The sequence below is a fragment of the Pseudomonas sp. KCJK9016 genome, from assembly GCF_046231795.1.
GTDB classification, from domain to species: domain Bacteria; phylum Pseudomonadota; class Gammaproteobacteria; order Pseudomonadales; family Pseudomonadaceae; genus Aquipseudomonas; species Aquipseudomonas bananamidigenes.
In genome coordinates this window covers 1-227,230 of sequence record NZ_JBJJMM010000007.1, presented here as the reverse complement: position 1 = coordinate 227,230, position 227,230 = coordinate 1, and the positions used below count along the sequence as shown (strand labels likewise).

The window sequence follows — 227,230 nt, the reverse complement described above, 5'->3', positions numbered from 1 at the left end:
GTCACCTTTGGCATTGATGTCGACGTTGCCTTTGGCCTCGACATTACTCGCCACAACGCTGACGTCACGCTGAGCCGTAACCTGGAGCGTGCCGCCGACGTTGACGTCCGAGCCATGTTGCTTGACCGTCGAATACTGATAGTTGGTATTGCTGCGGTCAGTCGTCTGTTCGGTCGAGTCGATGTGCACATCGCGCCCAGCCGTCAGCGTGGTATCGCCACCGCTTTTCAACACGCTGCCGCTGTTGTTGATATCGCGACCGGCGCCGATAACCAGAGCATTCGCCGCTTCGATACGCGCCGCGTTGTCGACGAAGTCGGTGTCTTCGCTGAGGCGGCCGTCACTGCTGCGATGGGTGGTCACGGTACGCTCGTTGATCACGTCGCCATGTTCGGCGGTGAGCGTGACGTCGCGACCGGAAATGATCCCGCCTGCCTTGTTCGTCAGGTTGTCGGTCGCCGTCAACTTCAGGAGATTGCCAGCCTCGACCAGACCGCTGCTCACCAGATCCTTCTTGGCTGTTGCATCGAGGTTCTGACTGGCGCGCAACGTGCCGGAGTTCTCCAGGTTTTCGCCGGCAATCAGCGTGACGTCCTTGCCCTGAATCAACGCGCCCGTGGACGCGAGACGGTTGTTGGCATTGGCCAGGTACAGCACCGGCACCAAGACCTTTTCGCCGTTCACTTCACGCTCTTCGAGCCAGACGATGTCGTGGGTCAACGCCGCGACCTGCTGTGCACTGAGGGTGACGCCCACACTCAGATTCAACGCGTTCTTGCTGGCGATGGCGTTGTCCATCAGGTACTTGTAGACCGCCTCGTCGGAGGTCTGCCCATCGATGAAACGCTGCCCCGTGCGAGCCACGACGGCCTGCTGAACCAGTTTCTGTTCGAACAGGCCGTCGCCCAGACGCTTGGCGCTCTGGTCGGCGTCGTAGCCCAGCCCCTTGAGCAGATAATCCGAGCTCATGAACTGCTTGAGATCGGTCAGTACCGGGTTGGTTTCAATCAGGTATTTGTGCGGCTGGGACTTGCCAGTGTTGCTCGGCAGGCCTTGTACCCGATTGATGGTTATCGGGGTTGCCGATGGATCAGCGGTGACTTTGCCACCGCTTAGCGTCCAGCTTTGCGGGCCAGTGGCGGTCGGATTGCTGCTGCCTTCGGAGCTCAGGCGGAACAGGCCGTTCTGGCCCGTCGGCAAGCTGAAACCTGGCAGGTCGACCGGGCTGACCTGCTGCTGGGCGAGATCCGGCGGCAGTTGCGGGTTGATCTTGACCACAGTGGAGTAGCCACTGCCAGCGCCCGTATCGGTGTTGGTTTTGCCTGCCGCGACGTAACTGTAGTAAGGACGCACCACACTGTTGTCGATGGTCTGGGTGGCATTCAATGTGATGTTGCCACCGGCCTGGATCACGGCGTCATAGGAACTGCCGGATCCGGGGACGGTGACGATGCTTTCGGTGAGCTTGCCACCGCCGAGCATGCTGATGAAACGACTCAGATCTGCCTCGACAGTAGGCGACGGCGTGCCTCCGTTCTTTTCGTTGAACGCTTTGGCAGCGGGCTCTGTGGCGTAGATCTGGTCAACGTAGTTCCAGTAGGTACGCTTGGTGATGATCTCCTGCTCTTGCACGCCCTTGTTGGTGATGGTGCCGGCATTGACCGAAATGTTTCCGGTGGCGGCAATGGTACTGCTGCTGTTGTTCAGAGCCTGGGCGTTGATCGACATGTTGCCACCGCTGGTCAGACTCGCGGCGGCGCTGCTGTTGTCGACTTTCAGGCGATCGGTCTCGGCGATCTCCCAATGCCCGTTGCGTCGACCGCCACTGCGAAAATCACACCCGGCAATCGGGATCAGATTGCAATCGAGCTGGGTGATGACCACCGAGCTTTTTTCATGTGCTGTGTATTCGAGAATGTCCCTCACGTTGTTCACGGTCAGGGCATTGATGGTCAGGTCCTGCGCGCTGTAGATCTCGCCTGAACGATTGTCCAGCAAATCGGCTTTGCCACTGTCACGATCCCGGCCGATGTGTACGTTATTCAGCCCATACACATTGCCGTAAGCATTGGTGAAACTGGCCAGCAACAGACGCATGTCGCCGCCACTGGTGATCAGGCCCCCGCTGTTCAGGAGGGCATTGGTGGTCAGAGTAAGTTCTTTGCCGGAACCGATGGTGCCGTAGTTATTGATGTTGGCGGCGCCCAGGGTCAGATCACCGGCGGATGTCAGACGCCCCTGGTTGTTCAATACGCCATTGATATTGATGGTGGTGTTGCCGCCACCGGCAATGCTGGTCCCGGCGTTGAGATCCAGCTGATTGGCCTTGAGCACCAAGTCACCAAGACTGCTGGTGCGACCGTTCCCGGAATAGCTGCCCCACAATGTCAGATCCAGAGCGCCGTCACTGGCAATCAACCCGTCGTTATTCCAGCTGCCACCGTTCCCGGTCAGTTTGCTGACGGCCAGCAACTGCCCGCTCGCCGTCTGGTTGAGGTTGTTGATGTTGACCGTCAGACGATCGGCCTGGATCAGACTGCTGTTGGTCCAGCCATCGGCTGTCAGCGTCAGTCCACCGCGTGTGACGAAGCTGCCGCCAGCACTGCCGAGCTGGCCGGTGGCGATGTCGAAGATTCCGGTACCGACATGCAACACGTTACCGCCACCGTTCAACAATCCATCCGCGCCGAGGCTGAGGTCATTGTTGGCACTTTCTACGGTGCCGTTGCGGTTATCGAACAGGCCGCCGAGGGTAAACGCCGTTTTGCCGCTGCTGCCCAATGCGCGCAATTGACCGGTCTGGTTATCGATACTGGCCGCGCCTATGCTCAGGGTGCTGGCGCTTTCGACGATGCCTTTGCGGTTGTACAGGGCGCCGCTCAAGCTGAAGTCGATCTGCTGACCGGCAACCTGGCCACCCGAGTCGCCACTGTTGTCAAAATCTTTGCCGGTAACGCTGACGTGTTGCCTGGCGACCAGTACGCCGTTGCGGTTATTGAAACTTCCGGTTCTGCCCAGATAGATAGTCGCGTCACCGCTCTGTGCCGCGATCCGTCCAGCCTCGTTGTCGAGACCGGCCAAGGCCTTGAGCGTCAGTTGCTGAGCCTGAATCACCCCGCCCTGCCCATTACGCAACAAACCACCGATCTGCGCGGTAAAAGCGCTTTTGAGGCTGGAGAGCACACCGCCACGGCTGTCGAGGCTGGCAGCGCTGATGTTGAGATCGCCGGTTTTGGCAACGAAACGACCGCTCTGGTTATCGATGGCGCCGCCGACGTTCGCAGTGAGTGCGCCTTCGCTTTGCAGGGTTCCCTTGACGTTTTCGAGGCTGGCAGCGGCCAGTTGCAGATCAGCGGCGTCGCTGTAGATCAGGCCGCCACTGTTTTGCACTGCACCGCTGGCGGTGATCGCAAGGTTATCGTTAGCAGCGACGGTGCCGCCATTGCGGTTGTCGAGGCCGCCGGTCGACAGGCTGAGCAATTTCTGGCTGACCAGTTTGCCACCCTGGTTATTGATTTGCGTCGCCCGGGCAATCACTAGCGGGCCAACACCGACCAATTGGCCCTTGGTATTGGTCAGCGTGCTGAGTAAGTCCAGGTTGACAGCCGCTTCACTGGCCAGAACCCCTTCTGTGTTATCCAGGTCTGTGCCGGTGAAACGGATGTCCTGCTTGGCGTTGATGGTTGCATGGGTGTTGTCGAGACGTTTGGCGGTGATATCCAGAACCGCGCCGCTGTCGATCTGGCCACCCTGTCCGTTGTTCAACGTACCGGTGACGGTCAGGGTCTGCGCGCCCTCACTCGAGAGCGCACCTTTGTCCGAGTTATCGATGTTGGCCGCAGCGATCTTCAAAATGCCTTTGCTGGCCAGTGCACCGGTATTGCTGTTGCGGATGTCGCCCGTGAGGTCGACCAACAGGTCGCCATCACGACTGGACAACGTACCGTGATTACGATTGTCGAGACTGCCACCGAGCAGGCTCAGGTTTTGCCACCCGGAAATCAGGCCGTTGAGATTGCGCGTGCTGTCAGCGTTCAGATCCAGCCGCTGACGACTGAAAAGCTTGCCGTCACTGTTGTCCAGATTTCGCGCGACAAGGGTGTAACTCAGGTCGCTGGAGAGTTCACCGCCCTGGTTGTCCAGATCCCGCAGATGATTGATGCTCAACTGGCCTTTGGTCGTAATCAGGCCCTTGCTGTTGTTGAGGTCGCCTATCGAACCGCTGAAATCAATGGCGATGGCGCTACCGAGCAGCGAGCCGCCATTCTGGTTGTTCACATTGGCGGCGGTGATGGTGAGATTTTGCGTGGCGTTGATCAGTCCTTTGTCCTGATTGTCGAGCTGACCGTCAGCGTGCAGATCCAGGTCGGCGCGACTGGTGAAAGTACCGCCATTGTTGTTCAGGCTACCCACTCGGGCATCGATGCGGCTCGCGCCGATGAGTCCCTTGATATTGGTCAGTGCGTGCAGCACCTGCAGGGTCAACGCCTGATTGCTCAACAGTTTGCCGTTGCTGTTGTCGAGGCTGTCGGCAGCCAGAGTGAACGCCTGGGCACTGGAGATTTCACCGCTACGGTTATCGACCTGTTGCAGGTTTTTCAGAACCAGCAACGGTGCATTGATCAGACCCTTCTGGTTGTTCAAGGCGCCGTTGTTGAGGTCCAGCATCAGCGACGCATCGCTGGTGAGTTGTCCACCTTCGTGTTGATCCAGGCTTGCTGTATTGACCGACAACGCACCGTTGCTGGCGATCCGGCCCTTGTCGCTGTTGACGATGTGGCCAGCCTTGAGCGTCAGGTTGTCAAGGGAGGTCAACTTGCCACTCTGGTTGTTGATCTGGCCGGTAGCGGAAATGCTCAAGGTTTTTCCGGCATTTACCAACCCTGCAACGTTGTCTAGCGTTGCCATGCGCAACGTCGCACTTTGCAGGCTCGACAGTTCGCCACTGCGGTTATTCAAGTGACCAATGTCGGCATCCAGACGCCCAGAACTCTTAATCAGACCGCTGGTGTTGAGTACCTGGCTGGCGTTGAGACTCAGAGCCCCCGTGCTCAGTACGCGACCTTTGTTCTGGTTATCAAGAGTGCCTGCGGTCACGCGCGTGTTTTGCGAGCTCAAGGTACCGCCCTGATTGTTCAGGGTCTGTGCCGCCGCGACCGTCAAATCGCGGCTCGCGACCACGCTTTTGCCATTGTTATCGATGCTGCTCGCCCTGATGGCGACGTTGCCTGCCGCGTTGCGGCTGTTGTCCGCATTGACCCCGGCTTCGATGATGCCGCTGTTGGTCAATTGGCCGCCGGCGGTCAGGCTGATGTTGTCCCGCGCGGCGAGGGTCTGGCGGTTGGTCAGGTTGCCCTGGGTCTGTACATTCACGTTCACACCGGCATACACCGGCCCTTGAGCGTCGAGGCTGGCCGCCGTGATGTTCACGTTGTTCGCGGCGGAGGTCTGCGCCAGGGTCAGTTGGCCGTTGGCATCGATCTGGATATCACCACCGCTGGCCGCCACATTGCCGGCCAGTTTCACCCCGACCCCGGCCTCGGTGCCGACCAGTTTGATCGCCCCGGCGTACATACCGCCGAGGGCCGAAGAGTCGATCGCCAGTTGCGGTTTGGCAGTGCCGTCATCGACCCGCGCGGTGGCGTTAAGCGTTTCGGCGTTAACATCGTTGCGACCGGCAACGATGGTCAGGTTCTGTGCCTGGATCTCGGCATTGATCTTTGCGCTGCGGGTGATGATCTCAAAGCGGTCGACGTTGGTAGCATTAAGGCCGGCACCTTCGATGGCGACGGAGCCCTGATCGACCTGAAAACGATCCAGCCGGCCTGCGCCATCCAGCACCGGTTTGCCGGTGGTCAAGGTCACACGCGGCGAGTTGATGAAGCCGCAGCCGTTGCAGGTGATGCCATACGGGTTGGCGACGATCACCCGCGCCGACTGCCCCGCCACCTCGGTGTAGCCACGTAACTGGCTCGGGTTGCCGCTGATGACTTCGTTGAGAATCGCCTGAGCCGCTACCCGATTGGTCAGGTGGGGGTTGCCGACGATGATCCCGCCCAGTTGCGTCTGCCCGGTCTGCGCCGCCACGTTGTTGAGGATGACGCCCTGCGCGCCGACGTTGTAGTCATGAAACTGGTTGTGCGACAGCCCCGCGCCGTTGGGTGTGGCAATGTTGACGATCGGCACGCCGTTGCCAGCGCGATCAAGGGTGGTGCCCGGATTCGCCACCACAATCCCGTCTGCCTGCGCCCACATCGGTTGCCAGAACATGACGTTGGCCAGCAGGAACGCCAGCCCGCGCTTGGGCATGCCCCAAAAGGTATTGCGATTTTTTACGGCCGCAGAAGGCTGGCCAGCCATGAAGGTCAGGAGGCGAATATCCATTTCAGAATCTCGGGAGCAGGCATGAACCGGAAGCAAAATCCGGGCTTCAACAGGACCAGGTATTGCACCGGGCGAACACACCCGATCACTCCACCAGAAAAATGACATCAAAATAGTGGCGCGATATTAGATAGCCATCATTTTGACGTCAATTAATGGTTTCGCCAAAACAGTGTTATCGATCAACGACATGGAGAAAATCGTCCCGATCCGGTGGATATGCAGGAGATTTCGCAGATCACGCACTGAAATCCGGAAAACATGCAGGCGACGCTTCCCTAAAGAGAAATGCCTGACAGGCAATGACGCAGGAACTCTCAGCCAACAGGAATCCGTACCCGTCCGCACAAGCCTGCATGTCGCAATAATCTGTAAACTCCCCCTCTTTCGCCGCTTTCACATCCACGCGGCCATCACCTTTTTATATTGCGGAGTCAGCCTTGCGTCTGTTTCACACCTCCGACTGGCACCTTGGACAGAACCTGCACGGCCAGGAGCGCGATTTCGAGCACGCCTGTTTTCTCGAGTGGCTGTTGCGTCAAATGAAGCTGGCGCAGCCGGACGTGCTGCTGATTGCCGGTGACATCTTCGACACGGTCAATCCACCGGTCAAAGCCCAGGAACGCCTTTACGATTTCATCGTCAGCGCCCACGAGCAGCAGCCGTTGCTGACTATCGTGATGATTGCCGGCAACCACGATTCGGGCTCGCGAATCGAGCTGCCAGCGCCGTTGATGCGGCGTTTGCGTACCCATGCGCTGGGTCGGGTGTTGTGGCTGGACGACGGGCAGCTCGATGCGGAACGCCTGCTGCTGCCGCTGCCGGATGCGTCCGGCGAGATTGCCGCATGGTGCCTGGCGTTGCCGTTCCTGCGGCCTGCCGAGGTGACCGGCGCGCAATTGGGCGACAACTATTTGCGCGGCATCGGCCAGGTGCATGAATGGCTGATCGACGCGGCCAACGCCAGGCGCCAGCCGGGCCAGGCGCTGGTCGCCATCAGCCACGCGCACATGGCCGGCGGCTCGGTGTCGGAAGACTCCGAGCGCAGCCTGATCATCGGCAACGCCGAAGCCCTGCCGGCCAGCCTGTTCGGGCCGAGCATCAGCTATGTCGCCCTCGGCCATTTGCACAAGCCGCAGAAGGTCAACGGCGAAGAACGGATTCGCTACAGCGGCTCGCCGATCCCGTTGTCGTTCTCGGAAATCAGCTATCAACACCAGATTCTCGACGTCGTGCTGGATGGCGAAAAACTGGTGAGCGTCGAGCCGATATTGATTCCCCGCTCCGTCAATCTGCAACGCCTGGGCCCTGCGCCGCTGGCGGAAATCCTGCTGCAACTGGCGGATCTCCCGAACATCGATCTGCTGGCCGAACCCCAGCGCCAGCCGTGGCTGGAAGTGCGCGTGACCCTCGACGAACCGCAACCGGACCTGCGCCATCAGGTCGAAAGCGCCCTGCAAGGCAAGGCCGTGCGACTGGTGCGAATCGCCGCCGAATACGCCGGCAATCGTGGCGCTGACGGCGCCGAGGACGGCAGTGCGCTGATCGATCTGGACCAGCTCACACCGCAGGAACTGTTCAGCCGCGCCTGGCTCGACAACTACGGCAGCGAGGTCGACGAGCAAACCCTCAAGGACTTTGCCGAACTGCTGCAAGACGTACAAATGGAGGGCGAGCAGCCATGAAGATTCTCGCCATTCGTTTGAAGAACCTTGCTTCGCTGGCCGGCCCGTTCGAGATCGACTTCACCGCCGAACCGTTGGCCAGCGCCGGTCTGTTCGCCATCACCGGCCCCACCGGCGCCGGCAAAAGTACCTTGCTCGATGCCTTGTGCCTGGCGTTGTTCGGCGCAGTACCGCGTCTGAACAACACCGGGCGTGACGCCAAGGTCCCGGACGCCGACGGCGAAATCGCCACTGGCGACCCGCGCACCCTGCTGCGTCGTGGTACGGGCGAAGGTTTTGCCGAGGTGGATTTTGTCGGCGTCGATGGCCGCCGCTATCGCGCGCGCTGGGAAGCCAACCGCGCCCGGGAAAAGGCCGGCGGCAAGTTGCAGGCCAGCCGTCAGAGCCTGCGCGACATCGATCAGGATCAACTGCTCGCCAGCCAGAAAGGCGAGTACAAGGTTCAGCTCGAAGCCGCACTGGGCCTGAATTTCGAGCAGTTCACCCGCGCCGTGCTGCTGGCCCAGAGCGAGTTCAGCGCGTTCCTCAAGGCCGACGACAACGACCGCAGCGAACTGCTGGAAAAACTCACCGACACCGCGCTTTATACCCGCCTTGGCCGTCGCGCCTTCGACAAGACCAAAGAGGCACGCGAAGCCCACAAGCAATTGCAGGATCAGGCCAGCGGCGTGACACCGCTGCCGCCCGAGGCTCGCGCCGAACTCGACGCACGATTCGACGCCGCCCAGCAAGAACTGAAGTTGCAGCAGGCCCGGCTCAAACAGCTTGAGCAGCAGCACTCCTGGCTCAAGGATCTGCACGTGCTGCAGGACGCACAACAAGCGGCGGCCGAGCAATTGCAAAGCGCCGAACACGAGCGCGACACGCTGGCCGGGGAACGCCTGCGATTGACGCGCCTTGAACAACTCGCCCCGCAACGGCACCAGTTCGCGCGCAAGGCCGAACTCGATGCGCTGCTGACGCCATTGGCTGCACAGATCAGTGCGAACACCCACAAACAACGCGAGCTGACTGAGCGCCAGACTCAACTTGAACAAGACCTGAGTGCTGCACAAAACGCCCTGGCCGAAGCGCAGAAGCAACAGACTGAAAGTACGCCACTGTTGCGTGAAGCATTCGACGAGCAAAGCGCCCTCGCCCGCCTCGCCAAGGATGTCGCCTCCGGCACCGAAGCGAAGCATTCAGCCGAACAGGCCTGCACTCAAGGCCAGAGCGCAATCCAGACCCTGCTCGATCAGCAAAAACAGGTCGCCGAACGCTTGCAGCGCATCGCCGCCGATCTGCAGCAAAGCATTCATCTGGCACCGTTGAGTGAAGCCTGGAATGCCTACCGCGACCGCTTGCAGCAACTGATGCTGATCGGCAACCGGCTGAACAAGGGCCAAAGCGAACTGGCGAATCTCGAACAGAACGCAGCCCGTGCAACCGAAGAACTCGCGACACAGAAGCAGCAGCTGGAGGTGCTGTTCAAAGAGGCCGGTGCCGAGCCGGACGCCGTCGCCGAGCAGATCGGCATCCTTGGCACTCTGTTGCAGGACAACCGCAAACAACTGCGCGCCATCGAAGAGCTGACACGTCTTTGGGCCAGCCAACAGGAACTGGACAAACGTGGCGGCGAACTGCAGCAGCGTCAGTTCGATGCGCAGCAGGAGCGCGAGCGCCTGACTCAGGACGGGGTGAAAACCAAGGCCGAGCTTACCCTTGCCGAACAGACCCTCAGCGTCACCCGCGAATTGCTCGAACGTCAGCGGCTGGCCCGCAGTGCCAGTGTCGAAGAACTGCGTGCGCAGTTGCAGGACGATCAGCCGTGTCCGGTCTGCGGCAGCAACGAGCACCCCTATCACCAGCCGGAAGCACTGCTGCAAAGCCTCGGCCGCCACGATGAAGGCGAGCAGGCCGCCGCCCAGCAAGCGGTCGATCAACTCAAGGAAAAACTCACGGAACTGCGCGCCGAGGTCGGCGGTGTGATTGCGCGGCAAAAAGAACTGCTGCAACAGCAGGAGCAACTGGCGACGCAACAGCAAGCGCTGACGCCGAGTATCGAGGCACATCCGCTGGGCGCTTCGTTGCTGAATCAGGACAGCGACAAACGCGCTGCCTGGCTGGCCCGCCAGAACGATCAACTGAACCAGAGCATCACCCAGGACGAACAACGCCAGACCGCCCTGCTCACCTTGCAACAGGACGCGGCGCGTCTGACCCGGCAATTGCGTCAGGCCGAAACTGAGCAGCAGCAAGCGGCGCAACATCTGAGCAATCAACAGCGCGAGTTGAGCGCTGACCGGCAGCGTCTGGACGAAGAACTCGCCGCCTTCGCCACGCTGCTGCCAAGCGACACCCTTGAAGCCTTGCGCGCCGAACCGGCGGCGACCTTCATGCAACTTGACCGGCAGATCGCCGAGCGCCTGGCGCAGATCGATCAGCAAAAGGAAGAGCTGGCCGAACAGCAACAACGCCAACAAACGCTTGAGAAAGAACAGGACCGCCAGCAGAGCCGCTTGCAGCAGTTGCAACATGCCGAGCAACAACTGAGCGCATTGACTGGGCAACAACAGGCCAGCCAGGAGAAGCTCGCGCAATTGCTTGGCGATCACAACTGCGCTGAACACTGGCAGCAGCAACTTGAGCAGGCAGTGGAAATGGCGCGCAATGCCGAATTCGCCACGACTCAGACCTTGCAGGACGTGCGCACGGAACATGTGCAAATCGCTGCCGAACTCAAGGCGCAACAAGAGCGTTTGCAGGCGCTGGAAACCGAGGACCGTGATCTGGCCGGCAAGATTGCCGAATGGCGCGCCCGCCACCCGGAACTGGATGACGGCGGCCTCGAAGCTCTGCTGCAGGTCGATGACGCACAGGTCGGCGAACTGCGCGAGCGTTTGCAGCGCAACGAAAAAGCCCTGGAGTACGCCACCGTGCTGTTGCAGGAGCGCCAGCGCCAGTTGCTGGAGCATCAGGCGCAGCACAACGGCAACCTTGACCCTGAACAACTCAACACGGCCCTCGCCGAGGTGCAGCATCAATGCAGCGCCAGCGAACAGCTCTGCGCCGAACTGCGGGCCGAGCAAGTCGAAGATCAGCGCCGGCAGAACGCCAACTCTGCGTTGGCGCAGCAGATCGCCGACGCCTATGCCGAGTATCAGCGCTGGGCGCGGCTCAATGCCCTGATCGGCTCGGCCACCGGCGACACGTTCCGCAAGATCGCCCAGGCCTACAACCTCGATCTGTTGGTGCATCACGCCAACGCGCAACTGCGCCAACTGGTCAAACGCTATCGCCTCAAGCGCGGCGGCAGCATGCTCGGCCTGCTGGTGATGGACACGGAAATGGGCGATGAACTGCGTTCGGTGCATTCGCTGTCCGGCGGCGAAACCTTCCTCGTCTCATTGGCGCTGGCGTTGGGCCTCGCCTCGATGGCGTCAAGCACGCTGAAGATCGAATCGCTGTTCATCGATGAAGGTTTCGGCAGCCTCGATCCGGAATCCCTGCAACTGGCCATGGACGCCCTCGACGGCTTGCAGGCGCAGGGTCGCAAGGTCGCGGTGATTTCCCACGTGCAGGAAATGCACGAGCGGATACCGGTGCAGATTCAGGTACAGCGTCAGGGCAATGGCTTGAGCACAGTGGAGGTGAAATGAACACGCTGTATTCGTTCCGCCGCTGCCCGTACGCGATGCGGGCGCGGATGGCCCTGCGTTATTCGGGCGTACCGGTGGACATCATCGAAGTCAGCCTCAAGGCCAAACCGGCCGAGATGCTGGCGATCTCGCCCAAGGGCACGGTGCCGGTGCTGGATGCGGAGGGTCAGGTGATCGACGAGAGCCTGGAAATCATGCGCTGGGCCCTGGCGCAGAATGATCCGGAAAACTGGCTGCTGGGCGGCGATGCCAGGATTGCCGAACTGATCGAAGCCAATGATCAGGAGTTCAAGGTGCACCTGAACCGCTACAAGTACGCCGAGCGTTATCCGGAGCAACCGATGGAGGTTTATCGCGCCGAAGGTGCGCGGTTCTTGCAGCAGTTGGATGAGTTACTCGAAGGCCGCGACTACTTGCTGACCGATCATCCTTGCCTGGCCGATATCGCATTGCTGCCTTTCGTCCGCCAGTTCGCCCATGTCGATCGCGAGTGGTTTGCGACGACGCCTTTTGTGCGGTTGCAGGCCTGGTTGCGGCGGTTTCTGGAATCGGACCTGTTCACCGGCATCATGAAAAAGTAAGCGCCTTACGCCAGCACCTGGCACATGCCGATGGCCGAGCAATCGACCTGGAACGGGCCGAGAAAACCCGCTTCGGTTTTTACCGGTGGATTGCCAGCCAGCAGCCCCAGCGCATTGGCCCGTTCGATGTTGTGCGCGATGCTGTGGTTGGCCTCTATGGCGCGGGCCAGCCCGCCCACCGAGCCCTGACCGAATCCCAACAGGGACGCGCCGTTGGTCATGATCGCCAGACCGGCGATGACCCAGAATCTGTAGCCTTTCATACTCCGACGGCTCCCGCGAGTTCTGTTGAACTCAACGCTGCATTCTGCGAGCGGAGTTCGAACTGGACGCCGGGATGCGCGACCTGGATCGGTGCATCGAAGCTGTGTTGCGATTGGGACGAGAGGCTGATGAACAGCACCATGACCAGGTACAGACCGATGGCCAGGTAGGCGCCGCGTTTGGCGGAAGTGAGGATTGAACTGGCCATGATGTGTGCTCCGTGGACAATGTTTCGAGGTCCACAGAATCAATCAAAAAAGCCGAGGTAACCACTCAGGGTTTGGCATAGTAACCATCAGCTTCGTTGATTATTTAGCCGGCCTATCCTGCCGTTTGAAAATACCTATTACCTGCCGATACACACGTGAAAAAACTGCCGAAGGCTGGGTTCTTTTGATTTTGCTTTTTTCAAACAAGATCAAAAGAACCCAGCCTTTGGCAGTTCCTGGACGTGACGGAAATTTCAGTGTTGAGCTTTGTGATCCAGCGCGGCGTAGAAGTTGGCGCTTTGTTGCAGGTATTTCTGGGTGTAGCTCTGGGTGTGGGATTTTTTGTCGCTGATTTCAACGTTGGCGCTGGCTGGCAGGGCAACGGTGGCGGAGATGGCAGAAGCGGCGATAACGGAGAAGAGATTGAAGTTCATGGCGGTAACCCTCGTGTTCAGTTGGCTGGCTTGCCCGGTCGGGCCGTGAAGCAAACTTAACGCTCGAGGGTTGCGCGCTTGAAATGCTTTGCACCATTACCTGTTATCAGCAGGATTGATACAAAACTTCAGGCCCCGTAAACCGGGGCCTGCGGCTTATTGACGCACGACAAACTTGAGGTCGCTCGGGGCGTCCATCGGCAGTTTTTGCACGGTTTTGCCGAGCAGACCGGTCTTGCCGTCGCGTTCGACCACGACAATCTGGTTGCTCTTCTGGTTGGCGATCAGCAGAAATTTGCCGCTCGGGTCGAGGCTGAACTCACGGGGGTGATCACCCTCCACCGAACGTCGCTGCAGTTCCTTGAGCTGTCCGCTGGCAGGATCGATAGCAAACACCAGCAGTTGATTGGCAGTGCCGCGGTTGCTGACGTAGAGGAATTTGCCATCGGCGGACGCATGCAGCGCCGCAGCGGCTTTGTCCGACGTCGGCTGGCCGGCCGCCAGGTCAACCATTTGCGTCTGGGTCAGCACGCCGTCTTTGTAGTCGAACACGGCGACCTGGGCGCTCATTTCCATGGTCAGCCAGGCGTGCTTGCCGTCAGCGCTGAACAGCAAATGACGCGGCCCGCTGCCTGCCGGCAGTTGCACCGAAGCGGTTTTCGCCGGGGTCAACGGCAGTTCCGGATTGGCTTTCGGGTCGAATTGGTAGATGAAAATCTTGTCGGCGCCCAGGTCGTTGGAGAACACATAACGACCGTCCGGCGAGGAAATCGTCGAGTGCACGTGGTTCGAGGCCTGACGCTCGGGGTTGACCCGACTCGCCGGGTGCGCGCTCATCTGCACCACCGGTTTGAGCTTGCCGTCGCTGCCCACCGGCAACACCGCGAGGGTGCCGCCCGGATCTTCGACCACCGAATAATTGCTGACGAACAGATGGCTGGCGTCGCCGCTGAGGCTCGAGTGGGTTGGCTCGTTGCCCAGACTCTGCACCTGATTGATCAGGGTCAGGGCGTGGGTCTTGGGGTCGATCGAATAACTGCTGACGCGACCGACCGGGTCTTTCTGACCGGGACCGTTTTCGTTGACCACGAACAGACGGTGCTGATCCTTGGAAAGCGTCAGCCACGAAGGATTTTCGCTCTTGATCACTTGCAGCGGCTTGGCGTCGATCTGGCCAGTGGCGCTGTCGAAGTTCATCCGGTAGATGCCCTGGCTGGTGCCGGCGGTGTAGGAGCCGACCAGCAGCTGGTAGCTCTCGGCGGACGCGCTGGAAAGGCCCATTGCACCCACACTGCCGGCCATCAGCAGCGGCCAGAATTTACGCATGTTCATTCGGTTTCATCCTCGTCGTCGCCGCTGCCGAGTACGTCGCCGAGGCAGACCAGACGGTGTTCGCCGACGGTTTTGGTGTCGCTGGCGTAGCCGACGATCAACCAGCTCTGCAGATCCTGGTCAAACGTCGCCGCTGCCACCTGAGCCGGTGTGAACTCCCAATGTTTGGCCGTTCGGCCATCGATGCACTCGATATGCAGGTTGTCGTCTTCGTCGAGGGCGAATTCGAAGGCGTGCAGGCCATCGATTTCGACCATACCGCAATGTTCGAGGGCGTGGAGAAGGGTGTCGGGTACGGCAGTCATGGTGCTCATGTCTTTCAGGGGGAAAGTGGCAATGATAGCTCAAAGCAGCCGCTGAGCCCTTGTGGGAGCGAGCTTGCTCGCGAATACGGCGTGTCAGGCAATCAACTAGTGACTGGACGGCCGCCTTCGCGAGCAAGCTCGCTCCCACAGGGATCTCGCTGTGGATTAGAGCGCCTCGCGCGAAGGCTTGCCGTCGACCAGCCGCTGAATCCGCAGCGGGTTGGCATTTTTCAGCGGTTCCGGCAGCAGGTTGTCGGGGTAGTTCTGGAAGCACACCGGACGCAGGAAACGATCGATCGCCAAGGTGCCGACCGACGTGCCGCGAGCATCCGAAGTCGCCGGATACGGCCCACCATGGACCATCGAATCACAGACCTCGACACCGGTCGGATAGCCGTTCAGCAAAATCCGTCCGACCTTCTGTTCCAGCAATGGCGTCAACTCCGGGAAGCGTTCCAAGTCTGCCTGTTCACCAATGATGGTTGCCGTGAGTTGTCCATGCAGTCCATGCAGCGCTGCACTGAGTTGCGCCTTGTCGGCCACTTCGACGATCACCGTGGTCGGGCCGAACACTTCTTCCTGCAACACTTCATCGCCATTGATCAACAGACTGACATCGGCCCTGAACAACTGCGGCTGCGCCTGATTGCCCTGCTGCGGGTTTCCGGCCAGGTGCTCGATGCCAGCGTGCGCCAACAGTTTTTCCAGGCCCTTGCCGTAGCTGCCGAGTGTCCCGGTGTTGAGCATGGTTTGCGCCGGTTGATCGCCGATCAACGCGGCGACCTGCTCGACGAACGCCGTGAACTGCGGCGAGCGGATGCCGATCACCAGGCCGGGGTTGGTACAGAACTGACCGCAACCCTGCACCACCGAAGCCGTCAGATCGCGAGCGACGGTTTCCGAACGCACGGTCAGGGCCTGGGGCAATACGATCACCGGATTGATGCTCGACATCTCGGCGAACACCGGAATTGGCTGCGCACGCGCGGCGGCCATGTCGCACAGTGCCCGCCCCCCTTTCAGTGAACCGGTGAAACCCACGGCCTGAATCGCCGGATGCTTGACCAGCCACTCACCCACTCCACCGCCATAGACCATGTTGAATACGCCGTTCGGCATCGCGGTTTTCTCCGCCGCCCGAATCACCGCGTCGGCCACGAGTTCGGCCGTGGCCATATGGCCGCTATGGGCCTTGAACACCACCGGGCAACCGGCGGCCAGCGCTGATGCGGTGTCGCCACCGGCAGTGGAAAATGCCAGCGGAAAATTGCTCGCGCCGAATACTGCCACCGGGCCGAGGCCGATGCGGTATTGGCGCAGATCGGGACGCGGCAACGGCTGGCGATCCGGCAACGGCAGGTCGATACGCGCCCCATAGAAATCACCGCGCCGCAGGACTTTGGCAAACAGCCGCATCTGACCGCTGGTGCGACCGCGCTCACCCTGAATCCGTCCGGCAGGCAGCGCGGTTTCGCGGCAGACCAGTGCAACGAAATCATCGCCCAGCCCATCCAGTTCATCGGCGATGGCATCAAGAAATTGTGCACGTCGTTCGGCGCTCAAACTGCGATAGGCCGGGTAGGCAGAAGCGGCGGCTTTGGCAGCGGCGTCCACTTCCTCCTGTGTCGCCTGAATGAAATCGTGAGGCAGGGATTCGCCCGTCGTCGCGTCGATGCTGTGCAACTTGACGCTGCCCGCCGCGCTGCGACGACCGCCGATGTAGTTGTGACCGAGAATCTGAGTCATGGGATCTCCTTAAAGGGTGCCGATGCTGCCCGGTTGGAATGCCGCTGCGACCGGGGCGATGCCGTTGACCAGCGGCGCGCCGAATTCGGCCTGGCTGATCTCGAACACATCGCCTGGCCGAGTACGAACGCCGTCAGCAAATGACAAGGTCGCCGTTCCGAAGAAGTGAATGTGTATGTCGCCGGGACGCAGGAACTGGCCGTACTTGAAGTGGTGGTATTCGAGGTTCGCCAAGCTGTGGCACATGTTGGCTTCGCCGCTGAGAAACTCGTTCTGCCACAGCACTTCACCGTCACGCAGGATGCGGCTGGTGCCGGCCAGATGCTGCGGCAGTTCACCGACGCGCAGTTCCGGGCCGTAACTGCAACTGCGCAGTTTGGAGTGAGCGAGATACAGGTAATTCTTGCGCTCCATGACGTGATCGGAGAATTCGTTGCCCACCGCGAAACCGAGGCGATACGGCTTACCGTCGTGGCCGATAACGTAGAGGCCGGCCATCTCCGGCTCTTCGCCGGCGTCTTCGGCAAACGGCGGCAGCGGGAACGGCTGACCGGGGCGCACGACGATGCTGCCGTCGCCCTTGTAGAACCACTCCGGCTGCACCCCGGCCTGCCCCGCCGCCGGTTTACCACCCTCCACGCCCCACTTGAAGATGCGCATGGTGTCGGTCATCGCCGCTTCATCGCCGGCCTGCTGATGCATTTTGTCCCGGGCCGAGGCGCTGCCGAGGTGCGTGAGGCCGGTGCCGCTGACCAGCATGTGCGCAGGGTCCGGGTGATCCAGTGGCGGCAGGATGCGCAGATCTTTGAGCAACTGCGGGTACTCGTGGCTGATGCCAAGGCCCAGGGTCTGCACCTGCTGCGCGAGGGTGCTGCCGGCTTCAATCGCGGCCAGGGCGAGATCACGAACCGTGCGCGCATCCTGCACTTCGCGCACCAGGCCACCCTCGACCACCCCGACACGGCGCTCGCCGCTACTCAATTCGAATTGAACCAGATGCATAAATCCTCTCCTCTTTCCTCAAAAACACCGCCAATCCCTGTGGGAGCGAGCCTGCTCGCGAAAGCGGCATGTCAGCCACCCACGATGTTGCATGTGACGGCCTCTTCGCGAGCAGGCTCGCTCCCACAGGGGCCGGTGTCAGCCATTCAAGTTCGCGTTGCGCCCCTTGCACTCGCCGCAAACTGCTCGACCGGCAGCACATGCCTGCGCTCCAGCAAGCGATAGACGACGCCCGTCAGAACCAGACCGAACACCATCACGCCGGATAGGAAGTACAGACCGGAACCGAGATTGCCGGTGTACTCCTTCAACGCGCCGATCACGAACGGGCCGAGGTAACCGCCGAGGTTGCCCACCGAGTTGATCAAGGCAATGCCCGCCGCCGCACTGGCGCCGGCGAAGAACCGCCCCGGCAAGGTCCAGAACACCGCCGTGCAGGAGAACAGCGCAAACGCCACCAGGCACAGTGCCGCCAGTTGCGCCACCGGCAACGACAGCCAGGCGCTGAGGAACAGGCCGATGGCGCCCAGCACATAGAGCACCGCCAGATGCCCGTAGCGGTCATTCATGCGGTCGGAACTGCGCGGCACGATCAGCAGACCGACGATGCCGAAGATGTAAGGCACTGACGAGACAAAACCGGTCACCAGATCGCTGCCACCGAACTGTTTGATCAGGGTCGGCAGCCACAGTCCCAGGCCATAGATGCTCAGGGTCACCGGCAGATAGAACAGCGCCAGCAGCAACACGCGTTTGTCTTTCAGTGCATGCAGCGGATTGCCGTGGCGGGTCTGGCCGTATTCCTGCAGATCCTTCTTCAGCTCGCCGGTCAGCCAGTCCTTCTCGGCCTGATCCATCCAGTTCACTTGCTGCGGGCCGTCCGGCAACCAGCGCAATACCGGCCAGGTCAGCAGGATCGCCGGGGTGCCGATGACGATGAACAGCCACTGCCAGCCATGCAGACCGAGGATGCCGTCCATGCCCAACAGGCCACCGGACACGGGGCCGGTGATCATCATCGCGATGGGTTGGGAAAGGATGAACAGCCCGAGAATCCGGCCGCGATGGCGCACCGGAAACCATTGGGTGATGTAGTACAGAACGCCGGGAAAGAACCCCGCCTCCGCCGCGCCGAGCAGAAAACGCATCACGTAGAAACTGTGCGGTCCCTGGACGAACGCCATGCCGATGGTGATCGCACCCCAGGTGATCATGATCCGCGCGAACCAGCGCCTGGCGCCGAAGCGTTCGAGCATCAGGTTGCTGGGAATCTCCAGCAGAAAGTAGCCGATGAAAAACAGTCCGGCACCGAGGCCGTAGGCGGCGTCGCCGATGCCGATGTCGGCGCCCATGTGCAGCTTGGCGAAGCCGACGGCGGAGCGATCCACATAGGCGATGAGGTACAGCAGGATCAGGAAGGGAATCAGTTTCAGCGTGATGCGCCGGACAAGCCACAGCTCCTGGCTCATGGGATCGGTCTCCGATTGTTGTTTTTATGGAACCTCCGGGGACGCCTCTCGCAGAAATTGCCAGGGCCGTCCCTCACTCGAAACGACTATATAGTAATACTTATTACCCAACAACACTTCCAAATGTCGGTTTTTGAGCTTATGTTTAGCCGATATTCGCAAACAATAGTCTTACAATAAGAGAGTCGATCATGTCTGAAAAGAAACCCACCCTGCGCTCCGCCCAATGGTTTGGCACCGCCGACAAGAACGGCTTCATGTACCGCAGCTGGATGAAAAATCAGGGCATCGCCGACCATCAGTTTCACGGCAAGCCGATCATCGGCATCTGCAACACCTGGTCGGAGCTGACGCCGTGCAACGCGCACTTCCGCCAGATCGCGGAGCACGTCAAACGCGGGGTGATCGAGGCTGGCGGGTTTCCGGTGGAGTTCCCGGTGTTCTCCAACGGCGAGTCGAACCTGCGCCCGACCGCCATGCTCACCCGCAACCTGGCGAGCATGGATGTCGAGGAAGCGATTCGCGGTAACCCGATCGACGGCGTGGTGCTGCTGACCGGTTGCGACAAGACCACCCCGGCGCTGCTGATGGGTGCGGCCAGCTGCGACGTGCCGGCGATCGTCGTCACCGGCGGGCCGATGCTCAATGGCAAGCACAAGGGCAAGGACATCGGTTCCGGCACCGTGGTCTGGCAGCTCAGCGAGCAGGTCAAGGCCGGCACCATCACGATTGACGACTTCCTCGCGGCCGAGGGTGGCATGTCCCGTTCGGCCGGCACCTGCAACACCATGGGCACCGCCTCGACCATGGCCTGCATGGCCGAAGCACTGGGCACATCCCTGCCCCACAACGCGGCGATTCCGGCGGTGGATGCGCGGCGTTATGTGCTGGCGCACATGTCCGGCATGCGCGCAGTCGAGATGGTGCGCGAAGACTTGAAGCTGTCGAAGATCCTGACCAAAGAGGCTTTCGAAAACGCGATCCGGGTCAACGCGGCGATTGGCGGTTCAACCAACGCGGTGATCCACCTCAAAGCCATTGCCGGGCGGATCGGCGTGGAACTCGATCTGGACGACTGGACGCGCATCGGTCGCGGCATGCCGACCATCGTCGACCTGCAACCCTCCGGACGGTTCCTGATGGAAGAGTTCTACTACGCGGGCGGCTTGCCGGCTGTATTGCGCCGCCTCGGCGAGGCCAATCTGATTCCGAATCCGGACGCGTTGACGGTCAATGGCAAATCCATCGGCGAGAACACCAGGGACGCACCGATCTATGGTGAAGACGAAGTGATCCGCACCCTCGACAACCCGATCCGCGCTGACGGCGGGATCTGCGTGTTGCGCGGCAACCTGGCGCCACTGGGTGCGGTACTCAAGCCATCAGCCGCCACACCGGAACTGATGCAGCACCGTGGCCGCGCCGTGGTGTTCGAGAACTTCGATGTGTACAAGGCGCGGATCAACGACCCGGAACTGGACGTTGATGCCGACTCGATTCTGGTGATGAAAAACTGCGGGCCGAAGGGTTATCCGGGCATGGCCGAAGTCGGCAACATGGGTTTGCCAGCGAAACTGCTGGCGCAGGGCGTGACCGACATGGTTCGCATTTCCGACGCGCGGATGAGCGGCACCGCTTACGGCACGGTCGTGTTGCACGTCGCCCCGGAAGCGGCGGCCGGCGGGCCTTTGGCGGTGGTGAAGGAAGGTGACTGGATCGAACTGGACTGTGCCAATGGCCGTCTGCACCTGGACATTCCGGACGCCGAACTGGCGGCGCGCATGGCGGATCTGCAACCGCCGCAGCAATTGCTGGTGGGCGGATATCGTCAGCTGTATATCGACCATGTGCTGCAGGCGGATCAGGGGTGTGATTTCGACTTCCTCGTCGGTTGCCGAGGGGCTGAAGTACCGCGCCATTCCCACTGACACCGCCGCCCCTGTGGGAGCGAGCTTGCTCGCGATTGCGATTTATCATTCAACATCCAGGTTGGCTGACACTCCGCTATCGCGAGCAAGCTCGCTCCCACATTTGCTTTGTGTATCCACCTCAAGATTGTGTCGTGCCTGCTATGATGCGCGGCATCTCCATCGCTCAGGATCGCGCCGCTCCCCATGGATTACCGCAAACCTTCCGACCGCAAAAGCATGCATTCGCGCATCGTTCAGGAACTGGGCATGCAGATCGTTTCCGGGCGTTTTCTGCCCGACGACAAACTGCCCGCCGAAGCCTTGCTCTGTGAGGAATACGCGGTCAGTCGGCCGGTGTTGCGCGAGGCCACGCGGGTGTTAGTGGCCAAGGGGCTGGTGTATTCGAAGCCGCGGGTCGGCACCGTGGTCAAGCCGCGCCGCGAATGGCACATGCTCGACCCGGACGTGCTGCACTGGCTGATGCAAAGCAGCCCGCAAAATGAATTCTTCAATGTGCTGACCAGCGTGCGCAGCATCATCGAACCGGCTGCCGCCGCCCTCGCCGCCCAGCACGCCACCGAGGCCGACATCGCCGCGATTGGCGAAGCCTACCGGCGCATGGAAGCCGCACCGACCCCGGAAGCCTTGCTGCAACCGGATCTGGACTTCCACAGCCGCATTGCCGATGCGACCCACAACGATTTACTGGCGAACCTGTGCAACATGCTGTCCGTGGCGATTGCCGAAGCGCTGAAGCATTCCAACCAGCGGCCGAATCTGCATGAACTGGCGTTGCCTCGGCACAAGGCGATATTGACCGCGATCGAGAACCGGGATGCGTTGGGGGCTCGGCATGCGACGTTGGTGCAGCTGGATGATGCGCGCAGTGCGTTGAGTGTTGTGCTCGGCACCGAACTTTCCTGAATACATAAAAAAGCCGCAACCCTGAGGTTGCGGCTTTTTCGTTTCAGGCTCGCCGATCAGTGGGCAAACAGCGAATTGCCCTTCTGCCCCGCCAGCTTCTCCGGCTTGATCAGGAACTTGGCCAGTGCCGGCAGCAGCCACAGCGCACCGAACATGTTCCACAACAGCATGAAGGTCAGCATCAGGCCCATGTCGGCTTGGAACTTGATCGCCGAGAAGATCCAGGTGCATACGCCGATGGCCAGGCACAGACCGGTGAACAGCACCGCCTTACCGGTGGATTTCAGGGTCTGGTAATAGGCTTCCTGCAACGGCAGGCCGGCACGCAGGAAACTTTCCAGACGGCTGTAGATGTAGATGCCGTAGTCCACGCCGATCCCCACGCCCAGCGCCACCACCGGCAGGGTCGCCACCTTCACGCCGATGCCCATGAACGCCATCAGCGCGTTGCCCAGCACCGAGGTCAGTACCAGCGGCAGCACGATGCACAGGGTCGCCGCCCACGAGCGGAAGGTGATCATGCACATCACCGCCACGCAGATGTACACCAGGATCAGGATGGTCAGTTCAGCCTGTTTGATGACTTCGTTGGTGGCCGCTTCGATCCCGGCGTTACCGGCCGCGAGGATGAATTCCAGACCGTCCTTGTTGTTGTCCCTGGCGAATTCCTGCACGGCTTTCACCGCACGGTCCAGGGTTTCGGCCTTGTGATCGTTGAGGAACACCAGCAACGGCGCCAATGAGCAACTGTTGTTGTACAGGCCGTCGGCACGGGCAATGGAGTTGTTCAACACATCCGGGTTGCGCGACAGGGTTTCCCATTTCAGGTTGCCCTCGTTCATGCCCTTGATCATCTGCTTGGACACGGTCACCAGCGAGATCGCCGACTGCACGCCCTCGGTGTTCTGCATCTTCCACATCAGCTCGTCGATCGGCGCCATGGCTTCATAGCGCGAGCAGCCTTCAGCCTTGGTCTTGACCATCACCACCAACACGTCGGAGCTGGTGGAATAATTGTTGATGATGAAGTTGTTGTCCTTGTTGTAGCGCGAGTCCGGACGCAGTTCCGGCGCGCCTTGGTCGAGGTCGCCGATCTTCAGGTTCTGGCTGTACCAGAGGCCGCCACCGAAGGCGATCAGCGCCAGCACGATGGACACCGGTGCGACTTTCGCACTGGCGAAGTTCGACAGCAGGCGCCAGAACGGGTGCTCGCGGTTCGCGTCCTTCTTGCTCTTGGCGATGGCGCGCTTGCTGATGCCGACATAGGAAATCGCCACCGGCAGCAGAATCAGGTTGGTGAACACGATCACCGCCACGCCGATGGACGCGCCGATGGCCAGTTCGCGGATCACGCCGATGTCGATGATCAGCAGCGTGATGAAGCCCACCGCATCCGCGAGAATCGCGATCATCCCCGGCAGGAACAGTTGGCGGAACGTGCGCCGTGCGGCGGTCAGGGCGTTGTCCGCCTCGCTCGATTGCAGGGCGATACCGTTGATCTTCTGCACGCCGTGGGAAATACCGATGGCAAAGATCAGGAACGGCACCAGCATCGAATACGGATCGAGGCCGAACCCGAAGAAGTGCATCAACCCCAGTTGCCAGACCACCGCCACCAGCGTGGTGCTCAGTACGGCCACGGTACTGCGCAGGCAGTGGGTGAACCACAGCAGCAGGATCAGGGTGATGACGAACGCCACGCCGAAGAACATCACCACCATCACCAGGCCGTCGATCAGATCACCGACCTTCTTGGCGAAACCGACGATGTGGATCTTGACGTTGGGGTTCTGGGCTTCGAACTTGTTGCGGATCTTGTCTTCCAGTTCATGGGAGAACTGACGGTAGTCCAGCGCCAGCAACTTGCCCTGGTCCTGTGGGTCCGGGTAGGACTCCAGCAGCGGGATGTCGACGATGCTCGACTTGAAGTCGTTGGCCACCAGACGCCCGACCTGACCCGACTTGAGCACGTTGTTGCGCAGCATGTCGAGGCTGTCCTGGGAGCCGTCGTAGCTCTGAGGGATCACTTCACCGCCGGCGAAACCTTCCTCGGTCACTTCGGTCCAGCGCACGCTCGGGCTCCACAGCGACTTCAGGCCGGAACGGTCGACGCCGGAGATGTAGAACACCTCGTCGTTGATCTGGCGCAGGGTCTCCATGTACTCCCGGGTGAAGATGTCGCCATCCTTCGCTTCCACCGAAATGCGCACGGTGTTGCCCAGGTTCGTCAGATCGTTGCGGTGCTCCATCATCTTCTCGATGAACGGATGCTTGAGCGGGATCATTTTTTCGAAGCTGGTGGACGGCCGGATCAGTGTGGCCTGCCAGAACAGGAAAATGCTGACCAGCAGGCAGATCACGATCACTGCCGGGCGGTTGTTGAAGATCAGGCGTTCGAGGAACGTCGCCTTGTCCTGATGATGAGTGCTCAAGGAAGTCATAGCCCCGCCTTCTTATTATGGATTCGGCTCATTTGCCCAGCTCGGTGCCGTCTGGCGTGGTGGTGTGGACGCCACCCTGTCCGCTCAGGATCAGGTTGCCGTTGCCGGCGGCGGTGACCGACGACAGCGAGATGCGATCCGGGCGGTTGAACACGCTGAAGGTTTCACCGTTGTCGCTGCTGCTGATCACCGTGCCGCCGTTGCCGACGATGATGATGGAGCCGTCGTCGAGCCGTGTGGCGCCCGACAGGCCGAACTCCAGCGCACCGCGCGCCGCCTTGAGTTCGATCTGCTGCCAGGTACTGCCGAAGTCGGTGGAGCGATAGAGGTTGCCACGCAGCCCGTAGGCCAGCAGCGTGGAAGGCTGGGCGGTGCCGATCACACCGAACAGCGAGCCTTGATAGGGGCCCTCGATTTTTTCCCAGGTCCGGCCCCAGTCGGCGGAACGGAACATCGCGCCCTGCTCGCCCACGATGAACAGCCCGGCGTCCTTAACGGCGGCAATGGCATTGAGATGGAACTGGTCCTGGTTGTCGAGGCGGTCGCTGACGTCTTGCCAGTTCTTGCCGCCGTCGGTGGTTTCCAGCAAGGCGCCGTAGGCACCCACGGCAAGACCGTTGTTGAGGTCCTGGAACCAGAGGTCGAGCAGCGGCGATTCGCGCTTGAGGTCTTCGAACTGTTTGGTCCAGGTCCGGCCACCGTCTTCACTGGCGAGGATCTGCGCGTCATGGCCGACGGCCCAGCCGTGCTTGTCATCGACGAAATACACCGCCGTCAGCAACTGGCGGCTCGGCACCTTGGCCTGGGTCCAGGTCTTGCCCTGGTCGTCGGAGTAGAGAATGTGCCCGCGATCACCGACTGCCACCAGCCGTGAACCGGCGTGGACGACATCGAGCATCAGGCTTTTCGAGGCCTTGGCCGATTCGATGGCGTAAACCACATCGGCGGGCGCTTCGGCGGCCAGGACAGGCGCCGACAGGCTGGCAAAGCCCAGCAGAGAGAGTGCTGTGGCCAGCAACGCGGTGTTGCGTAACGCCGGCGGGCGGCAACGACTCATAGACCTTCCCCTATTTATTATTGTTAGGCCGTTCGGCCTTCAAGGGCGCCGCAAGCGTGCTCCAGCGACGGTTGGTCAGAAGCATAGTCCTGAAACCCGCAACCCAGAGCCACTTCGGAAGCTGGCTCATCCTATCGGGCATTCGAAACGTCTGACAATCGGCGCAACGTTATCTTTTGTTAACCGCGCAAGCTGGTGTTGCGAATGAATTCCAGTGTGGGAGCGAGCCTGCTCGCGAAGGCGGCGCTGCAGTCAACATCATCACTGGCTGACCCACCGCTTTCGCGAGAATGCTGGTGTGTTCGTGATTGCGGTAGAGGGTGAATGCGCGGGCATTGGTCCGACTGATGGAAGGGAATCTTGCACAGGGGACTTGCGCGATCAGTATTATGGTATACCATCAGACGCACAGACACTCTTTATCCCCTACGGAGCAGCGCATGAGTTTCGAAATTCGCAAGATCGTCAGCTATGTCGAAGAGACCCTCATTGAAGGCGGCAAGGCGTCCGACACCCCGGTGACCATGGCTGGTCTGGCCGTCGTGATGAAGAACCCGTGGGTCGGCAACGGCTTTGTCGAAGACCTCAAGCCGCAGATCCGCGCCAACTGCTCCGACCTGGGCGCGATGATGGTCGAGCGACTGGTGGGCATCATCGGCGGCGCCGAGAAGATCGAGGCCTATGGCAAAGCGGCAGTGGTCGGCGCCGATGGCGAGATCGAACACGCCTCGGCGGTGATCCACACCCTGCGCTTCGGCAACCACTACCGCGAAGCGGTCAAGGCCAAGAGCTACCTGAGCTTCACCAACAAGCGCGGCGGTCCCGGCACATCGATCCAGATCCCGATGATGCACAAGGATGACGAAGGCCTGCGCTCGCACTACATCACCCTGGAAATGCAGATCGAAGACGCCCCGCGCGCCGATGAAATCGTCGTGGTGCTCGGTTGCGCCGACGGTGGTCGCCTGCACCCGCGCATCGGCAACCGCTACATCGATCTGGAAGAACTGGCCGCCGAAAAAGCCCGGTCAGCACAATAAAAAGGCATTGCAGGAGCGCTCCATGATTCGGCCTACCGCTGAACTCACCCCGGCCGGCACCAGTTATCTGGCGACCGGCCAGGGCCACCCCGTGGTGTTGATCCACGGCGTGGGCCTGAACAAAGAAATGTGGGGCGGCCAGATCGTTGGCCTGGCCGCGCAATACCGGGTGATCGCCTATGACATGCTCGGGCACGGCGCCAGTCCGCGACCGGCGAGCGGCACCACCCTGCTCGGTTATGCCGATCAGTTGCTGGAGCTGCTCGACCACCTGCAATTGCCGCTGGCATCGGTGATCGGTTTTTCCATGGGCGGTCTGGTGGCGCGGGCGTTTGCCCTGCATTTTCCGGAGCGCCTGAAAAGCCTGGTGGTGCTCAACAGCGTGTTCAACCGCAGCGAAGAACAGCGCGCCGGGGTCATTGCCCGCACCGCGCAGGCGGCCGAACACGGGCCGGACGCGAATGCCGAAGCGGCGCTGTCGCGCTGGTTCAGCCGTGAATATCAGGCGGCCAACCCGGCGCAGATCGCCGCGATCCGCCAGACCCTCGCCGGTAACGATCCGCAGGGTTACCTGACCACTTACGAATTGTTCGCCACCCAGGACATGTACCGCGCCGACGATCTGGGCAGCATCCAGGCACCGACGCTGATCGCCACCGGCGAGCTGGACCCCGGATCGACCCCGGAAATGGCCGCGCAACTGGCGGCACGCATTCCCGGGGCGAAGGTTGCCGTGCTGCCCGAACAACGGCATATGATGCCGGTAGAGTCGCCGCGACTGGTCAACCAGCTGTTGCTGGAGTTTCTCGAAAGCGCACACGCCCGACAAAACCATATAAAGGGGATCGTTGCATGACACTCGCACGCTTCCAGATGTGCATCGGCGGAGAATGGGTCGACGCCCTCTCCGGAAAGACCTTCGAAAGCCTCAACCCGGCGCTGGCCGAGCCCTGGGCCGAGCTGCCCGACGCGGATGAGGCCGACGTCGAACGCGCCGTGCAAGCTGCGCAGACTGCCTTCGACAGCCCGGCGTGGCGTGGTTTGACCGCTACCGCGCGCGGCAAACTGTTGCGTCGTCTCGGAGACCTGATCGCCGAAAACAAGGAACAACTGGCGCAGCTGGAAAGTCGCGACAACGGCAAACTGATCCGCGAGACCCGGGGTCAGGTCGGTTATCTGCCGGAGTTTTTCCACTACACCGCCGGTCTTGCCGACAAGCTCGAAGGCGGCACGTTGCCGCTGGACAAGCCTGACCTGTTTGCCTACACCGTGCATGAAGCCATGGGTGTGGTGGCGGCGATCATTCCCTGGAACAGCCCGCTTTATCTGACCGCGATCAAACTGGCGCCAGCACTGGCCGCCGGCAACACCATTGTGATCAAACCGTCGGAACACGCCTCGGCGACCATTCTGGAGCTGGCGCGTCTGGCCCTGGAAGCCGGGATCCCGCCGGGCGTGGTCAACGTCGTCACCGGCTACGGCCCGAGCACCGGCGCCGCCCTCACCCGTCACCCGCTTGTCCGCAAAATCGCTTTCACCGGCGGTGCAGCCACGGCCCGGCATGTGGTGCGCAGCAGCGCCGAAAACTTCGCCAAGCTGTCGCTGGAACTGGGCGGCAAGTCGCCGAACATCATCTTTGCCGACGCCGATCTCGACAGCGCGATCAATGGTGCCATCGCCGGGATCTACGCGGCGTCCGGGCAGAGCTGCGTGTCCGGTTCGCGACTGCTGGTGCAAGACGACATCTACGACGAATTCGTCAGCCGGCTGGTCGAACGCGCCCAACGCATCCGCATCGGCAACCCGCAGGACGACAACAGCGAAATGGGCCCGATGGCCACCGCGCAGCAACTGGCGGTGGTTGAAGGCCTGGTGGCTGATGCGATTGCTGAAGGTGCGCGCCTGCGTCTGGGCGGCAAGCGTCCGAGCGGCGTGGGCGATGGCTGGTTTTACGAACCGACGCTGTTCGAGTGTGACCGCAACTCGATGAAGATCATGCAGGAAGAGGTCTTCGGCCCGGTGGCCTCGGTGATCCGGTTCAAGGACGAAGCCGAGGCCCTGGCGATTGCCAACGACTCGCAGTTCGGCCTCGCCGCCGGCATCTGGACCCGCGACCTGGGCCGTGCCCATCGCCTGGCCCGGGACGTGCGCTCGGGGATCATCTGGGTCAACACCTACCGCGCGGTGTCGGCAATGGCGCCGATCGGCGGCTTCAAGAACAGTGGCTATGGACGCGAAAGCGGCATCGATTCGGTGCTGGCCTACACCGAACTGAAAACGGTGTGGATCAACCTCTCTCAGGCGCCCATGCCTGATCCGTTTGTGATGCGCTAGGAGTCCTGCGACATGATCGAACCCGGCATTTACAAAGACGTCATGGGCTCGTTTCCGTCCGGGGTCACGGTGGTCACCACCCTCGACCCGGACGGCGGCATCGTCGGCATCACCGCCAGCGCCTTCAGTGCGCTGTCGATTGATCCGGCGCTGGTGCTGTTCTGCCCCAACTACGCTTCCGACACTTACCCGGTGCTCCGCGACAGCAAGCGTTTCGCGATCCACTTGCTGTCCGCCGACCAGACCGCCGAGGCCTACGCCTTCGCCGGCAAAGGCAAGGACAAGGCCAACGGCATCGACTGGCATTTGAGCGAGCTGGGTAACCCGATCCTCGCCAGGGCCACGGCGATCATCGAGTGCGAACTGTGGCGCGAATACGACGGCGGCGACCACGCGATCATCGTCGGCGCGGTGAAGAACCTGATCCTGCCGGAGCAGCCGGTGACGCCGATGATTTATCACAAGGGCAAGCTTGGCGCGTTGCCGACACTGGGTTGATTGCCATACACCACTCCTGTGGGAGCGAGCCTGCTCGCGAAAGCGGTCGACCATTCAACGTTTGCGTCGACTGCCAAGACGCCTTCGCGAGCAGGCTCGCTCCCACAGGGGGATATCTGTGGATTGGAGGGATGATGAATAACGAGAAATATGAGCAGGGCCTGAAGATCCGCACCCAGGTGCTCGGCGAAGCCTACGTGCAGCGCTCGATCGAGAACGCCGACGACTTCACCCGACCGCTGCAGGAAATGGTCACCGAATACTGCTGGGGTCATGTCTGGGGACGCGAAGGCCTGTCGCTCAAGGAACGCAGCATGATCAACCTGGCGATGATCTCGGCGCTCAACCGTCCGCACGAACTGAAACTGCATGTGCGCGGCGCCTTGCGTAACGGCCTGAGTCGTGAGCAAATACGCGAAATTCTGCTTCAGGTCGGTATTTATTGCGGCGTCCCGGCAGCCGTGGACAGTTTCCGGCTCGCCCGTGAAGCCTTCGCCGAAGCCGACGCCGAGGCCTCCAGTTAACCCCTCGGCTGTTTGAATGCCCGTCTGGCATGGACAGCCAACTTAAAGAGCGGACCCCATGAAACGCCTGCCACTCGACGACAGCTTCAAGGTCAATCGCAACCCCGTCACCCTGCGCGAAATCGTGCTGGATAAACTGCGAAGCGCCATCATGAACTTCCAGCTGCTGCCGGGCGATCGCCTGGTGGAGCGCGATCTGTGCGACCGCCTGGGCGTCAGCCGTACCTCGGTGCGTGAAGCCTTGCGTCACCTGGAATCCGAAGGCCTGGTGGAGTTCGCCGACGCCAAGGGCCCCCGCGTGGCGATCATCACCCTCGCCGATGCGGTCGACATTTATGAACTGCGTTGCGTGCTCGAAGGCCTGATCGTCCAGCTGTTCACCCTGCGCGCCAAGGCCAAGGACATCAAGGCCCTGGAAAAGGCCCTCGACGAGAACCGCAAGGCGCTCAAGGATGGCGAACTGCAACAGGTGATCGATTCGGTGCAGGGTTTCTACGACGTGCTGCTCGAAGGCTCGGGCAACCATGTCGCGGCCACTCAGTTGCGTCAGTTGCAGGCGCGCATCAGCTACCTGCGGGCGACGTCGGTGTCCCAGGAAAACCGTCGCGGCGCGAGCAACCAGGAAATGGAAAAAATGGTCGAGGCGATCAAGAGCGGCGATCCGTTGGCGGCGCACCAGGCGTGTGTCGATCACGTGCGCGCTGCGGCTGCCGTCGCGCTCGACTACCTCAAGCGCAAGCAGGAAGAGACCGGCGCCACGCCGGAAATCACCCTGCCCATCGCGCTGAAAGAACCACGCATGGGTCACTGACATGTTCAGCCCGAGCTATTGCCCGAAATGCGGTGGTGCCGACCTCGGTCAGCAGGTGCCGCCGGGCGATACGCACGAGCGCCTGATGTGCCGCGGCTGCGGCTACATCCACTATGTGAACCCGAAGATCATCGCCGGCTGCATCATCGAGCAGGACGGCAAATACCTCTTGTGCCAACGGGCGATCCCCCCGCGCCCGGGCACCTGGACCCTGCCCGCCGGTTTCATGGAAAGCGGCGAAACCACCGAACAGGCCGCCCTGCGCGAAGTCTGGGAAGAAAGCGGCGTACGCGCGGAAATCATCTCGCCGTATTCAATCTTCAGCGTGCCGAAGATCAGCGAGGTCTACATCATCTTCCGCGCCCTCGCGCTGGAAATCACCGGCCAGTACGGCCCGGAAACGCAGGACTGCAAATTCTTCGCCCCTGAAGACATCCCGTGGGAGCAGATCTACTACCCGGCGATCCGGCAGATCCTCGAACGCTACATCGAGGAACGCCAGGCCGGGGTGTATGGCATGTACATGGGCAATGACGACAGCGGCAAGATTCATTTCATGCGTTGATCAGCCGTCGCTTGCTAGAGATACGGAGCTCGGCCCGGTTCCTCGGTAGATAGGTGCTCAGTCCGGCATCGCACGAATGATATCCGCCAGATCATCTTTGGTGATTTCATTGGCTTTGAGAGCAGCGGAGATATCTTTTTTGGAGAGTGGAAAACGCTTGAAAATGTCTTTCAAGGTATCGGCATCAATATTGGCCAGCCAAAGAGGATCGATAAAGGAACCGCCATATTCGGGTTTCATTGGAACTTCTTCGTGGGCAATGGCACCTTTGTGATTCAGATACACCACATAACGATCGTGCCCTTCAGGAAAGCTTTTATCGTGATATAGCGTTGTTCCCATCGGCAGGACATAGTAATTGTCATCGCCGCCTTGCCCTTCGATCAGCAGTGGCTCTTTGGTTTTAATCATCTTCATAGTGTGTTCCTTTGCAGTATCGCCAAAAATCAGAAAAGCCATAAAGACTGCATTTACAAATAAGGCCGCCGTCAGCCAAAAGCCAATCTGCCTATTTGTAAACATTCTTTTTATCATAGTGTGCCTCAGTATTCCCTTCGAGCATGGCTTGTAAATCCGCAGGCATGAAAATCCCGTCCTGAGGTTTGGTCTGCGTGCGCGCAGCCTGCCTTTCCAGGAATGACAACCCACGCATTTCGCTATATTTGGACGGATTCTGCACGATTGGCTTACCCGAAATTTTGGCTCCCGCAATCGTTACAGTTGTGCAGTTATTGGTGGTTGGATGATAGTTGGACGGCAATACATAGCGCGCAGACGTTGCTGTCTTTCTTCTTAGCTCCTTTTTCTGGGCGACAATACCGTCGAAGTGAGCGATAACGGCCTCAGCGGTTGCACTATCCAAAAAATAAACAAATCCAGTTGTTGTGCGCCCCAAGCTGTTCTCACCCGAGATGTACGCTTTGAAGGATGTCCAAACGTTCAGCACTCCCTCCCCTTCGCTATCAAACGTCCCCCAGGTTTTTCCATAACGCCCAAAATCATAGGTGATGTCTTTAGAACCAACCACTACATGTAAAGCAGCATGCCCGAAAGGATGCTCTTCCTTGTCACGGGTGTAAGGGCCACCCACAAGTATCTCCATATATGCACCCGACACGACGACTTGGTTGGTTTTTGTAGTTTTCCCCGATGCGCCTGTACTTTTTGCTGCCTGTGTTGTGCTGGTAGTTTTAGTCGGCTGAACCATTAAAGATGTTCCGTATCTTCAAGTTTCGGGAATTTTATACTGCAACTTCCCCTAGGAATGTTTGCGACATGCACGAAGCCATTTTCGTCAAGGACGCCTGTCATCAACGTTCCATCGGGGAGCGTCAGTTCGTACGCCTCGTTGGCGACAGGCTCATCTCTATCGTTCAGCAACTGAAACTCGACAAACGTCTTTTCTTTCAGGAACTGCGAGAAAAAGCTAGTGGGCGCCCCTCCACCAGATTCACCCACGAAGGTATCGGGAGACCCGGCAGTGATTGTCGCTCCACATGCTGTCTGCGAGCCGACGTGTGCTACGTCTTTTCCCAGCCCGAACACGTGAGGAGCACCGGTAGTTATGGGATTACTGCCGTGAACCGGGCAGGAATAGGTGTCTCCTACCAAAGCTACAGGCATTGAGTTAACGAAAATTGGGCTCGATCCAGTGGCGATATTTCCGCCGTGACTTCCTGGATCTCCAAGTCGTGCGACTGGCTTTCCTGCCATCGTTTCTCTCCTTTGAACATCACAATGGCTGGATAGTAACCGATCCTTGATCACTCCTGAACGAGCAAAATACGAAACGGAACCGGCTTAGAGGACTCGTTGCGTTTTCCGGCGTGGCGCTGGTTGACGACCCTAGCCCCACTCCCTATCCTCGCGCCTGTCACGACTCATTCGTGATCGGGTTTGACGGCCCGTAATCTTCTCACGACGTGCATAGCCTTCTCTGCTCGAGCACTCCTGTGTCCGATGCATTCTTTATGGCGACTGTGCGCGGGGCATCTTCGGGTGCGCCGGTGTCCGTGAGAGCCGGTCCGTCAACCCACGCACAGTTGCCACCCAATTTCGTTTGACGGCGTTTTTGTGGCAGCTCTACTGGATCTTACGGAGCTACACCCATGACGGAATCGACCATAGAACTCATCCCCTGCACTCGCCGCGATCGACTCAGGCAATTCCTGGTCGGCAATATGTCGATAGCGCTGAGAAGAACCTTCACAGGCAATCTTCAGGCAGGTGCTGGCGTATGAATACCCACATTTCAATGACCCACAACGAAGACAGCATTCCAGTGCTCCTGGTCTCAACACAGGCACCGCTGGACGTTTTGCACAGCAGCGCGGCAAGCAGGTTTTTGGCAGCTACACAGATGATGGAAAGCCTCGCCAGCCTGGATATTTCAGCTGCCAAAGGTGTTGATGTGCAGCAACTCGCCCACGCAGCAGCGATTTTGCTTCGTGATGGCTGTGATGTAATGGACGTATTAGGGCGGCAGATTCAAGCCCAAGGCTGAGCAAAGACTCACAGTCCTTAACCGCTGATAGCTGCGATCTTCTGATCACGAATAAGAGCATCAAAAGATCGCAGCCACCATCGATTCGCTAGTTCCTCCGGACTCGTAAACAAGCGCTTACGGCGCCATCCCTTCCACAATAACGATCTCCGCCCTAGCCCACTCCTCCCGGTAACTCTTCGCCTCCTGATACGCCGCCGAGCGATAGCACGCCACGGCCTGCTCGTAGCTGTCGAACTCGATCACCACGCTGCGCTGCGGCGTCGTCCGCCCTTCCATCGCTTCGCTGCGCCCGCCTCTGGCCAGGAACTTCGCGCCGAACTCGGCGAACGCTTTCGGCGCGCGCTGGGTGTATTGGCTGTAGTGATCGGCATCGGTGATGTCCACGTGAGCAATCCAGTACGCCTTCATAGTGACCTCTCGGTTTAATTTGTATTATGGTATACCACAAATTTCACCCACATCGAGAGTCCAGCATGGCCTTCAACAGCATCGAAGAAATCATCGAAGATTATCGCCTCGGCAAAATGGTGCTGCTGGTCGATGACGAAGACCGGGAAAACGAAGGCGACCTACTGCTGGCCGCCGACCGTTGCACGCCCGAGGCGATCAGTTTCATGGCCCGCGAAGCTCGAGGGCTGATTTGCCTGACGTTGACCGACGACCATTGCCAGCGCCTGGGGCTTGAGCAGATGGTGCCGAGCAATGGCAGCGTGTTCAGTACCGCGTTCACGGTTTCCATCGAAGCGGCGGTGGGCGTGACTACCGGCATTTCCGCAGCCGACCGCGCTTGTACGGTGGCCGCTGCGGTGGCGCCCAATGCTCGCGCAGAAGACCTGGTGCAGCCCGGCCATATCTTTCCGCTGCGGGCCAAGGAAGGTGGCGTGTTGACCCGCGCCGGTCATACCGAGGCCGGTTGTGATCTGGCGCGTTTGGCCGGTTTCACGCCGGCCTCGGTGATTGTCGAGGTGATGAACGACGACGGCACCATGGCCCGCCGTCCGGATCTGGAAGTCTTCGCCCGCAAGCACGGAATCAAGATCGGCACGATCGCCGACCTGATCCACTATCGCCTGAGCACCGAACATACCATCGAGCGCATCGGCGAGCGGGAGTTGCCGACGGTGCATGGCACGTTCCGTTTGATCACTTTCGAAGATCGTATCGAGGGCGGCGTGCACATGGCGATGGTCATGGGCGAATTGCGGCGCGAGGAGCCGACGCTGGTGCGCGTGCATGTGATCGATCCGCTGCGTGATCTGGTCGGTGCCGAGTACAGCGGGCCAACGAACTGGACGCTGTGGGCAGCGCTGCAACGGGTCGCGGCCGAGGGCCATGGCGTGGTCGTGGTGCTGGCCAATCATGAATCGTCGCAAGCGTTGCTGGAGCGGGTGCCGCAACTGACTCAGCCGCCACGGCAGTTCAGCCGCTCGCAATCTCGGATCTATTCGGAGGTCGGCACCGGAGCGCAAATTTTGCAGAACCTCGGCGTCGGCAAGCTGCGCCACTTGGGGCCGCCGCTGAAATATGCCGGGTTGACCGGCTACGATCTTGAGGTGGTCGAGAGCATTCCGTTCACCGAATAACCCCGTTTGCCAGATAGCCGGTAAGGCAAAGTGCTTGCACAAAGCTTGGAATACCATAATATGATATTCCATAGACCGGACGACCTGAAAAACCGTCCAGCTACTGCTCCCGACAGGCGGGCAACAACGCAAGGCCCGCTCAAAAACACAACAATGAGGGCGTAAAAATGGTGTTGAACAAAGCTGCAACCGCGATCTTTCTTGCGGGACTGCTGAGCGTGACCGGCCAGGCCGCGATGGCCGCCGAGAGTGTGAACTTTGTCAGCTGGGGCGGTAGCACCCAGGATGCGCAGAAACAGGCCTGGGCCGATCCGTTCAGCAAGGCCAGCGGCATCACCGTCGTGCAGGACGGCCCGACCGACTACGGCAAACTCAAGGCCATGGTCGAGAGCGGCAACGTGCAATGGGACGTGGTCGACGTCGAAGCCGACTTCGCCCTGCGCGCCGCCTCCGAAGGCCTGCTCGAACCCCTCGATTTCAAACAGATTCAGCGCGACAAGATCGACCCGCGTTTCGTCAGCGACTACGGCGTCGGCTCGTTCTTCTTCTCCTTCGTCCTCGGCTATAACGAGGGCAAACTCGGCGCCAACAAGCCACAGGAATGGAGCGCACTGTTCGACACCAAAACCTTCCCCGGCAAACGCGCCCTGTACAAATGGCCGAGCCCCGGCGTGCTGGAACTGGCCTTGCTTGCCGACGGCGTACCGGCCGACAAGCTCTACCCGCTGGACCTGGATCGCGCCTTCAAGAAGCTCGACACCATCAAGAAAGACATCGTCTGGTGGGGCGGCGGCGCGCAGTCGCAGCAACTGCTGGCCTCCGGTGAAGCGAGCATGGGCCAGTTCTGGAACGGTCGGATTCACGCCCTGCAGGAGGACGGCGCACCGGTCGGCGTGAGCTGGAAACAGAACCTGGTCATGGCCGACATCCTGGTGGTGCCAAAGGGTTCGAAGAACAAGGACGCGGCGATGAAGTTCCTGGCCAGCGCCAGCAGTGCCAAGGGCCAGGCGGATTTCTCCAACCTGACCGCCTATGCCCCGGTCAACGTCGACAGTGTGCAGCGTCTGGACTCGACGCTGGCCCCGAACCTGCCGACTGCCTACGCTAAGGATCAGATCACTCTTGATTTCGCGTACTGGGCCAAGAACGGCCAGGCCATCGCGACACGGTGGAACGAATGGCTGGTCAAATGAAAATGGCGGCCACCGCGTCCCGTCCCTCCACTGCCACCGGGAGCGCCGCAAGCGCTGCCGGGTCGGCCGCCGGAAAAAAGGCCAGTGCCATGGCGCCAGCCCCGTCCCTCAAGCAACGCTGGCGCGGCGCCGGCAACCTTGCGCCGGCCCTGTTGTTTATCGGCTTGTTCTTTCTGGCGCCGTTGATTGGTCTGCTGTTGCGCGGAGTGCTGGAACCGGTGCCGGGTCTTGGCAATTACGAACAACTGTTCGCCAACTCGGCGTATGCGCGGGTGCTGTTCAACACCTTTTCGGTGGCGGGACTGGTGACCGTGTTCAGCCTGTTGCTCGGCTTTCCATTGGCGTGGGCGATCACGCTGGTGCCACGGGGCTGGGGCCGCTGGATCCTCAATATCGTGCTGCTGTCGATGTGGACCAGCCTCCTCGCCCGCACCTACTCCTGGCTGGTGTTGCTGCAGGCGTCGGGTGTCATCAACAAGGCGCTGATGGCGCTGGGCATCATCGATCAGCCGCTGGAAATGGTGCACAACCTGACCGGCGTGGTGATCGGCATGAGCTACATCATGATCCCGTTCATCGTGCTGCCGTTGCAGGCGACCATGCAAGCCATCGACCCGATGATCCTGCAGGCCGGCTCGATCTGTGGCGCCAGTCCTTGGACCAACTTCTTCCGGGTGTTCCTGCCGCTGTGCCGGCCGGGGCTGGCGTCCGGCGGGTTGATGGTGTTCGTGATGTCGCTCGGTTACTACGTCACCCCGGCGCTGCTGGGCGGAGCGCAGAACATGATGCTGCCGGAGTTCATCATTCAGCAGGTGCAATCGTTCCTCAACTGGGGCCTGGCCAGCGCCGGCGCCGCGTTGCTGATCGTCATCACCCTGGTGCTGTTCTACTTCTATCTGAGGCTTCAACCGGAATCTCCGGTTGGCGCCAGTAACGCGAGGTAAGCCGACATGCTCCTGACGCCCAATGCCATGAGCCGCCGGATGCGCTTCGGCCTGTATTTCACCACCGGGCTGATCGCGTTGTTTCTGTTGCTGCCGATCGTATTCATCGTGCTGCTGTCGTTCGGTTCGTCCCAGTGGCTGGTGTTCCCGCCGCCGGGCTGGACGCTGAAATGGTACGGCCAGTTCTTCTCCAACGCCGATTGGATGAACGCGGCGGCAGCCAGCCTGAAAGTCGCGGTACTGACCACAGTCTGCGCCGTGGCCCTCGGTTTGCCGACTGCCTTTGCGCTGGTGCGCGGACGCTTTCCCGGCCGGGAAATGCTCTACGGTCTGTTCACCCTGCCGATGATCGTGCCGCTGGTGATCATCGCCGTGGCGGTGTACGCGCTGTTTCTCAAGCTCGGCTACACCGGGACGATGTTCGCCTTCGTGGTCAGCCATGTGATCGTCGCGTTGCCGTTCACCATCATCTCGATCATCAACTCGCTGAAACTGTTCGATCAGTCGATTGAAGACGCGGCGGTGATCTGCGGGGCGTCGCGCCTGCAAGCGGTGTTCAAGGTGACATTCCCGGCGATTCGCCCGGGGATGGTGGCCGGCGCCCTCTTCGCCTTCCTGGTTTCGTGGGACGAAGTGGTGCTCAGCGTGATGATGGCCAGCCCGACCCTGCAAACCCTTCCCGTGAAAATGTGGACCACCCTGCGCCAGGACCTGACGCCCGTGATCGCCGTCGCGTCGACGCTGCTGATCGGCTTGTCGGTATTGGTCATGGTGATCGCCGCCGCTCTGCGCCGGCGCAATGAAATCAGCGCCTGAGCGCCCAGGAGTACGACATGAGTGCCGTGATCAAAGACGCCTCCCAGCAGAACGACAAACCTCTGGTCAGCCTGCGCAACCTGAACAAGCATTACGGCGATTTCGCCGCCGTGGACAACATCTCGCTGGACATCAAGGACGGCGAATTCCTGACCTTCCTCGGCTCCAGCGGCTCGGGCAAAAGCACCACGCTGTCGATACTCGCCGGCTTCGAAACCCCGAGCAGCGGCGAGATTCTGGTCAACGGCCAATCGCTGGTGAATGTGCCGCCGCACAAGCGTGACATCGGCATGGTGTTCCAGCGTTACTCGCTGTTCCCGCATCTGTCGGTGCGCGACAACATCGCGTTCCCGCTGACGATCCGCAAACTCGCTGCCGCCGAACGCGACAAACGCGTCGATGCGATGCTGAAACTGGTGCAACTGGAGCAGTTCGCCCATCGCCGCCCTTCACAATTGTCCGGCGGTCAGCAGCAACGGGTCGCCATTGCTCGCGCACTGGTCTACGAGCCTCGCATTCTGCTGATGGACGAACCCCTCGGGGCGCTGGACAAAAAGTTGCGCGAAGACTTGCAGGATGAGTTGCGCCAGTTGCACCGACGCCTCGGCATCACCATCGTCTACGTGACCCACGATCAGGAAGAAGCCATGCGCCTGTCCCAGCGCATCGCGATTTTCAGTCACGGCAAAATTGTCGGGCTCGGCAGCGGTTATGACCTGTACCAGAATCCACCGAATGCATTTGTGGCGTCATTCCTTGGCAACTCGAACTTTCTCAGGCTCAAGGCGCAGGGTAACGGGGCGGCGAGTTTTGAGGGGCAATCGCTGTCGATCCGGCTTACCGCTGGATTGCAGAGCGGGCAGGATGTTTTGCTGATGGTGCGCCCGGAAAAAGCCCTGGCGTTGAGTGCGCAGCAAGCAGCCAGCGAGCCGTTGACGGCAGGCTGGAACGAGGTTTCGGCAAAGGTGATCGAGGTGCTGTTTCTGGGTGAGAGCCAGACCTGCAGTGTGGTGACATCGGGCGGGACTTCGATGACGGTGAAAGCATTGTCGGCGGCGGGAATGCCGTTGAAGGCTGGCGATCCGGTGCAGGTGCGCTGGGCGACTGCCGATGCCTGCGTCTACACCGAGTGGGCCGAAAGCGATCTGAACAAAGCTGCCGGATCACACTGATCACCAAGCTCTTGTGGGAGCGAGCTTGCTCGCGATGGCGGAATGTCAGGCGGCATTCATGTCGACTGAAAAATCGCCATCGCGGGCAAGCCCGCTCCCACAAGTCCTGCGCCAATCAATTGATTGGCGGATACCCTTCGATCTGATCAGGCCAGGCCGTCAACACTTCAAACCCGTCCTCAGTCACCGCCACCATGTGTTCCCACTGCGCCGACAGAGAGCCGTCCTTGGTCAGCACGGTCCAGCCATCCGGCATGTTCTTCACATGACGTTTGCCGGCATTGAGCATCGGCTCAATGGTGAAGATCATCCCCGCCTTCAGCTTCAGACCCTGATTCGGATATCCGTAATGCAGCACCTGCGGCTCATCGTGATAGACCTTGCCGATCCCGTGTCCGCAGTACTCGCGCACCACACTGAAACCTTCACGTTCCGCCAGGCTCTGGATCGCATGACCGATGTCACCCAGGGTAGCGCCCGGACGTACGACGCGAATGCCGGCGCACATGGCCTCGTAGGTGGTCTTGATCAGGTGCTGTGCCTCGGGCGATGCCTGGCCGACCACGTACATGCGGCTGGTGTCACCGAACCAGCCATCCTTGATCACGGCGATATCAAGGTTGAGGATGTCGCCATCCTTCAGCGGCGTTCCCGTAGGGATGCCGTGACAGACCACGTCGTTGACCGAGGCACAGACGGTTTTCGGAAAACCGTGATAACCGACGTTGGCCGGAATCGCTTTCTGCACGTTGACGATGTAGTCGTTGCACAAGCGGTCCAGCTGATCCGTGGTAACGCCGGCCTTGACGTGCGGCACCAGCATCGCCAGCACCTCGGCAGCCAATTGCCCGGCCACGCGGGATTGGGCGATCTCGGCCCGGGAGTTGATCTTGATCGGGTTTCTCATGCCTTGGCTGCCTCTTGAACCGGGTTGTTCTGCGCGGCATCGGCCAGGGCACAGATTTGTTGCAGATCCAGACCACCCGCTTGCTCCGCGCGAATCAGCAAGCGGCAGATGGCGTGGTGATCGAGGTCGGGATGCAGCTCGGCGAGCATGCCGATGCGCATCCAGTGCTCGGCCTGCGCGTTGATCGAGCGGCTCAGTGCGTTGCTGGAGATGCGCAGATTTTCGTGCATGTCCTCTGAAATTTTTACGATGCCCATGACAAAATCCGATATGGAATATATATGGAACGTATATTAATCGGGCAATCCTTCGAATTGCAAATTTCGCTGACGAGTCAAATCGCAGGCAAAAAAAAGCTGCCAGAGTTGGCAGCCGAAATCATGAAAAGCACGCGATGTATTGGGCCAAGTATGAACACCCGATAATGACAAAGTCATGACAGCGCCAAATTCATTGAACCGCCCTTCCGGCGTCATCAGGTTGTCATCGAAGCCATTGCAGAATCCTCGCAAACCGCCCGGGCCTGGGGTGGTGGTTTTGCAAGGACTCCCATGAAAGAAGACGCCTCGCTGTTTGCTGCCATCGATCTCGGGTCGAATGCGTTTCGCATGATGATCGGTCAGTCGGTCCGCAGCAAAAAGGGCTTCATGATTCAGGAAGTGAAAACCTTGCGTGAACCGGTGCGGCTGGCTGAAGGATTCGATGGCCGTGTGCTCGACGAAATGGCGCTGGATCGCGGCTGGCAGGCTCTGGCGCGGTTCGGCAAAAAGCTGCGCGGTTTCGAGCCGGGTCGTGTGCGGGCAGTGGCCACCAGCGCCGTGCGCGAGGCCGACAACGCGCAATTGTTTCTGGGCAGCGCGGAGCGGCATCTGGGCTTTCGCATCGATGTAATTTCCGGACACGAAGAAGCGCGCCTGGTCTACGCCGGTGTCGCCCACACCTTGCCGGTCGCCGATGACATGCGTCTGGTGGTCGACATTGGTGGCGGCTCCACCGAGCTGATTCTCGGCCAGGGTTCGCAACCGTTGCTGACCGAAAGCATCGCCATCGGCAGCGGCACCCTTAGCACGCGTTATTTTCGCAACGGCGATATCTCCCCGGGCGCCCTGCAAGAAGCCGAGCGAGTCGCCATCCTGCAATTCGAAAAGGTCGCCCGGCGCTATCGCGCACAGGGCTGGCAGCAGACCATCGGCTCTTCGGGCACGGCACGGATGCTGGCCAAAGTGCTCAAGGCCAATCGCCTGAATGACTTCGGTCAGGGCGGCATCACCTACGGTGGCCTGCTGCGGCTGTCGCTGCGCCTGCTGGAAGTCAGCAATGTGCGGCAACTGAAACTGGCCGCCCTGCAGCCACATCGCCAAGGCATTCTGCCCGGTGGTCTGGTGGTCATGCTCGCCGCCTTCAAGGTGTTCGGCATCGCACAAATGGAGCCATCGGAGCCCGGTTTGAGACTGGGTGTTCTGCATGGACTGATGAGCAACCATTGATCGGTTTTCACTGCCGGATATTCGTCGCCGGATCAAGCTTTTCACAACGTCGAAGACGCCCTTTGAATACTCGATGACGCCTCTGTGTAAACCTCGGTAAATCGCTCCCTTCCCCTCTCTGATTTCGTTCTATGGTTAGATCGAAATGGCTGAACTGCACGCTGACTAATGGTTGCGACCGTTGGTGTCTGCGCCTATGTTGCACGCGAGCTTTTCCCCCGCGAATGGAACGCGATCAACACCACAAAGAGGTGAAGAAATGTCAAAGGAATCACGCCCTGCCGTACTTGGGCTGATCGGCAATACTCCGCTGGTACAAGTCACCCGGTTCGATACCGGTTTGTGCACCCTGTTCCTCAAACTCGAATCCCAAAACCCCGGCGGCTCGATCAAGGACCGTATCGGCCTGGCAATGATCGACGCCGCCGAGCGCGACGGCCGTCTGCAACCCGGTGGCACCATCGTTGAGGCCACCGCCGGCAATACCGGTCTGGGTCTTGCACTGGTCGGGCGTGCCAAGGGCTACCGAGTGGTGCTGGTAGTCCCGGACAAGATGTCCACGGAAAAAGTCCTGCACCTCAAGGCCATGGGCGCCGAAGTGCACATCACCCGTTCCGATGTCGGCAAGGGTCACCCCGAGTACTATCAGGACGTGGCCGCACGTCTGGCGAAAGACATTCCCGGCGCATTCTTCGCCGACCAGTTCAACAACCCTGCCAACCCACTGGCCCACGAATGCAGCACCGCGCCGGAAATCTGGGCGCAGACCGAGCATGACCTGGACGCCATCGTGGTCGGCGTCGGTTCCGCCGGCACGCTGACCGGCCTTACCCGTTTCTTCAAACGCGTACAACCGGACCTCGAGATGGTCCTGGCCGACCCGGTCGGTTCGGTCATGGCCGAATACAGCCGCAGCAAGCACCTCGGCACTGCCGGTTCGTGGGCGGTGGAAGGCATCGGCGAAGACTTCATTCCCTCGATCACCGACCTGTCGAGCGTGCGCAGCGCCTACTCGATCAGCGACGAAGAAAGCTTCGATCACGCCCGCCAGTTGCTGCGCTCCGAAGGCATTCTCGGTGGCTCGTCCACCGGCACCCTGCTCGCCGCCGCGCTGCGTTACTGCCGTGAACAGACCGTACCGAAACGTGTGGTCAGTTTTGTCTGCGACACCGGCACCCGCTATCTGTCGAAGGTCTACAACGACCAGTGGATGACCGACCAGGGCCTGTTGCAGCGCAAGCGCTATGGCGACCTGCGCGATCTGATTGCCCGACGTTTCGAAGACGGCAAAGTAGTCAGCGTCGGCCCGGACGACACCCTGATGACCGCGTTCCAGCGCATGCGCCTGGCGGATGTTTCGCAACTGCCGGTGCTGGTGGACGGCAAACGACTGGTCGGTGTGATCGACGAATCGGACATTCTGGTGCGCGTTCACGAAGATGCCACGCTCTTCAGCAAACCCGTCGCCAGCGCGATGACGGACAAACTGCAAACCCTCGCCCCCGCCGCGACCCTGGCTGAACTGGAAGCCGTGCTCAGCAGCGGCCTGGTGGCGATCATTGCCGACGCTTCGGGCTTCCACGGCCTGATCACCCGCGTCGACATGCTCAACCAACTACGGAGATCCCTTGCATGAGTCAGCACGACAAAAACGCCCGCCCGCAGGGTTTCGCCACTCGCGTGATCCACGCCGGACAGACGCCGGACCCGACCACCGGCGCGCTGATGCCGCCGATCTACGCCAACTCCACGTACCTGCAAGACAGCCCCGGCGTGCACAAGGGCTTCGACTACGGCCGCTCGCACAATCCGACGCGTTTTGCCCTGGAGCGTTGCGTGGCGGATCTGGAGGGCGGCACTCAGGCGTTTGCCTTCGCGTCCGGGCTGGCGACCATTTCCACCGTGCTCGAACTGATCGATGCCGGCTCGCACATCGTCTCCGGCAATGACCTGTACGGCGGCACTTTCCGCCTGTTCGACAAGGTGCGCCAGCGCAGTGCCGGGCATCGTTTCAGCTATGTCGATCTGGCCGACCTGTCCGCGTTCGAAGCCTCGCTGCAGGACGACACGCGCATGGTCATGGTCGAAACGCCGACCAACCCGCTGCTGAGCCTGTCCGACCTCGCCGCCATCGCGCGCATCTGCAAGGCCCGCGGGATCATCTGCGTGGCTGACAACACCTTCGCCAGCCCGTGGATCCAGCGTCCTCTGGAGCTGGGTTTTGACATCGTGCTGCACTCGACCACCAAGTACCTGAACGGTCACTCCGATGTGATCGGCGGCATTGCGGTGGTTGGCGACAACCCTGAACTCGCCGAGCGCCTGGGCTTCCTGCAAAACGCCGTTGGTGCCATCAGCGGGCCGTTCGACGCCTTCCTCACCCTGCGCGGTGTGAAGACCCTGGCGCTGCGCATGGAACGCCATTGCAGCAACGCGCTGGAGCTGGCGCGCTGGCTGGAGCAACAACCGCAGGTCAGACGCGTCTACTACCCGGGCCTGGAATCCCATCCGCAGCATGAACTGGCCAAGCGTCAGATGCGCGGTTTCGGCGGGATGATTTCTCTGGATCTGAACAGTGATCTGGCAGGCGCCCGGCGCTTCCTGGAGAACGTGCAGATCTTCGCCCTGGCCGAAAGCCTCGGCGGCGTGGAAAGCCTGATCGAGCATCCGGCGATCATGACCCACGCGACCATCCCGGCCGAAACCCGCGCCAAACTCGGCATCGGTGACAGCCTGGTGCGCCTGTCGGTGGGCGTCGAGGATATCGAGGATCTGCGGGCGGATCTGGCACAGGCTTTGGCCAGCATCTGATCCGCAGAAACGTCAAAGCCCGCACGAAGCGGGCTTTGGTGTTCGAGTAGGCGGCCAGTGCTGGTCTCTGGCTTACGAGGTTTCTCAGGACTCCCACAGTACAGGCAATGTGCTCTGCTGCTTCACACGGCATAAGGGCTGGAACCCAGCGCGGGGTTCTTTCTAACCGTGTACCCTTCGGAACGCGCCCAACGCTTCCTCGCTATCCGCTTGCGCATCAGTCTGCGTCTTCGCCTACATGCTTGAGCCTAGCAAACCCATCGCTGCGCGCTACGCGGTTTTTAGACTGATTGTTTTCTAGCGCTTGCCTGCAAGGAAGTGAACCGACTATCGCTTTCGCGCACCCACGACCTGCCACCCGATCGGGGCGAACGATACTTTTCAAGTTCGCTGTTCAGGATCCATGCAAAACGTCGACACCCGCACTAGCACATTTGTGCTAATCGACCACCCCGTTCCCTGGCGTTATATTCCCTCGCAACCCCCGACACGCCCCAACATTGCCGCTGCGCAGTGCGCGGGATCGTTGTGCCTGGAAAAACAACAACACCAAGGAAGCACATCATGAACCTGTACCTCAACTTCGCCAGAATCACGGTGCTCGGTGCCCTGCTTATCGGCGCCACCGGTTGCCAGACCGCAAAGCCCACCGAAGACAGCATGCGCGAACGGGCCCAGACCGTCATTGGTCAGCCAGTCAGCAAAATCGCCAACGTACGCAACGACAGCACCCTCACCTACTACACCGCCTACACCGCTGCCGGCGAATACAATTGTGAGCTGCCCAGCGGCGCGATCGTCGCAGTCGCCAGCATGGGCATCATGTCGCCCCCACTGACCTGCCTGCCAAAAGGCGCATCGCCGATTCCGGGTCGCTGATCCGGCTGCTAAACACTGACACTTTCGGCGTGCCGGTCGCGCAGCGCACGCAAGGTCGCGCGCAGCTCGGCCGGGCGTACCGGTTTGGACAGAATGGCTATCTGGCGGTCATGCAGGGCCGCCTGGATTTTTTCGATGTCATGCCCGGTGATGATCATGGCCGGCACCGCAAAACCCCGCTGACGACGAACTTCATCGATGCATTCGATACCGGTACTGTGCGAGCCGAGGTCATAGTCGGCAACGATGATGTCGCAGTCGGTGACCAGCCCCTGCCCCGTCAGTTCAGCCTGCACGACGCAACCCCAGCGCTCCAGCAACGCCGAGGTCGCCAGCAGCACGTTGCGATCATCCTCTACCAGACAAACTTTCAATCCCGTCAGCAGGCCAGCTTGACGAACCTCGTCGCGACTGGCCGGTAACTGCGGCGCCGCCCGTGACAAGCCCTGCAGCGTCACCGCCGTCCCGTGCCCCAGCCGCGAGCGAATCAGCACATCGACGCCGATCATCTGCCCCAGCCGCTTGACAATCGACAGGCCCAACCCCACGCCTTCAACGTCCTTGTCGCGCAATTGACGAACCCGATAAAACTCCTCGAAAACCCTGGGCAAATGCTCTTCGTCGATGCCGCTGCCACGGTCATAAACCACGATGGCCAACCCCGCCCCCTTTCTACGAACGCCCACCAGCACCGGCCGCTGCGCGCCATATTTGAAACAGTTGGACAGCACGTTTTGCACCATGGTCGCCAGCAAGGCCGGGTCGGAGCGCACCCAATGCTCGCAACGGTGCAGACGCAGATCCACCCCGGCCCAACGGGCGGCTTCGGCATTCTGGCGAATCAGATCCGTCAGCCACTGCCCCAGCTCCAGCGTTTGCATCCGGGGTTGAACCCGGCCGTTGTCGAGGGTGTACAGATCGAGGATCGAACGGAAAAGCTGCGACACGTTGAGCAGCGACCGGTCAATGTTGTCCACCAGCCGCCGTTCGTCCTCGCCCAGCCGCGACTCACGCAGACACGCGGTAAACAGTCCGATGGAATGGATCGGCTGGCGCAGGTCATGACTGGCCTGGGCCAGGAATCGCGACTTCTCCAGATTCGCCGCAATCGCCTCTTCGGAAGCCTTGCGCGTGCGCTCCAGCAACAGGTGTGCATACACCGGAATCACCGTGCTGGTGATCATCAGCATCACCACCATGAACGGTTGCGCCTGCCAGTACGGCGTCAGCCGATAGACCGCCAGCAGCGCCAGCAAGGCCAGTACGGTGGCTATCGCCAGATAGCGCGAGCCGTAGCGCATGCCGTTGCCAAGGTTGACCCAGACCATGACGGCATAGATAGGAAGCGCCGCTTCACCACCGACCACCAGCCCGAAACTGGTACCGGTGTAATCATGGATCATGCCGAATATGCGTCGCGCCGGATAATGCCCCGGCCAACGCACGATGGCCTGACGCAGCCCGACAGACGCCAGCAGAAACAGGGCAATGTAGGTGACCACCGGCAGATAGGTGTCGAAGCGCTGGCCTGGCAGGAAACCGAGCACGGCCATGTAAACCAGCGCAATACTGGCGATGATGATGCGCAGATTGGCCTGGTCGAGCTCGGTGTTCTTTTCAAACTTCATGGGGAACGTCCTTGTGCGGCAATCGTCAGATTCAGCACGAGCCGACAGGCAATGCCTTCGCCGGATGCTAAGGTGCACGCCGTGAGAACAATCGACCCAGGGAGGGTGGTGCCATGACATGCCGAGTCATCATAGCCGACGATCATCCGCTGTTTCGCGAAGCGATGGTGCGCACGGTAAGTCGTCTGTTACCTGAGGCGCAGATCGAAGAAGCCGGCGACCTGGAGGCCGTCCTCGCATTGCTGCCATCCGGCGATGAGCCCGACACCCTGATTCTGGATCTGCGGTTCCCCGGCCTGACCTGCGTCAGCCAGCTCGGCGAACTGCGGCGACGTCTGCCGCGCACCACGCTGATCGTGGTGTCGATGGTGGATGACGAGGCGCTGATCGGCGAAGTCATGTCAGCGGGCATCGACGGTTTCATCGGCAAGAACATCGCCCCCGATGAAATCGGCGAGGCCATCCTGGCGATCCGCGAAGGCGAAGTGCTGGTGAAGTTCGCCCCGTCGGGCCTGCTGCCGCTGGAAACCGGCGCTGCCCTCACCCCGCGCCAGCAGGATGTCCTGCGACTGATTGCCCAAGGCAAGACCAACAAGGAAATCGCCCGTGAACTGGATATTTCCCCGTTCACGGTGCGGATTCATGTGTCGTCGTTGTTGCGGGTGCTCAACGTGCCGTCGCGGGCGGCGGCGGCAGTCAAGTATTCCGGTGCGGGTTAGCGTCCGCAGCCGTGATTACGGATCAACCTGCGCCATCAGTTCCTGCACCGACTCTTGGCGTTTCGCATACCGCTGCGCCAGCACCGCGCAAACCATCAACTGGATCTGGTGAAACAGCATCAGCGGCAGAATCAGCACGCCAATGGTGCTCCCGGCAAACAACACCTGGGCCATTGGCACACCGGTGGCCAGGCTCTTTTTCGAGCCGCAGAACAGAATGGTGATGCGGTCTTCCAGGTTGAAGCCGAACAGCTTGCCGAGCATCGTCGATGCCAGCAGCACCAGGCCCAACAGAATGCAGCAGGCCACAACCAGACCGAGCAGGTCGATGACCGGGATCTGATGCCAGATGCCTTCGTTGACGGCCTCACTGAACGCGCCGTAGACCACCAGCAGAATCGAACCCTGGTCGACGAATTTCAGCCAGTGCTTGTTGCGTCCGACCCAGGCGCCGATCCAGCGGCGGGCGATCTGACCGGCGATGAACGGCAGGAGCAGTTGCACGCTGATTTTCAGGATCGCATCGACGGTCGAACCGCCATCACCGTGAACGTTCAGCAACAGCGTTACCAGCAACGGCGTGAGGAAAATACCGAACAGACTGGACGCCGCCGCGCTGCAGATCGCCGCCGGAATATTGCCCCGGGCCAGCGAAGTGAAGGCAATTGCCGATTGCACCGTGGCCGGCAGCGCGCAAAGGTAGAGCATGCCCATGTACAGGCTGTCACCGATCATCGGCGACAGCAGCGGCTTGAGCGCCAGGCCCAGCAGCGGGAACAGGACAAAGGTCAGGCCGAACACCAGCAGATGCAGGCGCCAGTGACCGGCGCCAGCAATGATCGATTCGCGGGACAGCTTGGCGCCGTGCAGGAAAAACAACAGCGCAATCGCAATGTTGGTCAGCCAGCCGAAGCCGACTGCGACCTGACCACTGGCGGGTAGGAAGCTGGCGAGCAGCACCACGGCGATCAGGGTCAGGGTGAAGTTGTCGGGCAAGAATCTTGGGCGCGTCATGGTTTGCTCATCCGGGGTTGCCAGTACGTGAAAGCGACTCTAACGTGACTGACAATTACCGACTAACGCCGAAGAGCCGCAAGATGCCGCCAAAAGGACATGACAAAAGCGTCAGACGCACCATTCCCGGGCTGCCCAGCCTGCCGCGTCCGCTGTACGGGCGCACAGAATCGCTGCCCAATCGCGCCCTGACCCGCCGCCACAGTCATCCGTGGGTGCAATTGTCTTACGCGATCCAGGGCGTGCTCGAAGTGCAGACCGCCGCCGGTCGTTTCGTCGCGCCACCCGAACGGGCCGTGTGGATTCCGGCAGGTATACCGCATCGGGTATTCAGTTCACCGCACACGGAAATGCGCAGCCTCTACATCGATTGCAGCGTGGCAAGCCGGGCCCTGGAGCGTTGCCATGTGCTCGGCGTCAGCGATCTTTTGCGGGAACTGATACGGGCCTTCAGTCAGATACCTGTCGAGTATGACCAGAACGGCCCGCATGGACGCCTAGCGCAGGTGATCCTCGATCAATTGGCCGAAGCCCCGCAAATCGAGTTGATGCTACCGCTGCCCCAGGACATCCGCTTACGGCAGATTTACCAAAGTCTGGAGCAACATCCGGAACAGCAGACCACACTCAATCACTGGAGCGAGAAGTTCGGCGTCACCGAGAAAACCCTTAGCCGCCTGTTCCTGCGTGATACCGGCTTGACCTTCCGAGCCTGGCGCCAACGCTTGCGCCTGCTGGGCGCGCTGACGCCGCTGGAACGCGGCGAACGAGTCACCGAAGTAGCTCTGGCCTGCGGTTATGATTCGACGTCGGCCTTCATCGCAGCCTTTCGTCAGCAGTTTGGCGAGACGCCCGGAGAATTTTTTCGCTGATTTTTATCGATATTTATCGAATTAGGACATGCCATTCGGCAAACTTCAGGGTAGAGTTTCGTCCATCAGGAATGTTTGACACGTTTCGGCGATAACAATGTTCTACAACCCTTTAGCGAACCTGTCGGCGGTAACAGCATGATCGAAGTCACTGAAGTCTCCATTGCTCAACTGCGCTCGGCGCTCGAATCCGGCCAAACCACCGCGGTTGAGCTGGTCCAGGCCTATCTGGCGCGCATCGATGCCTATGACGGCCCGGACACCGCCACCGCCCTGAACGCGGTGATCGTGCGCAACCCCGAAGCCTTGAAGGAAGCCGAGGCTTCCGATGCCCGCCGCGCCAGAGGCGAAACCCTCGGTCCGCTGGACGGCATCCCCTACACCGCCAAGGACAGCTATCTGGTCAAAGGCCTGACTGCTGCGTCCGGCAGCCCGGCGTTCGCCGACCTGGTGGCCCAGCGCGATGCATTCACCATCGAGCGCCTGCGGGCGGGCGGCGCGATCTGCCTGGGCAAGACCAACATGCCACCGATGGCCAACGGCGGGATGCAGCGCGGGGTCTATGGCCGTGCCGAAAGCCCGTATAACGCCGCCTATCTTACGGCGCCATTTGCTTCCGGTTCGTCGAACGGTGCCGGTACCGCCACCGCTGCCAGCTTCTCGGCGTTCGGTCTGGCGGAAGAAACCTGGTCGAGCGGTCGCGGCCCGGCATCCAACAATGGCCTGTGCGCCTACACGCCATCGCGCGGGGTGATTTCGGTGCGCGGCAACTGGCCGCTGACGCCGACCATGGACGTGGTCGTGCCCTACGCACGCACCATGGCCGACCTGCTGGAAGTGCTCGACGTGGTTGTCGCCGAAGACACCGACACCCGTGGCGACCTGTGGCGCCTGCAACCCTGGGTGCCGATCCCGAGCGTCGCCTCGGTGCGCCCTGCTTCCTATCTCGATCTGGCGGTAAAAAGCGATGCGCTGGCGGGCAAGCGCCTGGGCGTGCCGCGCATGTACATCAACGCCGACCCTGAGGCCGGCACGAGCGAAGCACCGGGCATCGGCGGCCCGACCGGGCAACGCATCAACACCCGCGCCTCGGTAATCGATCTGTGGAAACAGGCCCGCCAGGCCCTGGAAGCCGCCGGCGCCGAAGTGATCGAAGTGGATTTCCCGCTCGTCTCCAACTGCGAAGGCGATCGTCCGGGCGCACCGACCGTGTTCAATCGCGGCATCGTTTCCAAAGAGTTCATGCACCACGAACTGTGGGACCTGTCGGCGTGGGCGTTCGATGACTTCCTGCGCGCCAACGGTGACCCGAAACTCAACCGACTGGCAGACGTCGACGGCCCGAAAATCTTCCCCCACGATCCGGGCACCCTGCCCAACCGTGAAGGCGACCTCGCCGCCGGCATGGATGAATACGTGCGCATGGCCGAGCGCGGCATCACGCCATGGGATCAGATTCCGACGCTGCCGGACGGTCTGCGCGGTCTGGAGAAAACCCGCAAGCTCGACCTCGAAGACTGGATGGATCGCCTCGGCCTCGACGCCGTGCTGTTCCCGACCAATGCCGACGTGGGCCCGGCGGACGCCGACGTCAACCCGGCCTCGGCGGACATCGCCTGGAGCAACGGCATCTGGGTCGCCAACGGCAACCTCGCGATCCGCCACCTCGGCGTGCCGACCGTCACCGTGCCGATGGGCGTGATGGCCGACATCGGCATGCCGGTGGGGCTGACGTTTGCCGGTCGTGCCTATGACGATTCGACTTTGCTGCGTCTGGCGACTGCGTTTGAAGCGACAGGGTCGAAGCGTCTGGTGCCGCCACGTACGCCTCCGCTGTATACAAAAATGTAACTAGAGAACGGCGTCGCAAAAAAGTGTGCGCCCCATTTTTTGGGGCGCCATACTCTCATCTTTAACTTTTCGCAACTGTAACTTATACCAGTTGCCACTCCTGTACTCAGCGCATAACGTGAAGCTTGTTGGAAAGCCTACAATACAGTCCCAATACGCGTTGATTATCAGGAGCACACAGCATGAGCACTAACTCAAAAAAAAATGACAGTACAAAATATGAGGCTCTACGCCTTAAAGCAGAAAAACTTCCCGGCGATATGTATTACAGGTCCGCTATCGCTCCACCTTATGGTGGCCATAAAAAAACCTTCGATGCACAACGTTATCTTTATGGCGTCAGCGGCCCTGATTTCACTCGTATATATCTAATGGGCTGGAATATGCACGACCCTGACCCCACCTACGATGAACTTGTTTTTGAGATTAGAAGTACAGTTAAAGACGGAACGCACCCGGTAGGCCCTTCTTCAGAAGTACGAGCGTCGGTTTCATTAAACAGCAATACCAACCAATTTGCCAGCGAAGCAAAATCTGGAACCATTACATTTCAACGAAACGAAACTGAACGCACTATCACCGGAACAGCCAATTTGAAAGTTGACATGGACCGGACGACATATGAATTCAAGGTGGAGTTCCATTTAACCGCAAATGCCCCGCTTCCATAAAACAAGAGCAGCGCCAAAAAGGGTCTGCCTGCTCAATAATTGCACATTGCATTTGCATACCCTTTTTATCCACGACCTATTTCACGCTCTTTGAGTTCTCGCACTTTTCCAAATAATCAATTGATGGGATAAAAAACAGACCTCCAGTAATCGCCGTGCTGAAGTCCAGCAACCGGTCGTAGTTGCCCGGCGGCTTGCCGACGAACATGTTTTCCAGCATCTGCTCCAGCGGTTCGGGCGAACGCGCGTAACCGATGAAGTAAGTGCCGAACTCACCTGCGCCGGGCCGGCCGAACGGCATGTTGTCGCGCAGGATCTTCACTTCCTCGCCGTCCTTGGTGATGGTCGTCAAGGCGCTGTGGGAATTGCTCGGCTTGACCGCGTCATCCAGTTCGATATCGGACAGTTTGGTCCGTCCGATCACCCGCTCCTGTGCTTCGACCGGCAATTCGTTCCACGCCTTCATGTTGTGCAGATACTTCTGCACCAGCACATAACTGCCGCCGCTGAAGGTCTGATCTTCATCACCCACGAGAGTGAAATGCTCGGCCTTGCGACCGACCGGGTTCTCCGTGCCGTCGACGAAACCGATGATGCTGCGCATGTCGAAATAGCGGAAACCCTGCACTTCGTCAGTCACCGTCACGGCGCCGTCCAGCGCCGACATCAGCTGCGTCGCCAGTTCGAAACACAGGTCCATCTGATCGGCGCGAATGTGCAGCAGCAGATCGCCAGGCGTGGAAACGGCGCGCCGCCCTTCTACGCCGAATTCGCGAAAGTCATGCAGGGACGCCGGTCGCGGACTGCCGAACAGACGATCCCAGGCGCTGGAAGAAAACCCGCAGACGCAGGACAGGTTGCCCGAGGGCACGCGTTTGCCGACCGAACGCGTCAGGCCCGCGATATCGGCGCACCAGTCGCGGACCTTCCGGGCCGCCTCGGCTTCGGCGTTGAGGGTCGCCACGATGAATATCGCAGCACTGGTGATCGGGCTGCAGACGGCTTGAGGATCTGGCGTGTCGATGATCGTCGCTCCTGGTATGGTGGACTGGCTCGACAGCGAGGTTAGCAAAGAAGTGTTCAATGAAATATGACCTGCGCCACGCCCTCTCACCTGACACTTCGTTTTTCACGAACAATACCCACGAAATAAACGATTTTTCTTCGTCGCAATTCCCTTCCAGCATGCCCCCGTCTACCCCGAACAACATAAAGACAGGGAGAACGACATGCACCCCATCAACATCGGCGAACCCTGGATGTGGGTCGCCTTCATCGTGTTTGTCCTCGCCATGCTGGCCGTCGACCTTTTTGTCTTCGGTGGGCGCAAGGCGCATCGGGTCTCGGTGCGCGAAGCCGCATCATGGGTGATTGCCTGGTGCATGCTCGCGCTGGCCTTCGCCGGACTGCTCTGGTGGTATCTGAACGGCGAATTCGGTTCCGAAATCGCCCAGCGCAAGACACTGGAATTTCTCACCGGTTATCTGATCGAGCAGTCGCTGTCGATCGACAACATGTTCGTGTTCGTGATGATTTTCGGCTACTTCGCCGTGCCGCCAGAGTTACAGCGACGAGTGCTGCTGTACGGCGTGCTCGGGGCGATCGTGATGCGCGCAGCGATGATCTTTGCCGGGGTGTGGCTGGTGTCGCAGTTCACGTGGCTGCTGTATGTGTTCGGCGCGTTCCTGATCATCACCGGGATCAAGATGCTGGTGTTCGCCGAACAGCAACCGGACCTCGATAACAATCCGCTGCTGCGCTGGGTGCGCGGACATCTGCGGATCACCAACGGCTTTCATGGCGAGCGTTTTTTCATATTGCAGAACGGCGTTCGCTGGGCCACGCCGATGTTTCTGGTGCTGGTGCTGATCGAGGCCAGCGACCTGATGTTCGCGGTGGACAGCATCCCGGCGATTTTCGCCGTGACCACCGATCCGTTCATCATTTTCACCTCGAACATCTTCGCGATCATGGGCCTGCGGGCGCTGTACTTTCTACTGGCGGACATGGCCGACCGCTTTCACCTGCTCAAATACGGGCTGGCGCTGGTGCTGGTATTCATCGGCGGGAAGATGACGGCGATGCCGTGGTTTCACATGCCGGTAGAATGGTCGCTGGCGATTGTCGGCGGGCTGATTCTGGCGTCGGTGTTGCTCAGTCTGGTGCTGACAAAGGACAAGTCGCCCGAAGAAAGTCAGGCGAAATAACAGCCGAGGGAGCGAACGGGACTCGCTCCCTCGGCTTTGAACTTACTTATCGGACTTGATGCTGGTCCACACCCGTGTCCGCACCCGCTCCAGTTTCTGCGGCAATGGCTGCACTACATACAGCGTCTTCAGCGCCTCGCTGGTCGGTGTCAGGTTGGGGTTGTCGGTGATTTCCTTGTTGATCAGCGGCAGCGAATCCTTGTTGGCATTCGGGTAGCCGAGGAAATCGCTGATCGAAGCGATGACCTTCGGATCGAGCAAGTTGTTGAGGAACTCGTGGGCCTCTTCAACGTTCTTCGCACTCTTCGGAATGGCGAAGGTGTCGAACCAGATCGGCGCACCCTCCTTCGGCAGGCGCCAGTCGACCACCACGCCGTTTTTCGCTTCCTTGGCGCGGTTGCCGAACTGGTAGAAGCTGCCGGAGTAACCGATGGCCACGCAGATGTCGCCGTTGGCGATGTCAGTCATGTATTTGGCCGAGTTGAAATAGGTGACGTAAGGGCGAACCTTGAGCATCAGGTCCTTGGCTTTCTCATAGTCGGCCGGGTTCTGGCTGTTCGGATCGAGACCCAGGTAATGCAGGGCGAGCGGCAGGATTTCCGATGGCGAATCGAGCATCGCTACGCCGCAGGATTTCAGTTTTTCCATGTTCTCGGGTTGGAACACCAGATCCCAGCTGTCCACTGGTGCGTTCTCGCCGAGCGCGGCCCTGACCTTGGCCGGGTTGAAACCGATCAGCACTGTGCCGACCATATAGGGCACGCCGTACTGATTGCCGGGGTCGTTGGAATCGAGCAGCTTGAGCAGCGCCGGGTCCTGATGGCTCCAGTTCGGCAACTTGGACTTGTCGAGTTTCTGGAACACGCCGGCCTTGATCTGGGTATCGAGGAACTGGTTCGACGGCACTACCAGGTCGTAACCGGAGTTGCCGGTCAGCAGCTTGGCTTCGAGGGATTCATTGGTGTCGAAGGTGTCCCAGGTCACTTTGATCTTGCTTTTGGCGGCGAAGTCCTTGGGCACTGACGGCAGGATGTAATCCGCCCAGTTGTACACCCGCAGTTCGCGCTGTTCAGCCTGGACGGCGCCGGCCAGCAGCGTCAGCCCGCAGACAGTGGCGCCCAGAATGCGTTTCATCGTGACCATGTTGTGTTTCCCCGAATGCAGCGTGAGTCGATGGTTTTTATGTTCTGTACACGGCAGCGGCTGTCAGATCAGCCAAGGGCAAGGAAGGTGCAGCATTTAGTTGTGGCTTCGATTTTTGCCGAGCATGGTCGACGCGCACAGTAGCCGATTGGCCAAAAGGGGATCGAAATGGCCAATTTGCGTGACCACCCGAATGCTGAAACGACAATGCCCGGCGAATGGCCGGGCATTGCGTGAACCAGCTGTGCGGGCGATCAGTCAGTGAAACCCAAACGTGCCGCCCTGCTCTGCTGTGTCTGCCCGCGCGTCGCCAGGCAGTAATACAACGGACAGGTCACGATCAGGCCGACCAGCCAGGACAGGTCCGCGCCCTCCACCAGATTGGCGTACGGGCCGACATACAACGATGTGTTGGCAAATGGCAGCTGCACAATGATGCCGATGAAATAGGCAATGATCGCGTGCAGATTGAAACGCCCATAAATTCCGCCATCGGCACGAAAGATCGAGGCGATGTCGTAGCGGCCGCGCTTGATCAGGTAGAAGTCGATCAGGTTGATCGAGGCCCACGGCACCAACACCAGCAGCAGCGCCAGAATCAGGCCGATGAACTCGGAAATGAAATCCGCTGATGCCCCCAGCGCCACCACGCAGCAGCCCGTCAGGACGACGCTCGACAGAATCACTCGCACTTTGATGCTCGGTGTCCACCGGCTGGCGAAGGTCTGGATCGAGGTGATGATCGACAGCACCGCGCCATACAGATTCAGCGCGTTGTGGCTGATGATGTTGAGCAGGAACAGCACCATCAGAATCGGCCCCAGCCAACCGGTGGACTGCTTGACCGCCGCCATCGCCTCGGTGCCTTCCGGCGTCGCCAGCACCGCTACCGCGCCGAAGGTGAACGACAAAATCGTGCCCAGCGTGGCGCCCAGGTAAGTCGCGATAAATGGCTTGCTGATACCGATGTCCGCTGGCAGGTAACGGGAATAGTCCGAGACGTACGGCGAGAAACTGATCTGCCAGATGATCCCCAGCGACATCGTCGCCAGCCACCCCGACAGATTGAAGCTGCCACGGGTAAAGAAGTCCGCCGGCAAGTCATGGGCAAAGATGTAGATGAAACCGGCGAGCAGCGCACTGCCCATCACCCAGGTGCCGATGCGGTTGAGGGTGTGAATGAAGTTGTAGCCAATCACACCGATGGCCGTTGCACTCAGGGCGCCGATCAGAATGCTCATCGGCGCCGGTACCGACGGCGCAATGCCGACGATGGATTTGCCTGCGAGCACGATGTTGGAAATGAAGAAGCCGATGTAGATGATCGCCGCGAAGAACACGATCAGCAGCGCACCATAACGCCCGAACTGACCACGACTCTGCACCATCTGCGGAATGCCCATGCGCGGACCTTGCGCCGACGCCAGGGCAATCACCACGCCGCCGATCATGTGCCCCAGCACAATCGCCAGCAGCCCCCAGAACAGGTCGAGGTGAAACACCTGGACCACCATGGCGCCGGTGACGATGGGCAGTGGCGCAATGTTGGTGCTGAACCAAAGGGTGAAAAGGTCGCGGGCCTTCCCGTGGCGTTCCGCGAGTGGGACATAGTCGACCGTGTGATTCTCGATCAACGGATCTTGCCGGGACATCTGGGACATATATGAACTCGATTGGGTCTGTTCTTATCGTTGTATGAAGCCAAACCGGGGACGTTTCTGGCCGCCCCTCAGATGAACACCATATTATGGTATTCCAACATTTTCACAAGACTGATCCGCTGTTTGCGGCGGCAACTGATCCGGCATCCTCCCCGATAGCCAGGCTTTACGGCTAGACGAAAGGCCCGTAAATGTTGAGTTTCCGACGAATGCACCACGTTTATCGTTTCACCAAAAAAGCGCTTGCAATCGATGTATTACGGTATACCATCAGGCCAACAAACGAATAAAAACACGCTTCACCGCACTCGAGGATTGACCAATGATCGATGCTGCCGTCTACAAACAAGTCATGGGCTCGTTCCCGTCCGGCGTCACCGTCATCACCACGCTTGATGACGAAGGCCAGATCGTCGGCCTGACCGCCAGCGCGTTCAGCTCGCTGTCGATGGACCCGGCCCTGGTGCTGTTCTGCCCCAACTACAGCTCCGACTCCTATCCCGTCCTGATCAAGAACAAACGCTTTGCCATTCACGTCCTGTCCGGCGGACAGCAGAGCGAAGCCTACGCGTTCGCCCGCAAAGGCAAGGACAAGGCGCAGGGCATCGAGTGGACGCTGAGCGAACTGGGCAACCCGATCCTGGCCAACGCGACAGCTATCATCGAATGTGAGCTGTGGCGCGAATACGAAGGCGGCGACCACGCCATCATGGTCGGCGCGGTGAAAAACCTCATCGTCCCCCAACAGGACACCGGCCCGCTGGTGTACTGCCACGGCAAGATGGGCGCCCTGCCCGCCTTCGCCTGACTCACACGTTTGCACATGAACAGGCCGGCGAGCGACCGGCCGACCACAAGAGATTCGAGGTAGCGTCATGAAATTTTCCCTGTTCGTACACATGGAACGCTGGGACGAAAGCGTCAGCCACCGTCAACTGTTCGAAGACCTGACCGAACTGACGTTGATGGCCGAGGCCGGCGGTTTCAGCACCGTGTGGATCGGCGAACACCACGCCATGGAATACACCATCTCGCCGAGCCCGATGCCGCTGCTGGCCTACCTCGCCGCCAAAACCACCACCATTCATCTCGGCGCCGGCACCATCATCGCGCCGTTCTGGCACCCGCTGCGGGTCGCCGGTGAATGCGCCCTGCTCGACGTGATCAGCAACGGCCGGATGGAAGTCGGCCTGGCGCGTGGCGCCTATCAGGTGGAATTCGATCGCATGGCAGGCGGCATGCCCGCGTCATCCGGCGGCCAGGCGCTGCGGGAAATGGTCCCGGTGGTGCGCGCCCTGTGGCAAGGCGACTACGCCCACAACGGCGATATCTGGAAGTTCCCCACCTCCACCAGCGTGCCGAAACCGGTCCAGAAACCCAACCCGCCAATGTGGATTGCCGCCCGCGACCCGGACTCGCACAACTTCGCCGTGGCCAATGGCTGCAACGTGATGGTCACGCCGTTGATGAAGGGTGACGAAGAAGTCCTCGACCTGAAAAACAAATTCCAGACCGCACTCGACAACAACCCGGATGTACCGCGCCCACAACTGATGGTGCTGCGTCACACCCACGTGCATTCAGTGGACGACCCGGAAGGCTGGAAGGTCGGCGCCAAAGCCATCTCACGCTTCTACCGCACCTTCGACGCCTGGTTCGGCAACAAGGAAACCCCGGTCAACGGCTTCCTCGCCCCGAGCCCGGAAGAGAAATTTGCCGGACGGCCGGAGTTTGAGCTGGAAAGCCTGCACAAGACCGCCATGATCGGCACGCCGGAAGAGATCATTCCGCGAATCAAGTACTACCAGGAACTGGGGGTGGATGAGTTCAGTTTCTGGTGCGACAACAGCTTGCCGCATGCGGAGAAGAAGAAGTCGCTGGAGTTGTTTATCAAGCATGTGGTGCCGGCGTTTCGATAAACCTGCTGCCCGGTATATGAAAACGCCCCGAGATGTTCGGGGCGTTTTCATTTGAGGATTCAAGGCAACGATGGCTCTGTTGGATCAGGCAGAAAGAAGCGCGCTGTCAGCCGGCATGTCGCCATTGCCGTGACGAACAATACGATTTTCCGCGTCCTGCTATTTTCTCGCGGCAGTCAATCTGATTCACGCAGATAGCTTTGATAGGACTGACCTTCTGCGTGCCGTATCCACACTCGCCCACAGCAAGGGCACTCAATGACCTCCCTCATATTGTTATCGACCATATCGTAAAACCGAGCGTCGTCCAGAGGTTGCTTTGCAAGCAACTGGGCTATCTCAACGACCCGGGAATTTGGAACAAGGGAATATTGCTCACGTGTGGGAGATGAAACCAGGTCGATCACATGAGAGCACTTGCATGAAAACTTCGCCATTTACGCACCTTTCCCCAAAAGACTGTTGATCGCTTTCCGATCCAGTTGCATGACCTTGCCGCCTTGCGAAAATATGAGTTCTTTCAATGGGATGGACTGTCCTGCCTTGTCTCTTCGTCCAAATGCAGCGGCGGCTGTCTTGTAGCACGGGGACAGATTTATTTAATCAAATAAATCCGTCCCCTTTTAATATAAGCATGGCGGCGGAAACGTTGCTGTTGATGCTGAAGAATTTGGCGTCTACGATCCATGTGGGCTGTGTCCTTGGTTTTCTGGTGTGTGTTCGCAACTATCACCGTAGACCAAGGCCAGTCCTTCTTCATTTTTGCTTTCAGCTCAATCGGTTAGCTGGTAAGTAAGTGCTATTAAAATCCGTCCCCTTTTTTCTATTGATTAGGATTGATAATCATCAAATTCCCAGGCAAATATCTTTCCCAGCTTTATCACGATAGTTTCCCAGCTATCCCCCTCGCAGCGACTCACATACTCATGAATCAATCCATTAATAGTCGAAAAATCATATTCTCGAACAATTAATAGACCTCTCCCCCAACGAGGCTCCCACATTGTCTCTTCTAACCACTTTGGAGTGCAGATGAAAAGCTCAAAATCATCTGCCCCTTGCGTACTATCAAGCCCAATTCGAATACGAAGACTTAAAGAAAAGTTGTCTACGCTCTCAGGAACGTAGGTCTCGACATCAAAAAAATCATTAGAAATACTTTTTATAACAGCATGCATCATTCCTCCTAGTCAGCCACATTCAGATGGCCGTTACTTACTTTTACGCGTTGACCTGTTACCGGGTTGATGTTGTACTTTTCAAAATTGGCCTGCACGCCTGTCGTTGCAAAAGATGAATCTTTGGGTGTTGGCGGCCTATATACACGAGTGCCGTCTGCGCTAATCAAACCAAGCCCATCACTTGTTTTTGTCGCACCATCTCCAACCCAGGTTTTACCCAACTGATTAGCTTCGGAAGATGTACCTTGACCTATAGAGAAGTTCGGATTTTTCGTTCCACTGCCGTTCACAGCCGCAGCTAATCTTGAGTCCTGAGCGGCAATATTGCTCAGGTTTTCTTGTATCAGTTGATCCTTCAGCTTTGGATACAAGGCCGCATTTTCAGCGCCGGAGCTAGCAGCTCCACCTTTTGCACCAATGACGCTTTTCGCAGATCCCGAACTTACTCGACTTATTATGGCAGCCAGCCCTAAAAAAGACAGTTCCCCTGCCATGAACTGCCCCCACGCCTTGACGAACTCGGTCGCAGGCTGCCCACCCTCAAAGCCTTGCCCTTCACCAAGTGCTCGTTGTACTTGAGCAATTTCTTCTGCTGATGCCCCTATGCTTTGCATGTACTCCGTCAAGGTCGTGGATGCGTTGGCATACTCCGTCAACCCCGGCGGCATGTGAAAGTCGTGATTGTAGGTCGTAGCATTCCCGGCAATGCTCGCACCCAGTTGCAGATCACCACCCACCGCTGCCGCGCCAACCAGACCTGTCAGTTGCGAAAGCATTTGATGCAAATCTTTGTTATCACCTGCCCAGCCAGCGAAAACATTCATTGCCGCTTCATTCAAACCAGCAGCCGCCGCCCCGGTGGCAAAATCCCCTCCCAGCGCTTGGGAAATCGCTCCCCCCATCAGCGCATGCGCTACGACTTTTACAACACCGCCTTCCGGAAATTTGATGGTGTTGTCACCGACCCAATTAAACCCGGTCGCCATCCCGACGGTGCCGGCCTCTCCCACGAGCGCAGAACCGAAGTTGCTGCCGAAGCTGCCACCACCGATAACGGTGGAGATGCCACTGGTTACGACTGCTCGCCCCGTCGTCCGAATCGCAACATCGGTAAAGTTGGAACTGGTGAGAATGTTCGCGTTCTTGACGCCTCCCGCGGCTGCGTCAAACCAGTGCTTGTCCCCGTAATCGAGCACGCCCGCCGTAATACCGGCAATAGCGGCGTTCTTGAGACTGTCGGCGCTGAAAGTTTCCTTGAACGCTTCCCCCAGATTGCCCTTGTTGCTGATGGTGCTGGTCACAGCCGTGGTTGCCAGACTGGTGGCAATTGCACCAGTGGCGCCTCCGCTCACCAACGCCAACCCACCTGGCCCCATGACAAATGACATCATGATCGCAATGGCGATTTGTGCCGCCGGCCCGACCCCCGAGTTGTCATATTTGAACGACTCGTGAATCTCCTTCACCAACCGCCAATCAACATCCCCACGCGCTTCAGCATCCTTCAACCACGCCAACTGCGGATCCGCCTTGACCATCGCATCAATGGTCTGGCCGACGGTTTGCTGGTTCACATCCTTGATATCAATCTTCAGCCCATCAACCGCCTTCAACACGATGTTGCCTTTGGCAATCATCTGGGTCTGGCGAAGGGTTTCGTCGGTGTTGCCGCGGCCTTTGGCTGATACCCACGCGGCGTTGTTGTTGGTTTTGGTGTGGCTCTCGTCATGCAGGTCCTTCACCCCTTGAAAGGTGATGGAGCCGCCGCTGTCCAGCGTGATGTCCTTGCCGCTGTCGAGTTTGGCCACCTGATAGGTCTGGTCGCCCTTGCTGACCAGCGAGAGGTTGCCGCCGGTCTTGATCTCGGTGCCGACATGGGTGATCTGGGTGACTTCGTCGCGCTTGAGCTTGAGATTGCCGAAGCCACCCTTTTCTTTCATGTCGTAGAGGGTGTAGTCCTTGTTCTGCGCAGCGAGCAGGTTCAGGTCTTTTCCGGCATAGAGATAGGCTTCGTTGCCTGCGCTGATCTTGCTCGCCACCAGCGTCGTGTCACGACCGGAGTTGGTCTTGACGTCGCCACCGGCGATGAACTCGGCAGCTTTCTGGACGGTGTGGTTGTCTTCTTCGTGGACGCGTTTCTTGCCGTCCTTGCTGTGGGTTTCAACGTTGTGTTCGTCACCCGCCGAGGACAGGTAGATATCGCGTTTCGCGTCGGCGGTCAGGTTACCCTTGGCCTCGGCGGCGCTGGCCACGACGTTGAGATCGCGACCGGCGTCGAGCTTGAGGTTACCGCCGCTTTTCACACTGGAACCGAGGTTTTCCACGGTAGTGGTGATGACCGAGCGGTGACCGCCCTCGAACGATTCGTGCAGTTCGCTTTCGTTGCGCGTCGCCAGCAGGTTGATGTCGCGGGTGGCGCTCAGGGTGGCGTCGCCGCCGCTGCTGATGGACGAGGCGTTGACGAGGTCATTGCCCGACTTGATGGTCAGCGTGTCGCGAGCGCTGATGTTGCCGCCGTCGTCCACCAGGGTGCGCATGCCGTGACCGTCGCGTACGGCGACGGCGGTGCGATCGTTGACGATATCGCCCTTGAGGCTGGTAAGGCTGACCTGATTGCCGCGAATCTCACCGGCCAGCGCATTGCGGATGCTGTCGGTGGCCATCAGCGTGATGCGCTCGTTGGCTTCGACCAGGCCGCCCTGATAGAGGCTGCCTTTGACGTCGACAGACAGATCCTTGGTCGCCTGCAACGTGCCGACGTTGACCAGATCATTGCCCGCGATCAGCTCCAGGTCGCGCCCTTGAAGCAGACTGCCGCCACGCACGTTGCGGGATTCGGCCTGGGCCAGATAGAGCACCGGCACCAGCACTTTCTGGCCGTCGACGATGCGCTCTTCCATCCACACGATGTCGTGGGTCAGTGCCGCCACCTGCTCGGACGTCAGGCTCACGCCCACGGACATCAGATAACGGAACTGCTCGTAGTCGTTGTTCAGACCACCGGCAAGAAAGCGCTGGCCGGTCTGGGCCATCACCGCATCGCTGATTAGTCGTGTCTCGTAGCGGCCGTCGCCGAGGCGCCGGGCCGCTTCATCGGCGCTGAAGCTGAGTTTGCCCAGCAGGTAATCGGAACTCATGAACGGCGCGGACTGGGTCAGCTCCGGGTTGGTTTCGATCAGGTAATGGCTCTGCGGATTCGAGCTCTGCACGAACAGGCCGTAAGGGCCTTTCGGCAGACGGAACGTCGAGGAAGCCGTCGGATCGACTGCGGCAAACGGTACGCCCTTGAAATCGACCGGCACGAAGCTGATCTGCTTCACACCATCGGCGTCGACGCGCTCGATCCGGGTGACGTCTTTCGGCGCCTGGGCGCTGGCGTCGGTGCTGTGTTTGCCCAGGTTGATGGTGACGCCGCCGACGGCGGTTGTCTGGTCGCTGGACAGCTTGCCGGTCAACTGGTCGTAGGTGTTTTCGTAAAGGGTGCCGTTCTGGATGCTGTGAGCGACGTCCAGTTTGACTTTGCCGCCGGCCTGTAGCACCGACGAATAAATTTTGTCGGGGGTGTCTCCGGTCGTGGTGACATCACTTGTCTGCAAAAATCGCTCATCGCTCGAACGACTGACCAACTCGTTGAAACGTGCCTCATCGAAGTGGCCCGCCGCGGTCGCTGCGTTGAACGCCGGGATGTCGATGAATTCCATCTGGTCCCAGAGGCTATTGTCGATGTGCGCCGGAGTGCCGATCTTCACTATCCGCTGGCCGGAGCGCGACATTGCGCCCTGGTTCAGCAGGCTGTCGGCCGTCACGGACAGATCACCGTTCGCTGCCAGCAGGCTGTAGCGGTTCTCGACGTTACTGGCATGAAGAGTGAGGTTCTTGCCGGCGACAAACCGGGCCGCCCGCGAGTCTTTCAGGACCTTGTCGCTGAATTCCGTGGTAATCGTGATATAGCCGCGTTTCCAGCCATCACCGCCGTCGCAATGCTGGGCGCATATCCAGCTCAGACTGCCGGACGATGGCCCCGAAGCGATTTCGAATTCGGCTTTGGCGTTTTCAAACGAAACGGCATTGATGTCGATGTCACCTTCACCTTCGAGGGTGCCCGACAAGTTGCTGAACGACGCCGCCCGTCCTCCGCCCACGGCGTCGAACGTCAGCTTGCCGCGACTGTAGATATCGCCATAGAAGTTGCTCAGGCTGTTGCCGTGCAGCTCCATCGTGCCGCCGCTGAACAGCAGCGTGTCGGGACCGTTGCTGACGCCATTGTTGGCGTTGAACAGCAGGTTGCCTTGCGAGCCGAGCGTACCTTTGTTGTCGATCCGCGCAGCGGAGACCGTGAGGTTCTGGTTGGCAATCAGTCGACCCAGGTTGTCGAGCGTGCCGCGCAGCGTCAGCTCGGTGTCGCCACCGCTGACCAGGCGGCCGTCGCGCTGAATCAGGTCGTTGGCACCGATCACGAGTTTCTGTCTGGCGGACACGCGTCCACTGTTGATCAGGTTGCCGCCGAGGTTCAGCGTCAGGTCGCCGTCAGTAGCCAGTTCACCGGCGTTATTCAGACTGGCGACGTTGAGTTTGAGCGCCGAAGCACTGGCGATGCGATCCCCGACATTGAGGTTCAAGTCCTGCGCGCTGGTATAGGTCAGGCCACCGTTCAGTTGCCAGGTGCCCACGCCATTGACCGACGCGACATCCCAGACGCCGTTGCCCAGACCGGTCAGGCTGCCTTGAGAGCCGGTCAGGTTGGTCAGGTCCAGATCGAACAGCCCTTTCGCAGCATGACGAACGCTGCCGCTGAGGTTGTTGAGCTGGGCCCCGGCCAGTTCCAGATTCTCGCTGCCGATCTCGATGACGCCGTTCTGGTTGTTCAGGTTGCCGGTCAGTTTGATCTGGCTGGAAGCGCCGCCCAGTGCTCGGATCTGCCCGCCGGCGCTGTTGTTCAATTGGCCGCTGGTGAGCTTCAGATCCGTTGCCGATTCGATCAGTCCTCCCTGATTGAGTACCTGGCTGTCCGCTTCGAATGCCAGTCGATTGCCGCTGATTTCTCCGCCCGCGTTATCCAGACTGGAGCCATCAAAAATGACCTGATCTTTGCCGAAGAGCTTGCCGGCATGGTTGGTCAGGCGTGTCACCGTCAGTTTCAGGTCGCCGAGCAGACTTGAGATCAATCCGGCCTTGCCATCGACTGCGCTGTTGTCGAGGTCGGTGCTGGTGATGTTCAGGGTGTCGGCCTGTAGCGTACCGCCCTGGTTCTGCAGGCTGCCGGTGCCCAGCGCCAGTTCTGCGTGGCTGCCATTGGCGAGGATGGCACCCTGCTGGTTCAGCAGGGTGTTGCCGACGATTTTCAAGCCATCGCTGCCGGCAATGATCTGGCCCGCATTGCGGTTGTCGATGGACGTACTGGCGATGTCCAGACGTTTGCCGCGCAATGTGCCGCCGCGGTTGTCGAGTTCGACCAGTTGCTCGAGCAGCAGATGTTGCTCACCGGCGTCGACTACACCCGTGACGTTTTTGAAGACACCGGCGATGTTCAGCGCAATGTCACCGCCCGTGCCGACGATGCCGCCCTTGTCGCTGTTGTTCAGCTGTGTTGCGGTGACTTCGATGGTTTTACCGAGCAGGACACCGGCACTGTTGTCGACCGTGTCGCTTTCGATGTGCAGGTCGGCGTCGCTCTGGATGCGGCCCTTTTGATTGAGCAGTTGCGACTGTCCGCCGGCGGTTTGTTTGAGAATCAACCGGGCACCATCGACACCCGCCGCCAGCAGGCCACCCTCGCCGTTATCGAGGCTGACGGCTTGAACGTCGAGGCGGTCGCCAATGCCCCGCCCGCCACGGTTGTCGATATGACCGTTGCGTGCAACCAGCAGCAATTGTTGCGCGGCCAGCACACCATTGCGGTTGTCGAGGCTGCCCGCGTGGACATCCACATCACCCTGGCTGGCCTGCAATCGACCCAAGGCATTGTTCAGGTGCTTGTTGACCAGCAGCGTGAGCTTGCCGGTTTCGGCGCTGATCGCGCCTTTGTCGTTGCGGGTGAGATTGGTCAGCGTTGCATCGACAACACCGCCGAGCAGTTGGCCGCTGGAGTTGCCCAGGTCGCGTGCGGTCAGGTTCAGGGCCGTGTTGCCCTGAATCAGGCCCTGAGTGTTGTCCAGGTCTTCGCTGGTCAGCACGCTGTCATCGGATGAAATCGTGCCTTGGGTATTGTCGAGTTTGCCGCGAATGGTGACCTCAAGGGTTTTGCCGGTCAGGCTGGCATTGCGGTTGTCGATGCTGCCGGCGTCAACCTTCAAGCGGTCGGAGGCCTGAACCTTGCCATCGTGGTTGGCGAGGTCCTGATCCAGCGTCAGGTCAACGTTGCCGTTTTCGCCACTGACGACCCCTTTGCCGCTGTTATCCAGACGAGTGCCGGTTATCCGGATCGAGTCGGCCGCCAATGTGCCGCCCTGATTGAGCAACTCGGCACCCGAGACGACGAGATCGGTCTTTGCCTGGATCTTGCCTTTGCCGTTGTTCAGACGTTCGTGGGCGACGACCCTGGTTTCGCCCTGGCTGGCAGCAATCAGGCCGCCAGCGTTGTCGAGTTGTCGGGTATCGATATCCAGACGTCCGGCAATGATTTTGCCGTCGTCGTTTTGCAGCGCCCGAGTATTGAGTTCCAAACCGCCGCCGGCGATTTCGATACGACCCTTGCGGTTGTCCAGACTGTCGACGGAGAGCGTTGCCGCCTGGCCGTCGGCGAAGCGGATCAAACCGCTTAGGTTGACGATTGCCGGTACGTTGAAGGCCAGACTGGTTTCGCCGTAAATCCGTGCATCAGTCCCTTGGTTGACCAGCCGAGTGGCGCCCAGCGCGACGGTTTTGGCCTGGACGATACCGTTCTGGTTGTCGAGCGAACCTGCGGCACTGACGCTCAGGGAGCGACTGGCCAACAGGCTGCCACGGTTGCTCACCGCGCCGCTGTTGATGGCAACGTCACCATTGCCGTTACGGCTGTTGTCCGCGTTCACCCCGGCTTCGATCACGCCGGCGTTGGTCAGCGTGCCGCCGCTGGTGAGGCGCACGGCGTCGCGCGCGGCGAGGCTCTGCTGGCTCACCAGATCCTGCGCAGTCTGCACCGCGAGTTGCGTACCGGCGTAAACCGCCTGCTGGGCTTCAAGACTGTTGGCCTTGATGTCGACCGCGTTGCTGGCGGTGACCTTGGCCAGCGTCAGTTGCCCATTGGCATCGATCTGGATATCCCCGGCACTGGCTGCCAGCTCGCCCGCCAGCTTCACGCCGACACCGGCCTCGGTACCCACCAGTCTGATCGCCCCGGCGTACATCCCGCCGAGCGCCGAGGAGTCGATGGCCAGTTGCGGCTTGGCACTGCCGTCGTCGGCCCGCGCGGTAGCGTTGAGCGTTTCGGCGTTTACATCGTTGCGGCCGGTGGTGATGTTCAGCCGTTGGGCGTGAATCTGCGCGTTGATCTGCGCACTGCGGGTGATGATTTCAAAGCTGTCGACGGCGCTGGCATCCAGACCTTTGCCGTCAATGGAAACACTGCCCTGATCGACCTGAAAACGATCCAGTCGACCCGCGGCATCCAGCACCGGCTTGCCGGTGGTCAGGGTCACACGTGGCGTGTTGATGAAGCCACACCCGTTGCAACTGATGCCATACGGGTTGGCCACGATCACACGAGCGGACTGCCCCGCCACTTCGGTGTAGCCGCGTAACTGGCTCGGACTGCCGCCGTTGACTTCGTTGAGGATCGTCTGTGCCGCCGTGCCACGCAGATTCGGGTTGCCGAGAATGATCCCGCCCATCTGCGTCAGCTGAGTGCGACTCGTGGCGTTGTTGAGGATGACGCCCTGCGGATCCACGTTGTAATCGTGGAACTGGTTGTGCGACAGCCCCGCGCCGTTGGGCGCGGCGATATTGACGATGGGCACGCCATTACCTGCCCGGTCGAGCGTGGTGCCGGGAGCGCTGACGACAATACCGTCCGCCTGCGCCCACATCGGCTGCCAGAACATGACGTTGGCCAGCAGGAATGCCAGGCCGCGTTTTGGCATGCCCCAGAAGTGTTCGCGGTTTTTTACGGCAGCAGAAGGCTGCCTGGCCAGAAAGGCCAGGTGACGGAAGTCCATATCAGAATCTCGGGGCGGGCAAAAAATTAAAGAAAGAAATCCAGACGGAAATAGATCGGCGCCTCGCGCTCGGTCAGCGCAGCCGGTCGCTCCAGGGAATGGGCGAAGGTCACGGTCGCGGCGACGTGTTCACCGCGGGCAAACAGCTCCAGCGAATTGCTCGACATGCGCCCGTGCTGGTCGCCGTTGTAGCGATCATTACGAATCACGCCCTGATCGTAACCAACGCTGGTGCCATATTCGGCGAACACCGGGCGCAGCCATTCGGCGGTCACCGGGCGTGCCCAGCGCAGGTCGTTGCGCCAGTAGCCGCCGCTGTCGCCGGACAGCGACTGATCCTTGTAACCGCGGATCGAAGAAAGTCCGCCGAGGCTCGTGCGCTGCGGGCTGAACAGCACGTCTTCGCTGCGCTGGCCGGTCATCAGGCTGCTGAAGGTGAGCGACTCGCCCCACAGCTTGAAAGGCTGCAGATAACTCAGGGTCGCGGTGTATTTGCGATAGCGCGCATCCGGTTCGCCCGGCCCCGGATCATGGCTGCCCTGGGCGTCGAATGCGCCAATGCCCTGTTGCATGCCGGCGTCGAAGTTGACGAAAGCACTGCCGACACGACGTCCATGGTTGAAGCCGAACTGCGCTTCGCTGATGCGGTTGCTGCTCAGGCGCAGTTTGCTGTCTTCGATGAAGTTGTTGCTGCGCAGGTAGGACAGCCCGGTGCTGAGGGAGGTCTTGCTCACCGAATCGCGATGAATGACCCGCTCGGCGCGAAACTGGTGGTTCTCGCTGTCGCCGGTCTGCTTGAAGTTGTAGCCGTTGGCCGCGATCTGCGAGCGGTATTCGCTCTGGCTGTAGGTGTAGCTGAAGTTCCACCAGCCCCACGGCAGGTTGTAGCTGAGCATGGCGTTATTGGAGGTGTGCTGATGGTCGGTCATCGCATCGTGACCGCCGCGCAGGCTCAACTGATCGGCCAGGCCCAACGGGCTGTCCCAGTCGAACGTGGTGCCCCACTGTTGCTCGCCGGTGCTGCGCTGGCCGTCGTTACTGCGCGACAGGCCGACACGCCAGGGCTTTTGCGGCGTGTTGTTGACCAGCACTTCGCTGCCGCCAACGTTCTTGCCCGGCGACAATTCCATCTTCGCCTGGTTGGACGGCAGGCGGTTGAGCTGATCGACCATCTGCTCGATCTCGCGCAGGTTGACCAGCTCACCGGTTTTGCCGGGAAAGGCCATGGCCAGTTCACGCTCCGACAGCTTGCTGTTCTCGGCGCCCTTCAGGCCTTCGAGCCGGCCTTCGACTACCAATACTTTCAGGTGGCCACCGGACAGATCCTGTTGCGGCAGATAAGCGCGACTGGTCACCAGCCCTTTTTCGATGTAATGGTCGGTGATGACTTTCAGTAGTTCGTTGAGCTGCGGCACGCCCAGGCACTGGCCGATGTAAGGCTTGAGCAGGCGAGTCTTGTCACGTTCCGACAGGCTGTCGGCACCCTTGAGTTCGATGTCCTTGATCGGGAAGCAACGCGTATCGGCCGGCGCTGTCGGTTTAACCGGTGGGGCTTCCTTGCCGGGCAGGTTTTTCAGTTCTTCGAGACGCCGCTGCTGCTCTTCGAGCAGGCGGTTCTGGCGGTCGCGGATCAGGTCGGTGTCACCGGGGGTGGGTGCAGCGAATACAGCATCAAGCGGAGAAAGGCACAGCAAAGCCAGGCACAACCTCGCCACGAGGGCGGGTGAGGACATGTTCGATCCCTCGAGACGGAAAGTGATATCAGAATAATGGCGCGATGTTAATGAGCCACTATTCTGGCGTCAATTTATCAATTCACCGAAATATTGTTGCCAACGAGCGGCCCCGGTGAAATCGTCCGACTCCGACAGAGATGCGGGATGTTTCTCAGACTGGCCGAGGAAAACCGGTAACCGGATCAGAGAACGCTCCTCAGGGCGAAATTTCCGACAGACCCGACTCACTTCATCTCAGTGCTCGACCGCCCGTTTCGTCGCCACATCTTCCGGCGCAAGCTCGCGGCCATCGGCGGCCAGCAGTTGCAGCCTGCGCAGCGGCTGACGCTTTTGCGCATCGACCATGACGGAACCCGGCTCGCCCGGCGCGTACATGAACTCCCCGCCCCACTGCGACAACGCGACGATCACGGTTTGCAGGGCCCGCCCTTTCTCCGTCAGCACGTATTCCTTGTAGGCGCTGCCGTCGGATGCCGGTTCCAGACGCAGGATATCGCGCTCCACCAGACCCTTGAGACGAACGCTCAGCATGTTCTTGGCGATTTCCAGACTTTTCTCGAAATCGCTGAAACGACGAATGCCTTCCAGCGCGTCACGGATAATCAGCAACGACCACCAGTCGCCGATCAGATCAAGCGTGCGGGCCACCGGGCAGGCATTGCCCGCAAGACTCTTGCGTTTCATTTGAGGTATCTCCGACAAACAGCAGACTCGATGCGGTTGCATCTTACAACTCGCGCCGGAAAACCGATAACGCGGTCCGCCCTGAACTTAGCACTTGCGTACAAGTGCTCGATGCCGTTTGCCGCGATAGTGATCGTCGCCATCACGGCATTCGCCCAGACCCAAGGAGTTTTCATGAGCACTTTCACCACCCAAGACGGCACCCGGATCTATTACAAGGACTGGGGCAGCGGCAAACCTGTGCTGTTCAGCCACGGCTGGCCACTCGACGCGGACATGTGGGAATACCAGATGGAGTACCTGAGCAGCCGCGGCTATCGCACCATCGCCTTCGACCGTCGTGGATTCGGACGCTCGGATCAACCGTGGACCGGTTATGACTACGACACCTTCGCCGACGACATCGCGCAGTTGATCGAACACCTGGATCTGCGTGACGTGACTCTGGTCGGTTTTTCCATGGGTGGTGGCGATGTCAGCCGCTACATTGCGCGCCATGGCAGCGAGCGCGTTGCCGGGCTGGTGTTGCTGGGCGCGGTGACGCCGCTGTTCGGCAAGAAGCCGGACTTTGCCGAAGGCGTCGACAAATCGGTGTTCGACGGGATCAAGGCCGGCCTGCTCAAGGATCGTGCACAGTTCATCGCCGACTTCGCCGCGCCGTTCTACGGCACCAACCAGGGTCAGAAAGTCTCCGATGGCGTACTGACGCAAACCCTGAACATCGCCCTGCTGGCGTCGCTGAAAGGCACGCTGGATTGCGTCACCGCTTTCTCGGAAACCGACTTCCGCCCGGACATGGCGAAAATCGATGTGCCGACCCTGGTGATCCATGGCGACGGCGACCAGATCGTGCCGTTCGAAACCACCGGCAAACGCGCCGCCGCGCAAATCAAGGGCGCCGAACTGAAAGTCTACGCAGGCGCGCCACATGGCTTCGCGGTCACCCATGCACAGCAATTGAATGAAGACCTGCTGGCGTTTCTCGATCGCTGAGTTCGATGTGAGCTGAGCACGCGTGAAAAAGGGTCGCCGACAACCCTGTCGGCGGCCCTTTTTTATCGTTGTCCCGTATTCCGTTGCCTTGGCGAGACCCCACATTTACGGGGCTTTCACGTCTCTGCATCACGTTTTTATCTTCACATGCCAGCTTAATAATATTTTACCGAGAACAACCCCCTCCCTAGTCTGATCCCAAGCACAGAGAACAGGTCGACCACGGCCTGAATCCAACGCCTCGTGAGAAGGGATCAGAGATGACCACTGAAATAATAAAAACAGACACGCTTGTTGTCGGCGCCGGTCAAGCGGGTGTGGCCATGAGTGAACACCTGAGCAAACTCGGTGTGCCGCACCTGGTGCTGGAGCGCAGCCGCATCGCCGAACGTTGGCGCACCGGGCGCTGGGATTCGCTGGTGGCCAACGGTCCGGCGTGGCACGACCGCTTTCCGGGGATGGAATTCGATGACGTCGATCCAGATGGTTTCGCCCACAAGGAGCGCGTCGCCGACTACTTCGAGGCCTACGCGAAAAAATTCAATGCGCCGATCCGCACCGGCGTCGAGGTGAAAAGTGTAGTGCGCAATGTCGGGCGTCCAGGCTTCACCGTCGAGACCTCCGAAGGTGTGATTGAAGCCGCTCGGGTCGTCGCCGCTACCGGCCCGTTCCAGCGCCCGGTGATCCCGGCCATTGCACCTAAGGATGAACGCCTGCTGCAGATTCACTCGGCCGATTACCGTAACCCGCAGCAACTGCCGGTCGGCGCGGTGCTGGTGGTGGGCGCCGGTTCGTCGGGCGTGCAGATCGCCGATGAATTGCAGCGTTCGGGCAAGCAGGTTTACCTCTCGGTCGGCGCCCATGATCGCCCTCCCCGCGCCTATCGCAATCGCGATTTCTGCTGGTGGCTCGGCGTACTCGGCGAGTGGGATCAGGCTGCGATGAAGCCCGGCCGCGAGCACGTGACCATTGCGGTCAGCGGCGCCCACGGTGGCCGCACCATTGATTTCCGTGGTCTGGCCCATCGCGGCATGACGCTGGTCGGCGTCACCGATTCGTTCAACGACGGCGTGGTGACCTTCAAACAGGACCTGCGCGACAACCTCAAGCGTGGCGACGAGAACTACCTCGCGCTGCTGGACGCTGCCGATGCCTACATCGAACGCAATGGTCTTGATCTGCCGCTGGAACCGGAGGCCCGGGAAACCTATCCGGACCCTGAATGCGTGAAAAACCCGCTTACCAGTCTCGATCTGGCCGCCGCCGGCATCACCTCGATCATCTGGGCCACCGGTTTTGCAGTGGACTATTCGTGGCTGAAAGTCGCGGCATTCGATGACAACGGCAAGCCACAGCACCAGCGCGGTGTGTCCAGCGAAGCCGGTGTGTATTTCCTCGGCCTGCCGTGGCAGTCACGACGGGGTTCGTCATTCATCTGGGGCGTGTGGCACGACGCCAAACATGTAGCCGACCACATCGCCACCCAGCGCAAATACCTGGCCTATCGCGACGCCGAGCAACGCGAAGCCGCACTGCACAACAAAGCCGCCGACACCGTCGACGCTTGATTTCCCTTTTCATTACCGGCGCCCGTCGCGCCGGGTCCGATTTCGTCAGGAGCTACACATGAGTCAGCCAACCCACACCCGCATTCGCATGTTCAACACCAAGGACACCTACCCGAACCAGACCCTGGACAACGACCTGTGCCAGGCCGTGCGCGCCGGCAACACCGTGTATGTCCGTGGTCAGGTCGGTACCGATTTCGACGGAAACCTGATCGGCCTCGGCGATCCACGGGCCCAGGCCGAACAAGCCATGCGCAACGTCAAACAATTGCTCGAAGAGGCCGGCAGCGACTTGAGCCATATCGTCAAGACCACCACTTACCTGATCGACCCGCGCTATCGCGAGCCGGTGTATCAGGAGGTCGGCAAATGGCTGAAGGGCGTGTTCCCGATCTCCACCGGGCTGGTGGTGTCGGCCCTGGGACAGCCGCAATGGCTGATGGAGATTGATGTGGTTGCGGTGATTCCCGAGTAATTCGACCTTAGCGAAAGGAGGCCACACATGACATTTTCCATCGCCGCCCGCTGCCCCGAAACCGGTCAGTTCGGCATCGCCATCAGTTCCTCCAGCATCGCCGTCGGCGCCCGCTGCCCGTGGCTGTTGCCGGGTGTCGGCGCAGTGTCGAGCCAGAACATCACCCTGCCCTCGCTCGGCCCGGAAGTGCTCGCCCTGATGGAACAAGGCCTGGCGCCCGAGGCAGCGCTGGACAAGGTGCTGACCCGCAACGGCTACAGTCAGTACCGACAGATCACCGCGATCAACCACCTCGGCCAGACTGCACATTTCAGCGGTACGCAAACCCTCGGGGTACACAACGCAGTGTCCGGTGAGCAATGCGTGGCGGCGGGCAACATGCTTGCAGGACGCTCGGTGATCGAAGCCATGGTCAGCACGTTCGAGGAAGGCGAAGGCCAATTGGCCGACCGCCTGCTCAAGGCCCTGCACGCCGCCCAGGCCTTGGGCGGTGAAGCGGGTCCGGTGCATTCGGCAGCCGTGGTCGTGGTCGGCGAGCTGACCTGGCCGATCGTCAACCTGCGGGTGGACTGGGCCGATGAAGACCCGATCGGCCAACTGCAAAAACTGTGGGACGCCTATCGCCCGCAGCTGCAGGACTACATCGACCGCGCCCTCGATCCGGCCAGGGCGCCGGGTTATGGAGTTGCCGGAGACGACCGATGAGCGACAGCGTCGCATTGCTCAGGACGCTGGTGGGGTTCGACACCACCAGCCGCGAGTCCAACCTGCAACTGATCGATTTCGTGCGCGATTACCTCGAAGGTTTCGATGTGCCGTGCGAGTTGATCTACAACGATGAACGCAGCAAGGCCAACCTGTTCGCCACGATCGGCCCGGGCGATCAGCCAGGCATCGTGCTGTCGGGACATACCGATGTGGTGCCCGTCGATGGCCAGCCATGGACGGTGCCGCCGTTCGAACTCAGCGAGCGTGACGGCAAGCTGTACGGTCGTGGCACGGCGGACATGAAAGGCTACATCGCGTGCGTGCTCGCCCTGGTGCCGTCGTTGATCGAAGCGCCATTGCGCAGGCCGGTACACATAGCCCTGTCCTATGACGAAGAAGTCGGCTGCCTCGGCGTGCGCTCGCTGCTCAAGGTGCTCGCACAACGTCCGGTCAAACCGCTGCTGTGCATCATCGGCGAGCCGACCGAACTCAGACCGGTGCTCGGACACAAAGGCAAACTGGCGATGCGCTGCGACGTCCAGGGTCACGCCTGTCACTCGGCCTACGCGCCGCTCGGGGTCAACGCCATCGAGTGCGCCGCCGAACTGATCGGTGAGCTGGGACGCATCGGCCGGCAGCTCAAGGCTAAACACCTCGACCCGCGTTTCGACCCGCCGTATTCCACGGTGCAGACCGGCGTGATCACTGGCGGCAAGGCGTTGAACATCGTCCCCGCCGATTGCCGTTTCGACTTCGAAATTCGCGCCCTGCCCTCGCAGGATCCGGCGGTCGTCGCGCAGCAGCTCAAGGTCTATGCCGAACAGCAAATGCTGCCGCGCATGCGGGCCGTCAGCGCGCAGAGCGATATCCGTTTCAGCGAATTGTCTGCCTATCCGGGCCTTGCCACCGATGCCACAAGCCAGGCCGCCGAATTGATCGCGGCGTTCTGTGGCTCGGAAGATTTCGGCACGGTGGCATTCGGCACTGAAGGCGGACTGTTCAACGCGGTGGGCATTCCCACGGTGGTGTGCGGGCCCGGCAGCATGGACCAGGGCCACAAGCCGGACGAGTTCGTCAGCCTCGATCAACTCAAGGCTTGCGACCAGATGCTGCAACGGATGCTGACTTCGATTCGTCTCTGAAAATACCGGACCGGGTGCAGGATCCCTATCCGCAGCCGAGCCGCAATATCACCGACAGACAGCTGCTCCGATGGAGATCAGCTGCGCTGTCGTTCATGGCGCTGAAACACCCGAAACAGAGCGTTTTCACCTGACCGCAGAGCCTCGTTTTTTTAACGCCTGAAGCAACAAAACAACTAATTTATCTCTCTCCGGGCATTGCCCATGATCAACCCCAACAAGAAATGCGCCGTCCGTGCCGGCGCTCACTGAAGTACGTCCACGTACTCGTCCTTGCCTTGGAGTTCGTCATGGCCACCTCTGCAACAACGTCCGCACCGCTCATTGAGAAACACACGATCGGCTATGTGCCGCCCGAAGATCGCCACGGAAAGGTTCGGGATCTGTTCACCCTCTGGTTCGGCGGCAACATCGCGCCGTTGCCCATCGTCACCGGCGCCCTCGGTGTACAGCTGTTTCACCTGAATCTGGTGTGGGGCATCGTCGCCATTCTGGTCGGCCATCTGGTCGGCGGTGTGCTGATGGCGCTGCACTCGGCGCAGGGCCCGCAGATGGGCATTCCGCAGATGATCCAGAGCCGCGCGCAATTCGGCTCCCTCGGTGCACTGCTGGTGGTGTTGATTGCCGGCGTCATGTACATCGGTTTTTTTGCCTCCAACATCGTGCTGGCCGGCAAGTCCCTGCATGGCGTGGTCGACAGCGTGCCGGTGCCGGTAGGTATCGTCATCGGTGCGCTGGGGTCGGGAATCATCGGGATCATCGGTTACCGGTTCATCCATGTGCTCAATCGCATCGGCACCTGGGTGCTGGGAATCGGCATCGTGATCGGCTTCGGCTACATCCTGACGCATGTGCAGACGGCTGACTTCCTCACCCGTGGCAGTTTCAATCTCTCGGGCTGGCTTGCCACCGTATCGCTGGCAGCGTTGTGGCAGATCGCGTTTGCGCCGTACGTGTCGGACTACTCGCGCTATCTGCCGGCGAATGTACCGGTGGCTGCGACATTCTGGACCACTTACCTCGGTTCCGCGCTGGGCTCCAGCCTGTCATTCATCTTCGGTGCGGTCGCCGTACTGGCCACACCGGTGGGAATGGACACCATGGACGCCGTGAAACTCGCCACCGGCGCCATCGGCCCGTTGATGCTGGTGCTGTTTCTGCTCAGCGTGATCAGCCACAACGCCCTCAACTTGTACGGCGCGGTGCTGTCGCTGATTACCCTGGTGCAGACCTTTGCTTACCGCTGGATTCCGACCGCGAAGAGCCGTGCGGTGATTTCGCTGATCGTTCTGCTGGCCTGCTGCTTCACGGCCGTGGGTGCGTCGTCGGACTTCATCGGCCACTTCGTCGACATGGTGCTGGTGCTGCTGGTCGTGCTGGTGCCGTGGACGGCGATCAACCTGATCGACTTCTACGCCATCCATAAAGGTCAGTACGACATCGACTCGATCTTCAAGGTCGACGGCGGCATCTATGGCCGCTACAACCCGCAAGCCTTGCTGGCGTATGCGATCGGCATCGTGGTGCAGATTCCGTTCATGAACACGCCACTGTATGTCGGCCCGGTGTCGGCGCACATCAACGGCGCGGACCTTTCCTGGCTGGTGGGGTTGCTGGTGACGTCGCCGCTGTATTTCTGGCTGGCCAGTCGTGACAGTGCTTATCGCCGGCGCTTGATGACCGGGAAGCTGGCGGGCAGTCTCTGAAGTCAGCGAGCTGAACAAACAAGGCCCGCCCCGTGCGGGCCTTCTGCTTTGCGTTGTGCTATTTCTTTACGCCCGACGACAACCGGAGATGAAAATCCAATGCTGCGAATTCTGGGCAAAGCTTCATCGATCAATGTGCGCAAAGTGCTGTGGACCTGTGCCGAACTGAACCTTTGCTTCGATCGCGAGGATTGGGGCAGCAGTTTTCAATCGACGTCGACGCCGGCGTTCCTCGCACTCAATCCCTGCGCGATGGTGCCGGTCATTCAGGACGATGATTTCACGCTGTGGGAATCGAACTCGATCATTCGCTATCTGGCGTCCCGATACCAGGGCGCACACCTTTACCCGAGCGAGGCACGCGCCCGCGCGCGGGTGGATCAATGGATCGACTGGCAGGCTTCGGAACTGAACAAATCCTGGTCCTACGCGTTCATGTCGCTGGTACGCAAATCACCTGCCCACCAGGACAGCGCCGCACTTGCAGCCGGTTGCCGGGAGTGGGCAAGGCACATGGAGATCCTCGACCGACAGCTGCAAAAGACCGGAGCCTACGTCAGCGGCGAGCAGTTTTCCCTCGCCGACATTCCTATTGGCCTGTCGGTCAATCGCTGGTTCGAGACGCCGCTGGAGCATCCGCACCTGCCGGCGGTGAGCGCTTATTACGAGCGCTTGAACCTGCGCCCCGGCTACCGCTTGCACGGGCGCAACGGCACGCCTTGATTGGCATTTTTAACGAGGACATCAGCGCTTCATAGCGCCGCCTGCAGTCCTGTGCCCGTGAATCAGATCAACAGGTCTTCATAAAACGCGCCATACGGAAGCTCAGGGTGTTCGATCTGGATTTCCAGAATCCACACACCGGCATTCGGCGCCTGATCGAAGTCCCCGAGATTGCCGCCACGATAAATCGCGTGAGGAAAATCGCTGACCCGATGGCCCTTGATGTCCAGGTTCAACTTCCAGCCCATGGCCTCGGCCTGATCGCTGGCGTAGCGATACAGTTCGACCCCGGTTACGCCCTGGCGCCAGAAGGCTTCAACCTTGTCGAAGAGTTCCTTGGAAGCTGCCGCACAGGCAATCATTTGCGGATCGGAGCCAGTGACGAACGTCGCCCCGGCATCGCCTTCATGGCCTTCCCAGACCACGCCCATGTCGATGAAGAAAATGTCTTCCTCGCCCAGCATCGGATCGCCTTCGGAGCGCTCCTTGAAAGTCTTCAGCGTATTGGCGCCGAAGCGGATCAGCAGCGGATGCCAGATCCGGTCCATGCCCAGTTCGACGAGAATCTCTTTGCCTCGTGCATGGGCTTCGGATTCGCGCATGCCGGGCTTGATCACTTTGGCGATCTCGTCCACGGCCTTCCAGGTCAACTGTTGGGCGTGGCGCATGGTCTCCAGCACAAAACGCTCACCTACTGCTTCTTTACCGCTCAGGGCTGTGGTCATCGCTGATTCCTTCTGGCTGATCGCGCATCGCTTGCGCTGTATAGTTTTTTATATTGCGAAACGGGACACCCAAGATACAGCCATGACACAACGTGTCAAACTTCTTCTGCGCGTACCACGCCACGTTCTTCCAGCAACCGAACGAACATGCTCAAACTGCGCGACACCGTGCCCCGTCGCCACACCAGCCACGTCGTCAGATAGCGAAAATCCGCCGCCAGCGGCCAGACACTCACCGTCGCGCAACCGGGCATGCTCTGCAGCATGCTGCGTGGCATCAGCGCCAGACCGGCGCCGGCGCTGACGCAGGCGAGCATGCCGTGATAGGACTCCATTTCGAAGATCTTGCCGGGAACCGCAGCGTCGGTGCTGAACCATTTTTCGAAGTGATGGCGATAGGAACAGTTCGAGCGGAACGCGTAGATATTCTCGCCGTTCACATCCGCGGCGCGCTGGATCGGCCTGTGGTGCAGCGGCGAGATGATGACCATTTCCTCTTCGAACGCCGGAATGCCTTCCAGTGCCGGGTGCAACACCGGGCCATCGACGAACGCCGCCGCCAGACGCCCGGAAAGCACCCCGTCGATCATCGTCCCGGAGGGGCCGGTCGACAGGTCCAGATCAACCTTCGGGTGTTGCTGGTTATAGGTCGCCAGCAAGCCGGGAATGCGCACCGCTGCCGTGCTTTCCAGCGATCCCAACGGGAATGCACCCTGCGGTTCTTCGCCGGCCACCGTGGCGCGGGCTTCCTGCACCAGATCGAGAATCCGCCGTGCGTACTCCAGAAAACTCCAGCCGGCGGGCGACAGACGCAAACGGCTCTTCTCGCGGATGAACAGATCGACGCCGAGATCTTCCTCCAACTGCTTGATGCGGGTCGTCAGGTTCGATGGCACGCGATGGATCTGTGCCGCCGCGGCGCTGATGCTGCCGTGCTCGGCAACAGCCTTGAAGATTTCCAGTTGCACCAGATCCACAGTCATTCTCCAATCGTGAAAGAAACGCTCTTTATTATTCAGTTTCCAGAAACTGAACACCACCCTACTCTGAGCGCATCCGATGAACTCGCAGGACGATGCCATGAGCCCGATTTCCAGCCAGACCCACGCCATTTCGATCAACCCCGCCACCGGCGAGCAGATCGGCCACTACGCCTTTGAATCCGCCGAGGCCCTCGACGCCGCGCTGACCCGTGCTGCCTTCGGTTTCGGCAAGTGGAAACGCAAGCCGCTGCAGGACCGCTCCCGTGCCCTGACCGCTTTGGCCGGTGCTCTGCGCGACAGCAGCGAAGCCATGGCGACCATGATCACCCGGGAGATGGGCAAGCCGATCGCCCAGGCCCGTGGCGAAATCGAGAAATGCGCCAAGCTCTGCGAGTGGTACGCCGAACACGGCCCGGCCATGCTCGACGCCGAACCGACCCTGGTCGAGGGCGGCAAGGCGCGGATCGAGTACCGCCCGCTGGGGCCGATCCTTGCCGTAATGCCGTGGAACTTCCCGATCTGGCAAGTGCTGCGCGGTGCCGTGCCGGCGCTGATCGCCGGCAACACCTACGTGCTCAAGCATGCGCCCAACGTGATGGGCAGCGCTTATCTGCTGCGCGATGCGTTCAAGCGCGCGGGATTTGCCGATGGTGTGTTTGAAGTGATCAACGTCACCCCGGAAGGGGTTTCCCGGGCTATCGCAGACCCGCGCATCGCCGCCGTGACCCTGACCGGCAGCGTCCGCGCCGGCATGGCGATCGGCGCCCAGGCCGGTGCCGCGCTGAAGAAGTGCGTGCTGGAACTGGGCGGCTCCGATCCGTTCATCGTGCTCAACGACGCCGATATCGACGAAGCCGTGCAAGCGGCAGTGATCGGTCGCTACCAGAACTCCGGCCAGGTCTGCGCTGCGGCCAAACGTCTGATCATCGAAGAAGGCGTGGTTGAAGAGTTCACCCGCAAGTTCGTCGAAGCCACCCGTCAGCTGAAGATGGGCGACCCGTTGTCCGCCGATAACTACATCGGCCCGATGGCCCGTTTCGACCTGCGTGACGAACTGGATCAGCAAGTGCGTGACACCCTGGAAGAAGGCGCCACCCTGCTGCTCGGTGGCGCCAAGGTCGAGGGCGCAGGCAACTACTATGAGCCGACCGTGCTGGCCGACGTCACCGACCGCATGACCTCGTTCAAGCAGGAATTGTTTGGCCCCGTGGCTTCGATCATCACCGCCCGCGACTGCGCCCACGCCGTGGCCCTGGCCAACGACAGCGAGTTCGGCCTGACCGCCACGATCTACACCGCCAACGTTGCCCTGGCCCAGCAACTGACCAGCGAACTGGAGACCGGTGGCGTGTTCATCAACGGGTACTCCGCCAGCGACCCGCGCGTGACCTTCGGCGGCGTCAAGAAAAGCGGTTTCGGTCGTGAACTGTCGCACTTCGGTGTACGTGAGTTCTGCAATGCCCAGACGGTGTGGCTGGATCGCCGTTAAGTCCTGAATACGAGAAAACCGGGCATCGCCCGGTTTTTTTGTTGATGCACATCACGTTCGTGAGGAAGCCCGGACTAATTCCTTACAGATACTTCAACCAGGCCATGTCACGTCGCCGAGCCTTGAGTGCGGAGAACCAGCGCACCGCCGGGAGCAGCGCAATCGCCAGCACCATCGCCGCCAGCCACACCGGCACCACCGACGAAAAACCGAAATAACTGCCCTGATTGAGCCCGACCAACGCCACACCGATCAGGTACAACACCTTCAACACATACAGATGCAGCAGATAGAAAAACATCGGCGCCGAACCGAACACCGCCAGCCAGCGAATCCAGCGTCGATCCTGTGCCCTCTCGAATACCAGCAACAGCAGCAGACCGATGCTCACCGTCAGTGTGATGAACAACAGCGACGGCGGATATTTGGTGATGTTGAAAAAGCTCATCAGGGTTTGCAGGCTGCTGTCATTGATCGACCAGGGTTTTTCGCCGTAGCCATTGATCAACCGCAGCGCCACAAAACCGAGCAGCCCGGCGATGCCTGCGATCAGCAAACGCCGCTGACGAACACCCGCATCGGCCATTCGGGCAAACCATGGCCCCAACGCGTAACCCACACCGATCACACCGATCCACGGCAGCAACGGGTACGAGGTGCGCAAATGCAGACTCTCGCCGGCCTCGATCCAGCCCCGGTCATGCAGGATTGCCCACGGCACATGCAGCGCCGATTCCGTTCCGAAATGCACACCATCGAGCAGGTTGTGCCCGGCGATGATCGTCAGGCTCAGCGTCAACAGCAGCCAGCGTGGCAGCCAGACCAGCAGCGACAGCGCAATCATGCTCAGGCCGATGGCCCAGATCACTTGCAGGTAAATCACGCTCGGTGGCAGCTGGAACGTCCAAGCGAAATTCACCAGGGTGAATTCGAGCACCACCAGGAACAGACCACGCTTGAACAGAAAGGCACTGACGTCAGCCTTGCCGTCATGTTTTTCCCCGAACAGCCACGCCGACAATCCGGTCAGCAACACGAACACCGGCGCGCACAGGTGTGCCAGACTCCGGCTGAAAAACAGCGCCGGTTCGGTGCTGGCGATGTCCATCGGATCGGAGACCTGACGATGCAGCAGAAAGGTTTCGCGCACGTGATCCAGCAACATGAACAGAATGACCAGGCCACGCAGTGCATCAATGGACAGTAGCCGGCCAGTCGCCGGCGGGACGTTTCGGGGAACAGCGAGGGTCATGAAGGGTTCGCAATCGAATGAAGAGTTCGACCGGGCCGCAGGTAAACAGCCCGACAATTTGCGTTACCTTATAACATGAAAATCCGCTTCAGTTGCTAACGGCTCTCAAACAGAGCGCAGTCGTTCCAGCAGCACTTGCAACGGATGACGCACCGTCCGGTCGGCCTGGCGCTTGACCTGGCTGCGGCACGAATAGCCGGTCGCCAGTGCTTCGCCCTGCTCTACCGGCGCCTCGATCTGCTTCGCCCAGGACTGCTCGTAAATCACTGCCGAGGTTTCGCGATTGCGGGCTTCGTGGCCGTAGGTGCCGGACATCCCGCAGCAACCGGTGGCCTGGGTCGTCAGTTTCAGACCGACGCGCTCGAACACTTGCTCCCATTGCCGGGTCGCGGCGGGCGCGTTGGTTTTCTCGGTGCAGTGCGCAAGCAGGCGGAAGCTTTCACCCTCTCGCGAGTCCGTCCGTTGCGGCATGACCTTCAGCAACCACTCCTGCACCAGCGCCACTTCAGGGCAATCCGCAATGCCTGGCACCTTGAGGTATTCCTGGCGATAAACCAGCGTCATCGCCGGATCAAGCCCTACCAGCGGCACGCCCGTCTGTGCCAGTTCGCGAAGTTGACCGGCATTGCGCAACGCCGCGCGATTGAACGCCGGCAGGAAGCCCTGCACATGCAGCGGTTTGCCGTTGGCACTGAACGGCGCCAGATAAACCTGATAACCCAGTCGCGAAATCAACTCGATCAGATCCGCCAGCAAGGGGGCTTCGAAATACCGGGTGAACGCGTCCTGTACCAGCACCACGCTGCGCTCGCGTTGCGCCTGAGTCAGCGCCGAAAGCACCTCGACCGACGCCGGCTGAACCTGCCAGCGGCGCATGGCCGCATGGAAATCGAAACGGCTGAGCAGCGGCACATCGACCATGCCGCCGAGACGCTCAAGCCAGCGACGGCTGAAAGAGGCCCCCATCAAACCGTTGTAGAGAAACGGAATTCGAGCCATGTACGGGATCGTGTATTCCAGCGAGGCAATCAGATAATCCCGCGCCGGTCGCAGATAACGCGTGTGGTACAGCTCCAGAAACCGCGAGCGGAAATCCGGTACGTTGACCTTCACCGGACACTGCCCTGCGCAGGACTTGCACGCCAGGCAGCCGGCCATGGCGTCGTACACCTCGTGGGAGAAGTCTTGCTCCTGGGCACGGCTGTTGCGCCAGCGCTGCAACAGCGTGCTGAAAAACGGCGGACGGCGACTGGCATCGGACAACACATCGACCCCTGCTTCGCCCTGCAAACGCAGCCATTCGCGAATCAGCGAAGCCCGGCCTTTTGGCGACTGCGAACGCTGGCGAGTGGCTTTCCACGACGGGCACATCGCATCGTCTGGATCGAAGTTGTAGCAGGCGCCGTTGCCGTTGCAGTGCATGGCCGCGCCGTAGTCCTGCCAGACTTTCTCGTCGATTTGCCGATCGAGTTCGCCGCGCAGGGTCACTTCGTCGATCTTCAGTAGTGCAGCGCCAGGAATATTCGGTGTGGCGATCTTGCCCGGATTGAACTGGTTGAACGGATCGAACGCCGCCTTCAAGGCTTGCAGCGCCGGGTATAACGCGCCGAAGAAGGCCGGCGCATATTCCGAACGAAGCCCCTTGCCATGCTCGCCCCACAGCAGGCCCCCGTAGCGCTGGGTCAGCGCGGCGACGCCGTCGGACACCGGTCGTACCAGTGCGGCTTGTTTCGGATCCTTCATGTCGAGAATCGGCCGTACATGCAGCACGCCGGCATCGACGTGGCCGAACATGCCGTATTGCAATTGATGGCTGTCGAGCAGGTCACGCAGTTCGGCAATGTACTCGGCCAGGTGTTGCGGCGGTACCGCGGTGTCTTCGACAAACGGCTGCGGCCGCGCTTCACCGGCAACGTTGCCGAGCAACCCCACCGCGCGTTTGCGCATGCCGTAAACGCGGTTCACCGCTGCATGTCCAACGGCCAGCGTGTGGCCCAATCGCTCGACTGTCGCATCGTTGCCCAAATGCTGAACGAAAGCCTCGACCCGGCCTTGCAGTTCCTCGGGATCGTCGCCGCAGAATTCCACCAGGTTGATCCCCAGCGTCGGCCGCTCGGCGCTTTGCGGAAAGTATTCGGCAACGCCATGCCAGACGATGTCCTGCATCGCCAGCAACAGCACTTTGGAGTCCACGGTCTCGATCGACAGCGGTTTGAGCGCCATCAATGCCCGGGCGTCACGCAGGGCATCCATGAAGCCGCTATAGCGGATGTTCACCAGCATCGTGTGCTTGGGGATCGGCAGCACGTTGAGCTTGGCCTCGACCACAAACCCCAGCGAACCTTCAGCGCCGCACAACACGCTGTTGAGGTTGAAACGGTTGTCGGCCTCACGCAGGTGCGCCAGGTCGTAGCCGGTCAGGCAGCGATTGAGGTCGGGGAAGGTTTCCCGGATCAACTCGCCCTGCTCATCGATGATCTGCCGCGCACAGCGGTACACCTCACCGGCCCGGCCCTCGCGGGCGCATTCCGCTGCCAGTTCACTTTCTTCCAGAGGACGACCGTGCAAGCGATCGCCACCGCGCAAAACCATGTGCAACTCCAGCACATGGTCGCGGGTCTTGCCGTAGGTGCAACTGCCCTGGCCGCTGGCGTCGGTGTTGATCATGCCGCCCACAGTGGCGCGGTTCGACGTCGACAGTTCCGGGGCGAAAAACAGCCCGGCGGATTTCAGGGCGGCGTTGAGTTGATCCTTCACCACACCGGCCTGCACCCGCACCCAACGCTGCTCAACGTTGATTTCGAGAATACGGTTCATATGCCGTGACAGATCCACGACGATGCCGTCAGTCAGCGACTGGCCATTGGTACCGGTGCCACCGCCGCGAGGTGTAATCACCACTGTCCGGTAAGCCGGTTCGGCAATCAGACGCGCCAGCAGCGCCACGTCGTCGGCATCACGGGGGAATACCGCCGCTTGCGGCAAACGCTGATAAATGGAGTTGTCAGTGGCCAGCACCACGCGGCTGGCGTAGTCGGCGCTGATTTCGCCGCGAAAGCCATTGGTTTCAAGGGCTTTGAGAAACTGTTGGTAATCGGTGTTCAACGCGGTGGAAGGCGACAGCTGGGCAATCATCGGGCGTGCAATCTCGGTCAAAAACGGGCCGTGTGGCGGTGAACAGTTGTGCGCAACGAATGATTGCGTCACGCTCCCGCCATCTCATAGACCTTATGTTCATTGCAGAGCGATGCCGGGACAACCGTAAAATCGACCCGCAATCCATGACTAAAACGAATGAATCCGCGAACCCTCACTCCCTCGATGTCGTTGCTGCTGGCGTTTGAAGCCGCCGCACGCCATGAAAGCTACACCCGCGCCGCCCACGAACTGTCGCTGACCCAGAGTGCAGTCAGCCGTCAGGTGCAGATTCTGGAAAAGATGCTCGGCATGCGCCTGTTCAGCCGTGAAGGCCGGCGGGTGATCCTGACCGACGTCGGGCGCATGTATCAACGCGAACTGTCCGAAGCCCTCGGCCAGATCCGCAGCGCCACCCTGCAGGCCATGGCGTTCGGCTCGGGCATTCACAGCCTGCGCCTGGCGACACTGCCGACCTTCGGTTCGAAATGGCTGCTGCCGCGTTTGAAAGACTTCTACACCGCGCACCCGGGCATGACCGTGCACCTGCATTCACGGATCGAAGCCATCGACTTCGACACCAGTGAAATCGACGCGGCGATTTGTGTTGGTGGCGGCGACTGGCCGGGACTGACCGCTCACCGCCTGCACACCGAAGAACTGGTGGTGATTGCCAGTTCGCAGCTGTCCGATACCGAACGTCTGGCTGCCGACCAGGATATCGCCGGGCAACTGCTGCTCAACGTCAGCAGCAATGCCCAGGCGTGGTCCGAGTGGTTCAGCCATCACGCCCTGCCTCATCGCAGCATGCGTATGGGCCCGAGTTTTGAAATGACGTCGCACCTGATCCAGGCCGTGCGCGCCAATATCGGCATCGGGCTGGTGCCGAGAATTCTGGTAGAGGATGAATTGCACAACGGTGAGCTGCTGCAACTGGGGGAGCCGATCAGCAGTCGGCGCAGCTATTATTTGGTGTACCCGGCGCGCAATGAATCGTTGGCATCGTTGAAGGCGTTTCGGGATTGGTTGGTGCAGACGCTCTGAGTGGGTGAGCCTGAACTGGGGAGTTGGCAGCCGGGGCGGATAATCGCCCCTTGTATTAGCTAACGCTTCAGCGGTGGGGGTGCCTTTGGGCCTTTGATCAATGGTTGCTCCAGCAACTTCCCGTCAGGTCCGACGAATAGGCGTTCCAAATGTTTCGGCATGGGTTGCGGTGCTCTGGCAGTCATGATCGCTCCTCTGATATTGGGCTGAACTCAACCCATTTAACCTTCGCGGAATCTATCAGCAAAAATTCGGCGCCAATAGGATCCAATTTGCCATCGTCGTTGAGCCAGCGTGGAAACCTCATCAAAAACTGCCCGTTGTTCGACTCCGGTGGCCACTCGACTGGCCAGCCTAGAACGCGCCTTTCATCCTCCAGATGAAGGGTGACGAATCGGTCATATTGAGCGAAAGCGCAGAACCATTCACTGGGACAGGAAGATTGTTTCGTTACATTTCTGCTGCGCAACCACCTTTGCAATTTGCCATTGGTGGTCAGACAACAAGCGATCAACCCAAGTAGCAACGAAGCAGAAAATGCCCAGCACGCCTCAGCCTTGGCATCCCACTTTCCTACAGAAAACCCCTTGTCTCCCACCCACATACAAACCGCCCCGATCCCCAACACCATCCCGTGAATCACAAACGTATCCGGCCGCTTGAACGCCGTCAGGGTGTAGAAAATCCAGGTCGAGACAAACCCCGGGATCAGATACTGCAGCAGCGGAATCACCTCTTTCACCAGATCATCCATGATCGGTCGCTCCTTGCATCAAAAAAACAACCCTCCAGAAACAGCAATGCCGGCCCGTAACGGGCCGGCATTCAAAGCCTAGTGCGCGCGGGAAAAACGCCCGCGATCAAGTGTCACCGCGCATTACGCATCCTGCAGAATCAGATCCGCGCCCTTCTCCGCCACCATCAGCACCGCCGCATGGGTGTTGCCCGACGTGACGTTGGGGAAGATCGACGCATCGACGATCCGCAACCCGTCCAGACCATGCACCTTGAGGCGCTTGTCGACCACCGATGTCTGTTCGTCCGCGCCCATCGCGCAGGAGCCGCACAGGTGATAGATCGAGCCGCAGTTGTCGCGGAAGTACTGCAACATCTGCTCGTCAGTTTCCACTGCCGGCCCGGGCAACACTTCATCGACCGTAATGCCCTTGAGTGCCGGAGCGCTCATGATTTTGCGCATCAGACGACTGCCCTGAATCACCTCGTCGATATCCTTTTGCGTGCTCAGGTAGTTCGGGTCGATCAACGCCGCATCGCGGGGATTTTTCGAGGCAATCGTGATGTGCCCACGACTGGTGGGGCGGCATGGGTTGAAGCACAACAGGAAGCCTGAATAGGGTTCGGGCTTGAGGCTGGCCTTGTTGTTTTTCGGAATCTGGTACGACAGCGGATTGAAATACAGCTGCAGGTTTGGATGGTTCTGCTCCGGGTTGCCTCGGAAGAAACCGCCCGCCTGATTGACGCTCATCGCCAGTGCGCCCTTGCGGGTCAACAGGTATTTGACGCCGAGTTTGAACTGGCCGAACAGCGAGCTGAGTTCATCGTTCAGCGTCGGGATATTGGCCTTGTAGTAGTAGCTGACGCACAAGTGATCCTGCAGGTTCTGCCCCACCGCCGGCAGGTGTTTGACAACCGGAATCTGATGCTTCGCCAGCAAGGCACGATCCGCCACGCCGGACAGTTGCAGAATCTTCGGCGTATCGACGGCGCCGGCACACAGGATCACTTCCTTGCGCGCCGTGAAGGTGCGCACCACGCCATGCTGGGTGATGGAAATACCGGTGGCGCGCTGCTGGCTTTCATCGAACAAGACCCGATCGACCAAGGCGTAATGCTCGACCGTCAGATTCGGCCGGCTCAGTGCCGGGTGCAAATGGGCGAAGCTGCTGGAGCTGCGCTGACCGTTGCGGGTGTTGACGTCATAGATGCCCGCGCCTTCGAAGTGCGGACCGTTGAAATCGTCGCTGCGCGGGTAACCGAGTTCGTCGCAGCCCTTGAGGAACACGTCGCAGATCGGGTGGGTCTGGCCGGCCATCGGGGTGATGCTGATCGGGCCACTGCCGCCGTGGTACTCGCTGTCGCCCGATGGATGATTTTCCAGTTTGCGAAAGTACGGCAGCACATCCTTGTAACCCCAGCCATCGTTGCCGTTGGCCGCCCAGTCGTTGAAATCATGAGCCTGACCACGCACGTAAATCATCGCGTTGATCGAGCCCGAACCGCCCTGGACCTTGCCACGCGGGGCGTAGATCCGGCGATTGCCCAATTGCTTCTGCGGCTGGCTGTAGTACATCCAGTTGAAGGTCGGGTTGTAATACATTTTGGCGAAGCCGACCGGGATCTTGAACCACAGGGAACTGTCTTTGCCGCCCGCTTCCAGCAGCAGCACCGTGTGTCGGCCCGAGGCCGAAAGCCGGTTGGCCAGCACGCAGCCAGCGGCGCCTGCGCCAGCGATGATGTAGTCGTATGTCATGCACGGTTACCGCGTAAGTCTTTTTATCGAACCCGCCCGTTGCCGGGCGGGGAAATCCCGTCAGCCCCTGGCCGGCGATGTGTCTTTGACGTCAGCCGGGGTCGGCGCCATTTGCAGGTGCAGGCGTTCACCGGTGTACGGCGAATGCTTGCGCACCACGTCCATGTTCAGCTCCACGCCCAGACCCGGCTCGGTGGACGGGATGATGTAGCCGTCCTCCCACTGCAACGGCTTTTTCAGGACCTCGGCGTGGAAGCCGCCCCAGGTCTCGATGCTTTCCTGAATCAGAAAGTTCGGCGTGCAGGCCGCGAGCTGGAAACTCGCCGCCGCGCCAATCGGCCCGTTGTACAGATGCGGGGCGATTTGCGCGTAATAGGCTTCAGCCATGCTGGCGATCTTCTTGCCTTCGAGCAGGCCGCCGCAGCGCCCCACGTTCATCTGCAGAATCGACGCACCGCCGGCCTGCAACAGCTTGAAGAACTCGTACTTGGTGGTCAGGCGCTCGCCGGTGGCAATCGGAATGCTGGTCTTGGCCGCGACTTGCGCCATCGCGTCTTCCTGGCCCGGCGGCACCGGTTCTTCGAACCACAGCGGATCGTATTTCTCCAGACGTTTGGCCAGGCGAATCGCCGAGGACGGCACCATTTGCCCGTGAGTGCCGAACAGCAGATCGCACCGATTGCCCACCGCTTCGCGGATCTTGCGGCAGAAGGTTTCGCAGCGTTCCAGCACCTGCAGCGAGATCTGGTGCCCGGAGTACGCGGTGTACGGGCCGGCGGGGTCGAATTTTACGGCGGTGAAGCCCTTGTTCATGTTGTCGACGGCGCATTCAGCGGCCAGGTCCGGGTCGTCGTAGTCGTACTCGCCACGGCTGTTGAGCGGGTACAGGTAGGTGTAGGAACGCAGGCGTTCGTGAACCTTGCCGCCGAGCAGTTCGTAGACCGGCTTGTTCGCGGCCTTGCCGATGATGTCCCAGCAGGCCATTTCCAGGCCGCTGACCACACCCATCATGGTCAGGTCGGGACGCTGGGTGAAACCGCTCGAATAGGCCTGTCGGAAGAAGCGTTCGATGTGGTGCGGGTCCTGATTCAGCAGGTAGCGCTCGAACACATCTTCGATGATCGGCAGCATGGCGTTCGGGCCGAAGGTGGCAGCGTAGATCTCACCGACACCTTCGATGCCGCCGTCGGTCTTGAGCTTGACGAACAGCCAGTACATGCCGCCGATGTGCGGTGGCGGTACGGCGACAATATGGGTTTCAAGGGCGACGACTTTCATCTCAGGCACCTGTCTTTTTCGAAGCGTTGCGATTGATCCGGGCACGCAGGGTCACGGCAGCCAGAGTGCCGATCAGACCGATTGCGGCGATGTAGCCGAAATACAGCTTGTAGCCGAGGGCGCCGGGGAAATGTTCAGTGAGGTAGCCATTGATCAACGGGATAAACGCATCCGGCATGTAACCGACCACCGAGACGATGCCGATAGCCAGCCCGGTGATGCGCAGCGGAATGTTGCAGCTGTCGAGGATCGCCCAGTACAGTCCGCGAATCGCGTAGGTCATCAGGCCGATGAAAATCACGGTCGCGATCAGCAGCCCCATGCTGTTGAGTGCCGGGAACACGATCAAGCCGACGATTGCCAGACTCGCCAGCAACAGCGCGACGATCAGCACCGAGATGTTCGAAAACTTGTCGCCCAGCCAACCGCCACCGATGCCGCCAATGGGGCGCATCCACAGTTTGATGGTGGTGATGGTGCCGGCCATGACGGCGGTCAGGCCGCTGCCTTGCAGGTAGTCCGAGAAACTGTAGGTGGCCCAGAAGATGTGATAGCCGCAGAACACGATCGCGGTGACCAGCCACAGTTCGGGGATTTTCACCAACGTCGCCAGATCAGCGAGCAGGTTGAACTTGCCCTTCTCCACTGCCGGTGTGTCTTCCATCGACTTCGGGTCCTTGATCAGCACCAGCACGCAACCGATGGCGATACAGGTGCAGGCGTAGAGGTAAACCACATGCCTGAAGCCTTCGGCAGTGGACTCGCCCCGGGTTTCGGTGGCGAAGGCGAACAACGCCAGCGCAACGGTTGCCAGCAGCGCTTCGACCAGCCCGCGACCGCCATCGAGGATGCCGAAGAACCGGCCCTGCTCGCTGTGATGGGCAATCATCTTCACGCGCTTGAGCACCGAGGCCCAGAACGTCAGGCCAGTGGTCAGCCCCCAGCAACCGAAGATGATCATCAGCCCGGTCATAGACGGCGCGGTCGAATACCACAGTCCCAGCGCGCCGGTCGCCACCAGCGAGAAAAAGATCAGAAAACGCGGCGCGATACGGTCGGCCAACCAGCCGCTCGGCAGATAACTGAGCAGGAAAATCGTGCCGAGCATCGAGTACAGATAACCCAGTTCGCTGTGGTTGATCTGGAACACCTCGAGCATGGTGGTCTGGTAGACCTGGCGCAGGTACAGAATCGGATAGATCGCACCGGCGGCCAGCACCAGCAACATCAGTTGAAAATAGCGACTTCCCTTGTCGCTGCGGCTTTTCGAAGCCGAATCGGAGCTCTGAACAGCGGCAGCAGAGGATGCATGCTTGGACATTGAAGTGACCTCGGGCGACCCGTGCTCCGGGCGCCCCTGATAATTGTTTTTATAGGCGTAGCGTGAGGTGGTGGATCAGTACTTCATGACCACGAGTCGGGTCTGGGTGAATTCGAGCATGCCGTGCTTGCCGTCATCGCCGCCCAGGCCCGAGCGTTTCCAGCCGGCGTGATAGCCCTGATACGGATCGGCCGGGGTGCGGTTGACATACAACTCACCGGCCTCGATGGCGTTGGCGACTTTCTGCGCGGTGCGGTAATTCTCGGTGTACAGCACCGACGACAGGCCAAACTGATGGTCGTTGGCCATGGCCAGCGCTTCGTCGATGTCGCGGTACTTGAGCACCGGCAGCACCGGGCCGAATATTTCTTCCTGGACGATTTCCATTTCCTGGCGGCAACCGCTGAGCAGCGTCGGCGGATAGAAATGCCCCTTGCCTTCAGGCAACACGCCGCCACTTTCGAGCACGGCGCCGTCGGCGATCGCACGCTCGACCATGGCGTGGATATTCTTCTGCGAACTGGCGTTGACCAGCGGGCCCATCAGGCTCGCGTCTGTGGCGCGGTCGCCGAACTTCACGGCCGCGATTTTCGCTTTGAGCAGCGCAAGGAAACGGTCGTGAACGCTTTCCTGCACGTAGACCCGCTCCACCGCCGTGCACAGCTGGCCGCAGTGGGTGGTCTTGGAGGCAATGATTGCGCTCGCGGCGGCTTCGAGATCAGCGTCGGCCTCAATGATTGCCGGAGTCTTGCCGCCCAGCTCCAGCGACGGCTTGGCGATGTTGGCCTTGCAGTAATCGAGGACGATGCGCCCGGCGTTGACGCTGCCGGTCAGCGTGATCAGACCCACGGCTTTATGGGTGCAGACGACTGCGGCGGTGGCGTGATCCATGGTCAGGATGTTGATTACACCGGCCGGCATGCCCGATTGCTCCACAGCTTTGGCGATTTCGAATGCCGAGATCGGGGTGTTGTTGCTCGGGCGCACCACCACGGTATTGCCGGCAATCAGCGCCGGAGCGATTTTGCGCAACAGGGTGTAGACCGGGTAGTTGAACGGAATCAGGCACGCGACGACGCCAATCGGCTCGCGGTGCAGAAACAGGTTTTCGTCGGGGCTGTCGCTGGGAATGATCTCGCCTTCGATGCGGCGCGCCCATTCGGCGTGGTAACGGGTGATCTGCGCGGCATAACGGGCTTCGTTGCTGGCGTCGTTCAGGCTCTTGCCGGATTCGGCTGCCAGGGCGGCGCCGATGGCGTCGGCGCGATCTTCAAGAGCGACTGCAAACGCTCGCAGGTGTTCGGCACGCTCGATGCTGGTGAGTTTTCCCCAGACTTTCTGCGCCGCTGCGGCGCCATCGACTGCCGCCGTGGCTTCTTCGGCAGTGGCGGCCGACACCTGGCCGATCAACGCTTCGGTGGCCGGGTTGTAGACCGCGATCAGCGCCGCGCTGGCCGGCTCGATGAAGTGACCGTTAACAAAATTTCGCTCGACTCGCATGTGCATCGCCCATCGTTTGTTTTTATCGATGGCGCCAGTCTTGTCATCGACAGCGGGTTCAACAAACGATTTATCCGGCGATCAAACATTCGAAAAACGCACGTTACTCACAACATCGCCTTCGAAGGCTCAAGCTGGCGCTGCGCCAGCCAGATCTCTTCCTGCAACCACTGACTGAACGCCTGCAATTGCGGCATCTGTGTCTGTTCCGGGCGGGTCACCAGCCAGTACGACTGGTGCCCTTCCACATGCACGTTGTGCACTTGGGTCAACTGCCCGCTGGCCAGTTCCGAGGCGACCATGTGCCAGTCGGCAATGGTGATGCCCAGCCCGTCGACAGCCGCTTGAATCGCCAGATCCAGCAGGTCGAATTCATAACCGCCCTGGGTATCGACACCGCTGATGCGCGCCGCGTCGAGCCAGTGCTTCCAGGTCAGATAACGCTGATCCTCCCGGGCCAGCACGTGCAGCAGGGTCAGACGATTGAGGTCAATGCCTTGATCGCCGCCCTCCCGCGCATAGAGCGTCGGCGCACACACGGCGATGTGCCGTTCCTGAATCAGCAGCGAACTGTCGAGCCCGTCCCATTCACCGTTGCCGAAGCGGATGGCGCAATCGAGGGTGCTGGTTTCCGCCAGACTGTCCTGCAAGCGGGTAGTGATGCTCAGCTCCAGCTCCGGATGCTGCTCGCGCAGGCGTCCCAGGCGCGGCATCAACCAGCGGCTGGTGAAGGTTGGCGGCGCGTTGATGTGCAGACGGTTGGCGTGGGTTTTCTGCTGGATACTGCGCACGGTCAGTTCGATCTTGTCGAACGACTGATGCAGCGCCCGCAGCAGAATCTTGCCAGCGCCGGTCAGTTCGAGATGGTGATGGCGGCGCTCCAGCAGGCTCTCGCCAAGCTGTTCTTCCAGTTGTCGCACCTGACGGCTGACCGCGCTCTGGGTGACGTTGAGCAACTCGGCGGCGCGGGTGAAGCTGCCGGTGCTGCCGGCCACTTCGAATGCCTTGAGTGCATTCAGGCCGGGCATTTTACGTTTCATACAAGGCACTCTAAAACCGCTGACAAGGCGCAAAGCATCCCACGGCACTGGCGAATTGTCCTGCAGGATTTTCCGAGTAACATGCGTTCGACGCAGGTTTCATCATCGTTTTTATCGTTTGTCCTGTATCGGACGGAAGACAAAACTGCGCGGCATCTCTAATAAAAACAATCGAGAACCGCTCCATGCCCTTCCCTGCATCTATGCGCCTGCGCACGATTTCAATCGCTCTGTTCTGCAGCTTTGCCGTTCCGGCCATGGCGGTCCAGGTCACCGACAACCTCGACCTCGGCGGCGCCATTCGTGCCCGTTGGGACGTGGACCCGGATCGCGACATCCAGAAGTTCGGCCTCGACACGGTGTTCCTCAGCGCCAGATACAACTCCGACTCGTGGATCGGTGAAGCACAATACCGCTTCTACGGTCGCTCCTACCCCTACCAGTACACCAAAAACTACGGCGACATCCGCTTCGCCAAGTTCGCGTGGGTCGGCTACAAGTTCAACCCCGACCAGCAAGTGCAAGTGGGCCTCAACACCGTGCCGTTCGGCTTGCAGCCGTATTTCGGCAGTACGTTCTACGAAACCCTGGGCAACGTCATCGGCCTGGAAGACGTGCAACAGATCGGCACCAAATACATTCAGCAAAGCGGCGACTGGAACATCCAGGCCGGCTACTACCTGCGCCCGGCCTGGCAAGGCAAAGGCACCAGCAAAGGCGTGACGTATTCGAGCGTGGTGTCCGAAGCCGACAGCTACGTAACCGACGGCAGCAACAACCAGGAACGCAACACCGTGGTGCTTCGGATCGCCAGGGCAATGGATCTGGGGCCGTGGAAGTCCGAAGTCGGGATCTCCGGCCTGACCTCGACCCTCGAAAACAAGGACACCAATAACGACGGTCGGCGCAACGCCGTGGCCGTGCACTACATGGGCAAGAACGGCCCGTGGGGCGTGCAGTTGCAGGCAGCGCGGCAACAGATGTCGCCACGCAATCCCGGCAGCGATGAAGTGGTGACCCTCGGTGGCTACGACGGCACTTACAACGTCGCCAGCCGCGGCAATCTGTACGTGGCCGACCTGAGTTACGACGTCGGCGACAAATACCTGTTCGACCAGATCAGCGGGATCAAGCTCTACGCCAACTACAGCGCCTTCGACAAGTCCGCCAGCGGCTTCAAGACGTCCGAGCGGATGATCCTCGGCACCTCGTTTTCCGTGAGTAAATTGTGGGTTGCCACGGAGTGGTTGTTCGGCAGGAATGATCCGTACATCGGTGGCAGCAGCTATACCCAAAGCCTTGGCGCGGGCGGGCTGAATCAGTGGGAGAACCAGTTATATGTGAACGTCGGGTATTACTTCTGACGCTTGAAAAAAATCGCAGCCAGGGCTGCGATTTTTTTTGCTTGCCCGTTGCGAATTCACCTTGCATCCGCACCGCCTCGATAGTCAGATAGCCCTCACCCCAAAACAACAATAAACCGCCCGGTCCGGAGTTCCGCCTCCATGCGTCAACTGCCCTCGCTCAACACCCTGCGCGTGTTCGAAGAAGTCGCCCGTCATCGCAGTTTCAGTCAGGCCGCCGTCGGGTTGAACGTCACCCAGGGCGCGGTCAGTCGCCAGATCAAACAGCTTGAAGACTACCTCGGTGTGGCGCTGTTTGTACGTACGCCTCAAGGGCTGTCGCTGACCGAGGCCGGCAGCAATCTTTCTCCGCATCTGGCCGAAGCCTTCGATCACATCGAACGCGCCTTGCAGGCCGTGCGCGTGCCGAATCTGCGCCAGCGTTTGAAAGTGCTGGCACCGCCGACCTGGGCCACCCGCTGGCTGTCGCCACACCTGCGCGCATTCTGTCAGCGCTACCCGGACATCAACCTCAGCGTCACCAACCAGATCGGCCACGACAGCCTCTCGGAAGTCGATTGCCACATCCGCTTCGGCCTCGCGGCAGCGCCTCACTGCGTCAGTCAGTTGCTGGTGATGGAACGACACATTGCGGTGGCCAGCCCGGAACTGTTCAACGGCGATCAGCCACCGGACCTGCGGCAGTTTCCGCTGCTGCACATCCTGCACGATGGCAAGCGGCTGAAGGTCTGGGAAAACTGGCTGGCGGCCATGGGCCGGGATGACATCGATGCCGGGCAAGGGCTGGAATTCAGCACCCTGGATCAGGTGATCCACACTGCACTGGCCGGCGGCGGTCTGGCGGTGATCGACCGGCAGATGATCGAGAAGGAACTGGCCAACGGCAGCCTGCTGCCGATCACCCCGATTGAGGTGATCGGCCCTTACGGCTATTGGCTGGATGTGGCGAATGACAAGCAGGGGTTGTCGAAGGTGAGGCTGTTTACTGAATGGCTAGGGATTGTCAGCAACCCCTGACCTGCACTCATCAGATGGGGGATGCGATTTTCCCGACCGTCCCTGTCCCGACCTCCACCGGACTCTGCGCCTTGCACGCCTGACTCAACGTCAACGACTTGGTCTCCGGCGCCCAGGCCCACGACAACAACGCGCCAATCGCCAAAATCGCCGCAAGAATCCCCATGGTCGGACTCAAGCCGATCCCCGCCACGCTCACCGGCAACAGGAACGTACTGACCGCCGACCCCAGTCGGCTGACCGCCGTTGCCAGACCGATCCCGCTGGCCCGCACTTCCGTCGGGAAGCTCTCCGCGGGAAATACGCCCACCAGATTGCTCACCGCCGACAACACCAGCGTGAATACACCGAACACCAGCACCATCAGCCACGCCGCACTGCCCGGCAGCACCGCCAGCAGAAACAACGCCACCGCCAGAATGATGAACGCGTTGATCAGGAACCCGCGTCGGGTGAATTTGATGGTGCACCAGATGCCGATCAACGCACCAAGGATCAGCAGCATATTGAGCATCAGCTCGGTGCCGAAGCCTTCGTCCAGGCCCATCTTCTGCAGGATCGACGGCAGGAAGGTGTAGATGGCGAAGTACGGCATGACGATGCAGACGAAGAACAGGCAGTTGAACACCGTGCGCTTGCGATACTCGCGGCTGAACAGCACCGCGTAGCCCGAGCGGATTTCGCTGGAACGGGTTTCATCCAGCTCGACGTTGTCACCCAGATGCTTTTTGACGATGGCACGGGCTTCGACCACCCGGCCCTGATTGACCAGCCAGCGCGGTGATTCCGGTGTGCCGATTCGGGCGATCAGGATCAGCGCAGCAGGGATCGCCGACGACGCCAGCATCCAGCGCCAGGCATCGTCACCGAGGCTCAGCATGGCAGTGCCGACGAAGGTCGCTGCGACATAGCCGAACGTCCAGATCACGCTGAACGAACCCAGCAACACGCCGCGATGTTTCTTCGGCGCGAACTCGGCAAGCATCGCGTGGCCGACGCTGAAATCGCCGCCCAGACCGATGCCGATCAGCACTCGGCAGAGGAACAGGCTCATGGCGGTCTCGACGTAGAACTGCATCACCGAAGCGAGCGTGATCAGCACGAAACTGACGAGGAAGATTTTCTGCCGGCCAACCTTGTCCGAGATCCAGCCGAAAAACAGACTGCCGAGAAACAGACCGATCAACGCCGATGCGCCGATCAGGCCCTGCCAGAACGCGTCGAGTTGCATCTGCGGGCTGAGCAAAGTGAACGCGATGCCGATCAGGCCCAGGATGTAGCCGTCGGTAAAGTGTGCGCCGAAGGTCAGGCCGGCGATCTTCAGGTGGAAGCGCCCGATGGGCAGGTCATCGATCTTTACGGATTGAGCGGACATGTTCGTCTCCAATTGTTGTTATTGACGGAGAAACCGATAGCTCTGGGAAGAGCCTGTGAGAGCCAGCTCCCACAGGCTTTGGGAGGCCTAGAGGCCACCCATCAACAGGTATTTGATCTCCAGATAGTCATCCAGACCGTACTTCGAACCTTCACGTCCAAGGCCCGATTCCTTGATGCCGCCGAACGGCGCCAGCTCCGTGGAAATGATCCCTTCGTTGATGCCGACCATCCCGGCTTCCAGCCCTTCGGCCATGCGCCAGACCCGGCCGATGTCGCGGCTGTAGAAGTACGCCGACAGGCCGAACGGTGTGTCGTTGGCCCGCGCCAACACCTCGGCTTCGTCCTTGAAGCGGAAACACGCCGCCACCGGGCCGAAGGTTTCGTCCTGGGCGATCAGCATGTCGCCGCTGGCTTCGGTGAGGATGGTCGGCTCGTAGAACGTGCCGCCCAGCGCATGCCGACGGCCGCCGCACAACAGGGTGGCGCCCTTCTCCAGCGCATCGCTGACGTGGGCTTCGACCTTGGCCAGCGCGGCAGCATTGATCAACGGACCTTGCTCGGTCGCTCCCTCCAGCGCACTGCCCACGCGCATCGCCGCCACGGCTTCAGCGAGTTTGCCGGTGAAGGCTTCGTAGACGCCGTCCTGGATGAAAAAGCGGTTCACGCACACGCAGGTCTGCCCGGTGTTGCGAAACTTCGAGGCCATCGCGCCTTTCACGGCGGCATCGATGTCGGCGTCGTCGAAGACAATGAACGGCGCGTTGCCGCCCAGTTCCAGCGAGACTTTTTTCAGGGTGTCGGCGGCCTGGCGCATCAGCAGTTTGCCGGTGCGGGTCGAGCCGGTGAATGACAGCTTGCGCACTACGCTGGAGGCCTGCAGCGCGCCGCCAATGGCCACCGCATCGCCGGAGACGATGTTGAACACACCGGCCGGAATCCCGGCCTGCTCGGCCAGCACTGCCAGGGCGAACGCCGACAATGGGGTTTCTTCCGACGGTTTGAGAATCATCGTGCAACCCGCCGCCAGCGCCGGGCCGACCTTGCGGGTGACCATCGCCAGCGGGAAGTTCCATGGGGTAATCGCCGCGACCACGCCGATGGCTTCCTTGGTCACGATGATCCGTGCATCAGCCTTATGGCTCGGGATCACATCACCGTAGGCACGCTTGGCTTCTTCACCGAACCATTCGAGAAAACTCGCGGCGTAAATCACTTCGCCCTTCGCTTCAGCCAGCGGTTTACCTTGTTCGCGGCTGAGCAAGGTCGCCAGCTCCTGCTGGTTGGCGAGCATCAACTCGCTCCAGCGTTTCAGGCGCTGACTGCGCTCCTTGGCGGTGAGTTTGCGCCAGGCCGGCAAGGCACGATTGGCGGCTTCGATGGCGAGGTTGGTTTCCTCGGCACCAGCCTTCTGCACGTCGGTGATCAATTCGCCATTGGCCGGGTTGCGTACCGGATAAGTCGCACCGCCGCTGCCCCACTGGCCATCGATGAAGTTACCGTGACGAATCAGCCCGCTCATGCCACCACCCCCTGCAACATGAAGCGTTCCAGCCCCGGACGGGCCGTACGCAGGATGCGTTTGCCGGCGGTGTAATCGTTGATCACGTCGCACGGGGTGTAGTTGCGCTCCAGCTCGTGCAGCTCCTCGGCATCGAGCTTGGTTTCCAATGCCGCCAGTGCGCTGTCGAACTGCGCCGTGGTGTCGGCGCCGACCAGCATGCAGTCCACGCCGGGATGGCTGGCGACCCAGGCCTGAGCGATCTGCGCGTTGGACACGCCACGGGCACGGGCCACGCGCTGCACCGAATGAGCGATTTCGAACGAGGCCTCGTCGCTGTACATCTGCTGGGTGAAGAAGTCGGTCTGGTTGCGGGTCGATTGCACATCACCGGTCAACAGGCCACGGGCCAGCGGGCTGAACACCGACACGCCGATCCCCTGATCGCGGCAGAACGGAATCATCTCGCGCTCTTCTTCGCGGTAGGCGCAGTTCAGTTGCAGCTGCATGTTGATCGGCTTGACCCAACCGTTGCGCTCGCAGGCCATGAGGATTTTCGCCAGTTGACCGGTGAGCATGGTCGACACACCGATGTAACGCGCCTTGCCGGAACGCACGATGTCGTTCAGTGCGCCCATGGTTTCCTCGACCGGGGTATTCACGTCGAAGTAATGCAGCATGAACACGTCGACGTAATCCATGTCCAGACGCTTGAGCGACGCATCGATGCTGTCCATGATGTGTTTGCGCGAATGGCCACTGGCGTTGATGCCGTTGCGGGTGCCGTAGCCAACCTTGGTGGTGATCACCAGATCTTCGCGACGGGCCAGACGCTTGACGATGCGCCCCACCACTTCCTCGCCGACGCCGGCGGAATAGAAGTCTGCCAGGTCAATGAAATTCACACCGTTGTTCAGTGCGTGAGCGACGATCGGCTCGCTTTGTTTTTCATTGAAGATCCACGGTTTCCAGTCCGGGGTGCCCATGTTCATGGTGCCCAGGCACAGGCGGGAAACTTGCAGGCCGGAGTTGCCCAAACGGATGTATTGCATGGCGCGGACCTCAGGCTTTTGGCGTGTAGAAAGGGTTGCTGATGTGGTTGACCACATCCTTGAGCTGCGCGGTATCCGGCTTGCCGGTCAGGGCGGCGCGGATCGCGGTGCGGCAGGCGTTGTAGTTGTTCCGGTAGACCGCATCGAGGTCATCGCAGGCCGGGTTGACCCAGTTGGCGGTGACGATCGCCCACTCGTCTTCGGCTTCCGGCGGCAGCGTACCGTCGAGCAGCGCTTCGAGCACAGCTTTGGCGATGCCGGCCTGAGAGGCGCCCCAGGTTGCGTTGCCGTGCAGGTCGCCGCTGATCGCAGCCTTGTTGACGTACAGGGTCATCGGCTTGACCGGGATATTCGGCTGGGCGATCACCATGAACGGGCAGTGACCCTGGCTCGGCGACGCCAGACTGTTGGCGAACGCCTGCCCCGCCGGACCGTTGCGCGGGCCGATCAGGATATTGATGTGCGCGGCGTTCACGCCCGGGCCTTCGAAACCTTCACCGATGTACAGGTCGAGTTCTTTCATCAGTCATTACTCTTTGCGATGCAGAGGGATTTTTTGGGGTGATCGACAGCTCACGCGGGCCGGATGGCCAACAGGTTCGATAAGGGACAGGGGGAGATGCGAAGGAGGAATCGGGACATGGCTGCAAACGCTCTCTGGTTGTTATTGATGAGCTGTGTTTGCGATTTTTTAACACCGGGTATCGGGGCACCCGTAACCATTAAAAATCATAGGGCAATGACTTTTAGTCATAGCCTTTTGTGATGGCGAAAAAAAAGCAGAAACCGCTTTTACGATTTCTGCTTTTTCATTTCTGCAAAGCGGCTCTCAAAGACAATCGCGTACCGATTTGCGCAGCGAGCCGGACTTGGCCCACGGCGGCCCCTGATACAGCGACACACGACTGCCATCCTTGTACTTCACGATATCGAGAATCTCGTCGGCGGTGACGATGCTTGGCGCAGTGATCCGGTAACCGTTGGAAATCGCGACCTGCGAGGTCTTGGGAATATCCTGCTGCCACAATGGCAACACGCATGCGGCGTAGTCCTTGGGAGCCTTGCCGCTGACCTTGCTGAGATTCGGCTCGCCCGGGACCAGCGATGCCGGAAGTGAACAACCGGTCAACACGGCCATCAGCAGGCCCCCGATCAACATCCGCATAATGAATCCTTCATCTGAAAAAGCGCGAATTTACCCTGTTACTGGTTGAACATCCATCGTGACGCAAGACTTTGCCTGTCGAAAACCGCGCCGTACCTCATCGACACCCTCCTTGTTCCGACCAGCGGTATCCAGTTGGCGTGTCTGCGGTCCATCTGTACAACCTCTTGCGAAAATGCGGCTACTCTTTTCTACCGAGAATGTTGCGGAGGTGATCATGCGGCTCAATGAATACGAACATGAACTTCAACGTGATCTGCAAAGTGTGGCATCTGACCTGAGATGGTCGGCAGTCGACCTCAAGCGCATCGCCGAGCAGTTGCGCAAATCCGGCAACGAGGCGGATGCGCAGACAGTGCTCAGGTCCTGCGAGGTACTGCAAAGCGACGAGGAACGCCTGCAGCTCTATGCCCGGGAAGTGAAGGCCCGTGCCATCAGCCGGACGAAAGTCCACTGACCCTCGATACGCCAACAAAAAGCCCCGGACAATCCGGGGCTTTTTCACTGCAGGCGTTCAGCCCGACTTGCGCTCGCCGGCGCGGTTCCTGTAACCCGGGAGCGCAGCGGCATACGCCAGTGCTTCCTCCCGGCTGGCGAAAGTCGCCAGTCGATCACCCTGCGTGCAGACCCGCCATGGGCCATTGTTCACACTGAGTACGTCGTAGCCATTCATGTGCATTCTGTTCAGCATCGCCATGCTCATAGGCACCTCCTGTCGACTATCGATCAACTGCACTTTTTTACCTTACACCCGGTTTGCTACCGAAAGCCGACCAGACGTCGCCCCACCTTCGCGTCAACGACCCGGCACTTTTACGCCTGCCTGCCGCTCAAACGTCACAGGCGCCTCTAAATCAAGGCGCGGTCCGAATATTGCATTTTTATTACCATTTAATGACAGCCAGTTCGGGTAATCATGAAAGTACGCGCCACCATCATCTGCGAACAGGATCGACACATTCTCCTGGTGCGCAAACCCCGATGCCGCTGGAATTTGCCGGGCGGCAAGGTCGAGCCCGGCGAAACCAGGGCCGACGCCGCGGCGCGTGAGCTGGAGGAAGAAACCGGCCTGCTTGCCGACGGTATGCTGTACCTGATGGAGCTGGAGTCAGGCAGTACGCGCCACCACGTCTACGAAGCATCGGTGCTGAATATTGACGAAGTACGGCCACAGAACGAGATCGTCGATTGCCTGTGGCATCCGCTGAACGCGGTGCAGAACCTGAGTATCAGCGAGGCGACCCTGCAGATCGTCCGGGCCTTTCAGCGCCGCCTCTGAACTAGCCGGCGAACGCCCGGCGCCCGGCACTCATTTCAGTGCGCAGCTCACCAATGAAGTTGGAAATGTCACGAATGGTGACCAAGTGTTCCGGTGACACCCCGTTGAGCAACAATTCGACACGGCCACTGTCAGGCTCGTAAACCTTGATCTGCAACAAACCCTGCGCCGTTTCGGTGCAGTCGCAATACAAAGGCGAGAAACCGGACTCGACGATGCGGCAAATGTCGGCGATGGCAAGCATGACGAACGCCTCGCGGGCGATGGTTCGGTCGATCAATTGAGCATAGATGAGCTTCTCCCCGCCTGCGCAAATCGCCGGGGCAGAAAATGCCAAGTGCTTCACATCTTTGATGTCGGTATCAGTTGGCGTCGCGATTCCAGATCCAGTTCCAGATCCCCGGCAGGCGCACCGGGTCCGAACTCTTCTGCACCGTACGCGCCAGCGCGGCTTTTTCCAGCAACGCGTGATCATCGTAAAAGGGTTTGTCTGCCAGACGCACACCGGTGGCCGCCGCGCTGTCGAGCAAAATCTGCAGATACTCGCGGGCGTGGCGTGCGGTATAGCGGTTGAGGTCATGGAACGTCACCACCACCGGAATCACACCGTCCACCGTCGGCAACTCACCCAGGGCGATACGCTCGCGAACCTCCGACAACTGCCGCAGCATGTTGGCGCGTCGCCTGGGACTGGCATTGAAACCCCAGATCTTGCCGTCATTGGCACTCAGATCGGTGAGCAACATATGCAAGCCGTGTTTCTGATACGCCGCAAACGTACGCTTGTCGTAATTCCAGAATGGCGGACGCAACAGCACCGGTGGCGCGCCAGTGATCGCCGCGATGTCTGCCGTGCCATTGGTCAGCGCAGTTTCCAGTTCCTGCGGATCGAGCGAACGATGATTGGTGTGCCAGTGGGTGGCCGTGTGGAAACCGAGAATGTGCCCTTCATCGTGTTCGCGATGCATGATCCGCCGGCCGATTTCACTGTTGCCGGCTCTCGGCGCACGGGTCTGGACAAAAAATACCGCTTTGATGCCCGGCTGCAACGGGTTGTCTTTCAGACTGTCGAGCACGGTTTCGGTCGGGTTGTAGAAACTCGAAGCACTGGGGCCGTCATCGAAGGTCAGCAGAAATTTCACCGGTGCCTGCGCATCCAGCCGCGAGCGGGTTTGCTCAGTCATTTCGATAGGAGCGGCAATGCAACCGGCCAGCCCGATGAGGATGGCTGCAATGCAGAAAAGCTTGAACCAGTGTTTCATGTTTTGCCTTGAGCCCGACCGTTGCGGTCACGTTGTCGATTGGCAAAACTCCCTCGCCGCTGCTGCCTCCCTGCGGCCCACTGAAATGGGCCGAGGTTGGATAAAGATAACAGGGTTTTGTTCCGGTGCTTAGTGCGCCAGTGCCTGCTGGAACGAGGTATCGATGAGACCGGCCGTGCTCAGCGGAGCCGGCAGCGCATTGACCTTGAACAGGAAGTCCGCAGTACCTTGCAGATCGGCAGCAGCTTGCTGATCCACCGGGCCGACCGTCATGTGTGCCTGGCGCAACCAGTGCCGTGAGACCTCTTGATCGAGATTGGCTTTCTTCGCCCACAGATCCGCGTATTCGTCAGTGTGACTGTCGACCCAGGCCCTGGCCTGTTTCAGGCGCCCGAGAAAATCGGCAATCGCCTCGCGCTTGCTGTCGACGGACGCCGCGGAAGCGGCGATGGCGCTCAAACCCGGCATCAGGTTTTTTGCAGTCAGAATCGGTCGTGCACCGGAGAACACGATTTGCTGGGAAATGTACGGCTCCCACACCGGAAAGGCATCGATGCTGCCCTGAGGTAATGCCGCAGCGGCATCGATTGGCATCAATTTGACGAACTCGACGTAATTTTCCGGCAACCCATTCTGCTCCAGTGCACGCAAGGTCAACTGCTGGCTCCAGGCACCCGGCCAGTAAGCGACTTTCTTACCCTTCAGGTCCTTGATGGTTTTTACCGGAGAATCCTTGAGCACCAACAAAGCGATGGTGTCCGGGTTCTGCCGCGACACGCCGATCAATTTCACCGGTGCCTGTTTCGCGGCGAGAAACAGAAAGCCCGAATCGCCGAGAAAGCCCAGATCCAGCGAACCGGTCTGTAGCGCTTCGGCCAGCGGCGCGGCGGCCTGGAAGTGTTTCCAGTCGACAGTGTAAGGCGCGTCTTTGAGTACGCCGGACGCTTCTACCGAGGCGCGGATGTTGTAGTAATTCTGATCACCGACGTGCAGGACGACAGGTTCGGCCGCGTAAGTCAGAGGTGAGGCAATCAAGGCGCTGGTCAACGCAGCGCGCAGAAAACGGGAGAGCTTCATGGCAAGTCCTGAAAGGAGATTTTCATAGACCATAACGCTCTTATAAAGCGCACTTGAAATTCTATTAACGAATAAGCTCAGTACTGTCGATAAGCGCTGTTGGCTTGGCAACAGTGGCGCGGCACAGTGTTTTCCCTGCAACAGTTCCAAGCGCACCGACCGCATCAAAACCCCGTGAACACGGGACTCAGGGCATATGGCACAGAGCCTGCAATATTCCATTCATGCAGGAAGCATTCGATAAAAATATCTTTCTGGACATAACAAACTGTTGTCTTGCCGGAGCGTGCCCATGAAATTCCGCTTACCGTTTTCCCGAGTAAAAACGCTGCTCGCCGCCTGCGCTCTGGCCCTGAGCCTGCAACCGCTTGCCCACGCGACGGAAACGCCGCCCGCTGAAGTACATCTGGACTATGCCTATTACTCCCCCGTCAGCCTGGCGCTGAGACATTTGGGTTATCTGGAAAAGGCCCTGCCCCGGAGCAAGGTCAGTTGGGTGCTCAGCCAGGGCAGCAACCGTTCGCTGGAATACCTCAACAGCGGCGGCGTGGATTTCGCCTCCTCGGCCAGCCTCGCTGCGGTGCTGAGCCGCGCCAACGGCAGCCCGATCAAATCGGTGTATGTCTACAGCCGCGCCGAGTGGACTGCGCTGGTGGTGCGCAAGGACTCGCCGTATCAGGCCGTCGCCGACCTCAAAGGCAAGAAAATTGCCGCCACCAAGGGCACCGACCCGTACCTGTTCACCCTGCGCAGCCTGCAGCAGGCCGGCCTGAAAAAAGACGACGTGGAACTGGTGCACCTGCAGCACCCGGACGGCCGCACCGCGTTGGAGAAAGGCGACGTCGACGCCTGGGCCGGTCTCGATCCGCACATGGCGGCAAGCCAGGTACAGGCCGGTTCGCGCCTGCTGTATCGCAATCGCGACTTCAACAGCTACGGCGTGATCAGCGTCACCGAGCAATACGCCAAGGAACACCCGCAAACCATCGACACCGTGATCAAGGCCTACGAACAGGCCCGCGAATGGTCGGTGAAGAACCCGGACGAATTGGCCCGATTGCTCGCCAGCGAATCCGGCCTGCCGCTGGACGTGGCCAGGCTGCAACTGTCGCGCACCGACCTGAGCAGCCCGCAACTCACCGCCGCCGACGTACTGGCGTCGAAAGCCGCCGCGCCGATTCTGGTCTCCGAAGAGCTGGTGCGCCGTGGAGTGAATGTCGATCAGGTCATCGATCAATTGATCGACACCGGCTTCCAGCAAGTCGCCGCCACCCAGTAACCGAGCAGACTCACGGCAAGTCCGCGCGCGTCGCGGATCGGCCGTGAGCGGAGCGCCCTCCATGAGCAATGACCTGCCCGCCCGCCTCGCCGTGCCGCAGCCACGCCTGCAACATCGGCTGCTGAATCCGCTCTGGCGCAGACGCGCCAAAGGGCTGGCCCTGCCGATGCTGATCGTGGTCGCCCTGGAGATCATCGTGCGCGTTGGCTGGCTGCCGTCCTATCAGATGCCTGCGCCGAGTGAAATCGCCCTGACCCTCACCGACATGGCCGAAGGCGTACTGTGGAAACACATTGGCGCCAGCCTGATCCGTGTGCTGATCGGGTTTGCCATCGGCGCAAGCCTGGCCTTGGTGTTTGCCGCCTGGGTCGGCCTGAGCCGTGAAGCCGAGGCGTACCTGGAGCCAACCTTTGCTGCGCTGCGCTCGATTCCCAGTCTGGCCTGGGTGCCGCTGTTGCTGCTGTGGCTGGGCATCGATGAGACCTCGAAAATCGTCCTGATTGCCATCGGCGCGTTCTTCCCCGTCTACGTCAACGTGGTCGCGGCGATCCGCAATATTGATCGCAAACTGGTGGAAGTCGGCCACATCTATGGCTTCAGTCGCTTGCAACTGGTGCGTCGGATTTTGCTACCCGCCGCCCTGCCCGGCCTGTTCACCGGGCTGCGCAGCGGCATGAGTCTGGCGTGGATGTTTCTGGTGGCAGCCGAACTGATCGCGGCGACCAAAGGCCTGGGCTATCTGCTGAGCGACGGGCGAGAAACCTCGCGTCCGGATATCGTGCTGGCAGCAATCATCGTTCTGGCGCTGTTGGGCAAACTCAGCGACGGTCTGCTCGCCACACTCGAACGCGGCTGGCTGGCCTGGCGCGACACCTTCACCGGCCAGGCCGGCAAGGATTGACACGCACAACTAAGCTGAACGTTCAGGCAGTGTTCGCTGGAGGTTCGGCCAATGTGCGGAAGACTCTCGCAGTACCGCGGCATTCACGACTTCGTCGCGGTGCTGAGCATTCCCGATGCGCTGATCAATCATGTGGGCGATCCGCCGCTGGCGCGTTACAACGCAGCGCCCGGCACATTGCTGGCGGTTCTCCATCAACACGAGCAACGGCTGTACGCTGATAATCTGCGCTGGGGCTGGCGCCCGCATTGGGCAAAGGATCGTGCAGCCCCCATCAACGCCCGCGTCGAGAAAGTCACCCACGGCCCGTTCTTTCGGGCGATCTGGCGTCATCGCCTGATCGTACCGGTCGACAACTGGTTCGAGTGGGTCGACGGGCCGGAAAAAAGCCGCCAGCCCTGGCTGATCCATCGGGTCAATCATCAACCGGTTTTCTGCGCCGCCATCGGTCAGTTTCCAATGCCTGGGTCAGAACCACGGGAAGACGACGGCTTCGTGATCATCACCGCCGACAGCGAAGGTGGCCTGCTCGACATGCACGATCGCCGGCCCGTCGTGTTGTCGGCCGAAGGGGCGGGTGAATGGCTTGATCCAGCGACACCGGCGGAGCGTGCCGAGCAAATGCTGCTGTTCGAAGGGTTGGGCAGCGAAGCGTTCGAATGGCACAAGGTCGGCAAAGCTGTCGGCAACTCCCGCAATCAGGGCGCTGAATTGATTAAAGTGGTGGCATAAATATTGTTCAGGGCAGCACGTCTATCCAATAGGTGGAAAACTCGATAGCGGATCAAATGAAAACCATTCGTTACAGTCAGTGTTTCACTCTCGATACAGTCATTGAATCGGTCGTTTGATTAAAACAAACCGCCCGTCTGACATTTCAATCGTCATACATACATTTAGTAGCACTACAGATAGCATGCGCGCCGCTTTCCTATTGGCATACCAGTTGACCGAACAGTCAACGAACCAGGAATACCCTACAAACTTGACAAGCCTTGCAGAGAACTAAGTTGCGCGACGATTTTGCAATCAAACAGGCCAATGGCCTGGAGTGTATCTATCTGTCCATGACAGAACGCTTTCAGCTCGACTGTTTTATCGGCCACTACATAAAGACGCGAAACCTGCGTGACGTTCCCGAGATCGACCGGATCCTGCGCACCACTCTCGAAAGCTATCCCTGCCATCCGCCGGTGATGGTCAATGAGTTGAACGCGTGGATCGACAAGACTTTGGGCTATCGGGCTGCACATCCCGATTTCACACAGCTGGACGATCTTTGATGAAACGAAAAGCCCCGCTCTCGCGGGGCTTTTTCGTTTCACGGCTTGAGTGGTCGCTCCTGATCACGATCGGACAATTCGCGACTGTCGTCGTGCTTCCAGGTCTGCTCCTTGTGTTTCTCCCGCTCAATCTCTTCTTCACTCGGTTCTTCATCTTCTTCAGGACGTTTCTGCTCGGTTGCCATGTTCATCTCGCTAACTGAAAGTCATCTCTCAAGCGTAGAACACCTGCAACTTATAGCCACCAGCGCAAGAGGAAGAAGAACGCCATGCTCAATAGCATGCTGAGCAATGTGTTACGCGTGTAGATCACCAAGCCAATCGCCACTAATGAACTGAGCAGATAGGGATTATCCCACTGCAGATTCAGCTGTTTGTCAGGCATGAACACAATCGGCCCGCAAATAGCGGTCAACATGCCCGGTACGGCGAACCCCAGAAACTGCCGCGCATTGCTGCTCAATCGCACGGGCAAGCGCGGTTCAAGAAACACGTAACGGTTGAGGAACACCAGAATCCCCATGCCGAAAATCACTGCCCAGACCATCATGTGCGCTCCCGATACAACTTGTTGCAGACAAAACCGGCCATCATCCCGGCCAACCCCGACAGCACCAGCGCCGAGCCCCACTGCCAATAGCTGAACAGCACCGAGCAGAACAGCGAAACCGCCACGCAGACCACCGTTGGCACATTGCGTACCACCGGTGTAATCAGCGCGATGAAGGTCGCGGCAATCGAGAAGTCCAACCCCAGGTGTTCAAGCCCGGGAATGCTGCTGCCCAGCACGATGCCGGCCAGGGTGAAGAGGTTCCAGGCGATGTAGAACGTCAGGCCCACGCCCAGTGCATACCAGCGGTTGAACTGCTGCCTGTCATGCTGGCTGGTCAGGGCGAACAGTTCGTCGGTCAGCAAAAAACCCAGACCGATGCGCCAGCGACCCGGCAACGGCGAAATCACATGGCGCATGCTCATGCCATAAAGCAAATGCTGCGACGTCAGCAGCAGCGTGGTCAGCAGGATCGAAAAAACCCCGGCACCGCCCTTCAGCATGCCGATCGCCACCAGTTGCGCAGCACCGGCAAACACGATGGTGGACAAGCCCTGCCCTTGCAGCGGCGTAAGGTTGGCTTCGATCGCCATGGAGCCGGCCAGCAGCCCCCAGGGTGCAGTCGCCAGGGACAACGGCATGATCGCCGCCGCTCCGCGAAGGAAAGCACTGCGCGGCATTAATGAGTCAGACATAACGCTCTTCAACCGTGAGACAAGACCCCGGACTCTGCCAGTAAACGCCGTTTTCTGGCTTGAACAATCTTGCGCAATTGCACGAAATCCTCCAGCCGTGTGCCGCCTACCGGCGTACCATTGCAGTCATTCATATCTGTCAGGGAGTCGACATGCTGTATCGAATTGCCGCCGACGGGCTGGTGCTGTTTCACCTGTCGTTCATTCTGTTCGTGTTGTTTGGCGGGTTATTGGTGCTCAAATGGCCACGACTGTTCTGGCTGCACCTGCCGGCCGCCACCTGGGGCGTAATGGTCGAGGTGTTGCACCTGACGTGTCCGCTGACCTATTGGGAAAACCTGATGCGCCAGGCCGCTGGCCAGACCGGGTATGCCGGCGGCTTCATCGAACACTACGTCTGGCCGATCATCTACCCGGCAGGGTTGACTCCGCAGATTCAGTTTGTGCTGGGAGGCGGGGTGCTGGTGATCAACCTGCTGGTGTACGGACGCCTGCTCCGCCAATGGAAACTGCGTCGCGCTGCACGTATTGCGTTCTAGCGGGATTTCAAGGCTTCCAGCCAGGCCGGATCGAGGCGCGTCTGATCGGTGTTCAGACCGAGCGTCATCATTCGCGCCTTGTGCGCCTCGATTTCCCGGTGCAATTGCCCCTGATCGCTGGAGTTGCCGTCCAGCTCATGCATTTGCGTCAGGCCGAGGTGATAAAAACGCAGCACGTTCATCGCCACCGGATCCTCCTTCTCAACCGCCGCCGTCACCTGATGCATGACATTGGTGACGCTCATCAGGGCGCGTTTGAGCCGCCAGCCGTACACCGCGGGGGCCATCCAGGTCTGATTCCAGAAACGTCCGCGCAACAACGCTGCCGTCAGCAGGAAGGCTGCAAAGACACCTCCGACATTGAACCGCAGGTTATCCCCGCCCGGCTCGCCGAACAGCGCCACCGCCACGGTCGAAAACGCCATCGCCAGCACCAGGAACAGCACCGCGATAATCAGCGTGCTGCGCCGGGTCTGCCGGCGATAGGTGATTGCATCGATCGGTTGAATTTCGAACATCGCGACAGGCTTCCATGGCTTGAAATAAAAAGAGGCTGGCGCATTATCGCCTCTGAGGCGGATTTAGCTATGCTGGAGCTCCTTTTCATCTTTTCATCGTCCAGCGGGGGACATGGCGATACCACGCAGATCGTGCCATCTTCATTCATGGATACACTCTATTCGGATGCCATTGCCCAGGTCGGCAATGACATCGTTTTAAGGATCACTGCATGACCCAACGACACGTAATCAATGCCTCGGTCAGCCCAAAAGGCAGTCTGGAAACCCTTTCCCAACGTGAAGTTCAGCAACTGAGCCAGGCCGGAAGCGGCAGCACCTACACCCTCTTTCGCCAGTGCGCCCTGGCCATCCTCAACACCGGCGCCCATGTCGACAACGCAAAAACCATTCTGGAAGCCTACAAAGACTTCGAAATCCGCATCCACCAGCAGGATCGCGGCGTGCGTCTGGAACTGCTGAACGCCCCGGCCGATGCCTTCGTCGACGGCGAGATGATCGCCAGCACCCGGGAAATGCTGTTCAGCGCCCTGCGCGACATCGTCTACACCGAAAACGAACTCGATGCCCTGAGCATCGACCTGACCACCTCGCAGGGCATCAGCGATTACGTCTTCCACCTGTTGCGCAACGCACGCACCCTGCGTCCGGGCGTCGAGCCGAAAATCGTCGTGTGCTGGGGCGGTCACTCGATCAACACCGAAGAATACAAATACACCAAGAAAGTCGGCCACGAACTGGGCCTGCGCAGCCTCGACATCTGCACCGGCTGTGGCCCCGGCGTGATGAAAGGCCCGATGAAAGGCGCCACCATCGCCCACGCCAAGCAACGTATTCACGGCGGCCGCTACCTGGGCCTGACCGAGCCGGGCATCATCGCCGCCGAAGCGCCGAATCCGATCGTCAACGAGCTGGTGATCCTGCCGGACATCGAAAAACGCCTTGAAGCCTTCGTCCGCGTCGGCCACGGCATCATCATCTTCCCGGGCGGCGCCGGCACCGCCGAAGAGTTCCTGTACCTGCTGGGCATCCTGATGAACCCGGACAACGAAGGGTTGCCATTCCCGGTGATCCTGACGGGACCGAAACATGCCGCGCCGTATCTGGAACAACTCGACGCCTTCGTTAGCGCCACCCTCGGCGAGGCAGCGAAAAAGCATTACGAAATCATCATCGACGACCCGGCCGAGGTGGCACGGCGAATGAACGCAGGCCTCAAAGCGGTCAAGCAGTTCCGCCGCGAACGCAACGACGCGTTCCACTTCAACTGGCTGCTGAAGATCGACGAAGGCTTCCAGCGCCCGTTCGACCCGACCCACGAAAACATGGCCAACCTCAAACTGCACCGCGACCAGCCACCTCACGAACTGGCGGCCAACCTGCGCCGGGCGTTTTCCGGGATCGTTGCCGGCAACGTCAAGGACAAGGGCATCCGCCTGATCGAGGAACATGGCCCGTACCAGATCCGTGGCGACGCCGCGATCATGCAACCGCTCGATCTGCTGCTCAAAGCCTTCGTCGCCCAGCACCGGATGAAACTGCCGGGCGGTGCGGCGTATGTGCCGTGTTATCGCGTGGTTTCCTGACCACACTCGATGCAGTGTGCCCATGAGGGAGTGAGCTCGCTCCCTCATGGCTCATCGACACTACCAAACCGCCCTGTTCTCTGACACAAAAGCCCCGCTGATTTCCCACGACAGCCACCGCGCGCGCGTACTAAGCTGGGCGATTGAATTTTCAGGGACGATCCATGAAACGTTTTGCCGCCTGCCTGTTGTCTCTTCTGGCCCTGACGGCCAATGCGGCAGACCTGCAACTGCTCACCGACTACCATCCTCCTTTGCACTTCATGCAGGGTGACCGCCTGGTCGGTTATGGCGTGGATGTGGTGCAAGCCCTGGCGGCACAGACCGGCGATCGCATTCATCTGCAACAAGTGCCGCTGCTGCGCGCCCTGCGCATGGCCAGCGACACTCCCGACACCGGGGTATTCACCGTGCTGCGCACCGACGAGCGCGACGACCGTTATCAATGGGTCGGGCCGCTGATCGAAGTGGAAACCGCGCTGTATGCCCACGACAATTTTCAGCCACGGGTACACAGCCTGCGTGAGGCGGACCACCTGGGCCGCATTACCGTGCCGCGCAAATGGCTGGTCTACAGCTATTTGCAGGAACAGGATCTGACCAATCTCTACGGCGTGGAAACACCTGAACAGATGATGCGTCTGTTCAGTCTCGGGCGAACCGACTTCGTCGTCTCCGACACGCTGTCCAGCGCCGCCCTCGCCCGCGAGCAAGGCATGGAGCCGGGGCGCCTTCTGTATCAGATTCCGCTGATGAAGCGGGACACCTACATCGCGTTCTCCCGCCAGACCAATCCGAAACAGGTCGCACGCTGGCAGCAAGCACTGGACACATTGCGAGCCGACGGTCGTCTGGAGCAAATGCGCCAGCGCTGGCTGACCAATACCTTGCCACGCTGATCACGCATCAAGATCTTTGATAACGACTATCTGAAAAGGTGTTTATTCTTCTGGCGCCGGCCGCCTTAAAGTGGCAACCATCCACCTCCCCTGTTCGGGTACAGCCCCATGAAAGATTTCATTGCCCTTGGGTTTATCGTCGCCCTGATCGGTGGCACCTCCGCCGCCATTGCCAACGCCCATGGGCATGCTGTCGTCATGAGCGGTGTCGGCCAGTCCGGCGCGCTGAATGTAGACACCGTCAATATTGGCCGTGAGGCCGGAGGCAATGCAGACCAGTCTCTTTACGTCGCGCTGAACGACTCCGGATTCGGTTACGACGAGTGAGTCGCCAAACGCGCCGCCAGCGCCTTGGCCTGCAACGCAACATCGGTCACCGCGGTACTTTCCCACCACATCCCTCTCAGTGGCGGGCCCATCGCGAACAGTCGTTGTGACACTTTTCCCTGCGCATCCAGCACCGCACCGTCAACCGTCGCCGCAATCCCCAGCGCCAATGGCCCCGGTTGTACCAGGCCACATGCCAACAATTGCTGTGGCAATGGCCGGTCGACCCTGCGCCAGTCGTATTCGATACCGCTGGAATTGATCAGCGCTGCGCCGCGCACCACGCAGGTTTGTTGTTCACCCCGAGGACGAATGCGAATACTCACGCCAGCGCCCGAAGCAGGTTCAAGTCCTTTATAGGACGCTGCCTGAATACGCAGCCGCCCTTGCCTGTACAAACGCTCGACCAGCTCGGCGCTGAGCGGCGGCGAACGATGGTGATGACTCTCCCACCACGGTCGCACATGACGCACGAACTGCCGACGTTGTGCGTCACTGGCCCGACTCCACAGCCGCCCGATATGCGCCCGAACCGTGTCCAGCGGCGCCTGCCAGTCGATACCTTGGGCGATTGCGTCTTTGCACTGCCGGCGCAATTCGCGCATTAACTGGCGTGGTGTGCGGATATTGTGATCCTCGGCGAGGAAATCCACCCAGGCCGGAGGCTGCCGTCGCACATGAGGCAATAATCCATGTCGGGAAAACACTTCTATCGGCCCGCGATGCCCGGCCTGCTCCAGCGACACAACCGCATCGACCATGGTCAGGCCGGAGCCGATGATCAGCACCGTGGAATGCGGATCGAGCTGACGCATGGCGCTTACGTCCCAGGGATCCAGCGCGGCAGCGTTGAGACCGCTGGATTGCATTTGCGGCGTGCGGGCGGCCGGAAACATGCCCGTGGCCAGAACCGCGTAGGGCCCCCGCAATTGCTGGCCCTCACTCAAGGTCAGCAGCACAGAATCATTTGATGTCCGAATATCGACCACCTCAGCGCACACATGCTCGACGGTCGAACCCTGCTGCGCCCCCAACTGTTGCGCTTCGACCAGTCGCTGCTGCACGTAGACACCGAACAGCCCCCGTGGCGGAAACAATTCACTGACCGGCACATGCTGCTGATCCGATTCCGGCCAACCGCCGCCGGCAATGTGCTCGGTCAGCCACTGAGTCAGGTCATCGGCATTGTCCGGGTCGACGCTCATCCGCGCTGCATTGCCGTTGAGCGTATGACCCAGTTCCACCGCACTGTACGCTTCGCCCCGGCCCAGTTCAGCCCTGGGCTCGACCACCAGAATCTTTCGCCGTCCCGGCAGGCGCAGCAATTGCACCGCCAGCATCGTACCGCTGAGGCCGCCGCCGACAATCAGGATGTCGGCGTGACGGATGGCGGTCGTATCGGTTTGAGTCATGCCGTTCTCGCTGCTGAGGGTTTGCTCGAAGCAGTGTCGTGCAGACACCGCGAACGAGTCTAGACAGACGCGACCTTTTTCTCCTGCCGATGCAATTCGCCCAGGTTTCGATAACCGCTGCCCGGATGAATCTCCGGCAACCTCGGCCCCTCGCCAAACAGTTTCTCGCGCAATGTCCCCGGCGCATATTCGGTCTTGTAGACGCCGCGTTTCTGCAATTCCGGCACCAGCAATTCCACGACGTCGATGAAGGTTTCGTGGGTCAGCGCATAAGCCAGGTTGAAACCGTCGACGTCGGTTTCATCGACCCACTCCTGCAACAGATCCGCCACCGTTTCCGGACTGCCGACGAACAACGGGCCGAAACCGCCGATGCCGACCCAGTCAGCCAGTTCATTCGGAGTCCAGACCTTGTTCGGGTCCGCTGTCGAAAACGCCTCGACCGCCGACTGAATCGCGTTGGTATGCACGTGCTTGAGCGGTTCGTCCGGTTTGAAACGGCTGAAATCGATGCCGGTCCAGCCGGAGATCAGCGCCATTGCACCCTCGTAGCTGACCCAGGATTTGTAGTCCTCGAATTTGGCTTTGGCCTTGGCATCGGTCTCGCCGAGGATCACGGTTTGCAGGTTGAAGATCAGGATCTTCGACGGATCGCGCCCGGCCTCCGCGGCGCGGCGGCGGATGTCGGCTACGGTTTTCTTGAGCAGCACTTTCGACGGCGCGGCGACAAACACACACTCGGCATGCTCGGCGGCAAACTGCTTGCCCCGGCTGGACGCCCCGGCCTGATAGAGCACCGGCGTGCGCTGCGGCGACGGTTCACAGAGGTGAATGCCCGGTACCTGGAAATGTTTTCCGTGGTGACGAATCTCGTGGATCTTGCCCGGATCGCTGAAGATTCGCCGCTCGCGGTCCCGCAAGATCGCTCCCTCTTCCCAACTGCCCTCCCACAGTTTGTAGCAGACCTCCAGGTACTCCTCGGCAAAGTCGTAACGCGCGTCGTGTTCGGTCTGGGCTTGCTGGCCGATGTTTTTCGCGCCGCTTTCCAGATAAGAGGTAACGATATTCCAGCCGGCACGGCCCTTGGTCAGGTGATCGAGAGTCGACAGGCGTCGGGCGAACGGATACGGATGCTCGAAGGATAACGAAGCGGTCAGACCGAAACCCAGATGCTCGCTCACCAGCGCCATCGGCGGGATCAGTTGCAGCGGGTCGTTGACCGGCACCTGGGCCGCCTGGCGGATCGCCGCCTCGCCGTTGCCGTTGTACACGTCGTAGATGCCCAGCACGTCGGCGATGAACAAACCATCGAATTTGCCGCGCTCGAGGATTTTCGCCAGATCGGTCCAGTACTCCAGATCCTTGTATTGCCAGGAACGGTCACGCGGATGCGCCCACAGGCCCGGTGACTGATGGCCGACGCAGTTCATGTCAAAGGCGTTGAGACGGATTTCGCGGGGCATCAGAAAGCACTCCCGATTTTCAGGAGGCGTTCAGTGGTTTGAGTTGAAGCGGTCATGTGAGGCGACTCCGTGGTTCCGGATGAGGATCCAGAACCAAAAGCAGGAGTCATGCCTGAATAGTTTTTTTGTTATTTATCAACAAGTTGAAAAACAAACTTAAAATATCCCGCACGCAGAACAGTACAAACTGTTTACCCGCTGTCGACCCTGCAACAGTCAGATCACCACATTACGCACGAAACGCGCCGCGACGTCCCCATCGTTGCGATAGGTGTGCGGCTGATTGCTGGCGAACATGAAAAACTCCCCGGCGGCGATGTGCTGCGGCTGGTCGCCAAGCATCAGGGTCAGGCAGCCCTCGAACACGAAAATCTGCTCGCTCCAGCCGTCGGCGTCCGGTTGGGAAGGATAGACCTCGCCCGGTTGCAGGCACCATTCCCACTGCTCCACTGCGCGGGTGGCGCTGGCCTTGGACAGCAGAACCGCTTTGCTGCCGGGAATGCTGCCGGCCCAGGCCAGTTCGTTGATACGACCCGGATCGCGGTTGTCCGGAGCCTGGATGAGATCGCTGAAGGCCACGTCCAGGGCTTCGGCCACCCGGTCAAGCGTGGTCAGGCTGACGTTTTTTTCGCCGGCTTCGATGGCCACCAGCATGCGCCGACTGACCCCGGACTTTTCCGCGAGAGTCGTCTGGCTCATGTCGGCCGCGTGGCGCAGGCGTCGGACGTTCTGGCTGACGTGCTGCAGAACCGAAGCCCGTTGAACGGAATCTTTGTGCACTATATTGCTCACTGGTTGAGGTTGGGCAGTATACTGCGCAACATTTGGCGCATTGTGCGTCCCCTCTTCAAAAGTGTGCAAGATCATGACGTCAGCCAGTTCCCCTCAAACGCCCCTGCGGTTTTCCCGGTTCAGCAAAGCCGAGTGCGTACTCGTGCTGATCACCATGCTTTGGGGCGGCACTTTTCTGCTGGTGCAACACGCCATGACCGTCAGTGGCCCGATGTTTTTTGTCGGCCTGCGCTTTGCCGCAGCGGCGAGCATCGTGGCGTTGTTTTCCTGGAAACACTTGCGCGAACTGACCTTGTTCGAATTCAAGGCGGGAGCCTTCATCGGCGTGGCCATCCTGCTCGGTTATGGCTTGCAGACCGTAGGCTTGCAGAGTATTCCGAGCAGTCAGTCGGCGTTCATCACGGCGCTGTACGTGCCGTTCGTACCGCTGCTGCAATGGCTGGTGCTGGGCCGGCGTCCCGGCTTGATGCCGAGCATCGGCATCATGTTGGCGTTTACCGGGTTGATGCTGCTGTCGGGGCCCTCTGGCGCATCGTTGAACTTCAGTCCTGGTGAAATCGCCACACTGATCAGCGCCATCGCCATAGCGGCGGAGATCATCCTGATCAGCACCTATGCGGGCCAGGTCGATGTACGCCGGGTGACGGTGGTGCAACTGGCGACGACCTCGGCGTTGGCATTTCTGATGGTGGTACCGACCGGCGAGGCGATCCCGGACTTTTCCTGGCTGCTGCTGAGTACTGCACTTGGTTTGGGCGCGATGAGTGCAGCCATTCAAGTGGCCATGAACTGGGCGCAGAAAAGCGTTTCTCCCACTCGGGCTACATTGATCTACGCTGGCGAGCCGGTATGGGCGGGAATCGCCGGGCGGATTGCCGGCGAGCGCCTGCCAGCCATTGCCTTGGTCGGTGCGGGGCTGATCGTGGCGGCAGTGATTGTCAGTGAGCTGAAGACCAAGGGCAAAGAAACACAACCGGTCACAGAAGCTTTCGAGCACGAGACAGAAGGCTGAACGAGGATTTTGCGGCTATTTTGTAGGATTCAGAGACATCCTCGCGTTTGGCGATCCGGGAGCTGGCACGTATGATGCTTCACAAACTTCCGCAGATTAGAAGCCTATGTCCCTGATAGTTCTACTGCTTCTGCCTTTTCTGGGCAGCTGTGTGGCCGCGGTGCTGCCGCACAACGCACGTAACGCCGAATCCGTGTTGGCAGGTCTGGTCGCCTTGATCGGCACCGTTGCTGTCGCCATGCTGTACCCGCAAATCGCCCACGGCGGCGTGATTCGTGAAGAGTTCAACTGGCTGCCCAGCCTCGGACTGAACTTCGTCCTGCGCATGGACGGTTTCGCCTGGCTGTTCTCGATGCTGGTGCTGGGCATCGGCACCCTCGTTTCGCTGTATGCCCGTTATTACATGTCGCCGGACGATCCGGTGCCGCGCTTCTTCGCGTTCTTTCTGGCGTTCATGGGCGCCATGCTCGGGCTGGTGATTTCCGGCAACCTGATCCAGATCGTGTTCTTCTGGGAGCTGACCAGCCTTTTCTCGTTTTTGTTGATCGGCTATTGGCACCACCGCCACGACGCCCGGCGTGGCGCCTACATGGCGCTGATGGTCACCGGTGCGGGAGGGTTGTGTCTGCTGGCGGGGGTCATGATCCTCGGCCATGTCGTCGGCAGCTATGACCTGGACAAGGTCCTGGCCGCCGGCGATCTGATTCGTGCACATGCCCTCTACCCCATCCTGCTTCCCCTCATTCTCATCGGCGCCCTCAGCAAAAGTGCGCAGTTTCCCTTCCACTTCTGGCTGCCCCACGCCATGGCGGCGCCGACGCCGGTTTCGGCTTACCTGCACTCGGCGACCATGGTCAAGGCCGGGGTGTTCCTGCTCGCCCGGTTATGGCCGTCACTGTCCGGCAGTGAAGAATGGTTCTACATCGTCAGCGGCGCTGGCGCCGCCACGCTGTTGCTTGGCGCCTACTGCGCAATGTTCCAGAACGATCTCAAGGGTCTGCTGGCCTATTCGACCATCAGCCACCTCGGCCTGATCACTCTGCTTCTGGGCCTGAACAGCCCGCTGGCAGCAGTCGCGGCGGTGTTCCACATTCTCAACCATGCGACGTTCAAGGCTTCGCTGTTCATGGCCGCCGGGATCATCGACCACGAAAGCGGCACCCGCGACATCCGCAAGCTCAACGGCCTGTTCAAACTGATTCCGTTCACCGCCACCCTGGCGATGGTGGCCAGCGCCTCCATGGCCGGCGTGCCGTTGCTCAATGGTTTCCTGTCGAAAGAAATGTTCTTCGCCGAAACCGTCTTCATCAACGCCACTGCGTGGGTTGAAGCAACCCTGCCGATCGTGGCGACCATCGCCGGCACGTTCAGCGTTGCATACTCGCTGCGCTTCACCGTCGACGTGTTCTTCGGCCCGACCGCCACCGATTTGCCGCACACCCCGCACGAACCGCCGCGCTGGATGCGCGCACCGGTTGAACTGCTGGTATTCACCTGCCTGCTGGTCGGAATTTTCCCGGCCCAGATCGTCGGCCCGTTGCTGGCCGCCGCCGCATTGCCGGTGGTGGGTGGTGCGCTGCCGCAATACAGTCTGGCGATCTGGCACGGGTTCAACGCACCGATGATCATGAGCCTGATCGCCATGTCCGGCGGCATCGTCGTCTACCTGTTGCTGCGCAATCAGTTCAAGCGCGGCCGCTTCAAGTTCCCGCCGCTGGTGGGACGCTTCAACGGCAAGCGTCTGTTCGAACGAAGTCTGGTAGCGATGATGCGTCTGGCCCGGCGGCTGGAGCCGCGGATCGGCACCCGGCGCCTGCAAACCCAGCTGTTCCTGATGGTCCTGGCGGCGGTGCTCGCCGGGCTGATTCCGATGCTGCACAGCAGCCTGAGCTGGGGCGACCGTCCGAAGATCCCCGGTTCCATCGTGTTTGTGACCCTGTGGCTGCTGGCAATCGCCTGCGCACTCGGCGCCGCATGGCAGGCCAAATATCACCGTCTCGCCGCCCTGACCATGGTCAGTGTTTGCGGTCTGATGACCTGCGTGACCTTCGTCTGGTTCTCGGCACCGGATCTGGCCCTGACGCAACTGGTGGTCGAGGTGGTGACCACAGTGCTGATCCTGCTCGGCCTGCGCTGGCTGCCACGACGCATCGAAGAGGTTTCGCCATTACCGAGCAGTCTGCGCAAGGCGCGGGTTCGGCGTCTGCGCGACCTGCTGCTGTCGATTGCCGTCGGCGGGGGCATGGCGCTGCTGTCCTATGCGATGCTGACCCGGCAGACCCCGAACGACATTTCCTCGTTCTATCTGAGTCGCGCCTTGCCTGAAGGCGGCGGCGGCAACGTGGTCAACGTAATGCTGGTGGACTTCCGTGGTTTCGACACCCTCGGCGAAATTACCGTGCTGGTGGCCGTGGCGCTGACCGTGTTCGCCCTGCTGCGCCGCTTCCGTCCGCCGAAAGAAAGCCTGCAACTGCCCGCCCAGCAACGCCTGCTGGCGCCGGACGTGGTGACTGATCTGGTCAACCCGCGTTCGGCCAGCGACACCGCACTCGGTTTCATGATGGTGCCGGCGGTGCTGGTGCGCCTGCTGCTGCCGGTAGCGCTGGTGGTGTCGTTCTATCTGTTCATGCGCGGGCACAACCAGCCGGGCGGCGGATTTGTCGCCGGCCTGGTGATGTCAGTGGCGTTCATCCTGCAATACATGGTCGCCGGCACCCAGTGGGTCGAGGCGCAAATGAGCCTGCGACCGCTGCGCTGGATGGGCACCGGGCTGCTGTTCGCCACGGTCACCGGCCTCGGCGCGATGCTGGCGGGTTATCCGTTCCTCACCACGCACACCTGGCATTTCAGCGTGCCGGTACTGGGTGACATTCATATCGCCAGCGCGCTTTTCTTCGATATTGGCGTATACGCAGTGGTGGTCGGTTCGACGCTGTTGATCCTCACCGCCCTCGCCCACCAATCGGTCCGGGGCCACAAAACCGCTGCCATCAAAGGAGCCGTCTGATGGAAGAAGTCATCGCAATCGCCATCGGAGTGCTCGCCGCCTCCGGCGTCTGGCTGATCCTGCGTCCGCGGACGTTTCAGGTGGTCATGGGCCTGTGCCTGCTGTCATACGGCGTCAACCTGTTCATCTTCAGCATGGGCAGCCTGTTCATCGGCAAGGAACCGATCATCAAGGACGGTGTGCCGCAGGATCTGCTCAATTACACCGACCCTCTGCCTCAGGCGCTGGTGTTGACGGCGATCGTCATCAGCTTCGCCATGACCGCGTTGTTTCTGGTGGTACTGCTCGCTTCGCGGGGCCTGACCGGCACCGACCATGTGGACGGCCGGGAGCCCAGGGAATGACGGCGATGACGCACCTGGTCGCTGCGCCGATCCTGCTGCCGCTGCTGACGGCTGCCATCATGTTGATGCTCGGCGAAAAACACCGTCCGCTGAAGGCAAAGATCAACCTGTTTTCCAGCCTGCTGGGGCTGGTGATTTCCCTGCTGTTGCTGCAATGGACCCAGACCACCGGCGTGCCCGGCTCCATTGGCGTCTACCTGCCGGGCAACTGGCAAGTGCCGTTCGGCATCGTCCTGGTGGTCGATCGCCTGTCGGCATTGATGCTGGTGCTGACCGGCATCATCGGCGTCAGCGCCCTGCTGTTCGCCATGGCCCGCTGGGATGGCGCAGGCTCAAGCTTCCATGCGCTGTTCCAGATTCAGTTGATGGGCCTGTACGGCGCGTTCCTGACGGCGGACCTGTTCAACCTGTTCGTGTTCTTCGAAGTGCTGCTCGCGGCGTCCTACGGCTTGCTGCTCCACGGCTCGGGCCGGGCGCGGGTGTCGTCGGGGCTGCATTACATTTCGATCAACCTGCTGGCCTCTTCGCTGTTCCTGATCGGCGCGGCATTGATTTACGGCGTCACCGGCACGTTGAACATGGCTGACCTGGCCATGAAGATTCCGCTGGTGCCGGACGCCGACCGAGGCCTGCTGCATGCCGGCGCGGCCATCCTGGCGGTGGCATTCCTGGCCAAGGCCGGAATGTGGCCACTGAACTTCTGGCTGGTGCCGGCCTACGCTTCCGCCAGTGCTCCGGTGGCGGCGATGTTCGCGATCATGACCAAGGTCGGGGTCTACACCTTGCTGCGCCTGTGGACGCTGCTGTTCTCCGGGCAGGCCGGCGCCTCGGCGTATTTCGGCGGCGACTGGCTGATCTATGGCGGCATGGCGACCATGCTCTGCGCCGGCGTGGCGATCATCGCCGCGCAACGCCTGGAACGCATGGCCAGCCTGAGCATTCTGGTGTCGGCGGGGATTCTGTTATCGGCAGTGGGCTTCGCCCAGCCGAACCTCATTGGCGCAGCGCTGTTCTATCTGGTCAGCTCGACCCTGGCCCTGAGCGCACTGTTTTTACTGGCGGAACTGATCGAACGTTCGCGAACCGCCATCGAAGTGCCACTGGAAGACGAAAACGAGTTGCTTCCGCGTCCGCAACAGTGGGAGCCACCGGTCAAGGGCATCAACCTGGACGATGAGCAGAAAGCCGTGGTCGGTCAGGTGATTCCCTGGACCATGGCGTTCCTCGGTCTGAGCTTCATCGCCTGTGCGCTGCTGATCGTCGGCATGCCGCCATTGTCGGGATTCATCGGCAAGCTGAGCCTGATCGGCGCCCTGCTCAACCCGCTGGGTCTGGGTGCCGGAGAGCCGGTTTCGATGGCGGCCTGGGGCTTGCTGGCACTGCTGATCCTCACCGGCCTCGGCTCGTTGATGGCCTTCTCGCGACTGGGCATCCAGCGCTTCTGGTCACCGGAAGAACGCCCGTCACCGGTCCTGCGCAAACTCGAGTGCACGCCGGTTTTCCTGCTGCTCGGCCTGAGCATCGCCCTGACCTTCAAGGCTGAACCGCTGCTGCGTTACACCCAGGCCGCAGCAGACGCATTGAACAATCCGCAGCAATACGTGTTGGCGGTGCTCGGCACCCGCGCCGTTCCAGGCCCTGAAGCCAAGGCTGCGCTGCTGGAGGTGCAACCATGAGGCGCCTGTTCCCTGCTCCGTGGCTGTCGCTTGCATTGTGGTTGCTGTGGCTGGTGTTGAACCTGTCAATCAGCCCCGGCAACCTGCTATTGGGGGCGGCATTGGGTTTCTGCGCGCCACTGATGATGCGCAAACTGCGCCCGCAACGTATTCACATCCGCCGTCCAGGGGTGATTCTGCGCCTGATCCTGATGGTCGGGCGTGACGTGTTGGTTTCCAATCTGGCGGTGGCCTGGGGTGTGCTCAATGCCGGTCGTCGCCAGCCTCGCTCGCGTTTCGTCAAGGTGCCGCTGGATCTGCGCGATGCCCATGGCCTGGCGGCGTTGTCGATGATCTGCACGGTCGTGCCCGGCACAGTCTGGTCGGAACTGGCGCTGGATCGCAGCATTCTGTTGATGCACGTCTGGGATCTGGATGACGAGGCGCAATTCATCCAGCACTTCAAGACCACGTACGAGCGACCGTTGATGGAGATTTTCGAATGAGCCCGCTGCTGTCGAACGCCATTGTGCTGACGCTTTTCCTGTTTTCCCTGGCGATGGTGCTCACGCTGATTCGCCTGTTCAAAGGGCCATCGGCACAGGATCGGGTATTGGCGCTGGACTACCTGTACATCGTCGCCATGTTGATGATGCTGACCCTGGGAATTCGCTACTCCAGCGATACCTATTTCGAAGCGGCGCTGCTGATCGCGCTGTTCGGTTTCGTCGGCTCGTTTGCCCTGGCGAAATTCCTGTTGCGTGGCGAGGTGATCGAATGAACGCTGAATTGTCTCTGTGGGTGGAAATCCCGGTGGCGATCCTGCTGGTGCTCAGCGGCCTGTTTGCCCTGAGCGGTGCAGTCGGCCTGGTGCGAATGAAGGACTACTTCCAGCGCATGCATCCGCCGGCATTGGCCTCGACTCTCGGCGCGTGGTGCGTGGCCCTGGCGTCGATCATCTGTTTTTCCGCGCTCAAGTCCGGACCTGTGCTGCACGCCTGGCTGATCCCGGTCCTGCTGTCGATCACGGTACCGGTGACCACCCTACTGCTGGCCCGGGCGGCGCTGTTCCGCAAACGCATGGCCGGGGACGATGTGCCGGCCGAAGTCAGCAGCCGACGCACCGAGAGCGGCAACTAGATCCAGGCGACGGCCAACAGCCCGGCTCCCAATATCAGACACAAAGGTGAGTAGACCCAGGTGTCGAGCCGGGCAAATCGCGACCCCTTCACTTCCTTGAAAAAACCCACCAGTTCCGAATCGCCGATCGCCCTCGCAAACATCAGCAGCGCAATTGCGCTGATGACCCACTGCAACGCCCAGTGATGCACTGGCGAAAACCACCAGCCCACTCTCATGCACACCAGTGCGGCAATCAGCAGCAGCGCCACCGCCACCACCAGCGTGATCCAGCCTGATGGTTTGAATGCCGGCCTGAGGGTCTGCCCACCGTTTTCCACGGGAACCTGCGGTATCACCGCCACGGTCGCCCACTGCCCACCCATCGCCCAATACACATGCATCAGGCTGATCGCCGCAAATATCGTCACCAGCCATTGAGCCAACACAAAGGTCATGGTCGAGAATCCTTTTCAGGGATTTGAACAAAACATCCTAGTCGGCATTTTTCCATGTGCACGACCGGTCGGCGGTGCGGTAAAGTGCCGCCCCATGAAATTCACCCGTTCCGATCGCTCACTGCTGGCCTGGATGCTCTATTGCTGCGTCCTGTTCAACGTGTTCGCCTGCAGCATCGGTCACGGGCAAATGGTCGGCATGCAGCTCAATGGTATCGGCGGCCAGTTCTGTGCCATCGATCCGGGCACCCAGGCGCCTCTGACTTCCAGTCCTTCCGAAGAGAAACTGCCGACCCTGGCCAAGGCGTTCGGCTGTCCACTGTGTTCCACCGGCGGCATGGGCCCGGCGTTCAACTCCAGCCTGACACTGGCGATCCTGCCGGAACATCACAGTCCGCCGCTGCCGGCCATCGTCAGCACCGACCTCCCTGCCCGCTTCACCTGGCCTTCGGCCAATCCTCGCGCTCCGCCGCTCGCCTGAGTGCCTTTGCCTTTTTTGATTTGTCAGCTCACTGCGCCAACGCGCGGCGTTCGTCTGTGCGCTGACTCCTAGACAAGCATTCAGGATTCAAACGATGAAACAACTTACCTTGCTGGCGAGCCTGTGCGGCTGCCTGTCCGTCAACGCCTGGGCGCAATCCGCCGTGGATCTGGCACCAATCACCATTGATGGCGAGTCCACCGCCGAACCGGGTCTGAGCCTCGACCAGTCCAGCGGCATGGCTTCGCGTCTCGGCCTGAGCGTACGCGCCACCCCGGCCTCGGTGGCCATCGCCAACCGCAATGACATCGAGCGCCACGGCGCGCAGAACTTCCAGGACGCTGCGAACACCCTGCCCGGTGTCAACGCCAGTGCGCCGCCGGGTTTCGGCGGTTTCGTGTCCTATCGGGGTTTCACCAGCAGCCAGATCACCCAGATGTTCAATGGCGTCAACGTCTCCGGCGGGCTGGCACGCCCCGTGGACTCGTGGATTTATGACCGGGTGGAACTGGTCGGTGGCCCGTCGTCGCTGATCAACGGTGCAGGCTCGGTCGGCGGTTCGCTGAACTACGTGACCAAACTGGCCACCCGCGACGAGCAGGCCGCCGAAGGCCGGGTCAGCTACGGCACATATGACACCGCTGAAACCGCATTCGGCCTCAATCACGCCCTGAGCCAGCCCGGCGCCGACGTGCAGCATTACGCGCGTTTCGACATCAGCCACAACACCAGCAACGGCTACATCGACCGCCAGGAACGCGATGCCTGGAGCATGGCGTTCTCGTTGCTCAGCGACCTGACGCCAAGCCTGTCGCACACCCTGGCCTTCGAATATCAGGACGAACACGAAGACAGCCCCTACTGGGGCACCCCGGTGCTCAATCCCAAGGCTGGCGAATTGAAGATCGACCGCCACAACCGCTTCAACAACTACAACGTCGAGGACGGTCGCTATGAGCAGCGGACAATCTGGATGCGCTCGATCATCGATTACCGGATCAACGACAGCACAACCCTGCGCAACACGCTTTATCACTTGGACAGCCAGCGCGACTACCGCAACCTCGAAACCTACCAGTACAACGCCGACAACAGTGCCGTGAACCGCTCCACCGCCTATCAGGTTCGGCATCAGGGTGAGCAGGATGGCAATCAGTTCGAACTGCGCCACGACAACACGTTGTTCGGCCTGGATACCACCTGGTCCGGCGGATTCGAGTACAAGGTCAACCAGACCACCAACTCCCCGCTCAATGTCAAAGGTGCGAGCACCGTGGATCCGAACAGCTACCGCCCTGGACACTTCTATGACATACCGGGCACGAAACCGGGTTTTGTCAGCGACAAGACCAATGAGGTCACCACCAGGGCGTTGTTCGCTGAAAACCGTCTGGCACTGACCGACAAACTCTCGCTGCTCACCGGCCTGCGCTATGACGATATCGACCTCGATGTCACCAACCATCGCACGGTGACCTCAAGCAACCCGCGTCATCTCAAGCGCAGCTGGGAACCGGTCACCGGGCGTGTCGGCCTGACGTATCAGTTCATTCCGTCCGCCAACGTTTATGTGCAATACAGCACCGCCGCCGAGCAACCCAATGGCACTCAGGATTTCGATGTTTCAACAGGCAAGCAATGGGAAATCGGCAGCAAGTTCGACTACCTGAACGGACGCGGCTCGGCGACGGTGGCCGCCTACACCATCGAGCGCAAGGACTTTGCCGTAACCGATCCGCTGGATCCGACCAACAGCATTCCAGTCGGTCAGCAGACATCGAAGGGCATCGAGATTGCCAGTTCCCTGCGGATCACCGACAAGCTGCTGGCCGAAGGCAATTTCGCCTGGGTCGACGCCCGGTACGATGACTTCAACGAAAAGAACGCCGCCGGTGTGGTGGTTTCACGCAAGGGCAACACGCCGACCAACGTCCCCGACCGGGTCGGCAATCTGTGGCTGACCTATGACTTCTCACCACAATGGCAAGGCGGGGTCGATGCGCGGTATGTGGCGTCGGTGTATGCGGACAATGCCAACACCCTGACCGTGCCGTCATATACGTTGTTTGGCAGTTTCCTCAGCTACAGGGTCGACTCGCATACCACCGTCACCGGTCGCGTGCGCAACCTGACGAACGAGGTGTATGCCGAGTTCGCCCATGTGTCGCCGGCGTACTACCTGGGCACGCCACGCACCTTTGAACTGGCCGTGCAAACCCGATTCTGAAACACAGCGGCGAGGGAGCAAACTCCCTCGCCGCACTGCTATAAACCTGCCTGAACCTTGTCCGCGACATCCTTGGGCAGCCACGCCTGCCACACATCCGGATGAGCCTTCATGAACGCCTGCGCCGCGTCCCTTGGCGGTGTGTGCTTCTCGCTCATTTCGGCCAGCGCCTTGTTCAGGTCGTCAATTGGAAAATCGACCTTGCTGAAAAACGCAACGATTTCCGGATACTGCTTCTGAAAGGGTGCGGACACACCGATCGACAGCTTCGACGCCAAGGAACGGGTCGGTTTCGGATCGGGGTTGTCAGCGTCGGTCAGGGTCTTCCAGGCTTCGGCATCGAACGCCGGCTCTTCGAGCTGCACCAGTTTGAATTTGCCGAGCAGCGGTGTCGGCGACCAGTAGTAGAACAGCACCGGTTTGCCCCGGCGGATCGACGAACTGATTTCGGCATCCAGCGCCGCACCGGAGCCACTGCGGAAATTGGTGAAGTCATCCTGCAATCCATAGGCCGTGAGCTTCTGCTTGTTCACCACTTCCGATGTCCAGCCGATCGGGCTGTTGAGGAACCGTCCCTTTTTCGGGTTTTCCGGATCCTTGAACACGTCCTTGTATTTCTTCAGATCACTGACACTGCGCAGGTCCGGCGCCAGCGGCTTGATGCCTTTGGCGGCATCACCCTTGATCACGTATTCCGGCACCCACCATCCCTCGGTGGCGCCTTTTACCGTATCACCGAGGCTGGCGACCTTGCCTTCAGCCTCGGCCTTGACCCACACCGGGCTGCGTCCGGCCCACTCCTCACCGATGACCTGGATGTCATTGTTGGCGAGCGCGGTTTCCAGAGTGATGGTCGTGCCGGGCAATGTGTCGGTGGGAAGCCCGTAGCCTTTTTCCACGATGATCCGCAGGACGTCGGTGATCAGGCTGCCGCTTTCCCAGTTCAGGTCGGCGAAATGGATCGGCGCCTGTGCGGCATTGACCGCGGGCACCACTGTCAACAAACCGAATGTGGCCAGACCTGCAGCCAGCAACCGTCGAAATCCGTTCATGCTTTGCACCTCGTGCCGTTCACAGCAATAGCAGGAAGGCCTGACAGAAGACCGCCAGCCTCTGAATACTCAGTCAACTGACTGTAGACGAGGTTCCTGCTTTTTCAGGGGCAAGCCTCGGACAAGGCTACTTTTCAGATATTTCCTGCAAGCGTTGAAGCTCGCGTCTGACCATGCTGGCGTATTCGGCAGGCTGCAAAGTGTAGATCTGCGAGGCGACCCAACCAAGCCAGGCGCCTTTCAATCCGGCTTTCGCATCGAACAGGCGCCGGGCTTCGGCGCGAGCGCTGTCGAGGTTCTGCAAATGGAAATCGGCGCGGCTCACACCTGTCACTCGCTGGCCTTGAAGGTCACCAGTTCGCCCTTGCGCCACTTGGCGACCTTGGCGGTCACGGCCTTGAGGGTCTTGGTCAGGCCTTCCTGCAATTGCTCATTGGCGGCGAACACGGTGACCGCGCAGTGGCCTTCCTTGAACACGATGGCATGGCCGTCGGCCGTGCTGACGAAGGCATAATCGCCCAGACCGTACACGGTCATTTTGATTTCGCGAAAACGGATGTCCATCTTGCCGCCTTCACGGCTGGGCAATACCGAAGCGCTGAAATGATCACCGACCTTGAGCTTGAGGCCGGGTTTGTCATCGACCACCAAGGCACTCTCGGTGTCGATTTCGGCAACATAAATGCCTTCGGCGTTTTGCTCGGTGATGTAAACAAAACGCGACTGAAACTGCTTGACCAGCTTTGCCCGCAAATCACCCAGCACGAACAAAGCATGCATATCGAGGTTACTGACTGCCAAAGAAACATCCCCACACTTGAAAGAGTGCCGCCTGCGAATAACGCCCACGACAATAAAAACGGACCGGCCGATGGTGTTGCGCGATGAACCCGAAAAATGGAATGAACGAAGTGCTCATCCGGCGCGAGACTGGCAAGACTACTGCAATGCCACCCGCGAAACCTGCAAAGACGTTCTCCAAATGTTGAAGGAAAACGCCGCGAGGCGGGCCAGAGAATGGTGACTACAAACTTTAGGGAAAAAGCTCACCAAGAAAAGCACTTTTCCGACATATCGCACGCAAAAAATTGCTTTAGATAACGCCATGCCGTCAACAGGTGTTGGCGATTCTAGAGCAGCGACGCTGCTCGCGACTACCCGCAACCGTCTGTAAATGCGGGTCAACTCATGAAAAGGACTTCATATGTGCACTTTGACGCATTTTGCCGTGGCTTGCGAACAACCCTTTGTCCTGAATGCTCAAGGTTCTGGCCCTGACACAGCCTCGGTGTCACTCGGCCGGGGCCCCATGTTTCAAGTGATTCCGGCAGGCAACGCCTTTTTTCACATCAGAGAAAAGTCAACGGGACTAGTCAGAGGTTTCCGTGAAGATCACAACGCGGCCTGCGCTCTCGCCCGCTCACTGGAATCGCGAATCGAACTCCTGACCGGTGGGTACCTCAGATAATGAGAGTGATCGTCCACTATCAAGGAGTACACCATGGAAATGCCTGCCTACAACCTGACAACACTGTTCGATCAGTTAGGGCTGCCCTCAGAGGAAACCGCGATTGACGACTTCATCGAAGCCCACCCGCTTGATGCCGATACCAAACTGATCGACGCCGACTTCTGGAATCCGCAACAGGCGCAGTTACTCAAGGAGTGGCTGCGTGCCGATGGTGAAGAAGCGGTGATGGTCGATGAGTTGAACGTGCGCCTGCATCGGGGCAAGTAATCACGATCAGTGCAGGCTGTCACAGGATTCGACGCCCAGTTGCGCGAGCCATGCAGCCCTGCACTCCTCGGCCTCATCGCGACTGGCAAACGCCGTGCCACGCCGCTCGCCGTTGAGCAGCACGACCCAGCAGACACTCTGCCCCATCGCGCGAAGCCCTGCTGGAACGCCGCTGCCGATCATCACCGCGACATCGACTCTGCATTGCATGCTGTCCTCCGATTTTTCATTAGCTACCTAACTATGCAGGCATGTTAATGATTTGAATCAAATGGAAACAGCAATGTCCGTGCACAGCTTAATTGCAGTTCCGGCAACAATGCGTCAATGCGGACTCTCTGGTTGGTAGCCCAGTCGCAACCCACCCCAGTGCCGCCCCTTGACCATGATCGGAACAGATAAATCGTGCATCAGCTCGCCCGTATCACGGGTGTAAGTCTGCAACAGCACCGGTTGTTGATGGCTGCCACAGCGAATGCCGGTGCGATCGGCAAACTTGCGTTTGGTGCGGTTGTGCACGGTATCGGTTTGTACATCGCCGGTCAGTGGCTGACTGAACGCCAGATTGTGGGTCGGCACATACCCCTGTTGCGTGCAGGCGATGGCAAAGACCAGACCTTCGTGTCGCGGCAGCAAGGGTTCCTGAATCGCTGGAAGCACCTGATCGGTGTAACGGTCGAAGCGAGTCTGGAACTTGGCGGGCTGGGTGTTCGGGATCGGCAGATACTGACGGTCGAACAAGTCTTCAAGGCTGATCCGCCCTTGCTCGACATCGGTCTCGAAACGCGCGGCAATCTGGGCAGCCCCTTCTCGCGCCAGATCGTAGATGCGCTGGTGATAGTCATCCAGGCCGACTTCGGCCAGACGCTCACTGATGACTTCAGCCTGTCCTTCCATCTGCACCGCAGCCTCGGCCAGGCGTCGTGTCTGTTGATCGCTGATCGCCAGATCGCTTCGCATCTGCTCGATGGCCGTGAACAGGCTGTCGAGCTGTTCGCGATTGGTCTCGGCACCTCGGGCGATTTCGCCGACCTGGGTTTCAACCCCGGCCGTCAGCCGCGCAATGTTCTCCAGGTGTTGGCCGGTGCTCTCGACCTGCTCGACACCAGTATGCAGATCGTCGGAGAGCTGGCGAATCTGCTCCACCACCTGCGCCGTACGTTGCTGAATGTCGGCGACCATCTCGCCGACTTCACCGGTGGCGGTTGCCGTACGAGCTGCCAGGCCGCGCACTTCATCCGCCACCACTGCAAAACCGCGGCCGTGCTCGCCGGCACGGGCCGCTTCAATAGCGGCGTTCAACGCCAAAAGATTGGTCTGACTGGCAATGGACTGAATCACCAGCGTCACACGCTGAATGTCATCACTTCGCTCGCTCAAGGCTTCGATCAGCTCACGACTGGCACTGGCGCGCTGACTGAGCAGATGCATGCGCGAAATGGAATCGACCAGCTCGGTCCGACCCGCCGCGCTGCTGTGATGGGCCTCGCTGGCGGCGCCCAGCGCTTCGTGGCTGAGTTGAGAAGTCGCCTGTTCAGTGGCAATCATCACTTCGGCGTTATTGACGATCTGTGCGGCAGCATCGAGTTGCGACTGCAACCGGCCAGCCAGTTCCTTGACAGAAAACGCCACGCCAGCAGCCGAAAGCGCGTTATGACTGGTGGTGAAGGAAAGGTCGCGGGTCAACTCGGACATCGCGTTGCTGCCATCGACCGGTCGAGATTCGGGGACTGCCCGGGAACGCAGGCGCGGTAGCCAGACAATCAGCACCGCCAACGGCATGCCCACATACAAGGACCATTCGCCCAGAGCCATTGCGGCCAGCAACAGCATCAGGGCGATGCTTTGCAGGGTTGGCGTCAGCCAGCGATTCTTCGGCAAAACAACTGGTGCTGGCAGAGCCGCAACCAGAGATCCATCTCTCGTCATTTTGTTACCCCACGCTTGTTTTCATTGTTGTGGCTGCATTAAACGCCACTACAAGGCCATTATCCATGGTCCGTTAGTCGTGGGGCTGTGGCAGGTCAATGGAACGCTGCGAGGGTGTGCGACAGACGAGAAAAAGCAAAGATCGCAGCCTTCTGCAGCTTTAAAAAAGCTGCAGAAGGCTGCGATCTTTTCGCGACGACCCGCTTTGAAAGCGGTCGCCTCAGGAATCAGGCCTGACGCTGGTGCTTGTCGATCTGCTCGTGACGCTCTTGAGCTTCGATGCAGTACTTGGTGGTCGGGCTGATGAGCAGACGTTTCAGGCCAATCGGCTCGCCGCTGTCGTCGCACCAGCCAAAACTGTCTTCCTTGATACGCTCAAGGGCTTGTTCCAGCTGAGGCAGCATGCGCTGGTCGCGATCGATCGCGTTCACCAGCCAGGTGCGCTCTTCTTCCACCGAGGCGGCGTCCGCCGGGTCGGCCGGGGTATCCAAGCTCTCGATGGCAATACGGTTCTGCTCAATGCGCTCATGGGTTTCGACTTTCATGTTCTGCAACAGCTCGGTGAAGAAAGCGTGTTGCTCGGCATTCATGTAGTCATCTGCCGGCATGGCCAGCAACTTATCCTTTGTCATTGATATCTCTATAAAAAACGTGCATTAAGGCGAATTTGGGAGCGTTCCGGCGAACCGCCTGCGGTCATCGGAAAGGCATCGTTTATTGCAAACGCCACCCGGCACTCAATTTACGAAGGGGCGGCAGTCTAAGGCCCGTTTGAGGCATCAGCAACTCTAAATACCGGGAATTTGTCCGACAACGCCCGGAAAGCCCTCTGACACACGCTTCACGGCGCTCATCGGAGTGCGTTTATAGCAAGAAATTCAGTCGAGCGGCTGTATATAGAAGACAAACGGTGGATGAGCGGCGCTTTGTCGCATTTCTTTACAATCATCGACTGCAGAGCCCGCCCGCTTTCAGGACTGACAATCCCTTCAACCTCAGCTACGTTATGCCCTCCCCCGGTTTGACTTGAAGGAACGCGTCATGAAACTGATCGGCATGCTGGACTCCCCTTACGTGCGCCGCGTGGCAATTTCCGCCAGGTGCCTGGGAATCGAACTGGAACACGATCCGGTGTCGGTGTTCCGCCACTTCGAGCGCTTCCAGCAGATCAACCCGGTGGTCAAGGCGCCAACCCTGGTTCTCGACGATGGCGAAGTGCTGATCGACTCGACGTTGATCCTCGATTACCTCGAAGCCCTGTCCGGCAAAACCCTGCTACCCATCGCTCTGCCACAACGGGCAAAAGCCCTGCGCCTGATCGGCCTCGGCCTCGCTGCCTGCGAAAAAGCCGTGCAGCTTTATTACGAACGCAACCTGCGCCCGGCCGACATTCAATACCAGCCGTGGGTCGAACGCGTCGAAGGCCAGTTGGCCGCCGCTTTCACGGCCCTTGAACACGAACTGCAAAAACACCCGTTGCCCACCGATGGCACTCTCCAGCAGGACGGCATCACCCTCGCCGTCGCCTGGAGCTTCACCGGCCTCGTCGTCCCCGACCAGATCGACACCGAACGCTTCCCGTGCATCGCCCAATACACCCAGTACGCCGAAGGCCTCCAAGCGTTCATCAGCACCCCGATGACCTGACCATGAGCACCACCGAAACCGCCGCCCCGGCCCTGAAAGAAATCTTCAACGCCGAACGCCTGCAACACATTGCCAGCGAAATGAGCGCCGTATACCCGGCGTTCAAGGCCAAGGCCTTTCTCAAGTACGCCAACGACGGCCTCGCCGACCTCTCGGTCATGCAACGCATGGCCCGCGTCAGCGAAAGCCTGCACGCCGTGCTGCCACTGGACTACGCCGATTCCCTCGAGGTCCTGCGCGAACTCGCGCCACGTCTGAACAGCGGCTTCGTCAGCATGTGCCTGCCACACTACGTGGCGAGCTATGGCGCGCACGCATTCGACACTTCGATGGAAGCGCTGAAATACTTCACCACCTTCGGCTCCTCCGAATTCGCCATCCGCCACTTCCTGCGCAGCGACCTGGAACGCTCGCTGGAGCGGATGCATGACTGGGCACGAGACGAAAACCACCACGTCCGCCGCCTCGCCAGCGAAGGCAGCCGCCCTCGCCTGCCATGGTCGTTTCGCCTGGAGCCGGTGCAGGCAAACCCGCACCTGGCCGCCGGGATTCTGGACCGGTTGAAAGCGGACGAGAGTCTGTACGTGCGCAAGTCCGTGGCGAACCATTTGAATGACGTGACCAAGGAACACCCGGAATGGGTGCTGGATACGGTTGAAGGGTGGGCGCTGGAGAACAGGCACACGGCGTGGATTGCGAAACATGCGTTGCGGAGTCTGATCAAGCAGGGGAATTTGCGGGCGCTCACGATCATCGGTGCCGGGGCCAAGGCTGAGGTCGAGTTGCTGGATGTGAAGGTGGAGCCAGCGGTGGTGCGGCTTGGAGAGACGATTACGTTGTCGTTCACCATCCGATCGTTGTTACCGGAGGAACAGCGGTTGGTGATTGATTATGCGATTGACTATGTGAAGGCCAATGGCGGAACTTCGGCCAAGGTATTCAAGTTGAAGACCTTGGTATTGCCGGGGGTAGGTAGCGCGCTTGTGGCGCGGCGGCAGGTGATCAAGGATTTCACCACGAGGAAGCATTATGCGGGGAAGCATGCCGTGCATGTGATGGTTAATGGGGAGCGGTTGGGGAGTACTGCGGTTGATATCCTCACTTCCTGAGCGCCAGAAGTCATCAGGCCAAAAGTCGACTGACAAGACTGGCACAGTTACGCTGACGTTTTTCACCTGAACGGAAAGCCTATGACAGAGCTGTACCAGGGAAGGTGTTTGTGCGGAGCCGTCGGTTATGAGTTATTCGATTCACCAAAAGCAGTGAGATTGTGCACATAATGGGACTGTGCACATAATGGGACAGATTTATTTTCGAGAAGCAGATCTGCTTTCTTCCTACTACGAGGCCGGCTTCAGGAGGAATAAAATGTCAAACCATCAAGATCAATCTCGGCGTATCCTCCAGCATCCTCCTTGTAAAGCAAGACCCTGCACACTCCCAGTTCGGATCGTAAGAACTCGACAAGCTTTCCAAGGTTTTCGTTTTTAGACATTGAAGTCGGACGCACTACCGTTGCCTGTCCGGGCTCGTCATCGTAAACCCTAACCAGAAACACATCATCTCCGCTCTGCATGTCGTAGTTATAACCACGGTATTCATATCCGAGGTCATGGTCGACATCATCAAAGCGAGTAGATTTCACTATTTTCAAAACAGCATCCCGCATTCGGACTCCATAGAGGAGTCGCATCATAAAGCGATTTTTCAAAGAACGGGGACAGTTTTCTTTAAGCATCCATACTCTTTACTCGCCTCTTCCCCTCCCAACTTCGAAGAATTACCAACTGCCATATGGAATACCAAACTTCTCAATATAGCGCTTAGCCTTTTCATTAACTGGATAGGCGTAACGCCCTTGATTCTTGCCTTGACTTGGCCCCAACGGCTCAACCTCAGCTTGGGCCCTAGCCACTTTGACCGGGTGATGACACGAGTCTCTGACCCAGACCTGCACGACGCCACCAGGCGCCAACCCCAGATAGATCGACGCCATATATCTCGCTTTTTGATCAGGCGTCTGCGGGCAACGCTGATTGGTAGATGACACCATCACTTGCCTGGCCTCCTCAGGAATGTCCACCCAAGCCTGCCATGTCTTCTGCTCTACGATGGATTGCCAGCGGACGTAAATACGAATGGGAAGGTCGGCACCCACCACTTTCCTTCCACTGCCGCCAACGCCCTTCCAACCCTTGGCAGACTCTGTGCCGTCTTCAGGCTCACCGCCAGCGGCTGTGCCGCCGCCAGTCCTGGAGAAGACTTTGCCGGTGATATCTTGGACAGAGCTATCTTCCACCCAGACCTTCATGTAGTCCGGCTCAATAAAAGCCATCTCCCACCATTCGGACTTAGGATCATTTTTAGCGGAAAGTGGATTAGCAGACTGGCAGCCAGTCATGAAAAATGCACAGATGAGAGTGACTAGTAACTTCATTACCAGAGCGTCCAGTCAGGTACGTGAGGATGTTGCACACGAATCGCGTCTGCCGTAGGCGCATTGATATACACGGCACGGAGACCACTGCCGTCTTTGCGACCAAGGGGATGGTTCCAGTTTGCGGACATGTGAATGTACTTCAGCTTCAGCTGTTTTTCCTCTTGTGGTGTAGTGCTGTAGTCACCTGCCACAAACCGGTTGCACAGTGATTGAAGCTCGGAAGGAACGGCTAACTCTGGCGTGTCCGGAATGTCGTTGAAACGAACACCCTTTTCTTTAGCCAACTGGTGCATTACACGCAGATATACCCTGGATAGCTTACCGCTCACGGGGCGCTTGAGCTGAACGGCCACGTAAACGCGTTTCTTGCGAGTACTGAGTCTATCTTGCAGATCTACCGGAAGGAGTCGCGCAGCGGGGGTGACGATTTCTAACATTTCCGCCGGCCAACCTTTGTCCAACCATTGTTTTTTCACAGCCAGCGCATCTTGGTAAATCGAGGTGGTGGACACATCAGTAAATTGCGAAACCTCAAGGGATTGCATAGGGCTGATGAGCACACACTCTTCAACCTCATCGCGGTAACCCCCACCAATATCCGAGTGAACGCCTGGCAGCGTGATCTCCAAATGGTCGGCTTTGACGCGACTCAGCGCAAAATTCGCTCGGCACTCATCTCGGGCAGATAATTGAACGACATCTGTAAAAAAACGACGGTCAAGGTACAACTTGATGCCCGTTGCGATTGGACTTTTGACGTCACCCAGATTCGACCATCCAGCAATCGAAGGCACCGTGTCAAAAAGGCCGATGAAGCCAATATTTATGCTGCTTTTGAATTGATCAACGAAGGTCCGGCTGAGGTGCTTTTCAATGTTTCTTAAAACATCCCCTAAAGGTCCCTGTTTTCCACGGGCGACTTCGTTGGCGAAATGCCGAGCGGCAGCAGCTCCGCGACTAAAACCGAACACATCAAATTTCAGCGAAGTAATTTCCCCATTGGGATGTAGATCCAACACGTCTTTTACACGCAGTTCAATCTCCGCAAATGAGCTTTGAACTCATCCTGCAACACCGGTATGACCTCGCCCAGTACCAGCACCGAATGTACTGTCCTGTTTACCAGATCGCGTTCCAATCCCCTCGACATACACCATCCGAAACGCTTGTTTGTACAAGCTATCCCCTTCGGCTTCCTGAGGTGCGAAATACAGCTCACTCAGTTTCTGCACATTACTTGTGTCGTTGGCGTAGCTGCTATCAGGATCACTCATGAAAGGCTTGCAACTGGTATCGATATCTTCGGGCGCAATTGGATGATGGGCACCACAAAGCAAGCCTGCTGCAGTGTTATTCGCATTGTTCCCCGTACCATCGAAGAACACTCCGATCCGCAGGGCTATACCGATTTTTTCAGGCTCACGCGCAGGCTCTTTCCCGTGTTTCTCATACTCAGCCCAACGCTGGGCATGGATATCGACAGGTTTGGTGCCGGTGTTGCGGAAATTTTTAGGCGGGTTGGGAACGTAGCCACTCAATCCTTGATTCCTTGTTCTGATCCTTTTCGAACGGGCCGGAGGGTGACAGTCGAAGCGAGCTGACGCAAGGCATAGCTCTGTGCCATCGTTCTGCTTCCTGCCGGAACAAGGTCCCCCTTCGCCCCGGCAGGATTGGCTCACGCCTTCAGTTCCACATTATCCAGCGCCTGATTCACGGCCAGCCCCGCAACCATGATCACTTGTGCGATGCCCAGCGCGGTTTTGCGGTGGGCGGGCTCGAGGATGGCGGCGAAGTTGCTGAGCATTTCGCTGGCGGAATCGAGGGATTCGCTGGCGTTGGCCAACAGGGATTCGCTGTTGTAGGCCGGGTTGGCCAGGAACATGGGGTCGTGTGTGGTGTGGCTGCCCATGATCCGTTGTTGCGGGGTCAGGTAATGGTCGAGGGCGCGTTCGGCGGCTTCGTTCAGGGTTCGGGAATCGGGGAATTTGTAGGGCGAGACCGGATCGGTTTCTGGCGGATTCGGTGTTGGTTTGATCATGGTGAAACTCCTGATTTTGATTAGGAGCTACCAGCATCACTTGCAGATGATGGGTGGCAGCCAAGTGCGGGTCTGCAAGACCGGGAAACCAGGCACCCGGCAGACCCGAGGGTCTCCCGCACAAAGCCGCCATTGAGCGGACACAAACGAGCGTCCTTTTGGCAGGGCTGTGCGACTGGTTTTTCCGGCGGGCTTGCAGACCCGATCACTGAAAAGCAGTGACGGGAATCAAGTTACGGGGGGAGCCCTAGACGCACAAGCCGGCGGATTCTGTCTCAGCTGTAGGGGGTGACGCAAGCCATTGTGGGTAGCAGCCCACAAGAGAAGCCATCATTTAAACAGGCCATTTTTCTGCGTTTAACTTCGCACAAAAGAGACTGTTTCGCAGTCCCGCGGAAACAAACCATGCGGCCGTCCACTTTCGGCCAAATGCCGTCGACCTTGTATGTCTAAAAAGCCGGCCAACCTGCATAATCCGCCCCTGTTCCTTCACCCACCCAAGTCCGACCGTCATGCCTGAAGCGTTCGAAGTCCCCAGTCCTCACGAGCAACACGTTGAACACACCACCCATCATGCCCACGCAAAAGGCGATCGCTTTGCCAGCAAGATCGCGGTCATGACGGCGATCATGGCGACGGTCGGCGCCCTGATGAGTTATCAGGCCGGCTCGACGGAAAGTGAGGCGGCCATGGACAAAAACAACGCGGCCATCCAGAAGACCGAAGCGGCCAACGAATGGAACTATTATCAGGCCAAGTCCAGCCGGCAGAACCTGTCTGAACTGGCCAGCCATCTGCCGGGGCTGGATTCCGCTCACTATGTTGCCGAGGCTCGTCGCTACGCAGAGCAGAAAGAGCAAGCCCGCCAAAAGGCGGAGGCACTCGAGCAGCAGGCGCGAGCATGGGACGAGAAATCAGAGCAGGCGCTGCATCAGCATCACCGCTGGGCCCAGGCCATGACCGCGATTCAAATCGCCATTTCACTGGCGGCCATCACCCTGCTGACGCGCAAGGAATGGCTCAGACGCGTCTCGTTTGGGGCGGCGGGTCTGGGGGTCATGCTGGGTTCGCTGGCCTGGTTGCATATTTAAGTGGGTGGTCCGGCGTTTATCGGTTGAAGAGCGTTGCACTACAAATAACCCTGTCTTGAAAATCCGGTCTGCCGCTACCTGAGGCATCGGCAGACCAGATCCCACCCTTTCAGTAACCTCAGAACGGATTACACCGTTGAGCCACCGCCGTCGCCTGATCCACATACGGCCGCGCAGGCTCAAGGTTCCACTCAGGCTTGTTCCTCACAGGCTTGCCATCGAACGACGCGGCCAAGTGACAAACCATCTGCCGGCGCATCGATCCGCCATTGACGCTGTACATCCGCCATTGCTCGTCGTCTTTGTGCTTGTTGTACAGCTCGGCAAACATCCGGTCGGTCTGGTCATCCTTGATCGCGCGCCCGCAAGCGGTCGGCACGACCTGCAGCGACCAGGTCTTCGGCCCGAGTTTCGGGTCATCGCGCTGGGCCCAGGAGCTGGACTCGATGTACTTGTCGCAGAACTGCCGGGCCGGTGGTGCTGCGGTCTGGATGCAGGAGAACGTGGCTTTGCCGTCGGGTGTTTTCGGGAAGTCGATCTTGACCACGTTGCGGTCCTTGCCGGTCTTGGCTTTGTAGTCGCGCTGGTTGGCCAGGGCGTCGTTCAGGCCCCGTGAGTCGCTATAGAAAAAGGCCAGGATCGGCAGCTCATCCGTCTTCGGGTTGCCCAGACGCAGTTCGGTCTGAGTCTGGAATTCACGGGTGTTGATGACGCGCCGGGCGCCCATGAAGTTCTGGAAGGCGTTGACCCGTTCCTGGCTGCTCATCGGGTTGCGCATGTTGAAGCCACATTGCAACTGGTCTTGCTGGCGGTTGTTGTTGAACTTGGTGAAGTGCGCGACCCAGGCGTCGACGTTGGTGATCGGCGGGGCCATGGACTGGCAGACAGCTTCGGTCTGACTGGTGTTCTTGTTGTTGCCGCAGCCGCGGTCGTCGCGGAAGTCGGTCCAGGCGTCGTTGGGAAACGCGCAATAGACGTGCACCGGGGTTTCCGGGTCGCGCACCATGTCCACCGGCGTGATGATGTAACCGTTCTGGGTGCTCATGCCGGGGTCTTCGTAGCTGATGCCATCGGCCCGCATGTAGGACGCCGCGAAGGTGCCCAGCTCGACTGCTTTGGGACTGGGGTTCCAGACATCCCACTTCTGCCCTTTCGCCGGGTCGGCGCGGTGAGTGCCGCGAATCAACAATCCAGAACAGTCCGACGCCGGGTCTTTGCCGCAACTGGCGGTGGTGTTGTTGTACAAGGTTTCAACGCGTTTGAGCGTGTCTGCGCAGGACTCGGCATTGGCCGAAGTCACCTGCACAAACAACGGCAATGCCAGTAGCGGGACGATTCTGTTCCAACAGTCTTTCATGATGTGTTTCTCCCTGATTGTTTTTCTCGACGTCCCTGTTCGTAACCTGCAGGTTTAACGCGCCACCGGATTGCACCCCGCCGCCCGGGTCTCGGCGTCCGGGAGCGCAGGTCGGAACGGCTCAAGATTCCATGGTGTCTTGGCACGGTAATTCACCAGCACGCAGTTCAATTGCTGGCGCATGCTGCCGGCGGATTTCTCGTTGCTGCGCCAGTTGTCATCGGCACCTCTGAGGGCGAATAGCTGCTGGTACAAGGCATCGATCTGCTCATTGGGCAAGGCGCGCCCGGCGGCGGTCGGCACGATGCTCAAGGTCCACTCGTCCTGACGGGTGCCCGGGTCGTAACGCTTGATCCAGTCGGCAGAGGCGATGTACTGCGGCGTCTTGGGCGGCAGCGGGTTGCAGCCAGACTTGGCTGCTTCTTGTGGGCTGACGACGGGACGGAACGGCTCCAGGTTCCACTCGGTCTTGCCCGGGTAGTTCTGCACCAGACAACTGAGTTGCTGACGCATGCTGCCGGGGGATTTTTCGTTGTCGCGCCACTGGCTGTCGGCACCGCGCAGGGCGAACAGTTCCTTGTACAACGCTTCCTGTTCGCTGACCTGAATCGCCTTGCCCTGAGCGGTGGGCGTGACGTTGAGCGTCCACTCGTTCCTGCCGGTGCCGGGGTCGTGACGCTCGACCCAATTGGCCGAAGCAATATAGCGAGACGTAAGCGGTGCAGGCTGACCATTACCGACAACCGACAGATCGATCGCCTGATCCGCCGCGACATAGCTGAAACGCTGCTCCGGCGGCTTGGTGAAGTCCAGCCGCAGGATCGGCACGCTGTAACCTTGAGCCTGGAGTTTCTTCTGGAAGTTGCGCGCACTGTTGAGGCCGTTTTCCGGTTTGGGTGGCGCTTGATCGCCACGGGTGGCGAAGTTCTGCGTGCTGTTGACGTTGTAGATGAAGGCATCGATGTACTTCATGTTTTCGCTGCCATCGTTGGTGGCCGAGGCATTCTTCAACATGAATTCGTTGACCTGTGCGCTGAAGGCGAAGGGGTCTTTGTTGGTGGTGCTCACCCGGGACTCATGGACGCGAATCATCGCATTCCAGTCGCTGGGGTTTTCCGCATTCCAGGAGCACTGGCTGTACTGGATCGCCCCTTTCATCAGTCCGGTGTATTTCCTCGTCCACTGTTCGGCATTGCTCACGCCCGCTTCGGCGCAGGTGCCGTAAGCCAGCGCGGCGTTCCTGTTGTTCATCGGAGGCTGGGCAGCGCGGGGTGGTTCGCGGCTGTCGAAAAAGCCGCAGCCATACCACTTGCGTTCGGGCCCGGTGCCACCATCGAAGGCGTAGATGCACGTGAAGCCTTGTTCCTTTACCGGCAGTTTCAGCGCCGCTGCATCGGTGGGTGTGCGCAGAATCAACCCGGCCGGGTGAATGAGGATGCGAGTGCTCAGATCCTTGCGAATCCACGAGTAGGACGTCGCACCGATCTTGATCGCGTAGGGGCTGTAATCCCACGGGTTGAACGGGCCGTCGTTGACCATGCGCAAGGTCACACCGCTGCAGTAGTAATGCCCGCGAGCGGCGCCGGTGTCGGGCTCCTGGCATGAGTTCTTCAGGGTGTTGTAGTTGCGATTGATGCGGTTCAGGGTTTCCAGCGGATCAAGCGGTGGCTGGGCCGCCACGGCGCTGCATGCCAAGAACAGAAACAGGCTCGGGATAAAAGGCGAACGAACGGCTGCACGCATAACCGACACTCCTTGTCGTGCGAGATGACACTTCCATGAAATGCAGCGTAGTAAGCCCGACCCGGACGGTCAAACCGAAGGCGCGATCAGCGCCATGGCGGCCAGCGGAATAACTGTCTCCAACCGTCATCGGAACAATATGGCTGCTTCATCCCCACCTCTTCTCGTATCATCAGCGCCCTCGAATCTGGAACGATCTGTGTGAAATCGCCAACTGAAAAGGCTCCGGCTCCCCCTGACGGTAAAAAGTGGGACGCAGGCGAAGCTGCCGGTCAGCTCTCGTGGGACGACTTGCGCATCATCAAGACGCTCAGTGATTGCGGCAATCGTTCGGCCACGGCCAAGAAGCTTGGCATCAATGTATCGACCGTTTCGCGCCGGATTACTCAAGTCGAGCGCACACTTGGCGTCGCGCTCTTCGATCATCGCAAGTCGGGGTATCTGCTCACCGCCGAGGGTGCCGAGTTGCGGGCACTCGCCGAGCGGGTAGAGCTGGATATCGTCAGCGTCACACGGCGCGTTTCACGTTCAGGCCAGGGCCCCCTCGGCAAGCTCCGAATTACTACCAGCGACTCGTTGCTGCTGTACTTCTTCACCCCCATCATCGCCGACTTCAAGGCCTTGAATGAGGGTATCACCATCGAAGTGCTGGTCGGCAACGAGACCCTCAGCCTCGCCCGGGATGAATCGGATATCGCCATTCGGGCGACGAGAAAACCTGCCGAAAGCCTGGTAGGCCGCAAACTGGCGAACATTGCTTGGGCACCCTATTGCTGCGACAGGCAGTTGACGACAGGGCCACTTTTCGAAGAGGGCCAGGCATGGGTGTCGTACTCCTCAGCGCTCAGCGGTTTGAGGGCGACCCGTTATGTCGAAAGCCGGGTCGCTGCCGAGCGCATCGCGTACCGCACCGATTCCGTTGCGGCAGCCAGCGTGGCCATTGCGGCGGGCCTGGGATATGGATTCCTTCCCTGCATGCTGGGTGACATCACTCCAGGGCTGGTACGCGCCGGGCCGGTGGTGCCCGAGCTTCAGGATGAGTTGTGGCTGCTGACTCACCAGGACATTCGAAAATCGTGGCGGGTCAAGGCATTCATGACCTTCTGCGCCGCTGCCGTGGCCAGTCAGAAAGCCCTGGTCGAGGGGCAGTCGATACTCCCGGTGACCTGAATCGAAACCGGGAGTGCAGCTCATCTATTTCGCGCCAATCACGGCCTTGCATGCGATCTCGATCAGTTGCGGACGTTGGGCAAGTCTCGACACGCCAATGATATTGCTCGCGCACTGAGGCCGCTCGGTGCCATAGGCGGCCTTGCGCACTTTGCCGACAACCGCGAAGGCGGCATCCATGTCCAGCACGTAGAGCGTTTCCTCGACAACGTCCTGCAAGGTTGCGCCATACAAGGCGAGCAGCTTCGCAATGTTGTCGTAGGAGACCTGCATCTGTTTTCCCATCGAAGAAAAATCACTGGGTTTTCCGTCGGCGTCCAGCGGCGCCGGGGCGACCAGATTTCCTTCCTCATCATGGTTGAACTGGCCTGATACGTAGATTTCGTTTCCTGCCCGCCTCGCCTGCGGATAGCCATAGGTCTCCTCCCAGGGCACGCCCCAGTAAGCGGTCTGCTCGTTAAGCGGTTGTGAAGCTGCCATCGCATTCTCCTGCATGAGGGATCGATCTGATCCATAGGGGTGGGCGAATGCTAGCAGCGCAAACACGCATTCTGTGGCGCAAAAATGAGCCCACAAGAGCGCAAAAGTGCGCCACCGATAAACATTTTGTTTCGTTATCTTTTGCTCGCCCTCAGCAATGACGCTGAGGAACGCACTTGTGGTTCGCCGGCCCCAGGGGCTGTTCACAGACTTGTAACGTGTGCGGTGTCGACCGTGTCGGGTCAGCCGCACGCATCCTGTTACCTGAATTTCCGGATGTGTATGAACATGGATAAATCTACCGTGCTGGCGACGCTCGCCCTGACTTCGACCGGACAGCTCAAATCCTGGCAGATAAAAACGGCCAAACAACTGATGCTGGACAGGCTGGATACCGGTATTTCCGTGACTGAACTGGCCGATGCCTGCGCATTGTCACGCAGTCATTTCTCCCGCCTGTTCAAGGAAAGCACCCGGATGTCCCCGCAACAATGGCTGCGCGAGCAGCGGGTCATGAAAAGCAGGGCATTATTGAAGGATTCCTCGATGCTGCTCACAGAGATCGCACTGGAATGCGGGTTCTGCGATCAATCTCACTTCTGTCGTACGTTCGCCAAAGTGGAAGGCATGTCACCCAAAGCCTGGAAACTACAAGCCGTCGGCCCGATTCCGGTCGCGGCTTGAAACGGCAAGGCATTACCGGCGCACGGGACCGGAACAGGCCGGATCCCGGGCGAAATTGACGAACACCCTGCAACGCTATCGCCAAGTGCTCTAAAGAACTGTCAGTTCTGTCAGGTTACTTAACGTCTGGCTGAGCATAGGCTCAACTCAACGATAGTAAGTCGAGGCATTCAGCATGTTCCGGATTCTTCATCCAGTGCCACAGGGAATTCTCCTGCTGGGGATGCTGACCCTGTTCAGCAGCGCACAGAGCGTTACGCTCACGTACATCCTCAATGTGGATTTTCAATGCGATAACGGCGTAACGACACAGGGCTACAGTGTCTACGTGGTCGGCGCACCACCCGAGTTAGGCAACTGGGATCCGGCCAAAGCCGTAAAACTCGATCCGAGTTCCTACCCATCATGGACAGGCACGATTCAATTCAAGGGCTCGAATCCCGGTGACGATGTGGCCTGGAAATGCATCGTTCGCAACGAAACCAATCCGGGCGACGTGCAAATGTGGCAACCCGGCTCCGATAACCACGTGGCACTGGCTTTCAAGCCAGTGCCAAAAAGTGTTGGGCGGTTCTGAGCCGAACGAAGCTTCTAGCCCATCAATAACTTACGCTCCCCCTCGCACAAGCCAACAACGTAATCCCAGACAACTCGAAGTCTGACCGACTTGTGCAACTCCCGCCGCGTACTGATCCAGTAACTGCGCTCGATACTTTCCTGCGGCAACAGCGCCACCAGATCCGGATCGGACGCGGCCATGTAGCAAGGCAGCACCGCAATCCCCAGCCCTGAACGGGCCGCCTGTTGCTGGGCAATCACGCTGGTGCTGTGAAACACCACCCGCGGATTGCGGCAGAAGCTGTTGAGGAACATCAGTTCCTGACTGAACAGCAGATCGTCGACATAGCCGATCCACGCATGCCGCCCGAGATCCTCGCGACTGTTCAGTGGCGGTGCGCTGTCCAGATAACGTTGACTGGCGTAGAGCGCGAGTCGGTAATCGGTAAGCTTGCGGGTGACCAGCATGTCCGCCGCCGGCCGTTCCAGGTGAATGCTGATTTCCGCCTCGCGGTTGAGGATGCTGACAAAGCGCGGCACTGCCACCAGCTCCACTTCCAGCCCCGGATAACGCTCGAACAGTCCGATCATGCGGCTGGCAAGGAACATGATGCCCAGTCCTTCCGTCACGCCGACACGGATCTTGCCCAGCGGCGCCGTCGATTGAGTGATTTCCTCCTGGGCCAGCAGGGCGACGTTTTCCATGGCTTCGGCGTGCTTGAGCAGCGCCTCCCCTGCCGGAGTCATTTCGTAGCCCTGGGCCTGCTGGACGAACAGCGCGGTGCCGAGGCTTTTTTCGATGGCCTCGATATGCCGGGCAACGGTGGCGTGAGTGGTGTTCAGGCGGCGGGCAGCGGTGAGCAGCCGGCCGCTGCGCTGCAACTCGAGAAAGAACCGCAGGTCGTTCCAATCGAACATGGCTTGTCCTTGTCGACTATCGTCAGGAAGCGCTGTTTGAAAACGAACAGCGGCTGCGCAAAAACTAACATTCTTTTGACGAAAGCTAACAACTAGGATGACTGACAACAAAAACAATAAGCGAGGTCAGGGAATGCAGACGTCCCTCGATGAATTCGATTACATCGTGGTCGGCGCCGGGCCGGCCGGGTGTTTGCTGGCCAATCGGCTGTCGGCGGATCCACAGCGACGTGTGCTGTTGCTGGAGGCCGGCGGGCGCGACAACTATCCGTGGATTCACATCCCCGTGGGTTACCTGTTCTGCATCGGCAACCCGCGCACCGACTGGTGCTTCAAGACCGAAGAACAACCGGGCCTCAATGGCCGCGCACTGAGTTATCCGCGTGGCAAGGTGCTGGGTGGCTGCTCTTCGATCAACGGCATGATCTACATGCGTGGCCAGGCCAACGACTACGACGGCTGGGCCGCCGAGGGTAATCCGGGCTGGACCTGGAATGACGTGCTGCCGCTGTTCAAACAGAGCGAAAACCACTTCGCCGGCGCGGCGCAATTTCATGGCGACAAGGGTGAATGGCGGGTCGAACGTCAGCGCCTGTCGTGGCCGATTCTCGATGCGTTCCGCAGCGCTGCCGAGCAAAGCGGCATCGCCAGCATCGATGACTTCAACCAGGGCGACAACGAGGGTTGCGGTTACTTTCAGGTCAATCAGAAAGCCGGGGTGCGCTGGAATGCGGCGAAGGCGTTTCTCAAACCGATCCGGGGCCGGGTCAATCTCACGGTGTTGACCGATATCGAAGTGGATCGCGTGCTGTTCGAGGACGGTCGTGCCTCAAGGGTCAGCGCCCGTTGGCAGGGCCAGGTGAAAAGCTTCAAGGCGCGCAAGGAAATCGTGTTGTGCGCCGGCTCCGTGGGCTCGCCGAGCATTCTACAGCGCTCCGGGATCGGCCCGCGTCCGCTGCTGGAAAAACTCGGGATCGGCGTGGTGCATGAACTGCCGGGGGTTGGCGGCAACCTGCAGGATCATCTGCAATTGCGGCTGATCTACAAACTGGAAAATGCCCGCACCCTCAACCAGATTGCTGGCACTGTGTGGGGCAAGATGGGCATGGGCCTGCGCTATCTGTATGACCGCAGCGGGCCGTTGTCGATGGCGCCGAGTCAACTGGGCGCATTTGCCCGCTCGGGGCCCGAGCAGACCTCGGCCAATCTCGAATATCACGTGCAGCCGCTGTCGCTGGAGCGCTTCGGCGAGCCGTTGCACAGTTTCCCAGCGTTCACCGCGTCAGTGTGTGACTTGCGCCCGCAGAGCCGTGGCCGGGTCGAGATCCGTTCAGCAGACCCGCAAACCGCGCCACTGATTCAACCCAACTACTTGAGCCATCCCGAAGACCTGCGTGTGGCCGCCGACGCGATCCGCCTGACCCGGCGCATCGTCAGCGCTCCGGCCCTGCGAGCCTTCAACCCGGTGGAATACCTGCCCGGCGCCAGCCTGCAAACCGAAGAACAATTGCACGAAGCGGCGGCGAAGATCGGCACAACGATTTTCCACCCGGTCGGGACCTGTCGCATGGGCAATGACACGGACGCGGTGGTCGATGCGCAGTTGCGCGTGCATGGCGTGCCGGGCCTGCGGATTGCCGATGCGTCGATCATGCCGCGCATTACCTCGGGCAACACCTGTTCGCCTACGCTGATGATTGCTGAAAAAGCGGCACAGCTGATTCTTTCTCCACCTGCAAGCCCCGCCCCTGTGGGAGCGAGCCTGCTCGCGAATGCGGTCGCCCATTCAACATAGATGGCGACTGAAAGGACGCCTTCGCGAGCAGGCTCGCTCCCACCATTTTTTTCATCCGACAAAAAAGCATCGCGCATCACCCGGACACGCAACACCAGTGGAAACAACAAAAACAATCACTGTGAGGGATACCGATATGTCAGAACACGCTCAGTCGCTGGACGCCGTGCGCAGCACGGACGCCGGCTCCGATACCCGAAAGGTCATCTTCGCCTCGTCCCTGGGGACGGTGTTCGAGTGGTATGACTTCTTCCTCTACGGCGCCCTGGCGGCGGTGATCAGCAAGCAGTTCTTCGCCGGGGTCAACGACACCACAGCGTTCATCTTCGCGCTGATGGCGTTTGCCGCAGGCTTCATCGTGAGGCCGTTCGGGGCGCTGGTGTTCGGTCGGTTGGGGGACATGATCGGACGCAAATACACCTTCCTTGCGACCATCATTCTGATGGGCGTGGCCACGTTCGCAGTGGGTCTGTTGCCCACCTACGCCAGTATCGGCATCGCTGCGCCGATCATTCTCGTGGTGTTGCGCATGCTTCAAGGCCTGGCCCTGGGTGGCGAATACGGCGGCGCCGCAACCTACGTGGCGGAACACGCACCGATCGGCAAACGGGGTTTCCATACGAGCTGGATTCAATCCACCGCGACCCTCGGTCTGCTGCTGTCGCTGCTGGTGGTGCTCGGTTGCCGCTACTTCACTGGCGATCAGTTTGAAGTCTGGGGCTGGCGCATTCCGTTCCTGCTGTCGATCGTCCTGCTGGGGATTTCCACCTGGATTCGCCTGAGCCTGCATGAGTCGCCGGCGTATCTGAAGATGAAAGAGGAAGGCAAGGCCAGCAAGGCGCCGATCCGCGAATCCTTCGGCAAATGGGAAAACCTCAAGGTCGTGCTGATCGCTCTGTTCAGCATCAATGCCGGGCAAGCGGTGACCTTCTACGCCGCGCAGTTCTACGTGCTGTTCTTCCTCACCCAGTTCCTGAAGATGGACCCGGCGGTGGCCAACAGTCTGTTGATCATCAGCGTGGTGATCGGCGCGCCGTTCTTCATCTTTTTTGGCTGGCTGTCGGACAAGGTCGGACGCAAACCGGTGCTGATGCTCGGCCTGCTGCTGGCCACGGCACTGTACTTCCCGATCTTCAAATCCCTGGCGCACTATGCCAACCCGGCCATCGACCAGGCCAGCCAGCAGGCACCGATCACCGTTGTGGCCGACCCGGCCACCTGCACCTTCCAGTTCGATCCGGTGGGCAAGGCCAAATTCGACAGCCCGTGCGACAAGGTCAAGACCTTCCTGGTCAAACAGGGCCTGCCCTACTCCAGCGTCGCAGCGCCTGCCGGCAGCGCGGTGCAAGTGAGCGTCGGCGATGTGAAACTCGACGGTTTCGACGAGGCCGCCCTGCGCGGCGCCATCACCCTCGCCGGCTACCCGCAGCAGGCTGACATGCAGCAGATCAACAAGCCGATGATCGTGGCCCTGATCGTCGCGCTGATCATCCTCTCCGCCATGTGCTACGGCCCGCTCGCGGCGCTGATGGTCGAACTGTTCCCGACCCGCATCCGCTACACCTCGATGTCCCTGCCGTACCACATCGGCAATGGCTGGTTCGGCGGTTTCCTGCCGACCGTGTCGTTTGCGCTGGTGGTGTACACCGGGGATATCTTCTACGGGCTGTGGTACCCGGTGCTGATTACCGGAGTGAGCCTGGTGGTGGGAATGATTTGTCTGCGTGAGACGAAGAATATCGACCTCGACAAGAACTGAGAAACCAGGTCAATACGAGCACTGAAGACCATCCGTGGCGAGGGAGCTTGCTCCCGCCGGGTCGCGAAGCGACCCCGAAACCTGCAATGTCGCGCTTCAGGTTTTTGCGACGGCTGCGCCGCCGAGCGGGAGCAAGCTCCCTCGCCACAGGATAGGTTGGCTTATCACATGTGCATGCGTTCAGACTTCCCCCTCGAGCAATTCAAACTTCACCTGGTCGGGATAGAACGCGACGTAGTCCTTGATCTGGCTGACCGAAATTTTCGGATGTTCGTAGGTCCACACCGCGTTCGCGCCCTCATGTCCGGGCACTTGCAGACTGAAGTAATTGGCGTCGCCCTTGTAGGGGCAATAACTCGTGTGGTCAGTGCGGGTGAAATACTTTTCGTCGATGTCTTCGCGGGGGATGTAGTAGACCGGCGGATAGTTGGCTTCAAGCAGCACCAGTGCTCGGGCCGACGCGGCGACCTGAATGCCGTGGAACTTCACCAATACGCAGCCTGGCTGCTCGGCGATGGTGATGACGGGACTGGGACCGGAGGTTTTCATCGGGTGCTCCTGACAACGGCTGAGAGACCGGTTCAGGTATAACCCATGCAGCGCGATCCCGTCGGGTTCGCAGCCGAACGGTTTTTCCGCTCCGAAAAACCGCAGCCCGTGAAGGCCGCGGTTTTCCGTTTTCAGATCAGGCGACGATATCGCTCGCCAGGGCCTGCCCCACCACACCCACTGCAAAGTCCACCGAGCCCTGACCTGTGAGGTCGATCATCAGGCTGGTCTGGTTGGTCTGTGCGAAGTAAGTGAGGATCGCGTCGCCCGCATGCCCGGTGAAGCCGCTGACGAAGTTCAGTGTGGCCGCACCCGATGCGAAACCGGCAATCCCGGACAGGTCGATCTTGTCCAGACCGCTGGTGAAATCCATGATCCAGTCCGGCGCGGTCATGGTCGAGTCGCTGGCTGCGCCGAACACGAAGGTGTCCGCGCCTTCCCCGCCCCACAGCGTGTCGCCGCCGCCACCGCCGTAGATGATGTCATTGCCGGCACCGCCGATCAGTTCGTTGGCCGCGCTGTTGCCGATCAACAAGTCATTTCCCGAACCGCCAATGGCATTTTCCACGGTCACGCCATAGGCGATGGACACGTTGCCCACCAGACCACCAACGTCGGAGAACGAACCTTCGTTGAGGTTGATCTTCTGGTTCTGGCTGAAACCGGAGAAGTCCAGCGTATCGTTGCCGCCGCCGTCCCACACCGAGAACACCACTTTGGAGGTGTTCGAAGTAGCGCTGTAGTAGTCACGACCGGCGTTGGAGTTGAAACCGTACACGGTGTCATCGGCACGGGTTTCGTAGTTGGCGCCGTAGAGTTTCTGCACGGCGACGATGTCGTCCAGCAACGGTGCCGAGGCGTAAGCGCCACTGCCGTCCTTGCTGAAGTTCTGGTCGGTGTTGGCTTCGCTCCAGTAACTCATCAGGCTGTAGCCGCGGGTGTCTTCGGCGTATTTGGCATCGTTGTAGGTCGGATTGCCGTTGCCGGCGTTGTAGGCGCCCGGGTGCGACAGGCCGAGGGTGTGGCCGATTTCGTGGGTCAGGGTCTGGCGCCCGTAGTTGTTGGTGCCCGGAGTCTTGTTGACCTGGTACTGATCGTTGATCAGGTACCACGATTGACCGTCGTAGCTGCTGCCCTGCGGCAGGTAGGCAAACGCCGCGCCGCCGGTGCTGACGTCGTAGTTGCCGAAGGTCATGTGGCCGTCGCCGCCCTTGCCTTCGGTGAAGGTGACTTTGGCCACGTCCGACCAGGACTGCATCGATAGCACGGCCTGGGCCTTTTGCAGAGCGCTGAACTCGCTGAAGTTGCCCAGTTTGGGGTTGTAGTTCGACGGCTTTTCGGTGAGGAAGGTATAAGTCAGATCGATCTTGCCGTCGGCATTCTTGTCCTGCCACGACATGCCTTTGCGCAGGATTTCGTCAGCGGCCTGGTCGGCGGTGAACGACGGTTTGCCATTGACGGTTCCGGTGCCGCGGTCATACAGGTGGCTGAAAGTGTCGACGGCAGTGAAGGCGCTGCTGGCCTGGGAGGAAGGTTGAGACATGGTGTACGTCCTTGTTTCTGGATGGTCAGTGTCAGACAGAAAAGCGGCGATCTTCTGGCGAGATCGTCCTGTCACTCGCCCTGTTGAGGCGATTCGAACCTGACACAATGCCGGACGTGAGCGCCATTCAATTTCTCGATAGCGTCCCCGATTGCCCCGACGCAGGCTGTCATGACCGGCAATCCTTTTATCTGTATATCCATACAGATAAAAGTTGCCCCGGCGCCCGACTCAGGCCATTCTGTGCGCCTCTGCGGGCAATGATCGACGATGGTGGTTATGCGGCTGTACCTCTGTGAAAAACCTTCCCAGGCCAAGGACATTGCGGCCGTGCTCGGCGCCAGACGCCGGGGTGACGGCTGCTGGCTGGGAACGGACGTCACAGTGACCTGGTGCATCGGCCACCTGCTGGAAACCGCGCCCCCCGACGCCTACGACGCCCGCTACAAACGCTGGGTGCTGGCGGATCTGCCGATCATCCCCGACCAATGGAAAATGACCGTCAAGCCGCGCACCGCCAGCCAGTACAAGGCGGTCAAGCGCCTGCTCGGCGAGGCCAGCGAACTGATCATCGCCACCGATGCCGACCGTGAAGGCGAAATGATCGCCCGGGAACTGGTGGAACATTGCCGCTATCGCGGGCCGATCCGCCGCTTGTGGCTGTCGGCGCTGGACGAAGCCTCGATCCGCAAGGCCCTGGCCGCACTCAAACCGGGCGCCGAAACCTTCAGCCTGTATCACTCGGCTCTGGGGCGCTCACGGGCCGACTGGCTGATCGGAATGAACATGAGTCGCCTGTTCACCCTGCTCGGTCGGCAATCGGGCTATCAAGGCGTGCTGCCGGTGGGCCGGGTGCAGACGCCGACCCTGCGGCTGGTGGTGGATCGCGACCGCAGCATTGCCGACTTCGTGCCGGTGGCGTACTGGGCCATCGATGTGCAACTGCTGCACGACGGCACGCCGTTCACGGCACAATGGCGCGCACCGGGCGATGCCTGTGACGATCAGGATCGTTGCCTCGATCAGGCTCTCGCCCAGCGAGCGGCCGCCGCAATCAGCAGCGCTGCCAGCGCCCGGGTGGTCAAACTGCGTACCGAGCGCATGCGCGAAGTGGCGCCCCTGCCCTTCGATCTCGGCACCTTGCAGGAAGTCTGTTCGAAGAAGCTCGGCCTCGGCGCCCAGGAGACCCTCGACATCGCCCAGGCCCTCTACGAAACCTACAAAGTCATCACCTACCCGCGCAGCGATTGCGGCTACCTGCCCCTGAGCCAGCACGGTGAGGCACCGGGGATTCTCGCAGCCCTGCGTCAGGCGGATACGGGCCTCGAAGCCTTGCGCGAACATCTGGAGCCGCAGCGCCGCTCCCGCGCCTGGAACGACGCCAGGGTCAGCGCCCACCACGGCATCATTCCCACCGCCGCCGCGAAGAATCTGGAACGCCTGACCGGCAAGCACCGTGCGGTCTACACCTTGATCCGTGCACGGTATCTGGCGCAGTTCCTGCCCAACCACGAATACGATCGCACCCAGGCCGATTTCGACTGTGCCGGTGAAGCCCTGCGCGCCGTCGGCAAGCAGATCATCGAACCGGGTTGGAAACGCGCATTGCCGGAAGCACTGGCTCCCGCCAAGGGCCGTGAAGCCCCTGCGCCACAAACCCTGCCGACGCTGAGCCAGGACGCCGAGTGCGCCATCGCTGACGTAAAGCTCAAGGACCTGTGGACGCAGCCACCCAAACCCTACACCGAAGGCGATCTGATCAAGGCGATGAAGAACGTTGCCAGACTGGTGGAAGATCCGCTGCTCAAGCAGAAACTCAAGGACACCACCGGCATCGGCACCGAAGCCACCCGTGCTTCGATCATTCAAGGCTTGCTGGATCGCGGTTATCTGAGGAAAAACGGCAAGGCCCTGTCCGCCACACCTGCCGCGTTCAGCCTGATCGACGCGGTGCCACGGGCGATTGCCGACCCCGGCACGACCGCAATCTGGGAACAGGCGCTGGACATGGTGCAAAGTGGCGAGATGAGCCTGGAAGAGTTCGTCACCAAACAGGCTGCGTGGATGAGCAAACAGGTGACCCGTTGCGCCGGCCTGAGCCTGACCATCAGCGGCCCACCACCTGCCGGCAAGGCCGCTGCCCCCTGGAAAAACAAGCGCAAGACCACCCGGCGCAAAACCACCGGCACAGGCAAACGCCCTGCAAAACCGGCTGCCAAATAATTCGCTGCGCGCTACTGTTTGTGCAGTGATTGTCAGGAGCCGCGGCATGTCTGTCATCGAACTGCGCGTCGCCCGGCGCGACGAACTGGACACCCTTGAAAACCTGATGCAGTTCTACACCTACGACTTCAGCGAATGGCTGCCGCTGAAGCTCGCAGAGCATGGTTTTTTCCCGATCCAGATGAAGGACGATTACTGGCGCCAGCCGGGAACCCGACCGTTCCTGATTCACGTCGACGGCGAACTGGCAGGCTTCGTGACCGTCGATGATCACCTTCTCATCGAAGGCGCCGATTACAACATCGGCTATTTCTTCGTCAGCCGGCGTTGGCGTGGCCAAGGCGTCGCGCAGTTTGTCGCCTCCGCCCTCTTGAGTCACTTGCCCGGGCGATGGCAGATTTTCCATGTCGACGCCAACCTGCCGGCGCGGCGCTTCTGGGCGAAGGTGATCAACGAGTTGAGTGGCGGCGAATTCACCCGCCAGCAACGCATCGTCGATGGCTATCCCTGCACTTTCTACAGCCTTGGCAGCCCCTCTGACGCTGCCTGAATCACCCTTTTCTCATTCCGGAATGACTTTGTCCGACAATATGTAGTGACCAAAAATAATCACTACAAAACCGTTGACGGCGTCGTTTGGCTTTTGCATGATGCAGACGTCGCCCCGTTCGGGAGCGCTGGTAACCCGTTTGGGCAGGCTGGTCTGGCCGCTGAGCTGTTTTTTCCGGATACACCCTGCCCACAAGGCAGATTGAAGAAGCTGACCTGGCCTGAACGTCCAGTACAAGGACGAGAAGCGCTGGCGAAAATTCTCAAGACGCTTGTGGTCGACCCTGAAAACGTCGTCAAGGAGCCTCCCGGTTTTCGCTGCTTCTCCTCGTTGTGACGCTATTGCGTAGCAGTTATTCAACACGACTACATGCAACAGATGCATGACCCCGTACTTCATACGGGCGACCGCTGACGTCCTGGTTTCGGTGCCAGGGATCAACTAACCGATGGGCTACCTGTATTAGCGAATCAACTTTGAAAGATCACCAGACTGGTCAAGGGGCAATATCATGAATCTGAACAATCAACCTACTATCGAAGAACTGGCTCGTATGTTCGCGGCAAAAAAAGACAGCCACGACAGCCATATTCTGTGGATCAGCAAGTCGGGTCAGGTCCATATCGACTGCCTGTCGCCCCATGCTGGTGAAGAAGAGTTCGACCGGAACAACCAGAACCTGCTGGCCCGCCTGAAGATGTACCGCCGCGGCCAAGGCTATGTCGGCAAGAAAGCCGCGGCCGACAAGGACTTCATCGGTAATGTTCTGCAAACGCTGAAACAGGCGTGGGACTCGATGCAGAACAAAAACGAAGTCCGGGTGATTGATCGGTTCTGCTAAGTTGCAACTTCAATAAACAAAAGGGCCTGCTTCCGATAAGGAGCAGGCCCTTTTTATTGCTCGCAAACAATGTTCATGAACGGGTTTCCAGCACCCTCTCCATGAACGCCACCGCCGCCGCACTGTGATAGTTATTCTTGCGCCGCAACAACGCCGCCCCCCGCTGCGGCGCCTCACTCTCCACACGTAACCGGCGCAACGCCCGGTCCTCGGTGGCAATCGCCTCCGGCAGCATGGTCGCAATCGGCGCATGCCGGATCACTTCCAGCAACGAACTCACCGAGTTCACCTCGATCTGCACCTTGGGCGTGATGCCGTGCTGCCGGAAATACTCATCAATCGACACGCGCGTAATGAAATCCGACGTCAACAGTGCGAAATCCAGCTGTGCAATGTCGTCCGGCGTCAGCACTGCAGCACTCTCATACAACGGATGTTCGCGCCCGACCATCACTCCCAGCGTCTCGACAAATGCCGGAATGCACTCGATATCGGGACTGCGCACCGGGGTAAAGGCAATCGCGATATCCAGCGAGTCATCCGCCAGCCCGGCCTCGATGTCATCCATCGACAACTCGAAAATCTCCAGGTGGATCCCCGGATATCGCGCCACGTAATCACGCACCAACGGCCCGACCAGATACGCCATGAATGTCGGCGTCATGGCCAGGCGCAATGAGCCTCGGGACAAGTCCTTCACGTCATGCAACGCACGCTTGCCCGCTTCCAGTTCCACCAGCACCCGCCGCGCGCATTCGATATAGGCCTCACCGGCATCGGTGGGTCTGACCGAGCGCGAGGTGCGGTCGAACAGTTCCACCCCCAGGCTTTCCTCCAGTTGGCGGATCTGTTGCGACAGGGTCGGCTGCGACACGTGCAGCGCCTCGGCCGCCCGGGTGAAACCGCCGTGATCGGCCACGGCCAGCAGGTAACGCAAATGTCGCAGCAGCATGGGACGCTCCATCTATAGGCTGTACTTATGCTTCGCATTGTATATCGGTCTTGGACGCTATGGATCAATCAGCAGAAGATGAACCCCACACAGCAAGCCAACCCCGAAAGGAGAAGCACCATGCAATCCCAAGCCTACAACGACAGCCGCATCGCCCTGACCACCCGCGCGCTGGACGCCAAAGCGCAGAAGAATCTGTCGTGGCAGGATCTGGCCGACGGCACCGGTCTGAGCCTGGCCTACGTCACCGCCGCCCTGCTCGGCCAGCACCCGCTGCCAAAAGCCGCTGCCGAAGTGGTCGGCGACAAGCTTGAGCTGAGCGCCGAAGACGTCGCCGCCCTGCAAATCATCCCGCTGCGCGGCAGCCTCGACGGTGTGCCGACCGACCCGACCATCTACCGCTTCCACGAGATGATCCAGATCTACGGCACCACCCTGAAGGCACTGGTTCACGAGCAGTTCGGTGACGGCATCATCAGCGCGATCAACTTCAAGCTCGACATCAAGAAAGTCGAAGACCCAGAAGGCGGCTCCCGCGCGGTGGTCACCCTCGACGGCAAGTTCCTCCCGCTGCGTCCGTTCTGACCCGTCCGGGCTCGCACCCCGCGTGCGGGCCCACCCCAACCTGATTTGCCAAGTCGTCACCACATTCGTCTGGAGGCTGCCCCATGCAAAAAATTCTGTTGACCCTGGCCCTGCTCTCCGGCCTCGCCGCCCAGGCCCAGGCTGATGAAGAGGTCGTTGCCTATCGCTACGGCATGCAACTGGACATCGCGCAGGTCGTGAGCATCACCCCGGTGGCCGACATCTGCGGTGTAGTGCCGGTCGAGATGACTTACCTCGACAGTCACGGCGCAAAACACGTTCTTCAATACAGCGAATTCGGCACCGGCTGCTCGAACTGAGAGGACAACACCATGAAAAACCTGATCGAAGGCTTCCTGAAATTCCAGAGCGAAGCCTTTCCGCAACGCACCGAACTGTTCAAGTATCTGGCGACCACCCAGACGCCAGGCACCTTGTTCATCACCTGCTCCGACAGCCGTGTCGTGCCCGAGCTGCTGACGCAACAGGAACCCGGCGAGCTGTTCGTGATCCGCAACGCCGGCAATATCGTGCCGTCCTACAGCCCGCATCCGGGCGGTGTTTCAGCGACGGTGGAATACGCGGTTGCCGTGCTCGGCGTCACCGACATCGTGATCTGCGGCCACTCCGATTGCGGGGCAATGACCGCCATCGCCCAGTGCAAATGCATGGATCACCTGCCCGCCGTCAGCGGCTGGCTGCAACACGCAGAATCGGCAAAAGTGGTCAACGAATCACGGCCACACGCCAATGACGCCGCCAAGCTCAGTTCGATGGTGCGCGAGAACGTGATCGCGCAACTGGCGAACATCCAGACCCACCCGAGCGTGCGTCTGGCCCAGGAAAAAGGCCTGCTCAACCTGCACGGCTGGGTCTACGACATCGAGACCGGCTCCATCGATGCCCTGACAGCGGATCGCCGCACCTTCGTCTCGCTGGCCGAGCAACCAACGACCTGCGCGGTCTACGGCCAATCGGTCGATGCCGCCTGAACCGGACGCCCCGCACCTGCCGGGGCGTTTGCTTTGTATCAGCGTGTAGCCAGCGCCCCGCCAGACACAGTTCCATGCACCCGCGCCGGGAGGCGGACACATCAGCGATACAGCCAGCGCTTTGAATAAGCCCGAACGCTGCATTCCTCCTCCCGACACAAGGAACATTCGATGAACAAACTGTTTGCAGGACTGGCTCTTACCGCCGCCATGGCAGCCGCGACTTCGGCGATGGCTGCCGAGAAACCCACCGTGGTGCTGGTGCACGGTGCCTTCGCCGATTCCAGCAGTTGGAACGGTGTGGTGAAGATTCTGGAAAAGGACGGCTATCCGGTGGTCGCCGCCGCCAACCCGTTGCGTACCCTCAAGGGTGATGCGCAATCGGTCGCCGACGTGCTGGCCGGGATCAAATCACCTGTGGTGCTAGTCGGCCACTCCTACGGCGGGCCGGTCATCAGCGAAGCCGCGTACGGCAACGCCAATGTGAAAGCCTTGGTGTATGTCGCCGCGTTTGCGCCCGAAACCGGTGAAACCGTGGCCGGACTGGCCGGCAAATTCCCCGGCAGCACCCTTGGCCCGACCCTCGCGCCGCCCGTTGCCCTGAAGGACGGAGGCAAGGATCTGTACATCCAGCAGGACAAGTTCCACGGCCAGTTCGCCGCCGACGTGCCGAACGCCGACGCGAAACTGATGGCTGCGACCCAGCGCCCGGTCACCGAAGCGGCGTTGAACGAGGCCGCCAGCGAGCCGGCGTGGAAAACGATTCCTTCGTGGTTCGTGTACGGCGACAAGGACAAGAACATTCCGCCGCAAGCCATGGCGTTCATGGCCGAACGGGCGCACGCGAAAAAGACCGTGGTGGTCAGGGGCGCGTCCCATGTGGTGATGGTATCGAATCCCAAAGCCGTGGCCAGCCTGATCGAAACCGCCGCCACCGCCAAGTGATACAAAAACGCCGCGCCTGTCATTGCGACAGGCGCGGCGTTTGTATTTTAGCGTTTGACGCCCAGATCGATCTGGCTCATGCGGCTGCGCACGGTGAATACTCCGTCGCCCGAAAGAATCGCGCTGCGGGCGAACAGGCGACCGCTTTCCCAGTTCGAAAGGCCCAGCTCCGGCTTGTTCAGCGCGTACTGGCCATCAACCCAACGGGTAATGCCGTTGCCCACGAACGGCGCGTTGACCGCGTTGTAGAAACGCTCCTGAGTCACAGCATCTTCGCTGATCAACGACACGGTGAACTGCGGGCTGTAACGATTGAACAGCGCAATCGCCTGTTCCAGATCGTCGACGATCATCAGGCTGGTTTCCGGGGTTTCTTCCCATTCCCACTCGCGTCCCAGTTGTGCTTCGGGCAAAGGCTCGGCCAGGGCTTCGGTCCGGTATCCCTCGGCGCGATAGACCTCGACCGTCGCGCTCTGCCAGTCGCCCGGCAAGTAACTTTCGCTGCCTTCGACAATGTGCAATTTGCAGCCCTGACCGCGCGCGGTGCCGGCCTGCTGCAAGGCATCGAGGAACAATGGCACCAATTCGGCGGCACGGTCGCGCTGGATCAGGCAGACGTTCAAGGTGTTGCAGACCTTGCGATCCAGCGAGTTACGCACCACGGCGGCGAAGCGCTTGGCGTCGGCATCACGGTCGGCGATCAGCCATGCGCCACCGGTGCCGTGCAGGCTGACGGCGGTGCCGGCCTGCTGGGCGATGCTGCCCAACTGGCTGACAGCACGGCCCGAACCACGGGCCACGGCCAGCGACAGACGCCGGTCGGCGAACATCGCCCAACCGGCGGCGTGGTTGACGCTCTCCACCAGCGAGACCGCACCTGCCGGCAGAGCGGCATCGGCCAGCGCCGGATTCAGGGCATGAGTGACGATGGCCTGCGCGGTGCCCAAGGCATCGCTGCCAATGCGCAGCACGGCGGTGTTGCCGGTACGCAGTACGCCTGCGGCATCGGCAAAGACATTTGGCCGACCTTCGAACACGAACGCGACGATGCCCAGCGGCGACACCACCTGCTCGACCTTCCAGCCGTCATGCTCGACGCTGCTGATCACTTTGCCACGGGTGGCTGGCGCGTCACGCCAGGCGCGCAGGCCGGCGATCATGTCGCGGCGCATGCGCTCATCGGCGAGCAAGCGGGTCGTGGAACGACCGCGTGCCTTGGCCCGTTCGATGTCGGCGAGATTCGCGGCTTCGATGAGTGCCCAGGCGTCCGGGTTTTCCAGGCGTTGAGCGAACAGATCGAAGAAGCGGCTGATCGCTTCATCCGACACGGCGGACAACGCCGTAAACGCGGCCGCTGCACGCTCGATCGCCACCGAAGCGGCCTGTTGATCCGCCACCGGAATCAGCAACAGCTCGCCGCTCACCTGCTCCACCAACAGGTGGTCGCCGGGTCGGAAACGCTCGGCCAGTTCGGGGCTGACCACGGTGACGCGGTTACCGGCGAAAGGGATGGGCGTGCCAGCGACGAGACGTTCGAGCGCGAGAGACATGGAGCGGATTCACCATATTGAGGGCGGCCGGAAAATGTATAGCTTGCCCACCCTCAAAGCAACACAGGCTCAGAACACCGACCAGCCGATCCGCGAACTGAGCATTTCCAGCGCCGCCATGCCCGCCAGCGAGTTGCCCGCCGCGTTGAGCTCCGGCGACCACACGCACACCGTGAACTGCCCCGGCACCACCGCAACGATACCGCCGCCGACGCCGCTCTTGCCCGGCAGGCCGACGCGGTAGGCGAAGTTGCCGGCCTCATCGTAGAGACCGCTGGTGGCCATGATCGAGTTGACTTGCTGGGTCTGGCGGCGGGTCAGGATCTGTTCGCCGCTGTGCTTGCAATAGCCGTCGTTGGCCAGGAAACAGAATGCCCGGGCCAGATCGATACAGCTCATGCGCAACGCGCAGTGACTGAAGTAGCTGCGCAGCACTGCTTCGACATCGTTGTGGAAATTGCCGAAGGATTGCATCAGGTAAGCCATTGCCGCATTGCGTGCGCGGTGCTGGTATTCGGAATCGGCGACTTTGCCATCGACCATTACTTGCGGATTGCCCGACAGCCGCCGCACGAAATCGCGCATCGACAAGGCCGGCGCGGCGAAGCGCGACTGGTTGATGTCACAGATCACCAGCGCCCCGGCATTGATGAACGGATTGCGTGGACGGCCACGTTCGAATTCCAGCTGCACCAGCGAGTTGAACGGCTGACCGGACGGTTCGTGACCCAGTCGCTCCCAGATCGCCTCGCCGGAGTGTTCGATGGCCTGAACCAGGCTGAACACCTTGGAAATACTCTGTACCGAGAACAGCGTCTCGGCATCGCCGGCGCAATACATCTCGCCGTCATTGCCATATACGGCGATGCCCAGTTGATCGGGCGGCACGGTGCCGAGGGCGGGAATGTAGTCAGCCACCTTGCCCTGCCCGATCAGGGGCCGGACTGCGTCAAGGATCTCGTTCAACAGCGCTTGCATGCCGGGTCTCGAAGTCTCGCCCCATGGGATTGCGGGGACACGGTGGCTAGACGCTGCACCCGCCGGCCGAATCACACCGCGTTCGTGTATCGCACTGTATATGGCGCAACCCCATACACACCATGAGCGCAAATCCCCCGACAGACGACACATCCCCGATACAGCCCGACGTTCAAATGAGCCTGTCGATCGGCAGCCCCGATCAAGCCTTTGAACTCATATTCCTTATCGGAGATTCACCATGACCACGCTCTCGAAAAACGCTTTGACCCTCGGCCTGCTGCTGGCCGGCGGTATTGTCCTGTCCAACGCGGCTTCGGCCTCCGAAGCGTTCAGCGTCAAGCAACTGGATCACGGTTACAGCCAGACTCAGGCCCAGGCCGATACCCCGGAAAAAACCTCGGAAGGCAAATGCGGTGAAGGCAAGTGCGGCGCCGGCGAATAACCCTCTTCACGGGGCATCCCGGTGCCCCTTTTTCCCTTGCTTGAATGGAGTTCTCCCATGACAACCGCCCTCTCGACCGCCGTCAAAGGCCTGCACCTGAACCTCGATCGCGCCGGCCAGTGGTTGGCGCCGCTGACCCTGCGCCTGTTCATCGCCTGGGAGTTTTTCGAATCGGGCCTGGAGAAATTCAACGGCCAGAACTGGTTCGAAGACATTCAGGACCGTTTCCCGTTTCCCTTCGATCACTTGCCGGCGACGCTGAACTGGGAGCTGTCGATGTGGGCCGAGCTGATCTGCGCCCTGGCAATCCTGATCGGATTTGGCACGCGGATCTCGGCGATTTCGTTGATTGTCGTGACCGTGGTCGCGACCGCTGCCGTGCACTGGCCGGCAGACTGGTCGTCGTTGAGCGAACTGGCCCAGGGTTACGCGATCACCAACAAGGGCTTCGGCAACTTCAAACTGCCGGCGATTTACCTGGCGGCGCTGGTGCCGCTGGTGTTCGCCGGGGCCGGCAGGTTGAGCGTGGATGCGTGGCTGGCGCGACGCTTCTGGAAACGCGCCAACCGTTGAGGATCAGTGCGCCCGGTCCAGACCCGCCAGCAACGCGCTGTCATGGCTGTAGATGTCCGGCGCATAGATCACCCGGCCCTGCCCGTCGACCTGGGCCGTCCAGTAAGTCATCAGGATCGGCACCGGATTGCTCAGGCGAAATTCATGGGTGGTGCCGGTGGCCAGCAAGGTGTCGGTACGGGCTCTTTCTGCCGGGCTGAGCAAGTAGTCGCGCAGTTTCATCGGATGCTCGACCCGCACACAACCGGAACTGAACGCCCGCGGGCCTTTATCGAACAGCGCCTTGCTCGGTGTGTCATGCAAGTACACCGAGAACGGATTGGGGAAGCGAATGACCATCTGCCCCAGCGGATTGCGTGGCCCGGCGTCCTGGCGCAGAAGGATGTTGCCGGGGTTGTCCCAGTCAATGTCGGCGGCGGCCAGCGGCTGACCGTTGGCATCTAGCACCTGCAGGTTCTGACGGCTGAGGAAGGTCTGGTCCTTGCGGATTTCCGGCAGTTTGTCTTCCTTCCAGATGGTCGGCGGTACGGTCCAGGTCGGGTTCAGCGTCAGGCGCGTCACGCGGGATTTGAGCAACGGCGTCTGGCGCTCGGCGCGCCCGACCTGGGTGCGGGTCTGCCACACCGGCAGGCCGCCCTGATACAAGGTCAGTTCGGCAGCGGCGACGTTGACCAGCAAACCATCGGGCTCCATGTCCTGGGCCAGCCAGCGGAACCGCTCCAGGTTGATCCGCAGTTGTTCGCGGCGGGTCAGCGGGCTGATGTTCATCTCGGCAATGGTCCCCGGCCCGACCACACCGTCGGCCTGCAACGAATGACTCGCCTGAAAACGCTTCACCGCCTCCACCAGCACACCGTGATAAGCGTTATCCGGCGTGCCGACCACACTGCTCAGATAACCTTCGCTGTACAACCGTCTGGCCAGATCCGGCACGCGTTTGTCTTCCATGTCCGGGCGCAACAGCGGCCCGTTGCCCACCGGTTGCCAGTGCGGCAAGGCCTGCAGGCGTTGTGCAGCGTAGAGATGACGCAGATTCCGGTATTGCACCAGGCGCGGGCGGGCCAGATCGAATGCGGCAGCCACGTCATGCATGCCCGGCACGGCGATGGCGAGCAACTCGGCCTGACGGTCAAGGGGCGTATCGTCGGCGTGCCACAGCGGTTCGAAATGCGACTGCAGCAGGCGACCGTAATGCAGGTCCTGCAAGGCCTGCAGGTAGTTGCGGCTGATGTCGATGTCGGCACACAGCTCGCCGTCCTGCGGGGCCGTGTCAGCGACCGGATAGCGTTTCGGATTCAGGCCATCGTCGGCCAACGATTGCAATTGCGCATGCAAGGCCGGCAATTGTCCGGCCGCCGCCCACACCGGCATCCAGTCCTGCTGCCGGTAGAACGCCTGCAGTTGCTCCAGGGCCGGGCCACTGAGGTGGGCGGCAATCGCCGGGCAGGCCTGAGGCAGACTGATCAACGCGGCCTGCAACGGACTCTGCGGCTCAACGGGCGCTTGCGCCGCAAGCGTCGGCAGTGCCGGCAACGGCTCTTCAGCACAAACGACAAACGGCGCAGCGAGCAGACAAATGCTCAAGTAGCATGCGTACTTTTTGAACAACTGCTTTACTCCAATCCGTGGCCGTCTTGATTGACGGTCAACCTTACATCAGGTGCGGTGATACAGTCAGGTCCGATTCGCGGGCCGGGCCGGGGGACGACTGGACGTCAGGAGCCAAAGTGCCAAACAAGTAGCCAGTGAGGACTCACTATAAATGTTGACGTTTTTGCGCCGACTTCTGCTGACTGCCGCTGCCATGGGGCTGGTGACCAGTCAGGTTCTTGCCGCCGGCACCCCTTCGCCGGTTCTCTACAACAGCCTCGCCCACGCCGCGCCGGAACTCAATCCCCAGGCGCTGAAAGGTGCCTTGAACGCCATGCAATGCGCGATCAACAACGGTGCGAAACAGTCCCGGCACCTGGCGATTATCGACTATTCGCAACCTTCCACCGAGCGGCGTCTGTGGATTTTCGACCTGACACAGAAAAAACTGATCCTGCGTGACCTGGTCGCCCACGGCTCGAAGTCCGGCGATAACTTCGCCACGCGCTTCTCCAACCGTGAAGGCAGTTTCCAGTCCAGCCTTGGACTGTTCCGCACTCAGGAAAGTTACGAAGGCACCCATGGTTATTCGCTGCGCATGGACGGTCTGGAGCCGGGCGTCAACGACATGGCCCGCGACCGCGCCATCGTGATCCACGCCGCCGATTACGTGAATCTGTTCTGGAGCAAACGCACGGGCCGGCTGGGTCGCAGCCAGGGTTGTCCGGCGGTGCGTCCGCAAGTGGCCCGGCGGGTGATCGACAGCCTGAAGGACGGCCAGTACATGTTTTCCTGGTACCCGGATCAGCATTGGCTGAAGTCTTCGCCGTACCTCAACTGCCAGCCACAGCAGATCGCGAGCATTCTCAGCACCCACGGCAGTTGAAAACCACACCCTGTCAAAACAATCCCCTGCCTGTGCAGGGGATTTGTGTTTTCAGGGTTTCATTACAGCTTTGTCATGGAGTTGTCGGTTTGCCGAGCGGATCGCCCGGTAGCCTGAAGTTGTTCCGGCACACCTGCCGATCCACTTCACCGACACGAGTGACCCACCATGAAAACCCTGATCCTGGCCTTCACCGCCCTCCTCGCCACCGGTTCCGTGTTCGCCGCACAAATGCCCGAGCGCACGGTGATTCACGACACCAACGGCTTCTACGTGCATCTGGATGTCGACAAAGTCCTCTCCAGCACCGATATTTCCCAGACCTGCGGCATCGTCCCGGCCCGGCTCGATTACCTCGACCACCAGGGCCGCGAACATGTGCTGGATTATCAAGTGCAAGGCAGCGGCTGCACCAATGACCATTGAGGCGCGTTCATGAATATCCTTGTCGTCGAAGACGAACCCAAGGCCGGCAACTACCTGCTCAACGGCTTGCAGGAACTGGGTTACAACGTGAGCCTGGCCCGGGACGGCGCCGACGGTCTGCACCTGGCACTGGAACACGACTTCGACGTGATCGTGCTGGATGTGATGATGCCGAAAATGGATGGTTGGGAGGTTCTGCGCCGGCTGCGCAGGGAAGCCGACACGCCGGTGCTGTTCCTCACCGCCCGGGACGACATCGCCGACCGGGTCAAGGGCCTGGAGCTGGGCGCCGACGATTACCTGATCAAGCCGTTTTCCTTCGCCGAACTGGTGGCGCGCCTGCGTACCCTGACCCGTCGCGGGCCGATTCACGAAGACGAGCAATTGCAGGTGGCCGATTTGCAGATCGACGTGCTCAAGCGCCGGGTCACCCGCGCCGGCAGCCGGGTCACCCTGACCAACAAGGAATTCGCCCTGCTGCAACTGTTCGCCACTCATACCGGGCAAGTGCTGTCCCGTTCGCTGATCGCCTCACGGGTGTGGGACATGAATTTCGACAGCGACACCAATGTGGTCGATGTCGCCGTGCGCCGCCTGCGGGCGAAGATCGACGATCCGTTCCCGCTCAAGTTGATCCACAGCGTGCGCGGCATCGGCTACCGCTTCGATACCCAGCCATGAAAACCACCGGCGCGTATTCCCTGACGTGGCGCCTGGCGCTGGTGTTCGCGGTGCTCGCCTTCGCGGCGCTGGCGGGCCTCGGCGCGGCGCTGTACAACGCGCTGGATGAGCAACTGACACGCCGCGATGACATCCAGATGGTCAGTCGCATCGACCAGTTGCGCACCATCCTCAACGACAGCAACACCCTGGAGCTGATCCAGAACAAACCGGCGCTGTTTCAGAACATGCTAGGCAACCGTGAAGCGTTGTTGACCATCGGTGCCCCCGGGCAGCCCCCCTTGTTCGTGGTCAATCCCGGCAATCTGGCGCTGCCGACCGTGCCGGCGGTGCCGATCAACCATGTGATGGGCCTCAGCGATGTGCAGCATCTGCCGAGCATCAACGGCGTGCCGTTCTCGGCGGTGGCGGCCAGTATCGACTCCGGCGACCAGGGCAATCTGCAGGTGCTCATCGCCAAGGTGATGAGCGAGCGCACGGCGATGCTCGCCAATTACCGGCTCAGCGTGTATGGCCTGGCGACACTGGCGGCGCTGCTGCTGGCAGTGGTGGGTTGCCTGCTGGTGTATCGCGGCTTGCTGCCGCTGCGGCGGATCGCGCGGCATGCCCACGGAATCGGCGTCGGCAACCTCGGCGAACGCCTCGACAGCCACGACACGCCGAAAGAATTGCAGCCGATGATCGAAGCCTTCAACGCGATGCTCGATCGCCTCGCCAAAGGTTTCGCGCAGTTGAGCCAGGTCTCCACCGACATGGCCCACGAACTGCGCACACCGATCAACAACCTGCTCGGCGAAACCCAGGTCGCCCTGCAACAGAACCGCAGCGTCGAGGCCTATCAGCAGTTGCTCGCCTCCAACGTCGAAGAACTCGAACGCCTGGCGCGCATGCTCGACAACATGCTGTTTCTCGCCCGCACCGACCCGGCCACGGCCCTCAGCCAGCGTCAGGAACTGGACGCAGGTGACGAGATGCAGCGCATTGCCGATTACTTCGAAGGCCTGGCCGCCGATGTCGGCATCAGCATCGAGGCCCATGGCAGCGGCGTGATCTGGGCCGAACCGATGCTGCTGCGCCGGGCCCTGGCCAATCTGTGCGCCAACGCGATCAAGTATGGTGCGCCGGACTCGACGCTAGAGGTCGAAGCCATGGCCGAACCCGATGGCAGCTACCTGCGGGTGCGCAATCACGGAGCGACGATTGCTCCCGAGCACCTGTCGCGGCTGTTCGAACGCTTCTACCGCGCCGACCCGTCCCGCGAGCGTTCGGCCCAGTCCAACGGTCTGGGCCTGTCGATCGTGGCGACCATCATGCAATTGCATCAGGGCCGCTACAGCGTCAGCAGCGTTGAGGGTGTCACCTGTTTTGAACTGTTCTTTCCTGCACGGGAGACGCCAGGCGCAAGTGTGTGAAAGCGCCGAGCCCGAGCGCCGCAAGCATCAATCCAGTGGCAACACCGAAGGTCATGTGCAAACCAGCGGCGATGACGGCGGCCGGCGCCCACGCCGGATCGCCCGTAGCCAGGGCAAACACCGCGCCCATGGCCGCCGCCCCGGTGATCAACCCCAGATTGCGTGACAACCCGAGCATGGCCGAGACCACCCCGCGCTGATCCTGCCCGACGCCCGCCATCAAACCGGTGTTGTTGGCGGCCTGGAACAGCGCATAACTCAGGGCCACCAGCGTAATCGGCAACACATAGGCAAGCAGCCCGAGACTCACCGGCAACAGTGCCAGCAAACCACAACCGCAGGCCAGCCCCAGCAAAGCGCCCGGCACCATTCGCCGCGCACCGAAACGATCCACCAGACGCCCCGCCGGCACACCGCTGAACGCCGCCAGCATTGGTCCGATCGACAACACCAGTCCGGTTTGCGTGCTGGTGAGGCCCAATCCACGGCTCAGATAAAACGGCCCGACCACCAGCGTGGTCATCATCACCGTCGTCACCAGCAAGGTCAGCGCCAGACTGCCGCTGATTCGTGTATCGGCGAACAGAGACAAATGAATCAGCGGCGCCCTGCTCCTTTTTTCGACCAGGATGAACATCCCCGCCCCCAACAGGCTGAGCAGCAACAATGTCCGGGTGAATCCTTCGACCGTCATCGCCAGTGCATAGGCCGCCAGTGTCAGCATCAGCAGCGCGGTGCCGGGATAGTCAAATGCGACAGACTGGCGTGCTGTTCGGTCCGCCGGCAGGTAGCGGTACACCAGCCAGGCATTGAGCAGGCCCAGCGGCACGTTGATCACAAAGATCGACTGCCAGCCGACATGGGCCATCAACAGTCCGCCCAGCGACGGTCCGAGAGTCGTGCCGGTGGCCGACATGGTGGCCAGCAACCCCATTGCACTGCCGGCCCTGGATTTGGGTACCGCATCGGCCACCAGTGCCACGGTCAACGCGAACATGATCGCCGCACCCAGGCCTTGCACCGCCCGCGCACCGATCAGCCAGGCAAGGCTCGGCGCCAGTGCGCAAGCCAGCGAGGCTGTGGTGAAAATGCCGATGCCGATCATCAGCAAGCGCCGGCGACCGAAGCCGTCTCCCAGCCGCCCGACGCTGACAATCAAGGTGGTGATCGCCAGCAGATAGGCCAGCACGATCCACTGCACTTGTTGAAACGTCGCCTCGAACGCCGCGGCCAGGATCGGCAGTCCGGCGTTGGCGATGCTGGTGTCCAGCGACGGCATCAACATCGACAGCGCCAGACTGGTCAGCGCCCAGCGGGCTGAAGGGCTCAGAGATTCTCGATGCATGGGGGGCTCACAGGGCAGAAGTCATGGGGCATAGCCTGAGCCTCGACAATACACGGCGCAAGACGCATGCTTTGCACTCAATACCTGCATGAAACGCCATGTCATGAATGCACCGGACCTGAACCTGTTGATCACTCTCGACGTGCTGCTGAGCGAAGGCAGCGTGGCCCGCGCCGCCACACGCCTGGGGCTGAGCCCGTCCGCCATGAGCCGGGCGCTGGCCCGGTTGCGGGAGACCACCGGGGACCCGTTGCTGGTGCGCGCCGGTCGCGGACTGGTGCCGACGCCGAGGGCGCTGGAACTGCGCGACCGGGTCGGTTATCTGGTGCAGGAAGCCGAGGCAGTACTGCGGCCGGCAGCAGTGCTCGATCCCGGCCAGTTACGCCGCACCTTTACCCTGCGCAACACCGACGGTTTTGTCGAAACCTTCGCCGCCGCCCTGCTCGCCCGCATCGCCGAGGAGGCACCCCACGTGCGTCTGCGCTTTGTGCAAAAGGCCGACAAGGACAGCACGCTGCTGCGCACAGGCCGGGTGGATCTGGAGACCGGTGTGGTCGACGACAGCACCGACCCGACGCTGCACAGTCGTATCCTGTTCCGCGATCAATGGATCGGTGTGGTGCGTGAAGGACATTCTTTGAGCAGCGGCAAGGTCAGCGCCAGACGCTTCGCTTCGGGCCAGCACATTCTGGTGTCACGGCGCGGGCGCAGCAGCGGCCCGGTGGACGAAGCGTTGCTCGCCCTGGGCCTGACGCGGGACATCGTCACCTCGTTCAGCGGGTTTTCGGCGGCGTTGACGCTGGTCCGAGAATCCGACCTGATCGCCACCGTTCCGCAGCGTCACACCAGCAAACTGCGAGCGGGCCTGTTCAGTTTCGACCTGCCGTTGCGCATGCCGGACATCAGCGTGTCGATGCTGTGGCACCCCCGCATGGATGCCGACCCGGCGCATCGCTGGCTGCGCAATTGTGTGCGAGAGGTCTGCGCCTAGCGCGCCTCCCCATCCCTGGGTTTGTAAAACAGGAATTTCCCGGTCTCGGCGGTCCGGGTGTACTTTTTCGCCCAGTTCGGGTCGACGTTGTGGTCATGAAAATACAGCGCGCCATGGGTGCGATCGGGAAGCTGACGGTTCAGTGCCTTGCCGGCAATTTCCTTGGCCAGCGCATATTCGGCGTCTTCCTTGACCTGATCGGACTTGCCGTCGCACCACCAGGAAAACTGGCAGCCCTTGGCTTCCGAGCCCTGCTTGACCACTTCACACACGGTGCCCGGAAACCGTCGTGGCCCAGACGATTCATCACCACATTGGCCACCGCCTCCATTTCTGCCGTGTCCTTGCCCTTGGCTTCCCAATAGATGCTGCGCGCCAGACAGGTGATGGGATCATCCAGCGGCGCGGTGCCGGACGGATCCACGGCTTGCACTTCCTTGGGGGTGATCGCTTCGGACTTCGGCGCGGGGGGCGCACCGGGTTTGTCGGCGGCTTTTTCTTCCAGTACTTCGGCTTTCGCTTCGGCCTTTTCCTTGATCGGCGCCTGATCGGTGGCCAGCACCGCACCGCTCAGCAGGGTCAACACAAGACAGCAGATCATCCCGTGCATTTTCATGATCGATCTCTTCCGGCAGCGCCCGTTGCGGGCAACGTGTTACGTGGCTGAAACGCCCGGAATCCGGGGGCTTCGGAGATTGTAGACGGCAGAATCCGGCACAACGTTCCGCGACCGGAACCCTTTGATGAAGAAAAAAGACATTGCGCGCCCCCGGGGCGTTTCGCGCATCATGGGCGCACTCAGCCCAAGGGAGATTTCCATGCGCTTCATGCCATCCGTTCTGCGATTCGCCGCGTTGACCACGGGCCTGGCGCTGGCCGCTTCGGCCATGGCCGGCGACGAGTCGCAATTGATCGAGTCGATCAACAGCTACCGCAGTCAGCCCCAGCGCTGCGGCTCGCAGGCGTCCAGCGAATTGCCGCCGTTGTCGGCCGATCCGCGCCTGCGTCTGCCGGCCAGTGGCATGGTCGATCTGCAGCAGGCCATGGCCAGCGCCAGTTACCCGATGGTCAACGTGCAGGCGATCACCCTCAACGGCCCTCGCGATCCGGTGGCAGCCATGAAGGCGATCCAGGAGAGTTTCTGTCAGGTGGTGCTGGATCCGCAGTTCGTCGACATCGGCGTCAGCCGCGCCGACCGCGACTGGCGCATCACCCTGGCGCGACCACTGCTGTCGGCGCGTCTGGGTGACGGGCAAGCCGAGGGTCAGAAGCTGCTGACGCAAATCAATGCCGCCCGCAACCAGCCGCGCCAGTGCGGTGGTCAGGCATTCTCGGCGGCTGCGCCACTGGCGTGGAATGCGGTGTTGGGGGGCGTCGCTCAGGATCACAGCCGCGAGATGGCCAACAACAATTATTTCGACCACAAGGACCGCAACGGCGGCACTCCCGGCGACCGCGCCGAGCTGGCCGGCTACAGCGGCCAGCAGGTCGGCGAGAACATCGCCGCCGGGCAGGACACCGTGCAGAAAGTGGTCGATGGCTGGCTGGCCAGTCCCGGTCATTGCGCCAACCTGATGAACCCGCAATATCGTGAGCTTGGCGCCGCCTACGCAGTCGATCCGAAAAGCAGCGCCGGTATTTACTGGACCGCGATGTTTGGTGGCGAGTAAGTATTAAAACCACCACTGAACACTGCGGGAGCGAGCAAGCTCGCTCCCACAGGACTCAGTGGCGGACTCAGATTTGGGCAATAAAAAACCGGAGCCAGGCTCCGGTTTTTTTATTCAGTGGGTGCGCATCCCCGCCGCATGCATCGCCAGTTTCAGCAGGCTTGCCACCACCGCCAGCGAGACCACGCTGCCGGACCAGATCAGCAGCAGCCAGCCCAGACGGTTGTACCAGCGGCTCTTCACGTCACGCATTTCAATGGTAGCCATCGCCGATCCTCACTTTGCCGCGGAACACGTAGTAGTTCCAGAAGGTGTACATCAGGATCACCGGCAGGATGAACAGCGCACCGATCAGGGCGAACAACTGGCTGGTGGCCGGTGATGCCGCGGCCCACAGGCTGACCGACGGGGGAATGATGTTCGGCCAGATGCTCAGTGCCAGACCGATGTAGCCAAGGAACATCAGCCCCAGGGTGAACACGAACGGCCAATGGGTGTGTCGCTGACGCAACGAGCGCAACAGACCGAACAGCGCCAGCGCCGCCAACACCACAAGCCCGGCAAACACGGTCAGGTGCGCATGGTTGAACCAGCGAGTGGCCAGTTCAGGATGCAGCTGCAGCGTCCAGACGCCGATCACCAGCACCATCGCCAGCAACAGCCAGGCCAGCGGACGGCTGTAGTGACGCATCCGCGACTCGAGCATGCCTTCGGTCTTGACCAGCAGCCAGGTACTGCCGAGCAAGGCATAAGCGACCACCAGACCGACGCCGCAGACCAGCGGGAACGGGGCCAGCCAGTCGAGTCCGCCGCCGGCGAACTGCCGGTCCACCACGGGAATACCGGCCACATACGCGCCGATCACCACGCCTTGGGAGAACGTCGCCAGCAGCGAACCGCCGATGAATGCCCAGTCCCACAGATGACGTTTTTCAGCCGGCGCCTTGAAGCGAAACTCGAACGCCACACCACGGAAGATCAGCCCCGCGAGCATGACGATCAGCGGCAGGTACAGCGCCTCCAGAATCACCCCGTAAGCCAACGGAAACGCGCCGTACAACGCTGCGCCACCCAGCACCAGCCAGGTTTCGTTACCGTCCCACACCGGTGCGACGGTGTTCATCATCACGTCGCGTTCCTGCGCGTCGCTGATCATCGGGAACAGAATCCCGAGGCCCAGATCGAAGCCGTCCATGATCACGTACATCATCACCCCGAAGGCAATGATCACGCCCCAGATCAACGAGAGATCGATACCTTGGATACCCATGACTCAACGCTCCTTTTTCAGTGGATCCGGGTCGCGGATTCGAGGTTGTCGGTGACCGCCGAGAGTGGCCGGCGCGGGGTCTGCACTGGAGTGCCTGCGGGCGGATGTTCGTGGTGCGGCTGCGGGCCCTTGCTCACCAGTTTCATCATGTAGCCGATGCCGACGGTGAACACCGAGCAGTAGATCACCACGAACAGCGCCAGCGACGTACTCATCTGCGCCACCGAATGTTGCGACGCGGCGTCATGGGTGCGCATCAGTCCGTACACCACCCACGGCTGACGTCCGACTTCAGTGGTGATCCAGCCCGCCAGCAACGCGATCAGGCCGCTCGGTCCCATCAGCAGCACCAGCCGCTGGAAGCCGCGATGCCGGTAGACCTTGCCGTTGCGCCGCAGCGCCAGGCCCAGCACACCGACCAGAATCATCAACATGCCCAGCCCGGCCATGACGCGGAAGCTCCAGAAAATCACGGTGGAGTTCGGCCGGTCTTCTTTCGGGAAGCTCTTGAGCGCCGGGATCTGCTTGTCGAGGCTGTGAGTGAGAATCAGGCTGCCGAGGTACGGAATCTCGATGGCGTATCGGGTCTTCTCCGCCTGCATGTCCGGAAGGCCGAACAGCACCAGCGGCGTTGGCTCATTGTCGGCGTTCTCCCAGTGCCCTTCGATGGCGGCGATTTTGGCCGGTTGGTGTTCCAGGGTGTTCAAGCCATGGGCGTCACCGACCACCGCTTGAATCGGTGCCACGATCAGCGCCATCCACAGCGCCATGGAAAACATCTTGCGCACCGGTCGGGTGTCGTTGCCGCGCAGCAAATGCCAGGCCGCCGAAGCGCCGACGAAGAACGCCGTGGCCACGAATGCGGCAATCGCCATGTGCGCCAGACGGAACGGGAACGACGGGTTGAACACGATGGCCAGCCAGTCCAGCGGCATCACCCGACCATCGACGATGTCGAACCCCTGCGGGGTCTGCATCCAGCTGTTGGAAGCGAGAATCCAGAAGGTCGAGATCAGCGTACCGATGGCGACCATCACCGTGGCGAAGAAGTGCAAGCCACGACCCACGCGATTCCAGCCGAACAGCATCACCCCGAGGAACCCGGCTTCAAGGAAAAACGCCGTCAGCACTTCATAGGTCAGCAACGGCCCGGTGATGCTGCCGGCAAAGTCGGAGAACCCGCTCCAGTTGGTGCCGAACTGGTACGCCATGACCAGACCGGACACCACGCCCATGCCGAAGTTGACGGCGAAAATCTTCGACCAGAAATGGTAGAGATCGCGGTAAGTGTCGTTATGGGTTTTCAGCCACAGGCCTTCGAGTACCGCCAGGAAACTCGCAAGACCAATGGTGATCGCCGGGAAAATGATGTGGAACGAAACCGTGAACGCGAATTGAATTCGCGCCAGGTCCAGTGCCTCCAGATTGAACATGATGATGTCCTCATCAAGGCTGAAAAGCGGCAGCACACGCTCGGGCCACCGCCAGGCGCGAACGCCTGCAGCCAGTCGGATTGCAAAAGGGTTGGATCGCGTGGGTCGGTCAGGCCACCGACGACGGGATCAGGTTGCTCGCCTCGGCCGCTTCGAGACGGATCGCCACGAACTTGGAAGTCGGCGTGTAAGTGCGATCGCCGTAGCTTTCCAGCGGCACCAGCGGATTGGTTTCCGGGTAGTACGCGGCCGCCTGCCCGGCCGGGATGTCGTAGGCGATCAGGGTAAAACCGCTGACCCGACGTTCACGCTCGTCGTCCCACAGCGCCACCAGATCGACCTTCTGCCCCGGTTCGAAACCGAGCCGGCGAATGTCCTGTTCGTTGGCGAACACCACGTCGCGCATGCCGTAGACCCCGCGATAACGGTCGTCGAGGCCATACAGCGTGGTGTTGTACTGATCGTGGGAACGCATGGTTTGCAGGATCAGATGCGGCTTGACCGGCAAGTTGCGCACGCCTTCGCTGACCAGATGCTCGGGCAGCACACACGGCGTGAACTGAGCCTTGCCGGATTCGGTTTTCCAGACGCGGTCCGAGGCGTCGTTGCCGAGGTGGAAGCCACCGGGAATCAACAGTTTTTCGTTGAAATTTTCGAAACCCGGAATCACGTCGGCAATCAGATTGCGAATGCGCCCGTAATCGCCCACGACCCATTCCCAGTCGATCGGATGCTTGCCCAAGGTCGCGGCGGCGATTCCCGCGATGATGGCCGGTTCGGATTTCAGGTGCGCCGACTTCGGCTTCAATTGACCGAACGACAAATGCACCATGCTGAAGGTGTCTTCCACGGTCACACCTTGCGGGCCTTCGGCCTGAACGTCGATGTCGGTGCGGCCCAGGCACGGCAAGATCAATGCGTCACGTCCGGTCACCAGATGGCTGCGGTTGAGCTTGGTCGAGATGTGCACGCTCAGGTCGAGTTTGCGCATCGCCGCGTGGGTGCGCGGGGTGTCCGGCGTGGCTTGAGCAAAGTTGCCGCCCAGGCCGATGAACACCTTGGCTTCACCACGCTCCATGGCACCGATCGCCATCACCGTGTTGTGGCCATGCATGCGCGGCACCTTGAAGTTGAAGCGTTTTTCCAGAGCGTCCATCAGCTCGGTCGGCGCCAGTTCATTGATGCCCATGGTGCGGTCGCCCTGCACGTTACTGTGACCGCGCACCGGCGACAGCCCGGCGCCCGGACGGCCGACGTTGCCGCGCAGCAGTTGCAGGTTGATGACTTCCTGCAGGGTCGGCACCGAATGCACGTGCTGCGTCAGGCCCATGGCCCAGCACATGATCACGCTCCTGGCACGGGCATACATGCGTGCGGCCAGTTCGATGTCGGCGAGGGTCACGCCGGACTGCTCGACAATGTGCTCCCAACGGGTGGCATCGACTTCGGCCAGATAGCTGTCCAGACCCGACGTGTGTTCGGCAATGAATGCGCGATCGAACACCGGCTCGCCGCCCGTGGCTTGGGCTTCGCGCTCCCACTCGAGCAGGAATTTGGCCATGCCGCGAATCATCGCCATGTCACCGCCCAGTGCCGGGCGGAAGTACGCGGTGTTGGTCGCTTCCCAGCCGTTGCTGAGCATCTCGATCGGGTTTTGCGGGTTCTGGAAACGCTCCAGCCCACGCTCCTTGAGCGGATTGATGCACACCACCTGAGCACCGCGTTTCACTGCTTCACGCAGCGGTTCGAGCATGCGCGGGTGGTTGGTGCCGGGGTTCTGGCCGATGACGAAGATCGCGTCCGCGTGGTGCAGGTCTTCATAGACCACCGTGCCTTTGCCGACACCGAGGCTCTCACCCATGCTCACCGCACTGGCTTCGTGGCACATGTTGGAGCAGTCCGGGAAGTTGTTGGTGCCGTAGGCACGAACGAACAACTGATAGAGAAACGCCGCTTCATTGCTGGCGCGGCCCGAGGTGTAGAACTCGGCTTCGTGGGGCGATTTCAGGCCCTTGAGGTGGCGGGCGATCAGGGCGAAGGCTTCTTCCCACGTGGTTTCGACATAGCGGTCGATCCGCGCGTCGTAGCGCATCGGATGGGTGATCCGGCCCTGATATTCAAGCCAGTAATCGCTTTGCTCGGCCAGTGACGACACCGTGTACTTGTTGAAGAACGCCGGATCGACCAGGCGCCCGGTGGCTTCCCAGTTCACCGCTTTGGCGCCGTTCTCGCAGAACTTCAGCATGCCCGCACCGGGTGCTTCGCCCCAGGCACAACCGGGGCAGTCGAAGCCGCCGTTCTGGTTGGTCTTGAGCATGGCGCGGATGTTTTTCAGGGCGTTTTCACTGCCCAGCCAGTTTTTGGTGAGGCTGATGACAGCGCCCCATCCCGCAGCGGCGCCTTTGTAGGGTTTGTAACGGTCGACTTGTGACATGGGACTTCTCCATGACGATGCACACAGGCAAAAACCTGATCGGGTTTAAACAGCGACGACTGACTTTCAAGTTCAAAAACGGTCGTTTCGTTTGACGGAAACAAGGATATGAACCGCTGCAAAAACTTGTCTAATCGCTATTAATGACTGCGTTATCGAAAGCATCTATCACGGAATAAAACCCTTTAAATACGCCAAGTTGCAAAACTAACGCGAGCAATGAGTCGTGAAAAAACATTCATCATCGAGCCCATCAATCGGCCATTCATAAATAGTGATTGGACGCCTTTGAAAGTTGCCCATAACCTGCGCCAACTCCCACCGTTAACAACGGTTTTCATACCTGCGAGGCTGTCATGTCAGAGCGCGTCCTGATCGATGGTTACAACCGCCGCGTCGACTACCTGCGCATGTCGGTCACCGACCGCTGCGACTTTCGCTGCGTTTATTGCATGGCCGAAGACATGCAGTTCCTGCCGCGCCAGCAGGTGCTGACACTGGAGGAGATCTTCCAGCTGGCGCAGAGCTTCGTGGCGCTGGGCACTCGCAAGATCCGCCTGACCGGTGGCGAGCCGCTGATTCGTCCCGGCGTCGTCGGCTTGTGCAAGCAGATCGCTGCCCTGCCCGGCCTGCGCGAACTGTGCCTGACCACCAACGGCTCGCAGCTCGGCAAACTGGCCGGCCCGTTGTTCGACGCCGGGGTCAGGCGCCTAAACATCAGCCTCGACAGCCTCGATGCCGAGCGCTTCAGGCAAATGACCCGCACCGGTGACCTGGCACAGGTGATCAACGGCATCGACGCCGCACGCGAGGCCGGTTTTACCCGCACTAAACTCAACTGCGTGGTGATGCAGGGCCGCAACGATCACGAGATCAACGATCTGGTGCAGTTCGCCATCGATCGGGATCTGGACATCTCCTTCATCGAGGAAATGCCGCTCGGGATCATCAGCGAACACAGCCGCGCCGAGGCGTTCTTTTCAAGCACTCAGGTGCGCGAGCGGATCGCCGAGCGCTATACCCTGATCGACTCCGCCGAGTCGACCCAGGGACCGTCGCGCTACTGGCGGCTGGCCGAAGCGCCGCACATCCGGCTGGGATTCATCTCGCCCCACAGCCACAACTTCTGCGGTACCTGTAACCGTGTGCGGCTGACCGTCGAGGGACGTTTGCTACTGTGTCTGGGGAACGAGCATTCGGTGGATCTGAAAGCCGTGCTGCGCGCCCACCCGAGTCAACCGCAACGGCTGGAGAAAGCGATCATCGACGCCATGAAGCTCAAGCCTTACCGGCACAACTTTGAAGTGAACGATGACGTGCAAGTGGTGCGTTTCATGAACATGACCGGCGGCTGAACCGCCACGTTTTCAAGGCAAAAACAGCATGATCATCCGACCCAAGGTCAACCAGTTCGCCATTCTGTTCACCCTCAAGGGCTCGATTGCCAAGCGCATCGCGCTGCGCACCTTGATGGTCACGCTGCTGGCCTCGGCCATCGTGCTGGTGGAAATCCTCCATCCAAGCAACTTCACCAAGGTCAACGCCACACCCTTCACGCTGCTCGGTCTGTCGCTGTCGATCTTCATGAATTTTCGCAACAACGCCTGCTACGACCGCTGGTATGAAGCGCGCAAGGCCTGGGGCGAAGTGATCGTGCATGTGCGTTCCTTTATTCGCGAAACCCATGTCATCCGCGAATCGGCACAACGCCGCTTGCTGTTGCTCAACCTCTGCGGTTTCGCCCATGCCCTGAATGCGCGTCTGCGCCGGGAGAACGAAGCCGCCGCCAGCGCCGAGTGGATCACCCCGCAACATGACGCACAGGTGCCGGACTACAGCGGGCGGATCCTGCAAACGATCGGTCAGCAATGTTCCGATCTGCATGAAGCGGGCGACCTCAGCGAATGGCGCTACATGTTGCTGGCCAACCACCTGACCAGCCTGACCCAGGCGCAAGCGGTGTGCGAGCGGATCAAGAACACGCCGCTGCCCTTCCCTTACACCTTGCTGCTGCACCGCACGATTTATCTGTTCTGCATCCTGTTGCCATTCGCCATGGCCGAACCGCTGGGCTGGCTGACGCCGCTGTTCACGGCGATTGTCAGCTACACCTTTTTCGGTCTGGATGCGATTGCCGATGAGCTGGAAGACCCGTTCGGGCGCGATGAAAACGATTTGCCGACCGATGCGCTGGTGCGGGGCATCGAGCGGGATATTCTGGCGGAGCTGGGCGTCGAGCCTTTGCCGCCCGCCCTGAAACCGGTGGACTACGTCCTCAGTTGAACGAGACCCTCCCTTCAGGGGCAAGTGATCAATCCAGATGCGCCCAAGTCATGCGAAACGACGCCCCGCCCCACGGTGATTCGCCGACCTCGACCTGCCCGCCGTGGGATTGCGATACCCGGCGTACCAGAGCCAGCCCGAGACCGAAGCCGCCGGTGCGGCGATCACGGCTGGCATCCAGGCGCGAGAACGGTTCGAAAATCTTCTCCCGGCCTTCCAGCGGCACGCCCGGACCGTCGTCGTTGACCTTCACCTCGTATTGATCACCGATACGTACCAGCGATACCTCGACCCGCTGCTCGGCATAGCGAATGGCATTGCGCAGCAGATTGATCACCGCCCGCGCCATGAAGCGCGGCTCGATCCGTACCTCTTCGACCCGGCACTCGCCAATCAGCAGTTGCACACCCGCCGCCTCGGCCTCCAGCGCCACACTCCCGACCACACTGTCGAGCCAGTTGGCAGCCTGGATGTTTTCCCGGGTGATCACCGTCGCGCCGCGTTCGAGGCTGGCGTAGGTCAGCAGTTCAGAGACCATTTCTTCCAGTTCGCCAAGGTCGGCGTACATATCCGCAATCAGCTCGCGATTCTGGCTGGCGTCTGGCTGCTGCTTGAGCTGATCGAGTTCGAACGACAACCGCGCAATCGGCGTGCGCAGTTCGTGGGACACAGCGTTGGTCAGTTCACGCTGATTGGCGATCAGGCCTTCGATGCGCGCCGCCATCAGGTTGAAGTGCTCGGCCAGATCGCGGATGTTCGAACGCCTGGACAGCTGGATCCGCACCGACAGGTCGTTGTCGCCGAATCGCTCGGCGGCCAGTCGCAGTTTTTCCAGATCACGCCAGTGCGGGCGCACCCAGAAGTACAGGACGATGCCGAGCAGCACAGCCAGCATCATGTAAGCCGCCGAAATGTAGAACGGCATCAGGCTCGGCTCGGGCGGCAGCTTGATGCTGAGCAGTTGCGAGCCGCCATCGATGTTGCTGATGAATTGCGTGTAGTCGTGGCGGATCACCAGCAGACCCTGGGCCAGTTCGGCTTTTTCCGCATCGCTGAGGTTCAGTTGATCGGCCTCGACCAGACTCAATGTCAGCCCGTAGTGCGGACGCAGTGCGTCCAGTTGCGCCTCGCGCGCTGCGCCTTGCTGGTCGCGCATGTGCTCGATCAACGACCAGGCCTGGCCGCGCACCGCCTCGCGGTTGTAGGCCTGCATCTGGTTGTCGAGCAGCGCGTTGAAGGTGTGTTCGACGGTTTGCAGCGCCGCCACCAGCCCGACGGTCATCACCAGAAACAGGCCGAGAAATAACCGCAGCATCTACAACTCCCACGCAAACGGATTGAACAGATAGCCCTTGCCCCACACGGTCTTGATGCACACCGGCTCGCGAGGATTGTCCTTGAGTTTGTTGCGCAACTTGCTGATGTACACGTCGACGCTGCGATTGAGGCCATCGAAAGCAATGCCGCGCATGCGGTTGAGAATGTCATCGCGCGACAGGATGTTGCCAGCGGCACTGGCCAGCAGCCACAGCAATTCGAATTCCATGGTGGTCAGCTCGATCAGCTCGCCGGCCAGACGCACTTCGCGGCAGCTGCGATCAATGTGCAACTGGCCGAACTCCAGGGAGCTGACCACGCCGCTGTCCGGCACCTGACGGCGCTGGAGTGCCCGCAGACGGGCCAACAGCACGGGTGGTTTGATCGGTTTGATCACGTAATCGTCGGCACCTGACTCCAGGCCCAGAATGTGGTCGAGGTCATCTTCCTTGGCGGTCAGGATGACAATCGGCGTGTCCGAGACGCTGCGGATCTCCCGGCATACGTGCAGGCCGCTTTGCCCCGGCAGCATCAGGTCGAGCACCACCACTTTGGGCCTGAATTCGAGGAACGCAGCCACCGCCAGGTCGCCTCGATGCACCGTGCGCACCTCGTAGCCGTGTTGTTCAAGAAAGTGGGCGATCAGCGCAGCCAGACGCTCATCGTCTTCCACCAGCAGGACTCTGCCAAAACCCAGGTTATCCATAACGACCGCCGCCAACCCTCAGAAAAGTGGGCGACATTATGGCGGCATTCGCAGGCAAGACGTTTATTGCGGGCAGCAAAAACCGGCCTCAGGGGCCGGTTTTCGTTGAAGTTTCATGCTCTTAAGAGTTTTTAACAATTCATGCCGCGACGGGCACGCCGCTGTGGAACCGGAACTCCTCGTCCGGGGACTCGATCAGGTCCCGCTCGGCGGCGCGGACTTTCTCGATCACCTGAGCGATGTCTTTGGCGTCGCCGTACTGGTAGGCCAGTTTCAGGTAACCCTGGAAATGCCGGGCCTCGCTTTTCAGCAGGCCGAAGTAGAACTTGCCGAGTTCTTCGTCCAGGTGCGGCACCAGCGCTTCGAAACGCTCGCAACTGCGGGCTTCGATGAAGGCGCCGACCACCAGGGTGTCGACCAGTTTCACCGGTTCGTGGCTGCGCACCACTTTGCGCAGGCTCGAGGCATAACGACCGGCGTGAAGCTGGCGCAGTTCGATCTTGCGTCGTTTCATGATGCGCATGACCTGCTCGTGGTGCACCAGTTCTTCCCGGGCCAGACGCGACATCATGTTGATCAGATCGACATGGGAGTGGTACTTGGCGATCAGGCTCAATGCGGTACTGGCGGCCTTGAACTCGCAGTTCTTGTGGTCGATCAGCAGGGTTTCCTGATCGGCCAGCGCGGCCTGGACCCAGGCGTCTGGCGTGCGGCAGCCAAGGAATTCGTGGATTTCGGGAAGGATCATGGGGCTCACGGTCAAAGGTGTTCGAGCGAAGGGCGCCGATTATACCGGCCTGCCCGCAGACCACCAGCCGCCGGCGTTGATATGCATCAAGTCGCAGACGGATGAGCAACAACTATAGTTGTGCAACGCCGTGCCTTTTCATTGCTGGAGACTCACTCATGCAAGCCATTCGCAGCATTCTGGTGGTCATCGAACCCGAACACGCGGAAAGTCTGGCGCTCAAGCGCGCCAAGCTGATCGCCGGGGTGACCCAGGCCCATCTGCACCTGCTGGTCTGCGACAAGAAGCACGATCACGCGGGCATGCTCAGCGTGCTCAAGGCCGCGCTGCTGGCGGACGGCTACAGCGTCACCACCGAACAGGCGTGGAACGATAGCCCGCACGAAACCATCATCGACGTGCAGCAGGCCGAAGGCTGCGGGCTGGTGATCAAACAGCATTTCCCCGACAGCTCGCTGAAAAAGGCCCTGCTGACCCCGACGGACTGGAAACTGCTGCGCCATTGCCCTGCCCCGGTGCTGCTGGTGAAAACCGCCGGTTCCTGGAAGGACAAGGTGATTCTGGCGGCAGTCGATGTGGGCAACGCCGACGGCGAACATCGTCACCTGCACACCACCATCATCGATCACGGTTATGACATCGCCAGCCTGGCCAAGGGGCATTTGCATGTGATTGCCGCCCATCCATCACCGATGCTGTCGGCGGCGGACCCGACCTTCCAGCTCAAGGAAACCATCGAGGCGCGTTATCGCGAGCAATGCCGGGCGTTCCAGGCCGAGTTCGATGTCGATGACGAACATCTGCATGTCGAGGAAGGCCCGGCGGATGTGCTGATTCCGTTCATGGCGCACAAGCTGCAGGCTGCGGTGACCGTGATCGGTACCGTGGCGCGCACCGGGTTGTCAGGGGCGTTGATCGGCAATACCGCCGAAGTGGTGCTCGATGCGCTGGAAAGCGATGTGCTGGTGCTCAAGCCGCAGGAGGTTGAGGACCATTTGGTGGAGTTGGCGGTGAAGCATTAAGCACTGTTGTCATCCTGTGGCGAGCATGTTCGCCACAGGTAACGCTCACTCGCCCAGCGCGCCCTTCAAAAAGCCGGGCGCAATGTAGCGCTGATAGTGGGCTTCCGACAGCAGGAAAAATTCCCGATCAATGGCGTCGCGCAACTCCGGCAGGTTCCAGTCGCGAAACTCCGGCAGCAGCACCATCCCGTAGGCTTCCAGGTTAATGATCACCCGCGCGCCCCGGGCGATCAGCTGATAAGCCCAGCAATACTCCGACTGATGCGGCACGAAACGGATCTTGCGCTGTTCCAGCTGCTGGCGCAGGCGCGCCGGATCGAAGACCTCGACCTTGCTGGCCATCACTTGTGACAGCAATTGCTCGAGACGCAGCCACACCGCACGTTTTTCCTCCTCGTTGTAACCGTTCCAGTGGATCACTTCGTGGTGGAAACGCTTGCAGCCACGGCACACCAGGTCACCGTAAACAGTGGAGCAGAGGCCGACGCAGGGTGTCTTGATGGTCTGATTGGGCATAAAGGGGCAGAACACTTGAAACGCGGAACAGGCCGGCATGTTAGCCCTTTGTCCGGCATTCATCACCCCTCAAACGTCAGGGGCAAGCGCTGGATCGGGGTTTGGCCTGCCAACGCACAACGCCACCAAAGTCCAATAGAGCCCGACTTACCTTTAAATTTTTTTTGCCGTAGAATCAGCCAGCCTTTTTAGGCGCCAATGTCCGTTAGAAGCTGTTTTCAAAGCGTCACGAGCACAGTCGTTCCTTCAGAGCGGTGTTGGCGGAGGTTTTTTCCAGCGGGGAAAACCCCTTCGCCAACCCTCATCAGCTCCCCGTTCTGCAGGCGTAAAACTTTGAAAGCAGCTTCTGTAAGGAATTGCCGGTAATTCTGGCCGAACGACCCACAACGTCGTGAGGAGCATGAGTACGGCAATTTCGGGATGAGCGTCCCGGACACCCATTTGGGACCACTGATGAGGGTAATAACTGTGCTTGAAGCCTACCGCAAACATATCGAAGAGCGCGCAGCACTGGGTATCGTTCCCCAGCCGCTTAACGCCGAACAAACTGCAGGCCTGGTCGAGCTGCTGAAGAATCCTCCGGCTGGCGAAGAAGCTTTCCTCGTTGACCTGATCACCAATCGCGTACCGCCGGGAGTGGACGAAGCCGCTTACGTCAAGGCCGGTTTCCTGTCCGCCATCGCCAAGGGCGAAGCCACCTCCCCGCTGATCGACAAGAAGCGCGCCGTCGAACTGCTCGGTACCATGCAGGGCGGCTACAACATCGCCACCATGGTTGAGCTGCTGGACAACGCCGAACTGGCCGCCGTCGCAGCCGAACAGCTCAAGCACACCCTGCTGATGTTCGATGCCTTCCACGACGTAGCCGAAAAAGCCAAGGCGGGCAATGTCCACGCCAAGGCCGTGCTGGAATCCTGGGCTGCCGGCGAGTGGTTCACCAACAAGCCTGCCATCGCCGACAAGTACAGCCTGACCGTTTTCAAGGTGCCTGGCGAAACCAACACCGACGACCTGTCCCCTGCCCCGGACGCCTGGTCGCGTCCTGACATCCCGCTGCACGCCCTGGCCATGCTGAAAATGGCCCGTGACGGCATCGTGCCTGAGCAACAAGGCGCCATCGGCCCGCTCAAGCAGATCGAAGAAGTCAAGGCCAAGGGCTTCCCGGTCGCCTATGTGGGTGACGTGGTCGGCACCGGTTCTTCGCGTAAATCCGCCACCAACTCGGTGCTGTGGTTCTTCGGCGACGACATTCCTTACGTTCCGAACAAGCGCGCCGGCGGTTTCTGCTTCGGCTCGAAAATCGCCCCGATCTTCTACAACACCATGGAAGACGCCGGCGCACTGCCGATCGAGTTCGACGTCTCGAACCTGAACATGGGCGACGTGATCGACGTTTACCCGCACGCCGGCAAAGTCTGCAAGCACGGCACCGACGACGTCATCACCACCTTCGAACTGAAGACTCCGGTGCTGCTGGACGAAGTCCGCGCCGGTGGCCGTATCCCGCTGATCGTCGGCCGCGGCCTGACCGAGAAGGCGCGTGCCGAACTGGGCCTGGGCCCGACCGACCTGTTCAAGCTGCCTGAAGCGCCTGTCGACACCGGCAAGGGCTACACCCTGGCACAGAAGATGGTCGGCAAGGCCTGTGGCCTGCCAAAAGGCAAAGGCGTGCGTCCTGGCACCTACTGCGAACCGAAGATGACCACCGTCGGCTCTCAGGACACCACCGGTCCGATGACCCGTGACGAACTGAAAGACCTGGCGTGCCTGGGCTTCTCCGCCGATCTGGTGATGCAGTCCTTCTGCCACACCGCGGCTTATCCAAAGCCGATCGACGTGACCACCCACCACACCCTGCCTGACTTCATCATGACCCGTGGCGGCGTTTCCCTGCGTCCGGGCGACGGTATCATCCACTCGTGGCTGAACCGCATGCTGCTGCCGGACACCGTGGGTACCGGTGGCGACTCGCACACCCGTTTCCCGATGGGCATCTCGTTCCCGGCCGGTTCCGGTCTGGTCGCGTTTGCCGCCGCCACCGGCGTCATGCCGCTGGACATGCCGGAATCGATCCTGGTCCGCTTCAAGGGCAAACTGCAACCTGGCATCACCCTGCGTGACCTGGTTCATGCCATCCCTTACTACGCGATCCAGAAAGGTCTGCTGACCGTCGAGAAGAAAGGCAAGAAGAACGCCTTCTCCGGCCGCATCCTGGAAATCGAAGGCCTGGACGAGCTGACCGTCGAGCAGGCATTCGAACTGTCCGACGCTTCCGCCGAGCGTTCCGCCGCCGGTTGCACCATCAAGCTGCCGGAAAAGGCCATCGCCGAATACCTGCAGTCGAACATCACCCTGCTGCGCTGGATGATCGGCGAAGGCTACGGCGATGCCCGCACCATGGAACGTCGTGCCCAGGCGATGGAAGCCTGGCTGGCCAACCCTGAGCTGATGGAAGCCGACAAGGACGCCGAATACGCCGAAGTGATCGAGATCGATCTGGCCGACATCAAAGAGCCTGTGCTCTGCGCGCCGAACGATCCGGACGACGCCCGTCTGCTCTCCAGCGTGGCTGGCGAGAAGATCAACGAAGTGTTCATCGGTTCGTGCATGACCAACATCGGTCACTTCCGCGCTGCCGGCAAACTGCTGGATCAGGTCAAGGGTCAGCTGCCAACCCGTCTGTGGCTGTCGCCGCCGACCAAGATGGACGCTCACCAGCTGACCGAAGAAGGCTACTACGGCATCTACGGCAAGGCCGGCGCCCGCATGGAAATGCCGGGCTGCTCGCTGTGCATGGGTAACCAGGCACGCGTCGAGCCGAACAGCACCGTGGTGTCGACGTCGACCCGCAACTTCCCGAACCGTCTGGGTGACGGCGCGAACGTCTACCTGGCTTCGGCCGAGCTGGCGTCCGTGGCGTCGATCCTGGGTCGCCTGCCGACCGTCGAGGAGTACATGGAATACGCTGGCAAGATCGACAGCATGGCGGCCGATGTTTACCGCTACCTGTCCTTCGACCAGATTGCCGAGTTCCGTGAAGCGGCCGCGAACGCCAAGATTCCTGTCGTTCAAGCCTGACGCTGCAACGCAATGAAAAAACGCCGCCCATCGCGAGATGAGCGGCGTTTTTTTATGCCTGCGCAAACTCATGCATTGAGTTTGAGTGCCTGCCGAACCGCACCGTCCACACTCAAGTCACTCAGCAATACCTGCTCGCGCTCCTGCTCGGGCAATTGCATCAGCACCGTCTGCGCCTGATGCTTGAGACGTGCCAGAATCAACAGTTTGTCTTCGGCCCGAACCTGCAGGAAGAACGCCTCCAGCGCTTCGATGCTGGTGCCGTCCAGGTCCGGCGATTCTTCCAGACTCAGGATGATCGTATGCACCGTCGCTGGCGCATGACGGGCCAGCCGCAGCGCGCCGCCAAGAATCCGCTCCACGTTGGCAAAGAACAGCGCCTCACTCGGCCGCACGATCAACACGCCGGGGATTTCCTGCGCATCCGGATGACGCTGCACGTCGACATAGTCGTGACCGCCACCCATCTGCCCCAGCACCTGGATATCCGCCGAGGACATCTGCTTGAGCATCAGCACCACACTGATAGCCACCGCCAGCAGCAAACCGTCGAGCACGCCCAGCACCAGCACCGCCGCCACTGCGCAGATCACCAACAAACGGTCGCGTCGCCAGATGAAATATCGGCCCAGCGGTTGCAGGCTCAACGCCCGCCACAGAGCGTGAATCACGATGGCGGCCAGCACCGGTTCCGGTGTCAGAGCAATGCAAGGCAGCACCGTCACCACGATCAGTAGCACCACCAGCGCCGCGACAATACCCGCCAGACGTGACGTGGCACCCGCCGCTTCATTGGCGGAGGTTGCCGAGTACCCCGCTCCGGCCGGCATGCCATGAAACAGCCCCGACAACAGATTGGACGCCCCCAGAGCAAGCAGATCGCGGTTCGACGAGACCCGGTCGCCATGTTTCAGGGCAAACGAGCTGATCGACCCGTATGACTCGGCATACAGAATCATCACCATGGCGAACGCCAGTTCCCCGAGGCGCAGCCAGTCGGCAAACGGCATGTCCGGCAGGCTGGGCGTCTCCAGCGCCAGATCAATCACCCCGATCAGCTTCACCCCGTGGGCCGGCAGATTCAGCCACTGGCTGGCGGCAATCCCCAATGCGACAACAATCAATCCACCCGGCACTCGACGAAAGCGGGCACAGACCATCAGTACCAGCAACGCCGTCACCGCCACTGCGGCACCCGCCAGGTTCCAGTGCGACCATTGCCCGAGCAACTGCGGCAGGAAACGGATCAGGTTGCTGTCCCTGAGGTGTACATCGACGACGCTCGCCACCTGCTTGAGGATGATCGTCACCGCCAGCCCCAAGGCGAAGCCGCGCAATACCGGTTTGGCAATGAATGAAGTGACGCTACCGAGCTTGAACAGCCCTGCCAGCAGGAACAACACCCCGGTCATCATCACCAGACCGACCGCCAGGCTCAGGCGCAATGCCGGATCGCCGCCGGCCAGCGAAGCCGTCACCGCCGCCAGCACCGCTGCCGATGAAGACGTGGCCGAGACCACGGCAAAGCGGCTGGTGCCGATCAATGCGTAACACAGCAGCCCGGCAAACAACGCAATCACGCCGGCCTGCGGCGGCAGCGCGGCAATGCTCGAATACGCCACGGCTTCGGGCAACAACAGACCGGCAATCGACAACCCGGCCAGCAGGTCCTGGCTACGGCTTTGCACTTCGGGTCGGGAAGTGGCACTCAGAGGTTCAGTTGACAATCGGACCCACCCACCCCGGCAGATACCGGGCTTCCTGACTGCGGGCCAGGTCCATGGCCTTGCTCTGCAATTTGGGGCTCAGCTCATGGAGCTGATCTCTGGCGATACGGCTGCGAAAGAAGTCGGCCCAGAGGAATTCACTGTAGGGCGTGGCATCCTTGGCATAACCACCGGCCCGGCGCAGGCGCCCGGCGAGGCTGCGATAAGGATCGTCCTGCAGATCGGCGATGGACCTGGGAATGGCTTCAAAGGTGCGCCGGACACCGCGCCCGTCGTAAGGATGCGCCCACTGGTTGAAGTTCATTACGCTCCAGAACGTCACCGGGTCGACAAAGGACAAATCCTTGAGCACCAGCAAGGACGCCTTCTTCACCTCTTCCTCGATCAGCGCAAGACCGAAGTGGTGGTGATCGACGATGTAGTAGACCCCTTCAGGCCCGAGCACACTGGGGAACCAGTGATTGTCCAGCGCCGCCGCCCGTTCCTTGCGTTTGAGCTTTTTCCATTCCTGACGCTTGTCGGCGACTTCGGCAAGGCCGACCGTCAACTGGGTGGGATGGAGTTTTTCCAGTTTGGCGCTGATCAGTTGGGGTCGGGCACGGGGCATGAGGCATCTCCGGGGAAAAGTGCCTTTCAAGCGTAGCCGTTTAAATCTGCGGATGCGTGCCCTGGATCAGGCACTGAGAGGGTTCTGCAAAAACGGGGGCGAATTGCTCGCCCCCGTCTGCTGCTGCCGTTCTGGCGTCAGGCGGCCAGCGAGTAGATCAACGCCGAAATGGCCACCAGGCCTACGGCAACGACAAACACGTTCGACGCCTGACCGCGATAACGAGCCATGGCCGGTACCTTGCGGATCGCATACATCGGCATCAGGAACAGAATCGCCGCGATGACCGGACCACCGATCGTTTCGATCATGCCCAGAATGCTCGGGTTCAGGGTCGCCACGATCCAGCACACCACCAGCATGAACGCCGCGACAATGCGATCCAGAGCCTTGGCGCCCGGGCGCTTGCCGCTCTTCACGATCAGACCTTTAAGGCCTTCGCTCGCGCCGATGTAATGGCCCAGGAACGACTTGGAAATCGCCACGAACGCAATCAGCGGTGCCGCGAACGCGATGGTCGGGTTGCTGAAGTGGTTGGCCAGGTACGACAGGATCGACAGATTCTGCGCCTTGGCTTCCGCCAGTTGTTCCGGCGACAGGGTCAGCACGCAACTGAAGACGAAGAACAGCACCATCACCACCATCAGCAGGTGGGCGCGGGACAGGATCTGCGAGCTGCGCTCATCGGCATGAACACCGTAACGGCGCTTCTGGTCTACCGCGAATGCCGAGATGATCGGCGAGTGGTTGAACGAGAACACCATCACCGGGATTGCCAGCCACAGCGTGTGCAACAGCGCCGACGGCGCCGGCACCTGGGAAGCGGTGCTGAGGATGCCGCCGTTCCAGTGCGGAATCAGGTACACCGCGAGAAACAGCAGCGCGACGATGAACGGATACACCATCAGGCTCATGGCCTTGACGATCACCTGCTCGCCGCAGCGCACCACGGCCAGCAGACCGAGAATCAGCGCGAACGACAGCAACACGCGCGGCGGCGGCGTGATGTGCAGTTGATGTTCGAGGAAACTGGCGACGGTGTTGGTCAGGCCGACGCTGTAGATCAGCAGGATCGGGAAGATCGCGAAGAAATAAAGCAGAGTGATCAGCGCGCCGGCCTTGATGCCGAAATGCTGCTCCACCACGTCAGTGATGTCCGCGCCTTCGCGACCGGAGAGCACGAAGCGGGTCAGGCCGCGGTGTGCGAAGAAAGTCATCGGGAATGCCAGCAGCGCGAGGATCACCAGCGGCCAGAAGCCACCCAGACCAGCGTTGATCGGCAAAAACAGGGTGCCGGCGCCAATCGCCGTCCCGAACAGTCCCAACATCCAGGTAGTGTCTTGGCGACTCCAGCTCGACAATTGGGCTGGTGCTGCCGCTTCAAAGCGTTGCTCGACGCTATTGGCCTGATCATTCATCCGGTCGGATCTCCGCATTCCGGTCACTTGCCACTCGGTCAGGACGCGTCGGAAAAAACCGACAGACATGCTCCGGCCGAAACAGGGGCGCGATTCTCCGCGATAAATGAGCAGAAGCAAAGACTTAGCTGAGGAATGGTTGTGCGGAGCAGATTGCAGGGTTGTCGTTTTTGGGAAAATAGTTGTCGGCACCAGATACGTAAAATGTCGTTTTATGACACGTTCCGGCACCGAATGCGCCATGGGAAAACCCGATCAAATCGATCGGGCCAACATGAAGCCAAGGGACATGCAAAAGATACCCAGCCCCAGCAAACCCCAGATCGGGCGCATTTCTTTCCTGTTTTTGATCCGCATTTTTTCGGCCCACTCATCGTGTTCCCGCTCCAGTTGTTCCATTCTGGCTTTGGCGTCATAGGTGCTCATGTTGATTTCCTTTTGGGTCATGTGTCTGAAGATGGCGAAAACGAACGCTCAAAACCTGAAAAAGACGCCCGCCAATGCCGCGCTTGCCGTTAACACGCCGGCCACTACCGCGACTGGATAAAAATACGTCTCCCACTTCAGCTTCTTTTCTTCCGCCAGAAGCTTTTGCCGTTCAGCCACAAGTTTTCGCGTTTCGTTGTGCAGCCTGTCGAGTTCCAGGTTTTCACGGTTGTTCTGAAGCATTGGCCTTCCTTGGCTGATGGCAATTTCCGTCCAGGCCGCCGCTTCATCCTGAAGAACGAGCCCTGTCCTGCTCTCTATGTTTTCGTGCTTCACATCTCACCGTATAGCGGATAAATCCGGCAGCACTCGTAGGCAACATCCGTAAATCCCGCAGTACGAGGCGTCCGTTTCCTAACGTTTTTAAACAACCTCACCTACTGGCATTTTTCGGCTATACCCAATGGCGAACCGACTGACAGCCCTTTCCAGTCCCCCTGTCCCACGGAGCCCTCCCATGCCCCTCGTTCGCATCGAACTGAAGAAACGCCCCGACCCGACCTTCGCCAGACGCGTCGGCGAGCAGATCTACGCCGCCATGCGCAACACGATCAATGTGCCGGAACACGACAATTTCCAGATTCTGGCCGAGCACGACGGCGAGCATTTCGTCTTCGATACGCAATATCTGGGGATCCAGCGCAGCGACCAATTGGTGATCATCCAGATCACCCTCAATGAAGGCCGGACGCTGGAGCAGAAAAAGGCGCTGTACCAGACCATTGCCGGCAACCTGAACACACAGCTGTCGATCCGGCTGGAGGATGTGTTCATCAATCTGGTCGAGGTAAAGAAAGAAAACTGGTCATTCGGCAACGGCATCGCCCAGTACGCCAGTTGATGCATCTGTACACGGCATCGGGACTGCGTTCTGACGAAGCGCCCGCACGCGCCCCGTATCAGCTCCTACACTGGCTGGTGCGGGGCAATGTCGGCCATTGCCAAACCGCTCTGGAATCAGCACTCTGACACGACTTTCGCGCCCGACACGCCGACCGATCACAGGAGCCGAGCAATGCCCGCCACCGTTCTGGTACTGGTTGAAACCATCAATGACTACCTGCCGATACTCGAACGACAGGGCTTTCACCTGATCCTCGCGCCGACTCCCGCCGAACGTGCCCAGGCCATTGCTACCCACGGTACCCGCATCGACGCGGTACTGACCCGTGGTCCGCTGGGTCTGTACGCTGAAGAAATCGCCGCGCTGCCTGCGCTGAAAATCATCTGTGTGATCGGTGCCGGTTATGAGCAGGTGGACCTGCAAGCCGCCAGCAACCGGGGGATCACCGTGACCAACGGCGCCGGGGTCAACGCGTCGTCGGTGGCCGACCATGCCATGGCGCTGCTGCTGGCCCTGGTGCGCGACATTCCACGCTGCGATGCGGCGGTGCGCCGTGGAGAATGGCCGAAGATCATGCGCCCGTCCCTGGCGGGCAAACGCATGGGCATTCTCGGCCTCGGCGCAGTGGGCATGGCCATCGCCAAACGGGCGAACCTGGGTTTCGACATGGAAATCAACTACCACAACCGCCAGGTGCGCAACGACGTGCCCTACGCGTTCTGCTCGACCCCGACCGAGCTGGCGCGAGCGTCGGACTTTCTGGTGGTCGCGACGCCCGGCGGCATCGGCAGCCAGCATCTGGTGACCCGCGCGGTACTCGATGCCCTGGGGCCCAAGGGGTTTATCGTCAACATAGCCCGTGCCAGTGTGATAAACACCGCGGACCTGATCACCGCCCTCGAACAACGGCGGATCGCCGGCGCAGCGCTGGATGTATTCGATCATGAACCCCAGGTGCCCGATGCACTGAAAACCCTGAGCAATGTAATTCTCACCCCGCACGTTGCCGGGCTGTCACCGGAAGCCACCCAGGGCACCGTGGAGCTGGTGGGCAAAAACCTGGTGGCGTTCTTTGCCGGGGAACCGGTACTCACACCACTGACGTTACCGCCCAGGCAGAACAACCAGCGCGTGCACTAAAGCACCCCGAGCAACGTCCACAGCCGCCGCGACTCGGCGTCGGCGGAAATCAGCTCGCCGAGCAGTTCGCTCAACGGTTTGTTGCCCCACTCCACCCCGCGCCGGATCAGGTAAGGCACGGGGCTGTGGGGTTCGGTACGGGCCAGGTATTCGGCGATCAGCAGCAATTGCCGATAGGCTTCTTCACGGCTCGCCGGCTCACGGAAGACTTGCGTCGCCACAGGCGTTTCATCTACTGGTGACGCTTCCATCGCAGGATCTTCAGGAGGTACGACCGGCGCCGGTTTCTGTGGGTGCATCGCGATGAACTCCTGGACCAGGGTCAGCAGCGCTTGAATGATGTCCTGCAAGGGCCGCAAACCCGGCCCTTGATCACCCAGATATGTATCACTCCAGGTGTCCAGGCGTTGCAGGTGTTGCTGGCTCAGCAGCAGATTGCCCTGCTGGCGCAGCCAATACGCCAACGGCGTGGCACGTATCTGGTCGCTGAGTTTCTTCTGTTCATTGCGCGCCGATTCCACCAAGGCCTTGGCGCTCTTGCTGTCGTTGGCCAGCACCTGCATGACCTGCAGGCGTCGCCAGGTTTCCAGGTTATAGGCTTCGAACTCGCTATTGTGCGAGCCGAACAGCGGCACCCGCGTCAACAGCACTTCACTGTAGCGTCGCACCAGCCACTCCAGTGGAATCACCCGCCACGACTGGTCGCCCTCCTCGGCTTGCGGATGAAGCTGTTCCGGGTAACGCTCACACAAGCCGACGATCAGCGCCAGACTGCCGGGCAGTCCATCCAGTCCCTGCTGATGCAGCCACGCTTCGCCGAGCCAGGCGGCGAGCATCAGGTCCTTGCTGCGCTCGGTCAGCAAGGTCGCGGCAAGCCTTTCCACTTCCGGCCAGTTCGCCTGTTTCAGGGTCGTTTGCCAGACACCGGCGGGCAGGCTCGCATCATCCTCGCGTCGCAGCTCTCGAATCAGGTCGAACTCCCGTTCGTAACGCAGATCCACACCGCAAGGCGCGTCTTCGCTGATCGGTGCGAGCAATGGGTCCATCAGGTTCGGCAGCGAGGCAGACGGCAGGCTCACAGGTCCTCCTTGCGAGATTCAATGGAAGCGGTGGTACCGGTCACCTGAAACGGCGAGCGCGGCGCCCGGGTCGGCAACGGCGGAATCGACAATGGCTGCTTCGAGCCCTGACTCATCAACGACAGACGCACGAACATCCGGGCGAACTCAGTCGTGACGCTGTCATTGAGTGCCGTGACCGGCAGGCGCAGTGTCAGCGGGAAATCCGTGTAATCCATGCTCGGCTGGCGCTGCACCGAAAAATGCGCGCGCATCAGCCGCAGCAACGACCATGGCCCGCCGTACTCCCACCCGGCCTCAAGGTCGCGCACCACCAGATTCGGTTGCAGCGGATCATTGACCGGGCGCTCGCGTCCGTTGCGCGCCCAGCGCAAGGTCAGACGGATCGGCTGCCCCACCCTCCAGTGCAGATTCGGCTGCTCGGCGGCGGGATAACTGATCTGCTGACTGCCGGCCAGCAAACCGCCGGCAATCACCTGGTCGGCACCGCGCTCATCGTCGCGGTCGGTGCGCCAGCGCACATCCATTTCCACCCCGAGAATGCCGCTCTTGTCCCGCACGAACAGCGGCGTCAGCCACAGACTTGCCTGTTTCAGACGGTTGAGAAAATCCTCCGCCGCCAGCCGTTCCGGCGTCTGGTTCTGCAGCAGGCCGGCCTGGGCCACTGGCAGGCGTTTGTCGATGATTTCCAGAAAATGCTGTACCCGCGCCGGGTCGGCGTCCTGCGCCTGTATGCCGTTGGCAAACGGAAAACGGTCGGCCAGGTATTGATTGAAATAGCCGGCCAGCTCATTCCACGCCGCCGCGGCCTGCTGCTGTTGCAGGTACTGGCAACGCTGCATGGCCGACTGCTGCAGCTCCACCGCACGCATCGCCAGCGTGCCGCGCCCGCCCGCCAGATTGGCGGTCTGCAGCACCTGCACGCAGGAGCCGGTATCCATGTCGATGAAGTCTCGGCTGACCAACTGTTCGATCTGCGCCGGCGAACTGGCCGGGTTCGCATCCTTGTACTTGAGCAGTTCGTCATTGAGTGCGCTGAACTGGGTGACGCGCTCATAGTCCAGCGCCGACAGATTGCCCTGCTGGGTCAGCAACCACTGCAACGCAGAACTGCGCCGCTCGGTGATCCCGAGCATGGTGTTGAATTGCTGCTTGAGGCTGAGCTTCAGATCCTGCACATCGCTGGCGCCGAACAGTTGCAGGCCGAGGTTTTTCGAACCGTCCCACTGACTGATTTCCGCGCGCCCGCCGAACAGCGGTTGCGCGGTGATTTCATCCAGACCATTGACGATCTGTGCCATGGCCCGGCGATTGAGTGCAGCCTGCAAGCGAGCCGCCAGATCACTGCGATGGACGTCGACAAACGCCTTTTGCAGAGCCATGGCTTGCTCGGCCTTGACGTTGAACACCGCGTAAGGATGGGTCTGGTCGTCGTGATCCTTGAGGCTCAGCCACATGGCCTGCGCCGCCGCACCTTCGGCCGCTTGCAGCAAGGCATCGCGATAAACCGGAGGAATGCGTGGCAGTTCTTCGGCGACATAACTCTTGTAGCTGCTGAAGTAGTCGAGCGACGTATTGAGATCATCACCATCAACGATCTTGCCCTGGATATTGACGCTGTCTTCGCTGGCGCGCATGGCGACGGACAAGAAGTCACGCTTGAACAGCGCCTGCACCGCGTTGTTGAGCTTCACCACCTGATCCTGCAATGCCAATTGCCCGCTGCCCTGCTGCACCAGCAGGTTGCCGCGCGAACCGACCTGGGCGATCCACTGATCGCGAAAACTCTGCTGCAACTTGCCGGCCTGCGCATCCAGTTGCTGCTCGACCGCCGGGCCGAGCAGCGAGCTCTTGCGTACCTTGTCGAGAAAGTCGCGGTAGCCCGGCACCAGTTCCTGGCCCTTGCCGCGACTCCAGGTCGAGTTGGTCAGCGCGATCGCTGCTTGCAGGTCATCGATCAGCGCCCGCAGGTCTTCCAGTTCCTTGAGACTGTTGCCACTTCCGGCCTCGAGCTGTTCCAGATGCAGCTTGAGGTAACCGGCCCTGCTCACAAAGTTGTCGGCGAGAAAATACTGATCGAGCCAGCGCTCCATCAGCCCGCTGAAGTTGTTGGTAATCGACGGGCGCTCGACACTCAGATCCAGCGCCTGCAGATCACCGCCATCACCCGACGCCAGCAAACGGTTGTAATACGTGGAATGGGAAACAGTGGCCGCATTGAGATTCAACGACAGCGCGCTGTTGCTCAACAGCACCAGATCATCCAGCGGGACGCGCGGGTTGTTCTGCACCTGGGCAAACAACTGGTTCTGCTGTTCAAGACGCAATGCGCGGTCCACCAGATCCGTGGCCTTCTGGTAGTTCTGCCACTGCGCCGGGTCTTCGCCTTCAATACCGGTACGCCGGTCAGTGGCACGAATTGTCTTGATTTTCGCCAGTTCCGCCACCAGCAGCTGGTGCAACGGCTGAACCATCTGGCGCTGCAAAGAGCCGTACAGTGCCCGTTCAATCTCTGCGTCCACCGAGGAAAACCATGAAGCCGGAAACGCCAGCGAAACGTAATGCCAATGCGGCGCTCGCTCCAGCACCCGCCAGAAACTCTGTACGTTGCGCCGCGTGGGCTCGATACGGTGCGCGTCGTCAGTGACCGCAACGTAACTTTTCTGTGCACCCAGCATCAGCCGTGCCAGCTCGTGGGCATCCCTGGTGGAGTCGCGCCAGATCCAGACCATCGCCACCGCCCAGACCACACCGACCACCAGTGCGATACCGGCGGTCACCCGCTGCCAGCGCTGTCGCAAGCGCAACAGGCGTGGCACGCCCAGGGCCAGCCCCCGCTCACCCACCAGCCGCTGACGCCACAACTGACGCATGAACGCACTGCGCTGCAGGCCGCTGTCCTCGGCGGAGAATCCGTCCAGCGCATCTTCCGATGGCTGATTGGCACTGAAATACACCCCGCGAAAACAGGGTGCCTCACCTTGCGCATTGCCTTGAAATACCGGTTCGAGCACGCTCTGCAAGCCACGCCGCAAGGTTTCCAGGCGCTCCGGCAAGGCATACAGATCGGCGCCGAGAGACCCGGACAACGTGCCGATTTCGATCACGGCTTCCGACACGGCGCGGTGCAGGCGATCCAGTGCCTGATCGCTCCACAGTCCTTGCCACACGGCGTCGCGCGCAAAAGGTGAAGACCAGCCCAATGTGCGCTCGCGAGCATCCTCGGGCAACGCACCCATCAACTCCTGAAACCCGGGCAGCTCTTCCAGACCGGTGACGATCACATAGACCGGCACACTCAATCCGAAGCGTTGCAGCAAATCGATGAAGCGTCGCCGGGCTGCCAGACCGAGCTGGGTGGCTTGCTCCAGATTGCTCAAACGGCTGGCCGGCACCGTCCAGATCACCCCGTCCAGCGGACGCTTGCCGCGCAGGCGCAGGATCAACCCGAGCAAACGCCACCAGCCGCCACGTTGCAAATGCATACCTTCATCCGGCAGGAACAGCGCCTGCGGCACCACCAGCACCGCACCTTCCGGGTCCGACCACCAACGACCGAACCACGCCGGTTTGTCGGTGGGCTGCAAGCGCCACTCCGTCACCAGTTGAGTGCCCTGGGTTTCGTCGCCCAGCATCAGCAGCCATGGCATCTGATAGCGATCGCGACTGCCCTGCTCCTGTTCCATATGGCGTACAGCAGCATAGAAACTGCGGATCGCCGCACCGCTCTGTGTGCGCAACCACCAAACCGCCACGGCAATGATCACCAGCAACAGCAGCACGGCGACAACCCAGGCGACCATCGTCAGCGTGCTCATGAATCCTGCTCCGACTGGGTCACCGATTCGGTCATCTGCAACACCGGTTCCAACTCGGAACGAATGTCACGCCAGAGGAACTGACCCAGCCCGGTCAAGAGCAGCACCATCGCCAGAATGCCCAACGCCAGTCGAAAGCCGTCCGGCAGCGCGGTGCGTACCGGCAACTGCAATGGCGGGGCCTGCGAAGGCTGCAGCAGGCGCTGGCTCACGCCTTCGTAACTGGCTTCGTCCTGCCAGGCAAAACTGAACAGCGCCAGACGCCACTTCTCCAGTTGCGCCTGACTGTGCTCGCCACGCAAACGGCCATGAAAGCCGAGAATCAAACATTGCAGATAGACGTTGGCCAGATCGCGGCTGGTGGCCTGTTGTTCATCGAGCAGGGCCTGAATCGCCGCCGGCAACTGCTCACCGGCCTGACGAGTCGAGTACAGGCGTGATTCCAACGGTTTGTCCTGCCACGCCGCCTGGCCCGGCCAAGGACTGAACAGCAGCGTTTCATCGACCAGCGCGACAAAGGCGTACACCAGTGCCTTGACCTGCCCGGTCGCCGAATCGCCAACCCGTGAATACGCCGTGCGCCACAAACGCTGGGACGCCTGGGTCGAAAGCTCGACGACGGTTTCCACCAGCGCCGCTTCGTCTTCGCTGTCCTTGGGCAACTGGCTCCAGTCCAATTGCCATTGCTGCCACGCCTGACGGAACGCGCTGCTCAACGGTGCGTCCTGCAAACCCAGGCTTGCGGCACTTCCTTGCGACATAGGGCGTTCCTTGTGTGATCAGGCACGTTCACTGTTCTGGGCGACAAACAACACCACTTGCCACGGACTGCTGGTCAACCGGTTGGCCGGTGCGGCGATCACCAGCGGCAATTGCGCGTCGAACCAGTTGCCTTCGGCCGTCACCACAAACAACCGGGTGTCCTCGCCGACGCTGTAGGCCACCTGCTCGTTGCGGCTCATGGCCTGGTGCGTCAGACCGCTCATGCGCTGGCGACTGAGCAAGGCGATGTGCGGCGCCGAGGCGATGATCGCACCCCGCAGCCAATCACCGGCCGCCTGTTCGCTGGCGCCATTGGGCATGCGCAAGCCGATGACCAGCCGCTGACTGGGCTGCTCGTCCGGCAACTGAATGGAAAAGCTGTGTTCGCTGCGTTCGAACGCGATGCTGCGGTAACCGGCGCGGATCAGTTCCAGGCAGGTTTCCAGCCAGTCCAGCAGCGGTTCGTAACCGCGCTGCAACTCGAAGAAGTCCAGCGGCGCGAACGACGGCACGCCCGCCAGCGGATCCAGCGCCGACCACGCACCGGCCAGTCCCAGCAACTGCACGTACAACGCCTGCGGATGGGCGATGCGGCTGTTCAGCGAGCCTTCCACTTCCGGCAGCCGCGCCCATAACGCCGTCAGTTGACGACGGATCTCCAGCGCATCGTCCAGATTGCCGGACTGTTGCGCCTGCCGCAGACGCCCGCCGAGAAACAGGCATTTCTCCCGGGCCCGTGCGCAGAGCCCGGCAATCCGCCGGCCCAAAGGCGAATCCGGCAGCAGGACCGGCGTCGGTGGAGTGTAGGGCAACGGCAGGAACCCGCCGCCCTCCCGGCGGACTTTCAGCAGCGGCAGACAGATCGAGTCAGCCTTGTTCAGTTGCGTGCACAGGCGCGGATTGGGTCGCCATACCGTGATCGATTCCGGGAATTCGCCACTGGTAAGATCCGGCAACGCTTCACCGACCACCGATTGCAGACGCCCCTTGAGCGGCAGCAGCTGACCGGCGCGCCACAGCGGACTGATCGCCAGGTACACAGTGACCGTTGCATCGTCGGTCTCGTTGATGGCCGGACCGACATCCAGTTCCAGCGGGGGGCCGACACCCGCTTGCAGATCGACCGGCAAGCCGTCGGGCATCGTTCCTTGCAACGACACGACCCTCACGATGCCGGCACTCATCGCCGAAGGATCGAACTCCATGTGACTGACACCAAAGAACCACGGATTGCAGGCCTGGGCCAGGTGCGCACCGAGTGCTTCGGCCCGCAGGCCCTGCAACTGAAAATGCTGTGGCAGCAACTGCATGCCTTCATGCCAACAGACCGCGTCAGGTAGCAGACTCATACGACTCCCTTCGACAGCACCGCGAACCGGCGGCGGACGGTTTTTTTCAGTTTTCCTTGCTGACCAGCGTCATCTCGCGGCTGTCGAACTTGAGCCATGCATCGCTCTGATCGTCCAGCCGCAAGCGGTGCGCTCCGGGTGTGTTATAGCTGGCGAAGACCAAAAGTCCAGCCGCCCGCTTGCCCCCCAGCGGGAAGGGTTGGCGGTCGATGAATTGCCCCGGTACCAGTTCCAGTCCCCACACGCTCATCGACTGACGATAATCGCGCTGATACTGCTCGCGCCCGGCGAACCATTGCTGAGCGCTGATGCCCGACAGTTGCTTGAGCAGGTCCGGATCATTGACCGCGATGAAATCCACGGCAATCGGTGTGTCGTCGTTGGCCTTGGGTGCGACGTCGAGGGTCAGGCTGTCGAGGTCGACTTTCGGCCCGAAGAACGAACAGCCGGCCAGCAACGAAAAGCCGATTGTTAGAAAAAGTCGTGAAGACAAAATGAATTTTCCTTTTCGTGACCCAGTCCAAAAAAGTTTTTCGCTTGCATTTTTATAGACCTGTTCTAGCGTCTTGGGTAGTTCGGTTCCTACAGCCGAATGTGGAAGGTTTGTCAAAGGAACGACAGGTCATCTGCCTCCCTTTCTAACCTGTGGTCCAGCAAGGGAAAGCGATGAACGGGCCTCCCCGATGCATTGCGCCCGTCCATCGCATCGGAGTCCGCCGCCATGGCAGAAAGTACCCAGCACAAGCTCGACCGGGTTCGCCCGCCCCGAGTGCAAATCACCTACGACGTCGAAATCGGCAACGCCATCGAGAAAAAGGAATTGCCGCTGGTGGTCGGGATCCTCGCCGACCTCTCGGGCAAACCGCTCGAACCATTGCCAAAACTGAATGAACGACGTTTCACCGAAATCGACCGCGACAACTTCAACGATGTACTCGCCTCCATCGCCCCTCGCGCCACACTGCAAGTCAACAACACCCTCAGCGGCGACGACAGCAAGCTCAATATCGAACTCAAGTTCAAACACATCGACGATTTCGACCCGGTCAAGGTCGTGGAGCAAGTCACCCCGCTGCGCCGCCTGTACGAAGCCCGTCAGCGTCTGCGCGACCTGCTGACCAAACTCGACGGCAACGATGATCTCGACAAGCTGCTGCGCGATGTCATCGCCAACACCGAAGGCTTGCAAGAGATCAAGTCGGCCCGCCCGGACAACGCTGTCCCGGCATCTGATGCCGAGGCCCCGGCCGAACCGCAAGCCTGATCGTCCACCTGACCGAGGAAGAATTCGCCATGCCCGCCGCCGCCCAGAATCAAGCCAGCGAAAATGCTGCCGCCGAGACTTTATCCCTGCTTGACCGGATCATCGCCGAGGGCCGCATGGCCCATGACGACAGCCAGCAGGACTATGCCCGCGACATGCTCGCGGAATTCGCCACCCAGGTACTTGACGAAGGCATGGCCATCGACAAGGACACCGTGGCGATGATCAACGACCGCATCAGCAAGATCGATGAGCTGATCAGTGCCCAGCTCAACGAAGTGCTGCATCACCCGGACCTGCAAAAACTCGAAGCGTCCTGGCGCGGCCTGCACATGCTGGTGCAGAACACCGAAACCAGCAGCCGGCTGAAACTGCGCCTGCTCAATGTGACGCAGAAAGAGCTGCAGAACGATCTGGAAAAAGCCGTCGAGTTCGACCAGAGCGCGCTGTTCAAGAAGATCTACGAAGAGGAATACGGCACCTTTGGTGGCCACCCGTTCAGCCTGCTGGTGGGTGATTACACTTTCGGCCGTCATCCGCAGGACATCGGCCTGTTGGAAAAACTGTCGAACGTTGCCGCCGCCGCGCACGCGCCGTTCATTGCCGCTGCCAGCCCGCGTCTGTTCGACATGAACAGCTTCACCGAACTGGCCGTACCGCGTGACCTGTCGAAAGTGTTCGAGAGCCAGGAACTGATCAAGTGGCGTTCATTCCGCGAAAGCGAAGACTCGCGCTACGTCTCACTGGTCCTGCCGCACTTTCTGTTGCGCCTGCCCTACGGCCCGGACACTTCGCCGGTGGAAGGCATCAACTACGTCGAAGACACCAACGGCACCGACCACAGCAAATACCTGTGGGGTAACGCCGCCTGGGCATTGTCGCAACGCATCACAGAAGCCTTTGCCAAATACGGCTGGTGCGCGGCAATCCGGGGTGCCGAGGGTGGCGGCGCGGTCGAAGGCCTGCCGGCGCACACGTTCCGCACCAGTTCCGGCGACCTGTCGCTCAAGTGCCCGACCGAAGTGGCGATCACCGACCGCCGCGAAAAGGAACTCAATGACCTCGGCTTCATCGCCCTGTGCCACAAGAAGAACAGCGACATTGCAGTGTTCTTCGGCGGCCAGACCACCAACAAGTCAAAGGTCTACAACACCAACGAGGCCAACGCCAACGCACGGATCTCGGCGATGCTGCCTTACGTGCTCGCGGCCTCGCGTTTCGCCCATTACCTGAAGGTGATCATGCGCGACAAGGTCGGCAGTTTCATGACCCGCGACAACGTGCAGACTTATCTCAACAACTGGATCGCCGACTACGTGCTGATCAATGACAACGCGCCGCAGGAAATCAAGGCGCAGTACCCGCTGCGTGAGGCGCGGGTGGACGTCACCGAAGTCGCCGGCAAACCCGGCGCCTATCGCGCGACCGTGTTCCTGCGGCCGCACTTTCAGCTCGAAGAACTGACGGCATCGATCCGCCTGGTCGCGACCCTGCCGCCTCCGGTAGCCGCTTGACCTGCCTGCGCCCGCAGGATTTCCCTGCGGGCGCTCCCTCCCCCGTTTGTCTAGCGCGATAACCTTCAGGAGTTTCAAGCGATGGATGCAATCATTCTCGACCTCGGCGGCGACATCAAAGGCGACAGCCTGCTCGAGGGCTACAAGGACAAGATCGAAGTCATGTCCTACAGCCACAACGTGGCGATGCAGGTGACCAACGACGTCAGCAACTCGGAACGCACCTCCGGCCGGCCGCACATCGGTGAGTTCACCCTGACCAAATTCATCGACAGCTCGACGCCCTCCCTCAACGAGTACTGCTGCGCCGGCAAGCCGATCCCGGAAGCCAAGATCACCATCGGTCGCAACGCCGCCGAAGGCAGCGGGCAGATCATGCCGTTCATCAACTACACCCTGACCAACGTGGTGATCTCCAACGTCAGCGTCAGCGGCGGCACCGGGGGCAAACCGGTGGAAACCCTGTCCCTGAACTTCACCAAGATCAAGTGGGAACTCACCGCGCAGAAAGACGACGGTACCAAGGAAGGCACCGCCGGTACGGTGTGGGACCTGGCCGCCAACAAGGCCAGCAAGTAACCGGACGCAATGGCCATGGCCGGCACCGGCATTGTTCCGCCGCTGTTCGAACGCCTCGCGTCCGGCGACGCCGAGGGCGCGCAGGCGTTCGATCGTCAGGGATTGCTCGACTCCGTGCACGCCGAACTGGCGCGTCTGTTCAATACCCGCCGAGGCCCGCGCACGCTGACGCAACCACCCAGCGTGATCGACTACGGCATTGCCGACTGGAGCGCTTTGCAACAACAGCGCAGCGATGACCGTCGCCGGCTGGCGCGGGATATCCGCGAGGCCATCACCCATTTCGAACCGCGCCTGCTGCTGGGCGAGGTGCAGGTCAATCCCCTGCCCGAACAGCCGCAGAGGTTGAGCATCCGCCTGCGCGGCGAGCTGCGCAGCAGTCGGCAGCAGTGGCCAGTGGCATTTGTCATCGAGCCTGGCAACGAAGGGTTGGAGGTGCGCCATGAGCGACTCGATTGACCCGCAACTGCTCGACTATTACCAACGCGAACTGACCTGGTTGCGCCATGCGGGCAGCCAGTTTGCCGAGCGCTATCCGAAAGTTGCCCGGCGACTGGAACTGTCGCCCGGCGAATGCCCCGACCCGCATGTCGAACGTCTGCTCGAAGGCTTCGCTTTGCTCGCAGCGCGTCTGCAACGACGGCTGGATGACGACTACGCGCAATTCAGCGACGCCCTGCTGGAGCAACTTTACCCCCTGGCGATGCGCCCGTTACCCTCCTGCGCCATCGTGCAATTCGAGCCAGACCCGAGCAAAGGCAAGCTCGACGGTGGCTATCCCCTGCCGCGGGACACGCCGCTGTTCGTCACGACCGGCAAGGGCGAAAGCATTCACTTTCGCACCAGTGCCGCTGTACGACTGTGGCCGATCGAAGTGACCGAAGCGCTGTTGCTGGGCAGTGACGAGGCCCAGGCGCTGACCGGAGTGGCGCAGTCCCGTTCGGCGTTGCGCTTGAGCCTGCGTTGCCTGGGCGAAAGCCAATGGTCCGGGCTGGAGATCGACCGTTTACGCATTCATCTGGCCGCCTCGCCAGTGATCAACGCCGGACTCTATGACTTGCTCGGTGCCCATGCCGTGCAGGTTCTGGCCGGTGCACCGGGGAGCGTTCCCGCGAAACTGAAGGGTCTTCCACGGATCGTCGGGTTCGCCGATGACGAAGTGCTGCTGCCCGACGAGGACGGTGTGCATCCGGGCATGCGCCTGTTGGCGGAGTACTTTGCCTTCCCGGAAAAATTTCATTTCTTCGACCTGCCACTGGGCGGTGCTTGCAGCGACGGCCAGACGCTCTACCTGTACATCGTTTTCGACCGCGCTCCAGTCAGTCGTCTGCACTTGCAGGCCAGTGATATCGCCCTCGGCTGCGCACCGGTGATCAACCTGTTCCCGCGCACCTCCGAGCCGCTGCGCCCCGACGGCACCCGCAGCGAATACCGGTTGATCGCCGACAGCCATCGGGAAAACAGTGTCGAGATCCACAGTATTCGCGCAATGCGCTCAAGCTCCGGCGCCGGCGTGCAACGTCTGCCCGCTTATTACGGCAGCCAGCACAGCGGCGGCGATCAACAGCGCTACTGGCATGCGCGGCGAGTCAGCGGCCAGTCACCGAACCGGCTCGGCAGTGACGTGCTGGTGAGCGTGGTCGACACCCGTTTCGAGCCGCAAACCGATCTGCCCGACTACAGCCTGACAGCCGAACTACTGTGCACCAACCGGCACCTGGCCCAGAGCCTGCCTGCCGGTATGCCGCTGGGGTTCGAACGGCCGGGGCCGGTGGCGTGGGCACGCCTGCGCAATCCGCCGAGCCCGCAGAGTCTGCCGCGACTCGACGGTGATTCGCGCTGGCGGCTGGTGTCGCAACTGACCCTCAATCATCTGTCACTGGTCGAAGGGCCGCAGGCGCTGGATGCGTTGAAGGAGATTCTGCATCTGCACAATCTGCGCGACGAGGCCGGCGCGGTGCGCCAGATCGATGGGGTGCTGAGCCTCGCTTGCGAACGGGTGATCGGCCATGTCGGCGCCGATGCCTGGCGCGGCTGGCGCAACGGGCTCGAAGTGCAGTTGCAGCTTGATCCGCAGCATTTTGTCGGCAGCAGCGCGGTGCTGTTCTCGGCGGTGCTTGCACAGTTCTTCTCGGTGTACGCCACGGCCAATCGCTTTGTGCGCACAGTGCTCATGCAGGCGGACAAGGAGGTCAAGGCATGGCAACCCCAAGCCGGCATGCCCCTGTCGCTCTGACGCTGGGCCAGCGTCTGCGCCGCGATCCGCAGGCATTCGAATGGTTGCAGGCATTGCTGTTGCTGGAGCGCGAACAACCGCAGGCCGACTCTCTCGGCTCGGGTACGTCGCCCCAGGCCGAAGCGCTGAAATTGCGCGGGCCGCTGACGCCCGTGTTCGCTGCCAGCCAGATCGAAAGCTTCGAGGAAACACCGGACGCGCCACCGACCCTGACCACGCCGATGTTCGGCCTCGGCGGCCCGGACGGTCCGCTGCCCTACGCCTATCAGGAGTGGCTGCAACAACGGGCCCGGGCCAGGGATCACGCACCCGCCGAGTTCCTCGATCTGTTCCAGCATCGGCTACTCAGCCTGCTCTACAAAGTGATGCGCAAGCACCGGATCGCCCTCGGTTTCACCCCACCCGGCGCCTCGCCGGTGCAGGCGCAATTGCGGGCGCTGACCGGTTTGCTGCCCAAGTCGCTGCAGGAGCGCCAGGCGATGCCCGACTGCGCTGTTCTGGCCTGCACCGCCTTGTACGCCGATGGCCGCAGATCTCTGGCCGGGTTCGCGGCCATTGTCCGTGAGCAATTTTCCGTACCGGTGGAACTGAGCGCCTATGAAGGTGCCTGGCGTGAAATTCCACGCGCCAGCCGCAGTGTCATGAAGGTCGGCGGGCGCAACCTGCAACTCGGTCGCAGCGCCGTCGCCGGTACGCGGGTCTGGGATGAACACGCGGGGATTCGTCTGACACTCGGCCCATTGTCCTCGGCCCTGGCTGCCCGGTTCTTGCCGGACGGCGAAGCACACCCGGCACTGGCCAGCCTTGCAGCGTTGTATTTCGGCCCGGACCTGGACGTGAAACTGGTGATCCTGGTACGCGGTGCGGGACCGATGAACCTGAGTCGTCAGCCCCCGGCACTGCTGAGCTGGAACGGTGGCCTGCAGCGCCAGGCCAGCCTCACCGTGCAACGCATCGAAACCCGCCTTCGTCAGCTGGAGATCACCTGAAATGGAACTGGCCAGCCTGATCGGACGCCTCAACCCGGACAACCGCCGCGCCCTCGAACGCGCCGCCCAGCGCTGTCTGCAGCGCGGGCATCACTTTGTCGAGATCGAGCATCTGCTGCTGGAGTTGCTCGACATCGACGGCGGCGACTTCGCCTTTCTGCTGTCGCGCTTCGGGCTGGAGCGAGATGCACTGACGTCCGAAATCAACAAGGCACTGGAGCTGTTCAAGACCGGCAGCACCCGGACTCCGGCGCTGTCGTCGCACACGCTGGGGTTACTGGAAGATGCGGTGGTGCAGGCCAGCGTGCTGGGGATCGACAGCATCCGTTCCGGGCTGTTGCTGCTCGCGCTGATCGACCGGGACGAACGCCGCAGTCTGTTGCTCAACAGTGCGTCATCCCTGCTGCGAATCCCCAGGGAAGCCTTGCGTGCGAATCTGCTGGAGTGGACGGAGAATTCCCGCGAGCACGCAGGCCCGCGCTCTGTGACCTCTGGAAATCCGGCGCCGCGGCAGGACTCGGTACTGGACCAATACACCCAGGATCTGACCGCTGACGCCCACGCCGGGCGCATCGACCCCATCGTCGGTCGCGACGGCGAGATTCGTCAGTGCATCGATATTCTTCTCAGACGCCGGCAGAACAACCCGATTCTGGTGGGTGCACCGGGCGTGGGCAAAACCGCCGTGGTCGAAGGTCTGGCGCTGCGCATCGCTGCCGGCGACGTACCTCCGTCGTTGCAGGAGGTCAGCCTGCGGGTCCTCGACCTCGGTCTGTTGCAGGCAGGTGCCGGGGTCAAAGGCGAATTCGAACAGCGACTCAAAGGTGTGATCGACGCCGTGCGCAGCGCCGACCAGCCGATCATCCTGTTCATCGATGAGGCTCACACCCTGATCGGCGCAGGGGGCTCGGAGGGCGGCAGCGATGCGGCCAACCTGCTCAAACCGGCCCTGGCTCGGGGCGAGTTGCGCACCCTCGCCGCCACGACGTGGATGGAATACAAGAAATACTTCGAGAAAGACCCGGCCCTCGCCCGCCGCTTTCAGCTTGTGCAGGTGGAAGAGCCAGATGAAATCACCGCCGTGGAAATGCTCCGGGGCGTGGCTGCCAAACTCGAACAGCATCACGGCGTGCAAGTGCTGGACGCAGCGATCCACGAAGCGGTGAAACTCTCGCACCGCTACATCTCCGGCCGTCAGTTGCCGGACAAGGCCATCAGCGTCCTCGACACCGCCTGCGCCCGGGTCGCCCTCGGCCAGCACGATGTGCCACCACCGCTGGAAAGCCTGCGCCACCGGCAGAACAGCTTGAAGGATGAAGTCGAGCGCCTGCGCCGGGAGCAGGCCACGGGGCTGGATCATCGTGAGCGCATCACGCTGCTGGAGAATGAATCGAAAACCAATGTGCAGGCCATTCGCGAACTGGAAACTCGTTGGGGCGAGGAGCGCGTCGCCGTACGCGAGCTGCTCGAGACCCGCCGTGAATTGCTGGCGTTGAGCGAAAGCGCCGACGGCGACAAACCTGACGAAGCCACCGACAGCCGCATTGATCATCTGGCTGCTGAATTGCTGAGACTTGAAGCGGGACTCGATGCAATTCGCCAGGACGATCCACTGGTGCCCGAACAAGTCGAGAGCAAAACCGTCGCGGCGGTGATTGCTGGATGGACCGGTATTCCCATTGGCAAGATGCTCGCTGACGAAGCCCATGCCGTACGCACCCTCGGCACCCGCATGGGCCAGCGCGTCATGGGCCAGAGCACCGCGCTCAACACCATCGCCCAGCGTTTGCAGGCTTACCGCGCAGGGCTCACCGATCCGCAAAAACCGGTCGGCGTGTTCTTGCTGGTCGGCCCCACGGGGGTCGGCAAAACCGAAACCGCCTATGCACTGGCCGACGCGCTGTACGGCGGCGAACGCAATCTGATCAGCATCAACCTTTCGGAATATCAGGAAGCCCACACCGTCAGCCAGCTCAAGGGCGCCCCGCCGGGTTACGTCGGTTATGGCAGCGGTGGCGCACTGACCGAAGCGGTGCGGCGCAAACCGTATTCGGTGGTGTTGCTGGACGAAATCGAGAAGGCGCACCCGGATGTACTGGAGGCGTTCTACAACGTTTTCGACAAAGGCTTGATGGAGGACGGCACCGGGCTGGTGGTGGACTTCAAGAACACCGTGATGCTCGCCACCAGCAATGTCGGAGCCGAATTGCTGCTCGACACCCCGGCGACACAGGTCGGTTCCGAAGCCTTCAACGAAGCGCTGCACAAAGTCCTGCTGCAAGCCTTCCGCCCGGCGTTTCTGGCGCGCATGACCGTGGTTGCGTATCGACCGCTGGACGAGCAGACACTGGAAGGGATTGTGCTGGCAAAACTGGAAAAACTGCGTGGCCGCTACAAGGCGGCAACCGGTAAACAGTTCGAGTTTGATTCAGGAATCGTCAAAGCCGTGCTCGCCAAGTGCAGCGCGGCAGGTGCGCGGGATGTCGAAAATGTGTTGATGACGCAAGTGACAGGGAAGTTGGCGGAGTGGGTGTTGGAGTAGTTGTGCGCAAGCGCGTCGCCGGAATCTGGGAGGCAGCATGAGCTACAAGGCCATTTGCGACAAAATCGACGGACACGGCGAAGGCGTCTACAACTTCGGTCAGTCCAGCTTTCTTTTGCTCGTCGCCGACAACCGGGACGGCATCTGCCGGGGTGTCAGCACCGCATGGCTCATCGCCAAGAAAAAAGGCAACGACTACCTCAAGGACATCGTCAAGCCAACGATGAAAACCGGACTTCTGCACGAACAGAAGACGGCGCGCCAGGCCTCGGACTTCCAGTCAGAGTATGTGGACATCAGCGGCGATACGCCCGGGTCCCCGTCAGCCGCGACCCTGGGGGCATTGAGAACCGGCGGGGTGGGATCGCTGGGCCAGACAAAAGCGGAAACCTACCAGAGCTTCGCCACCGCCGGTAAAGCCATCGGCGAGTTCGTACTCACCTCGTCCTGTCGCTACTTCATTCTGTCGATCAAAGGCACGTTGGGCGGGCATTCCGTAGCCTTTTACCGACCTTGGGTACTGTTTGGCAAAAGCAGCAGTTGCGTATTTTTTGATCCCAATTTTGGCGAATTCAAGCTGGAGGGCTCCCAAGGCGTAGCCCTCTGCATGGATGCGGTCGCAACGGCTTACAACCAGGGCCTGTCAACGGGGTATCGGCTTTGGGGGTTCAGTTGACGTGAAGTGACGTCAGTAAAGGTGTCTGACTTTTTGCACCCTCTTCCAGATCATTTGGCAAAGGATTTCCGATGACGACTTTTTCAACGCTATGCACTGCCGAGTTATCCAAGGCAGAACACGATCCGAATCACGTCGGCGGCGTTTGCAGAATCAATCGCAACGACAGCTATCTGGTGACCTTTCATAACAATGGCTACGACACGCCCGCCTCGCCGCCCGTCATGGGCGAGACAGTGCTGCAACTCGACCCGGCCCCTCGCATTCCCTCTGTCAGGGCCGTCGTGAAAAAAGAAGTGATGCAAACCCATGAACATCCTGCCAAACGCGAGTACGGATACTGGGACACAATGGTCGGAATCGCGGAATCAGGACGTATGAGCTACGAACATGAAGCGTTGATACTGCATCGGGAACGCCTGGGCTATGGACTGGATGATTACGAAGGTGCGGTGCGCAGAGTCAAGGAGCAACAACTTGCCAACATGAAGAGCAAGCGCGCGATTGCCGCGCAGGATATGGAAAGAAAATACAACGCCGATGCGCACTCGAAAATGATATCGGCCATCGCAGAAGAACAGTACATCGCCCTGCAAAAGCGCTCACTGACCTACCCGTCCGAATACGGCGCGCCGCGTGAGGCCAACGATTCCGGCGGGCATGCGGAAGAAAACTTCATCCGCGCCTGGAGCGCACTGTGCGCGCAAATTCCAGAAAAAATCACCAACGTCGAACTGTATATAACACGCATGCCGTGCCCCGACGCTTCCTCCGGATTCTGGCTGGGCGCCAACCTGTACAACGAGGGCTGCATGAGCAAGCTGGCAAAGTTGATCACGACCGCTGACGAAGCCATTCAATGGCAGATCACCTATACGCAGATGTTGAATGGCAGTGACCAGGCCTTCTCTCAATCATTGACCCGGCACTTTCCCGAGAGCAGGGTCAGCTTTTCCGTCAGGGGCTCATAGCAGGTGTCGATCCAGCGCTTTCATCATTCCCATACACGCCTCTAATGAAGGCTCGCGCCATGAGAATCGGAAGTTTCAATGTCGAAAAAAACGGTAAGTCCTCGACACTGGACAAACAGACGCAGGTCGATGTTTTCCTCTACAACTGTTGCTCCAGCAATTACTGGAACGCCGATATCGTTTTCCTGTGTGAAATACACTCCGCGCAGATCGACAACTACCGCCAGAACCTCGCGGCCATCTACCCCACCTACAACGTGTACGCCTTCACGGGTGGATACTCGAACGCCTACATCGTCATGGTCAAAGGCTTCGAAGAACTGCAGGTCATCAGCCAGGGCAGCCTGTTTACCCTCAACAGGGATCTGATTGCTGTGGAAGCTCACAGTGTCAGGGGCTACACCGGGTATGTGTTCCTTGCGCACTTCAAGTCCGGACAAAATGGCGTGACCAAAAGCCAGCTCAAGTCCTGCACGGCATTGGGGGGCAAATGGGTTGCCACCGGCGACCTCAATCTGGATTACCAGAACGTCGGTCAACTCGACACGGCCGGCTTGGCGTATGAATGCTGGGGCGGCCTGCAGACACAGGCCAAAGGCGGCATTCTCGACTGGGTGCTGGCCTCTGCCGATGTGACGGTAAAGACTGTGGATCTGACCGGCCTGGCCCATGTCTTCGACATGTCCGGCCCGGATCATCGACCGATTCTTTTCGACGTCACCGGTTGAGTCCGGCCTTGTGCTGTCATTGAGGAAATCCGATGCCCCGCTCCACCGACAGCAACACCACGCTCTCCCTCACCGCCTCTTCGCTGTCGGCGCTTTATCCTGAGTCAATGTCAGGCGAGGAAGCCCTGAACGGACCGGGTTTGCAAATCCTCAACGGTCTCAACGACGGCACTACCCTCACCTTGACCTCTGCCATCGCCAGCCACGTCACCATCACCCTGCACAACGACGCTCAATTGCGCCCGTTCGATGCCTTGGTCGCTGAAATCCGTCAACTGCCTGCCGACGCCACCGCCGAGCGCTATCAACTGGTTTTACGTCCGTGGCTCTGGTGGCTGACCCTCGCCAGCAACAACCGCGTGTTCCAGAACCTCGCCACCTCGGACATCGTCACCACGATTTTCAAGGCCCACGGCTTCACCGATTTCAAACTCTCGCTGAGCGGCAGCTACACGCCCCGCGAATACTGCGTGCAATATGGCGAAACCGACTTCGCCTTCGTCTCACGGCTACTGGAAGAGGAAGGCATCTTCTGGTTTTTCACCCACGACGAGGGCAAGCACACACTGGTGCTGGGCGACAGCAATGACGCCTTTTTGCAGATCCCCAACGGCCCGAAGGTCAAATATCTGGGCCAGCAAATGGGCGAGCGCGAGTTGCATGGCATCCGCTCGGGTCAGGTGTGTCTGCAAGCGGTGGCCGGGGTATACAGAGCAACGGATTACGAGTTCACCACACCGACCACTTCACTTTTCGGCCAGGCCGAGGCCGTGGCGGGGCCGCTGTCGATCTATGAGCATCCCGGCGGCTACAACGCCAAGGCGCGCGGCGACGCGCTGACCAAACAGCGGGTCGACGGGCTGCGCAGTGAGGAGAAACGCTTCGTCGGTGAAAGCGACTGCCGCTGGCTGGTGCCGGGCCATTGGTTCACCCTCGACGGCCACGAAGACGCAAGCCTGAACATCGACTGGGTCGTCACGCATGTCACCCACGACGCCAGCCACGAAAGCTATCGCAACCGCTTCGAAGCCATCCCCAAAGCCACGCCGTTTCGCCCGCCCCGTACCACGCCCAAACCGCGCATGCATCCACAGACCGCGATCGTCGTAGGCAAGTCCGGCGAGGAAATCTGGACCGACGAATACGGCCGGATCAAGTTGCAATTCCCTTGGGATCGCGACGGCAAGAACGATGAAACCAGTTCCTGTTGGGTGCGCGTGGTGTTGCCCTGGAGCGGCAAGGGTTTCGGCATGCAGTTCGTGCCGCGCATCGGCCAGGAAGTCATCGTGACCTTCATCGACGGCGATCCGGATCGACCGCTGGTCACCGGTTGCGTGTACAACGGCGACAACGCCCTGCCCTATGCCTTGCCGGCGAATCAGACCCAATCAGGAATCAAGACTCAATCGTCCAAGGGCGGCGGCGGTTTCAACGAGCTGCGTTTCGAGGACAAGAAGGATGCCGAAGAGGTGTTCCTGCAAGCGCAGAAAGACCTGAAGATCAACGTGCTCAACGACACCACCGCCACCGTCGGCCACGACGAAACCCTCACGGTGCAAAACGCTCGCACCCGCACGGTCAAGGAAGGCGATGAAACCGTGACGCTGGAGAAAGGCAAACGCAGCGTGACTATCCAGACCGGCAGCGACAGCCTCGATGTGAAGGACAGCCGCACGGTGAAAGTCGGCGCCGACCAGAATCACAGCACCGGCGGCAATTACACCGACAAGGTCACCGGCGACTACAGCCTGACGGTGGACGGCAACCTGACGATCAAGGTCAGCGGCACCCTCACGCTGCAAAGCGGTGGCAGTTTCACGATCAAGAGCGGCGCAGATCTGGCGACCTCGGCCAGCACTTCGATCACCCAGAAGGCCGGCACCGCCATGACCAACCAGGCCGGCACCTCGCTGGACAACAAGGCCGGAACTACGCTGACCAACGATGCCGGGATCAGCCTGACCAACAAAGGCGCGGCTTCGCAGACCGTGGACGGTGGCGGCATGCTGACCATCAAGGGCGGGCTGGTACAGGTCAACTGACAAGGAGACGCCATGGCGATCACACCGCTGGATCTGCAGCAGGATGACACGCACCTCAAGGGGCGACTGCAGGACGGGCAACTCGACGGCCCGTTGAACATCATGGATGGCGGTCGTGCACAAGCGGATCTGAATTACAGCCAGGGCCAATTGCAGGGCACGTCCCTGCTCTATCACCCCAACGGCAAGGTCTCGGCGCAGATGCCGTTCGTGCGCGACAAGTTGCAAGGTGTCGCCAGTTTTTACGCGCCTGAAGGCTGGTTGCAGCGCAAGGCCACCTACCGGCGCGGGCTGTTACATGGCGAGGCGTTCAATTACTTTCCCGACGGGCAAGTGGCGGAGGCCGAGTTTTATCGCGATGGTGTGCGCGAGGGGCGTTATCAGCGCTTTCACCCGAACGGCAAACCGGCGGTGGATGCGCGCTATCTGAATGGGCAATTGATGCAACCGGAACAGGGGTTCGCCGAAGACGGGCGACCGCTGGATGTCGATGGCAAGCCGATTTCCCGGGTGCGCTGGTGGTTTCGCAAGTGGATGGATCCGACGCAGGCCTGAACAGCGGCGGTATTCGGATAAACGCAAAATCTCAGGGAATCAACATCTGCATCTGCCCCGGCATCACGATCTTGATCACCCCCGCCCAGTTGCACATCAAGGTGCTGTTGGCATCGATCGCCGGCGTCCCGCCCAGCAACAGCGTCGGTGCGCCGCCGGGGATCCATGGCGTGGCGGTCGCCGGGATGCACGGCATCGGCGTCAACACACCCAGAGCGGCGGCCGTGGCGGCGGCGACCATCGGGTTGGCCATGCTCATGCACATGCCGAACGTGGTGACGTTGACCAGCGGAATGTGATCCATGATATTCGCCGCCGGCATCCCGCCGGTCAGCGTGCGGTTGACCGGCAGCACATTGAGCACCGCCGGCGCGGCGCCGAAACTGCATTGCAGGGTGGCACCGGCACAGACTTGCGGGCAGCCCATTTCAACGCTCCTTTCTGAACAAGGCATACGTGCTGAACCTTAGTCGCCCGCGGCCCGCCGTGCACATTCCCAAAGGTGATTATCATCCAACACGCTAACCTATAAGACCGAACCGCGCTTGTGACGACCCGAGCGCGCCATTAGATTAGCCAATGATGTCTGGCCTCCAAAATAAGCAGAAGGGATAAGCATGGCGCTTACTGACCAGTCCACCCGTATCCGCTCTGGCGAAGAACTCGATGCCAGCCTGATCGATCCGTACCTCAAGGCCCACATTCCGGGTCTGAGCGGTACACCGCAGATCAGCCAGTTCCCTGGTGGCGCGTCGAACCTGACCTACCTGCTGGAATACCCGGACCAGGAATTCGTCCTGCGCCGTCCGCCGTTCGGTCACAAGGCCAAATCCGCCCACGACATGGGCCGCGAATTCCGCATTCTCAACCAGTTGCGCGACGGCTTCCCGTACTGCCCTAAAGCCTATGTGCACTGCACTGACGAATCAGTGATCGGCGCCGAGTTCTACGTAATGGAACGAGTCAAGGGAATCATCCTGCGCTCGGACCTGCCGCCGGAACTGGGCCTGAATCCGGCAAAAACCGAAGCCTTGTGCAAGAGTTTCATCGACCGCTTCGTCGAGCTGCACCGGGTCGATTACAACGCCTGCGGCCTGGGCGATCTGGGCAAGCCGGAAGGTTATGTCGCCCGGCAGATCAAAGGCTGGAGCGAACGCTACGAAAAAGCCCTGACCCCGGACGCACCGCACTGGGAAAAGGTCAAGGCCTGGCTCAACGACAAGATGCCGGCCGACCATCCGACCTCCAGCATCGTGCACAACGACTACCGCTTCGATAACGTCATCCTCGACCCGGACAACCCGATGCAGATCATCGGCGTGCTCGACTGGGAACTGACCACGCTTGGCGATCCGTTGATGGATCTGGGCAACACCCTCGCCTACTGGATCCAGGCCGACGACCCGGCACCGGTGCAACTGATGCGCCGCCAGCCGAGCCACGCCCCGGGCATGCTGACCCGCCGCGAATTCGTCGACTACTACGCCGAGCGCTCGGGCATCCGGATCGACAATTTCGACTTCTACTACACCTACGGCCTGTTCCGCCTGGCCGGCATCGTGCAGCAGATCTACTACCGCTTCTTCCATGGCCAGACCCAGGACAAACGCTTCGCGCAGTTCATTCACATGAACAAACTGCTGGAGCAGATGAGCCTGCAGGTCATTGCGAAATCGAGCCTCTGACGGCCCACACCAAGGAACCCTTATGTCCAAGACTCAGTTGTTCGACCTCGACGGCAAGATCGCTTTCGTCTCCGGCGCCAGCCGCGGCATCGGTGAAGCCATCGCCAAACTGCTGGCCCAGCAAGGTGCCCATGTGATCGTGTCGAGCCGCAAGCTCGAAGGCTGCCAGCACGTGGCCGACGCGATCATCGCCGCCGGCGGCAAGGCCACCGCCATCGCCTGCCACATCGGTGAAATGGAACAGATCAGCCAGGTCTTCGCCGGGATCAAGGAACAGTTCGGACGCCTGGACATCCTGGTCAACAACGCCGCGACCAACCCGCAGTTCTGCAACGTGCTGGACACCGACCTGGGTGCCTTCCAGAAAACCGTCGACGTGAACATCCGCGGCTACTTCTTCATGTCGGTGGAAGCCGGCAAACTGATGCGCGAAAACGGTGGCGGCAGCATCATCAACGTGGCCTCGATCAACGGCATTTCGCCGGGGATCTTCCAGGGCATCTACTCGGTCACCAAGGCTGCGGTGATCAACATGACCAAGGTCTTCGCCAAGGAATGCGCGCAGTTCGGCATCCGCTGCAACGCCCTGCTGCCGGGCCTGACCGACACCAAATTCGCCTCGGCGCTGGTGAAGAACGACGCGATCCTGAAACAGGCGCTGACCCAGATCCCGCTCAAGCGCGTGGCCGACCCGAGCGAAATGGCCGGCGCCGTGCTGTACCTGGCCAGCGATGCTTCGAGCTACACCACCGGCGTGTCGCTGAATGTGGACGGTGGTTTCCTGTCCTGATCCACCGCCGACTCAAACAAAGAGGCAGCCCAAGGGCTGCCTTTTTCATGCTTCCAGAACCTTCGGCAACTGCCAGCCGAAATGCACCGACAACAACCGCAGCAACAAACACGCCGCCCCGGCCAGCAACGCAGCCGCCACCGGCGAAACGCCCACCCTGCGCCCGACGATCAACACCGCTGCGCCCACAAACGCCGAACTGGCGTACAAATCCGCCTGCAACACCACCGGCACCCGCGCCAGCACGATGTCACGCAGCACCCCGCCACCGACACCGGTAATCGTGCCCATCAGCATGGACACAAACGGCGAGATCCCGAAATTCAACGCCTTCTGCGCCCCGGCCACGGCAAACAGCGCCAACCCCGCCGCATCCAGCACAATCAAGGTCGAACCGGACCAGTCCAACACCTGCTCATGAAAAAGGAACGCCAACCCGCCCATGGCAAACGCCAGCGCCGGATAACGCCAGTCCGCCACAGCCTTGGGTGGTGTAGCGCCGATCAGCAGATCACGGGTCACCCCGCCGCCCAGTGCAACGATGAACGCAATCACCATCACCCCGAGCAGATCGAGCCGAGCGTGCATCGCCGCGATCGCGCCTTCAACGGCAAACACCGCCGTGCCGACCAGGTCGGCCACCAGCACAATCCGCTCGACCCGCGCCTTCGACGGCGCCAGGGTTATTGAGTGACGCAACGGGTCTTGGTGATGTGTCGGGTCACTTGCCCGTCGCCATACATGTCACCGGCGACCTCGGTATTTTCCATCACCTGACAGGTGCGCTCCGGTGGCGGAGGCGGCGCTGCCGGCGGAGGGGGTGGAGGACTGGCACAGCCGCTCAGCAGCACCAGACCGAAAGCCGACAACAGCGAAGAACACACGCGTTTCCCAGGATTGTTCATAGGATGACCCGCGATGAATGGAAGACAAACTCCCGTCGCCGAGCGTGAAAATGCCCGGTTATGGAAACCGAACCACTCATTCCTTATAGACCAGTGGAGGGTGAGTGCCAGTGGAATGGGGTGAACAGGTGAGATTTGCTGTCGATTTTCGGGATGAGTCAATATCGAGTGAATGCGTCGACTGATCGGCCGTCATCGCTGGCAAGCCAGCTCCCACAGGGTGCACGTAAAGCCGAATGTAATTGGCCGGCTGTCAGGCCGCCATCGCGAGCAGGCTCGCTCCCACTGAAGAGCAAGCGGCGAGGCCGCCCCACTCACCACGATGAGCGTTAGCTCGAGTACCGCTTTTGATTGCAGGGCCCGTCGGCAGGCTGAGTGGAGGGATTGGTCCGGGGGTGGGAGCGCAGCGACCGTTTGGCGAAGCCAAACACATCGAGAGGAGGTGCAGCGAAGCAAACCGTAGGCGATGCCCCCGGATCAATCCCGGAGCGAAGGAACACCGAGCCAAAGCGAGGTGCCGAACGTCAGGGCACAGACCTTTTGGTTCCTTTTGGGGCGTTTGCCAAAAGGGACTCGCCGTAAGGGCGAAACCGCCAGCGGCAGCACCCGAAGCAACGGATATTCACCCCAAAAAACCATGAACATGGTCGGCCCAAAGGCCGCCAAGTTCACCCCGGAGAGCGCAAAAAATTACTCTCAAGCTCATACCGCAATTCATCAATCAAGGCATCCACCGCTTCCGGCGTACGCAAGGCATCCAGACTCAACCCACTGATCACCAGATCAACCTGCCCGGAAGCCGGGTGATACAGCTTCACAGTAAGGGAGTGATCCCCATCCACCACACACTCACAAGCCAACGGCGAAAAACTGCGCTCAAGCTGCGCCCGCAACTGCGCCAGATACATCACCGCGCACGCTCCGAAAGGCAACGCGACAAGCAGGGTTCAATGGCAAGCAATACATTCATGGGCTGATCCATTAGCAACGACGAAGGGACACGATCACGAAATAACGCATCGCATGTCCCAAGCCTAAGAACAGCCCGCCTCGCCAGACACCCTAATTTGCACCCCATGAACTAGTGCATTTGCACCTTACCGTTGCCCTTTGCCACCGCCCGAGAACAGTCCGCGCTCACGGGCCCAGACAATCGCCTCACTGCGACTGTGCACGTCGAGTTTGGAATACACCGTCGCCACATGATTGCGCACGGTGTTCGGCGCCAGTTTCAACCGAGCCGCAATCTCCTTGTCCGCCAGCCCCTCACAGATCAGCCCCAGCACATCACGCTCGCGAGCGGTCAGGTCGGTAAACGACACACTTGGCAGTTGCGGCGAATTGACCTTCTTCACATTGGCCAGTTTTTCGATCAGCGTACGGCTGAACCACGACGCATCCTTCATCACCTCTTCAATCGCCGCCACCAGTTCGAGTTCGGTGCGCTTGCGCTCCGTAATGTCCATCAGCACCAGCAGATAGCACACCGTGTCCTGGATGTTGACGGTGTCGGCGGATACCGCGCACTCCAGCAGCTCGGCGTCTTTCTTGCGGATCCGTATATCGACGCGATCGACCCGGCCGGTCTTTTCCAGCGCCGCCACCAACCGCGCACGGGCCGCCGGCTCGTCGATGAAGTTCAGTTGGGCAATGGTATTGCCGAGCACTTCGTCGCTGTCGTAGGCCAGGGTATCGAGGAAGGCTTGATTGACATCGATCAACCGCTGTTCGTCGGCACTGCAAATCAGGATCGGCACCGGCGTCAGGCGAAAGGCCTTGGCAAAGCGTTCTTCACTCTGACGCAGGGCGACCTCGGCCTTGTGCCGCAACTCCATGTCGACGAACGAAAACAGCATGCAATCCTCGTCGTTGAGCTGCAGCGGCTGCCCCGCGACGATCACCTGCTTGCTGCCGCCGTCCGGCAGACGCAACTCCGCCTGCATTTGCGGAATGGTCACGACATCGCGCAGGCGCTGAATGGCCAGCTCCTTGCGCTCGGCCTGTTCGAGAACGTCCAGCTCATAGGTCGAGGCGCCGATCACCTGATCGCGGGTGTAGCCGGTCATTTCCAGGAAGCCCGGATTGACCTTGATGTAACGCAGGTCACTGAGACGGCAGATCACCGCCGGCGCCGGATTGGCATTGAAGGTCTTTTCGAAACGCTGCTCGGCGTTGGCCCAGTCGGTGACGTCGCTCATGATCAGCACCAGCGATTCGGTCTCGCCGTCCCGATCGGTCAGCACCATGCTGCGCACGCTGTGCACCCAGGTGCGTTCTTCGTCGCTGCGCGGAGTGACTTCCACCAGCACGTCGCTGAAGGCCTCCCCTGCCGCCACGCGACTGATCGGGTACTGCTCCGGTGTCAGCGAGTGGTTGTTGCGATAGCGCAGGTTGAAACGCTCGGCATACTCCCCCGCATTGCTGCCCAACTCGCCGATGCGGCTGACGCCATGCATCGCCAGCGCGGCTTCGTTGGCCCAGAGAATGGTCTGATCGAGCTCCAGCAGAATCACCCCGTCGGACAGACCGGCAATGATCTGCTGCAACTGACGGCGATTGGTTTCGGTGGTCAGGACGTCCCGGCTCATTGGCTCTCCACAAGTGAACGCATGTGAAGATTACGACCGCTGGCCGTTGTGATCGTGCCGGGCAAATTTGCCCGTGATTACCGAGAGTTGTGATCGACCAGCTCGCGCAGCGTATCGAGAAACAACTTGAGCACCGGCGAGGCATCGTCGGCCCGATACGTTGCATACAACGGCACTTGCGGCAGCGCCGGGGTCAGGCGTCGAAAGACCAGCCCGGCCGGGGCCAGTTGCTCGATGGAGGCTGGCAACAGTGCCACGCCAAACCCGGCACGGACCAGACTGAGCAAGGTCTGCACCTCGATCACCTGCTGGCGGATCTGCGGCGTGAACCCGGCCTGAATGCAGCACTGATAGAGAAAATTGGCGAAGCGCGACTGCTTCAGTTCCAGTGCCACGAACGGTTCCTGCGCCAGATCCGCCGGCGCCAGCACCTCGCGCCGGGCCAGCGGATGGTCCTGCGGCATCACCACATGGATCGGCTCATGGATCAGCAACTCATTGCGTAATTGCGGATCGTCATAACCGACGCGGAACACGCAGGCGTCGATGCGTTTTTCCTTCAACGCCTTGACCTGAGCCGCCGGGGTCATCTCATGCAAACGCCAGGTCACCTGCGGATAGCGCTCGCGAAACAGGTGCAGCGCCTTGGGCAGCACGCCGACCATCACCGAGCTGATCATGCCGATCTCCAGCTCGCCGAGTTGCCCGCGACCGGTCTGGCGGGTCAGGTCCAGCGCCCGTTCGAGTTGCTCGAACACCAGCGGCGCCTGCTCCTTGAGCATCTGCCCCGCCGCTGTCAGTTCTACCCGGTGATGGCTGCGCTCGAACAGCGGCGTGCCGAGTTCCTCCTCCAGCAAGCGGATCTGCTGGCTCAGCGGTGGCTGGCAGATGTGCAGGCGTTCGGCGGCGCGGCCGAAATGCAGCTCATCGGCCAGGGCCATGAAATACCGCAGCAAGCGCAGGTCCATGGCGGTTTACCCCAGGTTCAGTGGGGTGGAACGCTGACGCACGCCGGTCAGGCTGAACAACGCATTGGCGATGGCCGGAGCCACCGACGGGCTGCCCAGTTCTCCGACGCCACCCGGTTTGTCCGGTTGGCCATCGAGCACGAGGATGTCCACGGTCGGCATGTCGGACATGCGTGCGACGCGATAGTCATGGAAATTGCTCTGCACCACCCTGCCCTGCCGGATGTCGAGGCAATCGAACAGCGCATGACCGAGGCCCCACATCAGCCCGCCATAAATCTGCTCCTCGACCCCGCCGGGCGATACCGCCAGGCCGCAGTCGACCACACAGGTCAGCTTCTCGATCCGAGCCTTGCCGTCGACTTTCGCAACCCGCGCCACCACGGCGATGAAACTGGTATAGCCCTGATTGGTGGCGATCCCCAGCGCCGTGTCCGGCGGCAGTTTCTGCCCCCAACCGGCGCGTTCGGCTGCCTGTTTCAGCACCGCGATATGCCGCGGCCTCTCCTGCATGTTGGCCAGTCTGAACGCCAGAGGATCCTCGCCGGCGGCATGTGCCAGTTCATCCATGAAGCTTTCCACGGCAAACACGTTGGGAATGAAACTTACCGAGCGGTACCAGCCGCTGGGCACGTGGCTTTCGTGCTTGACCCAGTTCAGCTCCAGATGTGGCGGACGGTAGGCGAAATCCCACGCGGTGATGGCTTCGGTGGTGCTGTAATCCATGTGATCCGGGCGCTCGAAATAGCCCGGTTCCCACTGCTCCGGCGAGGCCGGCGACACTGCATGCAGTTGCAGCGCGGTGAGTTTGCCCCGGGCATCCAGCGCGCCTTTTACCCGGTGCAAGGTCGCCGGGTGATTGAACAGCGCGTGCATTTCGTCTTCACGGCTGTTGAGCAGTTTCACCGGCACGCCGGTCTGCTGCGCCAGATACGCCACTTCGAACAACCAGTATTTGGCTTCCCGCGCACCGAAACTGCCACCGGATACCAATTCATGGATGGTGACCTTGTCCTTGCCGATGCCGCACACGGTCTGCGCCGCTTCCAGCGCCGACGACGGTACTTGCACACCGCCCCAATAGGTGATCGCTTTGTCTTTGACCTGCGCGGTGATGCAGATCGGCTCCAGCGGGTTTTGCACCTTGTAGGGCATCGTGTAATCAGCTTCGAGCAGCTTCGCCGCGCCCGGCCATTGCCCGGCGACATCGCCCTGGGCCATGGCTTTGACGGTTTGCACCGTGGGATCACTGATGGCTGCAATCTGCGCTTTGCTCAGCTCGGCGCTGTCGAAGTTGGCCAGCGGGGAGTCGCTCCATTTGATCTCCAGCAGCTTGCGGCCCTGCTGCGCGGCCCAGAAGGTTTCGGCCAGTACCGCGACGCCTTCCAGGTTGCCGCCGAGCACGTCCGGTTGCCCCGCAATCGCGATCACCTTGTGCACACCCGGCACCTGCAATGCGGCTGCTGAATCCACCGCAACGACCTTGGCGCCCACCACCGGCGCACGCTGAATCACCGCCACCAGCATCTCCGGCAATTGCACGTCGATGCTGTACTTGAAACGCCCGCAGACCTTGGCCGCCGCATCGCGTTTGTGGCGCAATTTGCCGATGTATTTGAATTGCGCCGGGGCCTTCAGCGTGACGTTGGCCGGTGCTGGCAGTTGCGCCGCCGCGCCGGCCAGTTCGCCGTAGCCGAGGCTGCGTTGGCTCAAGGCATGCACGACCCGGCCTGCTTCGGTGGAGCAACTGTCGGGGCTGACTTTCCACTGCTGCGCCGCAGCACTGATCAGCAACGCCCGCGCCGTGGCACCGGCCATGCGCAGGCGATCGTATTCCAGCGACACACTGGTGCTGCCGCCCGTGGAAAACACTTTCCAGACCGGATGAATGTAGGTTTCGAAGAACGGATCTTCCGGGGTGATGACCTGCACCGTCATCGGGTTCACGTCCAGTTCCTCGGCCACGCACGCGGCCAGCGCAGTCTGGGTACCGGTGCCGGAATCGTGCTTGTGCACCACCAGTTTCACCGTGCCATCGGGCAGCACGCGCACCCAGGCGTTGGGTTCGAATTCAGTGGCCGAGGTTTTCGGTTCGGTGGCAGCAGCACCGGATGGCAGGTACAGCGCAATCGCCAGGCCGGACGCCACCGCCACGGTCTGCTTGAGAAATACCCGACGCGACAGCTCGAAACCGGCATTTTCGACGAGGCTCATCACGCCTCCTTCGGCGCATTCGCCGCACGTTTGATCGCCTTGTTGATCCGCCCGTAAGTGCCGCAGCGACAGATATTCCCGGACATGGCGTTGCGGATCGAGTCGTCGTTGACCGGCGCCCCGGTGTTGAGCAGCGCGGCGGCGGACATGATCTGCCCGGATTGACAGTAGCCGCATTGCGGCACATCTTCGGCGACCCAGGCCAGTTGCAACGGGTGGCTTTCATCAGGGGACAAGCCCTCGATGGTGGTGATGCTGTGGCCCGCGACGGCGGCCAGCGGCAACTGGCAGGAACGCACCGCGACGCCGTTCAGGTGCACGGTGCAGGCACCGCACAGGCCCATGCCGCAGCCGAATTTGGTGCCGGTGAGTTTCAACTGATCACGCAACACCCATAACAAGGGCATGGAGGGGGACGCTTCATCCAGCTCGCGTCGTTCGCCGTTAACCGTGAATGCAATCATTGTCAGGCTCCAAAAGAGCGGCCCGTCTTTGTGCGGGCCTGGTCATCGATTATTGGAAGCCCGGGTAACACGCGGCCAGCGACGATTTCTGCCAACCGGTGTAAGCAGGACTAACAACATGTACAAGCGATACCCGTCGGTGCAGTCCATGAGCGCGTTCATCCACGCGGCGCGCAGCGGCAGTTTTTCCAGCGCTGCGCGCAAGCTCGACCTGACCCACAGCGCGATCAGCCAGCAGATCCGTGCCCTGGAAGAATTCATCGGCCAGCCGCTGTTCGTGCGCGAAGGCGGCGGCAGCAACCTGACCGACGCCGGGCAGTTGTTTGCCAGTGTGCTGTCGGATGGTCTGGCGCAGATTGACCGGGCGTTGTCCTCGGTGAAGAACCGCAGCGTGGCCCAGCGTCTGACGCTGGATGTGGACAGCGAACTGGCCCAGAGCTGGCTCAATCCGCGCCTGCCGCAGCTGCTCGACGGCCTGCCGGATTTCGAAGTGACGATCCTGTCGATGCCACGCAGTGATCGCAGCACGTTCGAGCGAGTGGACCTGTCGCTGCGCTATGGCTATGGCGATTGGGATGATTGCGAGATGACGCAGATCTGCGGCGATCGGGTGCTGGCGGTGGCGTCCCCGGCGCTGCTGGAACGACATGGTTTGCAGGTGCCGTTGAGCCCGCCGCAGATTCTTCAACTGCCGCTGCTGGGCTACACGCGCAGGTCGTGGATTCCGTGGCTGGAGGCGGCCGGGATGACACCGACCGAACCGCCGGCGCGGGTGGTTTTCGATAATGCGGCGAATCTGATTGCGGCTGCGGAGACTGGCGTTGGCGCCGGGCTGGTGCGTGGGTTATTGGCTGCCGATGCGTTGCGCAGCGGGCGGCTGGTGGCGTTGAACGAGGCGCAGATTGCGGCGCATTACAACCTGTTTGCGGTTTGGCCCCATGGGCAGGCCGAGCGGGTGGCGCCTGTTGTTGAAGTGATCAAGCAGTTGGCCCGGCAAACACAGTCCTGACGAAATCGCTGGCAAGCCAGCGATGGGGACAGCACATTCACCACAAAACCATATCGAACAAGTATCACCACCCCACTCAATTAATATTGTACGAACCTTCCCCCGCCTTCCAATACTCGCCTCCAGCAACCACCCACCCGGGCCGGATGCGAACAGGCGAGGGAATGCGCGAATATTGCGCATAGAAACGGCCGATCACCCGGGACGTGGATGCTGTGAGCCGCAAGGCTCCCTTCCCCGCTATCAGGAGATCGACTTCAATGATCATCGATATCAGCTGCTATCCCACGGATCTGGTGGACCTCGCCTGGAGGCATGACGGTGACCCGTTCACCGGCGAGCGTCTGCTGGAGATGATGGATGGCCCGTACATGGTCAACGGCAAACCTCGCCGCATCGATAAAGCCTTCATCCAGCCCCCCCAGGGCAACACCATTTACACCTGGACCGACGGCGAACTGTCGGGTCGCGAATCCATCGACGCCTACATGGCCTACACCCTGAAAATGGTCCGGACCTACCCGGACCGTTTCATCGGTTGCTTCGTCTACAACCCGCGCTGCGGCGTGCAGAACGGTGTCGAAGCCATCGAGCGTTATGTGAAGGAACACGGTTTCAAGATGGTGCAGATGCAGGCCAACATGCACGCCTACCGGCCTGACCGGGCGCTGGACTGGGTGCGCCCGGCCTTCGAGAAATGCGCCGAGCTGGGCATCCCGGTCAAGCTGCACACCGGCGACGGGCCTTACAGCATCCCGTCGGAATGGGTGCCGATGATCAAGGAGTTCCCCAACGTCGATTTCATCATGGCCCACTTCGGTGTGCAGACCGGCGGCGTCTACGTGTTCGAACCGATGCAGTGGGCGATGGAGTTGCCCAACGTCTATTGCGAGTCCGGCTGGTGCCTGCAATCGCGGATCGTCGAGTTCGCCAAGGTCCTGCCAACGCACAAGATCCTGTTCGGCACCGACACCCCGCCGAACGAACCGGGGATGTGGCTGCGCCTGCTCGAAGTGCTGTGCCACGAGCCGCCGCAGGGCCTGAACCTCGAAGAGGACACCCTCGAAGACTACCTGGGCAACAACACCGCACGGATGATCGGCCTCGAGCCGTCCCCGCCGCCGCGTTCTGTTTCCGAAGCAGAGGCGCAACTCAAGCGTCCCGTCACCACCCAACTGGCCAGGAGCTGAACCGATGATCATCGACACCCATCTGCACCCCACCAACCTGGTCGACGAGGCCTGGCGCCACACCGGCGAACCGTTCACCGGCGAGCGCATGCTCAAGCTGATGGACGGCCCGTACATGATCAACGGCAAGCCGCGCCGGATCGACATGGGCTTCATCCAGCCGCCACCGGGCAACACCGGTTATCGCGACGGCAACCGCCGTGGCCGCGAGGGTGTGCGCGACTACATGTCCTACGTCGCCGAACTGTGCGTGAAGTACCCGGACCGGTTCATCGGCAACTTCAACTTCAACCCGCGCTGGGGACCGGAAAACGGTGCGGCAGAGCTGGAATTCCACATCAAGGAATACGGCTTCAAGATGCTCAAGCTGCACGCCAACATGCACGGTTATCGCCCGGACCGCGCACTGGACTGGTTGCGTCCGGCGATGAAAGTCTGCGCCAAGTACAACATCGTGGTGCTGATCCACACCGGCGACGGCCCGTACACCATTCCGACGATGTTCTACCCGATCATCCGCGAGTTCCCGATGGTCAATTTCATCATCGGTCACTTCGGTATCCAGACCGGCGGCAACTATTCGTTCGAGGCATTCTGGATGGCCATGGACACGCCGAACGTGTACTGCGAATCCGGCTGGTGCTTCCAGTCGCGGATCGTCGAGTTCGCCAAGGAGCTGCCGCGCAACAAGATCGTGTTCGGCACCGACTCGCCGCCGAACGAGCCGGGCATGTGGCTGCGCGAGCTGGAAGTGTTGTGCTCGCCGGCGCCGCAAGGCCTGGGCATCGACGAGGATCACCTTGAGGATTACCTGGGCAACAACATCGCCCGGCTGTGCGGGATCGAACCGACCCCGCCGCCCAGGGATCTGGCCGAGGCGGACATTCGTCTGACCACGACCTACCTCTGACTGAAGTCAATGTTGCATCCCCGTGGCGAGGGAGCTTGCTCCCGCCGGGTGGCCAGGCCGCCCCAAAAAAAAAAAGCCGCCGGGCCGGCCCGGCCGGGGGGGAGCCGCCCCCCCCCACGGGAGTTCGTTACATGCCCCACAACCACCTTTAACGGGGCCTGGAGGCAC

At 60.5% G+C, this 227,230-nt stretch carries 207 protein-coding genes and 2 pseudogenes (1 of these 209 cut by a window edge); 107 read left to right on the top strand and 102 right to left on the bottom strand.

Going from position 1 to position 227,230, the window contains the following annotated elements; all coding sequences use genetic code 11:
* Nucleotides 1–6,384: the 5' portion of a hemagglutinin repeat-containing protein gene (locus tag ACK6BI_RS09390; protein WP_409316850.1), read on the bottom strand. The gene continues 4,263 nt to the left of window position 1, outside the view; 6,384 of the gene's 10,647 nt are visible here — the first part of the coding sequence; its start codon is at nt 6,382–6,384; the stop codon falls past the left edge of the window.
* Between the two features lie 440 nt (nt 6,385–6,824).
* Here ACK6BI_RS09390 and ACK6BI_RS09385 point away from each other — a divergent pair, with 440 nt between their 5' ends.
* The 3 genes from ACK6BI_RS09385 to ACK6BI_RS09375 are packed head-to-tail and all read left to right on the top strand — an operon-like array spanning nt 6,825 to nt 12,288.
* Entirely contained in the window at nt 6,825–8,069 is a 1,245-nt protein-coding gene (locus tag ACK6BI_RS09385) for an exonuclease SbcCD subunit D C-terminal domain-containing protein (protein ID WP_409316849.1), read from the top strand.
* Nucleotides 8,066–11,707, top strand: a complete 3,642-nt coding sequence (locus ACK6BI_RS09380; RefSeq protein WP_409316848.1) for an AAA family ATPase — start codon at nt 8,066–8,068, stop codon at nt 11,705–11,707. Before ACK6BI_RS09385 ends, ACK6BI_RS09380 begins: the two co-directional genes overlap by 4 nt.
* Nucleotides 11,704–12,288 carry a glutathione S-transferase gene (locus ACK6BI_RS09375; protein WP_409316847.1) on the top strand — a complete coding sequence of 195 codons (585 nt, stop codon included), beginning with the start codon at nt 11,704–11,706 and terminating at the stop codon, nt 12,286–12,288. Before ACK6BI_RS09380 ends, ACK6BI_RS09375 begins: the two co-directional genes overlap by 4 nt.
* A 5-nt stretch (nt 12,289–12,293) precedes the next feature.
* Here ACK6BI_RS09375 and ACK6BI_RS09370 read toward each other — a convergent pair whose 3' ends face one another.
* The 8 genes from ACK6BI_RS09370 to ACK6BI_RS09335 form a co-directional block, all read right to left on the bottom strand.
* On the bottom strand, nt 12,294–12,551 hold the full coding sequence (locus ACK6BI_RS09370; protein WP_065259855.1) for a hypothetical protein: 258 nt from the start codon (nt 12,549–12,551) through the stop codon (nt 12,294–12,296).
* The gene (locus ACK6BI_RS09365) at nt 12,548–12,760 is read right to left on the bottom strand and encodes a hypothetical protein (RefSeq protein WP_409316846.1); all 213 of its coding nucleotides are present in this window, start codon (nt 12,758–12,760) and stop codon (nt 12,548–12,550) included. The genes ACK6BI_RS09370 and ACK6BI_RS09365 overlap by 4 nt, the downstream gene beginning before the upstream one ends.
* 255 nt (nt 12,761–13,015) lie before the next feature.
* Entirely contained in the window at nt 13,016–13,195 is a 180-nt protein-coding gene (locus ACK6BI_RS09360) for a hypothetical protein (RefSeq protein WP_007941320.1), read from the bottom strand.
* Between the two features lie 156 nt (nt 13,196–13,351).
* Nucleotides 13,352–14,527, bottom strand: coding sequence for a lactonase family protein (locus tag ACK6BI_RS09355; RefSeq protein WP_409316845.1), 1,176 nt, complete (start codon nt 14,525–14,527; stop codon nt 13,352–13,354).
* On the bottom strand, nt 14,524–14,832 hold the full coding sequence (locus ACK6BI_RS09350; RefSeq protein ID WP_409316844.1) for a DUF5629 family protein: 309 nt from the start codon (nt 14,830–14,832) through the stop codon (nt 14,524–14,526). The genes ACK6BI_RS09355 and ACK6BI_RS09350 overlap by 4 nt, the downstream gene beginning before the upstream one ends.
* A gap of 165 nt (nt 14,833–14,997) precedes the next feature.
* On the bottom strand, nt 14,998–16,578 hold the full coding sequence (locus ACK6BI_RS09345) for an aldehyde dehydrogenase (NADP(+)) (protein WP_409316843.1): 1,581 nt from the start codon (nt 16,576–16,578) through the stop codon (nt 14,998–15,000).
* A gap of 9 nt (nt 16,579–16,587) precedes the next feature.
* Nucleotides 16,588–17,580 carry an AraD1 family protein gene (gene araD1, locus ACK6BI_RS09340; RefSeq protein WP_409316842.1) on the bottom strand — a complete coding sequence of 331 codons (993 nt, stop codon included), beginning with the start codon at nt 17,578–17,580 and terminating at the stop codon, nt 16,588–16,590.
* 146 nt (nt 17,581–17,726) lie between these two features.
* Complete coding sequence (locus tag ACK6BI_RS09335; RefSeq protein ID WP_409316841.1) at nt 17,727–19,049, bottom strand: MFS transporter; 1,323 nt, start codon at nt 19,047–19,049, stop codon at nt 17,727–17,729.
* Nucleotides 19,050–19,240: 191 nt separating this feature from the next.
* Between ACK6BI_RS09335 and ACK6BI_RS09330 the strand changes: the two genes are divergently transcribed.
* Nucleotides 19,241–20,977 (top strand): IlvD/Edd family dehydratase, encoded by a 1,737-nt coding sequence (locus ACK6BI_RS09330; RefSeq protein WP_260519803.1) that lies wholly within the window; start codon nt 19,241–19,243, stop codon nt 20,975–20,977.
* A gap of 186 nt (nt 20,978–21,163) precedes the next feature.
* Entirely contained in the window at nt 21,164–21,883 is a 720-nt protein-coding gene (locus ACK6BI_RS09325; RefSeq protein WP_065259848.1) for a FadR/GntR family transcriptional regulator, read from the top strand.
* 56 nt (nt 21,884–21,939) lie between these two features.
* Here ACK6BI_RS09325 and ACK6BI_RS09320 read toward each other — a convergent pair whose 3' ends face one another.
* A complete protein-coding gene (locus tag ACK6BI_RS09320) occupies nt 21,940–24,324 on the bottom strand; it encodes an efflux RND transporter permease subunit (RefSeq protein ID WP_409316840.1) in 2,385 nt (794 codons plus the stop codon).
* A gap of 28 nt (nt 24,325–24,352) precedes the next feature.
* On the bottom strand, nt 24,353–25,381 hold the full coding sequence (locus ACK6BI_RS09315) for a WD40/YVTN/BNR-like repeat-containing protein (protein WP_409316839.1): 1,029 nt from the start codon (nt 25,379–25,381) through the stop codon (nt 24,353–24,355).
* Nucleotides 25,382–25,821: 440 nt separating this feature from the next.
* Between ACK6BI_RS09315 and ACK6BI_RS09310 the strand changes: the two genes are divergently transcribed.
* The 7 genes from ACK6BI_RS09310 (at nt 25,822) to ACK6BI_RS09280 (ending at nt 31,153) form a co-directional block, all read left to right on the top strand.
* Nucleotides 25,822–26,421 carry an amino acid synthesis family protein gene (locus tag ACK6BI_RS09310; protein WP_409316838.1) on the top strand — a complete coding sequence of 200 codons (600 nt, stop codon included), beginning with the start codon at nt 25,822–25,824 and terminating at the stop codon, nt 26,419–26,421.
* Nucleotides 26,422–26,443: 22 nt separating this feature from the next.
* Nucleotides 26,444–27,277, top strand: coding sequence for an alpha/beta fold hydrolase (locus tag ACK6BI_RS09305; protein ID WP_409316837.1), 834 nt, complete (start codon nt 26,444–26,446; stop codon nt 27,275–27,277).
* Complete coding sequence (locus ACK6BI_RS09300; protein WP_409316836.1) at nt 27,274–28,755, top strand: aldehyde dehydrogenase; 1,482 nt, start codon at nt 27,274–27,276, stop codon at nt 28,753–28,755. Before ACK6BI_RS09305 ends, ACK6BI_RS09300 begins: the two co-directional genes overlap by 4 nt.
* A gap of 12 nt (nt 28,756–28,767) precedes the next feature.
* Entirely contained in the window at nt 28,768–29,253 is a 486-nt protein-coding gene (locus tag ACK6BI_RS09295) for a flavin reductase family protein (protein ID WP_409316835.1), read from the top strand.
* A 134-nt stretch (nt 29,254–29,387) separates the two neighbouring features.
* The gene (locus ACK6BI_RS09290) at nt 29,388–29,777 is read left to right on the top strand and encodes a carboxymuconolactone decarboxylase family protein (RefSeq protein WP_409316834.1); all 390 of its coding nucleotides are present in this window, start codon (nt 29,388–29,390) and stop codon (nt 29,775–29,777) included.
* A gap of 58 nt (nt 29,778–29,835) precedes the next feature.
* Nucleotides 29,836–30,588: a GntR family transcriptional regulator gene (locus tag ACK6BI_RS09285; RefSeq protein ID WP_260519811.1), complete on the top strand. Its 753-nt coding sequence runs from the start codon at nt 29,836–29,838 to the stop codon at nt 30,586–30,588.
* A gap of 1 nt (nt 30,589) precedes the next feature.
* The gene (locus tag ACK6BI_RS09280) at nt 30,590–31,153 is read left to right on the top strand and encodes an NUDIX hydrolase (protein ID WP_409316833.1); all 564 of its coding nucleotides are present in this window, start codon (nt 30,590–30,592) and stop codon (nt 31,151–31,153) included.
* Between the two features lie 57 nt (nt 31,154–31,210).
* Here the strand turns inward: ACK6BI_RS09280 and ACK6BI_RS09275 are convergent, their stop codons facing one another.
* From ACK6BI_RS09275 to ACK6BI_RS09265, 3 genes are all read right to left on the bottom strand, one after another.
* Complete coding sequence (locus tag ACK6BI_RS09275) at nt 31,211–31,570, bottom strand: hypothetical protein (RefSeq protein ID WP_236676608.1); 360 nt, start codon at nt 31,568–31,570, stop codon at nt 31,211–31,213.
* A 91-nt stretch (nt 31,571–31,661) separates the two neighbouring features.
* Entirely contained in the window at nt 31,662–32,360 is a 699-nt protein-coding gene (locus tag ACK6BI_RS09270; protein WP_052912742.1) for a hypothetical protein, read from the bottom strand.
* The gene (locus ACK6BI_RS09265) at nt 32,360–32,866 is read right to left on the bottom strand and encodes a PAAR domain-containing protein (protein WP_409316832.1); all 507 of its coding nucleotides are present in this window, start codon (nt 32,864–32,866) and stop codon (nt 32,360–32,362) included. Before ACK6BI_RS09265 ends, ACK6BI_RS09270 begins: the two co-directional genes overlap by 1 nt.
* 523 nt (nt 32,867–33,389) lie before the next feature.
* Here ACK6BI_RS09265 and ACK6BI_RS09260 point away from each other — a divergent pair.
* Nucleotides 33,390–33,656 carry a short-chain dehydrogenase gene (locus ACK6BI_RS09260; protein ID WP_127798408.1) on the top strand — a complete coding sequence of 89 codons (267 nt, stop codon included), beginning with the start codon at nt 33,390–33,392 and terminating at the stop codon, nt 33,654–33,656.
* 117 nt (nt 33,657–33,773) lie between these two features.
* Here the strand turns inward: ACK6BI_RS09260 and ACK6BI_RS09255 are convergent, their stop codons facing one another.
* Nucleotides 33,774–34,067 (bottom strand): DUF1330 domain-containing protein, encoded by a 294-nt coding sequence (locus ACK6BI_RS09255; RefSeq protein ID WP_409316831.1) that lies wholly within the window; start codon nt 34,065–34,067, stop codon nt 33,774–33,776.
* A gap of 65 nt (nt 34,068–34,132) precedes the next feature.
* Between ACK6BI_RS09255 and ribBA the strand changes: the two genes are divergently transcribed.
* The 5 genes from ribBA to ACK6BI_RS09230 all read left to right on the top strand — a co-directional run bounded on the left by ribBA (nt 34,133) and on the right by ACK6BI_RS09230 (nt 39,367).
* Nucleotides 34,133–35,242 (top strand): bifunctional 3,4-dihydroxy-2-butanone-4-phosphate synthase/GTP cyclohydrolase II, encoded by a 1,110-nt coding sequence (gene ribBA, locus ACK6BI_RS09250; RefSeq protein WP_085711338.1) that lies wholly within the window; start codon nt 34,133–34,135, stop codon nt 35,240–35,242.
* A gap of 167 nt (nt 35,243–35,409) precedes the next feature.
* Nucleotides 35,410–36,435: an ABC transporter substrate-binding protein gene (locus ACK6BI_RS09245; RefSeq protein ID WP_409316830.1), complete on the top strand. Its 1,026-nt coding sequence runs from the start codon at nt 35,410–35,412 to the stop codon at nt 36,433–36,435.
* Nucleotides 36,432–37,379, top strand: a complete 948-nt coding sequence (locus ACK6BI_RS09240) for an ABC transporter permease (RefSeq protein WP_409316888.1) — start codon at nt 36,432–36,434, stop codon at nt 37,377–37,379. The genes ACK6BI_RS09245 and ACK6BI_RS09240 overlap by 4 nt, the downstream gene beginning before the upstream one ends.
* Before the next feature lie 6 nt (nt 37,380–37,385).
* Nucleotides 37,386–38,195 (top strand): ABC transporter permease, encoded by an 810-nt coding sequence (locus tag ACK6BI_RS09235; RefSeq protein ID WP_409316829.1) that lies wholly within the window; start codon nt 37,386–37,388, stop codon nt 38,193–38,195.
* A gap of 17 nt (nt 38,196–38,212) precedes the next feature.
* Nucleotides 38,213–39,367, top strand: coding sequence for an ABC transporter ATP-binding protein (locus ACK6BI_RS09230; RefSeq protein ID WP_409316828.1), 1,155 nt, complete (start codon nt 38,213–38,215; stop codon nt 39,365–39,367).
* Nucleotides 39,368–39,482: 115 nt separating this feature from the next.
* On the opposite strand, the gene map is transcribed toward ACK6BI_RS09230, so the two are convergent.
* Together map and ACK6BI_RS09220 are read right to left on the bottom strand one after the other, a co-directional pair.
* Nucleotides 39,483–40,274 (bottom strand): type I methionyl aminopeptidase, encoded by a 792-nt coding sequence (map, locus tag ACK6BI_RS09225; protein ID WP_409316827.1) that lies wholly within the window; start codon nt 40,272–40,274, stop codon nt 39,483–39,485.
* On the bottom strand, nt 40,271–40,531 hold the full coding sequence (locus tag ACK6BI_RS09220; protein ID WP_409316826.1) for a ParD-like family protein: 261 nt from the start codon (nt 40,529–40,531) through the stop codon (nt 40,271–40,273). Before ACK6BI_RS09220 ends, map begins: the two co-directional genes overlap by 4 nt.
* 294 nt (nt 40,532–40,825) lie before the next feature.
* Here ACK6BI_RS09220 and ACK6BI_RS09215 point away from each other — a divergent pair, with 294 nt between their 5' ends.
* The 4 genes from ACK6BI_RS09215 (at nt 40,826) to ACK6BI_RS09200 (ending at nt 45,451) form a co-directional block, all read left to right on the top strand.
* The gene (locus ACK6BI_RS09215; RefSeq protein ID WP_409316825.1) at nt 40,826–41,761 is read left to right on the top strand and encodes a Ppx/GppA family phosphatase; all 936 of its coding nucleotides are present in this window, start codon (nt 40,826–40,828) and stop codon (nt 41,759–41,761) included.
* A 259-nt stretch (nt 41,762–42,020) separates the two neighbouring features.
* Nucleotides 42,021–43,397: a pyridoxal-phosphate dependent enzyme gene (locus tag ACK6BI_RS09210; protein WP_409316824.1), complete on the top strand. Its 1,377-nt coding sequence runs from the start codon at nt 42,021–42,023 to the stop codon at nt 43,395–43,397.
* Nucleotides 43,394–44,572 (top strand): cystathionine gamma-synthase, encoded by a 1,179-nt coding sequence (locus ACK6BI_RS09205; protein WP_409316823.1) that lies wholly within the window; start codon nt 43,394–43,396, stop codon nt 44,570–44,572. The genes ACK6BI_RS09210 and ACK6BI_RS09205 overlap by 4 nt, the downstream gene beginning before the upstream one ends.
* 564 nt (nt 44,573–45,136) lie before the next feature.
* Nucleotides 45,137–45,451, top strand: a complete 315-nt coding sequence (locus ACK6BI_RS09200) for a hypothetical protein (RefSeq protein WP_065259826.1) — start codon at nt 45,137–45,139, stop codon at nt 45,449–45,451.
* Between the two features lie 8 nt (nt 45,452–45,459).
* On the opposite strand, the gene ACK6BI_RS09195 is transcribed toward ACK6BI_RS09200, so the two are convergent.
* A complete protein-coding gene (locus ACK6BI_RS09195) occupies nt 45,460–47,079 on the bottom strand; it encodes a hybrid sensor histidine kinase/response regulator (RefSeq protein ID WP_409316822.1) in 1,620 nt (539 codons plus the stop codon).
* Nucleotides 47,080–47,192: 113 nt separating this feature from the next.
* Between ACK6BI_RS09195 and ACK6BI_RS09190 the strand changes: the two genes are divergently transcribed.
* Nucleotides 47,193–47,798 carry a LuxR C-terminal-related transcriptional regulator gene (locus tag ACK6BI_RS09190; protein WP_409316821.1) on the top strand — a complete coding sequence of 202 codons (606 nt, stop codon included), beginning with the start codon at nt 47,193–47,195 and terminating at the stop codon, nt 47,796–47,798.
* Between the two features lie 15 nt (nt 47,799–47,813).
* Here the strand turns inward: ACK6BI_RS09190 and ACK6BI_RS09185 are convergent, their stop codons facing one another.
* Nucleotides 47,814–48,812 (bottom strand): bile acid:sodium symporter family protein, encoded by a 999-nt coding sequence (locus ACK6BI_RS09185; protein ID WP_409316820.1) that lies wholly within the window; start codon nt 48,810–48,812, stop codon nt 47,814–47,816.
* A gap of 83 nt (nt 48,813–48,895) precedes the next feature.
* Between ACK6BI_RS09185 and ACK6BI_RS09180 the strand changes: the two genes are divergently transcribed.
* The 3 genes from ACK6BI_RS09180 to ACK6BI_RS09170 all read left to right on the top strand — a co-directional run bounded on the left by ACK6BI_RS09180 (nt 48,896) and on the right by ACK6BI_RS09170 (nt 52,206).
* Nucleotides 48,896–49,684 carry an AraC family transcriptional regulator gene (locus ACK6BI_RS09180; protein WP_409316819.1) on the top strand — a complete coding sequence of 263 codons (789 nt, stop codon included), beginning with the start codon at nt 48,896–48,898 and terminating at the stop codon, nt 49,682–49,684.
* Between the two features lie 138 nt (nt 49,685–49,822).
* A complete protein-coding gene (locus ACK6BI_RS09175) occupies nt 49,823–51,535 on the top strand; it encodes an amidase (RefSeq protein WP_409316818.1) in 1,713 nt (570 codons plus the stop codon).
* 182 nt (nt 51,536–51,717) lie between these two features.
* Nucleotides 51,718–52,206 carry a hypothetical protein gene (locus tag ACK6BI_RS09170; RefSeq protein ID WP_409316817.1) on the top strand — a complete coding sequence of 163 codons (489 nt, stop codon included), beginning with the start codon at nt 51,718–51,720 and terminating at the stop codon, nt 52,204–52,206.
* A gap of 76 nt (nt 52,207–52,282) precedes the next feature.
* On the opposite strand, the gene ACK6BI_RS09165 is transcribed toward ACK6BI_RS09170, so the two are convergent.
* On the bottom strand, nt 52,283–53,233 hold the full coding sequence (locus tag ACK6BI_RS09165; protein WP_409316887.1) for a Dyp-type peroxidase: 951 nt from the start codon (nt 53,231–53,233) through the stop codon (nt 52,283–52,285).
* 202 nt (nt 53,234–53,435) lie between these two features.
* Here ACK6BI_RS09165 and ACK6BI_RS09160 point away from each other — a divergent pair, with 202 nt between their 5' ends.
* Complete coding sequence (locus ACK6BI_RS09160; protein WP_409316816.1) at nt 53,436–54,413, top strand: TerC family protein; 978 nt, start codon at nt 53,436–53,438, stop codon at nt 54,411–54,413.
* Nucleotides 54,414–54,455: 42 nt separating this feature from the next.
* Here ACK6BI_RS09160 and ACK6BI_RS09155 read toward each other — a convergent pair whose 3' ends face one another.
* Nucleotides 54,456–55,556, bottom strand: coding sequence for a polyamine ABC transporter substrate-binding protein (locus ACK6BI_RS09155; protein WP_409316815.1), 1,101 nt, complete (start codon nt 55,554–55,556; stop codon nt 54,456–54,458).
* A 254-nt stretch (nt 55,557–55,810) separates the two neighbouring features.
* A complete protein-coding gene (locus tag ACK6BI_RS09150; RefSeq protein WP_409316814.1) occupies nt 55,811–57,217 on the bottom strand; it encodes a purine-cytosine permease family protein in 1,407 nt (468 codons plus the stop codon).
* Between the two features lie 322 nt (nt 57,218–57,539).
* Between ACK6BI_RS09150 and ACK6BI_RS09145 the strand changes: the two genes are divergently transcribed.
* Nucleotides 57,540–58,025, top strand: a complete 486-nt coding sequence (locus tag ACK6BI_RS09145) for a flavin reductase family protein (RefSeq protein WP_409316813.1) — start codon at nt 57,540–57,542, stop codon at nt 58,023–58,025.
* 67 nt (nt 58,026–58,092) lie between these two features.
* Nucleotides 58,093–59,136, top strand: a complete 1,044-nt coding sequence (locus tag ACK6BI_RS09140; RefSeq protein WP_260519835.1) for an LLM class flavin-dependent oxidoreductase — start codon at nt 58,093–58,095, stop codon at nt 59,134–59,136.
* Nucleotides 59,137–59,966: 830 nt separating this feature from the next.
* On the opposite strand, the gene ACK6BI_RS09135 is transcribed toward ACK6BI_RS09140, so the two are convergent.
* From ACK6BI_RS09135 to ACK6BI_RS09120, 4 genes are all read right to left on the bottom strand, one after another.
* Entirely contained in the window at nt 59,967–60,317 is a 351-nt protein-coding gene (locus ACK6BI_RS09135) for an immunity 8 family protein (protein ID WP_409316812.1), read from the bottom strand.
* A gap of 5 nt (nt 60,318–60,322) precedes the next feature.
* A complete protein-coding gene (locus ACK6BI_RS09130) occupies nt 60,323–68,449 on the bottom strand; it encodes a DUF637 domain-containing protein (RefSeq protein ID WP_409316811.1) in 8,127 nt (2,708 codons plus the stop codon).
* 26 nt (nt 68,450–68,475) lie between these two features.
* On the bottom strand, nt 68,476–70,182 hold the full coding sequence (locus ACK6BI_RS09125; protein WP_409316810.1) for a ShlB/FhaC/HecB family hemolysin secretion/activation protein: 1,707 nt from the start codon (nt 70,180–70,182) through the stop codon (nt 68,476–68,478).
* A gap of 237 nt (nt 70,183–70,419) precedes the next feature.
* Nucleotides 70,420–70,869, bottom strand: a complete 450-nt coding sequence (locus ACK6BI_RS09120) for a winged helix-turn-helix transcriptional regulator (protein ID WP_409316809.1) — start codon at nt 70,867–70,869, stop codon at nt 70,420–70,422.
* 174 nt (nt 70,870–71,043) lie between these two features.
* Here ACK6BI_RS09120 and ACK6BI_RS09115 point away from each other — a divergent pair, with 174 nt between their 5' ends.
* The 7 genes from ACK6BI_RS09115 (at nt 71,044) to ACK6BI_RS09085 (ending at nt 78,184) form a co-directional block, all read left to right on the top strand.
* Nucleotides 71,044–71,862: an alpha/beta fold hydrolase gene (locus ACK6BI_RS09115; RefSeq protein WP_065259808.1), complete on the top strand. Its 819-nt coding sequence runs from the start codon at nt 71,044–71,046 to the stop codon at nt 71,860–71,862.
* A gap of 260 nt (nt 71,863–72,122) precedes the next feature.
* Entirely contained in the window at nt 72,123–73,430 is a 1,308-nt protein-coding gene (locus ACK6BI_RS09110; RefSeq protein WP_409316808.1) for a flavin-containing monooxygenase, read from the top strand.
* 58 nt (nt 73,431–73,488) lie between these two features.
* Complete coding sequence (locus ACK6BI_RS09105) at nt 73,489–73,905, top strand: RidA family protein (RefSeq protein WP_065259806.1); 417 nt, start codon at nt 73,489–73,491, stop codon at nt 73,903–73,905.
* 27 nt (nt 73,906–73,932) lie between these two features.
* The gene (locus tag ACK6BI_RS09100) at nt 73,933–74,610 is read left to right on the top strand and encodes a DUF1028 domain-containing protein (RefSeq protein ID WP_409316807.1); all 678 of its coding nucleotides are present in this window, start codon (nt 73,933–73,935) and stop codon (nt 74,608–74,610) included.
* A complete protein-coding gene (argE, locus tag ACK6BI_RS09095; RefSeq protein WP_409316806.1) occupies nt 74,607–75,755 on the top strand; it encodes an acetylornithine deacetylase in 1,149 nt (382 codons plus the stop codon). The genes ACK6BI_RS09100 and argE overlap by 4 nt, the downstream gene beginning before the upstream one ends.
* Before the next feature lie 290 nt (nt 75,756–76,045).
* A complete protein-coding gene (locus ACK6BI_RS09090; RefSeq protein WP_065259803.1) occupies nt 76,046–77,461 on the top strand; it encodes a cytosine permease in 1,416 nt (471 codons plus the stop codon).
* Nucleotides 77,462–77,560: 99 nt separating this feature from the next.
* A complete protein-coding gene (locus tag ACK6BI_RS09085; RefSeq protein ID WP_409316805.1) occupies nt 77,561–78,184 on the top strand; it encodes a glutathione S-transferase family protein in 624 nt (207 codons plus the stop codon).
* Nucleotides 78,185–78,246: 62 nt separating this feature from the next.
* Here ACK6BI_RS09085 and ACK6BI_RS09080 read toward each other — a convergent pair whose 3' ends face one another.
* Nucleotides 78,247–78,909: a M24 family metallopeptidase gene (locus ACK6BI_RS09080; RefSeq protein WP_409316804.1), complete on the bottom strand. Its 663-nt coding sequence runs from the start codon at nt 78,907–78,909 to the stop codon at nt 78,247–78,249.
* 95 nt (nt 78,910–79,004) lie between these two features.
* Nucleotides 79,005–79,886 (bottom strand): putrescine utilization regulator PtrR, encoded by an 882-nt coding sequence (ptrR, locus tag ACK6BI_RS09075; protein WP_409316886.1) that lies wholly within the window; start codon nt 79,884–79,886, stop codon nt 79,005–79,007.
* Nucleotides 79,887–79,989: 103 nt separating this feature from the next.
* Between ptrR and ACK6BI_RS09070 the strand changes: the two genes are divergently transcribed.
* Nucleotides 79,990–81,381, top strand: coding sequence for an aldehyde dehydrogenase family protein (locus ACK6BI_RS09070; RefSeq protein ID WP_409316803.1), 1,392 nt, complete (start codon nt 79,990–79,992; stop codon nt 81,379–81,381).
* Nucleotides 81,382–81,463: 82 nt separating this feature from the next.
* Here ACK6BI_RS09070 and ACK6BI_RS09065 read toward each other — a convergent pair whose 3' ends face one another.
* The gene (locus ACK6BI_RS09065; protein ID WP_409316802.1) at nt 81,464–82,633 is read right to left on the bottom strand and encodes a DUF1624 domain-containing protein; all 1,170 of its coding nucleotides are present in this window, start codon (nt 82,631–82,633) and stop codon (nt 81,464–81,466) included.
* A 105-nt stretch (nt 82,634–82,738) separates the two neighbouring features.
* On the bottom strand, nt 82,739–85,768 hold the full coding sequence (locus ACK6BI_RS09060; RefSeq protein ID WP_409316885.1) for an FAD-binding and (Fe-S)-binding domain-containing protein: 3,030 nt from the start codon (nt 85,766–85,768) through the stop codon (nt 82,739–82,741).
* Between the two features lie 159 nt (nt 85,769–85,927).
* Here ACK6BI_RS09060 and ACK6BI_RS09055 point away from each other — a divergent pair, with 159 nt between their 5' ends.
* Nucleotides 85,928–86,812: a LysR substrate-binding domain-containing protein gene (locus tag ACK6BI_RS09055; RefSeq protein ID WP_409316801.1), complete on the top strand. Its 885-nt coding sequence runs from the start codon at nt 85,928–85,930 to the stop codon at nt 86,810–86,812.
* 181 nt (nt 86,813–86,993) lie between these two features.
* Here the strand turns inward: ACK6BI_RS09055 and ACK6BI_RS09050 are convergent, their stop codons facing one another.
* The 6 genes from ACK6BI_RS09050 to ACK6BI_RS09025 all read right to left on the bottom strand — a co-directional run bounded on the left by ACK6BI_RS09050 (nt 86,994) and on the right by ACK6BI_RS09025 (nt 94,442).
* The gene (locus tag ACK6BI_RS09050; protein ID WP_409316800.1) at nt 86,994–87,566 is read right to left on the bottom strand and encodes a DUF6338 family protein; all 573 of its coding nucleotides are present in this window, start codon (nt 87,564–87,566) and stop codon (nt 86,994–86,996) included.
* Between the two features lie 123 nt (nt 87,567–87,689).
* Nucleotides 87,690–89,303 (bottom strand): GMC family oxidoreductase, encoded by a 1,614-nt coding sequence (locus tag ACK6BI_RS09045; protein WP_409316799.1) that lies wholly within the window; start codon nt 89,301–89,303, stop codon nt 87,690–87,692.
* 60 nt (nt 89,304–89,363) lie between these two features.
* Nucleotides 89,364–90,581, bottom strand: coding sequence for a mandelate racemase/muconate lactonizing enzyme family protein (locus ACK6BI_RS09040; RefSeq protein WP_409316798.1), 1,218 nt, complete (start codon nt 90,579–90,581; stop codon nt 89,364–89,366).
* Between the two features lies 1 nt (nt 90,582).
* On the bottom strand, nt 90,583–91,902 hold the full coding sequence (locus ACK6BI_RS09035; protein WP_409316797.1) for an MFS transporter: 1,320 nt from the start codon (nt 91,900–91,902) through the stop codon (nt 90,583–90,585).
* 75 nt (nt 91,903–91,977) lie between these two features.
* The gene (aldA, locus tag ACK6BI_RS09030; RefSeq protein WP_409316884.1) at nt 91,978–93,402 is read right to left on the bottom strand and encodes an aldehyde dehydrogenase; all 1,425 of its coding nucleotides are present in this window, start codon (nt 93,400–93,402) and stop codon (nt 91,978–91,980) included.
* Between the two features lie 107 nt (nt 93,403–93,509).
* Nucleotides 93,510–94,442, bottom strand: a complete 933-nt coding sequence (locus ACK6BI_RS09025) for a LysR substrate-binding domain-containing protein (RefSeq protein ID WP_409316796.1) — start codon at nt 94,440–94,442, stop codon at nt 93,510–93,512.
* Between the two features lie 185 nt (nt 94,443–94,627).
* On the opposite strand from ACK6BI_RS09025, the gene ACK6BI_RS09020 reads away from it, so the two are divergent.
* Together ACK6BI_RS09020 and ACK6BI_RS09015 are read left to right on the top strand one after the other, a co-directional pair.
* Nucleotides 94,628–95,806 carry a hypothetical protein gene (locus ACK6BI_RS09020; RefSeq protein WP_409316795.1) on the top strand — a complete coding sequence of 393 codons (1,179 nt, stop codon included), beginning with the start codon at nt 94,628–94,630 and terminating at the stop codon, nt 95,804–95,806.
* A 141-nt stretch (nt 95,807–95,947) separates the two neighbouring features.
* Nucleotides 95,948–96,823: a LysR substrate-binding domain-containing protein gene (locus ACK6BI_RS09015; protein WP_409316794.1), complete on the top strand. Its 876-nt coding sequence runs from the start codon at nt 95,948–95,950 to the stop codon at nt 96,821–96,823.
* Nucleotides 96,824–96,833: 10 nt separating this feature from the next.
* Here ACK6BI_RS09015 and ACK6BI_RS09010 read toward each other — a convergent pair whose 3' ends face one another.
* The 5 genes from ACK6BI_RS09010 to ACK6BI_RS08990 all read right to left on the bottom strand — a co-directional run bounded on the left by ACK6BI_RS09010 (nt 96,834) and on the right by ACK6BI_RS08990 (nt 101,915).
* Entirely contained in the window at nt 96,834–98,198 is a 1,365-nt protein-coding gene (locus tag ACK6BI_RS09010; RefSeq protein ID WP_409316793.1) for an MFS transporter, read from the bottom strand.
* A gap of 87 nt (nt 98,199–98,285) precedes the next feature.
* The gene (locus ACK6BI_RS09005; RefSeq protein ID WP_409316792.1) at nt 98,286–99,719 is read right to left on the bottom strand and encodes an NAD-dependent succinate-semialdehyde dehydrogenase; all 1,434 of its coding nucleotides are present in this window, start codon (nt 99,717–99,719) and stop codon (nt 98,286–98,288) included.
* Nucleotides 99,716–100,750, bottom strand: a complete 1,035-nt coding sequence (locus ACK6BI_RS09000) for an aldo/keto reductase (protein WP_409316791.1) — start codon at nt 100,748–100,750, stop codon at nt 99,716–99,718. Before ACK6BI_RS09000 ends, ACK6BI_RS09005 begins: the two co-directional genes overlap by 4 nt.
* Nucleotides 100,751–100,760: 10 nt before the next feature.
* Nucleotides 100,761–101,273, bottom strand: a complete 513-nt coding sequence (gene fae, locus ACK6BI_RS08995; protein WP_409316790.1) for a formaldehyde-activating enzyme — start codon at nt 101,271–101,273, stop codon at nt 100,761–100,763.
* 306 nt (nt 101,274–101,579) lie between these two features.
* Complete coding sequence (locus tag ACK6BI_RS08990; RefSeq protein WP_409316789.1) at nt 101,580–101,915, bottom strand: hypothetical protein; 336 nt, start codon at nt 101,913–101,915, stop codon at nt 101,580–101,582.
* Nucleotides 101,916–102,132: 217 nt separating this feature from the next.
* Here ACK6BI_RS08990 and ACK6BI_RS08985 point away from each other — a divergent pair, with 217 nt between their 5' ends.
* On the top strand, nt 102,133–102,372 hold the full coding sequence (locus tag ACK6BI_RS08985) for a hypothetical protein (RefSeq protein ID WP_065259780.1): 240 nt from the start codon (nt 102,133–102,135) through the stop codon (nt 102,370–102,372).
* Between the two features lie 57 nt (nt 102,373–102,429).
* Here the strand turns inward: ACK6BI_RS08985 and ACK6BI_RS08980 are convergent, their stop codons facing one another.
* Nucleotides 102,430–102,618: a DUF2188 domain-containing protein gene (locus tag ACK6BI_RS08980; protein WP_409316788.1), complete on the bottom strand. Its 189-nt coding sequence runs from the start codon at nt 102,616–102,618 to the stop codon at nt 102,430–102,432.
* A gap of 213 nt (nt 102,619–102,831) precedes the next feature.
* Here ACK6BI_RS08980 and ACK6BI_RS08975 point away from each other — a divergent pair, with 213 nt between their 5' ends.
* A complete protein-coding gene (locus ACK6BI_RS08975; protein ID WP_409316787.1) occupies nt 102,832–103,194 on the top strand; it encodes an NUDIX hydrolase in 363 nt (120 codons plus the stop codon).
* A 1-nt stretch (nt 103,195) separates the two neighbouring features.
* On the opposite strand, the gene ACK6BI_RS08970 is transcribed toward ACK6BI_RS08975, so the two are convergent.
* The 3 genes from ACK6BI_RS08970 to ACK6BI_RS08960 all read right to left on the bottom strand — a co-directional run bounded on the left by ACK6BI_RS08970 (nt 103,196) and on the right by ACK6BI_RS08960 (nt 105,533).
* Nucleotides 103,196–103,438 (bottom strand): DUF1652 domain-containing protein, encoded by a 243-nt coding sequence (locus ACK6BI_RS08970; RefSeq protein ID WP_409316883.1) that lies wholly within the window; start codon nt 103,436–103,438, stop codon nt 103,196–103,198.
* Nucleotides 103,439–103,556: 118 nt separating this feature from the next.
* A complete protein-coding gene (locus tag ACK6BI_RS08965; RefSeq protein ID WP_065259777.1) occupies nt 103,557–104,456 on the bottom strand; it encodes a polysaccharide deacetylase family protein in 900 nt (299 codons plus the stop codon).
* Between the two features lie 129 nt (nt 104,457–104,585).
* On the bottom strand, nt 104,586–105,533 hold the full coding sequence (locus ACK6BI_RS08960; protein WP_409316786.1) for an ABC transporter substrate-binding protein: 948 nt from the start codon (nt 105,531–105,533) through the stop codon (nt 104,586–104,588).
* A gap of 292 nt (nt 105,534–105,825) precedes the next feature.
* Between ACK6BI_RS08960 and ACK6BI_RS08955 the strand changes: the two genes are divergently transcribed.
* From ACK6BI_RS08955 to ACK6BI_RS08940, 4 genes are all read left to right on the top strand, one after another.
* Complete coding sequence (locus ACK6BI_RS08955; protein ID WP_409316785.1) at nt 105,826–106,812, top strand: aliphatic sulfonate ABC transporter substrate-binding protein; 987 nt, start codon at nt 105,826–105,828, stop codon at nt 106,810–106,812.
* Nucleotides 106,813–106,873: 61 nt separating this feature from the next.
* Nucleotides 106,874–107,713 (top strand): ABC transporter permease, encoded by an 840-nt coding sequence (locus ACK6BI_RS08950; protein WP_409316784.1) that lies wholly within the window; start codon nt 106,874–106,876, stop codon nt 107,711–107,713.
* Nucleotides 107,714–107,764: 51 nt separating this feature from the next.
* Complete coding sequence (locus ACK6BI_RS08945; RefSeq protein ID WP_409316783.1) at nt 107,765–108,445, top strand: SOS response-associated peptidase family protein; 681 nt, start codon at nt 107,765–107,767, stop codon at nt 108,443–108,445.
* A gap of 278 nt (nt 108,446–108,723) precedes the next feature.
* Nucleotides 108,724–108,996, top strand: a complete 273-nt coding sequence (locus ACK6BI_RS08940) for a hypothetical protein (RefSeq protein ID WP_409316782.1) — start codon at nt 108,724–108,726, stop codon at nt 108,994–108,996.
* Between the two features lie 38 nt (nt 108,997–109,034).
* Here ACK6BI_RS08940 and ACK6BI_RS08935 read toward each other — a convergent pair whose 3' ends face one another.
* From ACK6BI_RS08935 to ACK6BI_RS08925, 3 genes are read right to left on the bottom strand one after another with little or no spacing between them, the layout of a single operon-like run.
* A complete protein-coding gene (locus ACK6BI_RS08935; RefSeq protein ID WP_169430743.1) occupies nt 109,035–109,181 on the bottom strand; it encodes a hypothetical protein in 147 nt (48 codons plus the stop codon).
* Nucleotides 109,182–109,231: 50 nt separating this feature from the next.
* Nucleotides 109,232–109,543, bottom strand: coding sequence for an AzlD domain-containing protein (locus ACK6BI_RS08930; RefSeq protein WP_164872179.1), 312 nt, complete (start codon nt 109,541–109,543; stop codon nt 109,232–109,234).
* Nucleotides 109,543–110,241 carry an AzlC family ABC transporter permease gene (locus tag ACK6BI_RS08925; RefSeq protein WP_409316781.1) on the bottom strand — a complete coding sequence of 233 codons (699 nt, stop codon included), beginning with the start codon at nt 110,239–110,241 and terminating at the stop codon, nt 109,543–109,545. Before ACK6BI_RS08925 ends, ACK6BI_RS08930 begins: the two co-directional genes overlap by 1 nt.
* 152 nt (nt 110,242–110,393) lie before the next feature.
* Between ACK6BI_RS08925 and ACK6BI_RS08920 the strand changes: the two genes are divergently transcribed.
* The gene (locus tag ACK6BI_RS08920; RefSeq protein ID WP_409316780.1) at nt 110,394–110,780 is read left to right on the top strand and encodes a DUF2784 domain-containing protein; all 387 of its coding nucleotides are present in this window, start codon (nt 110,394–110,396) and stop codon (nt 110,778–110,780) included.
* On the opposite strand, the gene ACK6BI_RS08915 is transcribed toward ACK6BI_RS08920, so the two are convergent.
* The gene (locus ACK6BI_RS08915) at nt 110,777–111,298 is read right to left on the bottom strand and encodes a DUF3087 family protein (RefSeq protein WP_409316779.1); all 522 of its coding nucleotides are present in this window, start codon (nt 111,296–111,298) and stop codon (nt 110,777–110,779) included. The genes ACK6BI_RS08920 and ACK6BI_RS08915 overlap by 4 nt on opposite strands.
* A gap of 212 nt (nt 111,299–111,510) precedes the next feature.
* On the opposite strand from ACK6BI_RS08915, the gene ppnN reads away from it, so the two are divergent.
* The 3 genes from ppnN to ACK6BI_RS08900 all read left to right on the top strand — a co-directional run bounded on the left by ppnN (nt 111,511) and on the right by ACK6BI_RS08900 (nt 114,110).
* Nucleotides 111,511–112,884 carry a nucleotide 5'-monophosphate nucleosidase PpnN gene (gene ppnN / locus ACK6BI_RS08910; protein ID WP_409316778.1) on the top strand — a complete coding sequence of 458 codons (1,374 nt, stop codon included), beginning with the start codon at nt 111,511–111,513 and terminating at the stop codon, nt 112,882–112,884.
* Between the two features lie 164 nt (nt 112,885–113,048).
* The gene (locus ACK6BI_RS08905) at nt 113,049–113,783 is read left to right on the top strand and encodes a substrate-binding periplasmic protein (protein ID WP_409316777.1); all 735 of its coding nucleotides are present in this window, start codon (nt 113,049–113,051) and stop codon (nt 113,781–113,783) included.
* 108 nt (nt 113,784–113,891) lie between these two features.
* On the top strand, nt 113,892–114,110 hold the full coding sequence (locus ACK6BI_RS08900) for a hypothetical protein (protein ID WP_409316776.1): 219 nt from the start codon (nt 113,892–113,894) through the stop codon (nt 114,108–114,110).
* Here ACK6BI_RS08900 and ACK6BI_RS08895 read toward each other — a convergent pair.
* The 3 genes from ACK6BI_RS08895 to ACK6BI_RS08885 all read right to left on the bottom strand — a co-directional run bounded on the left by ACK6BI_RS08895 (nt 114,098) and on the right by ACK6BI_RS08885 (nt 117,765).
* The gene (locus ACK6BI_RS08895; protein WP_409316775.1) at nt 114,098–115,522 is read right to left on the bottom strand and encodes an FAD/NAD(P)-binding protein; all 1,425 of its coding nucleotides are present in this window, start codon (nt 115,520–115,522) and stop codon (nt 114,098–114,100) included. The two genes, ACK6BI_RS08900 and ACK6BI_RS08895, sit on opposite strands and share 13 nt — an antisense overlap.
* Before the next feature lie 59 nt (nt 115,523–115,581).
* Complete coding sequence (locus ACK6BI_RS08890) at nt 115,582–116,985, bottom strand: LLM class flavin-dependent oxidoreductase (protein ID WP_409316774.1); 1,404 nt, start codon at nt 116,983–116,985, stop codon at nt 115,582–115,584.
* A gap of 216 nt (nt 116,986–117,201) precedes the next feature.
* Nucleotides 117,202–117,765 (bottom strand): helix-turn-helix domain-containing protein, encoded by a 564-nt coding sequence (locus ACK6BI_RS08885; protein ID WP_260519873.1) that lies wholly within the window; start codon nt 117,763–117,765, stop codon nt 117,202–117,204.
* An 85-nt stretch (nt 117,766–117,850) separates the two neighbouring features.
* Here ACK6BI_RS08885 and ACK6BI_RS08880 point away from each other — a divergent pair, with 85 nt between their 5' ends.
* The 7 genes from ACK6BI_RS08880 (at nt 117,851) to ACK6BI_RS08850 (ending at nt 124,935) form a co-directional block, all read left to right on the top strand.
* A complete protein-coding gene (locus ACK6BI_RS08880; RefSeq protein WP_409316773.1) occupies nt 117,851–118,789 on the top strand; it encodes a DMT family transporter in 939 nt (312 codons plus the stop codon).
* Nucleotides 118,790–118,895: 106 nt separating this feature from the next.
* Entirely contained in the window at nt 118,896–121,796 is a 2,901-nt protein-coding gene (locus ACK6BI_RS08875; RefSeq protein ID WP_409316772.1) for a monovalent cation/H+ antiporter subunit A, read from the top strand.
* Complete coding sequence (locus ACK6BI_RS08870; RefSeq protein ID WP_057007546.1) at nt 121,796–122,140, top strand: Na+/H+ antiporter subunit C; 345 nt, start codon at nt 121,796–121,798, stop codon at nt 122,138–122,140. Before ACK6BI_RS08875 ends, ACK6BI_RS08870 begins: the two co-directional genes overlap by 1 nt.
* Nucleotides 122,137–123,816: a monovalent cation/H+ antiporter subunit D gene (locus tag ACK6BI_RS08865; RefSeq protein WP_409316771.1), complete on the top strand. Its 1,680-nt coding sequence runs from the start codon at nt 122,137–122,139 to the stop codon at nt 123,814–123,816. Before ACK6BI_RS08870 ends, ACK6BI_RS08865 begins: the two co-directional genes overlap by 4 nt.
* Nucleotides 123,813–124,301, top strand: a complete 489-nt coding sequence (locus ACK6BI_RS08860) for a Na+/H+ antiporter subunit E (RefSeq protein WP_409316770.1) — start codon at nt 123,813–123,815, stop codon at nt 124,299–124,301. The genes ACK6BI_RS08865 and ACK6BI_RS08860 overlap by 4 nt, the downstream gene beginning before the upstream one ends.
* A complete protein-coding gene (locus ACK6BI_RS08855) occupies nt 124,298–124,576 on the top strand; it encodes a K+/H+ antiporter subunit F (protein WP_409316769.1) in 279 nt (92 codons plus the stop codon). Before ACK6BI_RS08860 ends, ACK6BI_RS08855 begins: the two co-directional genes overlap by 4 nt.
* A complete protein-coding gene (locus tag ACK6BI_RS08850; protein ID WP_409316768.1) occupies nt 124,573–124,935 on the top strand; it encodes a Na+/H+ antiporter subunit G in 363 nt (120 codons plus the stop codon). The genes ACK6BI_RS08855 and ACK6BI_RS08850 overlap by 4 nt, the downstream gene beginning before the upstream one ends.
* Here the strand turns inward: ACK6BI_RS08850 and ACK6BI_RS08845 are convergent.
* A complete protein-coding gene (locus tag ACK6BI_RS08845; RefSeq protein ID WP_065259755.1) occupies nt 124,932–125,372 on the bottom strand; it encodes a DUF3995 domain-containing protein in 441 nt (146 codons plus the stop codon). The genes ACK6BI_RS08850 and ACK6BI_RS08845 overlap by 4 nt on opposite strands.
* Before the next feature lie 94 nt (nt 125,373–125,466).
* Here ACK6BI_RS08845 and ACK6BI_RS08840 point away from each other — a divergent pair, with 94 nt between their 5' ends.
* Together ACK6BI_RS08840 and ACK6BI_RS08835 are read left to right on the top strand one after the other, a co-directional pair.
* The gene (locus ACK6BI_RS08840; protein WP_409316767.1) at nt 125,467–125,853 is read left to right on the top strand and encodes a DUF2946 domain-containing protein; all 387 of its coding nucleotides are present in this window, start codon (nt 125,467–125,469) and stop codon (nt 125,851–125,853) included.
* Between the two features lie 94 nt (nt 125,854–125,947).
* On the top strand, nt 125,948–128,080 hold the full coding sequence (locus ACK6BI_RS08835; RefSeq protein ID WP_409316766.1) for a TonB-dependent receptor: 2,133 nt from the start codon (nt 125,948–125,950) through the stop codon (nt 128,078–128,080).
* Nucleotides 128,081–128,118: 38 nt separating this feature from the next.
* On the opposite strand, the gene ACK6BI_RS08830 is transcribed toward ACK6BI_RS08835, so the two are convergent.
* The 3 genes from ACK6BI_RS08830 to ACK6BI_RS08820 form a co-directional block, all read right to left on the bottom strand.
* Entirely contained in the window at nt 128,119–129,132 is a 1,014-nt protein-coding gene (locus ACK6BI_RS08830) for an ABC transporter substrate-binding protein (protein ID WP_409316765.1), read from the bottom strand.
* A gap of 127 nt (nt 129,133–129,259) precedes the next feature.
* Nucleotides 129,260–129,457, bottom strand: a complete 198-nt coding sequence (locus tag ACK6BI_RS08825; protein WP_409316764.1) for a hypothetical protein — start codon at nt 129,455–129,457, stop codon at nt 129,260–129,262.
* Between the two features lie 5 nt (nt 129,458–129,462).
* Nucleotides 129,463–129,912: a hypothetical protein gene (locus ACK6BI_RS08820; protein ID WP_409316763.1), complete on the bottom strand. Its 450-nt coding sequence runs from the start codon at nt 129,910–129,912 to the stop codon at nt 129,463–129,465.
* A gap of 424 nt (nt 129,913–130,336) precedes the next feature.
* Here ACK6BI_RS08820 and ACK6BI_RS08815 point away from each other — a divergent pair, with 424 nt between their 5' ends.
* Nucleotides 130,337–130,600 (top strand): hypothetical protein, encoded by a 264-nt coding sequence (locus ACK6BI_RS08815; RefSeq protein ID WP_409316762.1) that lies wholly within the window; start codon nt 130,337–130,339, stop codon nt 130,598–130,600.
* 33 nt (nt 130,601–130,633) lie between these two features.
* On the top strand, nt 130,634–130,870 hold the full coding sequence (locus ACK6BI_RS08810; protein WP_260519884.1) for a DUF2789 domain-containing protein: 237 nt from the start codon (nt 130,634–130,636) through the stop codon (nt 130,868–130,870).
* A gap of 6 nt (nt 130,871–130,876) precedes the next feature.
* Here the strand turns inward: ACK6BI_RS08810 and ACK6BI_RS08805 are convergent, their stop codons facing one another.
* From ACK6BI_RS08805 to ACK6BI_RS08795, 3 genes are all read right to left on the bottom strand, one after another.
* Complete coding sequence (locus ACK6BI_RS08805; protein WP_409316761.1) at nt 130,877–131,080, bottom strand: hypothetical protein; 204 nt, start codon at nt 131,078–131,080, stop codon at nt 130,877–130,879.
* 114 nt (nt 131,081–131,194) lie between these two features.
* On the bottom strand, nt 131,195–132,418 hold the full coding sequence (locus ACK6BI_RS08800; protein WP_409316882.1) for a methyl-accepting chemotaxis protein: 1,224 nt from the start codon (nt 132,416–132,418) through the stop codon (nt 131,195–131,197).
* Between the two features lie 608 nt (nt 132,419–133,026).
* Nucleotides 133,027–133,431, bottom strand: coding sequence for a TraR/DksA family transcriptional regulator (locus tag ACK6BI_RS08795; RefSeq protein WP_065260998.1), 405 nt, complete (start codon nt 133,429–133,431; stop codon nt 133,027–133,029).
* A 409-nt stretch (nt 133,432–133,840) separates the two neighbouring features.
* Here ACK6BI_RS08795 and ACK6BI_RS08790 point away from each other — a divergent pair, with 409 nt between their 5' ends.
* Nucleotides 133,841–134,446 (top strand): glutathione S-transferase, encoded by a 606-nt coding sequence (locus ACK6BI_RS08790; RefSeq protein WP_409316760.1) that lies wholly within the window; start codon nt 133,841–133,843, stop codon nt 134,444–134,446.
* A gap of 2 nt (nt 134,447–134,448) precedes the next feature.
* Nucleotides 134,449–135,555, top strand: coding sequence for a DNA alkylation repair protein (locus tag ACK6BI_RS08785; RefSeq protein WP_409316759.1), 1,107 nt, complete (start codon nt 134,449–134,451; stop codon nt 135,553–135,555).
* A gap of 245 nt (nt 135,556–135,800) precedes the next feature.
* On the opposite strand, the gene ACK6BI_RS08780 is transcribed toward ACK6BI_RS08785, so the two are convergent.
* The 4 genes and pseudogenes from ACK6BI_RS08780 to ACK6BI_RS08765 form a co-directional block, all read right to left on the bottom strand.
* Nucleotides 135,801–136,184, bottom strand: a complete 384-nt coding sequence (locus tag ACK6BI_RS08780; protein ID WP_409316758.1) for a hypothetical protein — start codon at nt 136,182–136,184, stop codon at nt 135,801–135,803.
* Between the two features lie 42 nt (nt 136,185–136,226).
* Entirely contained in the window at nt 136,227–136,883 is a 657-nt protein-coding gene (locus ACK6BI_RS08775) for a DUF2931 family protein (protein ID WP_409316757.1), read from the bottom strand.
* Nucleotides 136,883–138,424, bottom strand: a pseudogene (locus ACK6BI_RS08770) (T6SS phospholipase effector Tle1-like catalytic domain-containing protein). The gene ACK6BI_RS08775 and the pseudogene ACK6BI_RS08770 overlap by 1 nt, the downstream one beginning before the upstream one ends.
* Nucleotides 138,425–138,561: 137 nt before the next feature.
* The gene (locus tag ACK6BI_RS08765) at nt 138,562–138,924 is read right to left on the bottom strand and encodes a DUF6124 family protein (protein WP_409316756.1); all 363 of its coding nucleotides are present in this window, start codon (nt 138,922–138,924) and stop codon (nt 138,562–138,564) included.
* A 512-nt stretch (nt 138,925–139,436) separates the two neighbouring features.
* On the opposite strand from ACK6BI_RS08765, the gene ACK6BI_RS08760 reads away from it, so the two are divergent.
* Nucleotides 139,437–140,015, top strand: a complete 579-nt coding sequence (locus ACK6BI_RS08760; protein ID WP_409316755.1) for a DUF4337 domain-containing protein — start codon at nt 139,437–139,439, stop codon at nt 140,013–140,015.
* Nucleotides 140,016–140,133: 118 nt separating this feature from the next.
* On the opposite strand, the gene ACK6BI_RS08755 is transcribed toward ACK6BI_RS08760, so the two are convergent.
* Nucleotides 140,134–141,372 (bottom strand): DUF2599 domain-containing protein, encoded by a 1,239-nt coding sequence (locus ACK6BI_RS08755; protein ID WP_409316754.1) that lies wholly within the window; start codon nt 141,370–141,372, stop codon nt 140,134–140,136.
* A gap of 54 nt (nt 141,373–141,426) precedes the next feature.
* Nucleotides 141,427–143,115, bottom strand: coding sequence for a DUF2599 domain-containing protein (locus ACK6BI_RS08750; RefSeq protein ID WP_409316753.1), 1,689 nt, complete (start codon nt 143,113–143,115; stop codon nt 141,427–141,429).
* Nucleotides 143,116–143,316: 201 nt separating this feature from the next.
* Between ACK6BI_RS08750 and ACK6BI_RS08745 the strand changes: the two genes are divergently transcribed.
* Nucleotides 143,317–144,285, top strand: a complete 969-nt coding sequence (locus ACK6BI_RS08745) for a LysR family transcriptional regulator (protein ID WP_409316752.1) — start codon at nt 143,317–143,319, stop codon at nt 144,283–144,285.
* Nucleotides 144,286–144,309: 24 nt separating this feature from the next.
* Here ACK6BI_RS08745 and ACK6BI_RS08740 read toward each other — a convergent pair whose 3' ends face one another.
* Nucleotides 144,310–144,765: a RidA family protein gene (locus ACK6BI_RS08740; protein ID WP_409316751.1), complete on the bottom strand. Its 456-nt coding sequence runs from the start codon at nt 144,763–144,765 to the stop codon at nt 144,310–144,312.
* A gap of 282 nt (nt 144,766–145,047) precedes the next feature.
* On the opposite strand from ACK6BI_RS08740, the gene ACK6BI_RS08735 reads away from it, so the two are divergent.
* Both ACK6BI_RS08735 and ACK6BI_RS08730 read left to right on the top strand, forming a co-directional pair.
* On the top strand, nt 145,048–145,449 hold the full coding sequence (locus ACK6BI_RS08735; protein WP_409316881.1) for a helix-turn-helix domain-containing protein: 402 nt from the start codon (nt 145,048–145,050) through the stop codon (nt 145,447–145,449).
* A 175-nt stretch (nt 145,450–145,624) separates the two neighbouring features.
* Complete coding sequence (locus tag ACK6BI_RS08730; RefSeq protein WP_409316750.1) at nt 145,625–146,026, top strand: carbohydrate-binding module family 20 domain-containing protein; 402 nt, start codon at nt 145,625–145,627, stop codon at nt 146,024–146,026.
* 14 nt (nt 146,027–146,040) lie between these two features.
* On the opposite strand, the gene ACK6BI_RS08725 is transcribed toward ACK6BI_RS08730, so the two are convergent.
* The gene (locus tag ACK6BI_RS08725) at nt 146,041–146,925 is read right to left on the bottom strand and encodes a LysR family transcriptional regulator (RefSeq protein WP_409316749.1); all 885 of its coding nucleotides are present in this window, start codon (nt 146,923–146,925) and stop codon (nt 146,041–146,043) included.
* Between the two features lie 133 nt (nt 146,926–147,058).
* Here ACK6BI_RS08725 and ACK6BI_RS08720 point away from each other — a divergent pair, with 133 nt between their 5' ends.
* Together ACK6BI_RS08720 and ACK6BI_RS08715 are read left to right on the top strand one after the other, a co-directional pair.
* Entirely contained in the window at nt 147,059–148,720 is a 1,662-nt protein-coding gene (locus ACK6BI_RS08720; protein ID WP_409316748.1) for a GMC family oxidoreductase, read from the top strand.
* Nucleotides 148,721–148,856: 136 nt separating this feature from the next.
* The gene (locus ACK6BI_RS08715; protein ID WP_409316747.1) at nt 148,857–150,479 is read left to right on the top strand and encodes an MFS transporter; all 1,623 of its coding nucleotides are present in this window, start codon (nt 148,857–148,859) and stop codon (nt 150,477–150,479) included.
* 180 nt (nt 150,480–150,659) lie between these two features.
* Here ACK6BI_RS08715 and ACK6BI_RS08710 read toward each other — a convergent pair whose 3' ends face one another.
* Both ACK6BI_RS08710 and ACK6BI_RS08705 read right to left on the bottom strand, forming a co-directional pair.
* Nucleotides 150,660–151,028: a DUF427 domain-containing protein gene (locus tag ACK6BI_RS08710; RefSeq protein WP_409316746.1), complete on the bottom strand. Its 369-nt coding sequence runs from the start codon at nt 151,026–151,028 to the stop codon at nt 150,660–150,662.
* Between the two features lie 136 nt (nt 151,029–151,164).
* The gene (locus ACK6BI_RS08705) at nt 151,165–152,571 is read right to left on the bottom strand and encodes a serralysin family metalloprotease (RefSeq protein ID WP_409316745.1); all 1,407 of its coding nucleotides are present in this window, start codon (nt 152,569–152,571) and stop codon (nt 151,165–151,167) included.
* Between the two features lie 279 nt (nt 152,572–152,850).
* Between ACK6BI_RS08705 and ACK6BI_RS08700 the strand changes: the two genes are divergently transcribed.
* Both ACK6BI_RS08700 and ACK6BI_RS08695 read left to right on the top strand, forming a co-directional pair.
* The gene (locus tag ACK6BI_RS08700) at nt 152,851–154,794 is read left to right on the top strand and encodes a DNA topoisomerase III (protein ID WP_409316744.1); all 1,944 of its coding nucleotides are present in this window, start codon (nt 152,851–152,853) and stop codon (nt 154,792–154,794) included.
* Nucleotides 154,795–154,840: 46 nt separating this feature from the next.
* Nucleotides 154,841–155,344 (top strand): GNAT family N-acetyltransferase, encoded by a 504-nt coding sequence (locus ACK6BI_RS08695; RefSeq protein ID WP_065260983.1) that lies wholly within the window; start codon nt 154,841–154,843, stop codon nt 155,342–155,344.
* Between the two features lie 12 nt (nt 155,345–155,356).
* Here the strand turns inward: ACK6BI_RS08695 and ACK6BI_RS08690 are convergent, their stop codons facing one another.
* On the bottom strand, nt 155,357–155,728 hold the full coding sequence (locus ACK6BI_RS08690) for a hypothetical protein (protein ID WP_409316743.1): 372 nt from the start codon (nt 155,726–155,728) through the stop codon (nt 155,357–155,359).
* A gap of 127 nt (nt 155,729–155,855) precedes the next feature.
* On the opposite strand from ACK6BI_RS08690, the gene ACK6BI_RS08685 reads away from it, so the two are divergent.
* The gene (locus ACK6BI_RS08685; protein WP_260519905.1) at nt 155,856–156,185 is read left to right on the top strand and encodes a hypothetical protein; all 330 of its coding nucleotides are present in this window, start codon (nt 155,856–155,858) and stop codon (nt 156,183–156,185) included.
* A gap of 73 nt (nt 156,186–156,258) precedes the next feature.
* Here ACK6BI_RS08685 and cynR read toward each other — a convergent pair whose 3' ends face one another.
* A complete protein-coding gene (gene cynR / locus ACK6BI_RS08680; RefSeq protein WP_409316742.1) occupies nt 156,259–157,137 on the bottom strand; it encodes a transcriptional regulator CynR in 879 nt (292 codons plus the stop codon).
* A gap of 120 nt (nt 157,138–157,257) precedes the next feature.
* Here cynR and cynS point away from each other — a divergent pair, with 120 nt between their 5' ends.
* The 4 genes from cynS to ACK6BI_RS08660 all read left to right on the top strand — a co-directional run bounded on the left by cynS (nt 157,258) and on the right by ACK6BI_RS08660 (nt 159,659).
* Complete coding sequence (gene cynS, locus ACK6BI_RS08675; RefSeq protein ID WP_011334741.1) at nt 157,258–157,722, top strand: cyanase; 465 nt, start codon at nt 157,258–157,260, stop codon at nt 157,720–157,722.
* An 83-nt stretch (nt 157,723–157,805) separates the two neighbouring features.
* The gene (locus ACK6BI_RS08670) at nt 157,806–158,042 is read left to right on the top strand and encodes a DUF2790 domain-containing protein (RefSeq protein ID WP_409316741.1); all 237 of its coding nucleotides are present in this window, start codon (nt 157,806–157,808) and stop codon (nt 158,040–158,042) included.
* 12 nt (nt 158,043–158,054) lie between these two features.
* Nucleotides 158,055–158,714, top strand: a complete 660-nt coding sequence (locus tag ACK6BI_RS08665; RefSeq protein WP_260519908.1) for a carbonic anhydrase — start codon at nt 158,055–158,057, stop codon at nt 158,712–158,714.
* Nucleotides 158,715–158,885: 171 nt separating this feature from the next.
* Nucleotides 158,886–159,659, top strand: coding sequence for an alpha/beta fold hydrolase (locus ACK6BI_RS08660; RefSeq protein WP_409316740.1), 774 nt, complete (start codon nt 158,886–158,888; stop codon nt 159,657–159,659).
* A gap of 47 nt (nt 159,660–159,706) precedes the next feature.
* Here ACK6BI_RS08660 and ACK6BI_RS08655 read toward each other — a convergent pair whose 3' ends face one another.
* Together ACK6BI_RS08655 and glsB are read right to left on the bottom strand one after the other, a co-directional pair.
* Complete coding sequence (locus ACK6BI_RS08655; protein ID WP_409316739.1) at nt 159,707–161,209, bottom strand: aldehyde dehydrogenase family protein; 1,503 nt, start codon at nt 161,207–161,209, stop codon at nt 159,707–159,709.
* A 69-nt stretch (nt 161,210–161,278) separates the two neighbouring features.
* Complete coding sequence (gene glsB / locus ACK6BI_RS08650) at nt 161,279–162,187, bottom strand: glutaminase B (RefSeq protein WP_085711458.1); 909 nt, start codon at nt 162,185–162,187, stop codon at nt 161,279–161,281.
* A 241-nt stretch (nt 162,188–162,428) separates the two neighbouring features.
* On the opposite strand from glsB, the gene ACK6BI_RS08645 reads away from it, so the two are divergent.
* On the top strand, nt 162,429–162,632 hold the full coding sequence (locus tag ACK6BI_RS08645) for a hypothetical protein (protein WP_409316738.1): 204 nt from the start codon (nt 162,429–162,431) through the stop codon (nt 162,630–162,632).
* A 57-nt stretch (nt 162,633–162,689) separates the two neighbouring features.
* On the top strand, nt 162,690–163,205 hold the full coding sequence (locus tag ACK6BI_RS08640) for a DoxX family protein (protein ID WP_409316737.1): 516 nt from the start codon (nt 162,690–162,692) through the stop codon (nt 163,203–163,205).
* 3 nt (nt 163,206–163,208) lie between these two features.
* On the opposite strand, the gene ACK6BI_RS08635 is transcribed toward ACK6BI_RS08640, so the two are convergent.
* The gene (locus tag ACK6BI_RS08635) at nt 163,209–164,813 is read right to left on the bottom strand and encodes a murein L,D-transpeptidase (RefSeq protein WP_409316736.1); all 1,605 of its coding nucleotides are present in this window, start codon (nt 164,811–164,813) and stop codon (nt 163,209–163,211) included.
* 154 nt (nt 164,814–164,967) lie between these two features.
* Between ACK6BI_RS08635 and ACK6BI_RS08630 the strand changes: the two genes are divergently transcribed.
* The 4 genes from ACK6BI_RS08630 to ACK6BI_RS08615 all read left to right on the top strand — a co-directional run bounded on the left by ACK6BI_RS08630 (nt 164,968) and on the right by ACK6BI_RS08615 (nt 168,200).
* Nucleotides 164,968–165,681, top strand: coding sequence for a murein L,D-transpeptidase catalytic domain family protein (locus ACK6BI_RS08630; protein WP_409316735.1), 714 nt, complete (start codon nt 164,968–164,970; stop codon nt 165,679–165,681).
* 168 nt (nt 165,682–165,849) lie between these two features.
* Nucleotides 165,850–166,107, top strand: coding sequence for a DUF2790 domain-containing protein (locus ACK6BI_RS08625; RefSeq protein ID WP_409316734.1), 258 nt, complete (start codon nt 165,850–165,852; stop codon nt 166,105–166,107).
* Between the two features lie 9 nt (nt 166,108–166,116).
* Complete coding sequence (locus ACK6BI_RS08620) at nt 166,117–166,788, top strand: heavy metal response regulator transcription factor (RefSeq protein WP_409316733.1); 672 nt, start codon at nt 166,117–166,119, stop codon at nt 166,786–166,788.
* Complete coding sequence (locus ACK6BI_RS08615) at nt 166,785–168,200, top strand: heavy metal sensor histidine kinase (protein ID WP_409316732.1); 1,416 nt, start codon at nt 166,785–166,787, stop codon at nt 168,198–168,200. The genes ACK6BI_RS08620 and ACK6BI_RS08615 overlap by 4 nt, the downstream gene beginning before the upstream one ends.
* Here the strand turns inward: ACK6BI_RS08615 and ACK6BI_RS08610 are convergent.
* Nucleotides 168,145–169,545, bottom strand: a complete 1,401-nt coding sequence (locus ACK6BI_RS08610; RefSeq protein ID WP_409316731.1) for an MFS transporter — start codon at nt 169,543–169,545, stop codon at nt 168,145–168,147. The genes ACK6BI_RS08615 and ACK6BI_RS08610 overlap by 56 nt on opposite strands.
* Before the next feature lie 103 nt (nt 169,546–169,648).
* Here ACK6BI_RS08610 and ACK6BI_RS08605 point away from each other — a divergent pair, with 103 nt between their 5' ends.
* On the top strand, nt 169,649–170,536 hold the full coding sequence (locus tag ACK6BI_RS08605; RefSeq protein WP_409316730.1) for a LysR family transcriptional regulator: 888 nt from the start codon (nt 169,649–169,651) through the stop codon (nt 170,534–170,536).
* Here ACK6BI_RS08605 and ACK6BI_RS08600 read toward each other — a convergent pair.
* A pseudogene (locus ACK6BI_RS08600) lies at nt 170,533–171,152 on the bottom strand (cell wall hydrolase). The gene ACK6BI_RS08605 and the pseudogene ACK6BI_RS08600 sit on opposite strands and share 4 nt — an antisense overlap.
* A 202-nt stretch (nt 171,153–171,354) precedes the next feature.
* On the opposite strand from ACK6BI_RS08600, the gene ACK6BI_RS08595 reads away from it, so the two are divergent.
* Nucleotides 171,355–172,206, top strand: coding sequence for a CAP domain-containing protein (locus ACK6BI_RS08595; protein ID WP_409316729.1), 852 nt, complete (start codon nt 171,355–171,357; stop codon nt 172,204–172,206).
* Nucleotides 172,207–172,320: 114 nt separating this feature from the next.
* Here the strand turns inward: ACK6BI_RS08595 and ACK6BI_RS08590 are convergent, their stop codons facing one another.
* The 4 genes from ACK6BI_RS08590 to ACK6BI_RS08575 all read right to left on the bottom strand — a co-directional run bounded on the left by ACK6BI_RS08590 (nt 172,321) and on the right by ACK6BI_RS08575 (nt 177,343).
* Entirely contained in the window at nt 172,321–172,473 is a 153-nt protein-coding gene (locus ACK6BI_RS08590; protein WP_409316728.1) for a DUF2474 domain-containing protein, read from the bottom strand.
* Nucleotides 172,460–173,476, bottom strand: a complete 1,017-nt coding sequence (gene cydB / locus ACK6BI_RS08585) for a cytochrome d ubiquinol oxidase subunit II (protein ID WP_409316727.1) — start codon at nt 173,474–173,476, stop codon at nt 172,460–172,462. Before cydB ends, ACK6BI_RS08590 begins: the two co-directional genes overlap by 14 nt.
* A 17-nt stretch (nt 173,477–173,493) precedes the next feature.
* A complete protein-coding gene (locus ACK6BI_RS08580) occupies nt 173,494–174,909 on the bottom strand; it encodes a cytochrome ubiquinol oxidase subunit I (RefSeq protein WP_409316726.1) in 1,416 nt (471 codons plus the stop codon).
* A 109-nt stretch (nt 174,910–175,018) separates the two neighbouring features.
* Nucleotides 175,019–177,343 (bottom strand): FdhF/YdeP family oxidoreductase, encoded by a 2,325-nt coding sequence (locus ACK6BI_RS08575; RefSeq protein WP_409316725.1) that lies wholly within the window; start codon nt 177,341–177,343, stop codon nt 175,019–175,021.
* Nucleotides 177,344–177,699: 356 nt separating this feature from the next.
* Between ACK6BI_RS08575 and moaA the strand changes: the two genes are divergently transcribed.
* A complete protein-coding gene (gene moaA, locus ACK6BI_RS08570; RefSeq protein ID WP_409316724.1) occupies nt 177,700–178,698 on the top strand; it encodes a GTP 3',8-cyclase MoaA in 999 nt (332 codons plus the stop codon).
* A gap of 28 nt (nt 178,699–178,726) precedes the next feature.
* Nucleotides 178,727–179,626: a bestrophin family protein gene (locus tag ACK6BI_RS08565; RefSeq protein WP_409316723.1), complete on the top strand. Its 900-nt coding sequence runs from the start codon at nt 178,727–178,729 to the stop codon at nt 179,624–179,626.
* Nucleotides 179,627–179,654: 28 nt separating this feature from the next.
* Here the strand turns inward: ACK6BI_RS08565 and ACK6BI_RS08560 are convergent, their stop codons facing one another.
* The 3 genes from ACK6BI_RS08560 to ACK6BI_RS08550 form a co-directional block, all read right to left on the bottom strand.
* A complete protein-coding gene (locus tag ACK6BI_RS08560; protein WP_409316722.1) occupies nt 179,655–180,941 on the bottom strand; it encodes an ATP-binding protein in 1,287 nt (428 codons plus the stop codon).
* Nucleotides 180,942–181,649 carry a response regulator gene (locus ACK6BI_RS08555; RefSeq protein WP_409316721.1) on the bottom strand — a complete coding sequence of 236 codons (708 nt, stop codon included), beginning with the start codon at nt 181,647–181,649 and terminating at the stop codon, nt 180,942–180,944.
* A 139-nt stretch (nt 181,650–181,788) separates the two neighbouring features.
* A complete protein-coding gene (locus ACK6BI_RS08550) occupies nt 181,789–182,397 on the bottom strand; it encodes a tRNA-(ms[2]io[6]A)-hydroxylase (RefSeq protein WP_409316720.1) in 609 nt (202 codons plus the stop codon).
* Nucleotides 182,398–182,555: 158 nt separating this feature from the next.
* Here ACK6BI_RS08550 and ACK6BI_RS08545 point away from each other — a divergent pair, with 158 nt between their 5' ends.
* Nucleotides 182,556–183,419: a universal stress protein gene (locus ACK6BI_RS08545; RefSeq protein WP_409316719.1), complete on the top strand. Its 864-nt coding sequence runs from the start codon at nt 182,556–182,558 to the stop codon at nt 183,417–183,419.
* Nucleotides 183,420–183,464: 45 nt separating this feature from the next.
* Here ACK6BI_RS08545 and ACK6BI_RS08540 read toward each other — a convergent pair whose 3' ends face one another.
* Entirely contained in the window at nt 183,465–183,935 is a 471-nt protein-coding gene (locus tag ACK6BI_RS08540; protein ID WP_409316718.1) for a DUF1289 domain-containing protein, read from the bottom strand.
* 468 nt (nt 183,936–184,403) lie between these two features.
* On the opposite strand from ACK6BI_RS08540, the gene acnB reads away from it, so the two are divergent.
* A complete protein-coding gene (gene acnB / locus ACK6BI_RS08535) occupies nt 184,404–187,013 on the top strand; it encodes a bifunctional aconitate hydratase 2/2-methylisocitrate dehydratase (RefSeq protein ID WP_409316880.1) in 2,610 nt (869 codons plus the stop codon).
* A gap of 68 nt (nt 187,014–187,081) precedes the next feature.
* Here the strand turns inward: acnB and ACK6BI_RS08530 are convergent, their stop codons facing one another.
* The 5 genes from ACK6BI_RS08530 to ACK6BI_RS08510 form a co-directional block, all read right to left on the bottom strand.
* On the bottom strand, nt 187,082–188,740 hold the full coding sequence (locus ACK6BI_RS08530; RefSeq protein WP_409316717.1) for a SulP family inorganic anion transporter: 1,659 nt from the start codon (nt 188,738–188,740) through the stop codon (nt 187,082–187,084).
* Nucleotides 188,730–189,347, bottom strand: coding sequence for a ParB-like protein (locus ACK6BI_RS08525; protein ID WP_409316716.1), 618 nt, complete (start codon nt 189,345–189,347; stop codon nt 188,730–188,732). Before ACK6BI_RS08525 ends, ACK6BI_RS08530 begins: the two co-directional genes overlap by 11 nt.
* A 137-nt stretch (nt 189,348–189,484) precedes the next feature.
* Nucleotides 189,485–190,765 carry an HAAAP family serine/threonine permease gene (locus ACK6BI_RS08520; protein WP_409316715.1) on the bottom strand — a complete coding sequence of 427 codons (1,281 nt, stop codon included), beginning with the start codon at nt 190,763–190,765 and terminating at the stop codon, nt 189,485–189,487.
* A 255-nt stretch (nt 190,766–191,020) separates the two neighbouring features.
* Complete coding sequence (locus ACK6BI_RS08515) at nt 191,021–191,191, bottom strand: hypothetical protein (RefSeq protein WP_248740835.1); 171 nt, start codon at nt 191,189–191,191, stop codon at nt 191,021–191,023.
* A gap of 48 nt (nt 191,192–191,239) precedes the next feature.
* Complete coding sequence (locus tag ACK6BI_RS08510) at nt 191,240–191,527, bottom strand: hypothetical protein (protein WP_409316714.1); 288 nt, start codon at nt 191,525–191,527, stop codon at nt 191,240–191,242.
* A gap of 181 nt (nt 191,528–191,708) precedes the next feature.
* On the opposite strand from ACK6BI_RS08510, the gene ACK6BI_RS08505 reads away from it, so the two are divergent.
* Nucleotides 191,709–192,092, top strand: a complete 384-nt coding sequence (locus ACK6BI_RS08505; protein ID WP_260519933.1) for a tautomerase family protein — start codon at nt 191,709–191,711, stop codon at nt 192,090–192,092.
* A gap of 174 nt (nt 192,093–192,266) precedes the next feature.
* Entirely contained in the window at nt 192,267–193,235 is a 969-nt protein-coding gene (locus ACK6BI_RS08500; protein ID WP_409316713.1) for a 2-hydroxyacid dehydrogenase, read from the top strand.
* Here the strand turns inward: ACK6BI_RS08500 and tssA are convergent.
* The 5 genes from tssA to ACK6BI_RS08475 are packed head-to-tail and all read right to left on the bottom strand — an operon-like array spanning nt 193,232 to nt 200,736.
* Nucleotides 193,232–194,314: a type VI secretion system protein TssA gene (gene tssA, locus ACK6BI_RS08495; protein ID WP_409316712.1), complete on the bottom strand. Its 1,083-nt coding sequence runs from the start codon at nt 194,312–194,314 to the stop codon at nt 193,232–193,234. The genes ACK6BI_RS08500 and tssA overlap by 4 nt on opposite strands.
* Nucleotides 194,311–198,132 carry a type VI secretion system protein gene (locus tag ACK6BI_RS08490; protein ID WP_409316711.1) on the bottom strand — a complete coding sequence of 1,274 codons (3,822 nt, stop codon included), beginning with the start codon at nt 198,130–198,132 and terminating at the stop codon, nt 194,311–194,313. Before ACK6BI_RS08490 ends, tssA begins: the two co-directional genes overlap by 4 nt.
* Nucleotides 198,129–198,893 carry a DotU family type IV/VI secretion system protein gene (locus ACK6BI_RS08485; protein WP_409316710.1) on the bottom strand — a complete coding sequence of 255 codons (765 nt, stop codon included), beginning with the start codon at nt 198,891–198,893 and terminating at the stop codon, nt 198,129–198,131. Before ACK6BI_RS08485 ends, ACK6BI_RS08490 begins: the two co-directional genes overlap by 4 nt.
* Nucleotides 198,894–198,911: 18 nt before the next feature.
* The gene (gene tssK / locus ACK6BI_RS08480; RefSeq protein WP_409316709.1) at nt 198,912–200,243 is read right to left on the bottom strand and encodes a type VI secretion system baseplate subunit TssK; all 1,332 of its coding nucleotides are present in this window, start codon (nt 200,241–200,243) and stop codon (nt 198,912–198,914) included.
* 46 nt (nt 200,244–200,289) lie between these two features.
* Complete coding sequence (locus ACK6BI_RS08475) at nt 200,290–200,736, bottom strand: type VI secretion protein (protein WP_409316708.1); 447 nt, start codon at nt 200,734–200,736, stop codon at nt 200,290–200,292.
* A gap of 228 nt (nt 200,737–200,964) precedes the next feature.
* On the opposite strand from ACK6BI_RS08475, the gene tssB reads away from it, so the two are divergent.
* From tssB to ACK6BI_RS08415, 12 genes are all read left to right on the top strand, one after another.
* Complete coding sequence (gene tssB / locus ACK6BI_RS08470; protein ID WP_409316707.1) at nt 200,965–201,507, top strand: type VI secretion system contractile sheath small subunit; 543 nt, start codon at nt 200,965–200,967, stop codon at nt 201,505–201,507.
* Between the two features lie 29 nt (nt 201,508–201,536).
* Entirely contained in the window at nt 201,537–203,021 is a 1,485-nt protein-coding gene (tssC, locus tag ACK6BI_RS08465) for a type VI secretion system contractile sheath large subunit (protein WP_409316706.1), read from the top strand.
* A gap of 81 nt (nt 203,022–203,102) precedes the next feature.
* Nucleotides 203,103–203,600, top strand: a complete 498-nt coding sequence (locus tag ACK6BI_RS08460; RefSeq protein ID WP_409316705.1) for an Hcp family type VI secretion system effector — start codon at nt 203,103–203,105, stop codon at nt 203,598–203,600.
* A gap of 15 nt (nt 203,601–203,615) precedes the next feature.
* Nucleotides 203,616–204,059, top strand: coding sequence for a type VI secretion system baseplate subunit TssE (gene tssE, locus ACK6BI_RS08455; protein ID WP_409316704.1), 444 nt, complete (start codon nt 203,616–203,618; stop codon nt 204,057–204,059).
* A complete protein-coding gene (gene tssF, locus ACK6BI_RS08450) occupies nt 204,043–205,836 on the top strand; it encodes a type VI secretion system baseplate subunit TssF (RefSeq protein ID WP_409316703.1) in 1,794 nt (597 codons plus the stop codon). Before tssE ends, tssF begins: the two co-directional genes overlap by 17 nt.
* Nucleotides 205,800–206,825: a type VI secretion system baseplate subunit TssG gene (gene tssG, locus ACK6BI_RS08445; RefSeq protein WP_409316702.1), complete on the top strand. Its 1,026-nt coding sequence runs from the start codon at nt 205,800–205,802 to the stop codon at nt 206,823–206,825. The genes tssF and tssG overlap by 37 nt, the downstream gene beginning before the upstream one ends.
* Before the next feature lies 1 nt (nt 206,826).
* Nucleotides 206,827–209,367, top strand: a complete 2,541-nt coding sequence (gene tssH, locus ACK6BI_RS08440; RefSeq protein WP_409316701.1) for a type VI secretion system ATPase TssH — start codon at nt 206,827–206,829, stop codon at nt 209,365–209,367.
* Between the two features lie 37 nt (nt 209,368–209,404).
* Nucleotides 209,405–210,043 (top strand): YopT-type cysteine protease domain-containing protein, encoded by a 639-nt coding sequence (locus ACK6BI_RS08435; protein ID WP_260519945.1) that lies wholly within the window; start codon nt 209,405–209,407, stop codon nt 210,041–210,043.
* 71 nt (nt 210,044–210,114) lie between these two features.
* Nucleotides 210,115–211,014: a hypothetical protein gene (locus tag ACK6BI_RS08430; protein ID WP_409316700.1), complete on the top strand. Its 900-nt coding sequence runs from the start codon at nt 210,115–210,117 to the stop codon at nt 211,012–211,014.
* Nucleotides 211,015–211,073: 59 nt separating this feature from the next.
* The gene (locus ACK6BI_RS08425) at nt 211,074–211,742 is read left to right on the top strand and encodes an endonuclease/exonuclease/phosphatase family protein (protein ID WP_409316699.1); all 669 of its coding nucleotides are present in this window, start codon (nt 211,074–211,076) and stop codon (nt 211,740–211,742) included.
* 32 nt (nt 211,743–211,774) lie between these two features.
* Nucleotides 211,775–213,784, top strand: a complete 2,010-nt coding sequence (gene tssI, locus ACK6BI_RS08420; protein WP_409316698.1) for a type VI secretion system tip protein TssI/VgrG — start codon at nt 211,775–211,777, stop codon at nt 213,782–213,784.
* 12 nt (nt 213,785–213,796) lie between these two features.
* Nucleotides 213,797–214,339 (top strand): toxin-antitoxin system YwqK family antitoxin, encoded by a 543-nt coding sequence (locus ACK6BI_RS08415; protein WP_409316697.1) that lies wholly within the window; start codon nt 213,797–213,799, stop codon nt 214,337–214,339.
* A gap of 31 nt (nt 214,340–214,370) precedes the next feature.
* Here ACK6BI_RS08415 and ACK6BI_RS08410 read toward each other — a convergent pair whose 3' ends face one another.
* Nucleotides 214,371–214,766 (bottom strand): DUF4280 domain-containing protein, encoded by a 396-nt coding sequence (locus ACK6BI_RS08410; protein ID WP_409316696.1) that lies wholly within the window; start codon nt 214,764–214,766, stop codon nt 214,371–214,373.
* 190 nt (nt 214,767–214,956) lie between these two features.
* Here ACK6BI_RS08410 and ACK6BI_RS08405 point away from each other — a divergent pair, with 190 nt between their 5' ends.
* The gene (locus ACK6BI_RS08405; protein ID WP_409316695.1) at nt 214,957–216,024 is read left to right on the top strand and encodes a phosphotransferase family protein; all 1,068 of its coding nucleotides are present in this window, start codon (nt 214,957–214,959) and stop codon (nt 216,022–216,024) included.
* Nucleotides 216,025–216,046: 22 nt separating this feature from the next.
* Nucleotides 216,047–216,814 carry an SDR family oxidoreductase gene (locus ACK6BI_RS08400; RefSeq protein ID WP_064380507.1) on the top strand — a complete coding sequence of 256 codons (768 nt, stop codon included), beginning with the start codon at nt 216,047–216,049 and terminating at the stop codon, nt 216,812–216,814.
* Between the two features lie 45 nt (nt 216,815–216,859).
* Here the strand turns inward: ACK6BI_RS08400 and ACK6BI_RS08395 are convergent, their stop codons facing one another.
* The 7 genes from ACK6BI_RS08395 to ACK6BI_RS08365 all read right to left on the bottom strand — a co-directional run bounded on the left by ACK6BI_RS08395 (nt 216,860) and on the right by ACK6BI_RS08365 (nt 223,953).
* Nucleotides 216,860–217,513 carry a trimeric intracellular cation channel family protein gene (locus ACK6BI_RS08395; protein WP_409316694.1) on the bottom strand — a complete coding sequence of 218 codons (654 nt, stop codon included), beginning with the start codon at nt 217,511–217,513 and terminating at the stop codon, nt 216,860–216,862.
* Nucleotides 217,498–217,719 (bottom strand): hypothetical protein, encoded by a 222-nt coding sequence (locus ACK6BI_RS08390; RefSeq protein ID WP_260519952.1) that lies wholly within the window; start codon nt 217,717–217,719, stop codon nt 217,498–217,500. The genes ACK6BI_RS08395 and ACK6BI_RS08390 overlap by 16 nt, the downstream gene beginning before the upstream one ends.
* Before the next feature lie 668 nt (nt 217,720–218,387).
* Nucleotides 218,388–218,630: a DUF1652 domain-containing protein gene (locus ACK6BI_RS08385; protein ID WP_409316693.1), complete on the bottom strand. Its 243-nt coding sequence runs from the start codon at nt 218,628–218,630 to the stop codon at nt 218,388–218,390.
* Between the two features lie 186 nt (nt 218,631–218,816).
* Entirely contained in the window at nt 218,817–220,307 is a 1,491-nt protein-coding gene (locus ACK6BI_RS08380; protein ID WP_409316692.1) for a helix-turn-helix transcriptional regulator, read from the bottom strand.
* 77 nt (nt 220,308–220,384) lie between these two features.
* On the bottom strand, nt 220,385–221,275 hold the full coding sequence (locus ACK6BI_RS08375; RefSeq protein WP_085698174.1) for a LysR family transcriptional regulator: 891 nt from the start codon (nt 221,273–221,275) through the stop codon (nt 220,385–220,387).
* A gap of 6 nt (nt 221,276–221,281) precedes the next feature.
* Nucleotides 221,282–223,489: a molybdopterin cofactor-binding domain-containing protein gene (locus tag ACK6BI_RS08370; protein ID WP_409316691.1), complete on the bottom strand. Its 2,208-nt coding sequence runs from the start codon at nt 223,487–223,489 to the stop codon at nt 221,282–221,284.
* Entirely contained in the window at nt 223,489–223,953 is a 465-nt protein-coding gene (locus tag ACK6BI_RS08365) for a (2Fe-2S)-binding protein (protein ID WP_065260591.1), read from the bottom strand. Before ACK6BI_RS08365 ends, ACK6BI_RS08370 begins: the two co-directional genes overlap by 1 nt.
* Before the next feature lie 118 nt (nt 223,954–224,071).
* Between ACK6BI_RS08365 and ACK6BI_RS08360 the strand changes: the two genes are divergently transcribed.
* The 3 genes from ACK6BI_RS08360 to ACK6BI_RS08350 all read left to right on the top strand — a co-directional run bounded on the left by ACK6BI_RS08360 (nt 224,072) and on the right by ACK6BI_RS08350 (nt 227,062).
* The gene (locus ACK6BI_RS08360; protein WP_409316690.1) at nt 224,072–224,962 is read left to right on the top strand and encodes a LysR substrate-binding domain-containing protein; all 891 of its coding nucleotides are present in this window, start codon (nt 224,072–224,074) and stop codon (nt 224,960–224,962) included.
* Between the two features lie 260 nt (nt 224,963–225,222).
* Nucleotides 225,223–226,152, top strand: a complete 930-nt coding sequence (locus ACK6BI_RS08355; protein WP_409316689.1) for an amidohydrolase family protein — start codon at nt 225,223–225,225, stop codon at nt 226,150–226,152.
* 4 nt (nt 226,153–226,156) lie between these two features.
* The gene (locus ACK6BI_RS08350; RefSeq protein ID WP_065260588.1) at nt 226,157–227,062 is read left to right on the top strand and encodes an amidohydrolase family protein; all 906 of its coding nucleotides are present in this window, start codon (nt 226,157–226,159) and stop codon (nt 227,060–227,062) included.
* Nucleotides 227,063–227,230 lie beyond the last annotated feature (168 nt).

What these genes read in the sequence shown, in the direction of transcription:
- ACK6BI_RS09380 (WP_409316848.1), top strand. Translation starts at nt 8,066, where the DNA reads ATGAAGATTCTCGCCATTCGTTTGAAGAACCTTGCTTCGCTGGCCGGC.
- ACK6BI_RS09375 (WP_409316847.1), top strand. Translation starts at nt 11,704, where the DNA reads ATGAACACGCTGTATTCGTTCCGCCGCTGCCCGTACGCGATGCGGGCG.
- ACK6BI_RS09370 (WP_065259855.1), bottom strand. Translation starts at nt 12,551, where the DNA reads ATGAAAGGCTACAGATTCTGGGTCATCGCCGGTCTGGCGATCATGACC.
- ACK6BI_RS09365 (WP_409316846.1), bottom strand. Translation starts at nt 12,760, where the DNA reads ATGGCCAGTTCAATCCTCACTTCCGCCAAACGCGGCGCCTACCTGGCC.
- ACK6BI_RS09360 (WP_007941320.1), bottom strand. Translation starts at nt 13,195, where the DNA reads ATGAACTTCAATCTCTTCTCCGTTATCGCCGCTTCTGCCATCTCCGCC.
- ACK6BI_RS09355 (WP_409316845.1), bottom strand. Translation starts at nt 14,527, where the DNA reads ATGAACATGCGTAAATTCTGGCCGCTGCTGATGGCCGGCAGTGTGGGT.
- ACK6BI_RS09350 (WP_409316844.1), bottom strand. Translation starts at nt 14,832, where the DNA reads ATGACTGCCGTACCCGACACCCTTCTCCACGCCCTCGAACATTGCGGT.
- ACK6BI_RS09345 (WP_409316843.1), bottom strand. Translation starts at nt 16,578, where the DNA reads ATGACTCAGATTCTCGGTCACAACTACATCGGCGGTCGTCGCAGCGCG.
- araD1 (WP_409316842.1), bottom strand. Translation starts at nt 17,580, where the DNA reads ATGCATCTGGTTCAATTCGAATTGAGTAGCGGCGAGCGCCGTGTCGGG.
- ACK6BI_RS09335 (WP_409316841.1), bottom strand. Translation starts at nt 19,049, where the DNA reads ATGAGCCAGGAGCTGTGGCTTGTCCGGCGCATCACGCTGAAACTGATT.
- ACK6BI_RS09330 (WP_260519803.1), top strand. Translation starts at nt 19,241, where the DNA reads ATGTCTGAAAAGAAACCCACCCTGCGCTCCGCCCAATGGTTTGGCACC.
- ACK6BI_RS09325 (WP_065259848.1), top strand. Translation starts at nt 21,164, where the DNA reads ATGGATTACCGCAAACCTTCCGACCGCAAAAGCATGCATTCGCGCATC.
- ACK6BI_RS09320 (WP_409316840.1), bottom strand. Translation starts at nt 24,324, where the DNA reads ATGACTTCCTTGAGCACTCATCATCAGGACAAGGCGACGTTCCTCGAA.
- ACK6BI_RS09315 (WP_409316839.1), bottom strand. Translation starts at nt 25,381, where the DNA reads ATGAGTCGTTGCCGCCCGCCGGCGTTACGCAACACCGCGTTGCTGGCC.
- ACK6BI_RS09310 (WP_409316838.1), top strand. Translation starts at nt 25,822, where the DNA reads ATGAGTTTCGAAATTCGCAAGATCGTCAGCTATGTCGAAGAGACCCTC.
- ACK6BI_RS09305 (WP_409316837.1), top strand. Translation starts at nt 26,444, where the DNA reads ATGATTCGGCCTACCGCTGAACTCACCCCGGCCGGCACCAGTTATCTG.
- ACK6BI_RS09300 (WP_409316836.1), top strand. Translation starts at nt 27,274, where the DNA reads ATGACACTCGCACGCTTCCAGATGTGCATCGGCGGAGAATGGGTCGAC.
- ACK6BI_RS09295 (WP_409316835.1), top strand. Translation starts at nt 28,768, where the DNA reads ATGATCGAACCCGGCATTTACAAAGACGTCATGGGCTCGTTTCCGTCC.
- ACK6BI_RS09290 (WP_409316834.1), top strand. Translation starts at nt 29,388, where the DNA reads ATGAATAACGAGAAATATGAGCAGGGCCTGAAGATCCGCACCCAGGTG.
- ACK6BI_RS09285 (WP_260519811.1), top strand. Translation starts at nt 29,836, where the DNA reads ATGAAACGCCTGCCACTCGACGACAGCTTCAAGGTCAATCGCAACCCC.
- ACK6BI_RS09280 (WP_409316833.1), top strand. Translation starts at nt 30,590, where the DNA reads ATGTTCAGCCCGAGCTATTGCCCGAAATGCGGTGGTGCCGACCTCGGT.
- ACK6BI_RS09275 (WP_236676608.1), bottom strand. Translation starts at nt 31,570, where the DNA reads ATGAAGATGATTAAAACCAAAGAGCCACTGCTGATCGAAGGGCAAGGC.
- ACK6BI_RS09270 (WP_052912742.1), bottom strand. Translation starts at nt 32,360, where the DNA reads ATGGTTCAGCCGACTAAAACTACCAGCACAACACAGGCAGCAAAAAGT.
- ACK6BI_RS09265 (WP_409316832.1), bottom strand. Translation starts at nt 32,866, where the DNA reads ATGGCAGGAAAGCCAGTCGCACGACTTGGAGATCCAGGAAGTCACGGC.
- ACK6BI_RS09260 (WP_127798408.1), top strand. Translation starts at nt 33,390, where the DNA reads ATGAATACCCACATTTCAATGACCCACAACGAAGACAGCATTCCAGTG.
- ACK6BI_RS09255 (WP_409316831.1), bottom strand. Translation starts at nt 34,067, where the DNA reads ATGAAGGCGTACTGGATTGCTCACGTGGACATCACCGATGCCGATCAC.
- ribBA (WP_085711338.1), top strand. Translation starts at nt 34,133, where the DNA reads ATGGCCTTCAACAGCATCGAAGAAATCATCGAAGATTATCGCCTCGGC.
- ACK6BI_RS09245 (WP_409316830.1), top strand. Translation starts at nt 35,410, where the DNA reads ATGGTGTTGAACAAAGCTGCAACCGCGATCTTTCTTGCGGGACTGCTG.
- ACK6BI_RS09240 (WP_409316888.1), top strand. Translation starts at nt 36,432, where the DNA reads ATGAAAATGGCGGCCACCGCGTCCCGTCCCTCCACTGCCACCGGGAGC.
- ACK6BI_RS09235 (WP_409316829.1), top strand. Translation starts at nt 37,386, where the DNA reads ATGCTCCTGACGCCCAATGCCATGAGCCGCCGGATGCGCTTCGGCCTG.
- ACK6BI_RS09230 (WP_409316828.1), top strand. Translation starts at nt 38,213, where the DNA reads ATGAGTGCCGTGATCAAAGACGCCTCCCAGCAGAACGACAAACCTCTG.
- map (WP_409316827.1), bottom strand. Translation starts at nt 40,274, where the DNA reads ATGAGAAACCCGATCAAGATCAACTCCCGGGCCGAGATCGCCCAATCC.
- ACK6BI_RS09220 (WP_409316826.1), bottom strand. Translation starts at nt 40,531, where the DNA reads ATGGGCATCGTAAAAATTTCAGAGGACATGCACGAAAATCTGCGCATC.
- ACK6BI_RS09215 (WP_409316825.1), top strand. Translation starts at nt 40,826, where the DNA reads ATGAAAGAAGACGCCTCGCTGTTTGCTGCCATCGATCTCGGGTCGAAT.
- ACK6BI_RS09210 (WP_409316824.1), top strand. Translation starts at nt 42,021, where the DNA reads ATGTCAAAGGAATCACGCCCTGCCGTACTTGGGCTGATCGGCAATACT.
- ACK6BI_RS09205 (WP_409316823.1), top strand. Translation starts at nt 43,394, where the DNA reads ATGAGTCAGCACGACAAAAACGCCCGCCCGCAGGGTTTCGCCACTCGC.
- ACK6BI_RS09200 (WP_065259826.1), top strand. Translation starts at nt 45,137, where the DNA reads ATGAACCTGTACCTCAACTTCGCCAGAATCACGGTGCTCGGTGCCCTG.
- ACK6BI_RS09195 (WP_409316822.1), bottom strand. Translation starts at nt 47,079, where the DNA reads ATGAAGTTTGAAAAGAACACCGAGCTCGACCAGGCCAATCTGCGCATC.
- ACK6BI_RS09190 (WP_409316821.1), top strand. Translation starts at nt 47,193, where the DNA reads ATGACATGCCGAGTCATCATAGCCGACGATCATCCGCTGTTTCGCGAA.
- ACK6BI_RS09185 (WP_409316820.1), bottom strand. Translation starts at nt 48,812, where the DNA reads ATGACGCGCCCAAGATTCTTGCCCGACAACTTCACCCTGACCCTGATC.
- ACK6BI_RS09180 (WP_409316819.1), top strand. Translation starts at nt 48,896, where the DNA reads ATGCCGCCAAAAGGACATGACAAAAGCGTCAGACGCACCATTCCCGGG.
- ACK6BI_RS09175 (WP_409316818.1), top strand. Translation starts at nt 49,823, where the DNA reads ATGATCGAAGTCACTGAAGTCTCCATTGCTCAACTGCGCTCGGCGCTC.
- ACK6BI_RS09170 (WP_409316817.1), top strand. Translation starts at nt 51,718, where the DNA reads ATGAGCACTAACTCAAAAAAAAATGACAGTACAAAATATGAGGCTCTA.
- ACK6BI_RS09160 (WP_409316816.1), top strand. Translation starts at nt 53,436, where the DNA reads ATGCACCCCATCAACATCGGCGAACCCTGGATGTGGGTCGCCTTCATC.
- ACK6BI_RS09155 (WP_409316815.1), bottom strand. Translation starts at nt 55,556, where the DNA reads ATGGTCACGATGAAACGCATTCTGGGCGCCACTGTCTGCGGGCTGACG.
- ACK6BI_RS09150 (WP_409316814.1), bottom strand. Translation starts at nt 57,217, where the DNA reads ATGTCCCAGATGTCCCGGCAAGATCCGTTGATCGAGAATCACACGGTC.
- ACK6BI_RS09145 (WP_409316813.1), top strand. Translation starts at nt 57,540, where the DNA reads ATGATCGATGCTGCCGTCTACAAACAAGTCATGGGCTCGTTCCCGTCC.
- ACK6BI_RS09140 (WP_260519835.1), top strand. Translation starts at nt 58,093, where the DNA reads ATGAAATTTTCCCTGTTCGTACACATGGAACGCTGGGACGAAAGCGTC.
- ACK6BI_RS09135 (WP_409316812.1), bottom strand. Translation starts at nt 60,317, where the DNA reads ATGATGCATGCTGTTATAAAAAGTATTTCTAATGATTTTTTTGATGTC.
- ACK6BI_RS09130 (WP_409316811.1), bottom strand. Translation starts at nt 68,449, where the DNA reads ATGGACTTCCGTCACCTGGCCTTTCTGGCCAGGCAGCCTTCTGCTGCC.
- ACK6BI_RS09125 (WP_409316810.1), bottom strand. Translation starts at nt 70,182, where the DNA reads ATGTCCTCACCCGCCCTCGTGGCGAGGTTGTGCCTGGCTTTGCTGTGC.
- ACK6BI_RS09120 (WP_409316809.1), bottom strand. Translation starts at nt 70,869, where the DNA reads ATGAAACGCAAGAGTCTTGCGGGCAATGCCTGCCCGGTGGCCCGCACG.
- ACK6BI_RS09115 (WP_065259808.1), top strand. Translation starts at nt 71,044, where the DNA reads ATGAGCACTTTCACCACCCAAGACGGCACCCGGATCTATTACAAGGAC.
- ACK6BI_RS09110 (WP_409316808.1), top strand. Translation starts at nt 72,123, where the DNA reads ATGACCACTGAAATAATAAAAACAGACACGCTTGTTGTCGGCGCCGGT.
- ACK6BI_RS09105 (WP_065259806.1), top strand. Translation starts at nt 73,489, where the DNA reads ATGAGTCAGCCAACCCACACCCGCATTCGCATGTTCAACACCAAGGAC.
- ACK6BI_RS09100 (WP_409316807.1), top strand. Translation starts at nt 73,933, where the DNA reads ATGACATTTTCCATCGCCGCCCGCTGCCCCGAAACCGGTCAGTTCGGC.
- argE (WP_409316806.1), top strand. Translation starts at nt 74,607, where the DNA reads ATGAGCGACAGCGTCGCATTGCTCAGGACGCTGGTGGGGTTCGACACC.
- ACK6BI_RS09090 (WP_065259803.1), top strand. Translation starts at nt 76,046, where the DNA reads ATGGCCACCTCTGCAACAACGTCCGCACCGCTCATTGAGAAACACACG.
- ACK6BI_RS09085 (WP_409316805.1), top strand. Translation starts at nt 77,561, where the DNA reads ATGCTGCGAATTCTGGGCAAAGCTTCATCGATCAATGTGCGCAAAGTG.
- ACK6BI_RS09080 (WP_409316804.1), bottom strand. Translation starts at nt 78,909, where the DNA reads ATGACCACAGCCCTGAGCGGTAAAGAAGCAGTAGGTGAGCGTTTTGTG.
- ACK6BI_RS09070 (WP_409316803.1), top strand. Translation starts at nt 79,990, where the DNA reads ATGAGCCCGATTTCCAGCCAGACCCACGCCATTTCGATCAACCCCGCC.
- ACK6BI_RS09065 (WP_409316802.1), bottom strand. Translation starts at nt 82,633, where the DNA reads ATGACCCTCGCTGTTCCCCGAAACGTCCCGCCGGCGACTGGCCGGCTA.
- ACK6BI_RS09060 (WP_409316885.1), bottom strand. Translation starts at nt 85,768, where the DNA reads ATGATTGCCCAGCTGTCGCCTTCCACCGCGTTGAACACCGATTACCAA.
- ACK6BI_RS09055 (WP_409316801.1), top strand. Translation starts at nt 85,928, where the DNA reads ATGAATCCGCGAACCCTCACTCCCTCGATGTCGTTGCTGCTGGCGTTT.
- ACK6BI_RS09050 (WP_409316800.1), bottom strand. Translation starts at nt 87,566, where the DNA reads ATGGATGATCTGGTGAAAGAGGTGATTCCGCTGCTGCAGTATCTGATC.
- ACK6BI_RS09045 (WP_409316799.1), bottom strand. Translation starts at nt 89,303, where the DNA reads ATGACATACGACTACATCATCGCTGGCGCAGGCGCCGCTGGCTGCGTG.
- ACK6BI_RS09040 (WP_409316798.1), bottom strand. Translation starts at nt 90,581, where the DNA reads ATGAAAGTCGTCGCCCTTGAAACCCATATTGTCGCCGTACCGCCACCG.
- ACK6BI_RS09035 (WP_409316797.1), bottom strand. Translation starts at nt 91,902, where the DNA reads ATGTCCAAGCATGCATCCTCTGCTGCCGCTGTTCAGAGCTCCGATTCG.
- aldA (WP_409316884.1), bottom strand. Translation starts at nt 93,402, where the DNA reads ATGCGAGTCGAGCGAAATTTTGTTAACGGTCACTTCATCGAGCCGGCC.
- ACK6BI_RS09025 (WP_409316796.1), bottom strand. Translation starts at nt 94,442, where the DNA reads ATGAAACGTAAAATGCCCGGCCTGAATGCACTCAAGGCATTCGAAGTG.
- ACK6BI_RS09020 (WP_409316795.1), top strand. Translation starts at nt 94,628, where the DNA reads ATGCCCTTCCCTGCATCTATGCGCCTGCGCACGATTTCAATCGCTCTG.
- ACK6BI_RS09015 (WP_409316794.1), top strand. Translation starts at nt 95,948, where the DNA reads ATGCGTCAACTGCCCTCGCTCAACACCCTGCGCGTGTTCGAAGAAGTC.
- ACK6BI_RS09010 (WP_409316793.1), bottom strand. Translation starts at nt 98,198, where the DNA reads ATGTCCGCTCAATCCGTAAAGATCGATGACCTGCCCATCGGGCGCTTC.
- ACK6BI_RS09005 (WP_409316792.1), bottom strand. Translation starts at nt 99,719, where the DNA reads ATGAGCGGGCTGATTCGTCACGGTAACTTCATCGATGGCCAGTGGGGC.
- ACK6BI_RS09000 (WP_409316791.1), bottom strand. Translation starts at nt 100,750, where the DNA reads ATGCAATACATCCGTTTGGGCAACTCCGGCCTGCAAGTTTCCCGCCTG.
- fae (WP_409316790.1), bottom strand. Translation starts at nt 101,273, where the DNA reads ATGAAAGAACTCGACCTGTACATCGGTGAAGGTTTCGAAGGCCCGGGC.
- ACK6BI_RS08990 (WP_409316789.1), bottom strand. Translation starts at nt 101,915, where the DNA reads ATGCGGATGTTGATCGGGGGCCTGCTGATGGCCGTGTTGACCGGTTGT.
- ACK6BI_RS08985 (WP_065259780.1), top strand. Translation starts at nt 102,133, where the DNA reads ATGCGGCTCAATGAATACGAACATGAACTTCAACGTGATCTGCAAAGT.
- ACK6BI_RS08980 (WP_409316788.1), bottom strand. Translation starts at nt 102,618, where the DNA reads ATGAGCATGGCGATGCTGAACAGAATGCACATGAATGGCTACGACGTA.
- ACK6BI_RS08975 (WP_409316787.1), top strand. Translation starts at nt 102,832, where the DNA reads ATGAAAGTACGCGCCACCATCATCTGCGAACAGGATCGACACATTCTC.
- ACK6BI_RS08970 (WP_409316883.1), bottom strand. Translation starts at nt 103,438, where the DNA reads ATGCTTGCCATCGCCGACATTTGCCGCATCGTCGAGTCCGGTTTCTCG.
- ACK6BI_RS08965 (WP_065259777.1), bottom strand. Translation starts at nt 104,456, where the DNA reads ATGAAACACTGGTTCAAGCTTTTCTGCATTGCAGCCATCCTCATCGGG.
- ACK6BI_RS08960 (WP_409316786.1), bottom strand. Translation starts at nt 105,533, where the DNA reads ATGAAGCTCTCCCGTTTTCTGCGCGCTGCGTTGACCAGCGCCTTGATT.
- ACK6BI_RS08955 (WP_409316785.1), top strand. Translation starts at nt 105,826, where the DNA reads ATGAAATTCCGCTTACCGTTTTCCCGAGTAAAAACGCTGCTCGCCGCC.
- ACK6BI_RS08950 (WP_409316784.1), top strand. Translation starts at nt 106,874, where the DNA reads ATGAGCAATGACCTGCCCGCCCGCCTCGCCGTGCCGCAGCCACGCCTG.
- ACK6BI_RS08945 (WP_409316783.1), top strand. Translation starts at nt 107,765, where the DNA reads ATGTGCGGAAGACTCTCGCAGTACCGCGGCATTCACGACTTCGTCGCG.
- ACK6BI_RS08935 (WP_169430743.1), bottom strand. Translation starts at nt 109,181, where the DNA reads ATGGCAACCGAGCAGAAACGTCCTGAAGAAGATGAAGAACCGAGTGAA.
- ACK6BI_RS08930 (WP_164872179.1), bottom strand. Translation starts at nt 109,543, where the DNA reads ATGGTCTGGGCAGTGATTTTCGGCATGGGGATTCTGGTGTTCCTCAAC.
- ACK6BI_RS08925 (WP_409316781.1), bottom strand. Translation starts at nt 110,241, where the DNA reads ATGTCTGACTCATTAATGCCGCGCAGTGCTTTCCTTCGCGGAGCGGCG.
- ACK6BI_RS08920 (WP_409316780.1), top strand. Translation starts at nt 110,394, where the DNA reads ATGCTGTATCGAATTGCCGCCGACGGGCTGGTGCTGTTTCACCTGTCG.
- ACK6BI_RS08915 (WP_409316779.1), bottom strand. Translation starts at nt 111,298, where the DNA reads ATGTTCGAAATTCAACCGATCGATGCAATCACCTATCGCCGGCAGACC.
- ppnN (WP_409316778.1), top strand. Translation starts at nt 111,511, where the DNA reads ATGACCCAACGACACGTAATCAATGCCTCGGTCAGCCCAAAAGGCAGT.
- ACK6BI_RS08905 (WP_409316777.1), top strand. Translation starts at nt 113,049, where the DNA reads ATGAAACGTTTTGCCGCCTGCCTGTTGTCTCTTCTGGCCCTGACGGCC.
- ACK6BI_RS08900 (WP_409316776.1), top strand. Translation starts at nt 113,892, where the DNA reads ATGAAAGATTTCATTGCCCTTGGGTTTATCGTCGCCCTGATCGGTGGC.
- ACK6BI_RS08895 (WP_409316775.1), bottom strand. Translation starts at nt 115,522, where the DNA reads ATGACTCAAACCGATACGACCGCCATCCGTCACGCCGACATCCTGATT.
- ACK6BI_RS08890 (WP_409316774.1), bottom strand. Translation starts at nt 116,985, where the DNA reads ATGCCCCGCGAAATCCGTCTCAACGCCTTTGACATGAACTGCGTCGGC.
- ACK6BI_RS08880 (WP_409316773.1), top strand. Translation starts at nt 117,851, where the DNA reads ATGACGTCAGCCAGTTCCCCTCAAACGCCCCTGCGGTTTTCCCGGTTC.
- ACK6BI_RS08875 (WP_409316772.1), top strand. Translation starts at nt 118,896, where the DNA reads ATGTCCCTGATAGTTCTACTGCTTCTGCCTTTTCTGGGCAGCTGTGTG.
- ACK6BI_RS08870 (WP_057007546.1), top strand. Translation starts at nt 121,796, where the DNA reads ATGGAAGAAGTCATCGCAATCGCCATCGGAGTGCTCGCCGCCTCCGGC.
- ACK6BI_RS08865 (WP_409316771.1), top strand. Translation starts at nt 122,137, where the DNA reads ATGACGGCGATGACGCACCTGGTCGCTGCGCCGATCCTGCTGCCGCTG.
- ACK6BI_RS08860 (WP_409316770.1), top strand. Translation starts at nt 123,813, where the DNA reads ATGAGGCGCCTGTTCCCTGCTCCGTGGCTGTCGCTTGCATTGTGGTTG.
- ACK6BI_RS08855 (WP_409316769.1), top strand. Translation starts at nt 124,298, where the DNA reads ATGAGCCCGCTGCTGTCGAACGCCATTGTGCTGACGCTTTTCCTGTTT.
- ACK6BI_RS08850 (WP_409316768.1), top strand. Translation starts at nt 124,573, where the DNA reads ATGAACGCTGAATTGTCTCTGTGGGTGGAAATCCCGGTGGCGATCCTG.
- ACK6BI_RS08845 (WP_065259755.1), bottom strand. Translation starts at nt 125,372, where the DNA reads ATGACCTTTGTGTTGGCTCAATGGCTGGTGACGATATTTGCGGCGATC.
- ACK6BI_RS08840 (WP_409316767.1), top strand. Translation starts at nt 125,467, where the DNA reads ATGAAATTCACCCGTTCCGATCGCTCACTGCTGGCCTGGATGCTCTAT.
- ACK6BI_RS08835 (WP_409316766.1), top strand. Translation starts at nt 125,948, where the DNA reads ATGAAACAACTTACCTTGCTGGCGAGCCTGTGCGGCTGCCTGTCCGTC.
- ACK6BI_RS08830 (WP_409316765.1), bottom strand. Translation starts at nt 129,132, where the DNA reads ATGAACGGATTTCGACGGTTGCTGGCTGCAGGTCTGGCCACATTCGGT.
- ACK6BI_RS08820 (WP_409316763.1), bottom strand. Translation starts at nt 129,912, where the DNA reads ATGCATGCTTTGTTCGTGCTGGGTGATTTGCGGGCAAAGCTGGTCAAG.
- ACK6BI_RS08815 (WP_409316762.1), top strand. Translation starts at nt 130,337, where the DNA reads ATGTGCACTTTGACGCATTTTGCCGTGGCTTGCGAACAACCCTTTGTC.
- ACK6BI_RS08810 (WP_260519884.1), top strand. Translation starts at nt 130,634, where the DNA reads ATGGAAATGCCTGCCTACAACCTGACAACACTGTTCGATCAGTTAGGG.
- ACK6BI_RS08805 (WP_409316761.1), bottom strand. Translation starts at nt 131,080, where the DNA reads ATGCAATGCAGAGTCGATGTCGCGGTGATGATCGGCAGCGGCGTTCCA.
- ACK6BI_RS08800 (WP_409316882.1), bottom strand. Translation starts at nt 132,418, where the DNA reads ATGATTGCCACTGAACAGGCGACTTCTCAACTCAGCCACGAAGCGCTG.
- ACK6BI_RS08795 (WP_065260998.1), bottom strand. Translation starts at nt 133,431, where the DNA reads ATGACAAAGGATAAGTTGCTGGCCATGCCGGCAGATGACTACATGAAT.
- ACK6BI_RS08790 (WP_409316760.1), top strand. Translation starts at nt 133,841, where the DNA reads ATGAAACTGATCGGCATGCTGGACTCCCCTTACGTGCGCCGCGTGGCA.
- ACK6BI_RS08785 (WP_409316759.1), top strand. Translation starts at nt 134,449, where the DNA reads ATGAGCACCACCGAAACCGCCGCCCCGGCCCTGAAAGAAATCTTCAAC.
- ACK6BI_RS08780 (WP_409316758.1), bottom strand. Translation starts at nt 136,184, where the DNA reads ATGCTTAAAGAAAACTGTCCCCGTTCTTTGAAAAATCGCTTTATGATG.
- ACK6BI_RS08775 (WP_409316757.1), bottom strand. Translation starts at nt 136,883, where the DNA reads ATGAAGTTACTAGTCACTCTCATCTGTGCATTTTTCATGACTGGCTGC.
- ACK6BI_RS08765 (WP_409316756.1), bottom strand. Translation starts at nt 138,924, where the DNA reads ATGATCAAACCAACACCGAATCCGCCAGAAACCGATCCGGTCTCGCCC.
- ACK6BI_RS08760 (WP_409316755.1), top strand. Translation starts at nt 139,437, where the DNA reads ATGCCTGAAGCGTTCGAAGTCCCCAGTCCTCACGAGCAACACGTTGAA.
- ACK6BI_RS08755 (WP_409316754.1), bottom strand. Translation starts at nt 141,372, where the DNA reads ATGAAAGACTGTTGGAACAGAATCGTCCCGCTACTGGCATTGCCGTTG.
- ACK6BI_RS08750 (WP_409316753.1), bottom strand. Translation starts at nt 143,115, where the DNA reads ATGCGTGCAGCCGTTCGTTCGCCTTTTATCCCGAGCCTGTTTCTGTTC.
- ACK6BI_RS08740 (WP_409316751.1), bottom strand. Translation starts at nt 144,765, where the DNA reads ATGGCAGCTTCACAACCGCTTAACGAGCAGACCGCTTACTGGGGCGTG.
- ACK6BI_RS08735 (WP_409316881.1), top strand. Translation starts at nt 145,048, where the DNA reads ATGAACATGGATAAATCTACCGTGCTGGCGACGCTCGCCCTGACTTCG.
- ACK6BI_RS08730 (WP_409316750.1), top strand. Translation starts at nt 145,625, where the DNA reads ATGTTCCGGATTCTTCATCCAGTGCCACAGGGAATTCTCCTGCTGGGG.
- ACK6BI_RS08725 (WP_409316749.1), bottom strand. Translation starts at nt 146,925, where the DNA reads ATGTTCGATTGGAACGACCTGCGGTTCTTTCTCGAGTTGCAGCGCAGC.
- ACK6BI_RS08720 (WP_409316748.1), top strand. Translation starts at nt 147,059, where the DNA reads ATGCAGACGTCCCTCGATGAATTCGATTACATCGTGGTCGGCGCCGGG.
- ACK6BI_RS08715 (WP_409316747.1), top strand. Translation starts at nt 148,857, where the DNA reads ATGTCAGAACACGCTCAGTCGCTGGACGCCGTGCGCAGCACGGACGCC.
- ACK6BI_RS08710 (WP_409316746.1), bottom strand. Translation starts at nt 151,028, where the DNA reads ATGAAAACCTCCGGTCCCAGTCCCGTCATCACCATCGCCGAGCAGCCA.
- ACK6BI_RS08705 (WP_409316745.1), bottom strand. Translation starts at nt 152,571, where the DNA reads ATGTCTCAACCTTCCTCCCAGGCCAGCAGCGCCTTCACTGCCGTCGAC.
- ACK6BI_RS08700 (WP_409316744.1), top strand. Translation starts at nt 152,851, where the DNA reads ATGCGGCTGTACCTCTGTGAAAAACCTTCCCAGGCCAAGGACATTGCG.
- ACK6BI_RS08695 (WP_065260983.1), top strand. Translation starts at nt 154,841, where the DNA reads ATGTCTGTCATCGAACTGCGCGTCGCCCGGCGCGACGAACTGGACACC.
- ACK6BI_RS08690 (WP_409316743.1), bottom strand. Translation starts at nt 155,728, where the DNA reads ATGCATCTGTTGCATGTAGTCGTGTTGAATAACTGCTACGCAATAGCG.
- ACK6BI_RS08685 (WP_260519905.1), top strand. Translation starts at nt 155,856, where the DNA reads ATGAATCTGAACAATCAACCTACTATCGAAGAACTGGCTCGTATGTTC.
- cynR (WP_409316742.1), bottom strand. Translation starts at nt 157,137, where the DNA reads ATGCTGCTGCGACATTTGCGTTACCTGCTGGCCGTGGCCGATCACGGC.
- cynS (WP_011334741.1), top strand. Translation starts at nt 157,258, where the DNA reads ATGCAATCCCAAGCCTACAACGACAGCCGCATCGCCCTGACCACCCGC.
- ACK6BI_RS08670 (WP_409316741.1), top strand. Translation starts at nt 157,806, where the DNA reads ATGCAAAAAATTCTGTTGACCCTGGCCCTGCTCTCCGGCCTCGCCGCC.
- ACK6BI_RS08665 (WP_260519908.1), top strand. Translation starts at nt 158,055, where the DNA reads ATGAAAAACCTGATCGAAGGCTTCCTGAAATTCCAGAGCGAAGCCTTT.
- ACK6BI_RS08660 (WP_409316740.1), top strand. Translation starts at nt 158,886, where the DNA reads ATGAACAAACTGTTTGCAGGACTGGCTCTTACCGCCGCCATGGCAGCC.
- ACK6BI_RS08655 (WP_409316739.1), bottom strand. Translation starts at nt 161,209, where the DNA reads ATGTCTCTCGCGCTCGAACGTCTCGTCGCTGGCACGCCCATCCCTTTC.
- glsB (WP_085711458.1), bottom strand. Translation starts at nt 162,187, where the DNA reads ATGCAAGCGCTGTTGAACGAGATCCTTGACGCAGTCCGGCCCCTGATC.
- ACK6BI_RS08645 (WP_409316738.1), top strand. Translation starts at nt 162,429, where the DNA reads ATGACCACGCTCTCGAAAAACGCTTTGACCCTCGGCCTGCTGCTGGCC.
- ACK6BI_RS08640 (WP_409316737.1), top strand. Translation starts at nt 162,690, where the DNA reads ATGACAACCGCCCTCTCGACCGCCGTCAAAGGCCTGCACCTGAACCTC.
- ACK6BI_RS08630 (WP_409316735.1), top strand. Translation starts at nt 164,968, where the DNA reads ATGTTGACGTTTTTGCGCCGACTTCTGCTGACTGCCGCTGCCATGGGG.
- ACK6BI_RS08625 (WP_409316734.1), top strand. Translation starts at nt 165,850, where the DNA reads ATGAAAACCCTGATCCTGGCCTTCACCGCCCTCCTCGCCACCGGTTCC.
- ACK6BI_RS08620 (WP_409316733.1), top strand. Translation starts at nt 166,117, where the DNA reads ATGAATATCCTTGTCGTCGAAGACGAACCCAAGGCCGGCAACTACCTG.
- ACK6BI_RS08615 (WP_409316732.1), top strand. Translation starts at nt 166,785, where the DNA reads ATGAAAACCACCGGCGCGTATTCCCTGACGTGGCGCCTGGCGCTGGTG.
- ACK6BI_RS08610 (WP_409316731.1), bottom strand. Translation starts at nt 169,545, where the DNA reads ATGCATCGAGAATCTCTGAGCCCTTCAGCCCGCTGGGCGCTGACCAGT.
- ACK6BI_RS08605 (WP_409316730.1), top strand. Translation starts at nt 169,649, where the DNA reads ATGAATGCACCGGACCTGAACCTGTTGATCACTCTCGACGTGCTGCTG.
- ACK6BI_RS08595 (WP_409316729.1), top strand. Translation starts at nt 171,355, where the DNA reads ATGCGCTTCATGCCATCCGTTCTGCGATTCGCCGCGTTGACCACGGGC.
- ACK6BI_RS08590 (WP_409316728.1), bottom strand. Translation starts at nt 172,473, where the DNA reads ATGGCTACCATTGAAATGCGTGACGTGAAGAGCCGCTGGTACAACCGT.
- cydB (WP_409316727.1), bottom strand. Translation starts at nt 173,476, where the DNA reads ATGGGTATCCAAGGTATCGATCTCTCGTTGATCTGGGGCGTGATCATT.
- ACK6BI_RS08580 (WP_409316726.1), bottom strand. Translation starts at nt 174,909, where the DNA reads ATGTTCAATCTGGAGGCACTGGACCTGGCGCGAATTCAATTCGCGTTC.
- ACK6BI_RS08575 (WP_409316725.1), bottom strand. Translation starts at nt 177,343, where the DNA reads ATGTCACAAGTCGACCGTTACAAACCCTACAAAGGCGCCGCTGCGGGA.
- moaA (WP_409316724.1), top strand. Translation starts at nt 177,700, where the DNA reads ATGTCAGAGCGCGTCCTGATCGATGGTTACAACCGCCGCGTCGACTAC.
- ACK6BI_RS08565 (WP_409316723.1), top strand. Translation starts at nt 178,727, where the DNA reads ATGATCATCCGACCCAAGGTCAACCAGTTCGCCATTCTGTTCACCCTC.
- ACK6BI_RS08560 (WP_409316722.1), bottom strand. Translation starts at nt 180,941, where the DNA reads ATGCTGCGGTTATTTCTCGGCCTGTTTCTGGTGATGACCGTCGGGCTG.
- ACK6BI_RS08555 (WP_409316721.1), bottom strand. Translation starts at nt 181,649, where the DNA reads ATGGATAACCTGGGTTTTGGCAGAGTCCTGCTGGTGGAAGACGATGAG.
- ACK6BI_RS08550 (WP_409316720.1), bottom strand. Translation starts at nt 182,397, where the DNA reads ATGATCCTTCCCGAAATCCACGAATTCCTTGGCTGCCGCACGCCAGAC.
- ACK6BI_RS08545 (WP_409316719.1), top strand. Translation starts at nt 182,556, where the DNA reads ATGCAAGCCATTCGCAGCATTCTGGTGGTCATCGAACCCGAACACGCG.
- ACK6BI_RS08540 (WP_409316718.1), bottom strand. Translation starts at nt 183,935, where the DNA reads ATGCCCAATCAGACCATCAAGACACCCTGCGTCGGCCTCTGCTCCACT.
- ACK6BI_RS08525 (WP_409316716.1), bottom strand. Translation starts at nt 189,347, where the DNA reads ATGCCCCGTGCCCGACCCCAACTGATCAGCGCCAAACTGGAAAAACTC.
- ACK6BI_RS08520 (WP_409316715.1), bottom strand. Translation starts at nt 190,765, where the DNA reads ATGAATGATCAGGCCAATAGCGTCGAGCAACGCTTTGAAGCGGCAGCA.
- ACK6BI_RS08515 (WP_248740835.1), bottom strand. Translation starts at nt 191,191, where the DNA reads ATGAGCACCTATGACGCCAAAGCCAGAATGGAACAACTGGAGCGGGAA.
- ACK6BI_RS08505 (WP_260519933.1), top strand. Translation starts at nt 191,709, where the DNA reads ATGCCCCTCGTTCGCATCGAACTGAAGAAACGCCCCGACCCGACCTTC.
- ACK6BI_RS08500 (WP_409316713.1), top strand. Translation starts at nt 192,267, where the DNA reads ATGCCCGCCACCGTTCTGGTACTGGTTGAAACCATCAATGACTACCTG.
- ACK6BI_RS08490 (WP_409316711.1), bottom strand. Translation starts at nt 198,132, where the DNA reads ATGAGCACGCTGACGATGGTCGCCTGGGTTGTCGCCGTGCTGCTGTTG.
- ACK6BI_RS08485 (WP_409316710.1), bottom strand. Translation starts at nt 198,893, where the DNA reads ATGTCGCAAGGAAGTGCCGCAAGCCTGGGTTTGCAGGACGCACCGTTG.
- tssK (WP_409316709.1), bottom strand. Translation starts at nt 200,243, where the DNA reads ATGAGTCTGCTACCTGACGCGGTCTGTTGGCATGAAGGCATGCAGTTG.
- tssB (WP_409316707.1), top strand. Translation starts at nt 200,965, where the DNA reads ATGGCAGAAAGTACCCAGCACAAGCTCGACCGGGTTCGCCCGCCCCGA.
- tssC (WP_409316706.1), top strand. Translation starts at nt 201,537, where the DNA reads ATGCCCGCCGCCGCCCAGAATCAAGCCAGCGAAAATGCTGCCGCCGAG.
- ACK6BI_RS08460 (WP_409316705.1), top strand. Translation starts at nt 203,103, where the DNA reads ATGGATGCAATCATTCTCGACCTCGGCGGCGACATCAAAGGCGACAGC.
- tssE (WP_409316704.1), top strand. Translation starts at nt 203,616, where the DNA reads ATGGCCGGCACCGGCATTGTTCCGCCGCTGTTCGAACGCCTCGCGTCC.
- tssF (WP_409316703.1), top strand. Translation starts at nt 204,043, where the DNA reads ATGAGCGACTCGATTGACCCGCAACTGCTCGACTATTACCAACGCGAA.
- tssG (WP_409316702.1), top strand. Translation starts at nt 205,800, where the DNA reads ATGGCAACCCCAAGCCGGCATGCCCCTGTCGCTCTGACGCTGGGCCAG.
- tssH (WP_409316701.1), top strand. Translation starts at nt 206,827, where the DNA reads ATGGAACTGGCCAGCCTGATCGGACGCCTCAACCCGGACAACCGCCGC.
- ACK6BI_RS08435 (WP_260519945.1), top strand. Translation starts at nt 209,405, where the DNA reads ATGAGCTACAAGGCCATTTGCGACAAAATCGACGGACACGGCGAAGGC.
- ACK6BI_RS08430 (WP_409316700.1), top strand. Translation starts at nt 210,115, where the DNA reads ATGACGACTTTTTCAACGCTATGCACTGCCGAGTTATCCAAGGCAGAA.
- ACK6BI_RS08425 (WP_409316699.1), top strand. Translation starts at nt 211,074, where the DNA reads ATGAGAATCGGAAGTTTCAATGTCGAAAAAAACGGTAAGTCCTCGACA.
- tssI (WP_409316698.1), top strand. Translation starts at nt 211,775, where the DNA reads ATGCCCCGCTCCACCGACAGCAACACCACGCTCTCCCTCACCGCCTCT.
- ACK6BI_RS08415 (WP_409316697.1), top strand. Translation starts at nt 213,797, where the DNA reads ATGGCGATCACACCGCTGGATCTGCAGCAGGATGACACGCACCTCAAG.
- ACK6BI_RS08410 (WP_409316696.1), bottom strand. Translation starts at nt 214,766, where the DNA reads ATGGGCTGCCCGCAAGTCTGTGCCGGTGCCACCCTGCAATGCAGTTTC.
- ACK6BI_RS08405 (WP_409316695.1), top strand. Translation starts at nt 214,957, where the DNA reads ATGGCGCTTACTGACCAGTCCACCCGTATCCGCTCTGGCGAAGAACTC.
- ACK6BI_RS08400 (WP_064380507.1), top strand. Translation starts at nt 216,047, where the DNA reads ATGTCCAAGACTCAGTTGTTCGACCTCGACGGCAAGATCGCTTTCGTC.
- ACK6BI_RS08390 (WP_260519952.1), bottom strand. Translation starts at nt 217,719, where the DNA reads ATGAACAATCCTGGGAAACGCGTGTGTTCTTCGCTGTTGTCGGCTTTC.
- ACK6BI_RS08380 (WP_409316692.1), bottom strand. Translation starts at nt 220,307, where the DNA reads ATGAGCCGGGACGTCCTGACCACCGAAACCAATCGCCGTCAGTTGCAG.
- ACK6BI_RS08375 (WP_085698174.1), bottom strand. Translation starts at nt 221,275, where the DNA reads ATGGACCTGCGCTTGCTGCGGTATTTCATGGCCCTGGCCGATGAGCTG.
- ACK6BI_RS08370 (WP_409316691.1), bottom strand. Translation starts at nt 223,489, where the DNA reads ATGAGCCTCGTCGAAAATGCCGGTTTCGAGCTGTCGCGTCGGGTATTT.
- ACK6BI_RS08365 (WP_065260591.1), bottom strand. Translation starts at nt 223,953, where the DNA reads ATGATTGCATTCACGGTTAACGGCGAACGACGCGAGCTGGATGAAGCG.
- ACK6BI_RS08360 (WP_409316690.1), top strand. Translation starts at nt 224,072, where the DNA reads ATGTACAAGCGATACCCGTCGGTGCAGTCCATGAGCGCGTTCATCCAC.
- ACK6BI_RS08355 (WP_409316689.1), top strand. Translation starts at nt 225,223, where the DNA reads ATGATCATCGATATCAGCTGCTATCCCACGGATCTGGTGGACCTCGCC.
- ACK6BI_RS08350 (WP_065260588.1), top strand. Translation starts at nt 226,157, where the DNA reads ATGATCATCGACACCCATCTGCACCCCACCAACCTGGTCGACGAGGCC.